This window comes from Streptococcus sp. AM28-20 (assembly GCF_003603595.1).
GTDB classification, from domain to species: Bacteria; Bacillota; Bacilli; order Lactobacillales; family Streptococcaceae; genus Streptococcus; species Streptococcus ilei.
On the sequence record NZ_QTNK01000001.1, the window covers coordinates 743,991 to 974,676 of the forward strand.

The 230,686-nt window shown below is 41.5% G+C and carries 208 protein-coding genes, 1 pseudogene, 1 riboswitch and 1 other annotated feature (2 of these 211 only partly in view); of the genes and pseudogenes, 34 read left to right on the forward strand and 175 right to left on the reverse strand.

What is annotated here, in order from left to right:
• The 5 genes from aroC to DW738_RS03940 all read right to left on the reverse strand — a co-directional run.
• On the reverse strand, nt 1-783 hold the 5' portion of the coding sequence (aroC, locus tag DW738_RS03920; protein ID WP_123160380.1) for a chorismate synthase. The gene continues 384 nt to the left of window position 1, outside the view; only the first 783 of its 1,167 coding nucleotides appear in the window; it begins with the start codon at nt 781-783; its stop codon lies beyond the left edge, outside the window.
• Between the two features lie 20 nt (nt 784-803).
• A complete protein-coding gene (gene aroB, locus DW738_RS03925; protein ID WP_123160381.1) occupies nt 804-1,868 on the reverse strand; it encodes a 3-dehydroquinate synthase in 1,065 nt (354 codons plus the stop codon).
• A 101-nt stretch (nt 1,869-1,969) separates the two neighbouring features.
• Nucleotides 1,970-2,845, reverse strand: a complete 876-nt coding sequence (gene aroE, locus DW738_RS03930) for a shikimate dehydrogenase (protein ID WP_123160382.1) — start codon at nt 2,843-2,845, stop codon at nt 1,970-1,972.
• On the reverse strand, nt 2,835-3,512 hold the full coding sequence (aroD, locus tag DW738_RS03935) for a type I 3-dehydroquinate dehydratase (protein ID WP_023023600.1): 678 nt from the start codon (nt 3,510-3,512) through the stop codon (nt 2,835-2,837). The genes aroE and aroD overlap by 11 nt, the downstream gene beginning before the upstream one ends.
• Entirely contained in the window at nt 3,509-4,672 is a 1,164-nt protein-coding gene (locus DW738_RS03940; RefSeq protein WP_023023601.1) for a class I SAM-dependent rRNA methyltransferase, read from the reverse strand. Before DW738_RS03940 ends, aroD begins: the two co-directional genes overlap by 4 nt.
• A gap of 243 nt (nt 4,673-4,915) precedes the next feature.
• On the opposite strand from DW738_RS03940, the gene DW738_RS03945 reads away from it, so the two are divergent.
• On the forward strand, nt 4,916-7,105 hold the full coding sequence (locus DW738_RS03945) for an LTA synthase family protein (protein ID WP_123160383.1): 2,190 nt from the start codon (nt 4,916-4,918) through the stop codon (nt 7,103-7,105).
• Between the two features lie 333 nt (nt 7,106-7,438).
• Here the strand turns inward: DW738_RS03945 and pulA are convergent, their stop codons facing one another.
• The 4 genes from pulA to DW738_RS03970 form a co-directional block, all read right to left on the reverse strand.
• Nucleotides 7,439-9,736, reverse strand: coding sequence for a type I pullulanase (gene pulA, locus DW738_RS03950; RefSeq protein WP_123160384.1), 2,298 nt, complete (start codon nt 9,734-9,736; stop codon nt 7,439-7,441).
• A 68-nt stretch (nt 9,737-9,804) separates the two neighbouring features.
• On the reverse strand, nt 9,805-10,773 hold the full coding sequence (locus DW738_RS03955; RefSeq protein ID WP_123160385.1) for a diacylglycerol kinase family lipid kinase: 969 nt from the start codon (nt 10,771-10,773) through the stop codon (nt 9,805-9,807).
• Between the two features lie 8 nt (nt 10,774-10,781).
• Nucleotides 10,782-12,740, reverse strand: coding sequence for an NAD-dependent DNA ligase LigA (ligA, locus tag DW738_RS03960; RefSeq protein ID WP_117744373.1), 1,959 nt, complete (start codon nt 12,738-12,740; stop codon nt 10,782-10,784).
• A gap of 289 nt (nt 12,741-13,029) precedes the next feature.
• On the reverse strand, nt 13,030-13,539 hold the full coding sequence (locus DW738_RS03970; RefSeq protein ID WP_006596069.1) for a QueT transporter family protein: 510 nt from the start codon (nt 13,537-13,539) through the stop codon (nt 13,030-13,032).
• Nucleotides 13,537-13,673, reverse strand: a riboswitch (PreQ1 riboswitch). (Overlaps the previous gene by 3 nt.)
• A gap of 28 nt (nt 13,674-13,701) precedes the next feature.
• Here DW738_RS03970 and DW738_RS03975 point away from each other — a divergent pair.
• Nucleotides 13,702-14,139, forward strand: coding sequence for a GtrA family protein (locus tag DW738_RS03975; protein ID WP_123160386.1), 438 nt, complete (start codon nt 13,702-13,704; stop codon nt 14,137-14,139).
• Between the two features lie 202 nt (nt 14,140-14,341).
• On the opposite strand, the gene DW738_RS03985 is transcribed toward DW738_RS03975, so the two are convergent.
• From DW738_RS03985 to DW738_RS04085, 21 genes are all read right to left on the reverse strand, one after another.
• Nucleotides 14,342-15,049 (reverse strand): phenylalanine--tRNA ligase beta subunit-related protein, encoded by a 708-nt coding sequence (locus tag DW738_RS03985; protein ID WP_123159103.1) that lies wholly within the window; start codon nt 15,047-15,049, stop codon nt 14,342-14,344.
• A complete protein-coding gene (locus tag DW738_RS03990; protein WP_123159102.1) occupies nt 15,046-15,510 on the reverse strand; it encodes a MarR family transcriptional regulator in 465 nt (154 codons plus the stop codon). The genes DW738_RS03985 and DW738_RS03990 overlap by 4 nt, the downstream gene beginning before the upstream one ends.
• A gap of 119 nt (nt 15,511-15,629) precedes the next feature.
• Nucleotides 15,630-16,598, reverse strand: a complete 969-nt coding sequence (locus DW738_RS03995; RefSeq protein ID WP_123159101.1) for a YihY/virulence factor BrkB family protein — start codon at nt 16,596-16,598, stop codon at nt 15,630-15,632.
• Between the two features lie 87 nt (nt 16,599-16,685).
• Nucleotides 16,686-17,546, reverse strand: a complete 861-nt coding sequence (locus DW738_RS04000; RefSeq protein WP_117744377.1) for a methionyl aminopeptidase — start codon at nt 17,544-17,546, stop codon at nt 16,686-16,688.
• A gap of 17 nt (nt 17,547-17,563) precedes the next feature.
• Nucleotides 17,564-18,841 (reverse strand): CBS-HotDog domain-containing transcription factor SpxR, encoded by a 1,278-nt coding sequence (gene spxR, locus DW738_RS04005; protein ID WP_123160387.1) that lies wholly within the window; start codon nt 18,839-18,841, stop codon nt 17,564-17,566.
• On the reverse strand, nt 18,834-19,385 hold the full coding sequence (locus DW738_RS04010) for a GNAT family N-acetyltransferase (RefSeq protein WP_120701847.1): 552 nt from the start codon (nt 19,383-19,385) through the stop codon (nt 18,834-18,836). The genes spxR and DW738_RS04010 overlap by 8 nt, the downstream gene beginning before the upstream one ends.
• Before the next feature lie 12 nt (nt 19,386-19,397).
• Nucleotides 19,398-20,660: a UDP-N-acetylglucosamine 1-carboxyvinyltransferase gene (locus tag DW738_RS04015; RefSeq protein ID WP_123159099.1), complete on the reverse strand. Its 1,263-nt coding sequence runs from the start codon at nt 20,658-20,660 to the stop codon at nt 19,398-19,400.
• A gap of 250 nt (nt 20,661-20,910) precedes the next feature.
• Complete coding sequence (gene copZ / locus DW738_RS04020) at nt 20,911-21,117, reverse strand: copper chaperone CopZ (RefSeq protein ID WP_042507516.1); 207 nt, start codon at nt 21,115-21,117, stop codon at nt 20,911-20,913.
• A 48-nt stretch (nt 21,118-21,165) separates the two neighbouring features.
• Nucleotides 21,166-23,394 (reverse strand): heavy metal translocating P-type ATPase, encoded by a 2,229-nt coding sequence (locus tag DW738_RS04025; RefSeq protein WP_123160388.1) that lies wholly within the window; start codon nt 23,392-23,394, stop codon nt 21,166-21,168.
• Complete coding sequence (locus tag DW738_RS04030) at nt 23,391-23,825, reverse strand: CopY/TcrY family copper transport repressor (RefSeq protein ID WP_123160389.1); 435 nt, start codon at nt 23,823-23,825, stop codon at nt 23,391-23,393. Before DW738_RS04030 ends, DW738_RS04025 begins: the two co-directional genes overlap by 4 nt.
• Nucleotides 23,826-24,132: 307 nt before the next feature.
• On the reverse strand, nt 24,133-25,323 hold the full coding sequence (metK, locus tag DW738_RS04035) for a methionine adenosyltransferase (RefSeq protein ID WP_023023631.1): 1,191 nt from the start codon (nt 25,321-25,323) through the stop codon (nt 24,133-24,135).
• Between the two features lie 208 nt (nt 25,324-25,531).
• Nucleotides 25,532-26,107, reverse strand: coding sequence for a hypothetical protein (locus DW738_RS04040; RefSeq protein WP_123160390.1), 576 nt, complete (start codon nt 26,105-26,107; stop codon nt 25,532-25,534).
• A gap of 192 nt (nt 26,108-26,299) precedes the next feature.
• Nucleotides 26,300-26,749 (reverse strand): hypothetical protein, encoded by a 450-nt coding sequence (locus tag DW738_RS04045; protein ID WP_123160391.1) that lies wholly within the window; start codon nt 26,747-26,749, stop codon nt 26,300-26,302.
• A gap of 407 nt (nt 26,750-27,156) precedes the next feature.
• Complete coding sequence (locus tag DW738_RS04050; protein WP_023026978.1) at nt 27,157-27,648, reverse strand: hypothetical protein; 492 nt, start codon at nt 27,646-27,648, stop codon at nt 27,157-27,159.
• Nucleotides 27,649-27,783: 135 nt separating this feature from the next.
• Nucleotides 27,784-28,212, reverse strand: a complete 429-nt coding sequence (locus tag DW738_RS04055; protein WP_023026979.1) for a hypothetical protein — start codon at nt 28,210-28,212, stop codon at nt 27,784-27,786.
• 310 nt (nt 28,213-28,522) lie between these two features.
• Entirely contained in the window at nt 28,523-28,990 is a 468-nt protein-coding gene (locus DW738_RS04060) for a cytidine/deoxycytidylate deaminase family protein (protein WP_123160392.1), read from the reverse strand.
• 130 nt (nt 28,991-29,120) lie between these two features.
• Nucleotides 29,121-29,480, reverse strand: coding sequence for a 50S ribosomal protein L20 (rplT, locus tag DW738_RS04065; RefSeq protein WP_000124834.1), 360 nt, complete (start codon nt 29,478-29,480; stop codon nt 29,121-29,123).
• Nucleotides 29,481-29,529: 49 nt separating this feature from the next.
• Entirely contained in the window at nt 29,530-29,730 is a 201-nt protein-coding gene (gene rpmI / locus DW738_RS04070; protein ID WP_001125942.1) for a 50S ribosomal protein L35, read from the reverse strand.
• Nucleotides 29,731-29,763: 33 nt separating this feature from the next.
• A complete protein-coding gene (gene infC, locus DW738_RS04075) occupies nt 29,764-30,294 on the reverse strand; it encodes a translation initiation factor IF-3 (RefSeq protein WP_006597373.1) in 531 nt (176 codons plus the stop codon).
• Nucleotides 30,295-30,309: 15 nt separating this feature from the next.
• Nucleotides 30,310-30,440, reverse strand: a sequence feature (ribosomal protein L20 leader region).
• A gap of 20 nt (nt 30,441-30,460) precedes the next feature.
• Nucleotides 30,461-31,144: a (d)CMP kinase gene (gene cmk / locus DW738_RS04080; RefSeq protein WP_123160393.1), complete on the reverse strand. Its 684-nt coding sequence runs from the start codon at nt 31,142-31,144 to the stop codon at nt 30,461-30,463.
• A 10-nt stretch (nt 31,145-31,154) separates the two neighbouring features.
• Nucleotides 31,155-31,595 carry an SAG1386/EF1546 family surface-associated protein gene (locus DW738_RS04085; RefSeq protein ID WP_123160394.1) on the reverse strand — a complete coding sequence of 147 codons (441 nt, stop codon included), beginning with the start codon at nt 31,593-31,595 and terminating at the stop codon, nt 31,155-31,157.
• A 45-nt stretch (nt 31,596-31,640) separates the two neighbouring features.
• On the opposite strand from DW738_RS04085, the gene DW738_RS04090 reads away from it, so the two are divergent.
• Nucleotides 31,641-31,838 (forward strand): ferredoxin, encoded by a 198-nt coding sequence (locus tag DW738_RS04090; RefSeq protein ID WP_023023647.1) that lies wholly within the window; start codon nt 31,641-31,643, stop codon nt 31,836-31,838.
• Here DW738_RS04090 and DW738_RS04095 read toward each other — a convergent pair.
• The 29 genes from DW738_RS04095 to DW738_RS04230 all read right to left on the reverse strand — a co-directional run bounded on the left by DW738_RS04095 (nt 31,835) and on the right by DW738_RS04230 (nt 63,731).
• Nucleotides 31,835-32,323, reverse strand: coding sequence for an EbsA family protein (locus DW738_RS04095; RefSeq protein ID WP_123160395.1), 489 nt, complete (start codon nt 32,321-32,323; stop codon nt 31,835-31,837). The two genes, DW738_RS04090 and DW738_RS04095, sit on opposite strands and share 4 nt — an antisense overlap.
• 129 nt (nt 32,324-32,452) lie before the next feature.
• Nucleotides 32,453-34,444, reverse strand: a complete 1,992-nt coding sequence (locus tag DW738_RS04100) for an LTA synthase family protein (RefSeq protein WP_347736698.1) — start codon at nt 34,442-34,444, stop codon at nt 32,453-32,455.
• A 484-nt stretch (nt 34,445-34,928) separates the two neighbouring features.
• Complete coding sequence (locus tag DW738_RS04105; protein WP_123160397.1) at nt 34,929-35,789, reverse strand: rhamnan synthesis F family protein; 861 nt, start codon at nt 35,787-35,789, stop codon at nt 34,929-34,931.
• Nucleotides 35,790-36,989, reverse strand: a complete 1,200-nt coding sequence (locus DW738_RS04110; RefSeq protein WP_123160398.1) for an ATP-binding cassette domain-containing protein — start codon at nt 36,987-36,989, stop codon at nt 35,790-35,792.
• Nucleotides 36,989-37,798: an ABC transporter permease gene (locus DW738_RS04115; RefSeq protein WP_003006678.1), complete on the reverse strand. Its 810-nt coding sequence runs from the start codon at nt 37,796-37,798 to the stop codon at nt 36,989-36,991. The genes DW738_RS04110 and DW738_RS04115 overlap by 1 nt, the downstream gene beginning before the upstream one ends.
• Nucleotides 37,798-38,739, reverse strand: coding sequence for a glycosyltransferase family 2 protein (locus DW738_RS04120; RefSeq protein WP_123160399.1), 942 nt, complete (start codon nt 38,737-38,739; stop codon nt 37,798-37,800). The genes DW738_RS04115 and DW738_RS04120 overlap by 1 nt, the downstream gene beginning before the upstream one ends.
• Nucleotides 38,736-39,884 carry a glycosyltransferase family 1 protein gene (locus tag DW738_RS04125; RefSeq protein WP_123160400.1) on the reverse strand — a complete coding sequence of 383 codons (1,149 nt, stop codon included), beginning with the start codon at nt 39,882-39,884 and terminating at the stop codon, nt 38,736-38,738. Before DW738_RS04125 ends, DW738_RS04120 begins: the two co-directional genes overlap by 4 nt.
• 98 nt (nt 39,885-39,982) lie before the next feature.
• Nucleotides 39,983-41,215, reverse strand: coding sequence for a glycosyltransferase family 4 protein (locus DW738_RS04130; protein ID WP_123160401.1), 1,233 nt, complete (start codon nt 41,213-41,215; stop codon nt 39,983-39,985).
• Between the two features lie 8 nt (nt 41,216-41,223).
• On the reverse strand, nt 41,224-42,525 hold the full coding sequence (locus DW738_RS04135) for a DUF2142 domain-containing protein (protein WP_165852122.1): 1,302 nt from the start codon (nt 42,523-42,525) through the stop codon (nt 41,224-41,226).
• Nucleotides 42,512-45,463, reverse strand: coding sequence for a rhamnan synthesis F family protein (locus DW738_RS04140; protein ID WP_165852123.1), 2,952 nt, complete (start codon nt 45,461-45,463; stop codon nt 42,512-42,514). The genes DW738_RS04135 and DW738_RS04140 overlap by 14 nt, the downstream gene beginning before the upstream one ends.
• Before the next feature lie 196 nt (nt 45,464-45,659).
• Nucleotides 45,660-46,625 (reverse strand): beta-carotene 15,15'-monooxygenase, encoded by a 966-nt coding sequence (locus DW738_RS04145; RefSeq protein ID WP_243634245.1) that lies wholly within the window; start codon nt 46,623-46,625, stop codon nt 45,660-45,662.
• 59 nt (nt 46,626-46,684) lie between these two features.
• A complete protein-coding gene (locus DW738_RS10385) occupies nt 46,685-46,876 on the reverse strand; it encodes a hypothetical protein (RefSeq protein WP_243634246.1) in 192 nt (63 codons plus the stop codon).
• Between the two features lie 23 nt (nt 46,877-46,899).
• Complete coding sequence (locus DW738_RS04150) at nt 46,900-47,676, reverse strand: glycosyltransferase family 2 protein (RefSeq protein ID WP_123160403.1); 777 nt, start codon at nt 47,674-47,676, stop codon at nt 46,900-46,902.
• Complete coding sequence (locus DW738_RS04155; RefSeq protein WP_123160404.1) at nt 47,666-48,022, reverse strand: DUF2304 domain-containing protein; 357 nt, start codon at nt 48,020-48,022, stop codon at nt 47,666-47,668. The genes DW738_RS04150 and DW738_RS04155 overlap by 11 nt, the downstream gene beginning before the upstream one ends.
• Nucleotides 48,022-48,738: a glycosyltransferase family 2 protein gene (locus DW738_RS04160; RefSeq protein WP_165852124.1), complete on the reverse strand. Its 717-nt coding sequence runs from the start codon at nt 48,736-48,738 to the stop codon at nt 48,022-48,024. The genes DW738_RS04155 and DW738_RS04160 overlap by 1 nt, the downstream gene beginning before the upstream one ends.
• Nucleotides 48,739-49,707 carry a glycosyltransferase gene (locus tag DW738_RS04165; RefSeq protein WP_123160516.1) on the reverse strand — a complete coding sequence of 323 codons (969 nt, stop codon included), beginning with the start codon at nt 49,705-49,707 and terminating at the stop codon, nt 48,739-48,741.
• 32 nt (nt 49,708-49,739) lie between these two features.
• Entirely contained in the window at nt 49,740-50,720 is a 981-nt protein-coding gene (locus DW738_RS04170) for a glycosyltransferase family 2 protein (RefSeq protein WP_123160406.1), read from the reverse strand.
• A gap of 1 nt (nt 50,721) precedes the next feature.
• The gene (locus tag DW738_RS04175; protein WP_123160407.1) at nt 50,722-51,975 is read right to left on the reverse strand and encodes a polysaccharide biosynthesis C-terminal domain-containing protein; all 1,254 of its coding nucleotides are present in this window, start codon (nt 51,973-51,975) and stop codon (nt 50,722-50,724) included.
• Between the two features lie 336 nt (nt 51,976-52,311).
• The gene (locus DW738_RS04180; RefSeq protein ID WP_165852125.1) at nt 52,312-53,355 is read right to left on the reverse strand and encodes an acyltransferase family protein; all 1,044 of its coding nucleotides are present in this window, start codon (nt 53,353-53,355) and stop codon (nt 52,312-52,314) included.
• A gap of 59 nt (nt 53,356-53,414) precedes the next feature.
• Entirely contained in the window at nt 53,415-54,266 is an 852-nt protein-coding gene (gene rfbD / locus DW738_RS04185) for a dTDP-4-dehydrorhamnose reductase (protein WP_123160409.1), read from the reverse strand.
• Nucleotides 54,267-54,331: 65 nt separating this feature from the next.
• Nucleotides 54,332-55,258: a glycosyltransferase family 2 protein gene (locus DW738_RS04190; RefSeq protein ID WP_123160410.1), complete on the reverse strand. Its 927-nt coding sequence runs from the start codon at nt 55,256-55,258 to the stop codon at nt 54,332-54,334.
• A 199-nt stretch (nt 55,259-55,457) separates the two neighbouring features.
• The gene (locus tag DW738_RS04195; protein WP_123160411.1) at nt 55,458-56,528 is read right to left on the reverse strand and encodes an ABC transporter substrate-binding protein; all 1,071 of its coding nucleotides are present in this window, start codon (nt 56,526-56,528) and stop codon (nt 55,458-55,460) included.
• On the reverse strand, nt 56,525-57,298 hold the full coding sequence (locus DW738_RS04200; RefSeq protein WP_123160412.1) for an ABC transporter permease: 774 nt from the start codon (nt 57,296-57,298) through the stop codon (nt 56,525-56,527). The genes DW738_RS04195 and DW738_RS04200 overlap by 4 nt, the downstream gene beginning before the upstream one ends.
• On the reverse strand, nt 57,295-58,101 hold the full coding sequence (locus DW738_RS04205; protein WP_023023685.1) for an ABC transporter permease: 807 nt from the start codon (nt 58,099-58,101) through the stop codon (nt 57,295-57,297). The genes DW738_RS04200 and DW738_RS04205 overlap by 4 nt, the downstream gene beginning before the upstream one ends.
• The gene (locus DW738_RS04210) at nt 58,082-59,239 is read right to left on the reverse strand and encodes an ABC transporter ATP-binding protein (RefSeq protein ID WP_023023687.1); all 1,158 of its coding nucleotides are present in this window, start codon (nt 59,237-59,239) and stop codon (nt 58,082-58,084) included. The genes DW738_RS04205 and DW738_RS04210 overlap by 20 nt, the downstream gene beginning before the upstream one ends.
• A 205-nt stretch (nt 59,240-59,444) precedes the next feature.
• Nucleotides 59,445-60,347, reverse strand: coding sequence for a UDP-N-acetylmuramate dehydrogenase (gene murB, locus DW738_RS04215; RefSeq protein ID WP_123160413.1), 903 nt, complete (start codon nt 60,345-60,347; stop codon nt 59,445-59,447).
• 134 nt (nt 60,348-60,481) lie between these two features.
• Nucleotides 60,482-61,408 (reverse strand): hypothetical protein, encoded by a 927-nt coding sequence (locus DW738_RS04220; protein WP_123160414.1) that lies wholly within the window; start codon nt 61,406-61,408, stop codon nt 60,482-60,484.
• A 168-nt stretch (nt 61,409-61,576) separates the two neighbouring features.
• Entirely contained in the window at nt 61,577-62,443 is an 867-nt protein-coding gene (gene thrB / locus DW738_RS04225; protein ID WP_123160415.1) for a homoserine kinase, read from the reverse strand.
• A 1-nt stretch (nt 62,444) separates the two neighbouring features.
• Nucleotides 62,445-63,731: a homoserine dehydrogenase gene (locus tag DW738_RS04230; protein WP_123160416.1), complete on the reverse strand. Its 1,287-nt coding sequence runs from the start codon at nt 63,729-63,731 to the stop codon at nt 62,445-62,447.
• 248 nt (nt 63,732-63,979) lie between these two features.
• Between DW738_RS04230 and DW738_RS04235 the strand changes: the two genes are divergently transcribed.
• A complete protein-coding gene (locus tag DW738_RS04235) occupies nt 63,980-64,870 on the forward strand; it encodes a polysaccharide deacetylase family protein (RefSeq protein WP_123160417.1) in 891 nt (296 codons plus the stop codon).
• A 58-nt stretch (nt 64,871-64,928) separates the two neighbouring features.
• Here DW738_RS04235 and DW738_RS04240 read toward each other — a convergent pair whose 3' ends face one another.
• The 8 genes from DW738_RS04240 to DW738_RS04275 all read right to left on the reverse strand — a co-directional run bounded on the left by DW738_RS04240 (nt 64,929) and on the right by DW738_RS04275 (nt 72,669).
• Entirely contained in the window at nt 64,929-65,885 is a 957-nt protein-coding gene (locus DW738_RS04240) for an ABC transporter permease (RefSeq protein ID WP_023023700.1), read from the reverse strand.
• Between the two features lie 2 nt (nt 65,886-65,887).
• Nucleotides 65,888-66,943, reverse strand: a complete 1,056-nt coding sequence (locus DW738_RS04245) for an ABC transporter permease (RefSeq protein WP_123160418.1) — start codon at nt 66,941-66,943, stop codon at nt 65,888-65,890.
• Entirely contained in the window at nt 66,936-68,468 is a 1,533-nt protein-coding gene (locus DW738_RS04250) for an ABC transporter ATP-binding protein (RefSeq protein ID WP_123160419.1), read from the reverse strand. Before DW738_RS04250 ends, DW738_RS04245 begins: the two co-directional genes overlap by 8 nt.
• Nucleotides 68,469-68,606: 138 nt before the next feature.
• Nucleotides 68,607-69,662, reverse strand: coding sequence for a BMP family protein (locus DW738_RS04255; protein ID WP_123160420.1), 1,056 nt, complete (start codon nt 69,660-69,662; stop codon nt 68,607-68,609).
• A 78-nt stretch (nt 69,663-69,740) separates the two neighbouring features.
• Complete coding sequence (locus DW738_RS04260; RefSeq protein WP_123160421.1) at nt 69,741-70,130, reverse strand: cytidine deaminase; 390 nt, start codon at nt 70,128-70,130, stop codon at nt 69,741-69,743.
• A complete protein-coding gene (deoC, locus tag DW738_RS04265; protein WP_123160422.1) occupies nt 70,117-70,779 on the reverse strand; it encodes a deoxyribose-phosphate aldolase in 663 nt (220 codons plus the stop codon). The genes DW738_RS04260 and deoC overlap by 14 nt, the downstream gene beginning before the upstream one ends.
• Nucleotides 70,780-70,801: 22 nt before the next feature.
• A complete protein-coding gene (locus DW738_RS04270) occupies nt 70,802-72,079 on the reverse strand; it encodes a pyrimidine-nucleoside phosphorylase (protein ID WP_123160423.1) in 1,278 nt (425 codons plus the stop codon).
• Nucleotides 72,076-72,669: a class I SAM-dependent methyltransferase gene (locus DW738_RS04275; protein ID WP_123160424.1), complete on the reverse strand. Its 594-nt coding sequence runs from the start codon at nt 72,667-72,669 to the stop codon at nt 72,076-72,078. The genes DW738_RS04270 and DW738_RS04275 overlap by 4 nt, the downstream gene beginning before the upstream one ends.
• Nucleotides 72,670-72,764: 95 nt before the next feature.
• Between DW738_RS04275 and coaA the strand changes: the two genes are divergently transcribed.
• The 3 genes from coaA to DW738_RS04290 all read left to right on the forward strand — a co-directional run bounded on the left by coaA (nt 72,765) and on the right by DW738_RS04290 (nt 74,636).
• A complete protein-coding gene (gene coaA / locus DW738_RS04280; protein ID WP_123160425.1) occupies nt 72,765-73,685 on the forward strand; it encodes a type I pantothenate kinase in 921 nt (306 codons plus the stop codon).
• A 106-nt stretch (nt 73,686-73,791) separates the two neighbouring features.
• Nucleotides 73,792-74,040, forward strand: coding sequence for a 30S ribosomal protein S20 (gene rpsT / locus DW738_RS04285; protein ID WP_023023719.1), 249 nt, complete (start codon nt 73,792-73,794; stop codon nt 74,038-74,040).
• Nucleotides 74,041-74,105: 65 nt separating this feature from the next.
• Nucleotides 74,106-74,636, forward strand: coding sequence for a DNA topology modulation protein (locus tag DW738_RS04290; RefSeq protein WP_123160426.1), 531 nt, complete (start codon nt 74,106-74,108; stop codon nt 74,634-74,636).
• 24 nt (nt 74,637-74,660) lie between these two features.
• Here the strand turns inward: DW738_RS04290 and DW738_RS04295 are convergent, their stop codons facing one another.
• Complete coding sequence (locus DW738_RS04295; protein ID WP_023027012.1) at nt 74,661-75,239, reverse strand: TetR/AcrR family transcriptional regulator; 579 nt, start codon at nt 75,237-75,239, stop codon at nt 74,661-74,663.
• 127 nt (nt 75,240-75,366) lie between these two features.
• Between DW738_RS04295 and DW738_RS04300 the strand changes: the two genes are divergently transcribed.
• On the forward strand, nt 75,367-76,209 hold the full coding sequence (locus DW738_RS04300) for a DegV family protein (protein ID WP_123160427.1): 843 nt from the start codon (nt 75,367-75,369) through the stop codon (nt 76,207-76,209).
• 363 nt (nt 76,210-76,572) lie between these two features.
• Here DW738_RS04300 and DW738_RS04305 read toward each other — a convergent pair whose 3' ends face one another.
• The 3 genes from DW738_RS04305 to DW738_RS04315 form a co-directional block, all read right to left on the reverse strand.
• Nucleotides 76,573-78,219 carry a hypothetical protein gene (locus DW738_RS04305; RefSeq protein WP_123160428.1) on the reverse strand — a complete coding sequence of 549 codons (1,647 nt, stop codon included), beginning with the start codon at nt 78,217-78,219 and terminating at the stop codon, nt 76,573-76,575.
• On the reverse strand, nt 78,209-78,952 hold the full coding sequence (locus tag DW738_RS04310) for an ABC transporter ATP-binding protein (protein ID WP_123160429.1): 744 nt from the start codon (nt 78,950-78,952) through the stop codon (nt 78,209-78,211). The genes DW738_RS04305 and DW738_RS04310 overlap by 11 nt, the downstream gene beginning before the upstream one ends.
• 101 nt (nt 78,953-79,053) lie before the next feature.
• Complete coding sequence (locus DW738_RS04315; protein ID WP_123160517.1) at nt 79,054-80,628, reverse strand: M20/M25/M40 family metallo-hydrolase; 1,575 nt, start codon at nt 80,626-80,628, stop codon at nt 79,054-79,056.
• A 444-nt stretch (nt 80,629-81,072) separates the two neighbouring features.
• Between DW738_RS04315 and DW738_RS04325 the strand changes: the two genes are divergently transcribed.
• Nucleotides 81,073-82,524, forward strand: a complete 1,452-nt coding sequence (locus tag DW738_RS04325) for an alpha-amylase (RefSeq protein ID WP_123160431.1) — start codon at nt 81,073-81,075, stop codon at nt 82,522-82,524.
• Between the two features lie 307 nt (nt 82,525-82,831).
• Here DW738_RS04325 and trxA read toward each other — a convergent pair whose 3' ends face one another.
• The 12 genes from trxA to DW738_RS04390 all read right to left on the reverse strand — a co-directional run bounded on the left by trxA (nt 82,832) and on the right by DW738_RS04390 (nt 97,298).
• On the reverse strand, nt 82,832-83,146 hold the full coding sequence (gene trxA / locus DW738_RS04330; protein ID WP_006595996.1) for a thioredoxin: 315 nt from the start codon (nt 83,144-83,146) through the stop codon (nt 82,832-82,834).
• A gap of 94 nt (nt 83,147-83,240) precedes the next feature.
• Complete coding sequence (locus tag DW738_RS04335) at nt 83,241-86,312, reverse strand: CocE/NonD family hydrolase (RefSeq protein WP_123160432.1); 3,072 nt, start codon at nt 86,310-86,312, stop codon at nt 83,241-83,243.
• 114 nt (nt 86,313-86,426) lie between these two features.
• Nucleotides 86,427-88,427, reverse strand: a complete 2,001-nt coding sequence (locus DW738_RS04340; protein ID WP_123160433.1) for a peptide ABC transporter substrate-binding protein — start codon at nt 88,425-88,427, stop codon at nt 86,427-86,429.
• A gap of 109 nt (nt 88,428-88,536) precedes the next feature.
• Nucleotides 88,537-89,322 carry a tryptophan synthase subunit alpha gene (gene trpA, locus DW738_RS04345; RefSeq protein WP_123160434.1) on the reverse strand — a complete coding sequence of 262 codons (786 nt, stop codon included), beginning with the start codon at nt 89,320-89,322 and terminating at the stop codon, nt 88,537-88,539.
• Nucleotides 89,323-89,324: 2 nt separating this feature from the next.
• Nucleotides 89,325-90,527: a tryptophan synthase subunit beta gene (gene trpB, locus DW738_RS04350; RefSeq protein WP_123159071.1), complete on the reverse strand. Its 1,203-nt coding sequence runs from the start codon at nt 90,525-90,527 to the stop codon at nt 89,325-89,327.
• Nucleotides 90,524-91,105, reverse strand: coding sequence for a phosphoribosylanthranilate isomerase (locus tag DW738_RS04355; RefSeq protein WP_123160435.1), 582 nt, complete (start codon nt 91,103-91,105; stop codon nt 90,524-90,526). The genes trpB and DW738_RS04355 overlap by 4 nt, the downstream gene beginning before the upstream one ends.
• Complete coding sequence (trpC, locus tag DW738_RS04360; RefSeq protein ID WP_123160436.1) at nt 91,092-91,859, reverse strand: indole-3-glycerol phosphate synthase TrpC; 768 nt, start codon at nt 91,857-91,859, stop codon at nt 91,092-91,094. Before trpC ends, DW738_RS04355 begins: the two co-directional genes overlap by 14 nt.
• Nucleotides 91,856-92,860 (reverse strand): anthranilate phosphoribosyltransferase, encoded by a 1,005-nt coding sequence (gene trpD, locus DW738_RS04365; protein ID WP_123160437.1) that lies wholly within the window; start codon nt 92,858-92,860, stop codon nt 91,856-91,858. The genes trpC and trpD overlap by 4 nt, the downstream gene beginning before the upstream one ends.
• 63 nt (nt 92,861-92,923) lie before the next feature.
• Entirely contained in the window at nt 92,924-93,490 is a 567-nt protein-coding gene (locus DW738_RS04370) for an aminodeoxychorismate/anthranilate synthase component II (protein WP_023027026.1), read from the reverse strand.
• Nucleotides 93,487-94,842, reverse strand: coding sequence for an anthranilate synthase component I (trpE, locus tag DW738_RS04375; RefSeq protein ID WP_023027027.1), 1,356 nt, complete (start codon nt 94,840-94,842; stop codon nt 93,487-93,489). Before trpE ends, DW738_RS04370 begins: the two co-directional genes overlap by 4 nt.
• Before the next feature lie 490 nt (nt 94,843-95,332).
• The gene (locus DW738_RS04380) at nt 95,333-96,370 is read right to left on the reverse strand and encodes a M42 family metallopeptidase (RefSeq protein WP_123160438.1); all 1,038 of its coding nucleotides are present in this window, start codon (nt 96,368-96,370) and stop codon (nt 95,333-95,335) included.
• 325 nt (nt 96,371-96,695) lie between these two features.
• Nucleotides 96,696-97,298, reverse strand: a complete 603-nt coding sequence (locus tag DW738_RS04390) for a hypothetical protein (protein WP_120701793.1) — start codon at nt 97,296-97,298, stop codon at nt 96,696-96,698.
• 235 nt (nt 97,299-97,533) lie between these two features.
• On the opposite strand from DW738_RS04390, the gene DW738_RS04395 reads away from it, so the two are divergent.
• Nucleotides 97,534-98,229: a VIT family protein gene (locus DW738_RS04395; RefSeq protein WP_120701792.1), complete on the forward strand. Its 696-nt coding sequence runs from the start codon at nt 97,534-97,536 to the stop codon at nt 98,227-98,229.
• A gap of 29 nt (nt 98,230-98,258) precedes the next feature.
• Here DW738_RS04395 and DW738_RS04400 read toward each other — a convergent pair whose 3' ends face one another.
• The 25 genes and pseudogenes from DW738_RS04400 to trpX form a co-directional block, all read right to left on the reverse strand.
• On the reverse strand, nt 98,259-98,798 hold the full coding sequence (locus tag DW738_RS04400) for an NADPH-dependent FMN reductase (RefSeq protein ID WP_123160439.1): 540 nt from the start codon (nt 98,796-98,798) through the stop codon (nt 98,259-98,261).
• A 147-nt stretch (nt 98,799-98,945) separates the two neighbouring features.
• The gene (locus tag DW738_RS04405; protein ID WP_120701790.1) at nt 98,946-99,797 is read right to left on the reverse strand and encodes a VOC family protein; all 852 of its coding nucleotides are present in this window, start codon (nt 99,795-99,797) and stop codon (nt 98,946-98,948) included.
• A 149-nt stretch (nt 99,798-99,946) separates the two neighbouring features.
• Entirely contained in the window at nt 99,947-101,548 is a 1,602-nt protein-coding gene (locus tag DW738_RS04410; protein ID WP_123160440.1) for a type I restriction-modification system subunit M, read from the reverse strand.
• A gap of 21 nt (nt 101,549-101,569) precedes the next feature.
• A complete protein-coding gene (locus DW738_RS04415) occupies nt 101,570-101,863 on the reverse strand; it encodes a helix-turn-helix transcriptional regulator (RefSeq protein WP_021144391.1) in 294 nt (97 codons plus the stop codon).
• Nucleotides 101,853-102,218 carry a type II toxin-antitoxin system RelE/ParE family toxin gene (locus tag DW738_RS04420; RefSeq protein WP_123160441.1) on the reverse strand — a complete coding sequence of 122 codons (366 nt, stop codon included), beginning with the start codon at nt 102,216-102,218 and terminating at the stop codon, nt 101,853-101,855. Before DW738_RS04420 ends, DW738_RS04415 begins: the two co-directional genes overlap by 11 nt.
• A gap of 164 nt (nt 102,219-102,382) precedes the next feature.
• Nucleotides 102,383-104,308 (reverse strand): restriction endonuclease subunit S, encoded by a 1,926-nt coding sequence (locus DW738_RS04425; protein ID WP_123160442.1) that lies wholly within the window; start codon nt 104,306-104,308, stop codon nt 102,383-102,385.
• A gap of 2 nt (nt 104,309-104,310) precedes the next feature.
• The gene (locus DW738_RS04430; protein ID WP_123160443.1) at nt 104,311-104,970 is read right to left on the reverse strand and encodes a DarT ssDNA thymidine ADP-ribosyltransferase family protein; all 660 of its coding nucleotides are present in this window, start codon (nt 104,968-104,970) and stop codon (nt 104,311-104,313) included.
• Nucleotides 104,971-105,021: 51 nt separating this feature from the next.
• On the reverse strand, nt 105,022-107,082 hold the full coding sequence (locus DW738_RS04435; protein ID WP_123160444.1) for a DEAD/DEAH box helicase: 2,061 nt from the start codon (nt 107,080-107,082) through the stop codon (nt 105,022-105,024).
• Nucleotides 107,072-108,007, reverse strand: a complete 936-nt coding sequence (locus DW738_RS04440) for a DUF1837 domain-containing protein (RefSeq protein ID WP_123160445.1) — start codon at nt 108,005-108,007, stop codon at nt 107,072-107,074. The genes DW738_RS04435 and DW738_RS04440 overlap by 11 nt, the downstream gene beginning before the upstream one ends.
• A 165-nt stretch (nt 108,008-108,172) precedes the next feature.
• A pseudogene (locus DW738_RS04445) lies at nt 108,173-111,165 on the reverse strand (type I restriction endonuclease subunit R).
• Nucleotides 111,166-111,446: 281 nt separating this feature from the next.
• Nucleotides 111,447-111,812 (reverse strand): TIGR02328 family protein, encoded by a 366-nt coding sequence (locus DW738_RS04455; RefSeq protein ID WP_123160446.1) that lies wholly within the window; start codon nt 111,810-111,812, stop codon nt 111,447-111,449.
• On the reverse strand, nt 111,813-112,190 hold the full coding sequence (locus tag DW738_RS04460; RefSeq protein ID WP_123160447.1) for a YbgA family protein: 378 nt from the start codon (nt 112,188-112,190) through the stop codon (nt 111,813-111,815).
• A gap of 170 nt (nt 112,191-112,360) precedes the next feature.
• A complete protein-coding gene (locus DW738_RS04465) occupies nt 112,361-114,229 on the reverse strand; it encodes an ABC transporter ATP-binding protein (RefSeq protein WP_123160448.1) in 1,869 nt (622 codons plus the stop codon).
• Nucleotides 114,219-115,967 (reverse strand): ABC transporter ATP-binding protein, encoded by a 1,749-nt coding sequence (locus tag DW738_RS04470; protein WP_123160449.1) that lies wholly within the window; start codon nt 115,965-115,967, stop codon nt 114,219-114,221. Before DW738_RS04470 ends, DW738_RS04465 begins: the two co-directional genes overlap by 11 nt.
• Nucleotides 115,968-116,251: 284 nt before the next feature.
• The gene (locus tag DW738_RS04475; RefSeq protein WP_243634247.1) at nt 116,252-116,404 is read right to left on the reverse strand and encodes a dTDP-6-deoxy-D-glucose-3,5-epimerase; all 153 of its coding nucleotides are present in this window, start codon (nt 116,402-116,404) and stop codon (nt 116,252-116,254) included.
• A 97-nt stretch (nt 116,405-116,501) separates the two neighbouring features.
• Complete coding sequence (locus DW738_RS04480; RefSeq protein WP_120701782.1) at nt 116,502-117,425, reverse strand: aldo/keto reductase; 924 nt, start codon at nt 117,423-117,425, stop codon at nt 116,502-116,504.
• Between the two features lie 253 nt (nt 117,426-117,678).
• The gene (locus DW738_RS04490) at nt 117,679-118,893 is read right to left on the reverse strand and encodes an ABC transporter permease (protein ID WP_123160451.1); all 1,215 of its coding nucleotides are present in this window, start codon (nt 118,891-118,893) and stop codon (nt 117,679-117,681) included.
• On the reverse strand, nt 118,890-119,783 hold the full coding sequence (locus DW738_RS04495) for an ABC transporter ATP-binding protein (RefSeq protein ID WP_123160452.1): 894 nt from the start codon (nt 119,781-119,783) through the stop codon (nt 118,890-118,892). The genes DW738_RS04490 and DW738_RS04495 overlap by 4 nt, the downstream gene beginning before the upstream one ends.
• An 11-nt stretch (nt 119,784-119,794) precedes the next feature.
• Complete coding sequence (locus DW738_RS04500) at nt 119,795-120,592, reverse strand: DUF3169 family protein (RefSeq protein WP_023023780.1); 798 nt, start codon at nt 120,590-120,592, stop codon at nt 119,795-119,797.
• Between the two features lie 2 nt (nt 120,593-120,594).
• Nucleotides 120,595-120,804, reverse strand: a complete 210-nt coding sequence (locus tag DW738_RS04505; RefSeq protein ID WP_003002675.1) for a helix-turn-helix transcriptional regulator — start codon at nt 120,802-120,804, stop codon at nt 120,595-120,597.
• A 12-nt stretch (nt 120,805-120,816) separates the two neighbouring features.
• Nucleotides 120,817-121,125: a hypothetical protein gene (locus tag DW738_RS04510; protein WP_120701778.1), complete on the reverse strand. Its 309-nt coding sequence runs from the start codon at nt 121,123-121,125 to the stop codon at nt 120,817-120,819.
• A gap of 235 nt (nt 121,126-121,360) precedes the next feature.
• Complete coding sequence (gene pheT / locus DW738_RS04520; RefSeq protein WP_123160454.1) at nt 121,361-123,766, reverse strand: phenylalanine--tRNA ligase subunit beta; 2,406 nt, start codon at nt 123,764-123,766, stop codon at nt 121,361-121,363.
• Between the two features lie 157 nt (nt 123,767-123,923).
• On the reverse strand, nt 123,924-124,439 hold the full coding sequence (locus tag DW738_RS04525; RefSeq protein ID WP_123160455.1) for a GNAT family N-acetyltransferase: 516 nt from the start codon (nt 124,437-124,439) through the stop codon (nt 123,924-123,926).
• Between the two features lie 2 nt (nt 124,440-124,441).
• The gene (gene pheS, locus DW738_RS04530; protein WP_123160456.1) at nt 124,442-125,488 is read right to left on the reverse strand and encodes a phenylalanine--tRNA ligase subunit alpha; all 1,047 of its coding nucleotides are present in this window, start codon (nt 125,486-125,488) and stop codon (nt 124,442-124,444) included.
• 314 nt (nt 125,489-125,802) lie between these two features.
• Nucleotides 125,803-126,807: a tryptophan ABC transporter substrate-binding protein gene (trpX, locus tag DW738_RS04535; RefSeq protein ID WP_042361425.1), complete on the reverse strand. Its 1,005-nt coding sequence runs from the start codon at nt 126,805-126,807 to the stop codon at nt 125,803-125,805.
• A 546-nt stretch (nt 126,808-127,353) separates the two neighbouring features.
• Between trpX and DW738_RS04540 the strand changes: the two genes are divergently transcribed.
• Nucleotides 127,354-129,015, forward strand: a complete 1,662-nt coding sequence (locus DW738_RS04540) for an NFACT RNA binding domain-containing protein (protein WP_123160457.1) — start codon at nt 127,354-127,356, stop codon at nt 129,013-129,015.
• A 170-nt stretch (nt 129,016-129,185) separates the two neighbouring features.
• Here DW738_RS04540 and budA read toward each other — a convergent pair whose 3' ends face one another.
• The 3 genes from budA to DW738_RS04555 all read right to left on the reverse strand — a co-directional run bounded on the left by budA (nt 129,186) and on the right by DW738_RS04555 (nt 132,449).
• On the reverse strand, nt 129,186-129,917 hold the full coding sequence (budA, locus tag DW738_RS04545) for an acetolactate decarboxylase (protein ID WP_023027055.1): 732 nt from the start codon (nt 129,915-129,917) through the stop codon (nt 129,186-129,188).
• Nucleotides 129,918-130,051: 134 nt separating this feature from the next.
• A complete protein-coding gene (locus tag DW738_RS04550; protein ID WP_023027056.1) occupies nt 130,052-131,290 on the reverse strand; it encodes a tetratricopeptide repeat protein in 1,239 nt (412 codons plus the stop codon).
• Nucleotides 131,280-132,449, reverse strand: coding sequence for an AI-2E family transporter (locus tag DW738_RS04555; RefSeq protein ID WP_048691022.1), 1,170 nt, complete (start codon nt 132,447-132,449; stop codon nt 131,280-131,282). The genes DW738_RS04550 and DW738_RS04555 overlap by 11 nt, the downstream gene beginning before the upstream one ends.
• 175 nt (nt 132,450-132,624) lie before the next feature.
• Between DW738_RS04555 and DW738_RS04560 the strand changes: the two genes are divergently transcribed.
• Nucleotides 132,625-133,635, forward strand: coding sequence for a lactonase family protein (locus DW738_RS04560; protein WP_042361161.1), 1,011 nt, complete (start codon nt 132,625-132,627; stop codon nt 133,633-133,635).
• A gap of 76 nt (nt 133,636-133,711) precedes the next feature.
• On the forward strand, nt 133,712-133,897 hold the full coding sequence (locus DW738_RS04565; protein ID WP_023023803.1) for a hypothetical protein: 186 nt from the start codon (nt 133,712-133,714) through the stop codon (nt 133,895-133,897).
• A 103-nt stretch (nt 133,898-134,000) separates the two neighbouring features.
• Here DW738_RS04565 and eno read toward each other — a convergent pair whose 3' ends face one another.
• Nucleotides 134,001-135,305, reverse strand: a complete 1,305-nt coding sequence (eno, locus tag DW738_RS04570) for a surface-displayed alpha-enolase (protein WP_000022824.1) — start codon at nt 135,303-135,305, stop codon at nt 134,001-134,003.
• A gap of 186 nt (nt 135,306-135,491) precedes the next feature.
• Between eno and DW738_RS04575 the strand changes: the two genes are divergently transcribed.
• Entirely contained in the window at nt 135,492-135,935 is a 444-nt protein-coding gene (locus tag DW738_RS04575; protein WP_023027060.1) for a DUF1694 domain-containing protein, read from the forward strand.
• 59 nt (nt 135,936-135,994) lie between these two features.
• Here the strand turns inward: DW738_RS04575 and DW738_RS04580 are convergent, their stop codons facing one another.
• From DW738_RS04580 to DW738_RS04615, 8 genes are all read right to left on the reverse strand, one after another.
• Complete coding sequence (locus DW738_RS04580) at nt 135,995-137,113, reverse strand: glycerate kinase (protein WP_123160458.1); 1,119 nt, start codon at nt 137,111-137,113, stop codon at nt 135,995-135,997.
• A gap of 96 nt (nt 137,114-137,209) precedes the next feature.
• On the reverse strand, nt 137,210-138,934 hold the full coding sequence (ezrA, locus tag DW738_RS04585; protein WP_023027062.1) for a septation ring formation regulator EzrA: 1,725 nt from the start codon (nt 138,932-138,934) through the stop codon (nt 137,210-137,212).
• A gap of 86 nt (nt 138,935-139,020) precedes the next feature.
• Nucleotides 139,021-140,970, reverse strand: coding sequence for a DNA topoisomerase (ATP-hydrolyzing) subunit B (gene gyrB, locus DW738_RS04590; RefSeq protein ID WP_023023814.1), 1,950 nt, complete (start codon nt 140,968-140,970; stop codon nt 139,021-139,023).
• Between the two features lie 12 nt (nt 140,971-140,982).
• Nucleotides 140,983-141,546, reverse strand: a complete 564-nt coding sequence (locus DW738_RS04595; RefSeq protein ID WP_120701770.1) for an HAD-IA family hydrolase — start codon at nt 141,544-141,546, stop codon at nt 140,983-140,985.
• Between the two features lie 177 nt (nt 141,547-141,723).
• Nucleotides 141,724-142,281 carry a DJ-1 family glyoxalase III gene (locus DW738_RS04600; protein ID WP_123160459.1) on the reverse strand — a complete coding sequence of 186 codons (558 nt, stop codon included), beginning with the start codon at nt 142,279-142,281 and terminating at the stop codon, nt 141,724-141,726.
• Between the two features lies 1 nt (nt 142,282).
• Nucleotides 142,283-143,527, reverse strand: coding sequence for an FtsW/RodA/SpoVE family cell cycle protein (locus tag DW738_RS04605; RefSeq protein ID WP_123160460.1), 1,245 nt, complete (start codon nt 143,525-143,527; stop codon nt 142,283-142,285).
• 16 nt (nt 143,528-143,543) lie between these two features.
• Nucleotides 143,544-144,551, reverse strand: a complete 1,008-nt coding sequence (locus DW738_RS04610; protein WP_123160461.1) for a YeiH family protein — start codon at nt 144,549-144,551, stop codon at nt 143,544-143,546.
• A gap of 1 nt (nt 144,552) precedes the next feature.
• On the reverse strand, nt 144,553-147,012 hold the full coding sequence (locus DW738_RS04615) for a bifunctional DnaQ family exonuclease/ATP-dependent helicase (protein WP_123160462.1): 2,460 nt from the start codon (nt 147,010-147,012) through the stop codon (nt 144,553-144,555).
• Between the two features lie 158 nt (nt 147,013-147,170).
• Here DW738_RS04615 and DW738_RS04620 point away from each other — a divergent pair, with 158 nt between their 5' ends.
• Nucleotides 147,171-147,812 (forward strand): MBL fold metallo-hydrolase, encoded by a 642-nt coding sequence (locus tag DW738_RS04620; protein ID WP_023027068.1) that lies wholly within the window; start codon nt 147,171-147,173, stop codon nt 147,810-147,812.
• Between the two features lie 192 nt (nt 147,813-148,004).
• On the opposite strand, the gene ftsX is transcribed toward DW738_RS04620, so the two are convergent.
• The 3 genes from ftsX to prfB all read right to left on the reverse strand — a co-directional run bounded on the left by ftsX (nt 148,005) and on the right by prfB (nt 150,754).
• Nucleotides 148,005-148,931 carry a permease-like cell division protein FtsX gene (ftsX, locus tag DW738_RS04630; RefSeq protein WP_123160463.1) on the reverse strand — a complete coding sequence of 309 codons (927 nt, stop codon included), beginning with the start codon at nt 148,929-148,931 and terminating at the stop codon, nt 148,005-148,007.
• Nucleotides 148,924-149,616, reverse strand: a complete 693-nt coding sequence (gene ftsE, locus DW738_RS04635; protein WP_023023829.1) for a cell division ATP-binding protein FtsE — start codon at nt 149,614-149,616, stop codon at nt 148,924-148,926. Before ftsE ends, ftsX begins: the two co-directional genes overlap by 8 nt.
• Nucleotides 149,617-149,658: 42 nt before the next feature.
• A protein-coding gene (gene prfB / locus DW738_RS04640; RefSeq protein WP_111674402.1) for a peptide chain release factor 2 occupies nt 149,659-150,754 on the reverse strand; the annotation gives its coding sequence in 2 pieces (ribosomal slippage) (nt 149,659-150,681 and nt 150,683-150,754; 1,095 coding nt in all).
• Between the two features lie 197 nt (nt 150,755-150,951).
• Here prfB and DW738_RS04645 point away from each other — a divergent pair.
• Entirely contained in the window at nt 150,952-151,809 is an 858-nt protein-coding gene (locus DW738_RS04645) for a metallophosphoesterase (RefSeq protein WP_123160464.1), read from the forward strand.
• Nucleotides 151,810-152,009: 200 nt separating this feature from the next.
• Here the strand turns inward: DW738_RS04645 and DW738_RS04655 are convergent, their stop codons facing one another.
• The 3 genes from DW738_RS04655 to DW738_RS04665 all read right to left on the reverse strand — a co-directional run bounded on the left by DW738_RS04655 (nt 152,010) and on the right by DW738_RS04665 (nt 156,039).
• Nucleotides 152,010-152,678, reverse strand: a complete 669-nt coding sequence (locus tag DW738_RS04655; RefSeq protein WP_123160465.1) for an MIP family channel protein — start codon at nt 152,676-152,678, stop codon at nt 152,010-152,012.
• A 120-nt stretch (nt 152,679-152,798) separates the two neighbouring features.
• Nucleotides 152,799-155,483 (reverse strand): cation-translocating P-type ATPase, encoded by a 2,685-nt coding sequence (locus tag DW738_RS04660; protein WP_123160466.1) that lies wholly within the window; start codon nt 155,481-155,483, stop codon nt 152,799-152,801.
• Between the two features lie 172 nt (nt 155,484-155,655).
• A complete protein-coding gene (locus DW738_RS04665; protein WP_120701764.1) occupies nt 155,656-156,039 on the reverse strand; it encodes a DUF1934 domain-containing protein in 384 nt (127 codons plus the stop codon).
• Between the two features lie 110 nt (nt 156,040-156,149).
• On the opposite strand from DW738_RS04665, the gene DW738_RS04670 reads away from it, so the two are divergent.
• The 4 genes from DW738_RS04670 to DW738_RS04685 are packed head-to-tail and all read left to right on the forward strand — an operon-like array spanning nt 156,150 to nt 160,657.
• Complete coding sequence (locus DW738_RS04670) at nt 156,150-157,460, forward strand: HD domain-containing protein (protein ID WP_123160467.1); 1,311 nt, start codon at nt 156,150-156,152, stop codon at nt 157,458-157,460.
• On the forward strand, nt 157,450-158,259 hold the full coding sequence (gene yidA, locus DW738_RS04675) for a sugar-phosphatase (protein ID WP_120701763.1): 810 nt from the start codon (nt 157,450-157,452) through the stop codon (nt 158,257-158,259). Before DW738_RS04670 ends, yidA begins: the two co-directional genes overlap by 11 nt.
• On the forward strand, nt 158,259-159,473 hold the full coding sequence (locus DW738_RS04680; RefSeq protein WP_123160468.1) for an aminoacyltransferase: 1,215 nt from the start codon (nt 158,259-158,261) through the stop codon (nt 159,471-159,473). The genes yidA and DW738_RS04680 overlap by 1 nt, the downstream gene beginning before the upstream one ends.
• An 8-nt stretch (nt 159,474-159,481) precedes the next feature.
• A complete protein-coding gene (locus DW738_RS04685; protein ID WP_023027077.1) occupies nt 159,482-160,657 on the forward strand; it encodes an aminoacyltransferase in 1,176 nt (391 codons plus the stop codon).
• Between the two features lie 72 nt (nt 160,658-160,729).
• Here DW738_RS04685 and tpiA read toward each other — a convergent pair whose 3' ends face one another.
• The 4 genes from tpiA to DW738_RS04705 all read right to left on the reverse strand — a co-directional run bounded on the left by tpiA (nt 160,730) and on the right by DW738_RS04705 (nt 167,252).
• Nucleotides 160,730-161,488: a triose-phosphate isomerase gene (tpiA, locus tag DW738_RS04690; protein ID WP_023027078.1), complete on the reverse strand. Its 759-nt coding sequence runs from the start codon at nt 161,486-161,488 to the stop codon at nt 160,730-160,732.
• Between the two features lie 164 nt (nt 161,489-161,652).
• A complete protein-coding gene (gene tuf / locus DW738_RS04695; protein WP_023023854.1) occupies nt 161,653-162,849 on the reverse strand; it encodes an elongation factor Tu in 1,197 nt (398 codons plus the stop codon).
• A 310-nt stretch (nt 162,850-163,159) separates the two neighbouring features.
• Complete coding sequence (gene ppc / locus DW738_RS04700) at nt 163,160-165,985, reverse strand: phosphoenolpyruvate carboxylase (protein WP_023023856.1); 2,826 nt, start codon at nt 165,983-165,985, stop codon at nt 163,160-163,162.
• Nucleotides 165,986-166,013: 28 nt separating this feature from the next.
• Complete coding sequence (locus tag DW738_RS04705) at nt 166,014-167,252, reverse strand: FtsW/RodA/SpoVE family cell cycle protein (RefSeq protein WP_123160469.1); 1,239 nt, start codon at nt 167,250-167,252, stop codon at nt 166,014-166,016.
• Nucleotides 167,253-167,501: 249 nt separating this feature from the next.
• Between DW738_RS04705 and DW738_RS04710 the strand changes: the two genes are divergently transcribed.
• From DW738_RS04710 to DW738_RS04720, 3 genes are all read left to right on the forward strand, one after another.
• Nucleotides 167,502-168,365, forward strand: coding sequence for a GH25 family lysozyme (locus DW738_RS04710; protein WP_123160470.1), 864 nt, complete (start codon nt 167,502-167,504; stop codon nt 168,363-168,365).
• A gap of 86 nt (nt 168,366-168,451) precedes the next feature.
• Complete coding sequence (locus DW738_RS04715) at nt 168,452-168,925, forward strand: aminoacyl-tRNA deacylase (protein WP_023023863.1); 474 nt, start codon at nt 168,452-168,454, stop codon at nt 168,923-168,925.
• A 14-nt stretch (nt 168,926-168,939) separates the two neighbouring features.
• A complete protein-coding gene (locus DW738_RS04720; protein ID WP_123159034.1) occupies nt 168,940-169,563 on the forward strand; it encodes a histidine phosphatase family protein in 624 nt (207 codons plus the stop codon).
• 36 nt (nt 169,564-169,599) lie between these two features.
• Here DW738_RS04720 and lysS read toward each other — a convergent pair whose 3' ends face one another.
• From lysS to DW738_RS04740, 4 genes are all read right to left on the reverse strand, one after another.
• Nucleotides 169,600-171,090: a lysine--tRNA ligase gene (gene lysS / locus DW738_RS04725; RefSeq protein ID WP_023027082.1), complete on the reverse strand. Its 1,491-nt coding sequence runs from the start codon at nt 171,088-171,090 to the stop codon at nt 169,600-169,602.
• A gap of 184 nt (nt 171,091-171,274) precedes the next feature.
• Nucleotides 171,275-172,627 (reverse strand): ABC transporter permease, encoded by a 1,353-nt coding sequence (locus tag DW738_RS04730; protein WP_023023869.1) that lies wholly within the window; start codon nt 172,625-172,627, stop codon nt 171,275-171,277.
• Nucleotides 172,627-173,322: an ABC transporter ATP-binding protein gene (locus tag DW738_RS04735; protein WP_023023871.1), complete on the reverse strand. Its 696-nt coding sequence runs from the start codon at nt 173,320-173,322 to the stop codon at nt 172,627-172,629. The genes DW738_RS04730 and DW738_RS04735 overlap by 1 nt, the downstream gene beginning before the upstream one ends.
• The gene (locus tag DW738_RS04740) at nt 173,306-174,463 is read right to left on the reverse strand and encodes an efflux RND transporter periplasmic adaptor subunit (RefSeq protein WP_123160471.1); all 1,158 of its coding nucleotides are present in this window, start codon (nt 174,461-174,463) and stop codon (nt 173,306-173,308) included. The genes DW738_RS04735 and DW738_RS04740 overlap by 17 nt, the downstream gene beginning before the upstream one ends.
• Nucleotides 174,464-174,662: 199 nt before the next feature.
• Between DW738_RS04740 and gorA the strand changes: the two genes are divergently transcribed.
• Nucleotides 174,663-176,012 (forward strand): glutathione-disulfide reductase, encoded by a 1,350-nt coding sequence (gene gorA / locus DW738_RS04745; protein ID WP_123160472.1) that lies wholly within the window; start codon nt 174,663-174,665, stop codon nt 176,010-176,012.
• Between the two features lie 368 nt (nt 176,013-176,380).
• On the opposite strand, the gene DW738_RS04755 is transcribed toward gorA, so the two are convergent.
• Entirely contained in the window at nt 176,381-177,112 is a 732-nt protein-coding gene (locus DW738_RS04755; protein ID WP_123160473.1) for a cyclase family protein, read from the reverse strand.
• A 338-nt stretch (nt 177,113-177,450) separates the two neighbouring features.
• On the reverse strand, nt 177,451-177,663 hold the full coding sequence (locus DW738_RS04765; RefSeq protein ID WP_006597402.1) for a YdbC family protein: 213 nt from the start codon (nt 177,661-177,663) through the stop codon (nt 177,451-177,453).
• Between the two features lie 89 nt (nt 177,664-177,752).
• Between DW738_RS04765 and DW738_RS04770 the strand changes: the two genes are divergently transcribed.
• Nucleotides 177,753-178,082 carry a hypothetical protein gene (locus tag DW738_RS04770; protein ID WP_042361426.1) on the forward strand — a complete coding sequence of 110 codons (330 nt, stop codon included), beginning with the start codon at nt 177,753-177,755 and terminating at the stop codon, nt 178,080-178,082.
• A gap of 44 nt (nt 178,083-178,126) precedes the next feature.
• On the opposite strand, the gene DW738_RS04775 is transcribed toward DW738_RS04770, so the two are convergent.
• Nucleotides 178,127-179,413, reverse strand: coding sequence for a U32 family peptidase (locus DW738_RS04775; RefSeq protein ID WP_117744479.1), 1,287 nt, complete (start codon nt 179,411-179,413; stop codon nt 178,127-178,129).
• 162 nt (nt 179,414-179,575) lie between these two features.
• Nucleotides 179,576-180,505: a peptidase U32 family protein gene (locus DW738_RS04780; protein WP_117744480.1), complete on the reverse strand. Its 930-nt coding sequence runs from the start codon at nt 180,503-180,505 to the stop codon at nt 179,576-179,578.
• Nucleotides 180,506-180,636: 131 nt separating this feature from the next.
• Between DW738_RS04780 and DW738_RS04785 the strand changes: the two genes are divergently transcribed.
• Complete coding sequence (locus DW738_RS04785) at nt 180,637-180,933, forward strand: DUF3270 family protein (RefSeq protein WP_117744481.1); 297 nt, start codon at nt 180,637-180,639, stop codon at nt 180,931-180,933.
• A 100-nt stretch (nt 180,934-181,033) separates the two neighbouring features.
• On the opposite strand, the gene DW738_RS04790 is transcribed toward DW738_RS04785, so the two are convergent.
• The 7 genes from DW738_RS04790 to DW738_RS04825 all read right to left on the reverse strand — a co-directional run bounded on the left by DW738_RS04790 (nt 181,034) and on the right by DW738_RS04825 (nt 186,917).
• A complete protein-coding gene (locus tag DW738_RS04790; RefSeq protein WP_123159032.1) occupies nt 181,034-181,504 on the reverse strand; it encodes a YtxH domain-containing protein in 471 nt (156 codons plus the stop codon).
• 15 nt (nt 181,505-181,519) lie between these two features.
• Nucleotides 181,520-181,903 (reverse strand): DUF948 domain-containing protein, encoded by a 384-nt coding sequence (locus tag DW738_RS04795; RefSeq protein ID WP_006595909.1) that lies wholly within the window; start codon nt 181,901-181,903, stop codon nt 181,520-181,522.
• 11 nt (nt 181,904-181,914) lie between these two features.
• Complete coding sequence (lgt, locus tag DW738_RS04800; protein WP_123160474.1) at nt 181,915-182,697, reverse strand: prolipoprotein diacylglyceryl transferase; 783 nt, start codon at nt 182,695-182,697, stop codon at nt 181,915-181,917.
• The gene (hprK, locus tag DW738_RS04805) at nt 182,694-183,626 is read right to left on the reverse strand and encodes an HPr(Ser) kinase/phosphatase (protein ID WP_123160475.1); all 933 of its coding nucleotides are present in this window, start codon (nt 183,624-183,626) and stop codon (nt 182,694-182,696) included. Before hprK ends, lgt begins: the two co-directional genes overlap by 4 nt.
• A gap of 389 nt (nt 183,627-184,015) precedes the next feature.
• Nucleotides 184,016-184,291 (reverse strand): PspC domain-containing protein, encoded by a 276-nt coding sequence (locus DW738_RS04815; protein WP_048689503.1) that lies wholly within the window; start codon nt 184,289-184,291, stop codon nt 184,016-184,018.
• Between the two features lie 60 nt (nt 184,292-184,351).
• Nucleotides 184,352-184,804, reverse strand: a complete 453-nt coding sequence (locus DW738_RS04820) for a SprT family protein (RefSeq protein ID WP_123160476.1) — start codon at nt 184,802-184,804, stop codon at nt 184,352-184,354.
• Nucleotides 184,791-186,917, reverse strand: coding sequence for a Tex family protein (locus DW738_RS04825; protein WP_123160477.1), 2,127 nt, complete (start codon nt 186,915-186,917; stop codon nt 184,791-184,793). The genes DW738_RS04820 and DW738_RS04825 overlap by 14 nt, the downstream gene beginning before the upstream one ends.
• Before the next feature lie 120 nt (nt 186,918-187,037).
• On the opposite strand from DW738_RS04825, the gene DW738_RS10305 reads away from it, so the two are divergent.
• From DW738_RS10305 to zwf, 4 genes are all read left to right on the forward strand, one after another.
• Nucleotides 187,038-187,184, forward strand: coding sequence for an SPJ_0845 family protein (locus tag DW738_RS10305; RefSeq protein WP_165851205.1), 147 nt, complete (start codon nt 187,038-187,040; stop codon nt 187,182-187,184).
• Nucleotides 187,181-188,086 carry a permease gene (locus DW738_RS04830; protein ID WP_117744490.1) on the forward strand — a complete coding sequence of 302 codons (906 nt, stop codon included), beginning with the start codon at nt 187,181-187,183 and terminating at the stop codon, nt 188,084-188,086. Before DW738_RS10305 ends, DW738_RS04830 begins: the two co-directional genes overlap by 4 nt.
• A complete protein-coding gene (locus tag DW738_RS04835) occupies nt 188,083-188,898 on the forward strand; it encodes a TIGR03943 family protein (RefSeq protein WP_120701753.1) in 816 nt (271 codons plus the stop codon). The genes DW738_RS04830 and DW738_RS04835 overlap by 4 nt, the downstream gene beginning before the upstream one ends.
• A 163-nt stretch (nt 188,899-189,061) precedes the next feature.
• Entirely contained in the window at nt 189,062-190,528 is a 1,467-nt protein-coding gene (gene zwf / locus DW738_RS04840; RefSeq protein WP_117744492.1) for a glucose-6-phosphate dehydrogenase, read from the forward strand.
• Nucleotides 190,529-190,590: 62 nt separating this feature from the next.
• Here the strand turns inward: zwf and ftsY are convergent, their stop codons facing one another.
• From ftsY to ccpA, 13 genes are all read right to left on the reverse strand, one after another.
• Complete coding sequence (ftsY, locus tag DW738_RS04845; RefSeq protein WP_123160478.1) at nt 190,591-192,258, reverse strand: signal recognition particle-docking protein FtsY; 1,668 nt, start codon at nt 192,256-192,258, stop codon at nt 190,591-190,593.
• Nucleotides 192,258-193,079: a Cof-type HAD-IIB family hydrolase gene (locus DW738_RS04850; RefSeq protein WP_123160479.1), complete on the reverse strand. Its 822-nt coding sequence runs from the start codon at nt 193,077-193,079 to the stop codon at nt 192,258-192,260. Before DW738_RS04850 ends, ftsY begins: the two co-directional genes overlap by 1 nt.
• On the reverse strand, nt 193,076-193,873 hold the full coding sequence (locus DW738_RS04855) for an HAD family hydrolase (protein WP_123160480.1): 798 nt from the start codon (nt 193,871-193,873) through the stop codon (nt 193,076-193,078). Before DW738_RS04855 ends, DW738_RS04850 begins: the two co-directional genes overlap by 4 nt.
• Entirely contained in the window at nt 193,863-197,408 is a 3,546-nt protein-coding gene (gene smc / locus DW738_RS04860; RefSeq protein ID WP_123160481.1) for a chromosome segregation protein SMC, read from the reverse strand. The genes DW738_RS04855 and smc overlap by 11 nt, the downstream gene beginning before the upstream one ends.
• On the reverse strand, nt 197,399-198,100 hold the full coding sequence (rnc, locus tag DW738_RS04865) for a ribonuclease III (RefSeq protein ID WP_117744497.1): 702 nt from the start codon (nt 198,098-198,100) through the stop codon (nt 197,399-197,401). The genes smc and rnc overlap by 10 nt, the downstream gene beginning before the upstream one ends.
• Nucleotides 198,101-198,258: 158 nt before the next feature.
• The gene (locus DW738_RS04870; protein WP_123160482.1) at nt 198,259-198,621 is read right to left on the reverse strand and encodes a YbaN family protein; all 363 of its coding nucleotides are present in this window, start codon (nt 198,619-198,621) and stop codon (nt 198,259-198,261) included.
• Nucleotides 198,622-198,702: 81 nt separating this feature from the next.
• The gene (locus DW738_RS04875; protein ID WP_117744498.1) at nt 198,703-199,512 is read right to left on the reverse strand and encodes an MBL fold metallo-hydrolase; all 810 of its coding nucleotides are present in this window, start codon (nt 199,510-199,512) and stop codon (nt 198,703-198,705) included.
• Between the two features lie 8 nt (nt 199,513-199,520).
• Nucleotides 199,521-200,867 carry a cell wall metabolism sensor histidine kinase VicK gene (gene vicK, locus DW738_RS04880; protein WP_117744499.1) on the reverse strand — a complete coding sequence of 449 codons (1,347 nt, stop codon included), beginning with the start codon at nt 200,865-200,867 and terminating at the stop codon, nt 199,521-199,523.
• Nucleotides 200,860-201,561 (reverse strand): response regulator YycF, encoded by a 702-nt coding sequence (gene yycF, locus DW738_RS04885; RefSeq protein ID WP_117744500.1) that lies wholly within the window; start codon nt 201,559-201,561, stop codon nt 200,860-200,862. The genes vicK and yycF overlap by 8 nt, the downstream gene beginning before the upstream one ends.
• Nucleotides 201,562-201,945: 384 nt before the next feature.
• Nucleotides 201,946-203,889: a threonine--tRNA ligase gene (gene thrS, locus DW738_RS04895; RefSeq protein WP_123160483.1), complete on the reverse strand. Its 1,944-nt coding sequence runs from the start codon at nt 203,887-203,889 to the stop codon at nt 201,946-201,948.
• Between the two features lie 379 nt (nt 203,890-204,268).
• Complete coding sequence (locus tag DW738_RS04900) at nt 204,269-205,591, reverse strand: glycosyltransferase family 4 protein (RefSeq protein ID WP_123160484.1); 1,323 nt, start codon at nt 205,589-205,591, stop codon at nt 204,269-204,271.
• 1 nt (nt 205,592) lies between these two features.
• Entirely contained in the window at nt 205,593-206,591 is a 999-nt protein-coding gene (locus DW738_RS04905; protein WP_123160485.1) for a glycosyltransferase, read from the reverse strand.
• 252 nt (nt 206,592-206,843) lie between these two features.
• Nucleotides 206,844-207,848, reverse strand: a complete 1,005-nt coding sequence (gene ccpA / locus DW738_RS04915) for a catabolite control protein A (RefSeq protein ID WP_006595886.1) — start codon at nt 207,846-207,848, stop codon at nt 206,844-206,846.
• A gap of 160 nt (nt 207,849-208,008) precedes the next feature.
• On the opposite strand from ccpA, the gene DW738_RS04920 reads away from it, so the two are divergent.
• Nucleotides 208,009-209,091, forward strand: a complete 1,083-nt coding sequence (locus DW738_RS04920) for a Xaa-Pro peptidase family protein (RefSeq protein ID WP_123160486.1) — start codon at nt 208,009-208,011, stop codon at nt 209,089-209,091.
• Between the two features lie 24 nt (nt 209,092-209,115).
• A complete protein-coding gene (locus tag DW738_RS04925) occupies nt 209,116-209,454 on the forward strand; it encodes a cytochrome O ubiquinol oxidase (protein WP_117744506.1) in 339 nt (112 codons plus the stop codon).
• 371 nt (nt 209,455-209,825) lie between these two features.
• Here the strand turns inward: DW738_RS04925 and DW738_RS04930 are convergent, their stop codons facing one another.
• The 4 genes from DW738_RS04930 to DW738_RS04945 all read right to left on the reverse strand — a co-directional run bounded on the left by DW738_RS04930 (nt 209,826) and on the right by DW738_RS04945 (nt 214,728).
• A complete protein-coding gene (locus tag DW738_RS04930; protein ID WP_123160487.1) occupies nt 209,826-210,275 on the reverse strand; it encodes an Rrf2 family transcriptional regulator in 450 nt (149 codons plus the stop codon).
• A 111-nt stretch (nt 210,276-210,386) separates the two neighbouring features.
• On the reverse strand, nt 210,387-211,229 hold the full coding sequence (locus DW738_RS04935) for a metallophosphoesterase family protein (protein WP_123160488.1): 843 nt from the start codon (nt 211,227-211,229) through the stop codon (nt 210,387-210,389).
• Between the two features lie 68 nt (nt 211,230-211,297).
• Nucleotides 211,298-214,015 carry an FtsX-like permease family protein gene (locus DW738_RS04940; RefSeq protein ID WP_123160489.1) on the reverse strand — a complete coding sequence of 906 codons (2,718 nt, stop codon included), beginning with the start codon at nt 214,013-214,015 and terminating at the stop codon, nt 211,298-211,300.
• 11 nt (nt 214,016-214,026) lie between these two features.
• A complete protein-coding gene (locus DW738_RS04945; protein WP_023023941.1) occupies nt 214,027-214,728 on the reverse strand; it encodes an ABC transporter ATP-binding protein in 702 nt (233 codons plus the stop codon).
• A gap of 546 nt (nt 214,729-215,274) precedes the next feature.
• Here DW738_RS04945 and DW738_RS04950 point away from each other — a divergent pair.
• Together DW738_RS04950 and nt5e are read left to right on the forward strand one after the other, a co-directional pair.
• Nucleotides 215,275-215,835: a TetR/AcrR family transcriptional regulator gene (locus DW738_RS04950; RefSeq protein ID WP_023023946.1), complete on the forward strand. Its 561-nt coding sequence runs from the start codon at nt 215,275-215,277 to the stop codon at nt 215,833-215,835.
• A 323-nt stretch (nt 215,836-216,158) separates the two neighbouring features.
• A complete protein-coding gene (nt5e, locus tag DW738_RS04955) occupies nt 216,159-218,360 on the forward strand; it encodes a cell surface ecto-5'-nucleotidase Nt5e (protein WP_123160490.1) in 2,202 nt (733 codons plus the stop codon).
• A gap of 70 nt (nt 218,361-218,430) precedes the next feature.
• On the opposite strand, the gene DW738_RS04960 is transcribed toward nt5e, so the two are convergent.
• The 13 genes from DW738_RS04960 to mutM all read right to left on the reverse strand — a co-directional run.
• A complete protein-coding gene (locus DW738_RS04960) occupies nt 218,431-219,261 on the reverse strand; it encodes a PrsW family glutamic-type intramembrane protease (RefSeq protein WP_023023951.1) in 831 nt (276 codons plus the stop codon).
• Nucleotides 219,254-220,915, reverse strand: coding sequence for a C69 family dipeptidase (locus tag DW738_RS04965; RefSeq protein ID WP_023023953.1), 1,662 nt, complete (start codon nt 220,913-220,915; stop codon nt 219,254-219,256). Before DW738_RS04965 ends, DW738_RS04960 begins: the two co-directional genes overlap by 8 nt.
• 213 nt (nt 220,916-221,128) lie before the next feature.
• The gene (locus tag DW738_RS04970; protein WP_042361427.1) at nt 221,129-221,824 is read right to left on the reverse strand and encodes an LrgB family protein; all 696 of its coding nucleotides are present in this window, start codon (nt 221,822-221,824) and stop codon (nt 221,129-221,131) included.
• Nucleotides 221,824-222,195, reverse strand: a complete 372-nt coding sequence (locus DW738_RS04975) for a CidA/LrgA family protein (protein WP_023027106.1) — start codon at nt 222,193-222,195, stop codon at nt 221,824-221,826. The genes DW738_RS04970 and DW738_RS04975 overlap by 1 nt, the downstream gene beginning before the upstream one ends.
• Nucleotides 222,196-222,326: 131 nt before the next feature.
• On the reverse strand, nt 222,327-223,187 hold the full coding sequence (tehB, locus tag DW738_RS04980) for an SAM-dependent methyltransferase TehB (RefSeq protein WP_023027107.1): 861 nt from the start codon (nt 223,185-223,187) through the stop codon (nt 222,327-222,329).
• A gap of 159 nt (nt 223,188-223,346) precedes the next feature.
• Nucleotides 223,347-225,092: a C69 family dipeptidase gene (locus tag DW738_RS04985; protein WP_123160491.1), complete on the reverse strand. Its 1,746-nt coding sequence runs from the start codon at nt 225,090-225,092 to the stop codon at nt 223,347-223,349.
• A gap of 182 nt (nt 225,093-225,274) precedes the next feature.
• The gene (gene smpB / locus DW738_RS04990; protein WP_023023962.1) at nt 225,275-225,742 is read right to left on the reverse strand and encodes an SsrA-binding protein SmpB; all 468 of its coding nucleotides are present in this window, start codon (nt 225,740-225,742) and stop codon (nt 225,275-225,277) included.
• Entirely contained in the window at nt 225,705-228,065 is a 2,361-nt protein-coding gene (gene rnr / locus DW738_RS04995) for a ribonuclease R (RefSeq protein WP_120701736.1), read from the reverse strand. Before rnr ends, smpB begins: the two co-directional genes overlap by 38 nt.
• Before the next feature lie 126 nt (nt 228,066-228,191).
• The gene (secG, locus tag DW738_RS05000) at nt 228,192-228,425 is read right to left on the reverse strand and encodes a preprotein translocase subunit SecG (protein ID WP_006595869.1); all 234 of its coding nucleotides are present in this window, start codon (nt 228,423-228,425) and stop codon (nt 228,192-228,194) included.
• A gap of 43 nt (nt 228,426-228,468) precedes the next feature.
• Nucleotides 228,469-228,618 (reverse strand): 50S ribosomal protein L33, encoded by a 150-nt coding sequence (rpmG, locus tag DW738_RS05005; RefSeq protein ID WP_081453577.1) that lies wholly within the window; start codon nt 228,616-228,618, stop codon nt 228,469-228,471.
• Nucleotides 228,608-229,807: a multidrug efflux MFS transporter gene (locus tag DW738_RS05010; protein WP_279387216.1), complete on the reverse strand. Its 1,200-nt coding sequence runs from the start codon at nt 229,805-229,807 to the stop codon at nt 228,608-228,610. Before DW738_RS05010 ends, rpmG begins: the two co-directional genes overlap by 11 nt.
• Nucleotides 229,808-229,823: 16 nt before the next feature.
• The gene (gene coaE / locus DW738_RS05015) at nt 229,824-230,420 is read right to left on the reverse strand and encodes a dephospho-CoA kinase (RefSeq protein ID WP_023023968.1); all 597 of its coding nucleotides are present in this window, start codon (nt 230,418-230,420) and stop codon (nt 229,824-229,826) included.
• Nucleotides 230,421-230,686 carry the final stretch of a DNA-formamidopyrimidine glycosylase gene (gene mutM / locus DW738_RS05020; RefSeq protein WP_123160492.1) on the reverse strand. Its footprint extends 559 nt past the window's final position, so only the last 266 of its 825 coding nucleotides appear in the window; the start codon falls outside the window, past its right edge; the stop codon is at nt 230,421-230,423.

Genomic DNA, 230,686 nt, shown 5'->3' on the forward strand with positions numbered 1-230,686 from the left:
GCCCATTCCGAATTCTACTCCTTTAAAGGCGTTGATGGAGACAACCCCTTGAGCAATTTTGGCATCCAATTTCTTGTCCCATTGGACAAAAGATCCTAGACCAACAGGCACACCACCTACAATGGTTTCAACGATCCCTCCGATGGTCTCTCCTTCTTTCTTCACGCTATCGATATAGGCCTTGATTTCTTTCTCTCGCTCTCGATTGACAATAGAAACCTCGGATTGAGCGACCGCTTCTTTGATTTGCGAAACCGTAAGATTTTCTGGAACCTCTACTTCGATGCCACCGAAATTAACGATGTGGCTGGCTACTTGGATCCCAATCTCTTCTAATAACCGTTTGGCTACTGCACCAACTGCTACCCGCATAGTCGTTTCCCGAGCCGATGACCTCTCCAATGAATTGCGTAAGTCATCGAAACGGTACTTGATCCCACCGACCAAATCAGCGTGGCCTGGACGAGGCTTAGTAATTTTCCGAAGTCCCTTTTTCTTTTCCTCCACATCACTGACAGACATGATCTCCAGCCATTTTTGATGGTCTAGGTTGGTGACATTCAAGGTGATGGGGCCTCCCATGGTCAATCCATGGCGAACTCCGGAGGTGATCTCGACATGATCGCTTTCAATCTTCATCCGTGCTCCACGACCGTAGCCCCCTTGGCGACGTTTCAACTCAGCATTGATAAAATCAGCGGTCAAAGGGAGTCCTGCAGGCACCCCTTCAATAATAGCTGTTAGTCGTGGTCCGTGTGATTCTCCTGCTGTTAAATAACGCATGGTATCTCCTTTGTCGATTTCTAGTTTAAAAAGTCTCTCATTTCTTCCAATGGGACTGGATGAATCTGACAAGTGCCAATTTCTGGGACCAAAACGAGTTTCAATTGATTGCCCCTTGCCTTCTTGTCCAAGGTTAAGGCTTGATAAAGCTCTTCCTTATCCCATCCATGGAATTCTACTGGTAAGCCAAATTTTTGACACATTTGACGAATGGCCTGTGTTAAACCGGCTTGGACGAGTCCCTTGGCTTCTGCCACCTTAGTGACTTGTACCATCCCTATCGCTACGGCTTCTCCGTGCATGACCTGGCCATAACCTGCAGTCGCTTCAATGGCGTGTCCAAGAGTATGACCAAAATTCAGATAAAGACGGATGCCCTGGTCTAGCTCATCTTCGACGACCATCTTGCGTTTAACTTGACAAGAATGGGCAATCAGGGATTCTGCATGCTCATAAATAGACTCGACAGAGCCATCCATTCCTTCCAATTCTTCCCATAATTCTGGATCCTCAATGAGTCCATACTTGATGACCTCCCCCATGCCCTCGATCAACTCACGTTGACCCAGGGTCCGTAGCATCTCAGGGTCAATCAAGACTCCATCAGGTTGGGCAAAGGTTCCTACCATGTTTTTAGCATAGAGCGTATTTACTCCAGTCTTGCCTCCAATAGAAGAATCGACTTGAGCTGTCAAACTAGTTGGTACTTGGACGAAATGAATCCCACGCATGTAAGTGGAAGCCACGAAACCAGCTAGATCTCCGACAACGCCACCACCCAGAGCAAGGATCCCATCCGATCGTGTCATGCCATTCTTCGCTAAGAATTCATAAACTTTCTGAACAGTCGTTAGATTTTTACTAGCTTCTCCTTCTAGAAACTCATAATGAACAACTGTAAATCCTTCACTTTCAAGGCATTTCACTACCTGACTTGCATAAAGGGATCCCACATGGTTGTCTGTTATGACTGCTACTTTTTGAGGTTCCCATAAATGACTGAGCCAAGTTCCAACCTTTTGGATCGCTCCATTCTCAATGACAATCTCATAACCATTCTTTGGTAGATCAACATTCACCTTCATAAGTATCTCCTTTCAAATCCATGTGAAAAAGATTACAATTTCACTATTGTATAAAAATAGAAAACAGAGCATACTTGATTAAGTTTTTCTGTTTTCTTCCATCATTTTTCTAATACATAATCTGGGTATTCCAATTTCAAAGCTTGCCAGACTTCCTCTTCCGGGAAAGTTTTATCCGTCATCAGTTCGAAGGCAACGGCAGCTTGTTGGAAGAGCATTCCCAAGCCATTTAAGGTTTTTGCCCCTTGTTCTTCTGCTAATTGAAGAAATGGTGTCTTGGCAGGAAAATAAGCTAAATCAGCCACTAGACAACCTTTAGGAAAGATAAAGTCTTTCGGAATAGGGAGAGAAGACCCGTCCATTCCTATTCCTGTAGCATTGATCAATAAATCGGTCCCCTCTATCGTTGCATTTAACTGATCCCGACGGGATAAGTCATGGAGGACAATTGAAAAAGAGAGAGCTTCAGATAGTGGAGAGAAGGTAGCCTGATACTTGGCTAAACTTTCTGGGCGAACAAATAAATGTATCTCTGCCACTCCTTGTCGAATAGCTTCTAGGATAATGGCAGTTGCTGCCCCGCCTGCTCCCAAAAGGACAAGTTTCTTATCCTTTATAGAAAAAGTCTTGGGTAGACTCTTTAAAAAACCAAGTCCATCGGTATTGTATCCTGTTAAGCAACCATCCTTCTGAACAATTGTATTGACCGAACCGATGAGTTGGGCACTTTCATCCACCTGATCTAAGTAGGGTAGGACTTTTTTCTTATAGGGCATGGAAATATTGGCGCCCAACATATCCAGTACTCGTAACTGTTGAAGACTTTGTTCAACTTGTTCTTCTGCCACTTCCCAAGCAAGGTAGACCGCATTGGTGGCGGTTAGTTGGTAAGCATGATTGTGAATAAAGGGCGAGATACTATGACGAATGGGCTTAGCAATGACGGCCGCCATTCGCGTATAGCCATCAATCCTCATCTAAGATCTCCCGAATCTTGTGCATGCTTGCCAAACTGATTTGACCTGGTGCACTTTCCTCTCCAACACTAGCATAGGACCAAACAGAACCAGTTAAATCGGCAGCAATGCGAGAAATTCGGCCAATTTTCCCCATAGAAATTGTAACGAACTCTTGTTCTGGATTTAGAGTTTTAAAGCCACGTGTATAGTTCATCAAGTCGAGAACATCCCGCTCAGTATGAGCCATCACAGAGACCTTTACCAATTTCGGTGTAAAGCTGGTTAATTCCGACATAATTTCCATCATGTTTTCAGGGGTTTCCTGGAAATTGTGGTAGCTTAAGCAAAGATTGGAATAATCCATCATCTGATTAAACTCGGCCTGGTGACCAAAGTACTCAAAATCGACATAATCCGGATGATAGATGTTATTGATATCATGGATAATGGCTACGTACTCTTCACCAGAAAGTTCAATTTCTCCTCCCTGCTCCCGTGTCCGCAGGGTAAATACAATCTCACGACCGGCAAATTTTTCAAAGATGGCAGGCGCAACTTGTAAGATATCATTTTTATCCAAATAATCCGCACGCCATTCAATGACATCTGCTTCCTGATACCGACTGGCATCAATGGCCTGTGCTTCTTCAAAATTTCTTGGCATTACAGAAACAACTAATTTCATTGATCCACCTTAATTGTAAAAACTTTCAAGTAATTACTACTTTCTTCCTTTTCATTGTATCGAAAATCAGCTGGAAGTCCTACCTCACTGATATAGCGATGTTTATGGCCTTTAAAGCCCTTTTCAATTTCTTTTTTAAATTTGTCTCGACTGACATTCGCAGCGTTGGTACTAGCAATCAAAATACCTTTTGGATTTAAAATCTCTAGGGACTGCTCAATTAGTTTGTGATAATCCTTCGCAACTGAGAAGGTACGCTTCTTATTGCGAGCAAAACTCGGCGGATCTAAAACAATCACATCATAGGTCAAACCATGACGCTTGGCATACTTATAATAATCAAAAACGTCCATGACAATAAAGCGGTGCTGGTCTAATTCTAGACCATTTGCCAAAAAATGAGCTTCAGATAGTTCCCGACTACGCTTGGCGAGATCCACAGAGGTCGTCTCCAGTGCTCCTCCCATAGCAGCTGCCACTGAAAAAGCCGCCGTATAGGAAAACATATTGAGCAAGGTTTTGCCTGTTGCTAAACCATCTACTAAACTAGCGCGCACTTCATGTTGGTCCAAGAAGATTCCTGTCATCAAGCCATCATTCAGAAAAACTTGGTAACGAACTCCATTTTCCAAAATACAGAAGGTCTCTGGAGCTTCTTGACCAAATAGATGAGCTGACTCATAACCGGGATCCTTAAAACGGATTTTTTCATATCCTCCCAAGACTTCAGGAAAAACTTCTTGAAAAGCTGCAACGATCAAGTCTCTGATTTGATAGACAAAGGCATTGTATATGGAAAAGACGGCATAATCTTCATAGAGATCAATGGTTAAGCCTCCAAATCCATCGCCTTCTTGATTAAAAATTCTAAAAGCAGTATCCAATTCCGACTGATAATAGGAGAGACGTTTAGACTTAGCTTCAGCAAATAAGTGACAAAAGTAAGCTTGATCCAAGGTGATTTTCTTCGGAGAGATGACCCAACCAAGCCCCTTGTTTTGCTCGGAAAGGTAACCTGTCCCAACAAAGTGGCCCGAAGCTGTAACCAGTTCGACAACCTCATTGTCAAAGGGGAGCTGCCCAAAGTCAACCTTCTCTAAAATCTTATAACCTTTATGGATTTTCTTCTCAATTTGTCGGTTAATTGTCAGCTTTTTCATACTCTCTATTGTATCAAAATTTTCAAAATTTCACAAAGTCTCTTCCTTAAAAATACGATTAATAACAAAGTGATCTCCATCGTTTTAAACATTCTTGCTCTTTTTGTTTAGTAATAGATTACAAATCTCAAACTTAGACTTTCTATCCCTCATTATCTGCTTGCTTTATTTTCAAAACGATCTAAATTATGGTATACTGTTGTAAGAAAATTTTTAGGAAATAAGGCAAGGAAGTATATTTTTGTGAAAAAAATTACCAAAACGATACTCGATGCTATGAGTACCAGACTAGGATTTGTCTTTACCCTACTGTTGCTTTATTGGTTTAAAACCATGTGGGCCTATACAGTAGACTTTAATCTAGATATTCAAGGCTTCTATCAGGTTTTTCTTGCAATCATTAACCCGATACCGTTAAGTCTCTTATTCATCGGTCTCGCTTTTTATATTAAGAGAACCAAACTCTTCTATTTGCTATCTTTTAGCATCTATGTCATTTTATTTATCTGGTTGATATCCAATTCGATTTATTATCGTGAGTTTACAGATTTCGTAACTGTCAATACCATGCTAGCCTCTAGTAAGGTATCCGCTGGTCTTGGGGCAGCAGCCTTAGAATTGTTCCGACCTTGGGACATCATCTATATTCTAGACTTTCCAATTCTAGCTTTCCTCTTTTTTAAAAAATTGGTCAAACTAGATCCCCGTCCATTTAATAAACGGGCAAGTTTTGCAGTTACTTCTCTCTCTGCTATGCTCTTCTCTGCCAACCTTTTCTTGGCAGAGATTGACCGTCCGGAGTTGTTAACGCGTGGATTCTCAAATTATTATGTAGTCCGTGCGCTTGGCTTACCAGCCTTCTTAGGTTACAGTGCCAACCAGACTTACATGGCAAATAAAGAACGCTCAAAAGCCTCTGAAGTAGACTTGAAGCCAGTTGAAGAGTATGTTGCTAGTCACTATGCTCAACCAAATCCTGAAACCTTTGGTCTAGCTAAGGGACGAAATGTCATCTATATCCACTTGGAAAGTTTCCAACAATTCTTGATCGATTATAAATTGAAGGTCGATGGCAAAGAATACGAAGTAACCCCTTTTATCAACTCACTTTACCATTCAAATGAAACCTTTGCATTTGCTAATATCTTCAACCAGGTAAAAGCTGGTAAAACATCGGATGCAGAGACCATGATTGAGACGGGCTTGTTCGGCTTGAACCAAGGTTCCTTTATGGTAAACTACGGGGGGACAAATACCCAGCAAGCAGCTCCTTTTATTCTTTCTAAGAATGGCTACCAATCCAGTGCTGTTTTCCACGGAAATGCCGGAAGCTTCTGGAACCGTAATACAGCTTACAAACAATGGGGCTACCATTACTTCTTTGATGCCTCATACTTTACCAAGCAAGATGATACCAACTCCTTCCAATATGGACTCAATGACAAGATCATGTTGAAGGATTCCATCAAGTACTTGGAACACATGCAACAACCGTTTTACACCAAGTTCATTACGGTTTCCAACCACTATCCTTATACGACAAGTCTGATTGGTGACGAAATCGGCTTCCCTCTTGCAGAAACGCAAGATGAAACGATTAATGGCTATTTTGCAACAGCCAATTACTTAGATTCTTCTATCAAAGCCTTCTTTGACTATTTGAAAGCCTCTGGACTCTACGAGAACTCAATCATTGTCCTCTATGGAGATCACTACGGTATTTCTAATTCTCGAAATCCAGCCCTAGCTCCTTTGCTCGATAAGAACTCGGAGACTTGGTCTAGCTATGACAATGCCATGTTGCAGCGCGTACCGTATATGGTGGTGATTCCAGGTATGGACAAGGGGAAAGTCATTGAGACCTACGGTGGAGAGATTGATATGCTTCCAACATTGGAACACTTGTTAGGAATTGATTCTAAGAACTTCCTTCAAGTTGGACAAGACTTATTATCTCCAGATCATAGTCAAATCGTTGCTTTCCGTTCATCTAACTACTTTGTGACCCCTGAGTATACAAGTTACAGTGGCCGGACCTATTACACCAAGACTGGTGAAGAAATCACCAATCCAGACGAAACAACGAAAGAGCAACTCGATAAGATCCGTGAGGCAGCCAATCTACAACTCAAGATTAGTGATAGTATCCAAACCGGAGACCTCTTACGGTTCTATACTGGTAATAATCTTGGGAAAGTTAACCCAGATGATTTCTCTTACAATAACTCGATGAAAGCATTGAAGAAAATCGAAAAAGAAAAAGGAGATGCATCGACCAGTCTCTATAGCCAAAAAGGCAATCAGTCAACGGTTGATCTCTTCAAGGCACCTAGCTACAAGGAACTCCATCCTGAACAGTTCAGTTCTTCTTCATCATCGAGTGAAGATTCTAGCTCAAGTAGTTCAAGTTCATCTTCATCAGAGAAAAAATAAGATTAGGGTTTCCTAATCTTATTTTTAAATGTAGACAAACTATTTTTACTTAAGGTATCTGGATTGTTTTTCAAAAACAACTTCTATTAATTTGGATCATTAAAGCAAATCTAAAACTTTCCGCTGTGAGAAAAGTGCTTGAAACACATGTTTCAAGCACTCGGGAGTTTTGAAACTTTAGGTTCAAAACTAAGTCTTGGAACTTCCTGGATTGCTGAAATTATCCACTGGATAATTTCACCTAACCTCCGTACTCGCCTAAGGAAAGTTTTTAAGATGGCTTTATCTTCAATTTGAAATAAGATTGGGATTTCCCAATCTTATTTTTTTATTTTATTTCTTCCATTCGAAAACGGAAGCTGTTAAATTCTCAACATAGAATGGTCGTTTATTCCGACTATTTCCAACAAGAAGCTCAAGATGATCTGCGTTCTGGAGATAGAATGGAAGTCCACTGGTGTTAAAGATAACATAATAGTGTTTATCCCAATTTAATTCAAAGACAACGACACCACTACCCATATCCGCTGTATGCACAAAGACATGTTGGTAAATTTCCTCATAAGACTCAAGTGACAAGGCAGGTAAAGTCTTCTTCAAATGAATGATTTGGCGAATATAGTCAATCGTATCCTTGTTGACAGACACCAGATTCCAATCGACTTGGTTAACGGCATCTGGGGCATTGTAAGAATTCATGGCCCGTTCCCTATCTTGAGCAGTTACTTCGCCATCCGGCCCAGTTGCAACCAACTTGGTTCGTAGAAACTCTTGGCCAACTTGCATAAAGGCCATCCCTTGGAAGAGGAGGTTCATAGCAGTAGCTACTTCTACCTGCTTCTTAATTTGTTCTTTGGAATCATTTGGATGGACATAAGAAAGTAAATCGTAAAGGTTGTAATTATCATGGGCCTCAACATAGTTGAGAACCTGACTTGGAGTTAGGAAGGATCCCAACTCTGCACTACCCAGAACGGACCGCGCAATGATGTCTTCTGTAGACTTCCGACTAACATAGCCACGTTTGACAGAGCCAAAGACCTCAGCCCCCTTAATGGCATCTCGAGAGGTATCATTAAAGAAACCGACTTGGGCCATTTGATAAGCATTGTCCTTCTTGGCCTTATCTTCTGGAGCCAAGCCTGTCCCCATATCCCAACCTTCTCCATAGAGGAGGATCCGTGGATCAATAGCATCCATGACTTCACGGATTTCATTCATCGTATCCACATCGTGAATGCCCATCAAGTCAAAGCGGAAACCGTCAATCTTATATTCATTTACCCAATATGTCAAGGAATCAATCATGAACTTGCGATACATCTCATGCTCACTGGCTGTCTCATTCCCGACTCCTGTACCATTTTGGAAGGATCCATCTGGATTCATCCGGTAATAATAATCAGGAACAGTTTTTTGAAAGGCACCATCTTCTGTCGAATAGATATGATTATAAACGACATCCATAACCACCGAGATCCCTGCTTCATGGTAGGCGTGGATCATTTCTTTTAATTCGCGCATGGTGATCTTAGGATCGTGAGGTTTGGTCGAATACCAAGTCTCAGGTGCTGAATAATTCTGCACATCGTATCCCCAGTTGTAGAGGACATTGCCTTCTTCATCATAAGTCTTATAGCGGTCGGTGACTGGTTGCAGTTGCACCACATTAACCCCTAATTCCTTGATATAGTCAAAGGCTGTGGCATCACCCTGGGCGTTCTTAGTCCCAGTCTGGTGAGCCCCTCGGTAGGTTCCTCGATAGGCTTCGTCCACACCGGAAGTTGGAGAAATAGTCAAATCCCGGATATGCATTTCATAGACAACCGCCTGACAGGGATTATCCAATCGCCAGTCAGCCTTTTCATACGCTTCTGTTTGAAAGGCAGGGAAGATGCAATCATGATGGGAAAGAATGGCTGATTTTTTCCCATTTTCACTGGTAGCGATCGTATAAGGATCACGCGCAATCTCTGTATGGTAATCAAAATAAACCTTGTACTGATAGGCTAGTCCACTGAGGTTCCCCATGACATCGGCATACCAGACACCACAGTTATTTCGAACATGGTCACTAGATTCACGCTGGCCACGAACCATTGGGACAATCTTCCAAACCTTGCTGTCATTAGCGACAGAATCATAGATGAGGAGGTCTACTTTATTGGCAGTAGGCGCCCAAAGTTTAAAGCGGTAATCATCATCCTGTTGGCGATAGCCCAACCATCCTTGATAACCCCACTTGGCATCAAATTCCTGGTGATGAGTCGCCATATCAAAAGCATGTGGCTTCCGACGGCTGTATTCATGACTCGTCATAGCAGCCTGCAAGGAATAATAAACGGTCTCATCTCCCTGAATCAACCAGACTTCTCTCACATGCCCTTCAGGCAAAAGCTCAATATGGTATTCGTCTGACTGACTGATCCAGTTTCCTTCTTTGATGATGACATGGCCAAACCGTTGAGGCGTCTCACAGTCATAAACTAAGAGTCCCTCAACTCCAAAATAATCGAGCTTGGAGAAGGACACTTCCTCTCCCCAAACTCCTTCATGCCACTTCCACATATCACGGGCAAAATAATCGCCTACGGGATGATGGTAGTGGATTTTAACTTGATACTGATGCATCTTATTGTATTTCCTATTTCCTAACTAAGAAGAAACGAACATTGCCCACTCTCAGCAACGATTCTCCATTATTCTTCTGATTTATATTCCGAATGGAACAAGGCATCGTCATTAATTTCATCGATGTTGGCAAAAAATTCTAAGTGATTATGGAAGACTTCCAGTTCCACTGGTGTATCTCCACCGTATTCACCATCTAAATTGATCTTGAACTCTTCTTTCTTATCCAAAACTTCAATCTTCAATTTAGAGGTTTTGAGGTATTCAATATTTGAATCCTTGACATGTTTTCCACCATTGACGGCTTGCATAATTAAAGACAACATATCAAATAATTTAGCGGTTTTCACTAAAATCAAAGTGAAATTACCATCATCCAATTTAGCATCTGGTGCTACACTTTCAAAGCCACCGATTGAATTGGTCAAAGCCACGAAAACAAGAGAAACTGGTCCAACATAGACCCCATTATCGTGTTCAATCCGCACCTTGCGGGTTTTATTTTTGGGGAACTTCTTCACCCCTTCAGCCACATAAGCAAAGTAGCCATAACGCGACTTCACCTCACTCGGTACACTAAAGGTCAATTCAGACAAGGTCCCTGCAGCAGCAATATTGATAAAATATTTACTTCCGTATGCCCGTCCAATGTCCATTTGGATGGTTTGGTTCTTTTCAATAATCCTTGCAGCAGCTACAGGATCTCCCATTGGAATCTTCAGAGCACGCGCGTAATCATTGGTTGTTCCCGTAGGGATAAAAGCCATTTTTGGACGGTGTTCGAGACTAGCAACCCCGTTAACTACCTCATTAATGGTTCCATCTCCCCCAGCGGCAATGATCAAATCAAATCCTGCCTTAGCAGCCCGTTCTGCTTCTAATTGGGCTGATAAGGGCTCTGGAGTGGTCTGATAGGCACTTGTTTCATAGCCGACATCCTCTAACACATCTAAGACTTCTGCGATGTTCTTTTTAATGATTTCCTGACCAGAGGTCGGATTATATATCACTCGTGCTTTTTTAATCTTATTTTCCATACATGCCTCTATAAACTCTCAAGCCAGGCTTCATCCTGTATTTCAATCGATAATTCCTGCGCTTTGCTTAATTTACTTCCCGCATCGCTACCTGCAACCAACAGGTCAGTTTTCTTGGACACGGAGCCTGTGACTTTAGCCCCTAAGGCTTCTAATTTAGCCTTAGCTTCAGAACGTGTCAGACGTTCCAGTTTACCTGTTAAGACGACTGTTTTACCGGACAATGGTGCGTCTGCTGCAACCTTTTGTCCTAGGTACTCTAAGTTTACCCCAGCATCCTTAAGCTCTTCTAAAAGAAGCCGAGAGCCTTCCTGAGCAAAATAACGCTGGAGACTTTCTGCAACGACCATTCCTAAACTGTCTATCGCTGCAATCGTTTCAACCTCTGCTTCTGCTAAAGCTGGAATGGAATGAAACTCTTGGAGCAAGAGCTGGCTGGCCTTACTTCCTACATGACGAATTCCCAGTCCAAACAATAGTTTTTCAGCAGAATTCCCCTTAGATGCTTGAATAGCATCTACTAACTTCTGGGCAGATTTTTCTTTAAAACCTTCTAATTGTAAAAGATCCTCAACCGTCAGCCGGTAAATACCTGCCACATCCTGTACCAGTTCTTTGGCAAACAGTTTTTCCACCACAGCTGGCCCCAACCCTGTTATATTCATGGCATCCCGGCTGGCAAAGTGAGCGAGCCCTTCCTTTATTTGAGCAGGACAACGGGGGTTGATACAACGCAAGGCCACTTCATCCTCAAAATGAAGGAGCTCACTCTGACAACTTGGACAGTGACTGGGAATCTCTAATTTTTCTTCTGATACGCGCTTATCCATAACAACCCGTAGAACAGCTGGAATAATATCCCCTGCTTTATAGACAATGACGGTATCGTCTTTGCGAATATCTTTCTCAGCAATGTAATCTACATTATGGAGAGTAGCCCGACTGACAGTCGTCCCTGCTAGTTGAACGGGAGTCAAATTAGCAGTTGGTGTCACAACTCCTGTCCGACCAACAGTCCAATCAACTGACAAGAGTTTTGCTTCCTTCTCCTCAGCTGGGAACTTGTAAGCCACTGCCCATTTGGGAGCCTTGACAGTAAAGCCAAGTTCTTCTTGGACAGCCAGGTCATTCACTTTAATCACGACCCCATCGATATCATAAGGAAGCTGGTCACGCATCGCAGCCACTTCTTGAATATAGTCCCAGACTTGCTCGATACTAGTCGCTGTCTTGTGATGCGGATTGACGACAAAACCGAGTCGATCTAACTTGGCTAACACCTTCTCTTGACTCGTTTGGTCAGTTGGACTAGCTTCCTGGTAGAGGAAGGTCGCGAGTTTTCGCTCCGCAACAATCTTCGTATCCAACTGTCTAAGAGTACCGGCTGCCGCATTTCGAGGATTCGCAAACTCTGCTTCCCCATTTTCTTGGCGAGACAAGTTGACAGCATCAAAAGATGCACGGGGCATATAACATTCTCCGCGAACTGTTAATGTAAGAGGTTCTGGCAAGACTAGAGGAATATCACGAACTCGCTTAAGGTTCTCTGTGATATTTTCTCCAATACTCCCATCCCCACGTGTAGCACCCGTTTCAAGAACTCCATCAACATAAGAAAGTGAAATAGACAGGCCATCAATTTTTAATTCACATACATAGGTGACAGCAGGGAATTCCTTGCGAACCCGTTGATCAAAGGCCACTAATTCATCATAAGAAAAGGCGTCCTGCAAGCTATAAAGCGGGTAGGTATGCTGGTATTTTTCAAACCCTTTAAGAATAGTTCCTCCGACCCGATGGGTTGGGCTATTGGGCTGGACCAACTCCGGATGGGCTTCCTCTAAGGCGACTAATTCCCGATAAAGTTGATCGTACTCATAATCCGATACGGACGGAGCATCTTTTGTATAATATTCTTCTGCATAGTGATTCAGGAGTGTCACTAGCTCTTTTATTCTGGTTTCCATATCCCTATTTTACCATAAAAACGCTTTACTGGGGCCTTTCTGACTACTCCATTAGCGAAAAATATCTATTATTTGAATGAATCGGATTCGGCAATGGCAACAAAAAAAGAGCTAGGACAAAAGTCCTAGCCTCTCAATTATCTTTGGATTATCGAGCAAGACGCAGTGGTTGACTGGGCTCTACTACGCCGATTTCATCAGCTTTAACAGCCCTACTCAACTGTGCGGAGGTGGGACGACGAAATCGAATTCTAACGAATTACCGATTTCTGTTCCACTCTCTAGTAGACTATTGAGTCAAATCAATACGTTGGGCAATCTTTTTAATCAAAATAGCTCCGACAATCAGGGAAGCAAATTCACCCAAACCAGTTGTCAACCAATTCAAGAAGAATGGTGTTTTGTTCAAGATATGCAATTCTAAGGCAATCGTAAACATAGAGAGGGCAAAGAAAATTGAGAATAAGAAATGATCCTTGCGAATCCATCCATTAAAGAGATCTGTCTTTTCGTAACGTTTAAAGAGGTATACTCCAAGTGTGACGAAGACCAAAGTAGATCCACCACCAACGACCACGTCGACAATCCCATAACTCAGGAAGTTAGAAATCATACAGCCAATTGTCACCGACCAAATGTATTTCCGATTGTAGAAAGCCATGAAATTGAGCATTTCAGAAACACGGAATTGGATCTCATTGCTTCCGATGGCATTCAATGGGGGAGTAATGGTCAAGGCCACATAGAGAGCTGCAACTAGAGCAATCTGTGCCAAGTCACGAACAGTATAGTTTTTCATCGTTTTCTCCTTTAGCGGTTTTTCCGCGTCTAATATGCTTGGTGAAAGAAGCTAAGCACCAAGGGTTGATCTTTGCCAATGAATCTCATCTGATAGATTTGCATTCGACAAACCAACTTTATAAGTATAGCACAAATAAGGGAATTATGATAGACTAATTGTATGAAAAAACTAGTCAATCGAATCTTTAATAATGAAATTTTAGCCTACCTGATCTTTGGTGTTGCTACAACGATTGTTTCTGTTGCCACCCGGCTGATTGTCTTCCAACTGACAGACCAGGAACAACTAGCTACCTTGATTGGAAACATTGCAGGGATTCTCTTTGCCTTTGCTACCAACGATACTATTGTCTTTAAACAAGAAAGAAAAGGCTGGTTTAAGCGATTAATTGTCTTCTCTTTCGCTCGGATGGGCACCCTCGTTCTGGATCTCCTGATGACTACCATCTTTGTGACCCAGTATCCGCAAATCATTGGTCAGTTTGTCAATATGAATCGCACGGCTATCAATACTATCGAAACATTTGCTGCCCAAGTTATGATTGTCATTTTAAACTATGTCTTCAGTAAACTTTTTGTCTTCCGAAATAAGAAGTAACTTCCGTGAAAAAACCAAAATGAGGCTGGGACAAAAGTCCTAGCCTCTCAATTGTCTTTAGATTGTCGAGCAAGACGCAGTGGTTGAGTGGGCTCTACTACGCTGATTTCATCAGCTTTTACAGCCATACTCAACTGTGCGGAGGTGGGACGACGAAATCGAATTCTAACGAATGACCGATTTCTGTCTCACTCTCATTTTTTTATACTTCTAAACTAGATGTTTGGGCGCTTAAATAAGAAATCTTTCCTTCTACACCAAAATAGTCCTTGACTAAGCCTTTTAATTCGTCCATCGCCTCTTTGGCACGGTTCGCTTGCTCTTCAGTCACTGCTTCCATAACAAGAATAGCCTGACGAGTTTCTTCTGTCAGCATCGTCCTTTTAGCTTCCCGCCAATTTAAACACCGGCAAACAGCTCCTTCTTGGTCATAATAGATGATCTCTTCCGGCAAAGCTGGAGCATCTTCCTCAGCTCCTAATGGGAAGAATGTCTCTCCCCCCTTTGCTTTTCCTAAAGATAAGCCTCCTGCTAACTTTTCCATATCTTCACCACCACATGGGATAGCATAGGCAAGAGATACACTATTATACAAATCCACTAAAGGATTAATGGGATAAAACTCCCGTCCTTGCGAAACACGTTTCAATAAGGCTTCAATGGAAGAACGGGCACCTTTTTTGGTCTTAAATTTGCTAAAAGCCTGACGCCATTCCTGAACGACTGGGCTAGCAGTGAATTGTTCATCATCAATGAAGACCTTTGATCGAGCCACTCCCTTGTCGAGTAGATCCTTAAAATAGGGATCCTTGCCCTCGTCGACATGATTGTCGATTCCTTCTACAGTCATTACCACTACTTGTGCTTGGGGAAACAAATCCCAAAACTCTTGATCTATTGTAACTTTCATTTCTTTTCCTCACTATAATTTCTTTTTTGGCCTTTTTTCACTAGCTCCCAATCCGCTGCGACGTTTTCACTCATTTTTGCCAGCCATTTTTCTAATTGAAGAATTTCTGCTTGTGAAAAACCTTTTAAGGCAGTCTTCTCAGAATAAGCATGCTCAGCAAGTATGAAAGGATAAAGCGCTTGTCCCTGTTCCGTTAGGATCCATTTTTTTATCTTTTGATTTGAATGATCGTTTAATTCTCGGATAAATCCTTTATCCGCTAATTTTTTGACAGAGCGAGCTACTGTTGAACGGTCCACTTTTAATAAATCGGATAACTCCTCTTGAATAATCCCTGGGTGCTCCCCAATCCGTACCAAATACAGGTATTGGCCTCTTGCTAGCTCCAAATCTCGGAACTCAATATTAGCAATCGAATCTAAGGCGCGGGCTATGATGCCAATCTCTCTTAAAACCTTCATTTGCTCCTCCTTTCCTTTAAATGGAGTTTATCGTATTTTTGTTGCATTTGCAATAAACAATTCAAAAATAACAAAAAGCCGGATGAAAACCGGCTTTTTCCTATTTTATTTCTTTAAGATTATTCTTGATTTTTTCTCAAATTTTTAAGATGAAAACGACGCTTGAGTGAAGCTTCCTTTTGGTGAAAAGCTACTTGACCTGACTTATACTTGGCCACCACATCCCCGTCTTTTGTCTCGAATCGTGCTTCAATTGCATACTGAATACTAGCATTTAAGATACATCCAACAATCAACACCTTGGCTACCAAGATAAACCAGAACATAATAACTGCTAAAAGGACAGACCCGAAGAAACGAGCATCTAAGAAACTCGTGATATAGCGATCGACATATTTCCAGAAAATATTCAAGGTCAAATAAAGGACTGCTGTCACAAAGATGGCTCCTGGAAAAACATAGCGAAACTTAGGAATTTTGATATTGGGTAGGGTGTAGTAGAGCAAGAGCAAGGTCAAAAAGAGAAGGACGTAAACTGAAGGACCGGAAATATTTAGGAGACGAAGGTAGAGACTTTCGTCAAACTTGAAAATCTGATAGACGGTACGAATAATCATACGGCCAAACATAGTCAAAACGAGAGATAGACCGAACAGACCTTGTAGAGCAAAACTAATCAAGATACTGAAAATTCTCGCCCAGATAATCCCCCTCTCCTTCTCCACTCCATAACTTTTATTGAAGGCTCTTTGCAGGTAAGCGATACACTGTGAAGAGACCCATAAAGCAGAAATGATGGAGAAACTCAGCAAACCAGTAGACGGCTTGGTAAGCACTGATGAAATCACTTGCAAAACAATGCGGTACATGGAAGGAGGTAAGACTTCACGCAAGGTCAGCAAAATCTGAGTCGGACGAATCTGAAAGTAAGGGAGGATATTGGCTGCAATCAACAATAAAGGGAGAATCGAAATCAATAAATAATAGGCTACTGCTATACTAGTGATATCCGATTCAGAGGCCATATAAAAGCGTAGGAATCCCTTAATAAACGGTCGTTCGCCTAGCCATTTTAGAAACTTTTTCATATCTTCCCCTCCCTAACAAACTCATAAAAAGAGAAAAGAGCGAAACCGTTTTATCTATTCAGCTCCATTCTTTCCTCTCTACTTTTTTTAATAGGTTCCTTCTTCGCCTTGACTGGTCAAAATAACAGGACCATCTTTCGTAATCACAAACTGATGTTCGTACTGACAAGAAAGACCACCGTCAAGAGTTTTGTGGGCCCAACCTGTCTTCATATCGGTATCGATTTCCCAAGTTCCAGTATTAATCATTGGTTCAATGGTCAAAACCATCCCCTCACGTAAGCGCAACCCGCGTCCTGCACGTCCATAGTGGGGAACCATTGGTTCCTCATGCATTGTCGGACCGACTCCATGACCGACCAAGTCACGGACCACTCCGTATCCTTTGCTTTCAGCATATTCTTGAATAGCTGCTCCGATATCACCTAGGCGGTTTCCGACAACTGCTTGCTCAATCCCCTTGTAGAGACATTCCTTGGTGACATCCATGAGATCTTTTACTTCTTGGGATACATTCCCAACTGCATAAGCCCAACAAGAATCCGCCAAACCACCAGAATAGTTTTCAGTATACTTTTTCACCTGAGCTACATTATCAAAGTCTAGTTTTGAAACATCAACAACAGACTTATCTAATGGCTCTGATAAGACCATATCCACCTTTAAGAGGTCACCTTCTTTTAACAGATAGTGGCGAGGAAAGGCATGAGCTACTTCATCATTGATCCCACAACAAGTTGCATAGGGATAGTCCATCAGACTTCCTTCCACACCGATCTGGAGGGGCAAGACATTGGCTTCTTTACAGCGACGTCGAACATACTCTTCTACTTCCCAAAGATCAAGACCTGGTTTGATCAAATCCCGAAGGCCAATATGAATACTGGCAAGAAAGTCTCCTGCACGGTCCATGGCTTCGATTTCACGCTGTGATTTCAATGTAATCATCTATTCCTACATCCATTCTAATTAATTTTCAAAGTAACGGTAGCTTTCGTGACCAACTGCAGATTCAAATACAAATCAAAATCTATAATAGCCGATCGTCTTGTTTGGCGAACAATACGCGTTTCAATCCGCAAGGTATCGTCCACTTGAACAGCTTGAAGATAATAGACCAACAGCTGTTCGATAATTAAATTTTTTCCAGAATTCATCATGAGCTGGCGAGTGACCGTTGTTAAAACTTCAGTGAGAACGCCATTCGAGAGAACGCCACTTTTTTCTAACATACTTGGTTCAACCGTCAGTTCAAAATGATTGGCTTGCAGAACCACTTTTTGACTGATTTGTTCACTAAAGGTTGGTAATCCAGACAATTGTTCCTTACTCATCCGGTCCATGACTGCACGACGGGTAATGACACCTAACAAGGTCTGATTGCTCCGAATAACAGGGATCATCTCAAAGTCTTCTGCAATCATGCGTTGACTGACATTGGCGATACTAGAAGAAAGGTTTGTCGTAAAGACGGTACGTGACATGACCTTGTCCAGAGTTGTCTGGGGTGCCTTATCGCCGGCATCCCGCATAGTCACCACTCCAACAACCATTTGGTGTTGATTAACGACAGGAAAGCGACTAAAACGGCTCTTTCTTACCAAATCTAGATAGTCACGTACGGTATCTGTTTCCCGTAAAAAACCATATTCATGCATAGGTGAATAGACTTGTTCAACCGTTAAAATGTCTGTTTTGATTTGCATGTTGGCGAGAGCGCGATTGATCATGGTCGCCACAGTATAAGTATCATGCTTGGTACGTAAGATAGGAGTTTGACCACTGTTACCTAGTTCTAAAATAGAAGGATCGACATCGAAACCACCAGTTACAAGAACAGCATTGTCGTGCTTGAGGGCCAGACGTTGGATATTGGTCCGGTCTCCAACAATGAGGAGCCCACCTTCAGAGACATAATCTAAAATATGCTCTTCTGTCATGGCACCGATATAAAACTTATTGAACTCTCGTTCCAGTCCTTCTTTACCTGCCAAGACTTCCGAACCGGTTATTTCTACAATCTCTCGAAAAGTCAGATGTTCCAGGACAGCCTTTTTGGACTTAACACGAACAGTCCCACTACGAGGTCTCGTTTCAACAATTCCACGATTTTCGGCTTCTTTAATGGCCCGATAGGCGGTCCCATCACTTACCTGTAAATAGTTCGAGATACTTCTCACACTGACACGCTTGCCAATTGGTAGTTTCTCCAAATAATCTAAGATCGCTTGGTGTTTACTCATTGAGATCTCCTCTATCTATGCAGAACTCGTAATAATCCCGCATCTTTCGCGTATAGCGGTCGCTTCCCTTGAATTGTCGTTTTAACGTATAACCGGCATGTAAAGCAACCTGTTGGCTGGCTAAATTTTCAACATGGGTAATAATTCGGACTTGTTTGAGATGAAATTCCTGGAAGGACAAGAAGGTAATTTCTTTTACAACCTCTGTCATGAGGCCTTTGCCCCAATAATCCTTGTGTAAGAAATAACCAAGTTCTGCTTCTTTCTTAATTTCATCCAATTTTTCAAATTTAATCGATCCAATCACATGACCGGTTTCCTTATCACAAATCGCCCATATTCCCAGAGGATTCTTTAAAAAATAATTAGCCAAGACATACTGGCATTCCTCTAGAGAAGTTTGTGCCGGGAAAATAAAAGGCAAATTATCTGGATTGGAGGATATCTTGTAAAAGTCAGCTGCATCACTATATAGAAAGGGCCTCAAGAAGAGGCGCTCTGTTTCAAAACATGAATATGCTGCTAGTTGCGTCCAAATGTTCATAAAAATCGTTCGTTATGCTTCATCAATTAACTTGATGTCAGCGCCCAATTGTTGCAATTTTTCAATGATGTGCGAATAGCCACGAAGGATAAACTCAATATTGGTAATCTCTGTTCTCCCCTGTGCCATCAAGCCTGCAATCACCAAGGCAGCTCCTGCACGAAGGTCTGTCGCTTTAACTGGAGCACCCGTTAATTGATTTGGTCCTTGGTAGACAATGCGATCACCAACTGTTTCAATCCTAGCCCCCATCCGCATCAGTTCAGCCACATGGTTGACCCGCTTTTGATAAATAGTATCTATAATGCTTCCCTTTCCATTAGCTGTCAAGAGCAAAGGGGTCAAGGGTTGCTGTAAATCAGTTGCAAATCCAGGGTAAGGAGAGGTTTTAATGTGAACAGCTTTTAGATTTTCTTGCTTTTCAACAAAAACACTATCCTCAGAAATGGTCATGCGAACTCCCATTTCTTCTAGCTTGGCAATAAAGCTTTCCAGGTGTTCATAGAGAACATTCGTAATTTGAATTCCTTCTCCCACAGCTGCAGCAAGAGCGATATAAGTCCCTGCTTCGATGCGATCTGGAATTACTTGGTGGCGCGTCCCGCGGAGATAGTCTACTCCTTCAATCGTAATGATATCTGTACCAGCTCCCCGGATGTGAGCACCCATATTATTAAGAAGGGTTACGACATCAATGATCTCAGGTTCGCGAGCGGCATTCTCAATAACAGTACGACCTTCCGCTTTGACAGCAGCTAGGATGGTATTAATCGTTGCGCCAACACTAACCGTATCCATATAGATGACTGCCCCACGAAGACGCTTCCCATTAGTAGAAAGGTTCATACTAGAACCATCCATGGTCATTTTAGCCCCCATCGCTTCAAAGGCTTTCAAATGTAGATCAATTGGACGCGGACCTAAGTCACATCCCCCTGGTAGACCTACAGTTGCCTGGCCATAACGTCCCAAAAGACTTCCATAGAAATAGTAAGAAGCACGAAGACTATTGATCTTTCCAAATGGCATTGGCATATCTTGCACACCACGTGGATCAATGACAAGGGTCTCCCCATCTCGCTCCACTTTTGCTCCCATCAGAGTCATAATGTCAATCAAGCTAGCCACATCTGAAATATCTGGAACACCATCAAGTGTCACAATTTCGTCTGCTAAAATAGTAGCTGGAATAAGGGCCACCACGCTATTTTTTGCACCACTAATGGTCACCTCACCTTTTAATGGGCGACCACCATTAATTATAATTTTTTTCATGTTAATTTATATAAGCTCTTTCAATCATTCAGTAAAAAATTACCGCATCTATTATATCATAAAAACGCTTCATTTTCCACTCATTCTTATCTTTTGATCAGTCGATGCAATCCTTGAAAACTTAAGCTATATCTTTTACTATTTTTTTATATTTTCGGTTCCTTACCTAGTTTATCTATGCTATATACTCATTCGCTGTATGTGTATTTTATCAAAAAAGGCAGTTCTTTTCAGACCACCTTTTTTGAGCTTATTTTACTTCATTTCCTAGTTCATATTTACTGTCTTTTAGAGCTCGGCTCAAGGACCATTTCCAAGGTTTCCCTTCAATGGTTACTTGATTCTTCTCTAAATCTACTCTTACTTCTTCTACACCTTTTACTGCGGATAATTTTTCAGTGACAGCATTGGCACAACCTTGGCATTTCATTCCAGTAATTTCATATGTTTTTGACATATTTTTGTCCTTTCTTTCGCATAAGGAGATCATTTTTTCTCCTAGATTTTACAATTTTTTTCGCTTTAATCTTAGAGCATTGACGACGACGGATACTGAGCTAAAACTCATGGCTAGACCTGCTAGCATAGGATTTAAGAGGGGACCACCAAAGAGATAGAGAAGGCCCATCGCCACCGGAATAGCTAATACATTGTAGATAAAGGCCCAGAACAAGTTTTCCTTAATCGTTTGAATCGTGTAGCGACTAATTTCCAAGGCTCGGACTACATCCATCAATTGGGGTTTCATAACTACGATATCTGCACTTTCCATGGCAATATCTGTTCCAGACCCCATGGCAATCCCGATATCTGCAGTTGCAAGGGCTGGTGCATCGTTGATCCCATCCCCCACCATGATCACAGACTTGCCTTCTGCTTGCAATTCTTGGATCACTCGTGATTTTTCTTGAGGAAGGACTTGACTGATGACCTGCCGGATTCCAGCCTTCTTGGCAATCGCTTGAGCAGTTCGTTCATTATCCCCAGTTAGCATGATCACCTTCTTGCCCATTTTTTCAAGACTAGCAACCATTTCTAAACTATCTTCCTTGATGCGGTCTGCTACCCCAAATAGAGCCATTAATTGCCCATCTTCAGCTAAGAAAATCGGGGTTTGTCCATCCTGGGTTAAGACTTCCAAGTCAGCCTTGGCAAGACGAACATCGATTCCTTCCTCTTCCATTAGAGTTTGATTCCCAGCTAGATAAACCTTCCCTGCATATCTAGCAGTGAGGCCCCTTCCTGTTAGACTGGAGAAGTTTTCCATCTCTAATAAGTCCACAGGCGCTTCTTTTGCAGCATCCAGAATAGCCTGTCCCAGCGGGTGCTCGGACTTAGCTTCCAGAGATGCCAGGATTTGTAAGGCATCCTTCGTTTGACTATAGAGATAGGATGAGGACAACTGAGGTTTTCCTTGAGTGATGGTCCCTGTTTTATCGAAGACCACTACTTGTGCTTGATGAGCTAACTCAAGGACGTCCCCTCTCTTGTAGAGGATCCCATGCTCTGCTCCTAATCCAGTACCTACCATGATAGCGGTTGGAGTCGCCAAACCTAGAGCACATGGACAGGCAATTACCAAGACACTGATCGTTACCGTCATAGCAAAGGTAAAGGTTTCGCCCATGATGAAATACCAAAACAGTCCAGATAAGAGGGCAATCACCATGACTACAGGAACAAAGACTCCGGCCACTCGATCGGCAATCTTGGCAATCGGTGCTTTGGTTTGTTGGGCATCTTCCACCAGCTGAATGATTTGTGCTAGTAAAGTATCGCGACCAACTTTCTCAGCCTGATAGACCAAGCTTCCTTGACCATTGATGGAGCCAGCGTAAACTGGGCTCCCTTCAGTTTTTTGGATTGGGATCGATTCACCCGTCAGCATGCTTTCATCAATGGCTGATTGTCCGGAAACCACTTGACCATCCACGGCTATTTTTTCACCTGGTTTGACCAGAATGTGATCTCCAATGACCAAGTCTTCTACAGGCAATTTCACTTCTTTTCCATCCCGTAAGACCGTCGCCTCCTTGGCAGCCAGATGCATGAGTTTTTTAATGGCTTGAGAAGTACGTCCTTTGGACAGAGTTTCAAAATATTTACCTAGCGTAATCAAGGTCAAAATCACGGCTACAGACTCAAAGTAAAGCTGGTGAACATGATGATGATGACCAAGCAAGATATGATAAGTTCCATAGAGACTATAAAGAAAGGCTGCGCTGGTAGCCAAAGCTACCAAGGCATCCATATTGGGATGACCTTTTAGAAGAGTCCGGAAACCATTTCGATAAAAAACTCGTCCGAAGACCATCACGGGGATGGTCAAGGCCAAAAGAACAAGGGTGTAAGCTACGGGTGCTCGAGCAGGTGAGACAAAAGCAGGTACAGGCAGGCCAATCATGGGACCCATTGCTAGATAAAAGAGTGGCAGGGTGAAGATGGAAGACCAAAGGAGCCGGTTTCGGATTAATTGTAGCTTGTCTCCTTCCCGTTCCTCTTGACTCTTAGCTGTATCTGGATTGTAAAGTACTGCCTCATAGCCAGCATCCGCTACCGCTTTTGAAATCATCTCTGAACTCAGTGGTTCTCCAGCGTATTCCACTGTCATCTTTTCAGTGGTCAGGTTTACTGTCGCTTTTTCAACACCTTCCAGATGGTTGACAGCTTTCTCCACATTGATCACACAGGATGCACAAGTCATCCCATTGACGACAAAAGTTTCTTCTTTCATTGATTTTCCTCCACATGACTGGCACAATGACATTGCCCTGGTTGGCAATCACATTGAACCCGCTCCACGCTTTCTTTGGACGCGAGGATCTCTTGCAAGTCCTTGATATGCTCCTCTGTCATAGGTGTTTGCTGGATCAGTTGCCCCAATAATTGACTATGCTTGGTCAAGCAGATCTTACTTAAAACTTCATAGACAGCTGTTAAATTGGCCTCTTCTTCATTGAGGACAGCCTGATACAGATAGGTTCGACCTTCTCTTCGGCTCGTCAGATAGCCTTTATCAGCTAAGCGCCCCAAGAGGGTTTTTACCGTTGATGCGGACCAGTCCTGCTTGGTGGAAAGAATCTTAGTTATTTCTGTAGAAGTCGTTTCTCCCTTGGTCCAAAGGACTCTCATGACTTCCCATTCAGCACTTGAAATCTTAGCCATTCATTTTCCTTTCTATCTCCTATCATGGATGGATGGTTTACATTTGTAGTTTTATTATACACTTCCTATTTTTCTTGTCAATACTTTTGTTTACATTTGTAGATTTATTTTACAAAAAAGAGGCTGGGACAAAAGTCCCAGCTTTTCAATTTTCTTTGCATTGTAGAGCAAGACGCAGTGGTTGAGTGGGCTCTACTACGCTGATTTCATCAGCTTTTAAAGCCCTACTCAACTACGCGGAGGTGGGACGACGAAATCGAATTCTAACAAATGACCGATTTCTGTCCCACTCTCTCTTTCTATCTACTTACTTAACTGCTTCTTTCAAGGCTTCTACCTTATCCAAGCGTTCCCATGGAAGATCAATATCCGTCCGTCCCATATGGCCATATGCTGCTGTTTGACGGTAAATCGGACGTTTGAGGTCCAGCATTTGGATAATTCCTGCAGGACGAAGGTCAAAAATTTGACGCGCTGCTTGTTCCAACTTGCTTTCAGCTACCGTACTAGTACCAAAGGTATCGATACGCACAGATACAGGATGAGCCACCCCAATCGCATAAGCCAATTGCACTTCTGCTTTCTTAGCAAGACCTGCAGCTACAATATTCTTGGCAATGTAGCGAGCTGCATAAGAAGCAGAGCGGTCTACCTTAGTCGCATCCTTACCAGAGAAAGCACCACCACCGTGACGTGAATAACCACCATAGGTATCCACGATGATCTTACGCCCCGTCAAACCTGAGTCTCCTTGAGGCCCCCCGATAACGAAACGACCTGTTGGATTGATAAAGAACTTCGTTTCATCATCCAGATAAGAAGCAGGAATCACTTCCTTGATCACCTTGTTAATCACATCTTCATGGATTTGTTCATTGGTGACTTCTGGATCGTGTTGGGTTGAAATAACGACTGTATCCACGCGCACTGGCTGGTCATTCTCATCATATTCAACCGTAACTTGAGATTTAGCATCTGGACGAAGATAGCTAATCTCACCAGACTTACGAAGTTCAGCCAAACGACGGACCAACTTATGGCTCAAGGAAATTGGCAACGGCATGAGTTCTTCAGTTTCATCCACCGCAAAACCAAACATGAGACCTTGGTCTCCAGCTCCGATCAAGTCAAGTGGATCTTGATCGGCATTTCCACGAACTTCCAAGGCTTCATTAACCCCTTGGGCGATATCAGGAGATTGTTCTACCAATGATGGGTGTACTCCTACAGTTTCCGCTGAGAATCCATATTCTGTATTGGTATAGCCAATTTCTGCGATTGTATCACGTACCACACGGTTAATGTCTACATAAGCAGTTGTCGAAATTTCACCGAAAACATGTACTGAACCAGTATAAACAGCTGTTTCAGCAGCAACGTGGGCTTCTGGATCTTGCTCTAAAATAGCATCCAAGATAGCATCTGAAATTTGGTCTGCAATCTTATCTGGATGCCCCTCAGATACCGATTCAGACGTGAATAATTTACGTTCTGACATAAAAATGTCCCCCCTTAAAAAATATTCGTTATAGAGTTACAAAGAACTGGTAGGAAGAGTATTCAGAAACAATCCTACCACCTTATCGGGACCATATAACTTAACTATTATAACACGATTTTGCACCAGTATCCTTTTTTTATCAAAAGAAAAAGATATAGTTTGAAACTATATCTTTTTTAGTGTAACAATAATTTAGCTCTAATCCTTACAGTAGCAAGGTCCCTATTAATACTAGGACAGTTGAAATCATAGATGGAATTTGAATAGCTAACCAAGCTGGATCACCAGCAAAAAGTATGGAGGCAAAATAGAGAGCTACTGAAACAAATAGCATCGTCTTATTAGCCGTTTTTGTTCCAATACCAAGTAAGACTGTCGCAGCAATATAACAAGTAAGGTAATAGCCCAAAAAGAACAAAAAGACAATCGCCCATCCTCCTGCTATCAAAGCACTACCTATAAAAAGCATCAGTAAGCCCATGTTTACGAAAAATACAAGAGTTAGAAGGCCCCTATTAGGAACAGAATTTTCTGGGGCTTGATCCGCCATTGGTGGCTGAACAGGATTTTCTGGGGCTTGATCTCCCATTTGTGGCTGAGCAGGATTTTCTAGGCCTTGATCCTCCATTGGTGGCTGAACAGAATTTTCTAAACCTTGTTCCGTCATTGGTGGCTGAACAGGATTTTCTAGGCTTTGTTCCGTCATTGGTGGCTGAACAGTACCTTCAGTCACATTATTATGCTCTTGGTTTGATTGATATTGTGAATCTTGATCTGTCATAATTTTCTCCTAACATTTTTCTATAATATTTTACTTTTTTTTAAAAAAACTGGAATAAACGATTTTCTAAATGATATTCACTGAATTCTTCCATGCATCTATTGATACTTCAAAAATATACAACTTGGCAGAAATTCTTAACTCGATAAGATCATTGAGCAAGCAATACTTATTTAAAAGAGTTCCCCCTTCTTAATATCTCAATACTTCTTTATCTTCTTTCGCTAGGAGTGTTCCTATTAAAACAAGAATACCTAAAACTATCGGTGCAATTCGGTAAACTCCCCAGTCTGGATCATATGCCAAAATAATCGAGAGCATATAAAGTAGGAAACTCGTATAGAGTAGCGCCTTATTTCCTTTCTCCATCCCTATTCTAAGAAAGATGGCCCCAATAGCGATACTTAATAAGTTTGGTCCTAGAAAAATCAAAATGAAAAGTCCCCAAGCATTACCCGAAAGTGCAAAGTAAGAGATAAACAATACAAGATAGATAATGGATAAGTAAAAGGCGACTGAAAGAAGAATGGAAGTAAATTTGATTTTTGTTGGATAATTCTGGATAGGTGCCGAATAAAAACCATCTCCACTTATCCTAATCGTATCTTTCGTTTCTTCAAAATTATTCTGCTGATTTTCCATAGCATTCTCCTACCTTTTCTTATTACTTTATTTATGTTTTCTCTTAAATCAATTATACACAATTCCATCTTTTTTTCATTAACCGTAAGACAAGAGGAATCCGATCTAGCATATGCAGGATAGTGACGCTCAAAGAAGCCAACGGAACGATTGGATACCAGGTGTTTTCTTTAATAATTGAAGAACATAATCGTACACGATCCCTTTTCCCTACCTGCTATCCAAACAGTCGAAATATAAAGAAAGGTTATAAAATAAATGAGCCCTGATACCATTTATTTCACTCCACTTTCAAAGTAAAGTATAAATTGATTTATTACCTCTCATTATACCACAATTTGTAATCGCTTTCTCTATGTTTTCTCGCTATATAAAAAAGATAGGATTTTTCGCCCTATCTTCTATAATTACTCTCCATTTTCAAACATTACAGTTCCGAAAAAAACCACTACAGCTATTATAAGAGGCATAAGGAAAAATAATCCCCCAGCTGGGTCATACGTTGGAATCATCGAAACAAAATAAAAAACTGCGGATGTATAGAGAGTTGTTCTATTCCCCATCGTTTTTCCGATCCAAAGCAGGAGGGTCGCAATGATAATACAGAGAAAATGGAGCTGTTGCATAATTGTCCATTCTATAAGTACGATTGCGCCGAGTAGAGACCATCCTAGGTATATAGTTGCCAAAACAAGTGCAATAGATAGTACTAGAGTACTTCCGACTCTTTTTTCTGGCTTCATCTCATTGTTAGTAAGGAGACTATCTCCTAAAACAGATGCCTCTTTATCTTTATTATTTTGGGGATTCTGCTCTTCCCCCACCATGGGGGGCAGAACAGCCCCCTCAGGCACACTTTGGTGCTCTTGGTTTGATTCAGAATTTTGTTGATCTGTCATAACTTTCTCCTAAAGTACTTCCTTATTCTTTCAAAGAATAGCACTCAAAAATCGACAGGAAGAATTGATTTAATTATAGCTTGGATCGGCCCGAATACTTTTTATTGAGTAGAGTTGTCCATCCCTATCTTTTCATTAATAGCTATTTTCGTCTTCAACTAAGAGGTTTCCAATTAAAACCAGAATAACTAGCAGTAACTGTGCAATTCGAAAAAATTCCAAGTCTAGATCAATACCCAAGATGATAGACAGCAGATAAAGTACGAAACTTGTATAGAGCAAGTTTTTGTTTCTTCTCTTCATCCCTAGTCGAAGTAAAATGGCACCAATAGCAACACCTAAGAAGTTTGGTGATAGAAAAATCAACATGAAAAGTACCGCGATATTAAAGTAATAGATAAACAATACAAGATAGATAATGGATAAGTAAAAGGCCGCTGAAAGAAGAATGGATGTAAATCCGATTTTTGTTGGATGATTCTGAATAGATGCAGAAGTAAAACCATCTTCACTTATACTGCTATGTTCTTTATTTTCTTCAAAATGTTTCTCTTGGTCTGTCATAGCTTTCCCTACCCTTCTTTTTTATATTTTCTTTTAACACCATTATACATGATTTCATCATTCTTTTCATGATACTTACTGTTAAGATGACTTGAAATGTCAGCCATAAAAGAAGCAAAAGCAATGACAGCACGATGACAGGGAGATTCTCTCCATTTTCAGGCTGTCCGGATAAGAGTATGACTACTTGATAAAGAGCACCAAAACCCTAAACAAGCAAGATAATTTGGTAGCAAATTTGACATGTCATCACAATCTCTTTTCTCTAGACGAATCAGTGAAGCGTGATCTCAAAAACAAAGTTTCTTTTTTAAATAAAATCTGCCTCTGCAATAGCTTCTTTGACCTCTTCCAATGGGAGGTGGACCAGTTCTACTTCTTTTTCACGATAGAGATACTGAGCATATTCGTCAATGCGGTATTGATGGATATAAACAACCCGCTTGCAGCCAACTTGAAGCAGTTGCTTGGTACAGTTGAGGCAAGGGAAATGGGTCACATAAGCTGTGAAACCTTTGGGAATCCCCCGTTCCGCTCCTTGTAAAATGGCATTGACTTCTGCATGGAGGGTCCGCACACAATGTCCTTCCACCATGAGACAGTCATGGTCCAGGCAATGTTCCGTACCAGAGACAGAGCCATTGTAGCCCGTCGCAACCACCTTATGATCCTTGACTAATACAGCTCCTACCTTGGCCCGCTTACAGGTTGCGCGATTTGATATTAACAAAGCCTGCGCTGCAAAATACTCATCCCAGGCTAACCGTTTATGTCCCACAGTCTTGTCCTCCTTCATGAACCTTCTAATTTTTTTCATTATAGCACGAAATCAGCTGAAATAAAAGAAGTCATTGTCACAACCGATTCCTTCATCTAAAAAAAGAGACCCAAATGGATCTCTTTATCAATTATTTACCAAGTTTTGCTTTTGCTGCGTCTGCAAGAGCTGTGAAAGCTGCTGCATCGTTAACAGCCAAGTCAGCAAGCATTTTACGGTTAACTTCGATCTCAGCCAATTTCAAACCATGCATCAATTGTGAGTATGAAAGTCCGTTCATACGAGCTGCCGCATTGATACGTGTGATCCACAATTTGCGGAAGTCACGTTTCTTTTGACGACGGTCACGGTATGCATAGTAGTAAGAGTTCATTACTTGTTCTTTTGCAGTACGGAACAAGATGTGTTTAGCTCCATAGTAACCTTTAGCTAATTTAAGAATACGTTTACGACGTTTGCGTGATACAACGCCACCTTTAACACGTGCCATTTATATTTCCTCCAATATTTCCTAGAATTCTTTACTTACAAATACGCGATTATTTCAAGCGAGTAAGCATTGCTTTGATACGTTTGAAATCTCCTGAATGCACCATAGATGCTTTACGAAGATGACGACGTTGTTTCTTAGTTTTTCCGTGGAAACGGTGAGAAGTGTAAGCACGGAAACGTTTAAGTCCACCAGAACCTGTACGTTTGAAACGTTTAGCTGATGCGCGGTGTGTTTTTTGTTTTGGCATGATATTTTCTCCTTTTTTTAACTTTCTGACAGATTATTTCTTGTCAGTTGCTGGTGCCAACTGCATGAACATTTGACGACCATCCATTTTAGCACGTTGTTCGATGATAGCAATATCTTGAGTTGCTTCAGCGAAATCGGCTAAAACTTTTGCCCCAATCTCTTTATGGGTGATCATACGACCCTTAAATCGAATGGAAACCTTCACTTTGTTCCCTTTTTCAAGGAACTTGCGAGCATTGCGAAGTTTTGTATCGAAATCACCCTTGTCAATAACTGGGCTCAAACGAACTTCTTTCACGGTCACAACGCTTTGTTTTTTACGTTGTTCTTTTTGTTTCTTCTGGTACTCAAATTTGAACTTACCGTAGTCCATAATTTTCGCAACAGGAGGTTTAGCTTGAGGTTGAATGAGAACCAAGTCCACATTAGCGTCGTCCGCAAGTGCTTGCGCTTCACCAAGTGGTTTGATACCCAATTGTTCGCCCTCAAGACCGATTAAGCGAACTTCACGTACACGAATTTCATCATTGATGAATAAGTCTTGCTTTGCTATGGTTTTCACCTCTTTTTTTATTTTAGAGAAAAACAAGAGCGGACTTGCTAACGCAAACCCGCACTACATGATTATAGTTCATTTCTGAAACTTGATCCGTAGGGGCCAGACAACGTTAGTCGCAAGGCGAGAAGTTCTCACTTCTGCTTTTCTCATCTTTTATATGATATCAAGTTTATGATGGATTGTCAAGGATTTTTTTTGCTTTTTCTTCAATAAATGCAACCACTTGATCAATCTCGACACCAGTTGTGTCAAAATGAATGGCATCTGCTGCTGGTTTCAATGGAGAAACCTCTCGGTGACTATCTTTATAGTCCCGCTCAGCAATTTCTTTTTTCAATACTTCTAAATCTGTTTCAATGCCCTTGCTCAAATTTTCCTTATAGCGACGTTCCGCACGTTCTTCTACAGAAGCCACTAGGAAAATCTTCAACTCGGCACTTGGCAAGACAACCGTTCCAATATCGCGACCATCCATGACAATCCCACCTTGGGCTGCAATCTGTTGTTGCTGGGCCACCAGGCGCTCACGGACAGGAGCCAGGGCAGATACCCAAGAGACATTATTGGTCACTTCATTGTCACGAATTGGATGGGTCACATCGACATCAGCTACGAAGACTAATTGCTGACCGTCCTCAGAGCGACCAAAACTGACTGGATATTGGTTCAGTAGATCAACCAACTGGTCAACATCTGCTTCAGTCAAATCATGACGAAGAGCCAGATAGGTGGCTGCTCGGTACATAGCGCCCGTATCGAGATAAGTGTAGCCTAAATTTTTAGCAATAATCTTAGCGACAGTTGATTTTCCACTAGATGCAGGACCATCAATTGCGATTTGAATTTGTTTCATAGTCTATCCTTTATCGAATTTTGACCACATCACCTGGATTCGCATACCAAGAACCAGTTGACATGTGAGATGGATTTAGTTGCTCTAACTTGGCAATCGAAATTCCCGCACGCGCCGCAATCGATGCTTCTCCTTCACCAGCTAGAACTGTAATCGTCCCATCTTCAGATTCTTCAGCACTTGCTTTCTCTGTTTTTTCTGCAGCTGGAGCACTGCTCGCTACAACAACTGTTGTTTCACCATTATAGAAACCACTCATTTGTTTCTTCTTATCGCTTCCACCTGTAGAAAGGTAAATTAAGAAGCAGACCATCGCTACAATAATAATAAAGAAAATAATCGCCAAGATGGTCAACAAGCGATCAGCTTTAATTCCATTTAATTTGCTTGTTCGTTTCAATGTTTCTTCTCCAGCATCATAAACTTCTTCTTCCCATGGCTCTTTCGGCATAACTTCCTCCTTGTGTTTTCCTGTTAAAATCATTACAATATAGATATGAAAATAACCTTAATACCTGAACGTTGTATCGCATGTGGCCTTTGCCAAACTTACTCGGACATTTTTGACTATCACGATAATGGCATCGTTAAGTTCGCTTCGGAAGATGAACTGTTGGAAAAAGAATTTCCTACCGATGCAACCATCCAAGAAGCTGTTAAAAATTGTCCGACCCGAGCTCTTATCAAAGATTAAGAGCTTTTTTCATTATTAGCGTAGTAGAGTTGATAATAGTCCACATGGATGAAGTTATCAGTCAACTCAATCTCACCCTTGAAATGATCGTTCAAGGCCAAAGCATTAATAAAGTATTTTTTGGGCCACTTACGCATACAGAAGGTCCGACTTCTTGATCCATCATTGAAAATCAGTTTGATAGAATTCTTTGTGACTTCCACTTTTTCAATCGATGAAATCGGAACTTTTATAGGAGTTAATGGGTTCGCGGTGATAATCCGTAAAATCCCATCATCATAAATCGTAAAATAACGATGCACTCCTACAGCCAGCAAGGCCATAAAGAGAAAGAATGAAAAGAGTACCACTGTCGGAATATTAGAACTCTCATACATCAGAGCTAGTCCAATAAAGACAGGTATAACCGATAAGGACCAATAGGTAATCAGCATGGATAAATCAGGCTGCCAATGGTATCGGATTTTCCCAAAAATCTTAATCATATGCGGAACCCCCTCCTACTAGTTTAGCATAAAATCAACAAAAATAGAACAGGAAAGCCTGTTCTATTTTTAATAATTTTAGTGATCAAATAACTGAATGAAATATTGATGAAAGATGATCTCTTTCATTTAATTTTTCGCCGATGGTACTTTGAAGAAATCTTTAGATAGATAGCCTTTGCCACTAATTAAATCATACTCCACCATCTTCAAATCTTCAGCAATCTCTTGCGCTTCTCCTTCCAAAGCTTTTTTGTCCACGCTGGCTTTTTTCAAAACCTCTGTAAGCAAAGCGTAGTATGGAGATACCTTAGAGTTGGTCTGTTCAAAGACCATGGCAGAGAAGTCACTTGAGTTGACCAAAGGATAATTCAATTTTGGAGCCTCAAAGTTGCTCCAAATAAAGTAATCCGTTTGGTACTGACCTTCCGGATTATTCTTAAAAGCAGACTCCGGATACAAACCAGGCAAATGATCTCCGTAAAAGACGACTGTAATCTTCTTATCAATTTTGGATAACTCTTCTAGGAAATCTTGGGTGGCATTGTCAGTATGATATAACATTCTGATGTATGCAGATAATTGCTTATTTGCATTATCAGAAAATCCTGGATAAGATGCGTTCATATCAATTGGATTAGGTTCATTCCATGGTGTATGATTTTGCATCGTCATTACTGAAAAGAATTGACTATCTTTATTCATATTTTTTAGTACTAATTGGTAAGTGGACTCATCACTATAATTCCCACCTATATTGTAACCCTCTTTTCCTTTATTACCATAATGAATAAATTTAGCAAAATCAAGGTTTCCATAAATAATATTACGCGAATAATTACTAGGACTAGCTATATGTATGACAATCCGATTATTAGAATTGAAAGAATTACTTATTGAAGGAAAGTAATTCATGACTGGAGCAACTTGTGTATATAATATAGAAATGGAAGGAGATAAGTTATACATAGGTAAACCAGTTAAGGTTTGAAACTCCATATTAGCAGTTCCACCTCCATAGCCATCCGATTTCATTAAACCACTTGTCGTACGTTTTTTTATTTCTTGGATTTTAGGAATAGGATTAGATGATACTTTCAAATCCTCAATACGCGAAGGATCAGAAAAACTTTCACTTAATACATAAATGACTGTTTGTTCGTTTATATTCTCTTTTCTGGTTAGATTTATATCAGCTGCAACTTTTTTATATTTTTCTTCAATTTTTTGAATAGAACTTTTACTATAATCTTTTGGCTTTATCATAATTTCTGATGTTAAATGAGAAAACCAAACATATGTTAATGATTTAATTTGAGCATTAGTTGTGTTTCCAAACCAAGAAATATCATGTTGATTGTTTAAAATGCCAATTATAGGGATACGGTCATCAACTTTGCCATCTTTTCTATGTTCAAAAACACTATAAATACCAATGAAGAATGAAAAGATTGAAATTATTACAATTCCTCTTAGATAGTAATTTTCCAATACTCTCCCATAAAGTAATATTTTTCTACAAAACAAGTACAACCCCAAAAATACCGCAACTATTAAAAACGCATATAAATACGATTGAGGCCCAAGCGAATCGAACATAATACCTGGATGTATCAACCAACTTAAATCACTCGGCAAAATAGGCTCTTGCCTATATTGAAACTTAAAATAGCTAGCTATTGATATACCAATGAGTAAGAATACACTTAAAAGAGTACTTAATAAAAACTCATTTAATAAACAATAAATAAGTAAAAATAATGCAAAAAATACAAGTACTTGAAAGGCGGTTGCACCAGAAAATAAATTTCTACCTAAAATAGTAACATCTGATCTAATACTATTTTGAATCGTATAATTAAAGATAATAGCAAAAAAAGAACTACAGACTAAGGCAGCACCGAATTTAGGTCTATTTCTGTATAATTCATCAATACCAATAATACTACAAAAAACAAAAGGAAAAAGTATGATAATTAAAAAAATAATAAATTTATCTAATTCCATTAAATATGAAAACTGGTTTTTAATCAGACCGTCTGTAAATAAATCTCTTAAATAACTAGTTTCCGGTAATATTTTATAAATTTTTGAATCAGTTAGACAAAAACCAATTAACATGAAGCTGTGGAATAATATTGAGTAATATTCCTTGTACTCAGAAACTTTAATAAGCCTATTCTCAAAAATAGGGCAATAAATTGAGATTACATAATGATAAATAAATGCAATTAAAAATATAGAGAAAAGAAATAGAAGAAAATTAACTTGAAAAAAGTCATTCGCTTTAAAAGAAAAAACATTATATTTTAAAACATTTATGTTTCTACTACATTCAATAATATACGACCCTGATAAGTATAGTAAGTATATAATACCACTCTTAATAAAAAAGTATCTTGACCAAATTTTTGATAGGACAACGGATATAAAACTAATACTTATAAAAAGGAGTAAGGGAGCATAATGAGAATACGAAAAATATAAAATTGAATGAGTGGAATTGAAAGGTAGAAAATAATTAAAATTGACAACTAACAATAAAATAAAGCTCACTAAGAATAAGCATATTTTAATGTATTGGTTTTTAATAAAGTTAAGCATCTTATTTTCTAAATATTCTCCTAACTAACTTTTTTATTCTGGAAATAAAATTATTATTTTCTACCGTCGCATCAGTTATACTATATACATTTGAAATCAATTGTTCATTTAAAACCGACATAGGAAAATCAGTTAAATGGTTGATTTGACTCTTTATGTAATTAGTCTGTTCAGAATTAACTTGAAACACCTTAACTTTTATAAATGGTACTTGTTGATTAAGAATTTCTTCGGGTCTATAATAAGAAAAATCAGGGTGAATGAGATCACCCGCATCTTCATTTATAGTATTAAAAACCACACCGTATTTAAATCCAGATTTAGTTAGAATACCAGTAAATCTTGTCTCGTAACGATCAATCACACTTCTTATATTGTCATAATCCCTAATACTTGTCCAAAATTTTTGAAAAACTTTTGACGACACAACTTGACGGGAATAAGAAACAAAATAACTCTGAAGATGTTCCTTAAAATATTTTGTTTTTCTAAAATTAGTCATTCCCCAAAAGTCAATATCAGCACGTTTTTCAAATTCTTCGAAATACTCTTTTAAATCCCATAAGGGCCCAATACATGTATCGTTCATCAAGGTAACCGAATCATAATCTACCAAAGAATTAAATCCTATATAGTTCATACCATCTCGCCAGGCAGCAAAATCATACCCAATATTCTTGCGTTGAATAACTTCATTAACTCCAATTTTTCTCAAAGAATTTAAATGTTCAGTGGATAAATAACTATTCGATATAAAAAGAACACGTGAAAATAAAGGTAAAAGTTGTTCTAATTGATATAGCACATGACTACTTAGCTTATCTGACTTGTTATAATGAACGTACAGTAGAATTCTATTCATCTACATCGTCTCCCATTTCCCATTCCTTTGCAATAATCCGGTAGCAGAATCTTTCGCTGACAAATCATCATCTAAAATATCTGTTCGATTTAATAAAATTATAGGTGAATTATTTCCCTTGGCAAATGCAAGCATTGTATTCGAGCTATCTCTTACTGAAACTTGAAGTTTTAATTTGATATCATTCAAGCTTGATAAACTACAAGAATAGCGGAAATTCTTTCTCCCTTTTCCATCAGTTAATAAATCTAAAGAATTATCATTATATACCCAAAGACCGCGATCAATTTCAGTTAGCGAGAAAGCTATGTAAGTTTCTATGTCCTGATTAACATCATATGAAACCTCAAACTCAATGGGATCTTCAGGACTTGACATTTTATTCGAAAGCAATTTTATATTTAAATTGCTTATAGCTGCATCATCAATTGTAACATCATCATTTGAAACTTTTTGATTTGCTGCATTATCATAACTATATTGATTTGCAACATCATCAGGATTTCCAACTACTTTAACTAAACCATTTTCAATTAAAACAGCCTTATTACAATATTTTTTTACAGCATTCATATCATGGGTTACAAGAATTGTCGTCTTACCTGATTTTTTGCGTTCCATAAAGTAATCATTACACTTACGTTGAAAAGCCTCGTCTCCAACCGCTAGAACCTCATCAAGAATAAGTATATCTCCTTGCGCTTTTATCGCAACCGAAAATGCCAAACGAACCTGCATCCCTGATGAATAGTTCTTTAACTTTTGGTTCATGAAATCATGCAACTCAGCAAAGTCTACGATATCCTCATACATAGCATCAATCTCAGCCGTTGAGAAACCCAGCATAGCGCCATTCATATAGACATTTTCTCTACCGGTCAACTCTGGGTTGAAGCCGACGCCAAGCTCGATAAAGGATACCAGTTTCCCATCGATGGTGACAAAACCTTTTTCCGGCACATAGATTTCAGAAATAATTTTTAATAGAGTAGATTTTCCAGAACCATTTCGTCCTACAATACCATAGAAATCTCCCTTTTCAACTTCAAAAGAAATGTCACGTAAAACTTCTTGTTTTTTGTAACCCTTAATCCCCCTAAATCGGTTTACTAAAGTTGTTCGTAAACTTTGAGTTGATTCAGTTGGTAACTTAAAGTATTTGCTGACATGATCAACTTTAACTGCAATATTACTTGACATTATAAAATCTCCGCAAATCGTTTAGAATTTCTGTTAAATACAATAACTCCAATAATAAATACAACTATTGGAATACAATATGGAATACATGCAATTAACTTATTATCAAACAAGTCCCAGCCACGAGGATTAACTGGATCAATAATATAGTGACGCATATCTTGCAAAATTTGTGCAATTGGGTTCATCATCAATAGTTTTGCAACATCAGTATGATTTCGTTGTAATAAATATGTAATTGAATAAATAATTGGGCTCGCATACATTCCAGCCTGTAGCACTACTTCCCAAACTGGACCAATATCACGGTATTTAACAAATAGAGCTGATAGGATAAAAGCAAAGCCTAATGAAAGAAAAAGAATCTCAATAAACAAAGGAATGATTACAAGAGTATGAATCCCAAATGAGACATTATTAATCAAGGCAAAGGTGAACACAACTAATAAATTAATCGAGAAGTTAATAGCAGCTCCTAGCACCGATGAAACAACAATAGTCTGTTTTGGAAAATTCAACTTTCTCAACAAATCGCCTCTTGAAACAATAGACAACATCCCCATATTTGTCGCTTCTGTAAAAAAGCTCCAAAAAATCATCGACAAAAGCAATCCAACTGCGTAGTGCGGAGTTCCATCATCAAATCTTAAGAATCGAACAAATACCACATACATGATACTAAACATCATCAAGGGTTTCAGAATTGACCAAAGGTAGCCAATAGCTGAGCCCTGATAGCGTAATTTAAAATCTGTTTTGATTAATTCTCGTAATAAAATTCGATTTTTCTGACTAAAAACGTCAAACATTATTTTTTACCTCGATATGCAAACTTTGTCAGAATCAAGCTGGTAAACACAAAGGTGTGAAAAGCCCGGTTCTTCCGATAACCATACTGACGAATCCGTCTCTGACGTTCTTTTAGTGGAACGTCCATGATGGTCACAAAGTTTTCAATAATTTCTTTATTTTGGGGGCTGACTGGCAGATCCAATAAATTTTTTGCTTGTTCTTGACTGGATTCAATGAGCTTCCAATACTTAGCAAACAGAATATGAGGGCGAACCCAGTTTTTAACCCGTTTTCTAAGTGTACGAGCACCCAGAACATTGCTACTGTGCTGCCGGTACAATTCTGTCGGCTGATCGATATAGATCAACTTTCCAAAGGCAGTTGCTAGTAATGCTAAATACCAATCATGCATGAGAAGCGCATGTTTTTCTTGACCTGTCCATAAGTCAGCCAACGCGTGGTTAATCATGGCTACACCACCAGTTACCGTATTTTCCGTCAGCTCTTGAATCAGTTCTGTATTGGCATGATCAGACTGGGTGCGAATCATACTCTCATGTTGCACGTTCAAGTTTTCATCGACCACTTTTAAATCTGTGTAGACCAGCAAAGGCACTTCTTGAGGGTGCTTGGCCACTTCTGCTACTTGAAGAGCAATTTTTTCAGGAAGCCAGACATCATCTTGGTCACTGAAGCAATAAAGATCTGCTTTTTCATATTTCAAGAGGGCGTGGAAGCTCTTGATAACACCAAGATTTTCGATAGCATCTTGATTGATAAAGCGAATGCGCTCATCCTGGCCTATCAACTCTTGAATAATCTCCACCGTACCGTCGGTTGACCCATCATCTCGGATCAAGAGTTGCCAATCCTGATAAGTCTGGTCTTGGATACTTTTGACCTGCTCTTTTAGATACTGTTCACCATTATAGGTGGACAACAAGATATTTACTTTCATGATAAGAATAATTCCTCGTACTCACCTACAATTTTTTCCCAGGTAAAGTTTTGCTTCATATTAGCTTTGGCAAGCCGACCCCATTCAGATACATCTTCTAGGGAATCGACTTGATCAATTAAATGGGCTAAATCTCCTGTCTCTTTGGTCCAATATTGGGCTGTATCCTTTGCGACCGTTTGGTTAAAGGAGACTCCTAAAACCAAATTGAGATCCGTCTGGGCGAGAGCCTCTAAGAGACCCGGATTGGTTCCGCCCACTTCATGACCATGGATATAGGCAAAAGCCTCTTTACGGATATACTTCAACAGGTCTTGATCATAGACCGTTCCTACAAACTTGACGCGTGGATCCTGGTCAAAGCCTGTTCGAGACCTTAGTTCTTCAAAATAGGGATTGCCTTCATGGTTACAAATGATCACCAAATCCCGCTTGGTAGAAGAGGTCATAAATTCACGAATGGCGGTCTCGTAATTGTTTTCTGGAACAAAGCGACCCAAGATTAGGTAATAGCTTTTCTCTTGTGTCTGCCACTTCTGATAGAGTTCTCTGACTTTCTTATCCTGACTGGTCAAGCTTGTTGGAGACAAGTCTGTCCCATAGGCAATATAAGTCGTCTTAGACCAAGGGTAGGCTTCATTGATATAGGATTCAATCCCTGGGTTGTCAGAAATCACCAAATCAGCGTGGCGTGACATGATCTTTTCAGAATACTTGAGATAAGCTTGGATCGGTTTGGCCCACTTGGCCCGCTTCCACTCTAGTCCATCTGGATTGATATAGAATTGACCGCCCATCTTATGAATCTTGCGTGCAAAAGGCGACACAAAAGCCCCAATTGTATTGCCCAGAACATAAAAAATCGGCTGTTCAATTCCCTGCTTCTTGATGAACTTCAAGGCATAGTTGATGGCCATCATGTCATAGGCAATGACCCGTGCTGGCCCAAGTTTTGGTGCTTTAATCGTAAAACAATCGACACCCTTGTAGTCAAAATGATGATAGGCTTGATCATTAGAAAGGCAGGCAACATGGTACTGGATAGCTGGAGACACTTGATGGGAAACCAATCGGTCCACAAAAGTCTCAAAACCGCCATATTGAGCCGGAAGCCCACGACTTCCGATAATAAAAACGTGTTGCATATTATTCCCTTTCTAACAATTTACAGTCTGTTCAATTATATCATTTTAAAGAAAGCTTGTATAATCAATTGTAGTGACAGTATTCATTTGTAATCATTCTATAACTTTTTTAATACAAATAAGTTTTTAATAAAATTTCTAAATATATTAATTTTAGATGATTTTACACCTTTAAGATTAAAAAATTTGTCACTTTCCTTTACACTAACCTCTACATCCTCATTTACATGTTTCAAAATATACTTATACGCATTTTCTAAATTATATATTGCTGTTATATTTTCTTTATTTTGTACCATTTCATTTTTCTTCCTAGAAAAATTTGTCAATAAATTTAAAATATGTCTTGATAAATCAGCTATATCCCCCAAGCAGTACATTTCTCCTTGTATAAATAGGTCCTTAACAGATCTATATCCTTTGTTATTCGATACAATTGTTGGAATGCAATTTATTAGTGCTTCAATATATACCATTCCAAACGTTTCTATTTTAGATGTAAATACACATATATCTTTATCAGTTAAAAACTCCCAAGGATTTTCAAGAAATCCTATAAAATGAATATTTTTAATGTCATTTTTTTTGATATAACTCTTACATTTTTTTGCATATTCTTCATCTTCTGCACCGATAAATATCAATGGAACATTTGAAATATTTGAATTATGATAAGCTTTTATTAATTCCAACTGATTCTTATTCTCAGTTATTCTTCCAATCTGAATAATCCTATAAGAACTAGAATTTTTTAAATTTGTACCACTTATTTGAGAGTATGGTATAAAACTTAAAATATTCTTACCAGTTAATAATTGTGATAATTCCTTTTGTAAAGCACCAGATACTGCAAAAATTTGATCAGAATAATATTCAATAAAATCAAGTTTTTCTTTATAATAACCAAATTCTCCCTCAGGAAATTCATGAATTAGCCAAAAATGGCGAATATTTTCCTCTGCTGCAGCCAAAGCCCCCTGGAAGACATTAGCTGTGTTACTAATAACTAAATCAACCTTGTTCTGATTCAAAATTTCTCGAATTCTTTTAATATTATCCCTATAACTTTCTAATCGCTGATTATGAGTTCCAGGTAATCCACCCGGAGCTTCTTCCCACCACCACTTAACTGCTGGAATACCAAAAGCTTGAATTTCAGCTTTCTTCATCTGTTCCAAATAAGTTTTTTGAACTGGTACACGATAATCAGGGAAGACGTTTAAGACTCGAAAACCTTTACTAACTAGAAATTTCATCAAATTAAAAATTGAAATTTCGGCACCATTATCCATCGTTCCAGTAGGTGAAATAAATAAAATTGTTTTAGTCATAACAACTCCTAAAATACCCAATAAAAAGGAATTAATAAGTAAAGAGAAATCAGATAATTGAATAATAAGGTAACTACAGTAATAGTTATCAACTTATGTTGTTTAATTTTTAAGTTACCTAAATTAGCAATTATAGGCAAAAATAAGATGAGAAATGGAGTAAAATATCTTCCCTGACTTCCAACAGAAATATTCGCCCCATTTCCTAACACTATAGGTGTCCATTGTAGATACATGACTGTTACTGTTGCAAGCACTTGTATAGGGAACAATAAAGAAGAAATAGTTGCAAAATCTTTAGTGAAGAAATATTCTTCGCTTGATAAAAACACAAGAAATAATATACATATGTTTACAAAAATTAGCCATAATGGAAGCTGGATAGTGAAATTCCCAAAATAACCAAACATACCTATTGTCAAAATAGTATTTAAATCCCCATTCATGTGTTGCTTTAATAATGTATTCGATAACACTCGAATGTAGTGGATGACTCCACCGTTATCTCTCATTAGATAATATAGAACAGAGAAGATTACAAGCAATAGAACTAAGTAAAACACATACTTAAATTTGGAAATAGTCTGTTTAATCACTCTTAAAGGCGTATTCAAAAAACTAAATATACCTTCAAAATTTAATGGTATAAACGGAATAAGACATAGCAGTAAAAAGTTATTCGGTTTAGTTGCTAAAAGCAATAATGATATAGGTACCAATAACAATCCGTCTTTGTTTGAAAAAGTCTTTTTGTATGCTAAATTCGTTATAAAACCAATTGCTAACATGATTTCTAAATAATTCATTACATCATAAGATAAAGAAGATGCTTGTTGAACCATTATTGGTTGTAACGAAATAAAGAAAAGAGCTAATTTACCATATTTAAAATATTTAATTAAACAAAAGATACCTATAATATAAGCTAAGGCATTAAAAAATCTACCCATATAGATGATCATGCCAACTGTTGGTTTTATCAAACTTCCTAATGTCATGCCAATCAACTGAGGAAGGAAAGAAAGAGATTTAAGGTTTAGAGTGACTTGATAAGGTTCATTTTCCATATCAAGTTTTTGATTAAGAACCTTTTCATAGTCAGAAGGGTTTACATGAGCATCACTCGAAATCTCATTCATCCATTTAAAGGATTGTAGAGTTGGTTTGTGTAAAACTTCCCAAGTCATACGAGCATGATTCATTTCATCAGGAACACGATTGATCGGAAACACAAACATAAATGAGAAAATAAAAATCGTTGCTAATATGAAAAATAAATTTTCAATTTTTGTTTGTTTAATTCTGTTCAAAATAAATCACCATTTCATCTTTCTTGCTTAAGGTACAATTCTCAAGAACATCCTGATAAGCGGCGTCTGCAATTTCCTGTCTTAGTTCGGTAGATAAAACCAAGGCTTCAAGCTTGTCAAACCACTCATCATCAGTAGCTAACAGCCCTGTTTCACCATCAATAATTGCATCCGAAAAAGCTCCTATCTTGCTCGCTACTGTAGGTACTTTCACCAAGGCTGCTTCAATCCACTTAATCTCAGATTTGGCACGATTAAAAATAGAGTTTACAAGCGGTGCCAGGTTAATATCAACCTCACTAATCAAGGCAGGCAATTTGTCCCAATCCACATAATCGTGAGTTACAATTTGATTTTCAAAGGGCTTCATATCTTGAGGGATATCAAGAATTCCGACTATATGTAATTGTACATTGCTATATTTTGTAAGCAATTGCTTAATAGCTGGCTTAATCAATTCAAAATTTTCATTATGACTAATTGAACCAGAGAAATAACCAATCTTAACAATGTCAGATATTTGAGAGTAATCTTTAATATATTGACTACTGATAGCGATTAAGTCATCAGAAGCCAAGTTGCGATTAAGTAAAACCTTACTTTGGTACTTATACAACTCCTCCTGCAACTGATTCGTCGAAGTAATGGCACCATCACAATTTTTTAGCATATAGCCATAATTTCTAACACCTGCATCATAGTTCCCTTTTTCAACCGAATTCAAGCCTTGCGTATAACTTAATTGATCAGTATAAACCGTATCAAATACTAAATCATCAATATCAAAGAAGACAGGTTTTCCATATTCCTTTGCCAAATGACAGAGACGCAAAAGTTCAGGTGAAACTGGTGAACGGTAAATAATAATATGACTCGCGTTTTGAGCCATCGATAGTTGGAAATCAGATAGATTAACAACCTTGACTGCAAAACCATGCTTACGTAATTGCTCCGCCTTATTCAAGACACGGTAACGGGTACATTGCGGAATAATATTTTCAACCCCATCAATCAATAGAATATATTGATCACGTGGAACAGCCTGAAACTTATTCACAATATCTTCCAAAATGGACACTGGGTAATCCGTTTCTTCTGCAACAAACTCTAACAAGTCAGGGACTTCTGAATCACGATCCAGACCTTGCCACAAGAACTGGTCTTCATCATAATTTTTCAGAGCTGTGTATTTGACCAAAGGACTACCTGCTTTGAGCATCTTAAGTGGGTGAATATACATAGCAGAATCTTCGTATTCTTGCACAACTGCATCGAAACGATAACCCAAATCAGCAAAATGCTTGGTAAAACGTGTCTCATGTCGACCAATAGCCTTATCACGAGAATCTGTATCCGTCAAATGCGTCCAGTACTCATAAAAGGCATCATCATTTAGCATAAGTTTTTCAATTACTAGGAAATAAGATTGAAGATGCTTAGGAATATAGCCATAAGGATTCTCCTTAGTAACATCCTCTTGCTCTTCTCCAAAGGAAATTCCCCAGAAATCTAGTCGCTTATCAGCCATTTCCTGGAATACTTGAGACAGATCTCTCATCGGACCAATATTGGTATCATTCACCAAGAGAAGCTGATCGTAATCCTTAAGCTTGTCTTTACCAAAGGCAAAGATACCCTCTCTAAAGGCTGCAGTATCATAACCCTTATTGTCACGGGTCAAAACTCTACCATAATTCTCAAGGCAATTAATATCATCATCGTGAAGTTGTCCATTGACAACTACAATAACATCATCTACCAATGGAACCAAGGCTTGCAAGAAACGTAACTTGTATTCTTGAAGATGAGCTTCAGACTCAAAAATAACATAAACTAGCGCTTTCTTACCGTTATATGATAAAGCAGAGCGTTGACTGTTTCTGAGACGGCGTAACTGACGAACCTTAAGTGGTGTTATTCGACGACGTAGTTGTACAACTTTGACTTTTAAAGCCCTCAAATAATTTTTAATAGCTTTGGGATTCTTAGCAATTACTCCAGCTGTCTTTATAGGAGTAACAAGGGCGTTCCCTAAACGATATGACAGTGATCCTCTAATAAGCTCCATTTCTTTATGGGCATCTTCTAATTGCTTAGCTTGTGTATACTTCCTTCGTTCAAGTTGACCACGTTCTTTTTGCAACCTCTTTACATAATCCGTTACTTCACTGTGATGATTTATCAAGTCTTCTAATCGATTCTCTAAAATCAATAAATTATCACAAACCGCTTGATAGATATCATGTGGAAGCTTATCCAGATATTTCTCAAGAACTTCAAGATAAATTTCATAATGGTAGCGAACAGAGTCCCTTTTTGAAATCGAATCTTTCTCAAAAACACGATAATTAAGCTTGGTATTTGGCTGATATACTGCTTTAGCACCTTTATTGATAATAAGGTTCAAGAAAAAATCATAGTCTTCAAGTTTTTTCCCTGATAGTTTTTCATCATAATAGATACCCTTTAATATTGATTTTTTTACTAAAGAACAATTTGAAATATAATTTGATACCAATAAGCTGTGCAATTCAAACTCTTGGGCTTTTAGGTAGACTTCATTTTTTTCAAAATTGAATAGATCACAATACACTATATCCGCTTGATGATTAATCGCACAATCAAATAATTCCTCTACATATCTATCATCCAAGAAATCATCACTATCTACAAATAAAAAATAATCCCCATTTAAAAGATTGAGCCCTTTATTCCTTGTTCTCACAACACCAATATTTTTGTGAGATTCAAATATCGTAACGAAAGGTGAATCCTTCAAAACCTCTCGGATAATTTGGTTAGAACTATCCGTCGAACCATCATCAAGAACAATTAATTCAATGTTTCGATAGGTTTGGTTAAAAATACTTCGCAAACATTGTTCAATATAATTTTCATGGTTGTAACATGTTACAACTACTGATATTAATTTAGTCATTTTTCTATCCATTCCGGTATTTATTCTAATAAAAAAATCAAAGTTTATAAATTAAATATTTATGATACACTTTTATTCACAAAAAACATAATAATCTCAATCTTCTAAAAGAGTACGTATAATACTAATTATACTACAGTTTTAAAAAAAAATGGAAAAACACATTGATAATAAAAAAAGTAGAATGAATCTACTTTTAATAATTTTCTCTATGCTTCATCATTAAATAAATTTCATTTATAAACTTACAAGTTATTATAAAAATACTTAACATTATTGGTAGATAAGTCCTAGTACCTGAAGCATACAAAGTCGGTGAAAAGGAAATAACCATACGTCCCAACAGACCAATTACAAACAAATAGAATAGCCAAATCTTATCTGTAGAATCTGAAAGGCTCCATATAATAAACAGTAAAATAAACAATATAACAAAATAGAATAGAACTGCTCCAAAATAAACGAAATTAAATTCAAATGTTCCACTTTCTCTAGCAACTTTACTAATAGCGGAAAGTGTGAACAGTACACTTCTCCATTCAAACTTATGACCTAGTACAGATAATAACACAACTGTAGAGAGTATAAAAGTAGTAAACTTATTTTTATAAATAGATAAAATTATCGATACAATTAAAAATAAAATTACAAATGCAAATGAGACGGATAACAGGCCATCTCCTGTTTCTAAAATGCCTAGTCCTACTTTTTGAATACTATTCAAATTAATAAAATTTGGAAACCAAGAATCTACATTTTTCATAAATCTTATTGTATTTCCAGGAGCTAATTTCGCTGATAGGATCCCTAATGAAGCAACCACAACAAATAGAATATTCCAGTATCTGTCACTGTTAATCTTCCAATCTCTAATAAGTTCAAAAACAATCCATAGAAAGGCATAGATTGCTAATTGTTCTTGCATGACAGCAAATACAAAACTCACAAAACTAGTAATCTTTACCCACTGGTTTGAGGAATAACGAAAATAAAGAGAAAATAACAAGAATGAAGCCGGAAAAATATAATTTACATAAGTTGGAATTGATCCTGCACTCAAAAATTCACTTGCTGGAATACAGATGAATAATAAGAAACCTGGAAGCCATGGAAGTTCCTTTGAGAACTTTCTACTAGGCAATAGCAATACAAACGTTGCCAAAGTAGACACAATGACAAATAGTTTTTCATGTACAGAAAATAAAAGCGTTGCCGATTCAATTAATAGTCTGCTACTCCATGTAAAATAGCGGTCAATTCCAAAATAGAGATAATTATATTGATATTCTTCTGCATATTCAAAAATGCTGTTTGATCTCCAACTGGTGTAATTTTATTATTAATATAAAATTGAATTGCATACAATGTAGCTATAATAAATATATATAAATAAAATCTCTTGCTGTTTTTCATTTTTTCTCCCTAAACATAAAAGACTAATTATTCGAATGTTGACTCTTCACATATTGTCTCATCAGCAACTTAGCGATCCAATTAGGCCAGAAGAGTTGATACATGTATAGATCTTCTTTACTACGAGTATTGTCTGCAATGGTTTTTGATGTTTCAGACTCTCCATGGATACGGTGGCACATAAGCTTATCAGGTACATAAGTAAAACGACCTTTATACTCACTAATCTTATACCATGCGTACCAATCCAAACTCACTCTCATTCCTTCATCAAAGTAGAAATTCTTCAAATTTTCGAGATTATAGGTAACCGCTGGACAACAAATCGGATTTCCAAAAGCCATTACACGGTTGCGCCAGAAATGACTTGCTGGAAAAAGCCCCATAGTTTTTAACATCAAGCTTTTGATCTTCAAATTCGTATTAGCTGGAATTTTATGACCATCTTTTTCTTCAAAATAATCAGAATAACCAATTAAGACATCTGGATGCTTTTCCATCTTAGATAACACTTTCTCAGCATATTCTGGCTCATAATAGTCATCCTGATGGGCAATAGTAGCAAACTTTGTCTCTACAAAAGACAAGGCATTATTCCAATCCTTGCCAATTCCGCCACCTTGCTTCGTATAAAATGGAATGTCATACCGCTGACAAAGTTCCTTGATTGAATTCAGTGGTGTTGAACTATAACAGATAATCTGTGATTGGAGAGTTTGTTGCTTCAATGATTGAATACATGCTTCTAAGTATTCACTCTCTCCATATGCACAAATCACCCAAGTATGATTATCCTTCATCATTCTCCTCTTTCGTTTCTACGTGACTTTTTAGAATAGATAATTCCTGAACTAAATGTTTTATCTGCTCTTTTTGTTTAGATAAAGTCATGGTTTGTAAAAAAGCGATGACCAACAAGAAAAAGATGGCAAGTGACAGCAAAAAATTCGATGTCAAAGCAAATCCAAGTAACCTAGCAAAATAACCAGGAATAACATCAAAAATAGAAATAATAATCATGACAAAACTGATTACAATCCACATGAATGCCTGTTCAAATAAGATATTATTTTTGTTGATATTTCTGATGACTAGATAAAGAAAAAAGATTGAAGCTACCAACATAACGATAGATAATACTGACATTATTCACTCTCCCTCATAAAGGCTGCGATTAAAATGGATGAACATACTTCAATCATGTAACGAATAGACTTGATAGGAGTGATGGATGACACTCCGCCTGTTCGTTCAAACATATTAGCAGGCTTCTCTACAACCTTATATTTACGTTTCAAAATGTGAACAATGGTCTCTGGTTCTGGATATTTGATTGGGTAACGCTTAGCAAATTGTTTGATCACAACTTTGTCAGCTAATCGATATCCCGAAGTTGTGTCTAAGACTCTTTGACCTGTTGTCCACTTAATCAAGTTAGAAATAACTCCTATACCAAAGCGTCTCATAAAAGTCGTTTGAAATTCTGATTTGACGTCACCAACAAACCGAGATCCAATAACTAGGTCTGCTTCGTTTTTTCTAATTGGTTCTAGCAAATCTGACAAAGATTCGATATCATGCTGACCATCACCATCAAATTGAACAGCAACATCGTAATCATGCTCAAGTGCATATTTGTAGCCTGTTTGAACCGCACCACCAATCCCAAGATTCATCACAAGGTTAACAGCATTAAAATGATTCTCTTTCAGAATTTGTTTTGTCTTATCTGTTGATCCGTCATTGATAACCACATAGTCCAAATCAAAATCAACCTTTTTACGGTAATCCACGATACTCGTTACCGTGTCAAAAATGCTTTCCTCCTCATTGTAGGCAGGAATTATCATTAAAACTCTCAACTACTTCTCCTTTCCCTTACAGTAAAATCTCGAAAACAGTGAAACTAATCTCAAATGTTCTAAAGTTCTAAATGCCATTACCGAAATAACTGTTTGAATTCTTTCTCCAGTTATCTCAGATGATAATGGTGTTAAATTTGAATCAATATTTTCTTTAGAAATCCATTGCTTAATTCTTCTATATTGATCCATAAATGACGAACTTGAAGCCGCTCTTCCAGAAAAGAGTAGGTACCAAATGTAATATCGCTTTATAAAATAGCGAATATATTTTGAATCACCAGCAACTTGAAGCAAGTGACTTAAGAAATACACAATATCTATTTTAGGATTAAATCCTCTTTGAGATGTGTTTGAGATACTCTTCTCGTTAAAAAACCAATTATAGCCGTTATAATCAATAATTTTAACCTTTTCTGTCAAATTGTAAGCAGTCAAAGTAAAGACAACATCTTCACCTATTGGATAATCAAAGAACTCGATATTATTATCTATTAAAAATGAAGTTCGATAAATACGTGCCCAAGGTGCAACGACTATATACTTAGACCATTCAGATTGTGTTAAATCTTGCTTAAAAAGTGTCTTCATTTCCTGATTAACACGCTTATACCCCCCAAGAACAATATCTAGTTGTTCCTGATCTATTGCATTATAAAAACGCTCTAAATAATCTAAATCAACAAAGTCATCATTATCAATAAAGACGATATACTCACCCTTAGCTAGGTGTATTCCTTTATTTCTAGTTTTAGCAACTCCTTCATTTTCTTTATCAATTACTCGGATAAAATCATTAGCAGCAGCATACCTTTTAATAACTTCTAAACTATTATCTGTAGAGCCATCATTTAAAAGAATAATCTCAAAATCTGTAAATGATTGATTCAGAAGAGAATCCATACATTGTTTAATTCCCTCTTGTGCGTTATATACAGGAACAATTACTGAAACGGTTGGATTAGACATATTATACTTTCTATCTATGTTTCTATTAAGCATTAAATCTTTTTATAAAATTTCATCAAATATGGGAACATCTTGATTGATAATCTTAGTCCAATTACTTTTGCCATCATACCAGTGTATTTGAAGGCTCTATTCTCAATCTCATGTGAAAATTTAAGAAGAAATTTATATTCTCTAAGTAAACGTTGAATCTCAGGATGACTAGAATATTGATTAACAAAAGGTAAGATTGAAATATAAGAAATCGCAAAATAAATATTCAATGCATACTTAACATTAGAACTCAATTTGTCAATATCAGTCAAACCAATTTCGATGCTCTTTAAAATATCAATCACGTTTTGTTCTTTAATGATATTGGTAATACTTCCTAAGCGATTCTGTCTATATTGATAGCAGTCTACATTCACAATCGAATAAGAAGATATTAATTTTAATAGATCTGCGCAATATAAACAATCCTCAGATAAAAAGCCAATAGGAAAATCTAAACCTTGTTTAAACAAATTTCTTCTCACGCATTTATTCCACGCTGGTGCAGTTAAAACCTCATTTTTAACTAATTCAGCTAGTTCATCATTGATATCACCTTGATTAGGAATAAAATCGAAACTAACCTTAACACCATCGTCTGATCCATAATATTTATTATAAGAAAGTACAATGACATCACTTCGATAGTTTTCAATATTTTCCGAAAGTGTATTAAGAAATTCTGGATTACTCCAAAAATCATCCCCATCAACAAATAATAAATAATCTCCCTTAGATTCTTTTATCCCAGTATTTCTTGCCGAGGATAAGCCACCATTTTCTTGATGAATAGTTCTAACAACTTCATATTTAGATGATAATTCATCACAAAGTTTACTCGTTAAACCATCTGTTGAACCATCATCAACAATAAGAACTTCATATTCTGAATTAGGGAAATTTTGATCTGCAAGACTATAAACACATTCTTCTATATACTCTGCCACATTATAGGCAGCTACTACAATTGAAAATTTCATTTTACTTATTCTTTCTAATAAAAGTGTATGGATTCGTTATAAAATAGATGACTAATGAAGCTACTAACCAGGCTACCATTGAGCAAAGAAATGATAGAGAGGCTCCAAAGATTTCAAATTTTGATACTAAGGGTTTAGCAGTTAAGAGAGACACAATATACCCTACTATAAATGAAATTACCAAATAGCGTTGCTTCCGGAATACTGTTAAAATGTTATCACATACAGTTGAAAATGTACTTGCTATCCCCCCAAATAGCAATACTATAAAACTTGTTTTATATTGTCCTAGATCTGTCCCATATACAATATTTAAAACTGGAATCGCAAGAAAGACACCTAAAAGGAAAATGAAGGTACACGCACCAAATAGAATCTTGAAGAGATTATTTTTGTATGTTACAAAATGTGATATTTTCTTTTCTTCCAAGAAGACAGCGAGTTGCGTGATCATTGGCCTAAGAAATACAATCATAAGATTCATTGCAAATATTGGTGTAAACAAAATACTAAAATCTCGCTGGACACCATTTCCAATCAAACCTTGATTAAATATATCATTCAAAGCATATTTAGGCTGATTGTAAATTGAGACCAACAAAAAAGCATTAATAAATAAAGGTGAACAATCTTTCAATACACTTATAACATTACTCGGCCTAACACTCTTAAGATTTAAGCGATGGAAGACTTTTGAATATGGGTAATCGAAAAGAGTAATAAAAACAAATGAAATGATAGTTTGTGCTACCACAGACCACAATAGGTTTTTAGAGAGGAATAACGTTAAAGCAAAAACAAATGTGGAAATGGTATTTCTCAGAAAAAGTGATTTCCCAGCAATATCCAAACGTTCTTTCTGCTGAAATAATCCTTGAAAGACATCTGATAAGGCTTCACTAACTCGGAAAAAAGATACCCAAAATATTATTCCAAGATTTGAGTGAGTATTTGTATTCAAAATTAAATAAGCCACTAAAAGAAGAACCATTGCAACATTAGAAATGATTCTTGTGACGAAATAAGTATCAAAAGAATACTTCTCTCTTATATCTGTCGCTTGGAAATCTCTAACTTGAAAACTTGCTACAATAACAAAGAGATTCGCAATTGCATAGGCAAAACTATAGATATCCGCTGAAGCACTATTTAAAGCACGTGTAACAATAAAAAGAAGTATAACTGAAACAGCTGCTGAAGACAGACTTCCTAAAATATTCCAGAAAAACACCTTTTGGGCAGTTACTTTTTTCAAGTTTGACTACTCACTTTCTATAAGCATATTCTATTAATTATACCATAAAGACAATAAAAAAGTGAGGAGGCTCTGATATACTTCCTGTATTATGACTAGTAAAAATACTAATTTACAATGGCTTTAAGGATAATATATTTATTATTTCATTAATTTAAATTAAGCGCTACAATGTATGATATTTTTAAAAAGAAAAAAAGATTATTGTTTCACTCTAATTGAGAAACAATAACCTTACTTTCTTCATTTATTGTCTATTTTACAATATCTAAGTATAGTGGACATAGTTACAATTTGAATATATTAAAAAATCCCATTAATTTTAAAATACATTGGTTAATTACTTCTTTTAAGCTCAATGATTATATTTTTAACGAATTTTAAAACTCCAGTTATGATATAGGTGATAAAAAGAGATTGGCATAACAAAAAGAAAACAATCAAAGGGAATTTCGGTAAAATACTTGCAAAATCCCCCCATTTCGCTATCATTTTTGGATACCAATATAAATCTCCGATCACCGACAATAAGTAAATAGGAAGAGTATTCTTAGAGATGAATAGAATAACTCTTTGCAACCACTCATTTTTAATAACGACTTTTAATTGAATAACAGAATAAAAGATTAACGAAGATAGTAGAAAAACTGGAAGAACACCGTATTCTATCCCAAAACTAGATTCTGATATTACTGATAATCCCAAAACGCTTAAAACATCAAGAACTATAATGACTAAGACAATTTCTTTAATAGACGACTTCTTCTTAAAAGAAGCAATATGAGCACCTACAAGATAATATGTAATAGGCCAGAGTCCCTTCCAATAATCAGGAATTAGGTGAGATAAAATAATTCTATATTGTTCGTTGTTATTAAACAATGAAAGAGTAGCTGGGATAACAGTTAATAGTACTAGAACACCTAATGCAATAGCTTGACTTCTACGATTATTAAAAGATTTGAAACCTGCGTTTAAAAATGGAATCATTAGATATAACCCAATATACATATTTACGTACCATGCATAGTGGCTAAAGGAAAATATGTTAACTAGTAACTTCCAAAAATATTCTAAATTAATAACTCTAACGTCGAAAAAAGTATAGATAGAAGCTGCAAGACAGTATATTCCAATTACTGGTAGTAATTTTATAAAGTAAGATTTACTATAGGTCTTATCTTTCATTAAATAACCTGTAGTCATAATAAATAAGGGAACACAGGTCATAAAAATCATCCAAATAAAAGATGATAAAAAAATACTTTTAAATGTATAGGAACGACCATAATAATTGGTGTGAAGAAAAAAATGCACAGCTACTACAAATACTATTGCAATACATTTTAGTATATCTATATTTAGTTTTCGCTCTTTCATAACTCTCCTTATTGTACTACTGAATGAAAAGATGGCTTCGTACCATCTTTCCATTTTAATTATTTCACTTCTTGTTTATAGAACTCTTTCAAGGCATCTTGCCAAGTTGGAATGACGAACCCTGTAGCCTTTGCCTTAGCCAAACTCATTGTTGAGTTAAACGGGCGTTTTGCTTTCGCTGGGAACTGGCTAGAATCCACTGGTTTCACTTCAACATCAGTATCTTTGAGAATCTCAACTGCAAAGTCATACCAAGTTGTATCTTCTTTCGCATCGTTAGACAAGTGGTAGTAACCATATTCTTTACGGTTTTCAGCTAAATAAGTCATAAACTCAGCCAAAGTCCGTGTCCAGGTTGGACGACCATGTTGGTCGTTGACGACAGTCAAAGTCTTATGAGTCTTCGCAAGGTTTTGCATGGTGAAGACAAAGTTCTTGCCGTAGTTTCCAAATACCCAAGCTGTACGGATGATATAGAAGTTAGATACATACTTCTCAACCAATTCTTCTCCCATACGTTTGGTACGACCGTACTCTGTTTGGGGATCCGGTTGATCGTCTACTTCCCATTCTTGTCCCACTGGCTTATTGCCATCAAACACGTAGTCCGTAGAGATATAGACTAAGGTAGCCCCATGTTTTTCGGCAGCCTTAGCGACATTTTCAGTACCAGTCACGTTGATAGCATAGTCAAGTTCTTTACCTTCATCCTCAGCAGCATCAACAGCTGTGTAGGCAGCACAGTGATAGACCAAGGTTGGTTTTACTTCAGCAAAGACCTCATTTACTTTCTCTGCATTTGTGATATCCATTTCAGCTACATCAACGGCTACATATTCTTCATTTCGTTCATCCAACAAATGGCGAAGTTCAGTTCCAAGTTGACCATTTGCTCCTGTAATTAAAATCATGTTAAATTCCTTTCATATGCTTTTTCCCTATCATTATAGCAAAAAAAGCAGAAGTTTTCTGCTTTTTACTCACTTTTCTCTTTGATGACATAGATTGGACGTTTCTTAGTCTCCATGAAGATCTTACCGATATATTTCCCTAAAATCCCAATAGTTAGTAATTGGAATCCTCCTAGAAAAAGAATCACTGTCATGAGAGATGGCCATCCAGAAGTGGGATCCCCAAAGACTAAGGTCCGGATTACGATCAGAATCACCATGATAAAGGCCAAGATCCAAGATAAAAGTCCACCAATAAAGGCAATGTTTAGTGGGGCATCCGAGAAATTGACAATCCCTTCGATCGAGTATTTAAAGAGGGACCAAAAATTCCAAGATGTCTCTCCTGCCACGCGCTCTACATTTTTATATTCGAGGTATTCTGTCTCAAAACCTACCCAAGCAAAAATCCCTTTTGAAAAACGATTGTACTCCGATAACTCCATAATGGCATCAACCATTGGGCGACGCATCAAACGGAAATCACGCGCTCCGTCAACCATTTCTACTTGACTGATATGATTGATCAATTTATAAAACATCCGTGCAAAGAAGGAACGAATCGGTGGTTCACCATCACGGGTTACGCGTCGGGTTCCGACACAGTCCAATTCTGAATTTTCATCCAATTTTTGCTTCATTTGAACCAGTAATTCAGGAGGATCCTGCAGATCCACATCCATGACGGTCACATATTCACCACTAGCACGCTCAAGTCCAGCATAGAGTGCTGCTTCTTTCCCAAAATTCCGAGAAAAAGAAAGGTAATGCACATTTGAATCTGTAACATGTAGCTTTCGAAGAACGGATAGCGTAGCATCTGAAGAGCCATCATTTATAAAAATATATTCAAACTTTTCTCCCATCTCCATCCGAACACGTTCCATTTCCCTATAAAACAATGGAATCGATTCTTCTTCGTTAAAACACGGGACTACAACTGATAGTGTCAAAACTAACTCCAATCATTATTAATAATACTATTCTATCACAGAATTGACCTTTCTTCTAGTTTATTAATAAACATTAAGAATTTTCTCAAACCTAAACAGTATTAAAACAAGCCCATACCCTCTATTCACACAAATAAGCAAGTTCCAATCCGGTTTTTAACCGCTAGAAACTTGCTTTAGCTTTTATAGAAATGCTCTCCTACTTCCGATACATCTTCACTTGTAGGTAGAGGTCGTTATAAACGCCTAACCACTTCTTGCCAAGTTGTTCGTAGACTTCTAAGTTCTTTAGCGTGTCATCACTTGGGTAGAAGGCTTGGTCTTCTTGGACCTCTTTTGGTAGCATCTTCTTAGCTTCTTTATTCGGTGTGGAATAACCGACATAGAGAGCATTCTTATAAGCATTTTCTGGGCGAAGCATAAAGTTGATAAAGGCATAGGCTGCTTCTTTATTCTTCACCGTCTTTGGAATAACGATATTATCAAACCAAAGGTTGCTGGCTTCTGATGGGACGACGTAGCGGAGGTCCTCATTGGCTTCCAGCATTTGACTGGCTTCACCGGAGAAAGTCACCCCAATGGCTGCATTATTTTGGATCATGTAGCCTTTCATTTCATCGGCTACAAGGGCCTTGATATTAGGCATCAAGGTATAAAGCTTATCCACAGCTTCTTGGAGTTGCTGAGGATCCTTGGAGTTGAGACTATAACCTAAGCTATTAAGTCCAATCCCCATGACCTCACGCGCCCCATCGTACATCATGATATCATTCTTGTACTCTGGTCTCCATAGATCCTCCCAGTGCTCAGGCGCCTTATCAACCATCTTGCTATTGTAGATGATACCAAGGGTCCCCCAGAAATAAGGAACTGAGTACTGATTGTCTGGGTCGAAGTCTAAGTCCAAGAAGCGTGGGTCGATATTGTCCAAGCCTTTCAATTTAGACTTATCCAACTTTTCAAGCAAGTTTTCGTCCATCATCTTAGCGATCATGTACTCACTTGGAATGGCAATATCGTATGCTGTCCCCCCTTGCTTGATCTTGGTGTACATAGCTTCATTGGAATCAAAGGTATTGTATTGGACTTGAATGCCTGTTTCCTTGGTAAATTCCTTGAGCAATTCTGGATCGATATAATCTCCCCAGTTGTAGATGACCAGCTTATCACTGTCTTTTGGATTAGTCTTGGCTTCAAGACGGGCACTTAGTCCCGCTAATACGAGAATCACCACGATAATGCCTAGCAAGAATGAATAGAGTTTTTTCATACTGTCTCCTCCTTCTCTCTAGTGATGAAGTAATAGCCGACCACCAGTAAAATACTGAAGAGGAAGACCAGGGCAGAAAGGGCATTGATATTCAACGAAATCCCTTGGCGAGCCCGTGAGTAGATCTCAACAGACAAGGTCGTAAAGCCATTTCCTGTGACAAAGAAGGTCACCGCAAAGTCATCCAAGGAATAGGTAAAGGCCATGAAGTAACCGGCAATGATCGCAGGTGTCAAATAAGGAAGCATGATTTCTTTCAACATCTGCACCTGAGTAGCTCCTAGGTCATAGGCCGCATTGATCATATCACGGTTCATTTCCTTCAAGCGTGGCAAGACCATCAAGACCACGATTGGAATAGAGAAGGCTACGTGACTCATCAAGACAGAGGCAAAGCCAAGCTGGAACTTGATCGTCGTAAAGAGGATCAGGAAGCTAGCCCCGATCATAACGTCAGGTGCCACCATAAGGATGTTATTGATGGACAAAAACGGTCCTTCAAACTTCTTCTTAGATTGGTAAATATAGATCGCCCCAAAGGTCCCAATAATGGTCGCAATCAAGGCTGACAAGAAAGCCAAGAGGAAGGTCTGTGAGAGGATCAACATAAGACGCGTATCCTCAAAGAGACTTTGGAAATGCTCCATGGTAAAACCAGTAAAAGCATTCATATCCCCACCAGCATTAAAGGCATAGGCAATCAAGTAAAAGATTGGCAGATAAAGGAGTAGGAAAACCAATCCTAAATAGATACGTGAAATCTTTTTCATCGTTCACTCCTTTCTCTCGTTACCCACATGACTAAGAGCATAGCAAGGATCAAGACCACTCCAATGGTTGATCCCATTCCCCAGTTTTGTGTCGTGAGGAAATGCTGCTCGATGGCAGTCCCCAGAGTAATCACCCGGTTTCCTCCGATCAAACGCGTCAACATGAAGAGACTCAAACTTGGAATAAAGACCGATTGGACTCCAGAGCGAACCCCGTTCATAGACAGCGGGAAGACAACCCGACGGAAGGTATCCCACTTATTAGCTCCTAGGTCATAGCTAGCATTGATGAGATTTGGATCCAAATCATCTAAGACATTGAAGATAGGAAGGATCATAAAGGGCAACTCAATGTAACTAGCGACAAAGATGAAAGAAAAGTCCGTAAAGAGGATCTGTTGAGGACCAATCCCGATAAAGCTCAAGAATTGGTTAATAGATCCCCCTTGACCAAAGATCCCGATAAAGGCATAAGCCTTGAGCAAGAGGTTAACCCAGGTCGGAAGGACGATGAGCATGAGCCAGAGCTGACGATGCTTGAGCTGGGTCAAAAAATAAGCTGTCGGGTAAGAAATCAAGAGCGTCACAAAGGTAACGATCCCAGCATAGAGAATGGAGTTGAAGCTCATCTTGAGGTAGGTCCAATTCTGCGCTGTAAAAAAGGTTTGGTAATTCTCTAAGGAACCCTGTCCCTGGACATTAACAAAGGATTGCCAAATAATCAAGGCTACAGGAGCCAAGACAAAGAGGAGGATCCAGAGAAAATAGGGAACCACAAAGAGGTTAGAGGTTGTTTTCTTCATCTCTTTCCTCCTCGATGGCATTGATCAATCCGGCTTCTTGCTCTTCCACTTCTACGTACTCTTCGATCCGTGCATCGAACTCTTCTTCCGTTTCATTGAGACGCATGACGTGGATATCTTCTGGTTCAAAGTCCAGACCGATTTCTTCACCTACGATTGCCTTACGCGTTGAGTGAATCATCCACTCATTGCCCAATTCATCATAGGCGATGATCTCATAGTGTACCCCACGGAAAAGTTGGGTATCCACTTTCACCTGGAGCTTGCCTTCTTCGGGCAGTGTGATTTGCAAATCTTCAGGGCGAATCACAACTTCGACCGGTTCGTTTGGTCTCATCCCTCCATCGACTGACTCAAAGCGTTTACCGTTGAATTCTACTAGGTAGTCTTCGATCATGATCCCTGGAAGGATGTTGGACTCACCGATAAAGGTCGCAACGAAATGGTTGATCGGCTCATCGTAGATATCGACTGGTGTTCCTGATTGGACAATTTCTCCTTCGTTCATGACGAAGATCCAGTCACTCATAGCAAGCGCTTCTTCCTGGTCATGGGTAACAAAAACAAAGGTAATGCCCAAGCGTTGTTGCAATTCACGAAGCTCATACTGCATGTCTGTCCGCAACTTCAAATCGAGGGCAGACAAGGGCTCATCCAAAAGGACCACTCGCGGTTCATTGATAATCGCTCGTGCAATGGCCACCCGCTGGCGTTGACCGCCAGAAAGTTTCTGGATGGAGCGTTTCTCAAATCCTCCTAATTGCACCATCTTAAGGACTTCAGTCACTCGTCTTTGAATTTCCGCCTTGTCTAGCTTCTTCAAACGAAGAGGGAAGGCAACATTCTCAAACACATTCATGTGTGGGAAAAGAGCGTAGGACTGGAAGACGGTATGGACATCCCGTTTGTTAGTCGGTAAATCATTGATCCGAACACCATCCAAGAGGACATCCCCTGTCGAGGCGTCTAACAAACCGGCAATAATGTTCAAAATCGTCGATTTACCAGATCCTGAAGCACCGAGGAGGGTATAGAATTTCCCTTCTTCCAACTCAAAGTTGATATCTTTGAGAACCACTGTATCGCTGTCTTCAAATACTTTTGAGACATTTCTAAACTCAATAATTGGTTTTTTCAATTCACATAAATTCCTTCTTTTTCATGCGTTTCCATCTGAGACCAACCACTAGTCTCATAGGCTGACGAGAATACCCGTCAGGCCACCAACACCTCTCGGGGACTTATAAGACTGCCCCACCTATTTTCGGTATCGATAGGCACTCACCCCCCTTCTAAAGTAGGAAGGGTCTACCCAAGAGTAGCCCCTATTCCATCTCGAACCGTTAATCTTTCCCAATAATACGGACTTCCCGCTCCAAGGTCACACCAGTCGATTTTTCAACTGTCGCGATGACATGAGCAATCAAGTCTTCATAATCTTTGGCAGTCCCATGATCGACATTGATCATAAAGCCAGCATGCTTTTCAGAAACCTCTACACCACCAATCCGGTGTCCCTTCAATCCTGCCTCACTGATCAACTGTCCTGCAAAGTGACCGACTGGACGTTTGAAAACAGAGCCACAAGACGGGTATTCGAGAGGTTGTTTCAGCTCTCGCAAATGAGTCAAGCGCGCCATTTCTTGATTGATCTGATCATAGTTGCCAGGTGCTAAGGCAAACTTAGCAGCAATCACCACATCTCCTGTCTCTTGGATCTTGGAATGGCGATAACCAAAGGCCAAATCACTTGCGGATAGGGTTTTTATTTCACCCTCTGGCGTCAAGATCTTACAAGATTGGAGAATATGGGCAATCTCGCCACCATAGGCACCAGCATTCATGTAAACAGCACCCCCAATGCTACCAGGAATCCCACAAGCAAATTCGAAGCCTGTCAAGCTATGGTAGCGGGCTACGTGAGTCACATCGATCAGCTTAGCACCTGCCTCTGCTTCAATCACGTACCCATTGACACGGACATCATGGAAATGATCAAACATGATCACAAAACCTTCAATCCCACCGTCACGGACGATAATATTCGAAGAATTCCCCAAGACCATCCAAGGAATTTCATGAGCATTGGCAAAGGTGACAATTCGTTTTAATTCATATTGATTGCGAGGAAAGGCCAAATAGTCTGCAGCCCCTCCAACCTTGGTATAGGTATATTGCTTGAGTGGCTCATTGAACAAAATCTCAATGCCAGCCAACTCCTCTTTGATTTGCTTTAAGATTTCCATCTCACAACTCTCTTCTAAACGTTATCTTATCCATTATAACAAAAACCAGCCTACTTTTCGACTAAGAAGTAAAAAAACAGAAACAGCCAAAAGACCACTTCTGTTTTAATTTTTTTAAACAAGGGTTTATTAAATTAGCCAATCTTACGCGCAATGCCACGTGTTTCTTGAGTGGACAAGGCTGAGCCAATGGCAACCCCACCCCCAATAATGGTAAAGACTGCCAACATAAAGAAGTTAAAGAAGTATTTATCAGGTGCTTCACCATTTAGAACAAGGGAATTGATCAAATCAAATCCATCACTAAAGTCGAGTCCAAGCTGTTTAACTGCTTCTAAGGCATAGTCAAATTGGTGAACGAGAACAACAGTCACCAACAAGAGGATACTAGAAATAACTGCACCAAGTTTGCTAAATTTCTTCCCTAAGATCTCATAGCCTTTGACAACACAGATCCCAAGGATGAAACCAGCATAAAAAGCTACGTAGCCGAGACGGGCAATAAAAAGAGTCACAGCTCCTCCGATAATGGCACCAATAAAGGCACCGACTGTTCCAAGAAGGACATTTTCTTTCTGACTATTATATGAATCTGTTTCAATTTTTAGTTGGGAACTCACAATTTGATAGTTTTCTTCATTCATCAAGAAGAGGGAATCTCCAATCTGGTAGAGACCAACCGGACCTTTTTCACCAGAGTAGCCACATACAGTGTAGAAACCATTGGTTTGTAAAAATTGCAGGATTTCTGTTAGGGCTTGGTGAATGTTCTCAATCGTTTTTGCCTTGGTCATCCCAGCTTTTACAGTGAAAGTTGTGACATATTGGTTGAGGCTAACGCTCTTCAGAACAGAAGATTCTTTGACCATTTGATGCAATTGAGCCGCTGCTTCTTCCGCATCATCACGAGAAACAGAAAGAGCAATGGTGAAGACATTTTTTGTGTCTGTCTCTCTCATTAAAAAGAAATACCCAGAGTTTTCACCATAAATAGATGAGGTTTGAGGATCATACTGGAATCCAAGTTCCGTAGCAAGTTGATGACGTTCAAAGTCTTTCATTAGAATTACAATCTCCTTTACATTTCTATCTATCTTTTGAATAATTGTTTATTATCCTAAAATAATTTGATAGACAAATGATTTATAAAACTATTTTATCATAGATAAATAAAATTAGATAGACTAATTTAGCCTATCTAATCATTTTTTTCTTTGAATCAAGATTCACTAAGCTTCTACCTTCACACCAGTTGTGTCAATCTTTAATGAGAAAACCTGACCATTTAAAGCCTTAGACTCCAAGTCTTTGGCAAAGGCTTCTGCATGTTCAACGGGGAGCATGGTCATAATGGTTGGACCTGCACCAGAAAGGTAAGTCGCATAAGCTTCATGTTGATGCGCAAGTTCTTTCACCTGAGGGAACTCTGCAACTAGTTGTTGACGGTAGCGCTCATGGAAGCGATCGCCTTCGATGGCTTTTCCTGCGACTCTTAAGTCCCCCTTAGCAAGGGCAGCGATGGCCACGTTTGCAATCGAACTGGCTGCCACAGCTTCCTTATAAGACCATTCACTAGGAAGGACATTTCGGCTATCGCTGGTTTTGAGTTCGTAATTCGGAACAAAGGCCACTAGTGCACACTCAGGAAATGGAAGAACCAAATGATGGGTCTCCTGATCCACATAGCTTGCTACGACCAGATTTCCAAAAATAGCTGGCGCTACATTGTCCGGATGACCTTCGATTTTTGTCGCGATCTCTAGTTTTTCTTCATCGCTAAGACATAAGTTGCCCAGTTGATTAGCCAACTCAATCCCCGCTACAATAACAGAGCTAGAGGAACCAAGACCACGCGCCAAAGGCACTTCACTAGTCATCTTGAGACGATGAGGAGGCAAATCGGATGCGACTTGGAGAGCAGTTTGAAGCAAGAGATTCTCTTCATCGCTTGGAATCTCCTCTCCTAAATCGTGTTCAATCCACCAGTTTTCTTGCGCTTCTAGCACATCAATGGTCAAATACTTAGAAACAGCGATCCCAACAGAATCAAATCCTGGCCCTACATTGGCACTAGTCGCTGGTACTGTAATTCTCATCTTATTCTCCCAATACTTTAAAGGTATTCAACAAGGTAAAGTCAGCTTCAGCATCAATTTTCTCAATGATGTGGTGCAATTGTGTTTGATTCAATTGGTGAGTGATAATCACAACACGAGCCACAGAATCTTTAGCACCTGCTTGAAGAACCTGCTTAAAGGAAACATCTTCTTGGTTGAAAATTTGTGCCAACTTGAGCAATTGTCCCTTCATATCTGGAGTTTGAATAGAGAAGTAATAATCACTCTTCACATCTTCTGGTTTAGCCAATTGCACAGGACGGCTGTATTCGTTAAAGGCTTTTCCAATTGTTCCCTCATTGAGGCGACGAACAATGCGAATAATGTCAGCGACTACACTAGTGGCTGTTGGTTTTTGACCTGCACCAGGACCATAGTACATAGACTCACCAATCCCGATCGATTCCACATAGACCGCATTCATGACGTCGTTCACGCTAGCAAGTGGATGTTCTTTTGGGAGGAAGGTTGGTGTCACTTCTGCTGCGATTCCTGACTCTGTTTCAACAATGGAGCCGACCAACTTGATCACATAACCAAGACTTTGAGCTACTGAGACATCCTGAGGAGTGATTTGACTGATCCCTTTGTGCCCTACTTGGTCAAATTGGATGTTCATCCCAAAGGCAAATTGGCTCAAAATCACCATCTTATAAGCAGCATCGATCCCTTCAACGTCATTGGTCGGGTCACTTTCAGCGTAACCAAGTCGTTGCGCTTCTGCTAAAGCATCTTCATAAGTCCAACCTTCTTCGACCATTTTGGTCATCATGAAGTTAGAAGTACCATTGACCACACCGAGAACTTTGGTCACCTTGTCAGAAGCCAAAGAATTCACCAAGGTACGAAGGATTGGAATACCTCCAGCTACTGCTGCTTCATAATAGAGGGCAACGCCATGCTCTTTGGCGATCGCAATCAACTCAGCTCCATGAACCGCAAGCAAATCTTTATTAGCTGTTACGACATGTTTTCCAGCTTGAAGAGCTCGTGTAATAAAGGTCTTAGCTGGCTCAATTCGACCCATCAATTCAACCACGATGGCAATGTCTTTGTCTTCAATGATCTCATCAACATTGGTCACAAAGTTATAGTCATGACCAGCAGCTAATAAGCGGGCTTTCTCTTCTTCATCCTTGACAAGAACTTTAGCTACTTCAATTTCAGACTGAGCAGCTTGGCTGATCTTTTCATGGTTTTCTTTTAATAAAAATGGTACGCCACTGGCAACAGTACCAAATCCTAGTAAGGCAATTTTTACAGACATGTTGGTCTCCTTAAACATCTAATATAGTCTATTATATCAAAAACTAGCCCCTTCTGACTAGTTCTATGGCCTTCTTCCTCTACAAGAACTCCACTTTCTCAGATTTAAATCTTCTCACTAAACGTACTAGCAAGCCATTCCTTCAAAAATCAAGGAGATTTCCCAAAATTTTAGTCCATTTGTAACTTTGTCTTGAAAAGATTTCCTGCCCCTATGATATAATGATAATGAATTAGAAAGGGGTCTCTATGAATCACCGAAAAAGACGTGTCCCAAAGAAAATACGCTTACTACTTATTTTAAATGCTTTTCTGCTATCCTGCATCTTCATTTTAGGCTTTCTTCTATTAAAACGAGCTGCTAGTACTCCCGTTGCTGACAAGCAAGAAACAAATACAAGTCAGACGATGAAACAGCAAGGTTCTACTACCAAATGGGTAAAACAAGAGCAACCTGTGAAAATCCCAATTCTCATGTACCACGCTGTTCACACGATGGCCCCTTCGGAAGAGGCCAATGCCAACCTCATTGTAGCACCAGAAACCTTCGAGAGTCATCTCAAAGCCTTAAAAGGGGCCGGTTACTACACCCTGACGCCTGAAGAAGCTTATCGCGCACTTACAAAAAATGAACTGCCTGAAGGTGGCAAAGTCGTTTGGTTGACGTTCGATGATGGAATTTCAGACTTTTATACCATAGTCTATCCACTCCTAAAAAAATACCAAATGACCGCAACCAATAATATCATTACTTCATTTTCTGAAAAGGAAAAACCAAGCGTTCTAACCTTTGATCAAATCAAAGAAATGAAAGCACAAGGCCTTACTTTTGAGAGCCATACGGTATCCCACCCAGATTTGGCCCAATCAGATACTGCCACTCAAAAAGCTGAACTAGCCAATTCCAAACAAGTATTAGACAAGAAACTCAATCAAACCACGACCACCATTGTCTACCCCGCTGGTCGCTACTCTGACGTCACCATGGATCTAGCAAAAACCAATGGCTACAAAATGGGCTTGACGACCAACAATGGACTAGCTAGTTTAGATGATGGCCTCTACTCGCTAAATCGTCTGCGTATCTTGCCTACTACGACGGCCGAAAACCTACTTGCAGAAATGCAAACCAATCCATAAGCATACAAAAAGCACGAGTTCGAGCGACTCGTGCTTTCTTTTTCCATAAAGGAGGCTTTTACTTAGACTTGATGTAGTTCACACCATCTGCTTTTGGTGCAACCGACTTACCAAAGAAGGCTGCTAGGACGATGATGGTCAATACATACGGCGCAATACGGAGGTAGACTCCTGGAATATGGGCAAGGAAAGGAATCTGCGTAGACACAACCGCCAAGGCTTGTGAAAGACCAAAGAATAGACTGGATAACATGGCACCGATTGGGTTCCATTTACCAAAGATCATAGCCGCTAGGGCGATAAATCCAGGTCCTACAATGGTAGTTGCAGAGAAATTAACAGAAGCAGATTGTGCATACAAGGCACCCCCAACTCCTCCTAAAAATCCAGAGATGAGCACACCATAGTAACGCATGAGGTAAACATTAATCCCAAGGGTATCCGCAGCTTGTGGATGTTCACCAACTGAGCGAAGGCGAAGACCGAACTTCGTTTTAAACATGATAAACCAGGCTACAAATGAAAATCCAATCGCGACATATCCCATTAAGCTTGTATTCTTGAAGAAGATATCTCCAATAACAGGGATATCAGACAAGAAAGGAAAATCAAATTTACCAAATGACAAATCGATATTGTTGGTTTGACCTTTTCCGTAGATTGCTTTTACCAAGAAGACAGCTAAGGCAGGAGCCAACAAGTTCAATACCGTACCACTCACCACGTGGTCAGCACGGAAGTTGATAGTAGCTACAGCATGGATAGCAGAGAAAATAAGACCAACCAAACCACCTGCAAGGAGAGATAACCAGATGGTCATGCCACCAAGAGAGTCAGCAAAAGTCAAGTTAAACACGACACCAGTGAAGGCTCCCATAACCATGATACCTTCCAAACCGACATTAACGACACCAGCATGTTCGGAGTAGGCTCCTCCGATACTAGTGAAAATGAGGGGAGCAGCATAGACCAGCATATTCGATACAAGAATCGTTAGTATAGCAACAGTATTCATCCTTACTCTACTCCTTTCATTTGTTTTTTAGGCTTGATGTATTTTTCGATAATGTAATGAGCACTTACAAAGAAGATAATCGAAGCTGTCACAATATTGACAAGTTCTGGTGGAATGGTCGCTGTGGTCATACCTGGCGCACCTGTTTGCAGGGTACCAAGCAAGAAGGCCGCAAAGACAATCCCGATAGGAGAATTGCTAGCAAGGAGGGCCACCGCCATCCCATTAAATCCAATAGCCAAGGAACCAGCTTGAACATAAACGTTCTGGAAGGTACCAATCCCTTCTACAGCTCCTCCAATCCCACAAAGGGCACCTGAAATCACCATGGAAAGGATGATGGTACGTTTAGCTGACATCCCTGCATAGTCTGAAGCATTCGGGTTGAGACCAACGGAACGGATTTCAAAACCAAGTGTTGTTTTCTTAATAATGAACCAAATAACTGCAACAGCAATCAAGGCGATAAAGATACCGATATTCATCCGTGACTTAGTCAATTCCGTCAGAAAGCCTAAACGATAACTTGCATTTGCCCCAACTGTAATACTGGATTCAGAATCGACCATGAACTTTTTAGGGAAGTTCCGGATAATTTCATTTCCAGCAAACAGTACGATGTAGTTCATCATAATAGTAACGATGACTTCACTCGTCCCCAAAAATGCTCGCAGAAGTCCTGGAATTAAACCAATGAGACCACCGGCAATTGCAGCCACAAGGACCGTCAAAGGAATCATCAGGATACGCGGAATATCTGGGAAGGACAAAGCGAACCATACTGCCGCGATCCAACCAGCCAAGGCTTGTCCTGGTAAGCCAACATTGAAAAATCCAGCTCGACTGGCTACCGCAAATCCGAGAGCGATCAAGATCAGCGGCCCCATAGTACGGAAAATTTCACCCACATTTTTAATGGAACCAAAAGCTGTCTTGAAGAGTTCTTCATAACCCCAAAGAGCATCATAACCAAAGATCCACATGATAATGGCTCCGAGGACGATTCCTAGGATTACAGAAATAAAAGGAATAGCAATTTGTCTTGTATTTTTATTCATTTGAAGCCTCCTTGATTTCTCCACCAGCCATAAGAATACCAAGCTCTTGTTTGTTGGTCTCAGATGGCTTCACAATACCTTGGATTTTTCCATCATGAATAACAGCAATCCGGTCGGATAGATTTAGAATTTCATCTAATTCGAAGCTGACTACGAGGACGGCTTTCCCTTTATCACGTTCACCAATCAAACGTTTATGGATGTACTCAATCGCACCAACGTCCAATCCACGTGTCGGTTGGCTAACGATCAACAAATCTGGATTCCGATCAACTTCACGAGCAATAATGGCTTTTTGTTGATTTCCTCCTGATAGAGCACTTGCTGGCACAATCTCGTTAGCTGCACGAACATCAAATTCTTCCATCAACTTGCGGGCATAGGAATTAATTTGATTGTAATTCAAAACACCATTTTTGCTAAGTGGTTCTTTGTAGTAAGTTTGAAGTGCGATGTTTTCAGAAAGCATCATTTCGAGCACAAGACCATCACGATGACGATCTTCAGGCACGTGGCTGACATTCATTTCAGTAATCTTACGGGGGGAAAGGCCAACAACTTCTTGTCCCTTAATTTTGATACTACCTGATTTGACTTTGCGAAGTCCGGTAATCGCCTGAATCAATTCACTCTGACCATTGCCATCAATCCCTGCAATCCCGACAATTTCACCTGCGCGAACGTCAAGAGATAGCTCTTTAACCGCAGGGACACCACGGTTTTCATTCACTACCAAGTCAGAAATTTGCAGAACCACTTCTTTAGGCTGCGCTTCTTCTTTTTCTGTTACGAAGGAAACTGAGCGCCCAACCATCATTTCCGCTAAATCTTTATTGGTAGCACCTTCGATGCCAACGGTTTGAATGGATTTCCCACGACGAATAACTGTGACACGGTCCGCAACCGCACGAATTTCGTCCAGTTTGTGGGTGATGAGGATGATAGATTTCCCTTCTTTAACAAGGGCTTTCATGATATCCATCAACTCCAAAATTTCAGCAGGAGTTAGCACCGCTGTAGGCTCGTCGAAAATCAGAATATCAGCTCCGCGATAGAGTGTCTTCAAGATTTCTACACGTTGTTGAGCACCAACAGAAATATCTTCAACTTTTGCTGTAGGATCCACAGCCAAGCCGTAGCGTTCTGACAACTCAAGGATATCTGCATTAGCCTTTTTCAAATCTAATACACCTTTATTCGTTACTTCGCTACCAAGAATGATATTTTCTGCAACAGTGAAAGCTTCTACCAACATGAAGTGCTGGTGAACCATCCCGATCCCTAGAGAAGCAGCCTTTGAAGGAGAATCTAATTTTTCAGACTTCCCATTGACCACAATTTCTCCGCTCGTTGGTTCCAAAAGACCAGCCAACATATTCATCAGGGTTGATTTCCCAGCTCCATTTTCACCAAGAAGTGCATGAATTTCACCTTTACGCAATTCGAGGTTGATTTTGTCGTTTGCGACAAATTCACCAAAAATTTTGGTAATTTCACGCATCTCAATGACGTTTTCGTGTGCCATTCGAATATTCCTTTCTAGAAAACTATATTTTATTTCAGTAGGACCTGCTAAACAAGTTAGTAAGTTCTATTGAGACAAAATGTCTCAACACCTCGAAAAAAAGCGACCCAAGAAGGATGGATCGCTTCCCGAAGGTTCTTATTTCTCAGGTGCTTTTACGCTACCATCAATAATTTGTTTTTTAGCATCTTCTACAGCTTTTTTAGCATCTTCAGAAAGATTAGAAGTTGTCAAATCAACACCACCATCTTTCAAACCAAATGTGATCACTTTTCCACCTGGGAATTTGCCATCAGCAGTTTGAGTTGCGATTTCTTGAACAGTTTTACCAACTTGTTTCAAAGTTGAAGCCAATACGAAGTTAGATTCTTTACCATCTTTTGAAGTGTATTTACCTTCGTCGACTTGGTCACGGTCTACACCAATAACCCAAACTTTTTCGTCTTCATTTTTCTTCTCGTTCAAGTCTTTAGCTTCCTTGAAGACACCAGCTCCTGTACCACCAGCAGCTTGGTAAATAACGTCAGCTCCTGCAGCGTATTGTGTCGCTGCAATAGTTCTTCCTTTTTCAGGGTTGTTGAAGTCTTCAGCATATTGTACATCTACTGAAATGTCTTTGTTTACAGACTTCACGCCTGCTTCAAATCCTTTTTCAAAACGAGTGATAACTTCACCACGTGCTCCACCAATGAAACCAACTTTGTTAGTCTTAGTTGTTTTGGCAGCAGCAACCCCTGCAAGGTAAGCAGCTTCATTATCCGCAAAAACAGCAGATGCTACGTTCTTTTTGTCGCCTACAACAGAGTCAATGATAACGTAGTTGATATCAGCATTTTCATCCGCAGCAGCTGTAACAGCTGGAGCAAGTTTGTAACCAACACCGTAAACTAATTTGTAGCCGTTTGTAGCAGCATGGCTAAAGTTATTTGCAAAATCTGCTTCACTTGTAGATTGGAAATAAGTGAATCCGTTATCTTTAGAAAGACCGTTTTCTTTACCCCAAGCTTGTAGACCTTCCCATGCAGATTGGTTAAATGATTTATCATCAACACCACCTGTGTCAGTAACGATAGCAGCTTTTAAATCAGTTTTTGCATCTGAAGAATCTTTGCGAGACGCACGATTTCCACATGCAGCAAGTCCGATTGCAGCGACAGTTACTAGACCTAGGCCTAACCATTGTTTCTTGTTCATTTCTGAACCTCCTAAATAAGATATGCAACTAAGTTGCGGATTAATGAAAGGGTCAATAGACCGCCTTTACAGATGTTACTAGGTAAGATCTGTAAAGGAATATGGAAGCAATTCCTTGACCGTCATCACGACCGTCGATTTATCTTTGGCTACCAGAGTAACCGGTAGGTCTGGCTCGAAAAATTCAGCCATCACCTGTCGACAAGCACCACAGGGTGAAACTGGTTTTTCCGTCTGACCATAAATAATTAATTCCTTAAATGAACGCTCTCCTTCTGAAACAGCCTTAAAGATGGCTGTCCGCTCGCCACAATTGGTCAAGCCGAAGCTCGCATTTTCAATATTGACGCCTGTATAAATCTTCCCATCATCTGTCACAAGAACAGCTCCAATTGGAAAATGAGAATAAGGTACATAAGCATTCTCACTTGTTTTTACAGCTAAGTCAATCAACTCAGTAGTCGCCATGGGCTACTTCTCCCTTCATGATGGCTACTCCAGAGGAAGTGCCGATTCGGTTAGCACCCGCTTGGATCATGGCTTGTGCATCCTCATAGCTACGAGTACCTCCAGATGCTTTCACTCCCATATCCGGTCCAACAACCTGGCGCATGAGGGCAACATCCTCAACAGTTGCTCCTCCAGTAGAGAAACCAGTTGAAGTTTTGACAAAGTCTGCTCCTGCCAATTTGGCAATCTGGCAAGCCACTACTTTTTCAGTTTCAGTTAACAAGCAGGTTTCGATTATCACTTTTACCAAGCGATCACCACTTGCATCTACAACAGCCTGAATGTCCTCTTCTACTAATGTCAGATTTTTTGATTTCAAGGCACCGATATTGATGACCATATCGATCTCATCGGCTCCATTTTGGATGGCATTTTGAGTTTCAAATGCTTTAACAGCTGGTGTATTTGCGCCAAGAGGGAAACCAATGACTGTACACACTTTTACATCTGAATCCCGAAGTCCTTCTACAGCGAAGTTGACCCAGGTCGGTTGGACACAAACACTTGCAAAATCATATTCTTTCGCTTCTTCGATCAAAGCCTCGATTTGTTCTTGTTGTGCATCAGGTTTTAATAATGTGTGGTCAATATATTTGTTTAATTTCATTAATAAATCTCCCCCAAATGAATTACGAAACAATTTCAATAATTTCTGAAACGCTTACAACCTTGTCTAGTATTTTAACATTTTTTTGGAATTCTGCAATGGTTTTTTGACTAATTTCTAAATTTGTATAAATAGTTGCAACAAGGTCGCCTTTTTGAACAGGATCCCCAACTTTCTTAGCGAAAACAATCCCTGTTTCATAGTCTAAATCATCTGATTTGACAGCTCTTCCAGCCCCCAGACGCATAGCAAAGAGTCCGTGTTCCATAGCAGGCAAGGCTGCAATATAGCCATCCTTTTCTCCATAGACAGGCACTTGTTCTTTTACCTGAACTGGACGGTAGAGATCTTCCAAATCTCCACCTTGAGCAAGGACCATTTCTTCAAACTTCTTCAAAGCTTTGCCGGCTGTTAGATGTTGCTTGATTTCTTCCAAGCTGGCCGTCACCCCACCAAGCTCCAACATAATTTGGGCTAATTCACAAATAAAGTGGGTTACATCTTCTCTGCCTTTGCCTTGAAGAATATCTAAGGCTTCAAGAATTTCGAGACGGTTCCCGATGCTGGTTCCTAAAGGCTGGCTCATATCTGTCAAGACAGCAATGGTCTTGCGCCCGACAGCATTTCCAAGATCCACCATGGTACGAGCTAGTTCACGCGCCTCTTCAATGGTCTTCATAAAGGCCCCTTCTCCAACGGTGACATCGAGAAGGATGGCATCTGCCCCAGCAGCAATCTTCTTACTCATGACAGAGCTAGCAATCAATGGAATTGTATCAACCGTCGCTGTTACATCCCGAAGTGCATAGAGAAGCTTATCCGCCATGACCAATTGGTCCGACTGTCCAATGACAGAAAGGCCAATCTCTTGTACTTGTTTAATGAACTCTTCCTGGGTCCGCTCAATTTGGAATCCTTTAATGGATTCTAGCTTATCGATGGTCCCCCCTGTATGTCCAAGACCCCGACCGCTCATCTTGGCAACTGGGACGCCAAAGCTAGCCACTAGAGGTGCCAGTACAATTGTTACTTTGTCTCCTACACCACCTGTTGAGTGTTTGTCCACCTTGATGCCTTTAATAGCGGAAAGATCGAATTGCTCCCCTGTCTCCACCATCTTCATGGTCAAATCTGAAATTTCTCGGGTCGTCATCCCCTTGAAATAAACCGCCATGGCAAAGGCAGCCATTTGATAATCAGGTACTGTTCCAGCCACATAGCCTTCGATCAACCAATGAATCTCATCTTTACTCAACTCAATGCCATCACGTTTTTTCTGAATGATATCTACAGCTCTCATGTGACTTTTTCACTCCTTAAAATATAATAACCTTTGTCTTTTTTGAGGATTTCACAATTCCCAAAGACTTCCTCCATTTTGGCCTTCGCACTTGGAGCTCCCTGTTTTTTCTGGATGACAATAGTTAAGTCTCCACCAGGATTCAAATGGTCAAAACTTCCAGAAAGCACTTGATGGACTACCTTTTTTCCAGCCCGAATGGGAGGATTACTGATAATATGATCAAAACTTCCCTCAACCTGATCATAAACATTGGATTGGAAGATCTTTGCTTCAACTTGATTTAAATCTGCGTTTTTCTGAGCTAGATCTAAAGCCCGTGTATTGACGTCTACCATAGTCGCATGGATCCCTTGGGCCTTAACCAAAGAGAGACCAAGTGGACCATACCCGCAACCAACATCCAAAACCGTCTCTCCTTGCTGGAAGGACAAACAAGATAAGAGGACCTGGCTACCAAAGTCGATCATTTTTTTACTAAAAACACCGGCATCCGTCAGAAATTTCATCCGCTCTCCTAGAAGAACCACCTGTAACTCGTGGATATCATGTTGAGCATCTGGATGTTCATCATAGTACATTTTACTCATATTAGCATTATAGCATAATTTAACCTATTTTTAAATCGTTTACAGAAGATCTTAAAACTGATATACTAAAGGTCACTATGGAGGAAAGGCTTGTAATGGAAAAAGAATTTCTACACTTCGAAAAAATCAATCGACAAACTTGGCAAAATCTCTACCGGAAATCAACCCCTCCTCTGTCTGAAGAGGAATTGAATTCGATCAAGAGTTTTAATGACCTCATTAGTTTACAAGATGTGACAGACATTTATTTACCGCTGACACACTTAATTCAAATCTACAAAAAAGCGAAAGAAGATTTAGCATTTTCTAAAGGTATCTTCCTCCAACAGGAAAGTAAAAAACAGCCCTTCATTATCGGGATTTCAGGGTCAGTAGCTGTCGGCAAATCAACGACGAGTCGCCTCCTTCAAATCCTTCTTTCTCGGACTTTTTCTGGTTCTACTGTTGAATTGGTGACCACCGATGGCTTCTTGTATCCCAACGCCACCTTGATTGAACAAAACATCCTCAATCGCAAAGGCTTCCCTGAAAGTTATGATATGGAACTTCTCTTAGATTTCCTGAATCAGCTCAAAAATGGGCAAAGCTATCAAATCCCTGTCTATTCTCACGAGATTTATGATATTGTCCCTGACCAGAAGCAAACCATTCAAGCTGCGGACTTTATTATCGTAGAAGGGATCAACGTCTTTCAAAATCCTCAAAATGATCGGCTCTATATGACAGACTTCTTTGACTTCTCCATCTATGTGGATGCTGAGGTGGCCAATATTGAATCCTGGTATATCGATCGCTTTAAAAAATTGTTGGAGCGTGCAAAGGATGACCCAAGCAACTACTACCACCGCTTTACCAAGCAACCGGAGGCAGAAGTCCTCGCTTTCGCTCATCAGGTATGGGAGTCGATCAATCTCCTAAATCTAAAAGACTATATCGAGCCCACCCGAAACCGAGCCGAACTGATCCTGCACAAATCTGCCAACCATGAGATCGACGAAATCTATCTCAAGAGATAAGAGTTTTAAGACAAAATGATCTTTCAAAAATAGCGATTCGAAGAAAAATTAGTTTGGGCTTGTCAAAAGAAAAGTTTTCAGATATAATAAGAGAGTTAGATTATCATTGGAGGTGAAAAAATTGGCAAACATTAAATCAGCTATCAAACGCGCTGAATTGAACGTTAAACAAAACGAAAAAAACTCAGCTCAAAAATCAGCTATGCGTACTGCAATCAAAGCTTTTGAAGCAAACCCATCTGAAGAACTTTACCGCGCTGCTAGCTCAGCTATCGATAAAGCAGAAACTAAAGGTTTGATCCACAAAAACAAAGCTAGCCGTGATAAAGCACGTCTTGCAGCAAAACTTGGCTAATCAAGCATTGCATACAAAATGAGCTCTCCGGAGCTTTTTTTGTTGCTTCCAAATGAGGAGAAGACATGAAAATTATGATTATCGGCTATTCAGGATCTGGCAAGTCAACTTTGGCTGAAAACCTAGCCCGCTACTACTCCATTCCCAAGCTCCACATGGATACCCTTCAATTTCAACCGGGTTGGATAGACAGTGACCGGGATTGGATGGAGAAAGAGATGAAACAGTTTCTCAGCGATCATAGAGACTGGGTCATTGATGGCAACTATGCTTGGTGCCAATACGAGCGCAGATTGGAAGAGTCCGACTGGATTATCTTCCTAAATTTCTCCCGTTGGAACTGCCTTTATCGGGCCTGGAAGCGGGCCCGTCACTTCCGAGGTCAAGTTAGAGACAGCATGGCAACTGGTTGCATTGAAAAGTTAGACTGGGAATTCATCCGCTGGGTTCTTTGGGATGGTCGCCAAGTCAGACAGGTCACACGCTATCAGACTGTCGGCCAAACCTATTCAGACAAATTCATCGCTCTCAAAAACCAAAAAGAACTAGACCGTTTCCTAAATAAAGTCAAAAATGACCTACTAGAGTCGAAATAATCACTCGATCTAGTAGATCATTTTTTATTTTCTTTTCTTTTGAGGAAACAAGGGAAGACCCAAGGAGGCCATCTTCTCCGCCGGCACCTTCATGCCATCCTTAATCCATTTAGCTAAGACAGAGACAATGGCTGAGCTGAGGAAGGAATTTAAATAACTAGCTGGTCCTTGTGATGATTTCTGAGTTTTACTTCTCTTTTCCAGAAATTCATAAACAGCCTTGGTGAGTAGTTTTTCAAAATTATAATCGACGGCTAAGCTGATAATGCGGGCTTCCTTTTTGGCCTCTTTAAAGAGATAAACCCAAATCTGGTACAAATCGGTCTTAAAATTATAACCCTCTAAAGACTGGGTAATTTTCGAAACAGTTGATTGGAAGATAGATTCCAGCAATTCTTCTTTTGACTCATAATTTCGGTAAAAAGCTGCTCGGGAAACCCCTGCTCTCTCCACTAACTCCGAAATGGTGATCTTTTTTAGGTCCTTTTTATCTAGCAATTGGAGCAAGGAAATCTCCAGGGATTCCCGTGTAATGGCATTACTCTCTTGGTTGGAGCGTTTCAAATTTTCTAAGGATTTTTCTGATATCTTTCTTTCTGCCATAACACTTACTTTCTATCTGTATCATCCGAATGTATCTGCTTTCAGAGAAAGCAACTTCATGATATAATTGTAAAAAAAGACTAACTACTTGTCAATGTACAATTTTTTACATTTTGAGGTAATAAAAATGACATGGAAAATTATTGCAGATTCAGGCTGTGATTACCGTACTTATGAAAGCGCTGCACCAGATACAAGCTTTGTTTCAGTTCCCCTTACCATTCAGATTGGTGAGACCATCTATACAGACGACGCTAATCTGGATACAGACAAAATGATGGAAGATATGTATGCAACGACTACTGCTTCCAAATCAGCTTGTCCCAGTCCTGATGACTATATGAGAGCCTTCAAGGGAGCTGACAATATTATCGTTGTTACCATCACTGGTACTTTGTCTGGTAGCCACAATAGTGCTCAAGTCGCTAAAAAACTTTATCAAGAAGAACATCCGACTACCAATATCCATGTGATTGATAGTTTATCAGCTGGAGGTGAAGTGGATCTACTCGTTCGCAAACTCCATCAATTAATCGCCCAGGACCTTGACTTTGATCAAGTGGTCGAAGTCATCACCAAATACCAAGAGAAAACCAAACTGATCTTTGTCCTTGCTAAGGTCGATAATTTGGTCAAAAATGGTCGTCTCAATAAAATTATCGGGACTGTTGTTGGCCTCTTAAATATCCGTATGGTCGGTCAAGCCAGCGATACCGGGACCCTTGAGCTTCTCCATAAAGCCCGTGGCCAAAAGAAAGCTATTTCCACTACTTTTGAAGAAATGCTCAAAGCTGGCTATAAAGGGGGACATATCACCATTGCTCACCGTCGCAACGAAAAATTCGTAGAACAACTCTCTGCCTTGGTCCATGGAAAATTCGCCAATGCGGATATCGAAGTCCTTCCGACCTCTGGTCTATGTAGCTTCTATGCTGAAGAAGGTGGCCTCTTAATCGGCTATGAAATTTAACAACAAACTATAAAAGACTGGAACTCATTCCAGTCTTTTAGAATGTAGACAAACTATTTTAAAGTAAAATAAGTTAAGCGATTCTGCAGAAATAAAAATGAGTTCCAATTTTAAATCGATTCAAAAAAATACCAAAACTTTCCGCTGTGAGAAAAGTGCCTGAAACAATAACGTTTCAGGCACTCGGAATTATTGAGACCTTAGGCTCAATAATTAGTCTTGGAACTTCGAAGAAGTTCGCTGACGTCCGTACTCACCTAAGGAAAGTTTTTAATATGACTTTGTCTTCAATCTGAAAGGCTAGAACTCATTCCAGTCTTTTAGCATAGAGATTCCCTCCAGTATGACTAGAGGGAATCTTTTTTATTCACCAATTTCTTGGTTAAATTTGTAGAAAGTGCCTTTATAAATAAGGTAAGTCGCAAGAGCTCCTATACTAGCAATAAGAAGATAAATCACACTAGCAATCAGGGTGGTGAAAGCCACAGCGGATAGATAGAAAGTAAAGCCTATTAGGACGAGCATGACGATAATAAAGACGAATATCAATAATCCTCTCAGGGCAGCATTTCCTCTATTCCGGTTCATTAGATCCGTTACAGTCGACCAATTAGTCGTTAAGAGCTTGTAGTCTCGTCGAAAAGCGATCACACTCAAACTCAAACTGGTCAAAAACCAAATCAAAAGCATAGCTAGAAGAGAGAGGGGATGAACCCCAAAGTAGCTGGACACCCCTACTAATAGCACAATCGGCAAAGCAGACTGAACGGAAAAGAGAATCCAAAACTTCTTCAAACAATAGCGTTTAAAATCAATCGGAAGGGAACGAAGATAAGCGAAATTTTCCCGCTCCAAGGAGATTCCGATACTGGTCAAGCTTTCTACAGAGTTGAAAACTCCGATCATGAAAGCGATAAGTGACAAAGGAAGTAAATATTGGGGCGTGAGGTAGTTTTCAATTTGAAGGGAAGCTCGCGATGCCCCTAAAAACAAGCCAAAGGTGAAAAGATAAGGAAAGATCGCCATCATAAAGATGACCTGCGTCAGCAAGGTACCATCACTTAGAAGCCGTTTATGATAGGAAACGGTAAAGCGATGGAAGGCCTTCTGATCTCCTACCCTCATCTGGCTCACCCGCTCCTTGACCGCATGGCTGGAAGAAACCTCAAGGGCAGCATCATAGAAATGAGGCAAGACCTGACTCTTGACAAGCCAAAGGAGGACTGCTAGAACCAATATCCAAGCCAACATCCCAAGCAGAGCACCTGAATCCAAAGGATTCAAGATAAAGGTATGAAAGACCTCTATCGGAGGAAAAATACTCGGTTGAGTGACCAAATCACCAGCCACCGAGTGCTCTGATTGGAGCATATTGATATAGAGATAAGCTCCAATGGAGATAAGACTACTCAAGCCAATGATGACGTTAGACACCAAACTCGTGTGCTTCTTAAAGACAGCTGATTTGGTAATCAGGTGAGATAAGAACAAGGTGCCCAAGAAGAGGATAGAGAGGAGAATCATGGCACAAAGAAGGCCAAGAAAGAGCCCCACTAGGATATTTCTCCCTGCTTGGATAGGCAGAATGATGAAATAACTGATCATAGGAAGCAGGGCCATCAAGAGCACTAAGATCACCGAAATACTCTTTCCTGCAATCACTTCCGCATCCGAAAAAGCATAAGGACGGTAAAATTGCAAATCCTTACTCTCGTAAAAGACATTGTAAAAACTCATCAAGCCTTGGGAGATTGTCAAGAGCCCAAAGAGCGTAATCATATTGACAAAGGGACCAGGGCTAGAGACGAAATCATTGGCACTCGAGAGAATCCCAAAAAGGAAAAGATAAAGGAGACCAATAAAAATATAGGTCCGAATGGACTGGGCGGAAACATTCACCTTCCTAGTCGGATTCTTTTCCTGCTTCTTACGAAATTTCGCTAATTGTGCTGGCTGAGTTGCATAGATGATATTGACATCCACTAGGCGACGAACCATCTTAAGACGCATCTGGACTCACCTCTTCTCTTCGACCAGCCAGTCCAAGATAGATGGACTCTAGGCTTTGTTCTGGATGTTGCCCCTTCAGTTCCTCGATGGTCCCATAAAAGATGAGGTTCCCCTTCTTCAGGATGGCAATCTTATCACAGAGTTGCTCTGCCACTTCGAGGACATGGGTTGAAAAGATAACGGTATTCCCCTTATCAGCATGTTCCCTCATCATCTGTTTCAGGTCGTAGGAGGCTTGTGGATCCAAACCAGTCATCGGCTCATCTAGAACCCAGATGTCTGGATCAGATAGGAGAGCTCCGATAACAAAGACCTTCTGGCGCATCCCATGAGAGAAAGACTCAATGACCTCATATCGATGACTTGTAAAGTCAAAAAGGTTGAGCAACTGTTCCAAACGCTCATCACATTCCTGCTGGCTCATATCATAGGAAGTGGCAACCAACTCCCAAAATTCATTGGCTGTCAAACGTAGAAAAAGATCTGGCGAATCAGCTACGTAACCAATTTTCTTTTTGATTTCTAATCGATTGCTGTAGAGATCCTTCCCATCGACTAGAATGCTGCCTGTCGTCGGTGTGATGACACTGACTAGGCTCTTAATCGTCGTTGATTTTCCGGCACCATTATGGCCAATCAAACCGACAATTTGCCCATCTTCAATGGTCAGATTCAAGTGGTTTAATGCCAGATGCCCATCGTAATCTTTTGTGACTCCTTGAAATTCAATCATAGCTTCTCCTATTCCACTTCCCTGATGAAGGAAAACGGTTTACTTATTTTACCCTATATTTTATGCCTCTTTTCCTCTTTTGTCAATGGAAAACTCAAGTATTAGAGCAATTCATCCAAGCGGTAGAGAAGGCCAAAGAGATAACTAGGAATGGTATCTAGGAGATCCTCCCTAAAGACCCGCTCCCCTCTTTGGTGAAGTTCCTTGCCCCAAGGCCCTAAATTGACCGCAGGCACTTGGATCTGTGCAATGCTTTCAAGATCCAACTCGTAAACTTTAGAGGGACTAGCTAAACTATCCAATACAACTTGATAGCTTGCTAAATCTCTCTCCAAGGCACAATAACTGGTGTCGCAAATGCCCATGAAGTACTCTTCCACCTTCAGTGACAAGCCCCTGCTTTCCAAATAGTGGCGATAATCATCTACTAGACTACCAATTTTTAGACTGGTATTCGGTAAAGACCGACAATTCATAGAAGGGTAATAAGGTGGAGCAAAGCCAATAACCACCAGAGGATTTTTCTCACTCAAAAACTCTAAGAAACTTTGAATCTGCTGGATGGCAATGGTCTGATAGCTGACTCCTGATAAGAAAGCTTGATAGGCTCTTTGCTCACACTGGTCTTGGAATCCTGAAAATCCTGCCTTCTTTTGGCAACGATCCAGCAATTCTTGATAGCTGATGACTCTTGGCTGAGAGATCACATGGTCTTGCCCTGCTTGGTCCTGAAGGGACAGGTATTTGACATAAAATTCATCGACTGCTTCCTGGCTCAACTCTTTGATGCGCTGCAACAATTCTTGAGGAGTCTTTTTCAGATGCAGAACGCTGAAATAGCCCGCAGCATGAAGGACAGTTGATACATCATATTGATCCTTCAAATCCCTCAGATAAGACCAAGAAGGGAGAGGAGACTGCTCTCCCAGAGCTTGGTCAGATAGGTCTGGGTGAAGGTCCAATTTTGATGCGACTGCTACAAGGAGAGACAGAGCATTGATTCCCTTTAGAGGCTCCTTCATATGAGACAAAACTCCTTGGGCGACGACGACTGGCATAAGCTTGCCAACCGTTCCGATATGAAGAACTTTCTTCTTGTCACTCTCTGCTTCAAAGGGCTCTGAATCCACTGCTAACACATAGTCCAAGTCAAACTCATCTTTTAACTGACAGAGTAGACCCAAGGCTCCTCTCATCCCACGTGAATAAGACTCCTCGTCTCCCACAGATAGATAAAGCAGATTTACCTGGCCCCCATCAGGATCTGAGGCATATGCTTCTAGGACTCCTAGCTGGAGCGCTAAGGCCGCCTTCATGTCACAAGAACCTCGTCCGAATTGCCATTGGCCAGAATTTAGGTCCTCCTGCATTTCTGAGCGTAAATCGATGCCCTTCAAGGCTTGAACCAGTGCCTCAGAATCCAAAGCTATTGGTGCTAGAGGACCGTAATCTTCTAGATCTACCGTATCATGGTGGTGAAAAAGAATCACTGTTTTTTTCTTTCCCTTATCGACCAAAGCCCAGTTGACACTACGATGGAGATGATCATTGGGAAGAGGGTAGCGACCAAAGTGATGGAGATGAGTCTGGAAATATGGAATAGCACCAATTCGCTGGTCTAAATAATCCTCAATGGCGCGCTCACTTTCAGTATTGGTAAAGCTGGGAATTTCCATGGCTTCTTGAAATATAGTGGCAATTTGGTCTTGGAACTGTTCTATGGATTTCAATGGAGGCCTCCTTTTAATGATAATAGCTATCTCTCCTAGAAAGAGTCTATATTACCCCTATTCTAGGACCTTCAACCTGCTTTCAAACAGGATCACAACTAAACTTACAGCAGGGAAAGCTATCTGGACTTTCCTTCCTGTAAATCAATTGATAGAGACACTTCTTCAACCTGCAGGGTCTTTTAAGACAGATTGAGCGAACTTGAATAAAAATAAAAAAATAGTTCCTATTCATGGGGCCAAATCCCTCTCTCCGATCCATACAAGACCTATCTTTTTACCCATTTATACACTATGAAATAAAGACAGCGCTTTCGAGAGCATAAACCTTTGCCCTATCCTTTCATTTTTGGTAAAATAAGGCATTAATTCACGAAAGATGAGAAACAAATGGAAAATCAAACCTTAATGCAATATTTTGAATGGTACTTACCTTCGGATGGTCAACACTGGTCCCGCTTAGCTGCAGATGCTCCTCACCTAGCAGACTTGGGTATTCGTAAAATTTGGATGCCTCCTGCTTTTAAAGCCACTTCTGCCAATGATGTCGGCTACGGCGTCTATGACCTCTTTGACCTTGGAGAATTCGACCAAAAAGGGACTGTTCGGACCAAATATGGTTTCAAAGAGGACTACTTGCAAGCCATCCAAGCCTTAAAAGAAGCTGGAATCCAACCCATGGCCGATGTCGTTCTCAACCATAAAGCAGCTGCCGACGGTTTAGAAACATTTGAAGTGGTCGAAGTGGACCCTAACGATCGGACCATCGTCTTGACAGAGCCTTTTACGATCAAAGGTTGGACAAAATTTACCTTTGATGGTCGAAATGGGGCCTACAATGACTTCCACTGGCATTGGTACCACTTTACTGGTACCGATTACGATGCTTCCCGCAATAAGAGTGGGATTTACCAGATTCAAGGGGAAAACAAAGGTTGGGCGCAAGACGACCTCGTTGATAGTGAGAACGGAAACTACGATTACCTCATGTACGCCGATATCGACTTTAAACACCCCGAAGTGATCGAAAACCTCAATCAATGGGCAGAATGGTTTATTGAAACAACTGGGGTTCAAGGCTTTCGTCTAGACGCTGTTAAACACATCGACTCCTTCTTCATGAAGAACTTCATCCAACAAATTACGGACAAATATGGAGAAGATTTCTATGTATTTGGTGAGTTTTGGAATGGGGATGAACAAAGCAACAATGACTACCTAGCCAGCATTGACTACAAGTTTGACTTAGTGGACGTTGCCCTCCACCAAAATCTCTTTAGAGCTAGCCAAGAAGGGGAAAACTTTGATTTAACGACTATTTTCAATGGTACACTTGCAAGTAATCATCCAGAAAGTGCGGTAACCTTTGTCGATAATCACGATACCCAAAGAGGACAAGCCCTTGAGTCCACAGTTGGTGAATGGTTCAAGCCTGCTGCATACGCCCTCATTCTCCTCCGCGAGGCCGGACTTCCATGTGTCTTTTATGGAGACTACTACGGGATTTCAGGTGAGTTTGCCCAGCAAGATTTCCAAGCGGAGCTTGATCAACTCCTTCGTATCCGCAAAGACTTAGCCTACGGTGAACAAAGAGACTACTTTGACGATCCTAACTGTATTGGTTGGACGCGGTCTGGAACTGAAGAGACTGCTCCTATCGCCTGCGTTATTTCAAATGCTGCTTCATCCGCAAAACGGATGGAAATCGGCCAAATCTATGCAGGACAGACTTACTACGACGCTTTAGGAAATTACCAAGATACCATCCAAATTGAAGAAGACGGTTGGGCTGATTTCCCAGTCTCAGACCGCTCCGTCAGCGTATGGGTTTTAGCAGACTAACTAGAAAATAAGATTGACTGAAGAGGCTGGGACAAAAGTTCTAGCCTTTCAATTGTCTTTGGATTGTCGAGCAAGACGCAGTGGTTGAGTGGGACGACGAAATCGAATTCTAACGAATGACCGATTTCTGTCCCACTCTCTTTCTTATATTTTATAGCAAACTACAGGTTCATTCTAACACCTTAGGAAAGCGCTGTCAATTCTTTATCTGATTCTGTTAACAACTTCATGAAAGAAAAAACTCGCTCACTTCCTCAGTTGGAAATGAACGAGTTTAATCATCTAAGAAGCAAGGGCTTCTTTTTTGTTAGCTTAATTCTGCAACAATCGCTTTGAGTTGTTCTTTGGTATGAACACCAGCAACTTGTTTCACCACTTGACCATCTTTCTTGAATAAGAGAGTCGGGATGGACATGATGCCGAAGTTGCGAGCAGTGTTTGGATTTTCATCCACATCCATCTTAAAGATTTTCAAGTCATCTTCATGGATTTCTTCTGCCAGCTGTTCTAAGATTGGTGCCTGCATCCGGCAAGGACCACACCAAGTTGCCCAGAAGTCGACCAAGACCAAACCTTGGCTCGTTTCTTGTTCAAATGTTGCATCTGTTAGTACGTGTACCATAGTTCCTCCTTTGATCAGTGATTCTCACTAATCTCTCATTGATAGTTCTATTCTACACCAAAATTGAAGTTTTTAGAAATATTTGCTACGTTCCTCAGCCTTGGTTCTCCTCTTTCTTTTTCTTCCAGAAAAGAAGGCTAGACAAGAAGAGGGTACCTAAACCATAGAATCCCATCCATTCCTCTGCGCTACCTGTTTGAGGAAGCTGACCTGCTTTTTCTTGTGCTGGAGTTGCTTCTTTAACCGTCTCAGAGACAAATCTTTGTCCATAAGCAACAGATAGAGCCTCTGGTTTTGCCGTTTCTTTCTCAGCTGATTTGACGAGAGGAAGTAGACCTGGACTAGCAGGAATTTCTGGTTTTCCATATCTTTCAGGCTCTGGAAGGACTGGCAGATGGTATTCTTCGATTGAATGAATTGCCGGTTCTACCAATTTTGCTCCTTGAATCTCAGGAAGGGCAGCATATGCTGTATCAGCCGCGTTCGGAAGATAAGAGGCTACCTGGGAACGAGTCCCTTCTACGATCGGAATAGTCGCACGGATCGAATCTGTCTTGAATGTCACTTCATAAGGATTCTCAACGGTTAAGTCTGATGGATCATAAGTATTGAAGACTAGGGCTAGCTTGTGTCCTTTTTTAACCGTATAAAGGTTTGGTTGGAGATGGACCGTATAGTCGTGGAATTCTCCAATTTTTGGCTCGATGCTATTTCTTGAGCTCGCTGAATCATAGCCAGACTCAGGGTTGGCCAGGTTGATCCAACCTTTTGCGATGACCTTATACTTGGTCTTGATGGTTTCGAATTCAGCCACAGAAAGGTTGCTTAAATTGCTACCCATCCAGAAGCCATCTGCTTTTTTATCCGCCTTAACCCCACCGTTGCCGACCACATCAAATTCTTCATCCGATACGTCGACTAAAAGAGCATTGATTTGGAAGTTCTTTCCTTTCCCCTTAGCAAGGGCTGCCTTGAAGTGTACAGGGATATGTCCTTTGATAGTGGTGTCTTCTGTCACTTCCGATACGAAGGTCATGTTGGCTTTTGAAGAACCTTGGCTCACGGTTTCATCACGCTTGGCAACTTCGACACCAGCTCCAGCATAATCGCTCGAAATGGTTTCTTCCAAGCGTTTCGACTGCGCATTGAGGAAGAGGCGCTGCGTGGTCTTCCAATTATCATAAGTGGTCCACTTGCTTGGATCATAGTTGTTTTGCGCCAAGACAGCTGGTAAATTTTCGACGTGATTGTCCACTCCATATAGGTAATGGGTCAACCAGGTATTGAGCAGGTCATAGAAATCTTGGCCATTAGCCTGAATACCATAACCACGGGACATAGCCGCTGGATAGACGTGGTCTCCTTGGTGGAGATAGAGTTTGACATTTTGCCCTGCCTTCTTAAGGGCATCGTACATGAGCTCAAAGTGTTTGGTCTTAACATTGTCATCATTCAAGCCATGAACCAGAAGGGCACTGGTCTTTAATTTTTCAGGATTGAGGGTATAATCCCGTTCCTTCCAGACATCGCTGTAATTGCGTTCATGTGCATTTTGATCCTTATTGAGCTGGTTGATGTAGTTGGCATAATTTTGCCAAATACCAGCCCAGTCAGCTTCATCCAAGATCCGAGTCCCTACGTAGAGGGATAACCAAGAAAGGTCACTGTATGGTGGGTTCCCATAGGCTGTTCCTTGACTGTTAAAATAGTCATACCAAGAAGCAATCCCAGCAGCTGGTACGATGGTCTTCAAACCTTCGACTCCTGTCGCTGCGACACCAAAGGTCGTAGTTCCAGCCCAGGATAGACCAGTCATGGCGACATTTCCTGTAGCCCAATCTGCCTTGATTTCGACATTGCTAGTCTTATCTGTGTAGGCTTTTCGCTTGCCATTGACCCACTCGATAATATTCTTGAAGGCATTGATTTCCAGATCAGACCCTGTCGTATTGAACCCTTCTGATCCCTTGGTTCCTAGACCAGCACTGGAGATAAAGGCATAACCTCTGACCAAGAAATAGTCATACCAGTTTAAGTTTTCGTAGTCATAGATATACTCGTAGGGACTATAGTAATACCAATCCGAAGCCTTGGCTTTCTTGGCTGCTTCGACTGTCGAAGAGCTTCCGACTGCCTGGCGTTTAGCTGGTTGCTCCCGCAATTTCTTCATATCGTAAGAGCCATCTGTCGGCAAGCCCAAGCTTTCAAGGGTCACATTGTTCTCATCCAAGGTTCCTGCTACATATGGACGCGCTTCGAGAATGGTCGCCGCCTTAAAGTCTCCCCTGGCCACCGCCTTAGGCAACTGGACAATCGCCTTGACTAAGTCTGGCTTGCCATCCCCATCTGTATCGTAATCGGTCTCTACATAGACTGGGAAGCGAACAATTTCGCTATCCTCATAGTGATAGTCTTCATCTGCTTTTTCCCCTGTAGTATAAGGGAAGATCGGCTGAGCTCGCCCGTTTAAAAAGAGAGGAGCTTTCTTTTCAGAGCGATAGGCATCATAGAGCTTCTTGGCAATGCTGTACATATTAGTCAGCTCTTCCTGACTGACCTTACGATTCAAGTCCTCCTGGCTACTAATCATTCCCAGACTTTTAGCAAATCGTTCCCGATCTGCGGTCGATTGACCAGCCTGTTTGGGATCCTTCGCAGCCCACTGAAGCAATTCATCAACAGCATTTTGAACGGTTAATTCCTTGTCCTTAAGGTCACTATTTACCAAGCTGCCTGTATAAGAAGTTAAGGCTTGTCCTGTTGCTGGAGAAGCTGCTCCTGGCGAAGCTGCAGGGCTAGCTTGGTCACCTGTTCCCTGAGGCGCCTGTGGGATGTTTGTTTTTTCAACAATCGTAAGAGCCTTGTCTTGACCAACTTGCTTGTCGACCCTCTCTGTCTCTGCCGGATCTATTGGACTCGCTATTGTTGGTTCAGAAGTCACGTCTTCCTTCTTTTGATCCACACTTGGGACTGATGCAGTCTGATCCGCTTGAGATTGGGAAGCTACTCCTTCAGAAGCTACAGGCTCAGGAGCCACCTGAGTCACGACTTCTTTCGCTGGAGAAAGCTCTGGTAGATTCTCATCTGCTGCCACCACTTGATTTAAGATAAAGGGAGCTAGCAGGAGGCTAGAAGCCACCATCGACACCATTGTTTTCTTTTTCATAAAAGAGACCTCGCTATTTTGTAATCAATATAGCTATTATACTATGTAAGCGTTTTTATATCAAATTCTTTTCAACAAAAAAATCGAGGCAAATTTGCCTCGATCAAAAGATGTTTATTTCACATGATCTTTTAATTCTTCTTGAGCTTTTTGGTTAGACTCTGCTTGCTCTTTCTTCCATTTTTCGAGAGCTTTGTTGTAGTCTTCGGTTGTTACAGCCTTGTCTTGAAGTTCCATACCTTTATAGACAACGTTGTCTTTTCCTTTACCACCGGTCCAGCCAAATGGTGCTGAGAATGGTACAACACGAGTCAAGAATGGACGACCAGTCTTAGATGTTGTTGGGATGACCAAAGCACTATCTGTCAACCAAGCTTGAGCTGCAGCATATTTCTCATAACGTTTGTTAAGGTCTTGTGTTTCAGCTCCTGCTTCTGTTACCATCTTCTCAAAGTCGTACAAACCAACTTTCTTAGCTGCCTCATTGTTTTCGCTTGGGTCAAATCCAAGGAAGGTACGAGTGTTTTCACCAGAAGATGCTTTCAAGATATCAAGGTAAGTTGATGGGTCTTGATAGTCAGGGCTCCATCCAACGTTATCTGAGATATCCCAGTCTTCGTCTTCTGCTTTTGCAGCAAAGAGGGTTACGTTCAAGAGGTCTTCTTTGGATACCATATGGATGTCGACAACGACGTTTTCTTTTCCAAGCGTACTTTCAACCGATTGTTTGAAGGATTGAGCACGTTGAACCTTAGATTGAGTCGTTTGGTCTACTGGCATATCCAAGTGGATTGGGAATTTCACACCATCTGCTTCAAGTGCAGATTTAGCTTTCGCAAACTCTTCTTTGGCTTGTTTTGCGTTGTAAAGACCATTTTGACCATCGTCAAGATTTGCATCTTTCCACTCGTCTCCATAAGTCACCAACTCAGATTTAACCATCTCACCGAAGCTCTTACCATCTGCTTGAACGAATGTAGGTGGGATGTACAAGTTACGGATCAGTTTGCTTGCTCCATCTTTACCATTTGCTTGGGCAGCATAGGCTTCACGGTCAAAGGCAAAGCTGATCGCTTGACGGAAGTCCTTGTTCAAGAGAGCTTTCTTAGTAGATGATTTTTCTTCATCAGTTGTTTTTGATGTGTACTTGTATGACTGACGATCGATGTTGACACCGATAACGAAGGTGCTGGCATCTTGAGGGGTGTAGATGATTTCATCTTTAAACTTCTTAGCTTGGTCTGTAAATCCAGGTCCAGTTGGGAACAATTTAGCAAGGCTAAGAGCGTTGTCCTCAAATGAGTTGGCCAATTTACTTTGGTCTTGACCATCATAGTATTCTAGCTTAACGTCTGTGATGTGAACATTGTCTTTATCCCAGTAGTTTTCATTCTTGCTCATCTCGATAGATGATTTAGAAGTGAAGCTCTTCAAGATGTAAGGACCATTGTAAAGAAGAGAGCTAGTATCACTTGCTTGGGCAAATTTATCCCCTTTAGATTCTACGAACTTCTCGTTGATTGGGAAAGTGATCCCAAGAGTCAACTTAGAATTCCAGAAAGGCTCTGCCTGGTTCAAAGTGATTTGAAGTGTATGGTCATCAACCGCTTTAATACCTAGATTTTTGAAGTCTGAAGTCTTACCTTCAACATAATCATTCAAGCCCTTGATGGAGTTTTGAATGATGTAGAGCATTTCAGACTTGTGGTCAGCAGCATATTTGATCCCTGCAACGAAGTCATGAGCTGTCACGTCCGCATACTCTTCCCCTTCTGAATCATACCATTTGGCATCTTCACGAAGTTTGTAAGTATAAGTCAAGCCATCTTTTGAAACTGTCCAGTCTTTAGCAAGTGAAGGAATCAAATTTCCATACTTGTCGTTTTCAAACAATCCATCAATCAAGTTTCCTGTGATTTCATGGGTTGCAGCTTTACCAGATGTGATGTAGTTCAAGTTTTCAGGTTCTGTCTCATAGACATATGAGAATTTTTGACCTGCTTCACTTGATTTTGAGCTTGAGCTTGATGATTTAGAACCACCAGAACATGCTGCAAGAATACCTGCTGAAAGAAGAGCTACTCCTGCAAGAGCAATGACATTTCTTTTTTTCATAGTTTACTCCTAATAAATTTTTAAGGTTGTCTTAAGATTATACCACAAAGATTTTCAGAAGAGAAGTAATTTTCTGAAAATTTATTAAATTTTGTAATTTTTCTTATCCTTAGCATTTATTAAAGTGGGAACCATAGTCTACAAAGTCCTTGACATCGCTGGTTTTGCCCTCATGAAGGTCCCGAACAATTTTCGATCCGACGATGACACCATCAGATACCTGATTAAAGCGGTCGATATCTTCCTTAGTGGAGACTCCAAAACCTGTCAGTACTGGAATAGTGGCCAAGTCTCTCAAGGTCGCCAAGTGCTGATCCAAGTCATCCCGGTAGTTCCCCATTTTTCCAGTCACCCCATTGATGGCCACCGCATAGATAAAGCCTTCTGCTTCTTGGATCAAGGTCTTCTGGCGTTCGATGCCAGTGGTCAAGCTGACCAAGGGAACGAGGGCAATGTCACTCTCTTTCAAGTAAGGGGCAATCATATCCGCATGCTCATTTGGCAGGTCCGGAATGATCAAACCTTTGACTGAAGTAGAAGCTAATTCGTTTATAAAGGCTTCTATCCCATATTGGTAGACCGGATTGATATAGGTCATGATGACTAGGGGAATCTTGGTCTCTTGTTCTTGGAGTTTTTTCACAATAGCTGTTAAGGTCACGCCCTTCGCTAAACTGCGTTGCCCAGCCATTTCGATGACTGGCCCATCCGCTACAGGATCAGACCAAGGAATACCCACTTCAATAGCCGATGCTCCACTTTCTTCCAAGAGCTGGATGGTATCAAATAGGCCATCCAGTCCTTGCTCGTGATCCCCCGCCATAATGTAAGGCACGAAGATCCCATGCTTACTGTCTTTGATGGCTTGTAAATACTCTGTTAGTGTTTTCGTCATTTCTACTTCCCTTCTGCTTCAAACCGTTCTTTTACCTGCATGACATCCTTGTCTCCACGACCAGATAGGCAGACGATGAGCGTTTGATCTGGACTCATTTCCGCTGCGACTTTTTGCGCTAGAGCGATAGCATGACTGGACTCCAAGGCTGGGATAATCCCTTCCAAACGTGAAAGCAATTGAAATCCTTCAAGGGCTTCTTCATCCGTGATCGCATCATAGGTTGCCCGGCCAATTTCATTGAAATAGCAATGCTCTGGACCCACACCAGGATAATCCAAACCAGCAGAGATGGAGAAAGCTTCCATGATTTGTCCATGGGCATCTTGAAGCACTTCCATCAAGGCTCCGTGAAGGATTCCTGGACGACCTTTGGCAAAGGTAGCTGCGTGTTTGTCCGTATTCAAACCAAGGCCAGACGCCTCTGCTCCGTACATAGCTACAGATTCATCTTCTACGAAGGGATAAAACATGCCAATGGCATTGGAACCCCCACCGATACAAGCTAAGACCGCGTCAGGAAGTTTTCCACCTGAGACCTCTGCAAACTGACGTTTCGCTTCCTTACCAATAACAGATTGAAAATCTCGAACAATCTCTGGGAAGGGAGCTGGTCCGAGGGCAGATCCCATGATGTAATGGGTATCATCAATCCCAGCTACCCATGCACGAAGGGCCGCATTAACCGCATCTTTTAGCACGCGAGATCCGTCTGTTACACTATGAACTTTTGCTCCCAAGAGCTCCATCCGAAAGACGTTGAGAGCTTGGCGTTTGACATCTTCCTCCCCCATGTAGATGGTACACTCCATCTCGAAGAGAGCCGCAGCCGTCGCAGTCGCTACCCCGTGTTGACCAGCCCCTGTCTCTGCGATGATCTTCTTCTTGCCCATCCGTTTAGCCAGCAAGACCTGCCCAAGGGCATTGTTAATCTTGTGAGCCCCTGTGTGGTTGAGGTCTTCCCGTTTCAGGTAGATTTGTGCTCCACCGATGTGCTTAGAAAGACTTTTGGCATGGTAAAGTGGAGTCTCCCGTCCCACATAATTCTTGAGCAAGTCATCCAATTCCGCTTGAAAGCTTGGATCTGCTTTGGCTTCCCTATAAGCCTTATCGAGTTCAATCACGGCTGTCATCAGGGTTTCTGGAACAAACTGTCCTCCAAATTTTCCATAAAATCCTTTTTCATCCGGTAGTTGATAGTTCATGCTTTCGCTCCTTCTATAAATGCTTTTATCTTTTCTATATCTTTGCGACCGTCCGTTTCGACCCCCGAGGATACATCTACTGCATATGGCTGAAAGGTCTCTCTAGCTTGGCGGACATTGTCCACTGTCAAGCCCCCTGCTATAAAGAAGTCCTGCTGGATCTTCTGATCTTTCAGCAAGCCCCAATCAAAGGCTTGACCACTCCCAGCTACTGGAGCATCAAAGAGCAGATAATCTGCCTGGCTGCTTACTTGGGCTTCCTGATCACTGAGCTGGATCGCTCGAATGACGGGAACTGAAATCAATGGAATCAGAGCTTCATCAAAGGTTCCATGAATCTGAACCATGTCTAAGGGAACCTGACCAATGGCTTGCTCCAAGTCCTCTAGACTCGGTGAGACAAAGACTCCGACAATTTTGGTCTTGCCAGTCACCCGTTTTGCCAATTCCTGGGCTTGCTCCAGACTGACTTGTCGTTTGCTCGCAGCGAACACAAAACCGATATAGTCTGCGCCTGCTAGGACAGCTGTCTCCACTGCTTCCACTGTAGACAGGCCACATATTTTAACCTTTGTCAATTTGTAACTCCTTGACCTTTTCTGCTACATCCCCTGCTGTCATGAGAGCAGTCCCTACTAAAATTCCATTGAAGTAGGGAGCGACTAGGACTGCATCTGCTCCATTAAAAATAGCGGACTCAGATATATAAACGGGCCGGTCTTTGAAATGCGTAGACAATTCAAGACTGGTATTCAGATCCGTTTCAAAGGTGACGAGGTTCCGGTTGTTGACCCCGATGATGTCAGCCCCAATCCGATGGGCTATTTCGAGCTCAGGTAAGTTATGGGTTTCTACAAGAACCTCCAAACCAAGCTCCGTTGCAAAGTCATAGAGTTCTTTGAGCCGGGCTTCTGGTAGGGCTGCGACTATCAAGAGAATGACTGTAGCTCCCGCATTGCGAGAGCGGACAATTTGTTTCTCATCAATGATAAAATCTTTGGCCAAGGTTGGAATCGTCACCTGGCAAGAAATCTCACGAAGGTAGTCTAGATTTCCCTTAAAGAAGACTTGGTCAGTCAAGACCGAGATCATGGCTGCCCCATTTTCTTCATAGGTCTTAGCTTGGGCGACAATATCCACATCCAGATTGATATCCCCCATACTAGGACTAGCCTTCTTCACCTCGGCGATGATTTGTAAGTGCTCTTGATCACTCTTGAGAAAATCATAGAGACGGTAGGTCTGACGAAGAGGTTGTAGATCTTCCATGACCATTTGAGCCACCTCTTTTTCTTTTTGTTCTAGAATCGTTGGTAGAAAGGCTTTACTCATACTTGAACCTCTTGTAAGTGTTGCAATTTAGCAAGGGCAGAACCATCCGCTATCAATTGGCGCGCCAACTCTACACCTTCTTTGATCGTTGCGACTTTTCCATTAGCAAAGAAGCCAAGACCAGCGTTGAGAACCGTCGTTTCAAGATAAGGGCTGGCTTCATTCTTCAAGACACTGAGGAGAATCGCAGCATTTTCCTTGGCATCACCACCTGTAATTTCGGACAGCTCCACCTTTTCCATCCCCAGATCTTCATAGGTAAAGGTATGCTGGCTGATGTTCCCATCTTCTAGCAGGGTGTAGGTATTGGTCCCATAGAGAGCCGCTTCGTCCATATTGTCAGGACCTGTGATGACCACTGCACGTTTGCGTCCCAACTGTTGGATAGCATGGGCGACAATTTCTTGCAATTCGACACGATAAAGACCCATGAGTTGTGTTTCTAGATCCAGCGGATTCGCCAGAGGGCCGACCAGGTTCATGATCGTTGGAATCCCCATAGCTTGGCGAGCAGGGCCAATGAAGCGCATAGCCGGATGCATGGTCTGAGCAAAGATAAAGGCCAAACCAACCTCGTCCAAAGCCTTAGAGAGGGTTTCTGGCGAAGCAGCTACGTTGATGCCAAGCGCTTCTAGGACATCCGCAGAGCCTGACTTGGAAGAAACCGAGCGATTGCCAGCCTTGGCCATGCGGATCCCTCCAGCAGCCAGAACGAAGCAAACCGTCGTTGAAATGTTAAAGCTATAGGATTGATCGCCACCAGTCCCACAGTTACACATGGCATCTGAAAAGGTCTCGGGTAAAACCGTTACATGGGCCTTTAAGGCGCGCACAATCCCTGTAATTTCGTCCGCTGTTTCTCCCTTGGTTTTGAGTCCCATCAAAAAGGCAGCGATTTGACTTTCTGATAGTTGGTTCTGCAAGATTTGATCAAAGACTTCTTGAACTTGCTCTTGGGTCAAGTCTTGGCGATTAGAGATTTGTAAGAATAGTTCTTTCATAAGGGTTTCCTCTTGTCTTTTCTACACGTTTATTAGGTATTCTATCTGCTTGGAACTGCCGGTCTAGTCTAGGACTAGCTTCACAAAATTTTCGATCATTTTTAGGCCATCTGGACTACCGATACTCTCAGGATGGTATTGAAGGCCATAGATGGGCAGACTCTTGTGTTGAATGGCCATGATTTCTTGGTCGTCCGTAGTAATGGCCGTGACCTCAAATTCTTCTGGCATTTGATCAACGACGATCGAATGGTAACGCATGATGGGTACTTCATTGTCAATATCCTCAAAAATTGGTGAAGGTGTTTCAAAGGTAATCTGGCTTTGTTTGCCATGCATGACATTCTTAGCCAGGCGCAACTTGCCACCAAAGGTCTCCGCCAGGGCTTGGTGACCTAAGCAAATCCCCAACATAGGTTTCTTACCTGCAAAGTCCTTGATCATGGCTTCCATTTGACCAGCATCTGCTGGCCAGCCTGGACCTGGAGAGAAGACGAGGGCATCTGCTACTTCCGCCTGCTCATACAAGCGCTCATCATCATTTCGCAAGACCTCAACCTCTGTAAAAGTTCCCAAGTATTGGGCCAAATTATAGGTGAAGGAATCGTAATTATCCACTAATAAAATCATTGAACATCTCCTATTCTTGTCATTGATTTTGCCTTGTTAATCGTTTCGTAAAATTCATTCTCCGGAACACTGTCGTAGACAATCCCTGCTCCTGCTTGGACGTAGGCCTTTTGATTTTTGAGGATCATGGTCCGGATAGCAATGGCAAAGTCCATATCTCCTGTCGCAGAGAGGTAACCAATAGCTCCCGCATAGACCCCACGTTTTTCCTCTTCCAACTCATAGATCCGACGCATGGCCCGAATCTTAGGAGCTCCAGAGACTGTTCCCGCTGGTAGGGTAGCTTTCAAAGCATCTAAGGCTGTTAGGTGAGGCAGGAGTTGCCCCTTGATCACACTGGTCAGATGCATGACATAACGGAAGTACTCCACTTCCATATACTTGGTCACTTCGACCGTCCCGTTTTGGACGATTTTCCCGATATCATTGCGCCCCAGGTCCACTAACATGCGGTGCTCAGCTGTTTCCTTGACATCGTGAAGGAGTTCATGAGCCAAGGCTTGGTCCTCTTCCTCCGTCGCCCCACGAGGACGGGTTCCAGCTATCGGATTGGTGGTCACCTCTCCTTTTTTCACCGATACCAAGCTTTCCGGACTGGCCCCAATGATTTGGTAGTCCCCAAAGTCGTAGAAATAGAGATAGTTTGATGGGTTGGTCACGCGTAAATTTCGGTAATAATCCAAGGGATCTCCTTCGAAGTCTGCTGAGAAGCGTTGACTGAGGACACACTGGAACATATCACCTTCTCGGATCAGTTTCTTGGCCTTGGCCACCATCTCCATAAAGACTTCTTTTTCGATGTGGTTGCTGAAGTGCAGGGCCTGCAAGGCCTGAGGGGTGAACTCATTTGGTGCTTGAGTTTGTAGATCAGTCACCACTTTCCCCAGTGATTGGCGGACTGCATCATTGCTCCGACCAGAGTAGATATTGTCCTCCACCACATATACTTTTTCCTTCTTGTGGTCAAAGATCAAATAGGATTCGTAGATGAAGAAATGCATGTCTGGTGTCCCGATGGTATCCTGAGGAATCCTTCCAATCTCCTCATAGACTCCGATCATATCATAGCCCGCAAAGCCGATAGCCCCTCCGGCAAAAGGAAGATCAGATGTCAGCCCCTTTACTGTTACCTGGTGGAGGTAGTCAAAAGGATCTTGCTCCAGTACCTTGCCATTCTCATAAAGGATGCCATCCTGATAGGTCACCTCAAATACTGGATTATAGGCCACGATAGAAAAGCGGGCATTCTCCTTTTCACGCGGGATTGACTCAAGGATGACCTTATGGTCACCTTGGACACGCATGTAGGCTAGAATGGGGGTTAAGGTATCAGCTGGTAAAATTTTTTTCATAGGAATTCCTTTCTTTTCCTAGGGACGAAGCGATGCAAGTCCTGATCCAAGCACATACAATACTCTTCGAAGTTAGCAAGCTGACCAACTTCAACAGAATACAAAAAACCTCACAGAGTAACACTCTGTGAGGGCATTAAATCGGGTTTAACACGGTACCACCTCAGTTAATGGTCAAAAGGGTAGAAAGCGACCATTATCTCTATCTCCTCTAACAAGGAGTTGCACGATAAGGGGTGCCTACCGAGAAGAATATGTGTTATCCTCTCCTACTCTAAACAATCAGCCCAATGTTCACTAATCCCGACTACCTGCTCACAATACCCGCAGGCTCCCTGAAAATCTTAGACTAGTTACTTTCTGATTTACTACATATTTTACTACATTTTTTTGGCTTGTCAAGAATTTTTTGACAGTTTATCCTAAAAAATCTACCCAGTCAACTGGACCAGGCAGACTCAATCCTATGTTTTAACCTTGAAAACGAAGCTTATTTCACCAAGTCACTCTTGAGATAGGCATCGACCATACGCTCTGTCGCCACCACAGAATCTACATGGGTCCGCTCATAGGAGTGGCTAGACTCGATCCCTGCTCCGAGAAGACCATGCTTGACTTCTGCACCTGCGCTCATGGCTGCAGAGGCATCCGAGCCATAGAAAGGATAGATGTCCAGTTTGTAAGGGATGTTTTGCTCCTTGGCCAAGGCCACCAAGTGCTGGCGGAAACCATAGTGGTATGGACCAGAAGCATCTTTGACACAGATAGAAACTGTGTACTCGTCTGTCTGCTGGTCATCTCCCATCGCCCCCATGTCCACTGCTAAGTATTCAACCGCTTGAGCTGGGATGCTAGAGTTAGCCCCATGTCCCACTTCTTCAAAGACAGAAAAGGCAAAGTGAGTCGTCACTGGTAGGGTCACGCCTTCTTCCTTGTAGACGCGAAGGAGATTAAGCAAGATGGCAGCGCTGACCTTGTCATCCAAGTGACGAGACTTGATAAAGCCTGTATCTGTGACGATGGTCCGAGCATCAAAGCTGATAAAGTCTCCGACTTCAATCCCCAAGTCACGGGTTTCTTTTTCAGAGGTCACTTTTTCATCCAAGCGCACTTCCATATTGTCCTGAGTCCGCTCCACAGTTCCCGCATCCTTGTAGACGTGGCAAGAGGTTTGGTGGACAAGAATAGTACCCGAATGTGTCTTTCCTGTATTGGCCACATGGACGGTACAGTTTTCCCCTTCGATCATGTTCCAAGGGAAGCCACCGATGCGATCCAGCTTGAGACGACCATCTGGTTTCACAGCACGGACAATCGCTCCCAAGGTATCCACATGGGCTGTGATGTAGCGGTGTTGCTCGTCATTCTCACCCTTGAGGACAACGGTTACGCCTCCCTTAGCTGTCCGAACAGGGCTGTAGCCCATGTCTGTCAAAGTCTTGACTAGATAGGTAGCCACTTCTTCTGTAAAGCCTGTCGGTGATGCGATGGCTGTGAGTTCTTTTAGATATTCAACTGTTTGATTCATGAATTTCTCCTTCAATAATCTGCTAGTACGATTATAGCACGACTGCCCCTAAAAGACTAGCTCAGATAGAAAGCAAAAAAAGGCTGGGATAAAAGTCCTAGCCTCTCAATTGTCTTTGGATAGTCGAGCAAGACGCAGTGGTTGAGTGGGCTCTACTACGCTGATTTCATCAGCTTTTACAGCCCTACTCAACTGTGCGGAGGTGGGACGACGAAATCGAACTCTAACGAATTACCGATTTCTGTCCCACTCTCTCTTTCTTTATTTCTTTTCAGATCCAATCTACAGCTGAGGAAACTGAGTCCCCACAGAGAAGACAGGGGCCTTAGCTACTCAAACCTCCAACAAACTTATAAGCAGTTACCAAAGCATTTGTCATGGTATCACGGGTTGCTTTGAAGGCCTCAATAAAGGCTGCACGGTGCTCTTCTGGGAAAAGCGTTGTATCATCTCCAAATTGAGTAAGAGTTTCATTCACAGAAGCCAACTCTTCATCCATCTTCTTGATACCAGGTTCCAAGGTCTTGAAGTAAGATTCTTGTTCAGATTTTGGCAACTTTTCACCCAATTCATTGGCATGCTTCTTGTAATTTTCAGCTAGTTTTGCATAAAGTCCCTTGATATCCCCGATTGTTTTCGCATTTTCAATTTCCTGATCTGTTACCAAAACAACTTCTGGAGCTGTTGCTTGAGCGCCAGAGCCTGAAGTAGACTGACTAGAAGAGCTGCTTGTATCATCTGTCAATTCAAATTTCTTTGATGAAGATGATTTCTTCTTAGATGAGGAAGACTTCTTAGAAGAAGATTTCTCCACCTTGCTTGAAGACTTCTCTGAAGAAGCCTTTGGTTTTGCAGTTTGATTTCCCGAACATGCGACCAAGGTCAAGACCGAGAGAAGGGTAATACCGCTTGCGACTAATTTTTTCATGGTTGACTCCTATTCATAATTCATTTATAGAATTATATCTAAAATTATTTCGATTGTCAAAGCATTATAATATCTTAGCTCCTTCTGCTGACGGTACATTTTTAAGATGAGATAGACCTTCTACCCATTATAGACCTTTCTTAAATTGTCGAACTTTTATCATTTAGGACAAAAGTCTTGCAATATTACTTAACTTTAATTATAATCATTCTAAATAAGGAATCAGGAGACAAGTATGACTGAAACAAAACATGGCCTTGATGCTTCTTTCAACGACCGCTTAAATATCTTACGGGCTGGAGTGCTCGGTGCCAATGATGGCATTATCTCAATCGCTGGAGTTGTTATCGGGGTTGCCAGTGCGACCAGTAACCTCTGGATCATCTTTCTCTCTGGTCTCTCTGCAATTCTAGCTGGTGCCTTCTCTATGGCGGGTGGTGAATACGTCTCTGTATCTACCCAAAAGGATACAGAAGAAGCTGCTGTGAGCAGAGAACAAACCCTTCTGGATCGCGATCCAAAGGCTGCACGCGACTCCCTCTATGTGGCCTATATTCAAAATGGGGAATGTGAAACGGCTGCTCAAATCATGACCGAGCGGGCCTTTCTCAAACACCCTCTCAAAGCCTTGGTGGAAGAAAAATATGGCCTGGAGTTTGAAGAGTTTACTAATCCTTGGCATGCGGCCATCTCGAGCTTTATTGCCTTTGTCCTCGGATCTCTTCCTCCTATGCTGTCGATCATCCTCTTGCCAAAAGAAATCCGGATCCCAGCAACGGTGATCATCGTCGCCCTTTCCCTTCTCTTTACTGGCTACACCAGTGCCAAGCTAGGAAAAGCTCCTACCAAGCAAGCCATGATCCGTAACTTGGTCATCGGACTACTGACTATGGGTGTTACCTATCTCTTCGGACAATTGTTTAGTATCTAAAAAAGCTGAGACAGAAGTCTCAGCTTTTTTTACGCTTCCAACAAGGCTTGGGCTTGTTTTTCCAATCCTGCGATTGCTTCGTCTGTCAAGACCAATTCACCTGTTGTCCAAGCTTCTGGGTTAACGGTTGTTCCTGTGAAGTCTCCCACTACTTGTGTACGAACGAATGGCAAGAGGGCTTGGTAAGCCGCAAACATTGGCTCGTGTCCTGCATTAGCGACTGAAGAGACTGTTACGATCTTGTCTTGGAGGGCAGATGGACCACGAGTTTCTGATAGGTCAAGGGCACGGCTGAACCAGTCGATCAAGTTTTTCACCACACCAGGAATAGCAAAGTTATAAACTGGTGAGAAGATCCAGATAGCATCTGCCGCAAGGACCGCATCACGCGCTGCTTGCACTGCTGGTAAGGTTGGAGTTTCCAAATCTTGGTTCATCATCGGGATGTCCTTGTAGTCCAAGTAAGTCACTGTTGCTTTTCCTTCAAGAAGGCTTTCTGCTTTCTTAGCCATTTGGTGGTTAAAAGATCCTTGACGAAGGGATCCGACGATAAATAAAATGTTTTTCATAGTTGTTTCCTCCTTCTGTTGTAAGTTTATTTATTACAAAAACTATTATACATGGCCTAGATGTAATGTCAAGAATTACATCTTGAAATATCACTAATTTTTACTATTTCTGTTTTTTCTCTCAAAAACCCTAATTTATCAAGCTTTCTAACCCTTTCTAACTCGAGTCACGATCCCATCCGGATCTGTAAACGCGAGCTCACTTGAGGTCAGCCAGGTGACTGGTGCCTCCTGCTCTTTTGCTCGCTCTGCGATGGCAACCAAGTCTTCTTTCTTTTCTACGTGGACGATGTAATAGGCTAGGCCAGGAAGCTGTGCTTCACGTTTAGCCAAGTGCTTGCCACCCCACTCATTGACTGCCAGGTGATGGTGGTAATCCCCAGAAGCGATCCAGCTGGCTGATGGGACGGTGAACTTATCCGACAGGTCTAGCACCTTCTGATAAAAGGCTGACGCTGCTTGGCTATCTCTCACAGAGAGGTGAATATGACCCATGCGGGTAGCGGACGCAATCTGGAAGGGCTCCACCTTGCGGCCCATCTCATAGATCTCTTGGGCAGAGAGCTCCTCCGTCACGCCAATGATACGACCATCCTCACGGATATCCCACTCCGCAACTGGCTTATCCCGGTAGAGCTCAATACCGTTGCCCTCTGGATCTTCAAGATAGAGAGCTTCGCTGTAGCCATGGTCAGCAGCCCCGACAAAGGGAACCTTCAGCTCAGCCATATGCTTGAAGACATCCGCCAAGTCCTCCCGACTAGGTAGGAGAATGGCCATGTGGTAGAGACCGTAGCTAGCCTTAACAGGCTCGGTCCGAACCGTTTGGATGAGATGAACCAAGGGCTTGCCTCCAGCCCCAAGAAGAACTTCCTCCTCAGTCTGAGACAAAATCTCCAAACCCAGAATCTGGGTGTAAAAAGCGGTCTGACGGGCCAGATCCTTCACATTGAGGACTGCTTCTGCCAAGTAAATCTTGCTATTGTATGCGTAAGGCATAGGTGTCTCCTTTTCGGTTTCGTTTTTTGTTGTAACCTTTTTTATTACAACATTATACACTCTTTTATAAAAGAAGCAAGAAAAACAACTCGACAGAAAACCCTCCTTAGAAAACTAAGGAGGGAATTGTCTGTTAAATGTATTAAGAACTACCCCTTAAACTCTTGGACAAATTTCTTGAGTTCGGCATCAGCTTCTGGTGTCGTTCCATGAAGCTGGCTGAGCATATCTAGAAGAGAGGCTGTCTGGGTCTCGATAGTGGCATTGGTTTGGTTGATCTTAGCCACGATCTCTGTTAGTGGTTCTACTTCTTCTTCCTCAAAGGTATCCACATAGCGTGGGATATTGAGGTTGTAGTCATTCTCGACGATCTCCTCAAAGCTAGCTAGATGGGCAAACTTATCCATGTCCTCTCTACTCTTATAGGCCTTAAGGATCTTCTCGATATGGGCATCCGTCATAATATTCTGGTTCTTACCCTTGTCAAATTCCTTAGAGGCATCGATAAAGTAAACGTCCCTATTGGTCCGGTTCTTTTTGAGAATGATGACCGTCGTTGGGATGCTGGTATTGAAGAAGATATTGGCAGGAAGACCGATCACGGTATCGATAGCCCCTTCTTCCAGCAAGGCCTTGCGAATGATTCCTTCAGCATTGCCACGGAAAAGGACCCCGTGAGGAAGGACGATAGCCATGACACCCTTGTCCTGCTTGAGGTGGTAATAACCGTGCAAGAGGAAGGCGAAGTCTGCCTTGGACTGAGGCGCCAGCTTACCAAATGGGGAGAAGCGTGGATCTTGGAGGAAGCCAGAGCTTGCAGACCACTTGGCTGAGTATGGTGGGTTCATGAGGACCCCATCAAAGTTGGTCGGCTCTTGGGTCGGCCAGTCTTCGTCCAGCGTATCGGCATTGTGCAAGAACTGGTTTTCCACAGGAACCCCGTGTAGGATCATGTTCATCCGAGCCAGGTTATAGGTAGAGGTATTGAGCTCCTGACCAAAGTACTGGACGGTTTGAGGCTGGTGAGAAAATTTCTTGGCATTGAGCAAGAGGGAGCCCGATCCCATGGTGGCATCGTAGATGGTAAAGCCCTGCTCGTCTTCACGCCCTAAAAAGGCAATCTGGGTCATGAGCTTGGCTACAGGCTGGGGCGTATAGAACTCTCCAGCTTTCTTACCCGAGTCGGTCGCAAACTGACCAATCAAGTACTCATAAGCATCTCCAAGCATATCACCCGCATGACCTGCCACGTCCAGCACTGCCAATTCTTTCATAACGGCAGCCACTAGCTGGTTTTGCTTTTGAGGAGTGGCCCCTAGCTTTTTGGAGTAGAGATCAATGTCCTCAAAGAGATTCTCATAGAGGTCATCACTTTGCTCGATGTCTCGGAAGCCTTGAGCCAGATCTTCCAGCTGGAAGGTCCCTTCATTGACCCGGTCTACCAAGGCCGTAAAGGTCAAGTCAGGCTTGATGACATAGTTGAGCTCATCGGTGATGACAGTGATCAAGTCCTCTTGAGAGTCTGGATCCTCATAGTAGGATCGGTAAAGCGCCAAGGCTTCATCCAGACTCTCTGTCTCCTCCTCCAAGGTCTCCGCCACGAAGAAGAGCAACTTATCTGAGAGGTACTTGTAAAAGATCATCCCCAAAAGGTAAGACTTATAGTCATTGGCATCCATCTTAGAGCGGAGCACATCCGCTGAGTTCCACAGGGCTTGGTAGAGCGACTGGGAGGTTTGTGTTGTTTCCATAGTAATTCTTTCTGATTTCTTTTAGACCTTTTCTTGTTCCAGTGGGACGACAGCGAGGGTCTTGCCTAGACTGGCTAATACTTTCAAGACCGTGTCCAATTGAGGACTGGTCTTTCCTGTCTCCATCCGAGCGATGACCGGTTGACTGACCCCACTGAGTTCTTCTAGTTTCTTTTGGCTAATGCCCTTTTCATGCCGAGCCTCGATCAGCTCCGTCATAATCGCAACTCGCAGGTCACTTTCCAGGATTTCTTCCTTGGTGAAGAGCTCTGCTCTCACATCTTTCCAATTGCTGCCGATGGCACTATTCTTCATCTCTTAGCCCTCTTTCCTTCAAATCTTGCAACTCCCGCTTGGCTTTCTCGATCTCTCGTCTAGGTGTCTTTTGCGTCTTTTTGACAAAATGATGCAGTAAGACAAAACTCCCATCCAGCCAAGCCACGAATAAAATCCGATCCCGCAAGGGTCTCAACTCCCAGATCTCTGCATCCAGATGCTTGATGTAGGGTTGGCCAGCACGTGTTCCATGCTGGCTCAAAAGCTCGATATAGTCGTTGAGCTTGTTCAGTTTGATCCGGCTGTCCTTATTATCGCGACGAGCTAAGTCCCGCATGTAGTCCAAGACCGGTTGATTCCCCTGTTTATCCTTATAAAAATAAATAGCGTGCACAAAGCAACCCCTTTTCGAATTTATTATAACTCTAAAGTTATTAAAAGTAAATACTTTTAAGTTATTAAACACTAAGGAGCGCCTTTGAACGAATCAAAGGGGCTCACTTATACTATTCGAAAAAGTGTGTGCTTATGGATACTGATAAGGATATTATTTGAAGGTTAGATAAACATATCTTGCAAGAGTTTCTTTTTGAGTGTTTCTAGCTGAGAAATTTTTTCTTGGTAAGAGTTGATGAGGTTATCAAGGTTAGAGAAATAGGCGCCGATGGCTTGTTGTTCGGCTATTGGTGGTAAATAAAATGGAATCTCCGAGAAAGTTGGAAACTGTACACGTTGTTTTTCAATTAGAGTTCCTGTAGCAAACTGTTTATATTGATAAATTGCGTACGTTGTTTTTAATAGAATTTTCAAAAAATCATTATCAAATTTTTCCATATTTCTGTTTTTCATCACAACATAATAACCAGAAACTGAAATAGTAACTTCATTATCGTTTAAATCCAAAGCACCTAATGTAAGATTCATTGGATTATAAACAAACTCCTGTACATCAACCTTTTTAAATTTATCATTCTTTTTTACCAAAAAATCTCTTTTGTAACGATCTGTTTTAGGTGTTAATCCCTTCTCAACTGTTAAACTCCATAACTCGTTTTCTGTAGAAGGTTCAATATAATTTGATACTTGTTCAAAAATATTACCTAGGTAATATTTTCCCCACTCACCTTCAAATCCATCCAACCGAATCTCAGGAACTGTTTGTCCAGCTTTTGGAAACATCTTGGAGAGCATGGTTACCTTGAGAGATTGGTAGTTGGCGAGATTATCCTTGTAGCTAGCCAGAAGGTCGTCGAGGGTGCGGAAAAGGGAGCCAATAGCGGACTGTTCTTCTATACTAGGCAAATAAATTTCAGCTAATTTTATATCATCTGAATTAATACTCTCAAAAGTTGAGCCCGTAGAGAATTTTGCCCAATAGTGAGATTGTTTCATTTTTGTTAATAGATGAAACAAAAACTCATTTCCTTTTATCGCGGCTACCCCACGACCTAAAACAACATTGTAGTCTGTCTTACCTATATCTCCAACGGGTGCTCGAACACTTAAAATTAGATCACCTTTTTCGGCTAACTTTGTAATCTGTGTTGTCCAGACTCTTGGAACAACCCTACCATTCTGCATATCTGCATTACCTTGTACTAATATATAATCATTTGGATTATCAGTATAGTTTTTACTATCAGGTGATTGCCCCATAATTATTTCAACAGTTTTTCCAAGGATTTGGTGAATCCATTCATCATTAAAGCTACTATTTCTATATTTAGGAACTTTTTTGGAATAAGATTCTCTTAACGGTTTGAGTTCTTCTTCATAATCAAACAATGAAATTTCTTTACTATCATTCCCTTCAATATTAGAGCAAGAGTTGCATATTTGTTCTCGGTAAACAACTTGCAAAAAATTCTCTTTACTAGATAAAGCATAATCTAGCAAATTACTCTTGTATAAGTAAACATAAATAGAACATGCTTCAGCTTGACAATTTTTTGATTTATTTGGATTAAATTCTATATCAGTAAATGTATCATAATTTATAATTTGATTAGCCAATAATTGATTTTTGTGAAGAGAGTTAATATAAAGCCAATTATAAAAAAATGTTTGAGGTTTTAGTGGAAATATTTGACCAAAACATTCAAAAGAAACTAATTCATCAACTTGGTGAAGTTTACCAATATACTTTTTTAATTCTTTTGATGTCATTTGATCTATCAAGTGCAGTTGAGAGCCACCTCGCCTAAATTTCTTACTCCCTTGAAAAATCTGTTCAACAGAAAACTCTTTTCCAGATTTTAAAATTATATTTAAGTTAAATGCACTAGCTTGTCTACCTATTTCATCAAGAGATTTACTAGATACTTCTAGTATCTTTCTTCCTGGAAAATTCCTAATAATACTACTATGCAAGGATTGAATTGACTTTTGTTTTTGAGACAAAGAAAATCCTGTAAAAAACTCAAAATCAATCATGTGCTTTTTATACCCAAAAGCATCTCCATAAAATACTGGTCTATAAGCCATCTTTACTCCCTATAATCATTTAAATTTACTGGAAAGTCGAATGGAAATCTTCCACTATTTAACCATCTAAGTGTCTTATGACTATCAAATAAATCTGTTGATTGTCTTAACTCAATATTTGCTTGATTTACTAATTTAAATATATCATCGTCAAAAAAATTTTCGTGAAAAATAATAGCTTCAATTTGGCTAACTGGAATGCACTCTTTTATCAATACTTCTGCCTGTAAATTAGAAGGGATACTAGAAATCCAATTAGGATTTCTAGCCCATCCATCATTCAAAAATATAGATTCATAAGCTTCAACTCCTTCACTCACATATTTACCACATTCCTTAGCTGCATTGACAGGGCAAAACAGGCTTGTATCGTCAATAATATAAGGATTAATTTTAAAGATAACCCAGTCTTCAATATTTGTTCCGGTCTTCTGTACCATGTTATTCAAACAATATGTATTAGGTAATTCTACAGATGTACATACATACTCTGTATAACCATCAACTCTGTCTTTATCGTTCCATTGACTATAAGGAATATTTCTTGATGACAAAATACCATTTTTTAGTATATTACTTAAATTTGAAACATGTGTGAAATGACAAAGCCTATGGATTTGTCTAGATTTAGTAATTGAATCATATAAATTATTACAAGCCATTATTTATCCTCCGTTTTATAAATTATTTTAGTCTAAAATTACTTACGTGGCTTATATTTGACTTAATTTTGCAATTTCGTAATTTAATAATCTATTACTTAAAAGTTCTAAATTTTCTTTCACATAGTCGATTGCTTCAACATCTCTTGGAATTCTTATCTTTCTTAATGCAGAAGACGGTACACCAAAATCTAATAAGACACTTAAATTTTCATCAACACCTTCGTGTTCTAATTTTGCAATAAATAAAGAATAGTCAGCTGAATCACTTTTTTGAATATAATTCACAATACTTTGTAGAATAGATAAAACTTTAGGTATTTCATATTTTGCTTGATTTTTGATGAAAGAAAAAATATTTGATATTGCTTCATTTAAAAGTTCTTCACTTTCTTTATGAGAATTCCCCTTCTTACGATAAAGGTATTGCAACTCCGTTTGTATTGCATTTGAAAGATCGTTGTTTATGATCTGCTGACATTTAGTCGTAGTATATTTATGTTTTTTTCCTTTCTTTCCTTTTAATCCTTCGTCTATGATTCTAAAAGTTTCTAATAACACATCATAATCAGGCATAGGGGTGTGCCAATTTAATATTTTAAGCAATTCCCTATTTAAATTTATATAGTTGAATAATGATTTCTGTTTTTCCACATCATAGTAATTATTTTTAAATATCTCTATTAGATCATCTGGTATCCCCTCTACCAGTTTTTGAACGTCATTTTGCTTACTCTGCTTTAAATCGTTCTTATCAATATTTAGTAAAATTTCACTTTGCAAATTTTTACCCTGATCAACAACTGGGATGTCTAGAAATTCATCCATTTTTTCAGGTGGATTATCAAAATAAATAATATTCCCAGTATAGTACTTCATCATTCGCCCTGCTCGACCTTTAATATTATTAAAATCAAAGTGAGTTAATTTATGAGTTCCTTTAAACATATCATAAATAACTACATTTTTTGCAATTGAATTTACACCTTCAATTAAAGAAGTAGTTGCAAAAATAATTTTTAAATCTCCACTATTAAAGTAATCCAACTGACTATTTACAATATGGCGAGGGTACTGACCATTATGTAGTCCAATACCATTCTCTAAATATTTTTTAAGAATCCAATTTGAAGAAATATTTTCATTAATCCATTCAAAAACAGGAAAAAATTTCTTTTGCTTTAAAGAAAATCTTTCTATGTACTTTTTAGCAAGTTCCTCTGACCTTTTTGGAGAACGTACATAAACTATAGTAGGTTCTGAAAAATCATTTAATAATTGAAATAATTTCTCTTCCTTTTCGTCTTCTGATTTGTAAGAAATCTGTTTTATTTTTTGATTTACTAAACTGTATTCCGTTCTGTAAAATTGAATATCATATTTTCTTATGAAGTCTTCTGAAATATTTTCAACTACAGGAGTTAGAAATAGTAATTGAGGCTTGAATTTCATGACTTTATAAAAAGCAATATTTAAATGACTTACTCTGTCATCTTGCTTACTGTTAGCTATTTTATAAAATTCATCAATAATAAATAAATTAATATCATCTATTTTAGGCAAAATGTCTAAGACTCGTTCACTTGTTAATATAAACAAATTTTTTTCTCCAATTTCCTGATGAGTATTAACGACGATATTATAATAGTCAGAATAAGAACTAAGTTTTCTTCTTGTTTCATCAATCAAAGCAAGAGTGGGTTGAATTATCAATATATTTCCATACTTTCTTCTCGCAACAAATTCTTCAATTAATAAACTTTTACCAAAACTCGTTGGAGCAGAAACAACTAAATTTTGATTTTTATTTATCTTTTCTTCTAACATCTTTTGTTCATAATGAAAAATAACACTATTCCCTTGTTTATTAACAAATTGAGATTTATGGTACTCTCTACGGATTAAAGCAGCAAGGTCTATATCCACTCCCTCATTCAAATAAGGGTAAAAACCAAAACCTTCAATTAAACTTAAAAAAATAGACCGTACTTCAGGGTGAACATATTCCCAGTTTTCAATAACATCTATGAGTTTTTTGCTATCATTACTTACAGAAATCTCTTTTGCCAAATTAAAACAAAAGTCAAAATCTCTTAATTCATCAATTATCATATAATCCTTGCTCTCTTTTCAACTTCTCATGTAGTGCCTGAATTAATTTATATTTACTATTCACTGGAAACAAAAATAAATGTATTTTTAACTTATCTTTATAAGGATATGTTGAAATTTTACTATCAAAATTAACTCTAGTTTTTTCTACTGCTTTTTTTAATATATCTAAAAATTGTTGAGATGGTTTATCTGTACCAACTTCATATGAAAAACTATTTACAATTTCACTGTCAAATAATGCAAAGAAGCAGGCATTAATATTTATGATTTTAGATAATTGTTTTGTTTGTGGATCAACTAAAGTACTTATATCATCATCTTGAATACCCAAATCACCAAACCTTCTCTTTATGATTGCAAACTCTTGATTAAAAAAATCAATATTAAAATGTTTGTACAAATCATCAACTAAGTCTCTTAAAGCACTGTTCTTATCTTTATAAAATTTACTCTCTCCAATCCACAGTTCTTTTGAATTTTTATCAAAATGAACGGCATCGAAGCCATGAACAACGGAATTATAACTATCCTTAAAATAAATCTTAGATATTAATTGAGGTTTTCCTAATTTTTCCTGCAATAAGTAGTATAAAATAAGCTCTCCAAATTCTCCTCTTTTTAGGTACTTATCATCAAATTTCAATTTAGGGTTGGTTAAATATTCTTTATTTGCTTCTCTTATCTCTTTAACATCATATAGTAATTTTATTCCTTGTTTAACAGCCTTTCTAGGACTATCTTTAGAAATTTCTAGTGCTTTATTCTGTCCTAATGCAAAAAACGGAATTGCATCAAATATTTCTTCAATCCAACCTTTTTCATTTTGTACAATATTATTAGATTCATCTAAATCAAAAACAATATGAAAGCAATGAGATGATATTTCATCGTATTGATAGTAATCAGTATATTTTCCATTCATTTATAAACTCCTTTTGTTCCCAACTTATCCCCCTAATTAATCACTTATAATTAAAAAAGTTAATAATGTAGCACTCTTTTATCATAAATAATTCAAATTTATAGAAAATATCATTCAAAAATTATTGGAAATACAAAACTATTATTTAAAATAATTGAAAAGTTCTTACCTCCCAACCCTCAACGGCTCAATCACTTCTTCGATCAGTTGGGTATAGGCTTCTTTGATTTGTTTTTTGTAGCTAAGTGGGTTGAGGGCATCTGCTACTTCTGCCTTGTAGTCTTTGTAGCGTTGGCTCTTGGTCAGCTGGCTTTCACCGGCTTGTTTTTTGGCGCCTTTGCGGTAGTGTTGGATATAGTAGCGCAGTTCGTCGGCTCCGATATACCAATTTTTAGCGAAGCTTACGATATGGCTATCGATGATAGATTCGATCATCTGGTCCAAGACTCCGGTGATGGATTGTCCTCGGTAGCGTTCGGGCTCTTCTTGGACTTGGGTCCAGAGGTTTTGGATGATCTCAGCTAGGCTTGGATTGGTCCGGTTCAGGCTCTCGATATAGCTGTCCACGGTTGCGATATCCTTGTCACTGAGGGTTTGTTCGTCATTTTCCTCCTGCTGGATCATACTCTGGATCAGCATGAGGATATAGGCATAGTTGATCTCATCGACTTGGACAGACTCCAGCTCATAGTGGATATCCAGCTCATCTTGGCTGTCCACTTCTGGATCCCTGCTCTTGATCTCCGCCAGGATATTTTGATAGAGGCCTAGATAGGCTTCGAGCTGACTGTCGCTGAGGCCTGTTTCCCGATAGATCTCTTCCTTATCGTACTCTGAGTAGACGCGGATCGAGGCTTGGTACTTGTCAAAGACCTGATAGGCTTTAGCGACCTTACGGAGCTGGGCTGTTGGGGCCTGCTCAAGGGCGATTCCCTCTTCTTCCAAGTCTGTGACTTGGCCTTTAAACTCTGCCCAGGCTTTTAAGAAGTTGCGCTTCTCCTCTTCCCAGCTTGGGGCCAGGACTTCATTTTCACCTCCATTAGAGTAGAGCTTGAGGGCATTGTCGACAGCTTCCTTAAAGGCTTGAGGGCGCTGGAAGGTGATGATATGGCCGAAGTGCTTCTTGTCATCAAAGATCCGATTGGTCCGGCTAAAGGCCTGGATCAAGTCATGTGGCGCATGGGTTTGCGATCGATAAAGAGCGTAGACAGGCAAGGTGCATCAAAGCCTGTCAAGAGACGATCGACCACGATGACCAGGTCCAACTGCTCATTGCGGTAGAGGTACTTGTCCTGCTTTCTGGCCAGGCGATTATTGACATCGCTATTAAAGCCACGCAGATCCGCTAGGCTAAAATGCGTACCAAACTCTTGGTTGTAGTCCTCCATGACCTGCTTCATGTGGTCTTGGTAGCCGATAGACTCTTCCTCGTTTTCAGACACTGAGTAGGTGATGGTAAACTTTGGAAAATCTGGCAAATGACGTTTGACCCGCTCGGAGACCTTGACCCGCTCCTTGCCTGCGAGTATGCTCTTGAGCAGATTATAATAGGCCTGTGCTCGTGGGATGGACTTGACTGTCAAGATAGCTTCATAGCTCTTTCCGACCCCTTTAGGGATATTGAGCTGTTGCTGGCTCTTATTGAGGATTGCATCTAGAACCTCTAGCATGTGCTCCTTGTCCTCATAGGCCTGGTCTGGGATCTCTTCTTCTAGGAGATCGGAGATGATGGTATTGCGGTAGTCGACCTTAAAGCCCAGAACTGCTCCATCATGGATGGCTTCCTTGACCGTGTATTCATGCAGGCGGTCGCCATACTGTTGGTGGGTGGTCTGAGCCAGGTCTCCCACTTGTTTGCGTTTGTTTTCCTTAAAGATAGGGGTTCCTGTAAAGCCATACCAAAGTGAGTTCTTGAAGTAGGCCTTGATCTCCTTTTGCGTCTGTGGAGTGACTGCTCGGTGGCACTCATCCACGACAAAGGCCACGCGCAGGTCCTTGATCTTCCCAGCATCCCGCTGGTACTTCCCTTCTTCGAACTTACGCATCATGGTCGTAATTTTCTGTATAGTCGTGACTACCACGCGCTTGTCATTGCCCCCTAGGCGTTTAACCAGCTCATGGGTATTGTCCGTCTCGTCGATGTCGATGACATCATTGGCCGCATAAGAGAGAAAGGACGAGGTCGTCTGCTGGTCTAGGTCTCTGCGGTCGACGACAAAGATGGTCTTTTGGATCGCTGGGATCTGCAAGAGATTGCGCGCCACCTTGTAAGAGGTCAGGGTCTTACCTGAACCGGTCGTATGCCAGATATAGCCTGACTCTTGGCGGCGAGAGGCTTCCTGCACGGCCTCGATGGCATGGATCTGGTAGGGACGCAGGAGTATGAGGGCTTTCTTGCTATCGTCGATGACTGAGTACTGCATGACCATCTGATGGGCCCGGGGGATGGAGAGGACCTCATGAGCAAAGCTGTTGAGATCGATCATAGATTGGTTATCCTTGTCCACCCACTTGGTCAAGAATTGCTTATTTAGCTTGCTTTCACGGGCTGCAGCGATATAGCGTGTGTCGACTTTATTGGTCACGACAAACATCTGCAAGCTGGAGTAAATGCCCCGGAACTTGCCTTCACGGTCATACTTTTTGATCTGATGAAAGGCATCTAGAAAGGCCACTCGGGGACTCTTGAGTTCGATATGAATGAGGGGTAGGCCATTGATCAGAAGGGTCGTATCTAGCCGTCGATCCTGGTCTAGTGGATAGGCCTTGTCACGTTCGACTTGGTTGACCACTTCATAGCTCGACTTCCCAGCTGCGATATTGTCCCGCCAGATGACCGCCAGACGGATAGTCCCTAGACTAGCATCTTCTCGCTGGACCTCTACTTTAGCGATGCCATTTTCACCCGCTAGCCACTTGGCCGCTTCATAGTAGCTGACAAAGTTGAGCTGGTTTTTGATCTGGCGCTTTTCTTGGTCGGTCAAGGGATGGTCTGCCAGCAAGGCGACATTGTTTTGCGCGAGCTTGTCAAAGAAATTGTCCCATAACTGCTCTTCATTCTTGAGATCCTGGCGATAAGTCCATTGACTCTCTCCTGATGTCAACTGCTGGATCAACTGTCTTTCAATCTCAAGTTCTGGAGTTGCTACTGCCTTCATCCGTCTATCCTTTTCCTGTACATAATCTCCTATTATTATAGCATGTTTAAGAAAGAAATTAACGCTTTCAAAGCATTTTGTTGGTTTTTCGCGCAAAAAAGAGAGTGGGACAGAAATCGGTAATTCGTTAGAATTCGATTTCGTCGTCCCACCTCCGCACAGTTGAGTAGGGCTGTAAAAGCTGATGAAATCAGCGTAGTAGAGCCCACTCAACCACTGCGTCTTGCTCGACTATCCAAAGACAGTTGAGAGGCTAGGACTTTTGTCCCAGCCTCTATTTCTTAATCTAAATGAATCCCTTTTTCTGCTAAATTCTCCAGACATTCATGGAGGTAAGTAGCCTGGTGCTCGGGATAGATGGGGGTGCTCAAAGCTTCCTCTTCTATGTCTGGATAGGCTGAACAGGTCTTGCCTCGGTAGGTCGGCTCCCACCACTCTGGGCTGACCTTGTAGCCACGAGCGGTCATCTCCTCCATGATCAGGCGGTGATAGGCATAGAGGCGATAGGGCGAGTAGTCAAAGACATAATTGACCGTCGCGTGTTTCTTGCCCCAGCCATTACCCCTTAGGGCGCAGCATTCACGGTGTTGGCCCAGGAGCTGGGGACGAGGAAGTTTGGAAATCAAGTCTTGGTGCCAGAGTCTCATCTATTGACCTCCTAGTAGCGTCGAGTCTTGTAAATAGCGATTAGGGTAGAGCTCAAGGAGGGTCTGAATTCCCTTGATAAGATCCTCTTGGCTAGCTTGTCCATGCTGGTACTTTTCAAGTAGCAGCATGAAGCCCGCCTTTTCCTCTGCAGTCGCCTGCTTTTTGAAATAGCCCCAGATATGCTGGAAGGCATTGGAGACCTGGCCACGATTTTCCGGCAAAGCTAGCGCTTGCTGGATCAGGTCCTCGACGTGGCTGACTTCCACCTGGTCTTGCTTGAGGTATTCTCGGATCTCCTTGTATATATTACTAGAACGACTCAGCACCAGGTATTTATTTTTCGCCCATAGGACTTGGCAGTGATGTTTTTGATCCACTCTTGTCTCCTTTAGTTCTTCTCTATGAATAGTCCTCCCATTATACCATGGAAATGATCTAGTGCATAAAAAAAGCGGACCAGCTAGGTCCGATCTCACCTAAGGAAAGTTTCAAAGACAACATTATCCATAAGCAAAAAGCCTGAGCCAACGCTCAGACTTTTTTTGTGTTAATCAATTTCAAGACCACCGGTGTAGAGGCGGTAATAAGTCCCGCGTTCTGCCATCAAGGAAGCGTGGTTGCCTCGCTCGATGATGCGTCCCTTGTCCATGACCATGATCACGTCCGAGTTGACGATGGTTGAGAGACGGTGGGCGATGACAAAGACGGTGCGTCCGGCCATCAGGCGATCCATCCCTTCTTGGACCATCTTCTCTGTCCGTGAGTCGATCGAAGAGGTCGCTTCATCAAGGATCAAGACTGGCGCATTGGCCAAGGCAGCACGCGCAATAGCAATCAGCTGACGTTGACCATTGGATAGACCGGCTCCATCATCGTTCAAGACAGTATCGTAGCCTTGGTCCAAATGTTTGACGAAGGTATCCACATTGGCAATGCGGGCTGCTTCCAGGATTTCCTCCCGGGTCGCATCTGATCGACCATAGGCGATATTTTCTGCAATGGTTCCAGTGAAGAGGTGGGTATCCTGCAAGACAATCCCTAGAGAGCGACGGAGCGAAGCCTTCTCGATCAGCTTCACATCGATACCATCATAGGTGATAGATCCTGATTGAATATCGTAGAAACGGTTGATCAAGTTGGTTATGGTGGTCTTCCCTGCTCCTGTCGCGCCTACAAAGGCCACCTTTTGACCCTTGTCCGCATAGAGGTTGATATCGTAGAGGATTTGGTTCTTCTCATTGTAAGAGAAGTCTACATTGGTAAAGACGACATTTCCGACCAATTTGACCAGCTCATAGTCTCCATTTTCTCGCGGGTGTTTCCAAGCCCAGAGGTTGGTCTTCTTATCAGTGATGACCATGCGACCATCGACCTCTTCATAGTTGACCAAGGTCACTTTCCCTTCATCCACTTCGACTTCTTCATCCAAGAGATCAAAGATCCGATCTGCCCCAGCCAGAGCCATGAGGACAAAGTTCAACTGTTGCGATACTTGGGTGATAGGCCCGTTGAAGGAACGGTTGAGCTGGAGAAAGGCCATGAGACCACCAATGGTGAGGCCACTGATCCCATTCAAGGCGAAGATTCCTCCGACCAATGAGGTCAAGACGAAGGAGACATTTCCCAGGTTCCCCAAGATCGGCATCAGGACATTGGCATAGCGGTTAGCTTGGTAGGATGATTCAAAGAGTTGGTCATTGATCCGCTCAAAGGCTTCAATGCTTTCCTCTTCATGGACAAAGGCCTTGACTACCTTTTGACCAGCCATCATCTCTTCGATAAAGCCATTTTCAATCCCTAGGTTCTTTTGCTGATCGGCGAAATAGCGACCAGACTTGCCAGAGATATCCTTAATGACATAGGCCATGACGCCGACCATCGAAAGAACGAGAAGGAAAAGAAGAGGGCTAATCATGATCATGCTGACTGCTACACCGATGATCGTGATGGCAGACTGCAAGAGCTGCGGGATGGACTGCTCGATCGCTTGGCGAAGAGCGTCGATGTCATTGGTATAGATAGACATGATGTCCCCGTGCTGGTGGGTATCAAAATACTTGACAGGGAGCTTCTGCATACGGGCAAAGAGCTGGTTCCGCAGAGAGCGTAGCGTATCCTGAGACACTGTCGCCATAATGAGGGAGAAGCCATAGTTGGCCAAAACTCCCACCACTCCAATCACTGCTAATGTTGATAAGAAAGTTAAGAGGGGGCCAAAGTCCTTGCTTCCACTATCCAGCATGGGTTGGATGTATTGGTCCACCAAGGCTCGGATGGAGGATGTAATATAGACCGTAGAAAGGGAGGCTGTCACGATAAGGGCAGCTGCTAAGAGAAGGACGAACTTATACTGTTGCCACATGTAGGCCAGTAAGCGCACGAGAGAGCCCCAGCCTGCTTTTTTCTTATTCTGCATCTGCTTGTCCTCCTTTCCCTTGGGTTTGCATGTCATAGACTTCACGGTAGATGGCATTGGTCTCAATCAAGTCGTGGTGAGTACCAATCGCATCGATCTTACCATCATTCATGACCACGATCCGGTCTGCATCTTGGATAGAAGAGATCCGTTGGCCAATGATGATCTTAGTTGTGTCTTTAAGACTGGTAGCCAATCCTTGACGGATCAGGCTATCGGTCTTAGTATCGACAGCCGAGGTCGAATCATCCAAGATCAAAATCTTTGGATTCATCAAGAGAGCGCGGGCGATACAGAGACGTTGACGCTGACCACCTGACACATTGGCTCCACCACGTTCGATCATGGTATCATAGCCATCCTTAAAGTTCTGGATAAATTCATCCGCTTGAGCAATCTTACAAGCTTCCATGATTTCTTCATCCGTCGCATCCTTATTCCCCCAGCGCATATTTTCCTTGATGGTACCAGAGAAGAGGACATTGGTTTGAAGCACCATGGCTACTTGCTTGCGCAAATGATCCAAATCATAGTTTCGCACATCCTGACCAGCGACCTTGACGCTACCTGACTCCACATCATAGAGACGAGGGATGAGCTGGACCAGACTAGACTTACCGGAACCAGTCCCCCCAAGGATCCCGATCACTTCACCCGAGCGAATGCTGAGGTTGATATCGGACAAGACATGGGCCTTGTCGCCATTTTCATCCGTGTAGGCGAAGTCCACATGGTCAAAGGTAATAGAACCATCTGCTACTTCTGTCAGACCGTTCTCCGGAGAGACGATGGTTGACTCTGTCCCAAGGACTTCATTGATCCGCTCTACAGATGCCATAGAGATGGAGAGCATGACGAAGATCATCATAAACATCATGAGGGACATAAGGATGGTCATGACATAGGCAAACATAGAAGTTAGCTCACCAGTCGTGAAGCTTCCACCCACAATGAGTTGTGCCCCGATCCAAGAGATCAAGATAAAGGAAGCATACAAGGAGAGCATCATGGCTGGACTACTCAAAATCACGATGCGAATAGCCTTCATGAACATGTTGTAGATCAAGCGAGAAGCTTTCTTAAACTTGACAGTCTCTTCTTCTTCCTTGACATAGGACTTGACCACGCGCATGTTGGTGATGTTTTCCTGGATGCTGTTGTTCAAGTTATCATAGGCATCAAAGACCTTGGTAAAGAGTGGATAGACGATCTTAGTGATCATACCCAAGACCAGCCCCAAGAAGATAGTAATTCCTACAAAGATACTAGCCATTTTCGGATTGATTAAGTAGCTGGCAACAATGGCAAAGATCAGATTGAGCGGTGCCCGCACACAGATCCGGACCACCATCTGATAAGAGTTCTGCACATTGGTCACATCCGTCATCATCCGGGTTACCAGACCACCTGAGGAGAAACTATCGATGTTTTCAAAGGAGAAGGTTTGGATCTTCTTGAAGATCGCCTTCCGTAGGTTCTTAGCAAATCCAGCTGAAGCAAAAGCCCCGTAGCGAGCCGACTGCATCCCACAGAAAAGAGAGAGAAAGGCGAAGACCAACATGAGGAGACCATAGGTGAGAACAGTGGTCATATCCCCCTTTTGAACCCCCTTGTCCAGAAGCGTCGCCATAATGAATGGAATAGAAATCTCAAACATGACCTCAAACACCATATAGAGTGAGGCTAGAATAGAGGGTTTCTTGTATTCCTTGATTTCAGCAATCAATGACTGAAGCATAGTTACCTCCTAAAAATACTAGTTAGTAAAGTTTTCTTTACTGGCAGTCCATTTCCGAACAAAGAAACAGTCCTTCGTTCTGAGAGGATTGCGCCTACAAAAGAAAGCTATAGAAAGAGAAAGCGCCCTGACAGCGTTACTGTAGGGACGACTTTCATTATTCATACTACTTAGTATAGAGGAATATGGGAGAAAAATCAAACATTTAGGTATCATCACCAAAGAATATTCCGATTTGGCCAGCTTTAAGCCTAGTTAGGCAGATTTCTATTTAAACCGTATTCCTATTCACTCGTACTGAGGGACACCCAGCTCAAGGCCGCAGCCCCAATACCAATCACAAACTGCAAGAGGATTCCCACAGAGATAAAGGAGCATTTGTTGCGCCAGATTAAGTAAAAGGCCCCTTTCAGGTCCTGCCAGTAGTTCCGTTTCATGATTTCTATTATTCCCTTAGAATAGCGGAATAGCCTCTCTCTTTCAATCATTTATCACAAGCAAAAAAGGCTGGGAAGCCCAACCTTTTTAATAATTCTATGGCAGATCATTACCCGCAGCCAGGTAGATTTGGTACCATTCCTTACGCGTTAGGGTTACTGTTGCTGCTTTCCCCGCTTCAAGGACATGCTGGGGTTTGGTCGTTCCGATGACGGCCTGCATCTTACCCGGATAGCGGAGGACCCAGGCTAGGGCAATAGCGGTCGGAGTGACCTTGTATTTCTTCGCCAAGTCATTGAGGACATGATTGAGGGCCGCAAACTCTTCCTTGCCGACAAAATTCCCCTTGAAATAGCCATGCTGGAGGACAGACCAGGCTTGAATCACTGTATCCGTTAAACGACAATACTCAAAGACACTGCCATCTCGCACGGCTGCTTTTGGCCCTTCCATATTGACATGAAAACCAGCTTCAAAGCTCGGTGTAAAGGCGGCACTCAACTGCAACTGGTTAACCTTGAGAGGCTGTTTGACAGCCGTTTTGAGCAATTCCATCATCATAGGATTTTGATTGGACACTCCAAAATGACGGACCTTGCCCGCTTGCTCCAAGTGATCAAAAGCTGCTGCTACTTCTTCCGGCTCCATGAGAGCATCCGGTCGGTGAAGGAGGAGACTATCTAAGCGCTCGATCTGCAGGCGCTCGAGGATGCCATCGACGGAGTCCAAAATATAGTCCCTAGAAAAATCAAAATAGGTAAAGCCGTCTTTGCGAATGCCACACTTGGACTGGATCCACATCTGATCTCGAAGATCCGGACGGCGTTTGAGAACCTTACCCAACAGGACCTCACACTGGCCATCACCATAGATGTCCGCCAGATCAAAAGTGTTGATCCCAATTGACAAGGCTGCCTCCACCAAGGCCTCCACCTCATCTTCACTCATCTGACTGATCCGCATCATCCCAAGGACAATCGTGGACAGACGCTCATTTTCAGCAAACTCAATATAGTTCATGTCCGCCTCCTTTTCATTCTACTTTCATTATAAAGTAAAGAGGACTAAACAGCAATGATTTCACAAAGCAAAGAGACTGGGACAAAAAGTCCTAGCCTCTCAATTGTCTTTGGATTGTCGAGCAAGACGCAGTGGTTGAGTGGGCTCTACTACGCTGATTTCATCAGCTTTTACAGCCCTACTCAACTGTGCGGAGGTGGGACGTCGAAATCGAATTCTAACGAATTACCGATTTCTGTCCCACTCTCCTCTTTTAGCGATAGCTTAAAGCTTTTTTAACAGTCTTGACTAAACCTAGGTCATCTGTTTGTAAGATGAGGCTTGAATAGATTTTTCCAATGATCATGGTGCCGAGGAGCGTGAAGGCCAAGGCAATTCCGAATGATCCCCATGATTCAAGTTCACTTGCATAGCCATTGATGGTACGGAATGGCATGAAGAAGGTTGAAATGAATGGAATGTATGATCCAATCTTCAACAGAAGGACATCTCCTGCACTACCCAAGGTGGTTACTCCAAAGAAGCTAAAGAACACTAACATCATCAGTGGCGAAATCGCTTTTCCTGTATCTTCTGGACGAGCAACTGTTGAACCTAGGAAAGCTGAAAGAACCACGTACATGAAGATTCCAAGAATGATCAAGAATAAGGTATTCAAGGAAATGGATTGTCCAATATGTTGGGTGATAGGAGAGTCTGGAGATAAGATATCTTTCACAAGAGGAATGGAGTCTCTAAACATCCAAACGCCTCCCAATCCGACTGCATAGATACCAATATGAGTACAAATGACTCCGAAAAGACCAATCATGCGAGCATAGAAATAGTGAGTTGCGCGAATGCTTGAGAAGACCACTTCCATAATCTTGGTCCCTTTTTCACTGGCTACCTCTTGAGCAGTGATACCTGAATAAAACATCAGAATCATGTAGATAAGAAAACCGATTCCTCCAGCTACCACGGTCTGCACCATTTTCAGCCCTTCTTTCTTCTCATCAATTTTTTCAATCAATGAGACCTGTTGCGAAAGGGCTGCTAACTGCTCTTGGCTTAAATCCGCTTTAGAAACATTGAGCATTTGTTGGACCTGACTCAATTTAGCCATAAGGATTGCTTTGAAACCTGGCTTCATGGCATCCTCACTCTGGTAGCGAGCCTCTAGCTGGCCATCCTTTTCTTCAACTGTGAGGATTCCCTTGATTTCTTCCTCTTTCATGGCCTTCTTCGCTGCTGCTTCATCCTTATAGTCAAAGGACAAGCCATCGGTCCCTTTCAAGACTTCCTTGACAGGAGCTTGATCTGTAATCAAGGCGATGTTGCTTTTCGCAGATGTAGAAGATCCGACGAAATAGTTCACTCCAATCGTCAATCCGAAGAAGAGAAAGGGAGTAAGCACCATCAGTAAAAAGCTCCATGATTTCACTTGGCGTAAATAAGTTTCTTTGATAACAATCAGCATCTGTTTCATACTTCTACTCCTGATTCTAGTTTAAAGATTTCATCAATGGTTGGGGCTTGTTGGTCAAAGGTTGCTAGATAGCGACCCTTGGTCAACTGATCAAAGAGGTCCGGACCTGCTGTTTCATCATCCAATACCAACTTCCAAAGGCCTTGCTTGGTCATGGTCACCTTGGTCACGTGAGGCAGCACTTCCAACTCCTCTTTACTGAAGTCATTGGATACGAAGAGACGAGTCTTCCCGAAGCTATTGCGAACTTCTTGTACGGGACCTGAGAGAATCACAGATCCATCACGAATCATGACCAACTCATCACAGAGTTCTTCCACATTGGTCATGACGTGGTCAGAGAAGATAATGGTCGCACCACGCTCTTTTTCTTCAAAAATGACCTGCTTGAGCACTTCTGTATTGACAGGATCCAGTCCACTAAACGGCTCATCCAAGATGATTAATTTTGGCTCATGGATCATGGTAATAATCAACTGCACCTTTTGCTGATTCCCTTTTGAGAGGCTCTTAATCTTATCGGTTAATTTTCCTTTTACTTGGAGCTTTTCCATCCAGATTGGAAGTTTCTCCTTGACCTCAGAAGTTGACATTCCTTTAAGATTAGCAAGGTAACGGACTTGCTCATAGATGGTCAACTTAGGCATGAGGCTCCGCTCTTCTGGTAGGTAACCAATTTCTTTATAGGTTTCTTGACTGATTGCTTGGCCATCCAATTGGATATCGCCACTGTAGTCAAGGAAGCGGAGGATACTATGAAAGATAGTGGTCTTCCCAGCTCCGTTCTTCCCGATCAAACCTAAGATGGATCCTTTTTTCGCAGTCAAGTCAATCCCGAACAAGACTTGCTTCTTGCCAAAACTCTTTTCTAAATTTCTAATTTCTAACATGAATGACTCCTTTACTCTTTATAATAACGTTTGGTAATCTTGTATTGTGAAATAAGGATATAAATATAGAGAATGGATACGACGAACAAAGCTAAGAGGATATCCGTTTTGAAGGCGACCCCAATGAGGAGGAGAGCAGGGAGAAGGCTCGGCAAGATATAATTGCTTAACTTAATGATAATTTCATAGTTTTCCTCGTAGCTAATCTGCTTTTCTGCTTCATCCATCATACTCATCATAAATTCCCGCACTTCCTTGGCATTGGCATTGCGGGGAATCGGTTTTCCATAAATCAGATGGAAGGTCTTGCGAAAGAAGATATCCGATAGGAAAAATAGGGCAAACAAGACAAGAAAGAGATAGAGCATGGAAAACTCTCCAAAGATAAAAGCCAAGTGCCCTGTGGAAGGTCTATCCATATACACCAATTGACTATAAAAAATGACGACTAAAAAGTATGGCAAGATCATGATACCTTTAAAAATGGTCGCTAACCCATACAGTTTTTCCTTCTGGATGTCATAGTGATAGGCTTCGTCTTCGTCTTCTATCTGGAGTATTTTTTGATGGACTTTTCTCGCGCTTATTAGTAAGGCTATCGTGACCATAAACAAGATAAGAAACAAAAGTATTGAGCCCAAAAGGAGTACTTCTTTACTAAAGAAGGATTGGATTTCAAGGGGCTTTTCGGATCCGAACATGACTGTCAAAAAACCAATGACTCCTCCAATCAAGCCAGAACCTGTGATGATTCCGACATTTCTCCAAAAACGGTAACAAGCAGATTGTTCTTGTTGTTGCTTTTTCATTGTTATTCCTCTCCCTCTACTAGACTAAAGACATTCTCCACCGGTTCCTTGAAAATTTGGGCGATGGTGATGGCAATAATAACCGAGGGGGTGTATTCTCCCCGCTCCAAGAGACTGATGGACTGGCGTGAGACTCCTGCTAGCTTAGCTAGCTCGGATTGGTTGAGCCCATCACGCGCCCTCAGCTCTTTCAGTCGATTTTTTAAAATCATGGCATCCGCCTCCTATAGTTGAATACCTTGAATATCTTCGATACGGACTAACTTGGTTTCCTTTTCTTTTTTCTTATTTTCACGGCTTAATTTGACCCAATCTTCATCGATATCGATAATTTCATATTCGGTTCCAAAACCATTTACTGTAACAGTGACCGTTTGGCCTTTTAATTCTTCTAAAAGTCTAGACATATCTTGATTTCCTTTTAATTGTTTTTCCAATCGTCTGATGCGTTTGTTCAACCTTTTTATCTTCTTTTCTGAGCTTGCATAAAATATAACCAAAAAAGGGATAAAAAGAATCCACATGGCTCCCATAAGAAAACCTACCCTTCTTTCAACTAAAATTATTGTAACACTTCTTTTTCTTTTTGACAAGTATATTTGTCAAAAAAATAAAAATATTTGTCAAAAATAGAAGGATGATTGACATGGATATTTTGAGTACTTAAAGGAATTTCTTTATTTTTATAGGGTTTTAAGCCCTCAAACATGCAAGTTCTGCAAGAAAAAAACAGTTGAGTAATTCTCAACTGTTTCAAATTTTTACGATTTACCGCACTTCTGCGTCTACTTTTTCTTCAAGGGAAGCTTGGATTTTTTCCATGTAGCGTGCGACTTCTTCGTCTGTCAAGCTATCTTCTGGATTTTGGAAGGTCAAGCTATAAGCCATAGACTTCATTCCGACACCCAGTTTTTCGCCTGAGAAGACGTCAAAGAGCTTGATGTCTGTCAAGCGTTTCACGCCCGCAGCTTGGATGGCATCGACCACCTCTTGGTGGGTCACTTCTGCTTTGAGGAGAAGAGCGATATCACGGCTCACCGCTGGGAACTTGGTAATTTCCACAAATGGAGCGGCTGGTTGAAGGGCTGCTTCGATAGCTGAAAGGTTAAGCTCTGCTACATACGTCTCTGGAATATCATAAGCCTTAGCCGTTACAGGATGCACTTGACCGAGGAAACCAAGGACTTGGTCACCGAGTGAAATCAAGGCTGTCCGTCCTGGGTGAAGACTCTTGATCTCTTGCGTTGCTGTATAAGTCACCTCAAGACCCAAGCGAGCAAAGAGGGCTTCCAAAATTCCTTTAGCATAGAAGAAATCAACTGGAACAGCTGCCGTTTGGAAGTCTTTTTCAGCGACTAAACCTGTCAAAGCAAAGGCAAAACTGTTGATTTCGTTTGGCAATTCTTCTTTTGGATTTCCAGTTTGCTCGAAAACTTTTCCGATTTCGTAAAGAGCCAAGTCTTTGTTCTTACGAGCCACGTTGTAAGCAACGGTATCCAAAATACCTGAAACCATATTTTGACGAAGGACTGAACGATCCACAGTCATTGGCCACATGAGCTCAGTTAAGTTGCTTGGTGTAGTCGTAAATTCAATCGCTTTTTCAGGTGTTGTCAAAGCATAGGTGATGATTTCAGTCAGTCCTGCTCCTTCTGCAATGGTGCGAACTTTACGACGCAATTTTTGAGTAACAGTCAATTCACCGGCTGTCCCATCGTCTTTTGGTAGACTAGTTGGCAAGCGGTCATAACCATAGATACGGGCGATTTCTTCAAAGAGGTCCGCTTCGATGGTGATATCCCAACGGCGACGTGGTACGCTAACTGTGAAGCTATCTGCATTTCCAGAAAGACCAAATCCAAGACGACGGAAGACATCTTCTACGTCTGCATAGGAAAGTTCTGTACCGAGGACACGGTTAACGTCTGCAAGGGTGGAAGAAACCTCTACATCCGAAGTATCCAACTGGCCTGCTGAAACGATACCTTTACGAACAGTCGCACCAGTCAATTCAGCAATCATGCTTGCTGCCGCATCAAGGGCTTCATTAACAGTTGCCACGTTGATGCCTTTTTCAAAGCGAGAAGATGATTCCGAACGAAGGTTGAGGCGACCGCTGGTTTTACGGATTGATTTGCCATTGAAGACAGCAGCTTCAAGGACAACACGACTAGAGTTTTCAGAGATTTCTGTAGCCTGACCACCCATGACACCTGCAAGGGCTACTGGTTTGTCAGCAACCGTAATCACGAGGTCACTTGCTTCCAACTCACGTTCTTCCCCATCCAAGGTCACCAATTTTTCACCAGCACGCGCTTCACGCACACGAATGTCGGTCCCTTCAAAGGTATCCAAGTCAAAGGCATGCATGGGCTGACCAAAGTAAAGCAGGATATAGTTGGTCACGTCGACGACATTGTTAATCGGACGGATACCTTCGTTCATGAGGAGGTTTTGCAACCATTGTGGACTTGGTGCAATAGTCACATTGTCCAAGATACGGGCTGCATAGTAAGGTGCCTTGTCTGTGTCAATGCTGACTGAAAGAGCATCTGCTGCAGCTTGGTCTGTTTCTGTTAAAGTAAATTCTTTGAAGGTGACTGCCTTGTCATAGATGGCTGCCACTTCGTGCGCCACTCCACGCATTGAAAGGGCGTCTGCACGGTTTGGAGTGATGGAAAGTTCGATGATTTCATCATCCAAGTCTAGGTAAGAGAATACTTCCTCACCTGGTACTGCATCATCCGGCAAGATTTGGATGCCATCTGCGAATTCCTTCGGTACAACTGAGTCAGAAATACCCAATTCACCAAGTGAACAGATCATCCCTAATGACTCTAAGCCACGGATTTTCCCTTTTTTGATCTTGTAGTTATCCGCGATGCGGGCACCCGGAAGAGCCACCATGACCTTGATACCTGCGCGCACATTTGGTGCTCCACAGACGATTTGACGGGCTTCTTCTTCACCCACATTGACTTGGCAGACATGAAGATGAGTTTCTGGCACATCTTCACAAGACAAGACTTCTCCGACGACAATTTTTGAGAGACCAGCAGCTGGTGATTCCACACCTTCTACCTCGATCCCTGTAGTTGACATTTTTTCAGCCAACTCTTGTGATGGCACATCAATGTCCACCAATTCTTTTAACCATTTATAACTAACTAACATATGTAAGATACCAAGGGCTATGCTGAAATCTTGATGACTTTCCTAGATTTCTTTTGGCCCTCGTTTAGATCCTTTCATTTTGTGTTTTCCAGCTCGAGGCTGGCTTAGGAAGGTCTAGTAACCTCCCCTTCTCTAGAATAGAAGATTCTTGTCCATTCTAGGTCAATTTCTTTCTCAACAACCAATCTATATCCACGGTATCTCCGGTAATATACTGGTGTTCACTAAATCGTTCAAATCCAAATCTGTAGTAAAAATCTTGCGCCTTAAAGTTGCGTTCCCAGACACCTAGCCAAGCCCATTCAAAGCCACGGCTTTTCGCTTGATCCAGCGCAAAGGTAAACATTTCCTTGCCGAAACCAGCCCCATGATATTCCTTTTTGACATAGATCCGTTGGATCTCAAAGGACTTGTCCATCTCTACTGGCTCCGTCTGCGCTTGCCCCCAGTTGATCTTGAGAAAACCACAGATTTCGTGTTCTTCATTGAGGACAAAATAGGTTTCGGATTCTGGATCTAACAGATCTTTCTCGATTTGCTCCAAAGAGAGCACCGTAGAGAAGTACTCTTCTAAATCTTCCTCAACAATATAGGGACCAAAGGTCTCCCGATAGGTTTCCACCTCTAGGTCACGTAAGGTCTGCAATTGATCGATTTTTACTCTAACTAACATGATTATTTAAACTGTTCTGAGAAGCGAACATCTCCTTGATAGAAGCCACGGATATCATTGATTCCATAACGAAGCATGGCGACACGCTCCTGACCAAGTCCAAAGGCGAATCCTGAATAGACTGTTGAATCAATACCACTCATCTCGAGCACGCGTGGGTGAACCATACCGGCCCCCATGATTTCGATCCAACCTGTCTTCTTACATACATTACATCCCGCTCCACCACATTTGAAGCAAGAGACATCTACCTCAACGGATGGCTCTGTAAATGGGAAGTAAGAAGGACGCAGACGGATTTGACGTTCTGCACCAAACATCTTCTGCACGATCAACTGAAGCGTTCCTTGAAGGTCTGCCATAGAAATGTTCTTCCCAACAACCAAGCCTTCGATCTGATGGAACTGGTGACTGTGGGTCGCATCATCTGTATCCCGACGGAAAACACGCCCTGGCGAGATCATCTTCAAAGGCCCCTTGCCAAAGTCATGCGCATCCATGGCACGCGCTTGAACTGGCGAAGTATGGGTCCGAAGCAAGATTTCTTCTGTGATGTAGAAGGTGTCTTGCATATCCCGTGCGGGGTGATCCTTTGGCAAGTTCATGCGTTCAAAGTTGTAGTAGTCTTTTTCGACTTCAAAGCCATCTACGACTTGGTAGCCCATCCCGATAAAGATATCTTCGATTTCTTCACTGGTTTGGGTCAAGACATGACGGTGACCACTTGCAACTGGACGTCCAGGAAGGGTCACATCGATACTTTCACTAGCCAATTTGGCTTGGACTTTCTTTTCTTCCAAGAGCTTAGCTGTTTCTTCAAAGGCAGCAGTCAAGACATCACGGGCTTCATTGACGTGTTTCCCGATGACCGGACGCATCTCAGCCGAGACATCTTTCATCCCTTTGAGGATCTCGGTCAGAGAGCCTTTCTTCCCAAGGACAGAGACGCGTAGCTCTTGCATCTCTTTTTTATTTTCAGCAGAGATCTGCTTCAAGGCTGCCAGCGTTTCTTCTCGAAGCGCTTTTAGTTGTTCTTCAATCGTTGACATATTTCCTCCATCATGGTCCTCACTCAGACATAGAAAAAACCACGTGCCACACCCATATTCGGAGCGTTGACACGCGGTACCATCCGTTTTTTATCTGAAACTCAGACCTTAATTTCTAAATCCTTGCGCAAGTGAATTCACTCAGCTTTCATGCAAAGAGCTTTCAGTCACGGCTCTTCTCCCTGTTGCACTTCCCTTGAGGTACTAGTCTTGCAGATTTCTATTCAGTTACATTCTAGTTTAGCAGATTTTACAAAAAATGACAAGTGAAGCCTGTTTTTCTTCACTTGCCATTCTTGTTATTCGTTTGGTTTTTATTCGATGACTTGTCCAGCTTCTTTCAAGACAGATTCTGGAATGGTAATGCCTAATTCTTCTGCCACTTTTTTGTTAATGACAGACTTACCATCTGTGAAGATTTCAACTGGTGTGTCAGCTGGTTTTTGACCTTTCAAGATCTTCGCAGCCATTTTACCAGTTGCCACGCCAAGATCATGCTGGTCTACGACCACAGATCCTAAACCACCTGCTTCGACCATGGCTGTCGCACTTGGGAAGATTGGTTTTTTAGCTGTTTTGTTTGCTTCAACTACCGTTGAGAAGGCTGATGCAATGGTGTTATCGATTGGAACCCAGATAGCATCCACTTTACCAGTCATGACAGAAACCGTTGAAGCAATTTCATTTGTAGAAGGGACTGAATAAGGAACTACTTTGTAGCCTGCTTTTTCAGCCAATTTTGTAAATTCTTCTACTTGAGTTTTAGAATTATCTTCACTGGTTGAGTAAAGAACCCCGATTGTTTTCACGTTTGGAGTCAACTCTTTGATTAACTTCAACTGTTGTTCCGTTGGGTTGTGGTCAGATACTCCTGTGATATTGCCACCAGGTTTTTTCAAATCTTTGACCAAGTTTGCGCCGACTGGGTCTGTGATAGCACCCATGACGATTGGTTTGTCCTTAGTCGCACTAGCCAAACCTTGAGCAGATGGGGTTGCGATTCCGATCAAGACGTCATTGTTGTTTTGGACCAATTGCTTACTCATGGTTGCAACCTTGTTTTGGTCTCCTTCCGCATTGAGGAATTCGATCTCAATCTTGTCCTTGTCGTAGCCTTCTTCAGCCAAGCCATCTTGAATCCCCTTGTAGATTTCGTCTAGCGATGGGTGGCTGACTAACTGTAAGACACCAACTTTTACCTTTTTGGTTCCATCTGTTTTATTCGCATCATTTTTATTTGTCAACATTGGGTAAACAACAGCTACCAAAATAACAGCTAGTAAAGCACCAATCATTCCCAATACACGTTTGTTTTTCATATTTTTTACCTCTATCATTTATTTTTTCGTTTTTTTTCATCTTTGTTAAAAACTGAGTCGCCATCGTTTCTTCATCTTGTTTTCTCCCTTCTTTTTGAAACAAAAAACACGCCCACACATAGCGAAAGCTATGTGAGGACGTGTCATCGCGGTGCCACCTCACTTATGGGAAAATGGATAAACTCCTCCCACATCTCTGTCTTGTCTAGCAACAAGTTGCACGATAAGGTGTGCCGACCGAATTTTTATTGTTTCAAATTCATCTCATCATTAGTCCAATTTCATAAATGTCCACTACCCACTTTCACCAACCGTGAGCTCTCTAATAAATTTTCATTTACTACTTTTCTAATTGAATCCATTGTAAATGTTTCTGTAAGCCTTGTCAATACTTTTTTATGTTTTTTTTGAAAACGTTCGGCATTTCCTGAAAATTTTTTCCTAGTGAGTTTGTTTTTACCAGATGTTTACCCTTCTTCTTCCTAGGTTTTCAGGCACTTTTTTGATATAATTTACTAGAACTAGTCTAGAATGTTGAGGAAACCCATGTCTTTTGATGGATTTTTTTTACACCATATGGTGAATGAATTACAAAGCGAACTCTTAAATGGTCGCATCCAAAAAATTAACCAACCCTTTGAACAAGAGTTGGTTTTACAAATTCGTAGCAACCGCAAGAATCAAAAACTCTTGCTTTCTTCTCACTCTGTTTTTGGACGGATCCAACGGACCCAGACCAACTTCGAGAATCCTGCCTTCCCCAATACCTTTATCATGGTCATGCGCAAGTATCTCCAAGGAGCAGTCATTGAGCAGATCCAGCAAGTGGAGAATGACCGCATTTTAGAAATCGCCGTCTCTAATAAAAATGAAATTGGAGATGATATCTCTGTGACTTTGATTATTGAAATCATGGGCAAGCACAGCAATATCATTCTTCTGGACAAGGCGACAGGAAAAATTATCGAAGCAATCAAACATGTTGGCTTCTCTCAAAATAGCTACCGGACCATTTTGCCAGGCTCGACCTATCTAGCTCCTCCAAAAACCGATGCGGTCAACCCTTTTACAATCAAGGACGAAGCATTATTCGCCTTTCTCCACCGGGAAGAGTTGACACCTAAAAACCTTCAAACTCATTTCCAGGGTCTTGGTCGAGATACTGCTCAAGAATTGGCCAGTCGATTAGAAACTGGAGAAAAACTAAAAACCTTCCGAGCATTCTTTGAAGCTCCAACAGATCCTCGTCTAACGAAAAAATCCTTTGCTGCTCTCGCTTTTGCTGATAGCCAGGAGGAAACCTTTGAGACCTTATCGGATCTCCTCGACCACTATTACTTAGACAAGGCCGAGCGCGACCGGGTCCAACAACAAGCTGGAGAACTCATTCGCAAGGTGGACAATGAACTAGAAAAAAACCGGAAAAAGTTGGCCAAACAGGAAGCTGAACTAGCAGCGACAGAAAATGCCGAAGACTTCCGACAAAAAGGGGAGCTTCTCACCACCTTCCTCCATCAAGTCCCAAATGATCAAGATCAGGTCACCTTGGACAACTACTATACCAATCAACCTATCACCATTGCTTTGGATAAGGCTTTGACCCCCAGTCAAAATGCGCAACGCTACTTCAAGCGTTACCAGAAGTTAAAAGAAGCTGTTAAACATTTGACCTCTCTCATCCAGGAAACCAAGGAAACCATCTCCTACCTGGAAACAGTCGAAACCGCTCTGGCCCAAGCAAGCCTTTCTGAAGTCGCCGAGATTCGAGAAGAGCTGATCCAAACAGGCTTCATCAAACGACGCAACCGAGAAAAGATCCACAAACGCAAAAAACCAGAGAAGTATTTAGCTTCTGACGGAAAAACCATTATCTTGGTCGGCCGAAACAATCTTCAAAACGAAGAATTGACCTTTAAGATGGCTAAGAAAGATGAACTCTGGTTCCACGCCAAGGATATTCCAGGTAGTCACGTGGTTATTACTGGTAACCTCAATCCTTCAGATGAGGTCAAGACAGATGCAGCTGAGCTAGCAGCTTATTTCTCTAAGGGACGCCTCTCTAATCTGGTCCAAGTCGACATGATTGAAACCAAGAAACTCAACAAACCGACCGGAGGAAAACCTGGATTTGTAACCTATACTGGTCAGAAAACACTACGGGTCACTCCTGAAGAAGAAAAAATTAAATCCATGCGTATAAATGAATAATAAAAAAGAGGCTGGGACTTTTGTCCCAGCTTTTCTCATATTGATGATAAAAAGTTTCAGTGTATGTTTGAATGAACCTCAAAGTATACCTCATTTTTTAAGCATACTAAGGTTCTTATATGTAAAATAACTTTGTCTACATTTTAAAAGGTTGAGAGACGCTCAACCTTTTATTCTGCTTTATTGATATCCTCTTTGACCTGATCAACATTAAACTTAGCAAAGAGATATTGGCGATCCTGGACAGGGAAACGTTGATCCAATTGATCAATGGCCCCAACTTCAACAATCCCTTCTTTGATAACAAAATCCATGACATGACCTCCGAAGGTATGGTCATCTGAGATAAAGTGAAGGTGATAGCCTGCTACACTGACCCCATGGAAAATCTCTGGTGTCCAAAAACCAACAATAGTTCCTGTAACATTTTCTCGCGTAAATTCAGGCTGATGGGTCGCCACATCTGCAAATTTGGTGTCTGAAGTTGATTTGGGAATCATACGCACATGCATCTTGGCAAAATCACCGTGAATCTTGATGGAACGAAACAAATTTTCGCCATCATAATAAGATTCAATGCGAGCCTCTAATTCCTCATCCGTCATTTCAAAGCGCTGACGAAAAATCACTTCGGCCTGATGGGGAACGATGGCCGCATAAGGGACTGTCGCATCCGGGGCCACTTCCACAATCTCTGGCTCCTCCCCTGATCCCTTAGCTTGGTAGGCCTTGCCATCTAAGACAATCAGTTCGCCATCAATGGAGTCCAGGGTCCCAATTCCAAGATCTCCATGCTCTAGTAATTCTTTAATGGTAAAGGATCCTCCATAGAGACCAGCCATCAAAGCCCCCAAGGTATTGTATTGAAACAATTTCACCGGTTCCATTATCTTCTCCCTCATTCATCTTGTCTTCTTTTCAGCCCTTCCAGTATACCACATTCTTAAGGACAATGACAGAAAGACTGATTAAAAAAGAGCGGGCCAGAACAAGGATGCACACTTGTTCTGATTCCCGCCCTTCAAGGGTCAAGTAGTTAATCTTCTAACAGACTCTCATAGAAAGCTTGCATTTGCCCATCATCTGGGACTAGCTGCAAATAGCCTTCTGCCACTTCCCGGGCTTTTGCGATTTGTCCCAACTCTCTCAAGAGGTAACTATAGCTTTCTAAGTACTCTGGATTTTCTTTCAAATCTGGGTAGAGCTCTTCATAGATCGGAGCCGCTTTTTCAACCTCTTCGAGTGCTACCAAGGCACGAGCGATATTCCAACGGGTGACGACATTTTCCACTTCCACTTCTTGCCATTCAAGGACGTCTTCATAACGTTCCTGTTCCAAATAAAGAGTTGTTAGGCGAAGGGCGATATCTTCAAGATCCTCAGCAACTTCTTTGGCTTCTAACAAATACTTCTCTGCTTTTTCTGGCTGGTGCAACTCGTAGGCCAATTGGGAGGCTAGAAGGAGGAGATAAGCGTCAAAAGGATTCTTTTGGATCCCTTGCTCTGCTATTGCTAACGCTGTTTCTCGGTCATTTTCAGCTTGAAGAGCCAAGGCATAGCCGTATTCATACCCTTCAAAGTCTGGCGACAGTGTATCAATCTGCTTGAAGTAGATCAGAGAACGTTGATACTCTTCTCGGTCAGAGAGAAGGGTTGCCAATTCATAGGCAATCTGGTCATCAAACTCAATTTCCAAGGCCTTTTCTAAAAACTCAATAGCAGACTCAAACCGACCCAGATTCGCATAAGCATAGCCAATCCGCTGGTATGTGGAAATGCCCGTTTCTTCTAAAATGAGACGGTTGTCTAACTGAGCATACTCTTGAATGGCTTCTTGGTAATTTTCAAGTTCTAAATCAATCTCTGCCAAGCCTAGTTGAATAATAGGGTCATCTGAAAGAGTCGCTGCTTCCATCAGTTTTTCTCGAGCCACATCTGCCAAGCCCTCACTTTGGTAGAGGTCTGCCTTGACTAAGAGACTGGCTAGATACCATTCCGAACTTTCCGGGATTTCTTCCAAATAAGCAAAGGCTTCTTCCATTAGTCCATCTTCCGCTACGATAGTGGCTAGACTCAGATAGACCTCTGGATAATCATCTCTCAGATGCAAGTAGGTTTGCTTGGCTTCTGGGTAAAAACCAATACTTTCAAAATATTGTCCCAATTCTAACAAGGTAGCTGGATCATCTTCTAGCAAAGCCTTATCCAAATAAGCTGGCAGACGATCTAGCTCTTGTTTCTCAATTGCTTCTAGAATTTTTTGACTATTCTTCACTTTGAATTTCCTCAACTTCGTCCTTTTCGTACAAACCACTGACCTCTTTATACCATTCAAATAGAGCACTGATGACTACTTTAGCCGAAGCATAAACCGGGATTCCTAAGAAGACTCCCCAGATTCCAAACATAGAGCCAGAAGTAATCAATACAAACAGAATCGTGATTGGGTGGATATTGAGCTGACTCCCCAAGACAAGTGGGGAAACGAAACGTCCCTCGATTGTTTGCTCAACAATAAAGACAATGACGACTTTGACAAACATCTCTGGTCCTGCCACCAACCCCAAGACTAAGGCTGGGAGCATGGCCAAGAAGCTGCCCAAGTATGGTATCAAGTTCAAAAAACCAGCGGTTACACCGAGTGTCACAGCGTAACGAAGCCCAATGATCTTAAGCAGAAGAATAAACATTAAAGCTACGATGATAGCAACAGTAATCTGACCTCTGACATAATTAGCCAATTGTGTATTGACATCAGACAGTACTTTGTCTGCAGATTTACGAATCTTGGTTGGCAAGAAACGGATGATTTGCCCTTTTAAGTTCTTTCCATCTCTCAAAAGATAGAAGACGATAAAAGGCATAATAATCAAAGCGATAATGACCTGAGAGGCGACAGTAATCAGATTGCTGACCCAGTTGACTGCTCGGGCGGAAAAAGAACTCGCCCAACTGGTAATATTCTGCGACAATTGGCTGGTCCATTCATCCAGCTGAGGCTTGATTTCTGGCGACACTTTGTTGTCTAAGACATCATCGATGGTCCTATTGGCCTTTTCCAAGTAATCTGGCAGGTTCTTCATAAAACTAAGAACTTGATGTTGAATAGCTGGAATAGCGACAGCCAAGCCCCATAAAATGAGAAGCGCGATCAAAATAAAGACGATGGAAATTGCAATGATCCGTTTGACTCGGTGCCTTTCCAAAAAGTCCACGATTGGATTTAACAAATAATAGAGGAGCCCTGAAATAATGACTGGTAGCATGACTGCTGCTCCAAACTCTAACAGGGGTGTAAAAATAAAACTAATCTTGCTGAGAACTAAAATATTCAATCCCATCAGTAAGGTTACTAGAAAAACAGTAATGGCTTTATTATCTACAAACCATTTAAAAAACCAGGATAAACTAAAATCTTTTTCTTTATGTTCCACGGGAATCTCCTTCGTTTTCAATCTGTCTTTATTTTAGCATTTTTAGTCCATAATTTCACGATATAGCTGAAATGTGAGCTTTTTTTTAATGCTTAGCTTGTCAATCCTTCACCTAATCGTTTTCCATCCCCTTCTTTTCTGATATAATGGAGCTATCAACAAAGTCGAGGTGCATGTGATGCAAGATATTTATTTCGGAACCTATACCAAACGAGACTCTAAAGGAATTTATAAGGCTTCCTTCGATGAAAGAACTGGTCAACTTAGCGACTTAGAACTAGTTGCTCAAGAGCCAAACCCAACCTATCTCGCTTTTTCAAAAGCTGGTTTCTTATACAGTGTGGGTGCGGAGCAAGGTCTTGGCGGCATTGCAAGCTTTAGTCCTGATCACCAGTTAATCAATCATGTGGTCGAGGAAGGGGCGCCCCTCTGTTATGTCTCTGTTGATGAGGCGCGTGGCTTGGTCTATGGAGCTAACTACCACAAGGGACAAGTCCTCTCATATCGCATCCATGAAGATGGTCATTTAACCTTTGTCGACCAAGCGACTCATCAGGGTTCTGGACCTCACGAAAACCAAGCGAGTCCCCATGTACATTATGCAGATCTCACTCCCGATAAGCTACTCATCACTTGTGATTTGGGTACCGATCAAGTAGTGGTCTATCAAGTCGATGATCTTGGTAAACTAACGAAGACTCAAACCTATCAAACAGCTCCAGGTGCTGGTCCACGTCATATCATTTTCCACTCTCATTACAAGACCGCCTACCTCATTAACGAATTAAACGCTACCATCGATGTCCTTTTCTATGACGGACTTGGCTACTTTGAACATTTCCAAACCATCTCAACCCTACCTAAAGAGTATGAAGGTCAAAAATGGGCCGCTGCTATTCGCCTCTCAGAGGATGGGAAATTCCTCTATGCCTCAAATCGTGCCCATAACTCCATTGCAGTTTATGAAATCTTGGCAGATGGTAGCTTAGTGCTTCTGGAAATCGTTCCAACCAATGGACTCAATCCACGTGATTTCATTCTTAGTCCGGACCAAGAATATCTCATTGCAGTTCATCAAGATTCAGACAATGCCACTGTTTTTAAACGCGATAAAACGAGTGGTAGATTGACTGAATTAAGCCATGATTTCCACGTACCAGAGGCGGTTTGTGTCCTCTTCAACTAACAATCAAAACGCTTGCTAGTTTGGTTAAAAAGTGATTAAATAGTGATAATAATAAATAGGTTATAGGAGAAAACTCATGAACCCAATGGATTTATTTAACCAAGTCAAAGAAATGATCGAAAAGAAAGATTTCGATGCTGCTAAAAAATTTATCGATGACAACAAGGATAACCTTGGTGACTACTTAGAACAAGCAAAAGCTCTTGTTGCTGGAAACGATCTAGTGAGCGGTGCTGTTGATAAAATCAAAGGCTTATTCTAATCCCTAAAATTCTCAACTACTTGGTTGAGGATTTTTTGTTTAGCTCGATAGCAAAAAAAATCCTTGAGAAAACTCAAGGATCTTTTTAGTCTAGTAAACTAGCTTATTTTTTCAAGTTGTAGAATGATTTCAATCCACGGTATTCAGCTACTTCACCAAGTTGATCTTCGATACGAAGCAATTGATTGTATTTAGCGATACGGTCTGTACGTGAAAGTGAACCAGTCTTGATTTGTCCTGCGTTTGTTGCAACTGCGATGTCAGCGATTGTTGAATCTTCAGTTTCGCCTGAACGGTGTGATACAACGGCAGTGTAACCAGCTTCTTTAGCCATTTCGATAGCATCGAATGTTTCAGTAAGAGTACCGATTTGGTTAACTTTGATAAGGATTGAGTTAGCTGCTCCTTCTGCGATACCCTTTTCAAGGTATGAAGTGTTTGTTACGAAGAAGTCGTCACCAACCAATTGAACTTTTCCACCAAGACGTTCAGTAAGAGCTTTCCATCCGTCCCAGTCATTTTCATCCATACCATCTTCGATAGTGATGATTGGGTATTTGTTAACCAATTCTTCAAGGTAGTCGATTTGTTCTGCAGCAGTACGTACAGCAGCGCCTTCACCTTCGAATTTAGTGTAGTCGTAGACTTTACGTTCTTTATCGTAGAATTCTGATGATGCACAGTCAAATCCGATGAATACGTCTTTACCTGGTACATATCCAGCAGCTTCGATCGCAGCAAGGATTGTTTCAACACCGTCTTCAGTTCCTTCGAAACGAGGAGCGAATCCACCTTCGTCACCTACGGCTGTTTCAAGACCACGAGATTTAAGGATTTTCTTAAGAGCGTGGAAGATTTCAGCACCCCAACGAAGAGCTTCTTTGAATGTAGGCGCACCAGCAGGTACGATCATGAATTCTTGGAAAGCGATTGGAGCATCTGAGTGAGAACCACCGTTGATGATGTTCATCATTGGAGTTGGAAGAACTTTAGTGTTGAATCCACCAAGGTAGCTGTAAAGTGGGATTTCAAGGTAGTCAGCAGCAGCACGAGCTACAGCGATAGACACACCAAGGATTGCGTTCGCACCCAATTTACCTTTGTTAGGAGTACCGTCAAGAGCGATCATTGCACGGTCAATAGCTTGTTGATCACGAACATCGTAACCGATGATTGCTTCAGCAATGATGTTGTTTACATTGTCAACAGCTTTTTGAGTTCCAAGACCACCGTAACGAGATTTGTCACCGTCGCGAAGTTCAACCGCTTCGTGTTCACCAGTAGAAGCTCCAGATGGAACCATACCACGTCCGAAAGCACCTGATTCAGTATAAACTTCTACTTCAAGTGTTGGGTTACCGCGTGAGTCTAGGACTTCGCGAGCGTAAACATCAGTAATAATTGACATTTCTTACTCTCCTTTGAGTTTAAATTTTTTACACCTCTATGATACCTTAAAAATACGCGTTTTTCAAGAAAAAACGTTATCTTTGTGCAGATTTTCCTTAACTTTAGCAAGAAATCGCTTTCTTTATCTTGAAATCCAGCTCCATTCGTTTGTCATTTTGTAGTTAAAGTATGATATACTATTCTTATGACTGATCTATCTAAAGAAATTATGGAAAAGGCCCACGGTGGCTTAAAATTAAATCCTGATGAACAACGTCGCTTTCTAGGTACTTTTGAAGAGCGCGTCCTAGGGTATGCTGATTTAAGAACAAGCAACAGTCCTCAGCTTCAAAAGGGCTTTTTGAAGGTGCTTAAAAGCTTCAGTGAGCAAGCTGACCCTCTCTTTGTAAAAATCTCCCCAAATGTTGATTCTAGCGTCCAATTGAGCTATCTAAAACAAGCAAAAGAGTTCGGTTGCCAGGCTACCATTGTTTCGGAAGAGCATGACTCCTCTCCTTTTGGGCTCGTGATACATACAGATGCACCAGTGACCACTACTGACAAGGACCTTCGCTCTGCTTTTGCAGATCTCTGGGAGGAAGAAAAGAAACCGAGCAAACCTTCTCTTTGGAAGAAATGGTTTGGTTGATCATGACTGTCCCCTAGGCATTTATATCAATAGCAAAAGATTACATAGAAAAAAGCGGTTTAACCGCTTTTTTCTATGCTTAATAGATTTCCAATATTTCTAGCTGTAAAGAGAAGATTTTCCCTTGCGTTCTTCAGAAGTTGGTCTAAACTATCAGGGTGTTTCGTTATGGAAAAAGCTCCGACTATATTTTCAAATGGGAGACTTGGTAAATCATCTGCAAGACTTCCACAAATAGCTATGACAGGGATTCCCTTTGGGGTTCGTCTCGCAACTCCTATCGGAGCTTTTCCTGATAGACTTTGATGGTCCAGTCGCCCCTCACCGACAATGACCAAGTCTGCATTTGCTACCTTGGAGTCAAAGTCGATTAGCTCTAAACAAGTTTCAATTCCTGAAACAATCCTTGCATGCGCGAAGGCACAGAGACCTGCCGCAAGGCCACCACCAGCTCCCATCCCTGCTTGGGTCAACACACTAGGACAGTTCTTTTCATAAAAGCTGTAAATAGCTTGATCCACTTTATCAAACATAGTGGGGCTAAGCCCCTTTTGTTTTCCAAAAATATAGGTTGCTCCATCTAGTCCACATAGAGGGTTCGACACGTCTGCTAAGATATGTATCTGGACATCCTCTGGAATCTTTATCGCTTTCTCTTTACGGATGGAATCACACTTTAAAAGACTTTGTCCACAGGCCTTCAATTGCTTTCCTTCTCTATCATACAATTGATAGCCTAGACCTACTGCAAGACCAAGCCCACCATCATTGGTGGCTGTTCCTCCAACCCCGATATAAATATCCTTTTTTCCTTTATTGATCAAATAACAGATCAGTTCTCCAATTCCTCGGGTCTCTATGTCAAGTGGATGACGTTGATCAACTGGAATTTTTCCTAAGCCAATCAAGTCGGCTACTTCAAAGAGAGCCAGTGTTTCCTTCTCCACATACCGCATTTCTACCGGCTTTCCAAATGGACCTGTAACAAGGGCAAAGGTTTCCATCAAGTCTAACGAGTATCGGATGGCATCCACTGTCCCTTCCCCTCCATCTCCAATAGGACAAGTAATCGGTTCTACATCGATAATAGACTGTCGCAAGCCTTCCGCAATCATTTCCGCTACTTCTTTCGCGGGTAGGCACTCTTTGAATGAATCTGGAGCAATTAAAATTTTCATGGAGTCACCTCCTTTATCTCTTTCTATGTTGGTATTTCCCATCACATCTTATCTCCATAAAAAAACATCCAGGAATATTCTCCTGGATGTTTTGGATTAGAATCGGATGGATTCTCTTGTTTTTTCATATGAGCTAACAAATCTCTCTGTTACTCCTGGTTCTACTGTTTCCAATGCTTCTGAAATGACTTTGAAGGAAGCAGGATAGTCATACTCTTTTTCAAAAATGTACAAAGCTTCATCAAAAGCTGCTTGGACATGATCATCGAACGAACGATAACGATTTGAGTATTGAAGCAACTGCTCTGTTAGAGTAGCGTATTGTACCAGTTTATAAGTTTCTTCTTCTAACTCTGTCATATCGTTGGTCAAAATATCCAGGAGACGATTGACGTTTTCAATATTGACACGACGACCTTCTAACTCAGCCAAAAGAGCTTCTGTGTTATCACTTGCAGTGAAGAAGATAGTAAGGAAGGATTGAGGAATTCCAGGTAAGTTACGCTTATCCATGTAGCGCTTAATAGCATGTAAACGGTTAGCGTAGATATTTACCTTTTGACGAGCATTCGTATCGTCTTTCTCAATCTTAGACAAGGTTTCGCTCAGTGCAATCTGATCATCTTCAATTTCCTTCAGACGTTCTTCAATCGCTTCTAACTCTTCTTGAAGAATAGAGTAAGCTTTTTGAGTTTCAGATGTATCATTCAAGGCATCCTCTACAACAAGCTCTTGAGCTGTTAATTCAGCTTCTAACTCCTTCAAGTGATTTTCCTTGAGTACTTTGCTTTCAAATATTTTGCTGAGACGTTCAACTTCTTCTGCTAAACTCTTGTTATTTTCCTTAGCATGGGCAAGGTAACCTGGTAATGCTTTGACCAATTTTTCAACCACTTTGTGTGATTCGATTTCACGAGTGAAAATATCATACAAGGCGTTGATTTCTTCTTGAATCTGCTCATTCTCATAGAGTGCATTATCTAATTCAAGAGCAGCAACATTGGCAAGATTGGCTTTCAATGCCGCATGCAGTTGTTGGAAACGTGCTTCCAAGTCGGTCTCTGTAAAATGATAACCAGATTCCAATAGTTTGCGATAACCAGATTCCAAATCTTCCAATTGGTCAGGAAGAGTTGTTTGTAGATCCTTCACAATTGCAGGAACTTTTTCAACAATGTGAGTCAAGGCTACAATATGGTTTTCTGCTGTGTCAAGAATTTCAGCAGCTTCAACAGGGTCACCTGATGAATTCAAGGTTACAAATTTTGAAAACTCAACTTGAATATTTTCAGATTGCTTCTCAATTTCGGGAAGCGCTGGGCCATACGCATCTGGATCAGAAGCCACTTGTTTTTGCAAGTTTTCAAACATATCCAAGGCATGAACAACTCGACCGCTATTCATTTCTTCTTTTTCTTTTAATTCAGATAAAGCTTGACGGATGGCCTTGATATCTTCATCAATTAATTGAACCTGACTCTCAATATTTCCAATTGCTTGCTTGGCTTTTAAAAAGCGGAAAGAATTGTTGTAGCCTTCTGCTTCAAAGAGGTTGTTCTCAATATCAGCAAAAGAATTGAGGGATAGGTCCACCCATTTTTGATTCCATTCACGAAATGCAACTTGACTTTGACCAATCAAATGCATATTCTTCACAGCCTCTACTTCATCATTTACCGGAAGGTTATACAACTCTTCTTTTCGTTCTTCCAGTGCTGCTAGTAAGGCTTCGTTACGCTTTCTCAATAAGACTGCCACTACATATCCTAAAACCAAAAGGACCCCAATGACAATAATGAGAATAATTAGTCCACGAGACATATAAAAACTCCTTCATTAAATTACTTGAAAGTAATCGTAGTTATTATATCATAAATATTCGAATAATTGGCAAATATCGCAGAATTTTATACATCAAGTGTACTATATTCGGCATTTTCTTCGATAAATTCACGGCGAGGTTCTACTCGATCTCCCATGAGCATATCAAAGATTTTATCTGCTTCTGCTGCATCATCCACTGTTACACGAGCCATGAGGCGGTGTTCTGGGTTCATAGTTGTTTCCCAGAGCTGATGATCATCCATCTCACCCAAACCTTTGTATCGTTGAATCGTTGGTTTGGAGCGACCTTCAGAATAGCGTTCTAAAGCCGCAGCCAATTCTGCTTCTTGGTTGACTCCTGGTTGAATGTATTCTTTGATCTCACTACCGACTTTTACACCATAAATTGGTGGTTGGGCGATATAAACATAGCCAGCCTCCAAAACGGGTTTCATATAGCGATAGATCAAGGTTAGGAGGAGGGTTCGAATATGAGCTCCATCGACATCGGCATCCGTCATGATGACTAATTTTTGATAACGGGCTTTTGATACATCAAATTCTGCACCAAAACCGGTTCCCATAGCTGTGAAAAGACTACGAATTTCTTCGTTGGCCAAAATCTTGTCCATGCTAGCCTTTTCCACGTTGAGGATTTTCCCACGAATAGGGAGAATTGCCTGGAACTCCCGGTTCCGACCTGATTTAGCAGATCCTCCGGCAGAATCTCCTTCGACGATGAAGAGTTCTGTCTCAGCTGGATTGTTAGATGAACAGTCTGCTAATTTACCAGGGAGGTTTGAGATTTCTAAACCAGATTTCTTGCGGGTGACTTCTCGGGCTCGCTTAGCAGCAACACGCGCTTTGGCAGCCAGAATTCCCTTTTCAACAATTTTCTTAGCAATCTGCGGATTTTCCAACAAGAAATCAGAGAAAGCATCGCTGAACAAACGGTTGGTAATCTTCACCACTTCAGAGTTTCCAAGTTTGGTCTTGGTTTGTCCTTCAAACTGTGGATTTGGGTGTTTAACAGAAATGACGGCTGTCAATCCTTCCCGAACATCTTCCCCTGTGAGATTCTCTTCATTGTCCTTGAGAAGTTTATTCTTACGAGCATAGTCGTTGATAACACGGGTTAAGGCTGTACGGAAACCTTGCTCATGAGTTCCACCTTCATGGGTATGGATGTTATTGGCAAAGCTCATGACGGTTTCGTGATAACCAGTCGTATACTGCATAGCCACTTCAACCGTGATATCATCCATTTCGCCATCAGTATAAATCGGAGTTTCGAAGATGACATCCTTGTTTTCGTTGATGTATTCTACATAACTAGCAATCCCACCTTCATAGTGGTAATCTTTCGTTTGCTCCTGGCCTTCACGCTTGTCTGTAATCGAGATCCGTAAACCACGGTTCAAGAAAGCCAACTCTTGAATCCGTTTGTTCAATTTCTCAAAATCAAATTCAGTTGTTTCTGTGAAAATTTCTGGGTCTGGAGTAAAGTGGACTGTAGTACCAGTTCGATCTGTTTCACCGATCACTTCAAGATCTGCAACGACTTGACCGCGTTTGTATTCTTGGTAATGAATTTGGCCATTCTTATGGACGTGTACATCTAGCTGAGTCGACAAGGCATTTACGACGGATGACCCAACTCCATGTAGTCCTCCAGAAACCTTGTAACCACCACCGCCAAATTTTCCTCCTGCATGGAGAACGGTAAAGACAGTTTCTACTGCCGGACGGCCTGTTTTTTCTTGAATATCAACCGGAATTCCCCGTCCATCATCGATGACTGTAATCGAATTATCAGCTTCGATAAAGACTTCGATATGGCTAGCAAAGCCAGCAAGGGCCTCATCGATAGAGTTATCGACGATTTCCCAGACCAAATGGTGAAGACCTTCTTTAGAAGTGGATCCGATATACATCCCCGGACGCATCCGAACTGCTTCTAAACCTTCTAAAACCTGGATCTGACTGGCATCATATTCTTGGCCAGTCGTTTCTTGTTTCAATTCTTCTGTCATTCTTTCCCTTTTCTAATTAAAAATATAGGCACTTAATTGATCCATTGAGTCAAACAAATAGGTCGCCATGCCAGCTCTCTGGCCAGCTTCAATATCGATCGGGCGATCTCCAATCACCAAGCCTGACTCAATTGCATACTTGTCTTTTAAATACAACATGGAAGTAGGATCTGGTTTACGTGGAAAACCGTCATCAGCTGTCACTACTTCTGTAAAGTAATGACGAATCCCTGTTTTTTCTAGGATGGTCTCTACATGATGGTCACGGTGAGAAACCAAAAAATGACGGGCTCCGTCTGCTGTCAGACGATCCAATAACTCCTCAGTCCCCTCGAATAAGCAGGGGATTTCAAGAGCTTTCTTCTCTCGCTTTTTATACTCTCCCAAAAAGTCTGGAAAGTCTGAGGCAAATTGCTGAACAGCATAATCCGTTGAAACCTTTAAAGCTGCATAAACAGAATCATGATCAGCCTCCCTTTGGAAATACTGTAAGGTCGCTACAAAAGCTTTTGTAGAGGTCTCATAATTGTCCAATAAAGTCCCACCAAGATCCCATATAAAATCATGATAATCCATAGCTTCAATTATACCATAATTTTCGAAAAATTGCTTGTAAAGTCAATGTTTTCACGGTTTTTTTACAGTCTTCTCCCTCCTATTTTACTTTCATTCAAAAAGCATTTATATTTTAAGAAATCCAGACGATAAAAAATGAAGGCAGGAAATTTCTACCTTCATTTTTCTTCTCACCATCTAAGGTGCCAACGTTCCAAAAACATCTTGATAGAGCATGCCTTCTCTTAATTTTGCTGCATCTCCACCAAAATGGTTGACCAGTGCATAAGAAAAAGCAAGTGCCGTTGCAGGGCCCCGACTGGTCAAGATGTGACCATCCTGAACCACCGCTTCTTTCACATAGTGTCCTGTTCCAATTTCTTTTTCAAAGCCATCATAGCAGGTGTAGTGTTTTTTATCTAGCAGGCCTGCCCGATCCAACACAATCGGAGCTGCACAAATAGCCGCAAGACTTTTTCCTTGTTCATGGGCTTCTTTTAAAGACTGAATCAAGCCTTCATGGTCGCGTAGATTCGCCGCACCAGGCATCCCTCCTGGAAGGACAATGCCATCAAAATGATCCAATGAACCGGACCAGACCTCATCTACCTTCACTGTGATGCCATGAGAACCTGTCACTTCTTGATCAAATCCAACCATCTGACACTCGATTTCTGCTCTTCTCAAGACATCGACAACGGTCAAGGCTTCTATTTCCTCAAACCCACTTGCTAACATAACTGCTACTTTTGCCATATCAAATGATTCCTTTCTCGTGTAGTCGACTGAGTTGTTTTTGCCTCAATAGTCGACTTTCTTTTTTTCGTTCTTCACTTACCCGATTTTGATGGCTCATAGATAACAATAAGCCAATCCCAATGAGGTTACTAACAATAGCTGATCCCCCTTGTGAGATAAAAGGCAAGGGAATTCCAGTTAGAGGCAATATTCCTGTTACAGCCCCAATATTTTCAAATATGTGGAAGACTAACATCATAATAAACCCAGTCGAGATATAAGTATAAAACTGATTATTGGATTTCAGAGTAATCCGCAACATTTTATAGACTAAAAACATGTATAAGAGGAGAAGAACCAAACCTCCTACAAATCCAAAATCTTCCGCAATGACCGTAAAAATCATATCACTCTCCCGGACAGGGATCAACAGGTTGGATACATTAAAGCCTTGCCCCAAAAGACCTCCGCTCGCAATCGCTAGCTGGCCTTGAGCCTGTTGAAAAGTCATAGTTTGAGCATAGTCAAAAGGATTCAACCAGGCTAAAATACGATTCATCTGATAGGTAGGCATCCCCAGAGTTTGATGGAGAAAGGCTCGCCCACCGTTTGATAGAAAGACGGCCAAAAAGAGAGCGATCCCACCTACGAGGGTTAAAAAGACTGGTAAAATGATTTTCCAGGAGACCCCTGAAATGAGGACGACTCCTGAGAAAATCGCCATAAATACCAAGGAAGTTCCAAAATCATGTTGAAAGGCCAAGAGTCCAAGAACTGGTATGGTGTAGGCCGCAATTTGTACAATTAGAAAAAAGTCTTTTTTAAGCGTCCGATCTTCGTCCCTATTGTTTCGTAAAAAATGAACAATCGAACGAGAGACCATCAAGATATAAGAAATTTTCATAAATTCTGATGGTTGAAAGAGGCTAATCCCCTTGTAGGCTACCCAGTTTTTAGAACCAGTCGAAGCAACCAAGTTTGGGTTGTAAAAATAAAGGGGCAAAACCATTAAGACCAAACCAAAGACATACAAATAAGGCGTCACTTTCCATAAAAATTCTGTATTAAAAAGCATGACTACAAAACTAATCATACAGCCCAAAATAATCCAGGCAACCTGTTGCCCTAAAATAGGCCAAACCAGGTCAGGATAATCATTTGAAACTGCAATGTAGACTGCCACCACTCCAAATGCCAATAAGAACAAAACAGTGGTGATCAAGGAGAAATCTCCTCTAAGTTTGAAAGACTGACGTCTCTTCATTTCATCTCCCTTTCATTTAGATTCCTAAAAAGTATTGAAGTAGCAGACTAGAAATGGATACAGCTACCCAGGCAACAAGGCCAATAAGAAGAGGAGCTACCCCCTGCTTGCGAAAGGCTTGAATAGACACTTGACTTCCAATGCCAACCAAGGCCATGGCCATCAAAAATTGCGATAACCATTTACAGAAGGGGATCCATGAGCTTGGAAACCAGCCAAAGGAGGTTACTAAAGAGGCCAAAAGGAAGTAGAAAATAAACCAAGGAACGATTTTACTTAGTTTCACTTGCTTCCCTTCTCGATCCTGTTTTGTCCGTCCTAGAAGCTTTAGCCCCAGCATCCCAAAACAGATTGGAATAATCATTAAGGCCCGTGTTAGCTTGACAACAGTCGCAATTTCACCAGCTTCTTTACTATAGGAAAATGCCGCCGCTACAACAGATGAAGTATCATTAATGGCCGTTCCTGCCCAAAAACCAAATTGCTGATTTGTCATCGCAAGAAGGTGACCAAAGAAAGGAAAAAGGAAGACTGCTAAGATGTTGAAGAAAAAGATGGTCGACATGGACAGAGCGATGTCGTTTTCATCAGCTTCTAGAACAGGGGAAGCCGCCGCGATCGCAGAGCCTCCACAAATTGCTGTCCCCATTCCAACCAAGGCCGTTAAGATCTTTGGAGCTTTTAAGAGGTAGCCCACTGCAAAAGCAGAGAGAAAGGCAATACTGATGGTCGGTAGACTAATGACCAAAGAAGACAGGCCCAATTTGGTCACCTTTTGAAAGGACAAGGTAAAGCCCATTAAGATAATCGAATATTGCAAGAGTTTTTTCCCTGAATAGGATAGACCTGATCTACTCGTTTGAGGCAAGAATTGGCTGGCATTCAACAGGATACCACACAAGATAGCAAAGAGACTAGAGCCAAGGATAGGCACTGCTTTTCCTAATACCATAGATAGTCCTGCTGCAAAAGCTGCAATCATAAGGCCTGGAAGATACTGGCTCCAATTAGATATTTTATTCATTTTAACTCCTAAATTGTTCAACAACTTCTTTTACTTCTCCTGTCTTAGCGATGACAAGAGGAGCGATTTTCTCTAAACTGGCTTGAATCTGCGAGCCATATTGACGGTTTAATAAGCGTTGATCTAATAAAATAACCAGAGATTCTTGCTCGCTTGAACGACTCGAGCGTCCAAGAGCCTGCTTTAAGCGTAAGATAGCTAGTGGCAAACTATAATCATAAAAAGGATTTTTCCCCTCTAGACGCAAGGTTTCATGTAGCTTTTGTACGAAAAAATCACTTGGATTATCAAAAGGAATACGAGGAATGACTTGAATGATTTTTGCTTGCTGGGCAAAATCGACACCCTCCCAAAAGCTACCGGATCCTAATAGAACGGAAGCTTCCCCTCTATCAAATCGCCGTTTAATATTTGCCGCTTCGCCATTTTTATACTGAGCCAGATGACTCACTGTCATCTGATGTGAAGTTGCTAGAAGTAAGTCTTTGGAAGTAAACAAGGCAAAGAGAGGCAAGCCAGTAGCTGCTAGTTCATCCAAATATCGCGCTAAAGAGATTGCTAACTCCTCTTGAGTCAGGTTGGTCAAATCAGGAAATTCTCGATCAATGAAGATGGTTTGACCTTGATGGTAGGACAGTTCTTTCCCGATGAATTGGTAGTTCTCAATTCCTAAAATCGAAGCTAGATTGACCTTTTTACTAATCGATAAGGTAGCTGAGACCAAAAGAAGTCTAGTGGTCGTCGGAATAAAGTCCTGAAGCGAAACCAAGCCCTCTCTTCCAGATTGCAGTCGAATAATCGGATGCTGGTCCTCTTGTGTCCGGTCAATCCAAAAAATTTGAAAACGAGGGTCAAAGACCGTTTTTAATTCCGCTAAAACTGGACTATCTAGTTCAGATAAATCCTGGCGAATCTTTTGAACCTGTTCTGCTCTCAGCTCTATCTTTTTGTTGCCTGATTCAAGATGTTTGAGGATGGCATTTAATTCAAATTGGAGACTTTCAAGGATCCTCCGTTTCAACAAGGATTTTTCTGTTTCTATCTCACGCTGCAGATCTAGCATGAAATCAGATAGTGATAAGGAAGCCCTTGAAAACTGCTCCAATGAAAAATAAAGTTTTTGTGCTTCATCCACCACTAGGGTTCGATTTTCTACCAATGAAGGATCGTCCTCTAAACGAGTCAATAGATAGGCATGATTGGTAAGCACGACTCGGCTCATTTTGGCTTTTTCTTGACCGAGACGCCAAAAATCTTCTGTGTAAAATAAAGATTTTTTTGATAGGTTCCCATCATGACGGATTCGTTGAACAAAATTCCCGTAGCGATGAAGCTGCCCCACTTCGTTTAGATCACCTGTCCTTGTTTGAGCCAACCAGACCAATAATTGCATTTTGAACCGATTCCAGAGGCGATTTTCCTCAGGTTCATGCAAAATTTGATAGAAGGCATCTAGTTTTAAATAATTTTGAGGACTCTTTAAACTATGAAAAGAGGTCTGAAAAACGTCCTCAATCATCTTTGCTTCCTGCTGCATGATTTGGTCTTGTAAGACCTTGGTCGGAACACTAACAACAATCTGGTCCTTTGTATGCGCTAGTAAAGGAAGGAGGTAGCCATAGGTTTTTCCAATCCCAGTAGGACCCTCAACAAAGGTGGCTACATCTCTAGAGGACTGAAGACTTTCTTCGATTGCCTGAGCAAACTCTTTCTGCAAGGGGCGGGCTTCCATCCCCATCAACTGGATATTAATATCAAACTGATCAGAAAAATTCTTAGCATCGCTCCTGATAAGGGGCTTACGAAGAAAAATCCCATGACGGGAGGTCAAGTCCTCACCATGAAAAGCTACCGTATCCTCGAAAGCATCCTCTATCAAGAGTCTCGACTCGTAAATTAGATTATCAGAAAATGGCAGCAAGGTTTCCACCAATTCTCTTGGTAGGGAAGCAATCGTTTCACGAAGCTTAAGAAAGAGCTGGGCGGTTGCTTGGGCATCTGATATAGCTGAATGAGCATGGTCCAAGGGGATCGCTAATTCTTCGCATAAGCTACTTAAATTGTATCTTTCTAAGGTTGGGAAAAAGACTTGAGCCAATTCAACCGTATCGATCCGGGGTGTTGTGAGCTCAAATCCTTCCCAAAACAAAGATTCTGCCAAGAGATTGGCATCAAATTTGACATTATGAGCAACAAAGACAGCATCTTCAATCATTTCGTAAACTTGTCTGGCCACTTGTGAAAAATCAGGAGCCTTTTTTAGTTGCTGATTGGTAATTCCCGTCAGTTGGCGAATATGTTCGTCTAGTTGTTCATGCGGGTTGACGTCTGTCTCATAGGTCTCTACAATCTGCCCATCTTGAATGATGACAATCCCGATTTGAATTATTTTTGCATTGCTGCTTGCACTGGTTGCTTCCAGGTCCACGACAGCATATTTTCTTTTAACATTCGTCGTCATAGCACTTAAAATTATATCATTTTCCGACTCGCTTTGCTTGGGTTTTTATGACATTGAAGGAGCCAAATCCAACCAAGCGATGATTCTTCGGTTTCTAGAGGCGTTTTAGTCAGCTATTTTATCATATTTTTGATAGACTAATAGAGAAAGGAGCTCTTATGAAAATCCACCGTATTGTCAACCCCATCGCTTATGAAAACACCTACCTACTTGAAAACGAGCACGATCTTCTCGTTGTTGACCCTGGCAGTGCTTGGGAAAATATCCGAAAGCGCATTGATCATCTCGCAAAACCAATTGCTGCTATTCTCCTAACCCATACCCACTACGACCATATCATGAGTTTAGAGAAAGTGCGGGAAACTTATGGCCATCCACCTGTTTATGTAGATGCTCATGAAGCGACTTGGCTCCAAAGTCCTGTGGACAATCTTTCCGGACTAGACCGACATTCTGACTTAATGGATGTGATCTGCCAGCCAGCCGAAAAGCATTTTGACTACCGAACAGCTTACCATTTGAAGGACTTCCATTTTTATGTCCTTCACACACCCGGACATTCCATCGGAGGTGTCTCTATTGTTTTTCCTAACGATCATCTCGTCTTGACAGGTGATGCCCTTTTCCGAGAAACCATTGGACGGACCGATTTGCCGACAGGAAGCGGTCCCCAACTCCTAGAAAGCATCGAGACACAATTGCTCACTCTTCCATCCTCTTATGCAGTTTACCCAGGTCATGGCAATGATACCACCATCGGTCATGAAAAAATGTTTAATCCCTTCTTTCGAAATCGTTAAAAAAGAGAGTGGGACAGAAATCGGTCATTCGTTAGAATTCGATTTCGTCGTCCCACCTCCGCACAGTTGAGTAGGGGCTATAAAAGCTGATGAAATTAGCGTAGTAGAGCCCACTCAACCACTGCGTCTTGCTCGACAATCCAAAGACAATTGAGAGGCTAGGACTTTTGTCCCAGCCTCTCTTTTATATTCTTAAATCTTCAAAAAACGTCTCATTGAAATAGATGAGCCAATCGCTCCAATTAAAATACCGAGACCAAACAATCCACCGACCATAATCGGAACAAGAATGTTTGGACTGTATAAGAACAATTTCTGATCTTGTAGGGTATTGTACATGGACTTGTAGACAATATTATAGACATAATAGAGCAAGAGAGCAGGTGGAATTGCACCAATCAAGCCAATCCACGCACCTTCCAAAAGGAAAGGAGCACGAATATAGCCACTCTTAGCACCTACCAGACGCATAATCTTGATTTCTCGACTCCGTGAAATAATGGTAATCCGAATCGTATTGGAAATCAAGAAGACTGCGATAAAGATTAGTAAACCGGCACCAATCAAGCCCCAAATACGGATGAAGTTTCCGAGAGCAAAGAGACGTTGAGTATCAACTCCTCCATCTTTTACTTCAGACACCCCTTCAATTTTCTTAGCGGCCTTGGAAACTTCTTTCACATATTTAGGAGCCGTTGTCTCTACAAAATAGGCATCATAGAGAGGATTGGCATCCCCATCAAAAATTTTCCAGTTGTTACCGGCAGTCTTGATCAAGTTTTCATATTGTTCTTCCTTGCTAGAGAACTCAACCTTATCAACATTCTTCATGGCTGTCAATGCATTATAGACTTTCTTGTAGTCTTCATTATCAACCATCTGCCCTTCTTTTTCTATCTGCGGGCTTTGATCTTGTATATCCTTGCGCATATAGACAACAATTCGTACACTATTTTGAATATCATCTGATAGCTTAATCGTATTCGCAATCACTGAGGCAAAAATCGCTACTAGTCCGAGTGTAATCATCACCGAACTAACCGCAGCAATGGTCATCCAGCCATTCCGTTTTAAACTTTTAAATGATTCAATGAGATGGCGGAAAAATCTTCTAATCATCGTATCCGTACTCTCCTTCCGCTTCATCCCGTACAACACGTCCATTTTCAATGGCGATAACACGGTGACGAAGTGTATTTACAATTTGGCTATTATGAGTCGCCATCAAAACAGTGGTTCCTTGTAAATTAATTCGCTCCAAGAGATTCATAATTTCCCAAGAATTATCTGGGTCCAAGTTCCCTGTCGGTTCGTCCGCGATCAATACTTTAGGATTGTTCACAATAGCACGCGCAATGGCGATCCGTTGTTGCTCACCACCTGAAAGCTCATTTGGAAATGAACGAACCTTGTGTTTCAAACCAACAAGATCTAGCACTTCCATAACGCGTTTCTTAATGTTGCGACGACGCTCTCCAATTACTTCCATTGCGTAGGCAATATTTTCATATACCGTCTTTTTAGGAAGCAATTTGTAGTCTTGGAAGACTACCCCAACATTTCGACGCAACATCGGAATATCGCGTTTTTTAATTTTATCTAGGTCAAAACCAGCTACTTTCAAGGTTCCTTTATCATGTTTCACCTCACGGTAAAGCAAGCGAATAAAGGTTGATTTCCCTGCACCAGAAGGTCCTACAATATAGGCAAATTCTCCTGGTTCAATATGAACGGTCACTCCTCGAAGAGCTGTCGTTCCGTTGTCATACTTTTTGACAACATCTTTCATTTCAATCATTGACATGTATTGAAAATTCCTTTCCACAATTTATATAGAAGGAGGGCTTTAATTGAGACGCCATTTTAAATAGGCATCAATAAAGCCATCAATATCTCCGTCCATTACTTTATCAACTTGGGCTACTTCGTAACTCGTACGATGATCCTTCACCATGGTATATGGTGTAAAGACATAGGAGCGAATCTGACTTCCCCAGGTGATTTCTTTTTTATCACCCTTTAAGGAGTCCACCTCAGCCGCCTTCTTTTCTTGCTCCAATTGATAAAGTTTTGCCTGCAACATTTTCATTGCACGGTCACGGTTTCCGTACTGAGTCCGGTCAACCGTCGAAGCCACTACAATCCCTGTTGGGATGTGGGTCAATCGAACACCTGTTGAAACCTTGTTGACATTTTGTCCACCAGCTCCACCTGAACGGAAGGTATCCATCTTGATATCATCATCTCGGACTTCCACTTCAATCGTATCATCCAATTCTGGCATGACTTCAACTGACGTGAAGGAAGTATGACGACGCTTAGCTGAGTCGAATGGCGAGATCCGTACCAAACGGTGGACACCCATTTCTGATTTCAACAAGCCATAGGCATGCGGTCCTTCGAAGGACAGCGTCACTGATTTAATCCCAGCCTCGTCTCCTGCCTGATAGTCCAAGACTTCCACTTTGAAACCATGAGCATTTCCGAAGCGGGTATACATCCGAAGGAGCATATCTCCCCAGTCCTGAGCCTCAGTACCTCCAGATCCTGGATGGATTTCCAAGATTGCATTATTATTATCATAGGGTTCTGATAAGAGAAGCGTCATTTCATAACTGGTCATCATCTTATCCAACTCTATCAACTTCTCTTCTAGCTCTTCGTGAACGGATTCATCTTCTGAGAGAAACTCAAGAAGGATTTCGGATTCATCAAACAAGTCTGTCATTTGATGGAAATTCTCGTAGGTTTGTTTCAACTCATTTAATTCCTGAGATGTCTTTTGCGCTGCAATATTATCATCCCAAAAATCAGGTTCTGTCATTTTGTTTTCCAAAATGGCAATTTCTTCTTCCAGACCCTCTAAGTCAAAGAGACCCCCTGAAAGAAGCTAATTTTTCACGATTCGCGTCAATTTTCTGACGGATTTCTGAAATATCCATAAGTACCTCTTTCTAAGTATCAGTCTATTATACCACAAACCCCGTCATTTGCACATAGTAAGAGATAGTAGGAATCATTTGTCCTACAAAAATCGCATAAAACCAAGCCGTTGTCACTTCCTTTGTTACATAATTGTTAGATTTGTTACATGTTGGTTAACTTTCTTTTTCTTATCAACTTGTGATACACTAGTGATATGACACGTATTGGTTTTATGAGTGACCTGCACCTGGATTCCAATCAGTTTGGCGAGGCCGAACGCATGCAACTCCTTCAGGTCCTACAAGAAGAACAGATTGATCACCTTCATCTAGCTGGTGACATTTCCAATGACTTTAAGCAGATGAGTCTCCCCTTTATTCAGGACCTCCAAACCCAGCTCCCTGTTTCCTTTAATCTGGGCAATCACGATATGTTATACCTCTCAGAGGAGGAAATCCATCAGTATGATTTTCAAGTCCAGACCTTTGGAGATAGCCATTTAGTCAGTCTTGCTGGTTGGTACGATTATAGCTTTGTCCCTGAAAAGAGCAAGGAGGTCCACCTACGTACCAAAAATACTTTCTGGTTTGATCGAAGATTGGAACGTCCCTTAGACGACCCAACAATCACGCAAGAAGTTCTCTCCCAATTGGATCAGGTACTAGCTTCTTTAGATGGTAGAATCATCGTCGCTCTTCACTTTGTTCCCCACAAGGATTTTCTCGTTAGCCACCCCTACTTTCAGAAATTCAATGCCTTCTTAGGTAGTCAAGCTTTTCATGATCTCTTTGTAAAACATGGGGTAAGAGATGTGATCTTTGGTCACTTGCATCATCGCCATTCTTCCAGAATCATCGATGGTATCCAATACTCCACGAGACCCTTAGGCTATGTCCGTGAGTGGCAATTGACGGAGGATTTTTTCAAGTCCTTCCCTCAGTACAAGATTTCCCAAATGTATCGTCTTCATAAACGCTACAATGCTGTGAAGGACTTACCTGAATTTCATCAATACAAAAGACAACATTTAGCAAATGAATTTCGTCAAGCTTTAACCATCCTTGATTGCTAAACAAAAAGAGGCTGGGACAAAAGTCCTAGCCTCTCAATTGTCTTTAGATTGTCGAGCAAGACGCAGTGGTTGAGTGGGCTCTACTACGCTGATTTCATCAGCTTTTACAGCCCTACTCAACTGTGCGGAGGTGGGACGACGAAATCGAATTCTAACGAATTACCGATTTCTGTCCCACTCTCTTTTTTCGTTAAAATTGCTTATGCTTCTGTTTCAAGGAGATTCTTTGCAACAAGGGCTGCCAAGATACCACCAACGATTGGAGCAAGGATAAAGATCCAAATTTGTTGAAGGGCTGCACCACCTACAAAGAGAGCAGGAGCCAAGCTACGAGCTGGGTTAACAGAAAGACCTGTAATGTTCAAACCTACAAGAATGATCAAGGTCAAGCTCAAACCGATCACAAGTCCAGCAATTTTCCCATTTCCTTTAGAAGCTGATGTCACTGTCATAATGACCAAGATAAAGATAAAGGATGCAATCACTTCGAACAAGAATCCGCCAAGTGGAGTTACTCCTTTAGCCAAGGCATTTTCACCAAGACTAGCTGTTGACATACCAGAATTGGACAACAGGAAGAAAACAGAAGCAGTCGCAAGGAAAGCTCCCACTACTTGCGCTACAATGTAGTTGACCAAGTCTTTAGATGACAAGCGTTTGTTGACAAACATAGCAATAGAAACAGCTGGGTTCAAGTGGGCACCAGAAACAGTCCCAATAGAGTATGCTGCTGCAACAATAGACAAACCAAATGCCAAGGCAATTCCTAAATGACCAAGACCTTCAGTCCCATTTCCAAAAACAACAGCGCCAGTCCCGATAAAGACAAGCATAAATGTGCCGATTACTTCAGCAAAAAACTTTTTCATAATATAGTTTCCTTTCTTCAAACTGTCGTCTAGTTTATCAAAAATCAATTCTGGACTCAAGAAATATGCCCAAACATTTCTGCACACAAAAAAAGCCATCTGAAGATGACTTTTCAATGCTTAAATAGCGTTTTTATCCTTACCGAGTGCACGTTGGACGGCTTTGACAATTTCAACAAGAACCACAATCATAATTGCACCTACAGCAACCACCAACCATTGCGTCAAACTCAAGTTTGAAACGTGGAAGAGTTTATTAAATCCAGGTACCATAATGGTTGCCATTAAGAGAATAAAGGCTACTGGGATAGACCAGTTAAAGGTCTTGTTCTTGAAGAGTCCCACTTTAAAGATCGATTGATAGACCGATTTCACGTTAAAGGCATGGAGCAATTGGATTAAACCGAGAGTTGCAAAGGCCATAGTAAGGGCATCCGCATGGATTTCTGCGTGACTCTGGTGCTCTGGGAAAAGAATTGCCCATCCGTATACGCCAAGTACCAAGATAGTTTGGAAGATTCCTTGATATAGGATGGCTCCAAAGACCCCACCGTCAAAGAAGTTGGACTTACGTCCACGAGGTTTGTGGGTCATGACACCTGGCTCAGCTGGTTCCACACCAAGAGCGATAGCTGGTAGGGTATCTGTTACCAAGTTAATCCATAATAGATGCACTGGTTGAAGAACGTCCCAACCAAAGAGGGTTGCAAAGAAGATAGTGAAGACCTCAGCCATATTAGCAGACAAGAGGTATTGGATGGATTTTTGGATATTGGAGAAGACCTTACGTCCTTCTTCAACTGCTACGATAATGGTTGCGAAGTTATCATCGGCAAGGACCATATCAGAAGCTCCCTTAGAAACCTCTGTACCAGTAATCCCCATACCGATACCAATATCAGCAGTCTTAAGTGATGGCGCATCGTTGACCCCGTCACCAGTCATGGCAACAACCTTGCCTTCTTTTTGCCATGCTTTCACAATCCGAACCTTGTGCTCAGGCGATACACGCGCGTAAACAGAGTATTGCTTGAAGACTTTTTGGAATTCTTCATCAGAGAGCTCATTCAATTCAGCCCCTGTGAAGACATGGTCTTCTGTATCATTTGGATCGATGATACCGAGACGTTTGGCGATAGCTTCCGCTGTATCTTGGTGGTCACCAGTAATCATGATTGGACGGATGCCCGCCTCCTTAGCGACACGAACAGCTTCTGCAGCTTCTGGACGTTCAGGGTCAATCATGCCGACCAAACCAGAGAAGATAAGGTCAGATTCAACAATTTCAGATTCCAAGGTTGGAATTTCATTGCTGGTCTTATAAGCCATCATCAAGACACGAAGGGCTTGTTTGGCCAAGTCTTTGTTGGTAGCAAGGATAGCATTTTTATCTTCTTCTGTGATTGGGCGAACTTCTCCGTTGACTTCGATGCGTGTCACGCGTTTGAGCAATTGGTCAGGGGCACCCTTCACAGCGATAAAGTAAGAGCCATCTGCTTCCTTATGAATGGTAGACATGAGTTTACGGTCTGAGTCAAATGGCAATTCAGCCACACGTGGCTCATCCTTCAAGACTTCACGAACATCAAAGTTGTGGTCCAAACCAAACTGTACAAGAGCTGTCTCCGTTGGATCACCAATCAGCTTGCCAGATGGATCCACCTTGGTGTCATTGGCAAAGTTCATGATACGGAGGGTATTATTGCTAACAGCAATTTCAGATGCCGAGCTTTGCAATTGACCGTTGGTATAAACTTTCTCAACCGTCATTTGGTTCATAGTCAAGGTACCTGTTTTATCAGATGCGATGATTTCTGTTGAACCAAGAGTTTCAACCGCTGGCAATTTGCGGACAATCGAATTACGTTTTGCAAGGGTTGTCGTTCCCAAAGAGAGAACGATGGTGACAATAGCAGGAAGTCCTTCTGGAATAGCCGCAACCGCAAGGGCTACCGCCACCATTAAACCTTCTAATGGATGTTCACCACGAACAAAGACACCAACCAAGAAGGTAATCACTGCAATCACAATGATTAAGTAAGTCAAGGCCTTAGATAATTGTTCCAGGCTTTGCTTCAATGGTGTCTCTGTCTCGTCGGCATTAGCCAACATATCTGCAATCTTACCAACTTCTGTATACATACCAGTGTTAGTCACAACACCAATACCACGACCGTAAGTTACGTTTGAGTTTTGGTAAGCCATGTTAACACGGTCCCCGATACCAGCATCCGCTTCAACAAGTCCTGTCACATCTTTTTCAACTGGGACAGATTCCCCTGTAAGAGCTGCTTCTTCGATTTTAAGGGAAGCCGCTTCAAACAAGCGCATATCTGCAGGCACCACATCTCCAGCTTCAAGCAAGACGATATCTCCAGGTACCAATTCTTTCGAGTCAATCTCAATAACATGACCATCACGACGAACACGGGCCATGGGGCTAGACATATTTTTCAGAGCTTCAATGGCTGCTTCTGCTTGACCTTCTTGGTAAACACCAAAGGCAGCATTCAAGACAACAACGGCCAAGATGATAATAGCATCTGTTAAACCATCCATCCCTTCTGTAATCACAGAAAGTGCCGCTGCCGCAAGCAAGATGATAATCATCAAATCCTTAAATTGATCAAGGAATTTAGCTAGTAGGCTACGTTTCTCGCCCTCTTCCAACTCATTACGACCATAAGTCGCTAAACGTTCTTGAGCTTGAGCAGTTGACAAACCTTCGATAGATGAATCCAATTTCTTTAGGACTTCTTCTGCGGTTTGTGTGTAAAACAAGTCTTTATTTTGTTCTTTTGACAAAACAGTCTCCTCCTTTTTTGGCCTGTTTTTTAAAAAAACAAGTCTCGCTGTTTAATATAGTGCCGGAAATAATTCGTAATGACGACACTATCGCGGTTTCCCGCCAGCTACTCCCTTGAGTGGTTTCATTATACCACAACTCGTAAAAAAATCAAGAAAAACTACTGATAAACTAGTCTTCCCAAGTCAATTCTAAGTGATAGGTAGCGAATTGCTGACTTTCATCTGCCGTCAACAACTGATAGGACAAACCAAGCTTATTTTGCTCTAATGCATATTCCTTGGTATCAATCACAAATTGTTGCATGCCTTGGGGAGTCGGAATAAGTGCATGGCCTTTCTCTGAAGCCATAAATTTCATGATGGATTTTGGAGTTGAGAAGCGAGTCATGGTCAATTCTTGATCATGGAATTTCAAAGCTACTTTTTCTCCTTCTTCGTTGACGTAAAGCAGATAGTGATAGCCACCCTTTTCCTTCCATTCCCCTTCGTAATATTGATCCATCACTTCGAGTTGATCATCAAATTGAATCTGATTTTGTATTCTAATTTTCAAAAGTTCCCATCCTTTCTCTCTTTCCTTTATTTTACCAAAAACTTCTTTCTTTTTCCTATTGCAACCATCTCTCGATACCAATTTAAGCTGTTTTCTGCTATAATAGAGGCATGAATGAAAAAGTATTTCGGGATCCTGTGCACAACTATATCCACGTGGATCACCCAGTCATTTACAAGCTCATTAATACAAAAGAATTTCAACGACTACGTCGCATCAAACAGTTGGGAACCTCTGGGTTTACCTTTCATGGGGGCGAGCATAGTCGTTTTTCGCACTGTCTAGGAGCCTACGAAATTGCTCGTCGTATCTTATCTATCTTTGATGAGAAATATACCGACCAATGGGACTCGAGTGAATCCCTCCTTACCATGGTTGCCGCCTTGCTCCATGACATTGGACACGGGGCCTATTCACATACCTTTGAAGGACTATTTGATACAGATCATGAAAAAATGACCCAGGAAATCATTACCTGTCCTGATACGGAAATCTACCAGATTTTAATTCAAGTAGCTCCAGATTTCCCTCAAAAGGTAGCCAGTGTTATCGACCACACCTACCCTAATAAACAAGTGGTGCAGTTAATTTCTAGTCAGATTGATGTCGATCGCATGGATTACCTTCTACGAGACGCCTACTTCACTGGTGCCTCTTACGGAAACTTTGATTTAACTCGTATTTTGCGTGTTATTCGTCCAGTAGAAAACGGGATTGCCTTTCAGGTCAATGGGATGCATGCGGTTGAAGATTATGTTGTTTCTCGTTACCAAATGTATATGCAGGTCTACTTTCACCCAGCCACTAGAGCAATGGAAGTCCTATTGCAAAACCTACTCAAGCGAGCACGTCATCTCTATGCTACGCACAAGGAGTTCTTTCACGCGACTTCACCTCGCTTGATTCCATTCTTTGAACACCAAGTGAACCTTGCCGATTACTTGGCTTTGGACGACGGCGTCATGAATACCTATTTTCAATCTTGGATGGAGAGTCCTGATTCTGTTCTCTCTGATTTGGCCCAGCGTTTTATCAATCGCAAGGTTTTCAAATCCATTCTCTTTCAAGATAAGGATGAAAAACAATTAGCTGCTCTCAAACAACTGATTCAAGAGGTTGGTTTTGATCCGATCTATTATACAGCTATCCATCGAAACTTTGACCTTCCTTACGACGTTTACCGACCAGATTCAGAAAAACCTCGTACTCAAATTGAGATCATCCAAAAGGATGGTAAATTAGCTGAGCTATCCTTACTCTCTCCTATCGTTGCTTCCTTAGCTGGTAGTAGACAAGGGGATAACCGCTTCTATTTCCCGAAAGAAATGTTGCTTGAAAATAGCTTGTTTACACCTCAACTACAATTATTCCAGTCCTATATTATTAACGATACCTTCACAGGAGAGAAACATGAACATTAAACTTGTTGCCTTGGATATCGATGGAACCCTTTTAACGTCTGACGGCCAAGTAACCCCCGAAGTTTTCCAGGCTATCCAAGATGCCAAAGCTCAAGGGGTTCATGTTGTCTTAGCAACTGGTCGTCCTCGTTCTGGTGTCCTTCGATTGTTGGAGGAACTTCATTTGGATCAACCAGGTGACCTCGTCATCACCTTCAATGGGGGACTGATTCAAGACGCCCACACTGGTGAAACTCTCTATGAAGAACACCTCTCCTACAACGATTATTTGGATATTGAAGCGCTAGCTCGTAAGTTAGCTGTTCCTATGCACGCTAGTACCAAGTCTGGCATTTATACAGCTAATCGTAACATTGGTACCTATACCGTCCATGAAGCCAAATTGGTCCACTCGGATCTTTTCTATCGGACTCCTGAAGAAATGGAGCATCATACGGTTCTCAAGTGTATGTATGTCGACGAACCGGAAGTCTTAGAAACGGTCCTCTCCGCTATTCCGGATAATTTTTACGACCGTTTTACGATTGTGCGTTCCGCACCTTTTTACCTTGAGATTTTACCTAAGACAGTAAATAAAGGTCAAGCTCTCTTACAGTTAGCGTCCAAGTTAAACCTAAGTCCAGACCAAGTGATGGCGGTCGGAGATCAAGAAAACGACCAGGCCATGCTAGAGGTTGCTGGTCTCCCTGTAGCAATGGACAATGCCAGTCCTGAATTAAAAAAGATCGCTAAAGTCATCACTCGCTCCAACGATGAGTCGGGTGTCGCTTACGCCCTTAGAAAGTGGGTACTCCATTAATGTATAGTTATAAAATCGGTATTACAGCCGAAGAACATGATGAATTCGTTAAAAATAGCCCCCAGACCAATTTGCTTCAAAGCTCAGATTGGGCAAAGATCAAAGATAACTGGGGCAATGAACGCCTTGGGATTTACCAAGATCAAAAACTAGTTGCAGTTGCAAGTATTTTAATCCAACCACTCCCACTTGGTTTTACTATGCTCTATATCCCACGTGGACCTATAATGGATTACCAAAATAGCGAATTAGTGGCCTTTATGCTCCAATCCATCAAAACATATGCTAAAAGCAAGCGAGCTGTTTTCGCCAAATTTGATCCCTCTCTTTTCCTTAGAAAAGGGTTAATTGGCCAAGAGGCAAAGGATCAAGAGGCTACTTTAGAGATTATCCAATCTTTAAAAGAATGTGGAGTGGAATGGGTTGGTCGGACGGAAGATATGGGGGAAACCATTCAACCACGTTTCCAGGCCAATATCTACAAGGAATACTTCACAGAGGACCAACTGTCTAAATCCACCAAGCAAGCCATTCGGACCGCCCGAAATAAAGGAGTCGAAGTCATCTTTGGAGGCACTGAACTCTTAGACGAATTTGCAGCTCTAATGAAAAAAACAGAGGCTCGTAAAGGTATCCATCTTCGTGGAAAAGACTATTATGAGAAACTGCTAACAACCTATGCAGGACAATCTTACATCACTCTATCAAGAATTAACTTGGCTCAACGCCTTGCTTCACTCAAAGAGCAACTGGAAAAAAATCAAGCAGAAGCTAGTCGTTTTAACGAAAAAACAAAACCAGGCAAGATTGACAACAACCGTCAAGAAAAAGAACGTTTGGAAGAAGAAATCCAATTTCTCAATCAAGAGCTAAAAGACGGCCAAGAAATCGTTTCTCTTTCTGGAACCTTGACTCTTGAATTTGGAGGCACTTCAGAGAATGTCTATGCAGGGATGGATGAGAACTTCCGCCGTTATCAACCAGCTATTTTGACTTGGTATGAAACAGCCCAGCATGCCTTTGACCGTGGAGCTGATTGGCAAAATATGGGAGGAGTTGAGAACCATTTAGATGGAGGACTCTACCACTTCAAGTCAAAATTTAATCCAATGATCGAAGAATTTGTTGGCGAATTCAACCTCCCAACAAGTATTCTTTATCCCCTTGTTAACAAAGCCTATCAATTACGAAAAAAACTAAGAAATAAACAGTAAGGTGACCTATGACATTCAATATTATTAGTAGGGAAGAATTTTACCAACACTCTCTCACTACTTCCAATCACTCTTTTTTACAGAGTATTGAAATGGCTGATTTGCTTCAAAAAAGAGGCGCAACTATTCAATATATTGGATGGGAAGAGCAAGGAACATTAGCTATCTCTGCCATTTTATATAGCCTACCCATGACGGGAGGCTTGCATTACGAAATCAATAGTGGACCAATCGTGACGGATGCTCGCTACCTACCAGATTTTTACGAAGCATTGCAGGATTATGTAAAAGAAAATGGTGGTATCGAATTTATTTTAAAACCTTATGACCACTATCAAGTTTTCGATAGCAATGGAAACCCGACCGAAGAAGAGCAAAAACAACTTCTCCATTCATTACTGGATCTTGGCTATCAATTTGATGGCTTACAAGTAGGCTATCCAGGAGGAGAACCTGTTTGGCATTATCTGAAAGACCTAACTGATTATGATGCGAAATCTCTCCTAAAATCCTTCAACAAAAACTGTAGCCGTAATATTACGACTGCCCTTAACTATGACATTTCCATCCGAAATATTAGTAGAGATGAGATCCCTCAGTTTAAAAAAATTATTGAAGAAACTGGAAAACGTCAAGGATTTGAAGACAAGAGTCTAGACTACTACTACGATCTCTATGATACCTTTAAGGATAATGCAGAATTTCTCATTGCTGAAATCAATACAACTGATGCACTTGCTTACTTAGACCAGAAGATTTCCTTACTAAATCCTTCATCTAAACAATATGAGCAACAGCTACAAAAATTAGAGAAACAAAAGACAATTGTCCGAGAGACCTTGGCTGATGAAACTGCTGAAACTGTTCCTTTGGCCTGCGCCCTCATCATCTATAATCCATCAGAAGTGACCTATTTATTTGGTGGTTCGTATACCAAATATCAGAAATTTTCTGCCGCCTTCTTGATTCAATACCATGCAATGAAGCGCGCACTAGAAAAAGGAATCACCTTATACAATTTCCTAGGCATTCAAGGAATCTTTGACGGCTCAGACGGTGTTCTTCGTTTCAAACAAAACTTCAACGGATATATTGTCCGTAAGATGGGAACCTTCCGATATTACCCAAATCCTCTGAAATTTAAAACCTTGTCCTTGATCAAACGAATCTTAGGACGTTCATAAAAAAAAACCAGCCTTCTAGCTGGTTTTTTCATATGAAAAAGACGAGAAGTCCCTCGCCTTTTTTATTCTGCATTAGTTTACGAAGTTCAACAATGCCAAGAAGCTTTCTGGATCAAGTGATGCACCACCAACAAGAGCTCCATCAACATCTGGACAAGCCATGTATTCTGCAACGTTTTCAGGTTTCACTGAACCTCCGTATTGAACACGTACTTTATCAGCTACTTCTTGACCAAAGTCAGCTGCTACAACGTCACGAACCACTTTACACATTTTTTGTGCGTCGTCTTGTGAAGCTGATTTACCAGTACCGATAGCCCAGATTGGCTCATAAGCGATTACAGATGCAGCAACTTGCTCAGCTGTCAATCCAGCCAAAGCCGCAGATACTTGAGCACCTACGAATTCAGCAGCTTTTCCTGCTTCGTAAGTTTCAAGGCTCTCACCACAACAGATGATTGGAAGCAAACCATTAGCAAAGATTGCTTTTGCTTTTTTGTTGATATCTTCATCAGTTTCATGGAAGTAGTCACGACGTTCTGAGTGACCGATCACGACGTAATCAGTACCGATTTCTTTCAAAACTTGTGGGCTAGTTTCACCAGTGAAGGCACCAGCGTTTTCAAAGTAACAGTTTTGAGCAGCAACTTTAAGGTTTGAACCTTTAGCCGCAGCAAGAACAGTTGTCAAATCAAGGGCAGGAGCTGCAATCCCAGCTTCAACAAGGTCAGATGAAGGAAGTTTTGATGCTACAGCTTCAACGAATGCTTTTGCTTCTTCTGGGTTTTTGTTCATTTTCCAGTTACCAGCAATAAATGGTTTACGTGACATTTCACACACCTCGTTTTTCTAATTTTATATAACCTATTTTACCATAATTTTCGTCATAATGAAAGGTTGCACAAGATCATTTTGCTTTTTAGCATAATAAAAACCCCGTCTTCACGGGGTTTTTTGTCTGTCTATATAATTGTTAATCTGGGAACTAGATCGAATTAAGCTTCGATTTCAGTAACCATACCTGAACCAACAGTACGTCCACCTTCACGGATAGAGAATGTAGTACCTTTTTCAACGGCAATTGGGTGGATCAACTCAACGTCGATAGTCACGTTATCACCAGGCATTACCATTTCAGTTCCAGCAGGAAGTTCGATAGATCCAGTTACGTCAGTTGTACGGAAGTAGAACTGTGGACGGTAGTTGTTGAAGAATGGAGTGTGACGTCCACCTTCTTCTTTAGTAAGGATATAAACTTCACCTTTGAATTTAGTGTGAGGGTTGATTGAACCTGGTTTAGCAATAACTTGTCCACGTTCGATTTCATCACGTTGGATACCACGAAGAAGCACACCAACGTTGTCCCCTGCAAGACCTTCGTCAAGTTGTTTACGGAACATTTCAACACCAGTAACAACCGCTTTTTGGATTTTTTCTTTAATACCAACGATTTCGATTTCGTCGTTGACTTTAACGATACCACGGTCGATACGTCCTGATGCTACAGTACCACGTCCAGTGATTGAGAATACGTCTTCGACTGGAAGAAGCAATGGTTTGTCAGTATCGCGTTCTGGTTCTGGGATGTACTCATCAACAGTGTTCATCAAGTCCATGATGATGTCTTCGTATTTAGAATCACCTTCAAGAGCTTTAAGAGCTGAACCTTGGATAACTGGAAGGTCATCACCTGGGAAATCGTATTCTGAAAGAAGGTCACGGATTTCCATTTCAACCAATTCAAGCAATTCTTCATCGTCAACCAAGTCAACTTTGTTCATGAAGACGATCAAGTGTTTAACACCAACCTGACGTGAAAGAAGGATGTGCTCACGAGTTTGTGGCATTGGTCCATCTGTAGAAGCTACTACAAGGATAGCTCCGTCCATTTGGGCAGCACCAGTGATCATGTTTTTAACGTAGTCCGCGTGTCCTGGAGCGTCGATGTGAGCATAGTGACGTTTTTCAGTTTCGTACTCAACGTGCGCAGTGTTGATGGTGATACCGCGTTCGCGTTCTTCTGGAGCAGCATCGATAGACGCATAGTCTTTTGGTTGGTTAACTGATGAAGGCAAGCGACGTGCCAAAACAGTTGTGATAGCTGCAGTTAGGGTAGTTTTACCGTGGTCAACGTGTCCGATAGTACCAATGTTAACGTGTGGTTTACTACGATCGTATTTTTCTTTTGCCATTTGAGTAAAAGCCTCCAATAAAATATATTTTATAGATAGACAGTAGGCAATACAGTCTAACTTTCCTTACTATTTTATCAAATTTCGTCTAAATTGCAAGTGTTTTACTAGCTTTTTTTCTTATTTCTTTTTTCTTAAATGAATTTGTCCAAATGGAAGTTTGTGAATTTATACTTCCATTACTTCTTTGAAACAAACAGCTAGTTATTTCATTATTTCTCTCCTATTTTCTGTTTTTTCACAAACATTTCCAATTTATTCCAGTAAAAAACCAATCCCTCTAATTGAGATTGGTTTTTAGGGTTCACGATTAACCAGAATTACGCAATCCTGTCGCGACACCATTGATTGTGATATGAATCAACTTGTCCTGATCTGCAGGCAATTCACCACGTCTTTGGCGTTTAATTAATTCTAATTGGATATAGTTCAGAACATTAAAGTATGGCATACGATAATCTAAACTATCTTTTAGATAAGGGTTCTCAGCTAAGAGTTCATCATGCCCTTCAATTTGTAAAATAACATCCTTGGTCAGTTGCCATTCATCCAGGATAATATTGAAGATATCACGAACTTCCTCTTCTTCACACAGCTTGGCATATTCAAATGCGATGTTCATATTGGCTTTTGAGAGCACCATATCTACGTTTGAAAGAAGAGACTTGAAGAATGGCCATTTTTGGTACATATAACGCAAGGTTTCAATGTTTTCAGGGTCTGCATCAATAAATTCTTTAAAACTAGATCCTACACCGTACCAGCCAGGGAACATCACGCGGCTCTGTGACCATGAGAAGACCCAAGGAATGGCACGCAAGCCACCGATTTCTTTGATGGTCTTACGGGCTGCTGGACGCGAACCAATATTGAAACTAGAAATGGCCTTAATTGGACTGGATTCGAAGAAGTAATCATAGAAATGTTCATTGCCAAAAACCAGTTCACGATAAATATCGTAGCTACGATTGACAATCTGATCCATAATCTCATTGTACTGGTCGGACATGCTCTTTTCACTCTTCTTCTTAGCAATCATCCGGTTAATCGTTGCAGAGACCAACATTTCTAAGTTGTAATAAGCTGCATCCTTATTCCCATATTTGTTGCCAATGACCTCACCTTGCTCAGTCAAACGAATTCGATCATTGATGGATCTCAATGGTTGTGAGGTGATAGCTTCATAGGTTGGGCCACCACCACGACCAACCGTTCCACCACGGCCATGGAAGAAGGTGATCTTGACACCAAATTCGTCGCCAATCGCTGTTAATTGTTGTTGGGCCTTATAAAGAGTCCAACAAGAAGATAGATAACCACCGTCTTTATTACTATCTGAGTATCCAAGCATAATTTCTTGGTAGTTGTTCTTAGAAGCAATCCAGCGTTTAGCAATTGGAAGTGACAGATACTTTCTCATCGTATCTTCTGATTGATCCAAGTCTTCGATCGTCTCAAAGAGAGGAACAATTTGCACACGTGCGCTTTCCTTGTCAATCAGTCCCACTTCTTTCAACATGATGGCCAACTCAAGCATATCCGATACACTGGTTGCATGAGAAATAATGGTTTGACGAATGACATCTTCTCCTAAGCGGTCTTTTAATTCACGCGCTGTTTGGAAAATAGCTAATTCTTTCTCAAGCAATTCTGATTTTTCTGCATGGGTAGCAGATAAAATCCGAGGATCTTCTAACAACTCTTGTAACAGCAACTCGCACTTTTCGTCTTCTGACAAATCACTGTAGTGATCATTAATCCCTGCTTCTTTTAATAGTTCTGCCACACAGGCTTCATGAACACTCGAATCTTGACGCATGTCAATCGAAGCCAAGAAGAAACCAAAGACCTCTACTGCTTCTAATAACTCAGCAAACTCACCTGAGATTAAAGCCTCTGCCTTATTTTCAATCAATGATTCTTGAATCAGGGTCAAATCCTGTTTAAATTCTTCAACTGTTTCGTAATAAGGAGGACGATCTTCTGCCAACTCTTGGATAGCACCACTGATACGGGTACCGATATAATCGGAAACCACTCCTTGTTGATGGGTGTGAGCACCGAGAAGACGTTCAATCGGATGGCGCTCATCTACTGTTGAGCCAACTACTGACCATTCCTTAATATTCAATAAGGTTTGGACCAATTTGGATTGAATATAATGGAAGGCTCGACGGTAGGGTTCCTTCTCTCTAAAGACAGAGGTATCACTCGAACGGGCCGCCATCTCTTCAACCGCTTGACTGGTTTTTGAAAGATTGGTAGAAAGGGAGAAATTCCGATATAGGCTAGATATTTTCTGAATATAGTAGTTTAGAATAACTTCACTTTGAATGGTAGCTGATCGCTTCAAGGTCTCAGCAGTTACAAAAGGATTCCCATCCCGGTCTCCACCAATCCACATTCCCATCGTAATCGGTTTAGGTTGCTGTAACTCGATCCCTTGCTCCTTGGCAAGACGTTTGTATTCCAACATTAAGTTAGGAACAGCCTGAAGGAAGGAACTATTATAGTATTCCATGACATTGGTAATCTCATTGGTTACCTTGAGTTTCTTTTCACGGATCATATCGGTTTGCATCATAATTTCAATATTTCGACGCAAATTATTGTACCATTTGGTCTCGTTCATCAAGCCTGCTTTTACATCCCGGTGTTGGCGCAAAAGGCTGTGAATCTGAGTGGTTAGGTCCAACATGGTTTTCCGTTGCACTTGGGTCGGATGAGCTGTCAATACTGGTACCACGTTGAGGCGTTCCAAAATTTCCTGAGCATTTTCAGTCTCAGCCACCTGGCGGATGGTTGACGATAGTTTCCCTAGATAGTCCTGTCCCACATTATTCTGATGATTGATTTCAAAAGCCAAATCGACATCTTCAGAGATATTAATCAATAAGGGGAGAATGGCAAAGTATCGAGAAATCACGATCATCTCTTCATTTGATAGCTCTCTAACAATTTGATCTAATTTTAAATAGTCTTTTGAGACAGATAGTTTTTTCAATTCAAGAATCTTATCAAAGGTTTCTGGACTCACCAAATTTTTAGCAATGTCTTCTAAAATAGTGGTTAAAATCTCAACTTCTTCTTTGATAATCTCTTTGTTGGTATAGCTCTCTAGTTTTTGTAAAGTCATGATAACTCCTTTCTTTACTCACTCCGGCTTAGTAATAGCTTTGGATCTTCTGAGGCTTCTCGTATGAAGGAGCCTCTTGAATAGCCAGGGCGCGCTTTTCACTCGCATCAATATTTAAGACAAGGGCAATCGCAATAGATAAGACCCACAAACTATTTCCCCCTTGTGATAGGAAGGGGAAGGTCACCCCTGTCGAAGGAATCAACCCAGAAATCCCGCCAATATTAATAAAGGTTTGAGTCAGAAGCATCCCTCCTATACCGATGGCCATCATCGAATTAAATGGATCTCTTGCCCGTATCCCCACAAGAATAATACGCAAAATTAAGAAGAACAACAAGGCTAAGATGAGACTAGCTCCCACAAAACCAAGTTCTTCAATGACGATCGAAAAGACAAAGTCTGTATGTGCTTCTGGCAAATACCCTTGCTTTTCAATCGAATTTCCAAGCCCTAAGCCAAACCAGCCCCCATTACTCATGGCGTAATAGGAATTGGCCAATTGGTGTCCAGAATCTGATAAATCATTAAAGGGATTATAAAAAGCACTGAAACGTTTCGCTACATATCCAAAGACAGGGATTTTAGAAAATCTCTCAACCCCAATTAACTTGATGGAATAAAGGAGAACAGTCGATCCCCCCACTAGCATAGCTAATAGGCTTGAGAACCAGCGGTAGGCTATCCCACTTGCACTAATCATGATTAAAGTTGTTAGTGCGAGAATGGTCGCATTTCCTAAGTCTGGCATGATGACTACAATAGCGATCAAGAAGAGCACCATCCAACGCCAATCTGCCAAATCACGAGGAATCCATTGATTATGGGTAAGTGCCTGGTAATCATATTGCTGAATCTCTTCTTGCTTTTTAGAGAAAACTAAGGCCAAATACCAAACTAGGATAATTTTCAAGTACTCAGCTGGCTGAATAGAGAAACCTCCAAAATTCAACCACCCATGCGCCCCATTCACCGTGTCTGTGATAAAACGCGATAGCAAGAGAAGGATCGTCTCCGCAATGATAACAATCCCAATGAAAGCCTTTTTCTTAAGGTTATTCAATTTCACCTTATAGATAAAGAGAATAGTAACCAAACTCAGAACAAAAAAGATTCCCTGGCTTTTGATCATCCCAAAAGGACTAACTCCTTTTTGGATGGCTAATGCACTCGTTGTCGAGTAGACAATAATCAATCCTAATACTGACAAAAGGAGGTACGGTATCAGGATTGAATAGTTTAAAAAATGACGTTTTTCTAATTTCATGTAACACCCATACTTCTAATTTTCAGTCTTCATTATATCACCTTTCAATAGTAAAAAAAAGGAAATACCAAATAAGATTCGGTTTTCACCTATCATAAAGGGTTAATCAAACCAGTCTAGCCCTGTTTTTATTCCTCCTACTAGCTTAGTCCAAAAAAGTAATCTGCATTTTTACGACAATCGTTTGTTTTGGCGCTTTCAGACCCTTTGTTTTGCCTTTTTCCATCTTTTGCGGTAAAATGATTCTGTATGAGAAAAAGGATTAAACCAATTGTCCTCTTCGTCTTTTTCCTAAGCATCTTTTCCTTTCTGCTCATTTCTAAAACAGTAGCAGATATTCAAAGGAATCAACTTGCTAGAAGCAAGACCACACAAGAGGTAAAGAAAACCAATCAATCAAAAGTCCCATCTAGTTCTTCTTCTGACTCAGTAGAAGAACTAGATCAAGAATTTTTGAATCGACCAATTATCGACATCTCTGGTTGGCAATTACCAAGCGAGATTGATTATGATCTCTTAGCACAGAATGTTTCTGGAGTCATTGTTCGCGTTCATAGTGGCGCTCAAGCTAAAAAAGAAAATGCTGCGACTTATTTAAATGGAATAGACAAATCGTACGAAACTCATATTAAAGAGTTTCAAAAACGAGATATTCCAGTTGCGGTATATGCTTACGTAGCTGCCAAGGACAAGAAAGAAATGGAAAAGGAAGCAGAAGAGTTCTATCAGGCATCCAAAAAATACAAACCAACCTATTATTGGCTGGATGTAGAAGAAAAAACCATGGGTGATATGAACGCTGGAGTGGAAGCCTTCCGTGCCAAGCTAGCATCATTGGGAGCCAAAAATATCGGAATCTATATTGGGACCTATTTCATGGAAGAACATAGTATCTCCACTGATAAATTTACCGCCCTCTGGATTCCAACTTATGGGTATGATGATGGCTATTACAATGCAGCTCCATCTACTGATGATGAGTATGATCTTCACCAGTACACCTCTCAGGGGCAATTGAATGGCTTCACCCACTACTTGGACTTAAACCAGATTGCACTTACACAAGATCAAGAAAAAATCTACCGAAAACTATTTACAGTAGAAAAGAATTAAAAGAGGCAGACGCCTCTTTTTCTCTTAAACTGCAACTCAAAGAGTATGATATAATATTAGAAAATTTAGAGAAAGACAACAGTAAGATGGCGAAAAAACAAAAAGTAAAAAAAACATTGGTGGAACAAATTTTGCAAAAAGCAAAAATCCCCCATATGGGATTACAAATCAATGCCCTTGAAGGAATAATTCCAGAAGGGATTAGGACTGAGCAAATTTATAAGACATTGGCTCTAACTGGCGATAAAACTGGTCCTGTTATCGGAATTGTTCCCATCTCTGCCCACTTGTCAGAGAAAAAATTGGCCAAACTATCTGGCAATAAAAAAGTCAGCATGATTCCACAGAAAGACTTAGAAAAAACAACAGGCTATGTCCACGGGGCCAATAATCCTGTCGGCATTCGACAAAAACACAACTACCCTATTTTCATTGACCAATCTGCCTTGGAACTTGATCAGATGATTGTCTCTGCAGGTGAAGTTGGTCACAGTATTCAAATCAAGGCGCAAGATTTAGCTGATTTGGTCAAGGCAAGCTTCGAGGATTTGGTTGAGTAAAGGATAAAACTACTATGAAACTATATTTTGTCCGTCATGGACGCACTGAGTGGAACGAGGAGGGCCGTATCCAAGGGGCAAACGGCGACTCCCCGCTTTTAGAATCTTCCATACAGCAGTTAGAAGCCTTGGGTCGGCATCTATCTCAAACACGCTTTGATGCAGCTTATTCAAGCGATTTGCCTAGAGCCATCCATACTGCTCAAATCCTCCTCAAGCAAAATCAGCATCCTACCTCCCTCCAAGAGACTCCTGCTCTACGGGAATGGCAGCTTGGTAGGCTAGAAGGTAGAAAAATTGTGGAGTTGAAAACTCTCTATCCTGAGGAAATGAAGGCTTTCCGACACGATCTATCACAATTCCATCACGAACTATTTGAGGCAGAATCCGTTTCTGAAACAACCAAGCGTACCTGTGATTTTGTGAAAAGCCTGAAAGGAAAAGAGTTCGATACCGTTCTTATCGTTGGACATGGGGCGAATTTAACAGCTTCCATTCGGACCCTACTTGGCTATAAACCAGAGGAACTCCGTAAAAACGGTGGCCTCAATAATGCCAGTGTGACCATTTTGACAACAGATGATTTTGAGCACTATCACTTAGAAACTTGGAATGACACCTCTTATTTGGAAGACTAAAAAACACTGATCTTGCGATCAGTGTTTTCTTTTATCTTATTTCATAGTTGGGAAGAGAAGAACATCCCGAATAGTAGTTGTGTCAGTAAGGAGCATGCAGAGACGGTCGATACCGATTCCGAGTCCTCCTGTTGGTGGCATACCATATTCAAGAGCTTCAATATAGTCGTAGTCAATACCAGTCGCTTCATCGTCTCCCAATTCTTTGGCGCGTGCCTGCGCTTTGAAGCGTTCCAATTGGTCGATTGGGTCGTTCAATTCTGTAAAGGCATTGGCATATTCCTTGGTCATGATGAAGAGCTCAAAACGATCCGTGAAACGAGGATCTTCATCATTCTTCTTGGCCAATGGAGATACAGCTACAGGGTGTCCATAGACAAAGGTTGGTTGTGTCAAGGTTTCTTCCACATATTCTTCGAAGAAGGCATTGATGATGTGACCTACTTCAGTGTAGTGTTTTTCAACTGGCACATGTTTTTCTTTGGCAAGGGCTACTGCTTCTTCAAAGCTCATTTCCTTCCAGAAATCAACGCCAGCAATTTCCTTGATGGCATCCACCATGTGAACCCGTTTAAAGGGTTCATTGATCTTGATTTCAGTTCCTTGGTAGTTAACTGGACCATCCCCATGAATGGCTTTAGCAGCGTGTTGGATAATGCCTTCTGTCAAGTCCATAATATCTTGGTAGTCAGCATAGGCTTGGTAGACTTCGATGGAGGTAAATTCAGGGTTGTGGGTAGCATCCATTCCTTCATTACGGAAGATACGTCCGATTTCATAGACGCGTTCCATTCCACCAACGATCAAGCGCTTCAAGTGAAGCTCAGTCGCAATCCGAAGGACCATATCAATGTTTTGGGCATTGTGGTGAGTGATAAATGGACGCGCAGATGCTCCACCAGCTTCGTTGTGAAGGACAGGTGTTTCTACCTCAAGGAAGCCTTGACCATCCAAGTAACGACGGATTTCTGAAATGATTTTTGAACGAGTTACAAAGCGGTTAAAGCTTTCACGGTTAGAAATCAAGTCCAAGTAGCGTTTGCGGTAGATGGTTTCCACATCTGAAAGCCCATGGAATTTTTCAGGCAAGGGACGAAGGGCTTTAGATAAATGAGTGATGTGAGTAGCTTTGATTGAAAGCTCACCCATGTCTGTCCGCATCACTTCTCCTTCTACACCAAGGAAATCTCCAAGGTCGGCCTTTTTGAAAATTTCATAATTTTCTTCGCCAACCGCGTCTTTACGAACGTAAATTTGGATTTGACCTTCACGGTCTTGAAGGTGGGCAAAACCAACCTTCCCTTTTCCACGTTTGGTCACGAGACGGCCTGCAATAATAGCTGTCTCGTTCAAGTCATGAAGTTGTTCTTTATCTAATTCTGAATATTTTTCTTTTAATTGACCAGAATCAGCAGTACGTTCGAATCGCTTTCCAAATGGGTCGATTCCTTGTTCACGAAGGGCCGCCATTTTTTCGCGACGGACAATCTGCTGGTCATTTAATTCTTCCATATGTTCAGTAGTCATTTGGAACCTCCTAAGTTATTCTCCCCTATTTTATCATATTTACCGGGGAAATACACTATTCTTGAGCAGGAAAAATGAAAAAAGGAATGGAAGGAAAGGGAGTTTGCTACCTTTCCTATCACATTCCTAGATTTCAGAAGGGAACACGACGATTGTCCCAATCCATCATTCAAGTCATTCTACCTTATTCATAGCGTAGGGCTTCAATTGGGTCTAGTTTTGATGCCTTGCTAGCTGGTAGGATACCAAAGATAATTCCGACACAAGCTGAGAAGATGATACTTCCAATAGCCACTGACATGGAGACGACTGGAGGCCCTTCTAGAGCACCTGCAGCAGCTGTGGCGATGAGAGCATTGACACCATAGGCCAATCCCAAACCGAGAATTCCTCCCATCATGGTCAAGACCATTGATTCGATGAGGAATTGAATCAAGATTTTGCTACGAGTAGCTCCAAGTGCTTTTCTTAGACCGATTTCACGTGTCCGCTCAGTCACAGAAACCAACATGATATTCATGACCCCAATCCCACCAACGAGAAGGGAAATTCCTGCAATCGCACCAATGACTGTTGTCATAATACTGAGCATTTGATTGGTCTGCTCTAAGAGACTATCCATATTAAAAATTTGGAACTCCCCTTGGCGAACTCCTGATAGCTCGGTTAATTTTTTCGCTGCTTCGATTCCAGTTGATTTAATCTGTTTGACATCAGGAATATGTACCACAATAGTGGAAATTTCTTCTGTTCCAAATTCTGAAGCTACTTGGGTATTAGCCATCAAGGCACTTCCTCCAGAAGAAGCCCCATATAATGCAGATCCAGCATTTGGATCCTTGAAGATTCCTACCACCCGATAGTTATTGTCTCCGACAGCAACCACTTGGTTGAGAGCACTTTCCGTTCCAAACAAGGTCGAAGCTAAGCCTTCATCCAGCATGATGACCCGAGAAAAACTCTGGTAATCTGAGGCATTTAGTTTTCTTCCTGAAACCAATTCAAATTTTCTAACAGAGAAATAGGTATCATTGACTCCCATAATATTCACCCCTTCAGATTTTTTCTTCTGAAAGGAGATAGTAGCATTGGCTGTATTACCAACATAGTAGCCATCAACCCCAGGAATCTTGGTCAGTTCTTTGACCCATTCTTCTTGGACAACAGGAGGGGTTTCAAGGATTGGATTATCAACATCTTCGCTAGTTTCCTCTCCATAGCCAGCTGGTGGTGACATTCCTTGGTCTTCTTCACTTGCGACGCCACCTTCCCCACCACCTTCAGCGCCGCCTTCTTCTGAGACAGGTTCTGGGCCAAGATTAAAACCAGTCATGTAGCCACTCTTTCGGGCGGAATAAGAAATCTGAACATACTGTTGATCCTTAGTAAAGGTCTTGGTCACTCCAGCTTTCATCCCATCTCCGAGAGCCATGATGACAACGACTGAGGCAACCCCGATAATAATCCCTACCATGGTTAAGAAAGATCTCATTTTATGTCCCATAATGGAACTAATGGCGAATTTCCAGTTCTGCATCAGGCCCTCCTTTCATTGCGACTATCCGATGATATCACTCCATCTCGAATGACAATCTGACGTTTGGCATAGGCAGCAATCTCCGTTTCGTGGGTTACCATGATGATGGTTTTCCCTTCTTGATTGAGTGCTGTCAAAAGCTCCATAATTTGTTCGCCGGTTTTGGAATCAAGAGCTCCTGTTGGTTCATCCGCTAAGATAATAGAAGGATGATTCACCAAAGCCCGGGCAATGGCCACCCGTTGTTTTTGCCCTCCGGACAATTCAGAAGGAAGGTGGTGCATCCGCGTATCTAGCTCAACTTTCTTTAAAAACTGTTCGGCTAATTCCTTTCGTTTGGAAGGATTCACTCCTGCATAAATTAAGGGGAGCTCGACATTTTGAAAGGCATTAAGTTTTGATAGGAGAAAAAATTGTTGAAAGACAAAGCCAATTTGCTCATTGCGAACCTGAGCCAACTTCTTCTCACTGAGGTTCCCAACCTCTTCCCCTTCTAATCTGTACTCACCACTAGTCGGACGATCGAGAAGGCCAATAATATTCATTAGAGTAGATTTCCCAGAACCAGAAGGTCCCATAATGGCTAGAAATTCTCCCTCTTCTACTTCTAAATGGATATCCTTTAATACCTGTAAGGTTTGATCTCCATTTTTATAACTTTTATTGATATTTTTCAGCTCAATCAATTTTGTCATATTTTCCGACCTCTTTCCCATCTTCCAAATCTCCAGAAGGGTTGATGATCACTTGCGCATCTTTCTTCAAGCCAGATAAGACTTCCTGATTTTCTGCATCTGCATTTCCTAAGGTAACCATAACTTTTTTAGCCTTACCAGCTTCAATGGTCCAAACATAGCTTTGCTCGCCATCCGATAGGACACTTGTCACAGGAACTAAGGGATGGATGGTTGAACTTTTTACTTCAATATTGACAGAGAAACCTTGTTTCAAATCGCCGATCTCACTCGTAATATCTACAGTAAACGGATATTTGGCTCCTCCTGTTCCTTGTCCAGAACCTGCAGCACTTGCACCTGCCTGACCTGCATCCGTCGGATAGTTAGCTACATAGCTAATCTTTCCAGTCCATTTTTTCCCAGGATAGACCTTGGAGGTTAAGGTCACTTCCTGGCCAACTGAAATGTTGGCTAGATTATATTCAGACAACTCTCCTTTTACTTGAAGGTTACCGTTGCTGACGATATGAACAAGGGTTTGGTTGGTTCCGGTTGTTGATTTGGAGACATCTTTATTAACTTCTACAACCGTACCATCTGTACTACTTTTTACAGTTGTGGCATCCAACAAGGCCTTGGCTTTTTCCATATTGGCTACAGCATCCGCACGGGCATCGCGTAAATCACCCACTTGTGTGTCCAAAGATCGTTGGGCTTGAGAGGCTGATTTGCTATCTGCTTCCTCATCCCCTGTTGTATCAATGGTCACTCCATTGGTCATGAGATCGTTCAATTGACGATCTGCCTTATTAACCGCACGAACAGCGGAATCATAGGCAGATTGCGCTTCTGTACTGCTGTATTGAACAATGGCTTGGCCAGCAGTCACTTGATCCCCAACATTCACTAAGATGGATTGCAAGTCTCCTTTGGTTCCGTCAAAGTAGATGTATTGCTCCTGATTGGCAGTGACTTTCCCCGTCAATAATACTGATGAAGCAATAGAACCTTCTTTGACTGTTTGAACCATAGGAGTCATATTCACCAACTCTTCAGGGCCATTGCTAGATTTTCCAAAAGCAAGCCAGCTCCCAATTCCTACGACTGCTAGTGCAGCACCTGTAGCTGTAACGATTTGCCATTTTTTAAATTTTTTCATTTCTTTCCTCCAGTATTCGAAAGCGTTTCAAATTATAAGTTTAGTATATCATATTTCCTCATTTTTCAATTCAAAATCATCTGTTTTGCAAGTTTTTTTTGCTATCTTGTTTCTCCTCCTATTCAACGATGGCAATTTCTTGATTTTTGTAACCTATGTTGTTACAATGAAGGTGTAAATCAACAAAGGAGTACGAACCATGAAAGAATTTGATATTATCTCCATTGGTGGAGGTAGCGGAGGGATTGCTACCATGAACCGTGCTGGAGAACATGGAGCCCGCGCTGCTGTTATTGAAGAAAAGCAACTAGGTGGAACCTGTGTCAACAAAGGATGTGTCCCTAAAAAAATTATGTGGTATGGCGCCCAAATTGCTGAAGCCATTCGTGATTACGGTCCAGATTATGGGTTTACTTCTGAACAGACCAATTTTGATTTTGCGACATTAAGAAAAAATCGCGAAGCCTATATTGATCGGGCTCGTTCGTCTTATGACGGCAGTTTTAAACGAAATGGTGTGGAATATATCCAAGGTCGAGCTCGCTTTATCGACCCCCATACGGTTGAAGTCAACGGGGAAACCATCAAGGCTAAACACATTGTTATCGCTACAGGTGCCCATGCTTACGTCCCAGATCTACCTGGAGCAAACCTAGGAGAAACCTCTGACGATGTCTTTGCTTGGGAAGAACTACCAAAATCAGTTGCCATTATTGGCGCTGGTTACATTGCGGTAGAACTAGCCGGTGTCCTCCATGCCCTTGGTGTTCAGACAGATCTCTTCGTTCGCGGTGATCGTCCCTTAAGAAGGTTTGATTCATACATTGTTGATGGCTTAATGGAGGAGATGGACAAACAAGGATTGCCTCTCCATCTTCACAAGGTTCCTGTTCGACTCACAAAGGAAGAAAATGGTCAAATCCGAGTCTATTTCGAAGACCAAACATCTTTTGTCGCTGATCATATTATCTGGGCGACCGGCCGAAAACCAAACGTTCAGGACCTCCATCTAGAAGCTGCAGGTGTCACCTTAAATGAAAAAGGATTCATTGCAGTAGATGAATACCAAAATACCGTTGTCCCTGGCATCTATGCTCTTGGGGACGTCACAGGAGAAAAAGAATTAACTCCTGTCGCTATCAAGGCAGGGCGTACCCTATCCGAACGTCTCTTTAATGGAAAAACCGATGCTAAAATGGACTATTCAACCATTCCTACCGTTGTCTTTTCCCATCCCGCTATTGGTACAGTCGGTCTCACTCAAGAAGAAGCCGAAAAACAATATGGAAAAGAAGCTATCAAGGTCTACACTTCTAGTTTCGCTTCTATGTATTCAGCTGTAACCCAGCATCGCCAGCTGGCTAAATTTAAACTCATCACTGCAGGACCAGAAGAAACCGTCGTCGGCCTTCATGGACTTGGATATGGTGTAGACGAAATGATTCAAGGTTTCGCTGTGGCCATCAAGATGGGAGCGACTAAAGCCGATTTCGATGCAACCGTCGCCATCCATCCAACCGGTTCCGAAGAATTCGTTACCATGCGTTAATATCAGAAAAGGTTTGTTTAACAAGCCTTTTTCTTATATTTTTATTTTAATGTATCATCATTGGAGCTTCCATAGTCTAATCTTTCATTTTAACTGGATTACCTTACATTTTTGTAAGATAAGGGCTTTCGAAAGAATGAAAGCTAGCTTCACTAGTCATGTTCTTAAACTATCAGATAAAAAAGAGGCTAGGACTTTTGTCCTAGCCTCTCAATTGTCTTTGGATTGTCGAGCAAGACGCAGTGGTTGAGTGGCCTCTACTACGCTGATTTCATCAGCTTTTACAGCCCTACTCAACTGTGCGGAGGTGGGACGACGAAATCGAATTCTAACCAATTACCGATTTCTGTCCCACTCTCTCTGTCTTCTTATGGTAAGATAGCAATAGCACGAACAGGTGAACCAGTTGCCTTGTCCCAATGAGGGAAGGCAATTGAAATCAAGGCACCAACTGCTGGTACTTGATCCAATTGGTTCAAGACTTCTACTTGATAGATATTTTGTTCCAAAAGGTAGTATTCATTGACCAAGCCATGCTCTGCAGCAGGAATACCCGCATCTGTATCGAAGGTCTCATGACCCACCGCCTTAACATGGCGTTCATGGATCAAGAATTCCAAAGCTTCACGACTCCATCCTGGACTTTGTTGAACCCCATTTTCATCTAGGTTGCGCATAGCATCTTGATCTGGCCAACGTTTTGACCAATCACTACGGAAGGCGACAAAAGCTCCTTCTGCAATTTGTCCATGTTCTGCTTCAAAGTCTAAGATATCTTGTTTGCTCAAGATAAAGTTTGGATTGGCCGCAACCTCTTTCGATTTGTCGATGACATAAAGTGGCAAGAGGAGATCTTTGAGATCAATCTCATCCAACCAACGGCCACCTTCTACAAAGTGGATCGGTGCATCGATATGCGTTCCGTATTGACCAACCACCGTAAATTTTTGGACATGGAAGCCATCTTTTAGTGTGAAGAGATCTTCTTGTTGCAAGGCAGGAAGGGCTGGAAAGTGAGGACTTTCTGCATTGATTTGGTGACTCAAGTCCACCCATTTTTTAGCTTGTAATTCTTTGTAAATAGTAAGTAAATCTGACATAAGGGTTCCTTTCCTATAAGTGCGACATTGAATAAACGAATAAGGTTATTATAACAGTCAATGTCAACATCCACAATGATTTGCCTTAATCCTGTTTTCTTGAATAGGATATAGTTTCAAGCTATAATTATAGAAAGCATCAAAAAAGAGGCTAGGACAAAAGTCCTAGCCTCTCAATTGTCTTTGGATTGTCGAGCAAGACGCAGTCGTTGAGTGGGCTCTACTACGCTGATTTCATCAGCTTTTACAGCTCTACTCAACTGTGCGGAGGTGGGACGACGAAATCGAATTCTAACGAATGACCGATTTCTGTCCCACTCTCTTTCTTACTCTGTCCATTACTGTTTAAATGCATCTAACAGAACTTGGAATTCTTCATTGGTGAGCGTAATCCCCTTGCCCATCTTCGTATGGTCTGGACTCCAAGTTCGGATATCATATTTAGCAGGTGCTCCATTAAAGCTAACCCGGTTTAACTCCTTGGTCCATCCTTTTTCATTTTCAGATAACACCAAGAGTTGTTCTTCAATTTCAAAACTAAAATCTGCCATGAATACTCCTTTCAATGTCTTTCACCTTAATAATTCGTAAAAAATTTTACAAAATGAATGAAATTTTCTATAATATATTGTATCAACTTATGGAGAATTATGCTATGAAAAGATTTCTTGAGCTTCTCAAGGACCGAGCGAATGAATTTTTTAACGATAAAACCTCCCAACCAGCCCCACTTGAGGATGATAAAATTATTCAGATTATTGAACTGGCCCTTCGAAAAAAACAAGGAGTCCATGTCATCTTCCAAAATAAAAGCTTTACAGGCGATATCGTGAAATATGATCAGGAACGAAAACAACTCATTGTCAAGAATTTTAAAAAGAGTATGTCAACCATTATTCGAATTTCTGACATTCAAAAGATTAGTCTTGTTCCACATACGATTCGAATCGCACAACAAAAAACACCGTAAGCTTCCAAGCTAGGGAGGCATGCGGTGTTTTTTTCTTGTACTTTTTAGGCACGAACTGTTTGACTCGTTCCATCTTCTTTATAGAGATTGATCAAGCCTTCTTTGAGAGCACGGATCATATCACCTGGTTCAACTGGTGTTGGCATATGAATGGTCAATAGCTCCATTGGATTTGGTGCTCGGTCAATTTTATTGCCCTTGGCATCATGCAAATCTTCGATGACTGTTTCAAAATGACGGAAACCAGGTCCGTAAAATTCCACTTGGTCGCCTTCATTGATGACATTTCGTTGACGAATGGTCGCAATTTGCTGATCCGCATCATAGGCTACCACTTCTCCAACAAACTTGTATTCTGGAATCTTCCGACGAGCTCCAAATAGTTGCTCATTTTCTGAAGGAGTACCATAATAAAAACCGGTTGCTAGCTCACGTTGGGCCACTTTCCACATCTCATCAATCAAATCTTGCTTAATGGCTTCGAACTTCTCAGGACTTTCCAAATAAGCATCAACAGCCGCCTTGTAGCAGTTCGTTACAGTAGAGACATAGTGAATGGACTTCATGCGACCTTCGATTTTAAGACTGTCCACTCCATTTTCAATCATATCAGGGATATGATCAATCATCGACATATCAACTGCTGACATCGAGAATTCTTCAGGGATTTCCCCTTTGAGACTCTTGCGTTCTTGACCGAACGGCATATCGTAGAGATCATACTTCCAACGACAAGATTGGGAACAGCCGCCACGGTTAGCATCCCGCATACTCATATGATTGGACAGGGTACAACGACCAGAGTAGGAAATACACATCGCTCCGTGAACAAAGGCTTCAATCTCAACGTCCGTCCGCTTACGAATCTCAGCTAGTTCTTCCATCGAAACTTCACGAGCCAAAACGACCCGTGTCAAGCCCAAATCTTTCCAAAATTCAAGGGTCTCATAGTTGGTAGCACTAGCTTGTGTAGAAAGGTGAATTTCCAATCCTGGCGCTTCAGTCGCTGCGATGGTAATCAAGGCAGGGTCTGAAACAATGACCGCTGCGATTCCGATATCCCGTAAACGACGGAACCATTCTCCAGCTCCTACTTCATTTCCTTCGTGCATGACCATATTGGCCGCAACATAGACCTTAGCTCCATATTTAGCCGCAAATTGGACTCCTTCTTCCATTTGCTCAAAGGTGAAGTTTCCTGCACGGCTACGAAGACCATAGGCCTGACCACCAATAAAGACAGCATCCGCACCATAGCGAACAGCGACTTTTAGTTTTTCTAAAGTTCCAGCGGGGGATAAAACCTCTGGACGTTTCAATTGTTTTGTCATCATATCTCCTAGTATATTACAAGTATATTAGTTAGATTATCAATCTTGTCTATTTTATAGCAAATCCAGTCGAAAGGCAATGGTTTGGGAATTGTTTTGACAATTCTCATTCTTTACCATCATCAAAAAGGAAGGCCCGCACTCCTGGCAGGCTTTTCTCCTTTATTTAACCATGTCTGGATCGTAGTCATAAAATCCAGTATCGAGGAAGCGATTCTTGGGATGCAATTGGTGAATCTGTTCATCCAATAGGAAGGCCTGGTCCGAAGTGAAGGTTCCAGCTTCCAAGAGCTCCCGTGCTTTCACAAAACACTTGGCAATTTCCACAAAGTTTTGACCAGGTGTATAAATCCCCTCTAACTTCCAATGAGTAAATCCATGTTCAACTAACTCAGACAATTTGGTCATCAAATCCAAATCATTGTTGGCAAAAATATGAGTTCCATGTTTATCTTCAAAAATAGAGTAATGGCTATCTGGATCCCCAGGCTCTGCCAGAAAGAGATCGCGCTCTCTCGTCTTTTCGTCATCGATGTGAGTAAAATTGTAATAATTCTGCAGAAGGGGTCGTTTTGAATGGTGAATTACACTAGCCCCATAGACCAATACTTCAGCAGGAATCTCTAAGATTTCTGGCATCTTGAAAAGCTCTGCAGATGGGATTTCTCGAGCAAGAACAGCTTCAGAAACACCAGCCTTTTGTCCCCAGAAATTGATTTGACGGCTACTTGTCACCATGGTAGAAGCATCATAAATGGTTTTAAAGTTGTAGCCATCCCGCTTCAAGACATAAAAGACACCTGCATCCCCCACCGTGATATAATCGACGTTAATCGATGCAAGGAAATCTAAAAATGGTTTGATATGATCCATCATATCTTGATGCATCAAGGCATTGACAGCCACTGTCAATTCTTTTCCTGCTGCATGGACTAGATCAGAAATTCGACTTAATTCGTCATACGAGAAAGTATGAGGAAGTCGTAATCCATAATCTTTTTCACCAACATAAATACGGTCTACCCCTGCTTCTAGAAGGGCTTGAACCTGTTCAATACTTTCAGCTGTAGCTGTAATAATTATCTTATTCATGAAAACTATTATACCAAAAAAGTATTTTTGCTCTTCAAATTTCTTAATTTTGTAAAAATTGTAACAGTTTTGTAACATTTCTATGCTTGAAAACGTGTTAAAATAATAGAGTACTGTTAGGAGAGAGAAATATGCCCGTAAGAAAACTTAGAGTTGTTGAAGAATACGACTATGTCGAAATTCCCCTTCAACAAGAGAATACAACAACTAATTATGATTTTAACATTGATACTGAACCAGCTCCTCAATTAAGTGAGCTACTATTTTTCCTTAATATTGCTGTGTTTTGTGTCTTAACTGTTTTATTTAGTTTCATCTTTTTATCAATGAAGATGAATACTTTCTTTGCTTTTGCCTCAGCAATCGCTTGTAGTTTGGGAAGTATCCAAGCTTTCCGCATTTTCCAGTTAAAACGGAAAAAGGACTAAGATTAATTTTTTAGCCTCCTTCGGGAGGCTTTTTGGCATTTCTCATTCTAGTTTGCCAGTTCATAAGAGAAATCCCTCACCAAATGGTGAGGGATTATTTTTATTCTTCTTCTACAGCTGTTTCTTTGAGTTCTTCTTCAACTCCTGGAAGAGCTGTTTCTTCTTCTAATTCCAGGACAATCTCTTCACTTTCTTTCTCTTGTGTCGGGTAGAAAGGAGTTGCTTGATTACCGGTCTTTTGCTGGATTTTTTCCTTAATCGTTTGGATGGCATCTTGTGAAAATTCTACCACATCTTGTGTCTTATCTTTGACCGTTTCGATGACAGTGTCTTTGTTGATCTCTCCACTTTCAACTTTTTCCTTAGTTTGTTGTATGGCGTCTGACGCTTGCTTAGATAGTTCCATTGCGGATTGTTTTACCGAATCATGAACTTCTTGTGGATTGTCTTGGTATTCCTTCACAAAATCTTTGACTTTACTAGTCCATTCTTTTCCTCTTTTTGTTGTCAGGAAGTAAGCGGCGGATGCGCCTGTGATTGTTCCAATTAATAATGATGATAAACGTCCCATAGGGTACCTCTTTTCTTATTTAAATAATTTCATAGCCATGCGAGCTGCTTTTAATCCGACAGATGTTTTGACGGTTTTTCCGCCAACTACGACAGCTTTTTTGCTAATCTGACGCGCTTGATCATTCAGATCCGATACAGATACAGACAAATCTGCCACCGCAGTGAAGAGTGGATCGATGGTTGCAACTTTTTGATTCAAATCTTCTGTCAAAACATTCACTTTCGCTAACAACTCATTGGTTTGGTGTAAGGTTACATTCACATCTGAAGTCAAGGTCTTAATCGTTACCTGAGTCTCATCTACAACTTTTCCAATCTTTGAAAATAAGATAATCAAGTAGATGACCAAAACGACTAAAGCTAATCCTAAAAGCCCATAGGCAATTTCAATAAACATTTCATTTCTCCTTAATCTATTTCCGTTCTATAAAACGGTGCATTCTTTTTTCGTTGATAGATCATGATTCCGATTCCAAGTAAGATCAGGAATAGGGACAGCCATTGTGATACTCGAATTCCCAAAAACATCAAGCTATCTGTTCGCATTCCTTCAATAATCATTCGACCAAAGCCATACCAGATGAGATAGAAAGCCGTAATTTCACCCTTTCTCAAAAGCTTGGGACGGCGACGTAAATAAAGAATCAGCACAAAACCGAGTAAGTTCCAGCAGGATTCGTATAAAAATGTCGGTTGACGGTAATGTCCGTCAATAAACATCTGATTCCGAATGAAGGAAGGTAAATAATCTAAATTCTTAACAATTGCTCCGTAAGCTTCTTGGTTAACAAAATTACCCCAACGGCCAATACTTTGAGCAATCATGACACTTGGTGCAGCGATATCTAAAAAATCAACCGGGTCAATCAAACGACTGCGTGAAAATAGGTAGAGGACTAGAGCCCCTGCAAGGAGTCCACCATAGATAGCAATTCCACCGTTCCATACGGCAAAAATCTCTCCTGGATTTTCCCTGTAATATGACCATCGAAAAATAACATAGTAGAGACGGGCACCTATAATCGCTACTGGAAAAGCAATCAGAATAAAATCAATGATATCGTCTGACTCAATCCCTTTACGAGGGGCTTCTTTCATAGACAGGATGACCGCCAAAAGGAGACCTAGAACGATACAAATCGCATACCAACGAATACTAAAGGGGCCAAGTTGAATGGCTACTGGATTCATGCTTTCACCTCATTCTGATCAATCAACTGGGTCAATCGATCTTCAAAGGTTTTAGTAGCATCATATCCCATTTCTTTGGCACGGTAATTCATAGCTGCTGCTTCAATGACAACGGAAATATTGCGACCTGTCTTAACAGGGATGCGAATTCTTGGAATGGTCACTCCACAGAACTCAATTTCTTCCGCATTATTGCCTAGACGATCATAGGTTTGTTCCTTAGTGTAGTTTTCCAAGTAGACAGCGATTTGAACCTGTGAAGAATCTTTCACAGCACTGGCACCATACAAACTCATGACATCAATGATTCCAACTCCACGAATTTCTAGCAGATGACGTAGAATTTCTGCGGGCTCACCCCATAAGGTCATCTCATCTCGGGCAAAGACGTCTACTCGGTCATCTGCGACTAAGCGGTGTCCCCTCTTGACAAGTTCTAAACCAGTCTCACTCTTCCCAATCCCGCTATCTCCTTGGATGAGAACCCCCATCCCATAGATATCCATCAAGACTCCGTGGACACTAGTCCGCTCTGCCAAGAGGGAATCCAAGTAACTAGACAATTCCCCAGACAAGCGACTAGTTGGAACGCGACTGCTTAAAATCGCGATTTGCTTTTCCTCTGCAGCACGGAGCATTTCTTCAGGAACCTCTAGATCCCGCGCGATGATGAGTACCGGTGTTTCCGGCTGGAACATCTTTCTCAAAACTTGGTGACGATTGTGGGAGGTCATCTTGATGAGGTAAGACCACTCTTTCATCCCAACCAATTGAATTCGTTCTGGAGTATAGTAATCAAAATATCCTGTCATTTCAAGTCCAGGACGTGAAATATCTGCCGTTGTGATTTCTTTTTCAAATAGGCTTTCATTGCCGTACACAACCTTCAAACGAAGCTTATCAATTAAATCTCGGACTGTTATTGCCATAGGCTTCTCCCTTTTTGTTTTCTCTTACTATTATAGCAAATTATCCCAGGTAAGACTTGCTCAAGCATCTTTTTTTAGTATCAAAACTGATGCTATTATTCTCACACTCATTCCAGTACTCTTTGATGTTTCTCTTTATCCTTGTTATCCCATATTTCTATCGTTTCTTCATTTGAAAAAAAAGATGAGAGTGGGACAGAAATCGGTAATTCGTTAGAATTCGATTTCGTCGTCCCACCTCCGCACAGTTGAGTAGGGCTGTAAAAGCTGATGAAATCAGCGTAGTAGAGCTCACTCAACCACTGCGTCTTGCTCGATAATCCAAAGACAATTGAGAGGCTAGGACTTTTGTCCCAGCCTCACATTCTTATTCGATTCATGAAAATTCTTTAAAAGAATGGATCATCGTCTTTGATTACTTGTGCATCCTTCCGTTTGCGAGGTCCGAGGCCATACTTTTCTCTTTCAAGATCTTCTTTATACGGCAAGGAGAAGGCACATAGGCAATAAATAGCCAAGCCTACAAGCCCATAAGCATGAAAGATACTAAAGAGCACAAAGAGAAAACGCAATAGGTTTGCATCGAGCCCAAATCGATCCGCTAGTCCAGCAAATACTCCGAAAACGATTCTGCCTCGACGTAATTTATAAAAAGTTGGATTCAAGGGCATACCTCCTATTATTTTAGAACAGTATATCCCGAAATCAAGTCACTGTCATCCGACTCAAGGCCGATTTCCTGGATCAATTGTCCCTTGATACTTAAGTAGTCCTCGACACCGACCACAGCGGTACTTTTGCAGATCAATCTGCCGCTTTCTCCTGAATTCTTGCCCACAGCTCGTACAAACATAAATCTTATAGTTTCCCTTATCAACTGAAGGGGCATACCGCAAGCCGTCTACCTTTTTGAGTAAGGCCTTGAAATCTTGATCCTGGTGGCGATAGCCCTTTTTCATATAGTAGAGATGGTAGTGACACAACTCATGACGGACAATCTTTCGAAAAATCTCCCAGCCAAATCTTTCTAGGATTCTAGGATTGAAATCCAGATGACCATCTTTAGGAAAGAAGAGACCGCCGGTCGAACGCAAGCGAGGGTTCCAGATCGCTTGGTGAAGAAAAGGGTGACCAAAATCTTCCAGCGATACTTCTTGAACGTATTTAGTCAGATTCATGTGGTGCCAAGAGGGAAAGATTCACTTTTTCCCGTTCTAAATCAATCTTGTAGACCCAAACGGTCACTAGGTCGCCAACTGAAACAACTTGACTTGGATGCTTGATAAATTGCTGACTCATCTGTGAAATGTGGATCAAACCATCTTCATGAATCCCAATATCGACAAAGGCTCCAAAGTCAACAACATTGCGGACAACTCCTTCTAGTTTTTGACCAATCTTCAAGTCTTTCAAATCAAGAACATCCTGGCGAAGGACAGGAGCATCAAAAGAATCACGTAAATCGCGACCTGGTTTGAGAAGATCTGCGACAATATCTTTCAAGGTTTCAGGGCCAATTTCAAGTTCCTGGGCCATAGAAACCGTGTCAATTTGTTTCAACTTGGCTTGGGCCTCTTCATCCATCTCCTTGATGCCTAGTAAGGTAAAGAGCTTCTTCACTGCAGGGTAACTTTCTGGATGGACCCCTGTCCGATCGAGGAAATTCTCACTTTCTGGGATCCGTAAGAAACCAGCTGCTTGTTCAAAAGCCTTGGCTCCCAGACGAGGAACCTTTTTAATCTGTGCCCGAGAAGTGATCAACCCTTCTTCTTCCCGGTACTTCACGATGTTCTCAGAAATGGTTTTATTGAGACCAGCCACGTGAGACAAGAGGGCTGGACTAGCAGTGTTAATATTAACTCCGACTTGGTTTACCACGGTATCGACTACGAAATCAAGGCTTTCAGATAATTTCTTCTGGCTGACATCATGCTGGTACTGGCCGACTCCGATAGATTTTGGATCAATCTTAACCAACTCAGCCAGTGGATCCTGCAAACGACGGGCAATGGAGATGGCTGAGCGCTTTTCAACTGTCAGTTCTGGAAACTCATGGCGAGCCAATTCACTAGCTGAATAGACAGATGCCCCGCTCTCGTTCACAATGACATAGCTGACATTTGGAACTTCCTTGAGAACTTCCGCAACAAAGGCTTCGCTCTCTCGACTAGCCGTCCCGTTCCCAATCGCAATGATTTCCACGCCGTATTGACGAATCAGCCGTTTCAGTTCTTCTTTGGCCGCTTCAATTTGTGCTGGTTTAGCCGGCGCAACAGGGTAAATCACCTGGGTGGTCAACATCTTTCCTGTCTGATCGACAACAGCTAATTTAGCTCCTGTCCGAAAAGCTGGGTCAAATCCCAAGACCACGCGCCCCTTGAGGGGAGCAATCAGCAAAAGGTGTCGAAGATTTTCAGAGAAAAGCTGAATGGCTCCATCTTCTGCCACTTCTGTCAGTTCTGTCCGAATTCGACGCTCCATAGCTGGTAGCATTTTCTTTTTCAGAGCCTGGTTAATGACTTCTTCAATGTAGCTATTCTTCGATTTAAATCGGGCTTCAAAGTGACGAATCAAACGGTCTACAGGATGCTCAAATCCAACCTTTAATACCCCTAATTTCTCTCCACGGTTTAAGGCCAGGGTTCGGTAGCCCTGCATGTTTGCAATCTTCTCAGAAAAATCATAATAGATTTGGAAGACTTGCTTCTCGTCTTTGCTTTCATCCTTCAAGCTAGAGGTGATCAAAGAGTGTTTGCGAATCTCCTGGTAGGTAAGGTTGCGCAATTGTGGGTCTTCTGCAATGGCTTCGACTAAAATATCGATTGCTCCAGAAATGGCATCTTTTACAGTTGGAAAAGCTTCTGATAAAAATCCCTCTGCTGCTATTTCCAAATCCTTTTGATCTTGCAAAATCATCCGAGCAAGCGGGAAGAGCCCTGCCTCACGCGCAATCGTAGCCTTGGTCCGGCGTTTTTCCTTGTAGGGAAGATACAACTCTTCCACATCTGCCAATTTTTCAGCTTGCTCAATCGCTTCTTTTAGGGCTGGAGTGAGTTTCCCAAGCTCTTCAATCTTAGCTAGGACAGTTTCTTTCCGATCAGCCAAGGCTGTCAAAGACCTGTCCATATCGATAATAGCCTTGATTGCCACTTCATCTAGATTCCCCGTTGCATCTTTTCGATATCGGGCAATAAAGGGGATGGTGGATCCCTCTGCTGTTAAGGTCAAAACGGTATCAATTTGTTTGAGACTCACGCCCAATTCCTGGGCTATTTTTTCATATTTTTCCATAGCTTCTATTATACCATAGAAAGCTCTCTATTCCGCCCTTCCGTCCTCTTTTTGCACTTGATTTCCCCTCTTTTCTGAGAATTTGATATAATGAGAAAAAAAAGAAAAGGAGACCTATTCATGGCTATTAAATTTTCAAAAACAGACGATTTAGACAAACTCTTTGAGGAATTTGCCGTTTTCCCAGATCCCCCTCAAGCCACTTTCCCAGATGCGAAGAAGGAACCAACTAAAGGGCAAAAAGTGCAGAAGGATTCTGACAAATGAATTTCTTTCAGCAGTTGCCAACTAGTGTCCTTCAAGCTGGAGCAATTTTTCTTTCGATTATGATTGAAGCCCTTCCTTTTGTTCTGATTGGAAGTCTGATTTCAGGGGCAATCGATGTCTACATCACCCCTGAAAAAGTTTATCGAGCTCTCCCTAAAAATAAATGGGGAAGAATTTTGTTTGGGACCTTGATTGGTTTTATTTTCCCTTCCTGTGAGTGTGGCATCGTCCCTATTATCAATCGCTTTTTAGAAAAGAAGGTCCCTAGCTATACAGCTGTGCCCTTTCTAGTAACAGCGCCAGTTATTAACCCCATTGTGCTCTTTGCCACCTATTCCGCCTTTGGCAATTCTTTTCAAATGGCTCTCTTACGAGCTATCGGCTCTATCCTGGTAGCGACTGTTCTGGGTATTTTCCTAGGATTTTTCCAAACCGCTTCTATTCAACGGGCCAACCGCAAGGAAGTCCATATACATGACTTTTCTAAACTATCTGCTGCTCAACGCTTTTTCCAAGTATTTGTGCAGGCCATTGATGAGTTTTTCGACACTGGACGGTATCTGGTCTTTGGTTGTTTGTTTGCCAGCGTGGTTCAGGTCTATGTGCCAACTCGAGTGCTGACTTCTATTTCAGCGACACCACTCTTAGCCATTCTCCTCCTCATGCTTCTTTCCTTCCTGCTCTCATTGTGTAGTGAGGCAGATGCCTTTATTGGCTCCTCCCTCCTCTCTAGTTTTGGCTTAGCTCCTGTCCTAGCCTTCCTGGTTATCGGTCCCATGCTAGATGTCAAGAACCTCTTGATGATGAAGAATTATCTGACCAATCGCTTTATTGTCCAATTTATTAGCATCGTCAGCCTAGTTGTCTTGGTTTATGCTTGGTTTGTGGGGGTGGTCCTATGATTCGATTTCTCATTTTAGCAGGCTATTTCGAACTGACTATGTATTTGCAGCTTTCTGGTAAGCTCAACCAATACATTAATATGCATTATTCCTATTTAGCCTATATCTCTATGATTCTTTCCTTCCTCTTGGCTGTCGTCCAGCTCTATATTTGGATGAAGAATCTGCCCGTTCATAGTCACCTAACCAGTAAAAAAGCCAAAGTCATGAGTATCATTCTACTCCTGATTCCTTTGATCGTTGGAATTGGTTTCCCGACAGTGACCTTGGATTCCCAAACGGTTTCAGCCAAGGGCTATCATTTCCCCATCGCAGCTGGCTCTTCTAAGGATATTCAAAATGACGAAGGAACAACCAACCAATATCTAAAGCCTGACACAAGCAGTTATTTTACCAAGTCTGCTTATGAATCCGAGATGAGAGCTGCAGCTAAGAAGTACCTCAAGCAAGATCATATCCAGATAACGACAGAAAACTACATGGAAGTCATGGAAGTCATCTACGACTATCCAGATGAATTTGCTGGAAAAACCTTTACCCTAACCGGATTTATTTATAAGGATCCTCAAGATCCGGGCAGCCAGTTCCTTTTCCGTTTCGGGATTATCCACTGTATCGCCGACTCAGGAGTCTATGGTCTGTTGACCAAAGGAGCCTCCCAAACCTATGACGATAATACTTGGGTCCAAGCTACTGGAACTCTAAAGATCCAATACCATAAACAGCTTGGCCAAAGTCTTCCGGTCTTAGACATAAGGGAAGCTCATCAGGTAGAAAAACCCGCCAATCCTTATGTTTATCGGGTATTCTAGGCAGTCTATCACTCTGCAGGTTGTGACCTTTTGGTCCAACCTTTTTTTGTGCTTTCTTCTCCTTTTATTTCCTATGAAAGTCAGAATACTTTTACTTTCAAAGAGAAATTTTCTGAATTTTATGGTAGAATATGGTTTATCAAGTTAGAAAATAGGTATGAACATGTCTTCAAAAGTAATTGTAACCATTTTCGGGGCTAGTGGAGATTTAGCTCACCGCAAACTCTACCCTTCCCTTTTTAGACTCTATAAAGCTGGTAATCTTTCAGAGCATTTTGCAGTGATTGGAACAGCTCGTCGTCCTTGGAGCAAAGAATACTTTGAATCAGTTGTCGTTGACTCCATTTCGGATTTAGCAGATAGTCCTGAACAGGCGCAAGAATTCGCTAGCCACTTTTACTACCAAAGCCACGATGTTAATGATACCGAGCACTACATCAAGCTTCGTGAACTCCAAAATCAGCTCAATGACACCTACCAAGCTGACCACAATAAACTCTTCTTCCTATCCATGGCACCCCAGTTCTTTGGAACCATTGCCAAACATTTGAAATCTGAAGGAATTGTGGATGGAAAAGGCTTTGAGCGTCTAATCGTAGAAAAACCATTTGGAACTGACTTAGAAACAGCCAGTCAGCTCAACAAAGAACTGGAAGAAACCTTTGAGGAAGAGCAAATTTTCCGAATTGATCATTACCTTGGTAAAGAAATGATCCAGTCTATTTTTGCCCTCCGTTTTGCCAATCTAATCTTTGAAAACATTTGGAACCGTGACTATATCGACAATGTCCAAATCACCTTTGCAGAACGTCTGGGTGTGGAAGAGCGTGGTGGCTACTATGATGAATCTGGTGCCCTCCGCGACATGGTTCAAAACCATACCCTTCAATTGCTTTCTCTCTTAGCGATGGACAAACCAGCTTCCTTCACCAAGGAAGACATCCGTAAAGAGAAGGTAAAAGTTTTTGAACAATTGGTCAATCCTTCTGAAGAAGAATTAAAGAAATTGTTTATTCGAGGCCAGTATCGTTCTGGAAAAATCCAAGGGAAAAAGGACATCTCTTACCGTAGTGAACCAAATGTCAACCCTGAATCCATGACCGAAACCTTTGCTTCTGGTGCCTTCTTTGTGGATAGTGATCGCTTCCGTGGAGTACCTTTCTTCTTCCGTACAGGAAAACGTCTCACAAAAAAGGGAACCCATGTGAATGTGGTCTTTAAACAGATGGACTCTATTTTTGGTCAAGAAATTGAACCCAATGTGCTGACCATCTACATCCAACCAAACGAAGGCTTCTCTCTCTCTGTCAACGGGAAAGAAGTCGGCGAGCAATTCCAGATCGCTCCGATATCCTTGGACTATGAAACTGATGCGACAGCGACCGGTGCTTCTCCAGAGCCTTACGAAAAGTTAATCTATGATGTCTTAAATAATGACTCTACCAACTTTAGCCACTGGAACGAAGTAAAAGCATCTTGGAACTTGATTGACCGGATTGAGAAATTATGGGCAGAAAATCAAGTCCCTCTTCATGAGTACAAATCTGGAACCATGGGACCTCAAGCATCCTTCGACCTCTTGAAGGATTACAATGCTGAATGGGTCTGGCAACCAACGATTGAAGAATAATCTATCCATCTTACTAAAAAATGTAACTTAAAAACTCATCTCTCTAGAGATGAGTTTTTCGTTTATATCAAGCCTTCTAACAAGCCACGCATAAAGTTCTCAGAATTGAATTCACCGATGTCATCGATTTTTTCACCAAAACCAATTAATTTTACAGGAATGTCCAATTCTTCCCGGATTGCAAGGACCACTCCTCCTCGGGCTGTTCCATCAATTTTAGTGAGGACGATTCCAGTAATAGGCGTGATCTTGGAGAATTCCTTAGCTTGGACCAGAGCATTCTGTCCTGTGGAAGCATCTAAGGCCAAGAAGGTTTCGTGAGGGGCTGTAGGATCCACCCGCTTGATAATGCGACCGATTTTTTCTAATTCAGCCATCAGATTGTCTTTGTTCTGAAGGCGACCAGCCGTATCAATCATCAAAACATCGACTTGCTCTGCCACAGCCCGTTCCATTCCATCAAAGACGACACTTGCAGGATCTGACTTTTCAGGACCAGTGACAACGGGCACATCCACACGGCGTCCCCATTCAGCTAACTGCGCAACGGCACCTGCCCGGAAGGTATCTGCTGCAACCAACATCACCTTTTTCCCTTCCTTCTTGTACTTATGAGCTAGTTTTCCGATAGAGGTTGTTTTACCAACGCCATTCACTCCCACAAAGAGCATGACCGTCAAGCCATCTTTAAAGTTAATTTGCTCATTGTATTGGCCATCTTTTTCGTAGAGATCCACCAATTTTTCAATGATCACGCGACGCAAGGCATCCGGTTTCTTGGCATTTTCCAAACGAGCTTCATAGCGGAGCTCTTCTGTCAGATTCGAAGCAACCTGAACCCCTACGTCACTCATAATCAAGAGTTCTTCTAACTCTTCAAAGAAATCTTCGTCGACGGAACGGAAGTTGGCAAAGAAGGCATTAAGAGCTGCTCCAAAGCCAGTCCGAGTTTTCTTCAAACTCCGATTGTATTTTTCTTGAACCGTTTCTGCAGGTGCAACAATCTCTGGCTCACTTGTACTTTCTTCTACTGAAGACTCTTCCTCAACCTCTTCTGAAATCTCGGATTCGCTAGTAGCTTCCTCTACTGGCGATTCTACTTCAAGCACTTCGGTTCCTTCTTCAGAACTTTCAGGTATTTCCTCTTCAACGATAGGTGCTTCCCTTACCATATCCAATTCTGGCACACCTTCAGACTCTTCTTCAACTAGTTTGTCAGACTCTTGAGAAGGGCTTGAAGTCTCAGAAGTTGTTTCAGCCTTTACAAGAACTTCCTCTTCCAGGGCTTCTTGGACAAGATCTGAAGAAGAGTCTGGGTGCTCCTCATCAACACCCACTTCTTGTAGAGCTTCTGCATCTAAAGTCTGATCTTCAGTCACAGGGGAAGTCTCAGATACTTCCTCAGGAGAGGTTTCCTGCTCTACTTGAGAAGGTGCCTCTTCTTCAACAGCAGTTTCCTGATTTACAGGCTCTTCTAAAGGCACTTTTTCACTAGATGCTTTCGACTCTTGAGATGGTCTCGCTGATTCGGCAGCCATTCGCTCTTTTAATTCAGCATAGTAGGCTTCCATTGCCGAAATCTTAGCCTCATCACTTTGTGAAGGCTTATTTGATACCGGCTCAGCTGGCGAGCTTGCTTCTTCCTCGCTTCCCCCAATCTCTTCTGTAAGATCTTGGGTTTGTGGTTTTGTTTCTTCTTTTCTTCCAAATAGTCGGTCAAATAATCCCATTATTGACCCTCCTTCAATACATATTCTTCAATCACTCTTCCGACTGCATCTTGATCATTGGTGTAGTCCGAGACTAGAGTGGCAATCTCCTTCACCTCATCCACCGCATTGGCCATAGCGATTCCGAGTCCTGCCCATTTTAACATGCTGGCATCATTGGCTTCATCACCGCAAGCCATGACTTGACTAGCATCGATTCCTAAATACCCTACCAAGGCCTCCAAGCCTCTATCCTTTTGAACTCCTTTGGGGCACCATTCCAAGAGCATGTCCCTCGATTTAAAAATCTCAAAACGCTCCCCTAATTCAGGAGAAATCTTTGGAATAGCGCTATCCAAATAGTCCTGATGAAAGGCTGTCACACACTTGTTATAGGGAATCTGGCTGGACAAATCTTCAATAGAAACAGGAATAAAGTTCAAATAAGGATTATAGAGGGGATAAAGAGACTCTTGATCAGATGCAAGTGTATAAACATCCCCTTCACTAATAGCGTCCAAGGGCAAACCAAGGGCCTCCGTCTCTTCATAAATCCGAAGGACATCATCTCGAGAGAAAACTGTTTTGGCAATAATCTCTCCTGTATTCTTTTGTACCAAGCCTCCATTAAAGGTAATGGTGAATTCATCTGACAAACCAGCAGTCCCAATTTCTTGGAGCAGAAAATCCATGCCCTTGAGGGGACGACCCGTCGTCAAAACCACTTTGACCCCTTTTTCTTGTGCTGCACGAATCGCAGCCAGATTCCGAGGGGAAATTTTCTTTTCTGAGTTTAAGAGAGTGCCGTCCAAGTCTAGTGCGATAACTTTAATGTGACTCATAGTTCTTCCTCCATATAGCGAAGGACAGATCCTGTCGAATGGTGGCCTACTACTTTTTCAGCCAACTCCAAAATCTCTGGACGGGCATTTTCTGGCGCAATCGCATGACCAACCACCTGCATCATATGAAGATCATTGAGGTTATCTCCAAAAGCTAGGACTTGGTCCCGACTAATGCCCAACTGATCCATTAGGGCTTGGATGGCCACTCCCTTGTCTACATAATCCAAGACAATATCAATGCACTCATAACCAGTGGTCATAGCCTTAACACCCTCAACATTTTGGGTAACCCAGGCTTCCCCTTCCGCTAATACTTCTTGGTCAAAATTAGTGGTCATCTTGAAGACAAGATCATCAATTTCTGAAAAATCCGATACCTTTTGAATCTTTTCATTGTAATTTTGTGAAGCAGCCAGATACTCTGGATCAACGGTCTTAAGAACATAGCTCCCGCGTTTTCCTGTTAACAAGCACTTATTTTTATCGAAATAAGGACATTCCTGCAACTTGGCAAACATGGCTTGGTAAAAATCAGGACTCATGGTCGCCTCATAGACATCTTCACCATGAAACTCAACAACACTGCCGTTCTCAGCTATAAAAATAATCTGGTCCTGTACCTCTTTAAAGATTGTCTTCAAAGAGAGGAGAGCCCGACCACTTGCTGCAGCAAAGTAGATCCCTTTTTCTTGAAATTTCTTTAGCACCTTTAGGAATAATGCTTGATCAAATTCATGATTTTCATCCAGAAAGGTCCCATCCATGTCTGTTGCGACTAATTTAATTTCCATTATCCATTCCTTCTATATCTTTCAGTTTTACAGATACAATCTTAGAGACTCCTGATTCTTGCATGGTCACTCCGTAGATGGAATCTGCTGCAGCCATGGTTCCCTTACGGTGGGTAACCACAATAAACTGACTTTCCTTATCAAAACGATTGAGGTAATCTCCAAACCGTTTAACATTGGCTTCATCTAGAGCCGCTTCTACTTCATCCAAGATGACAAATGGAATGGTCTTGACACGAATGATCGAAAAGAGAAGGGCTAATGCTGACAAAGCTTTTTCTCCACCACTCATCAAATTCAAGGATTGAATTTTCTTGCCAGGTGGTTGGACAGAAATCTCGACCCCAGCTGATAAGAGATCCCCATCCGTCAGGATGAGATCTGCCGATCCTCCGCCAAACATCTGTTTAAAGGTTACCCGGAAAGATTCACGAATTGCTTCAAATGTCGACTTAAAGCGTTCTTTCACCTCATCATTCATGTCATTAATGGTTTCAAGAAGAAGATTCTTCGCTGCCAAGACATCTTCTCGTTGACCGGAAAGGAAATCAAATCGCGTCTTGACCTCATCGTATTGTTCGATGGCATCGATGTTAACAGGTCCCAAGGCCTTAATGGCTTTTTCCAAGTCTTTTAAGGCTTGCTCAGACTGAGCTAGATTTTCGAGTTCATTGGCCTGTTTAGAAGCCTCTTCAAAACTCATCTTGAATTCGTCTGTCAGAGCCAACATCAGTTTATTCAATTTGTCTGCCAAGCGATCACGATTGGATTCTGCTTTGGCCTGTTGGCGAATCCACTCCTCGTTTTGACGACGAGCTTGCTCCATATGGCCGGCCACATCTTCTGACTGGCCTTCCAAATCCTCCAATTCAAATTGCTTGCGAATCACAGCTTGCTCCAGAGCGGTTTTCTCTTGAAGGGTTTCTTGCAGTTGTTTTTCAAGGACAGAGACGTCGATTTGCTCATGTCGGTCTTCTCCCTGCTCAATCGCGTATTGGAGGGCCTGAATTTCTCGTTCAGTAGAAGCCAACTCTTGCTGCAAGCGTTCGGCATCTGTCTGGTCATAGGTCAATCGACTCTTCAACTCTGTTTTCTGTAATTGGAGCTTGGCAATGGTTGCTCGTAAATTTTCAATTTTCTCAACAACGACATCTTTATTGAGCTTGACTTCTTCAATCTCAGCAGTAACTTGCTCTTTTTCCGCCTCAATTTCTTTCAGTCGCGCTTGCAAGTGATCCCGTTTTTGGAGGAGCTCCTGGTCGCTACCTTCATCCAGCTCTGTACGGATAAGTTCTAACAGTTCTTGGGCATCCAGGAGTTGCTGGTGAGCTTGCTCAAAAGCCAGTTGAAGACGTTGCTCTTCTAATCGAGCTCCTTCTCCTTGGGCTTTCAAAGATTCTAGTTTTTCTTGTGATCTGGTCACTTGTTCCTGTTGCTCTTGAACCTGGCCTTCTACTTCCCGCAAATTCTTCTGAATAGAGGCCAATTCTTGGTGCAAGCGATCCAGTTCTGGTTTGATAAAAATCGAATTATTGGTTCGATTCGCTCCCCCTGCAAAGGAACCACCTGTGCGAAGTTCGGTTCCATCCAGCGTCACCATACGAACCTGGTAGGCGACCTTACGAGCAGCCGCCTTGGCATGGTCAATGGTATCAAAAATAGCCGTAACCCCCAAGAGGTTTTGGAAAATCGACTCTAGGGAAGGATCATAGTCCACCAAACTGCTAGCCATCCCAAGGAAACCGGGACAGGCTTCAATCAGTTCTTGATTCTTTCCAGCTAGGTAGCGTGGTTTAATGGTGGTCAAAGGAAGGAAGGTTGCCCGACCCGAGCGATTCTTCTTCAGATGTTCGATCGCCCGTGTTGCTGCTCCTTCGTCTTCTACGATGATATGCTGACTGCTGGCTCCCAGAGCAATCTCTAAGGCAGTCTGATATTCTGGTGAGAAGGAGAGTTTTTCACTGACAGCTCCTACAATCCCGCCCAGACGAGCCGCTTCTTGCAGGACACTCTTCACACCCGCATAAAAATTGCTATGATTCTTTTGAATCGCCTCCAAACTGTTAATGCGAGCCTGTTTCTCCTTACTTTGATCCAGTAGATCAAACATCTTGGCTTGCCCTGTTTGATAGGCCTGGCGAGCTTCCTCAAACTGTTTCGCTTCTAACTGATAGGTCTCAAGCAAGTGTTTCAGATGCTCTTGAGCGAGTTGATAAGCCTCTTTAGCAACTTGCTCTTTTTCCTGCAATTCTGTCACCAATTGGATTTGATTTTTGTAATCTTCCTTTTTACTTTGTGACAATTGAGCTGAAGCTTCCAATTGATTTTCAATAGTTGTTAATTCATTTGACCGCTCTGCTTCATCCTGCATCAAGGCCACGTATTTTTCACGTAGATACTCGATCACCTGATCTGGATCTTCTGAGAAGCTGGCCAACTCTTTCTCCAGACCTTCAATAGCTTCTTGGCTCTTTTGGAGTTCTTCTTGAAGACTCTTTGTATTGACTTGTTTTTCTTCCAACTGATTCCGAAGAACTTGTAGGCGTTCTTCCAGAGCATTGACCCGCTCTTGATTTTCCTGACGGCTTCGAGCGACCTGTTGCGACTCCAACCGTGCCAATTCGATTTGTTTCTCCAAATCACTTAAGAGGCGAGTTAATTCTATGAGGCTAGCCTGATCATCTGATAATTGGTGTTGAAGGGCCTGACGACTCTGTTTCAATCGGAGGCTTTCTGCCTCGTACTCTTCTCTTTTCTGGTAATAAGCCTTTAATTGCTCCTGGATAGAGGCCTCTTCTTGGACTGCTTGATCATAGTCTTTTTTATTGACTTCGATCTGAGCAATCAAAACATCCAAATAAAGGACTTGGCGTTGTTGATCCAATTCTAAGAAACGTTTGGCTACAAGAGCTTGCTTTTCTAGAGGTTTGATTTGCCCCTCTAACTCAAAAATAATGTCTTCTAAACGGTCCAAATTATCCTGCGTTTGGACCAACTTAGATTCCGTTTCCTTACGACGCGTCTTAAATTTAAGAACCCCAGCGGCTTCCTCAAAAATAGCCCGTCTCTCTTCTGGTTTCGAGTTGAAGATTTCCTCGACCTTCCCTTGGGAAATAATGGAGAAAGAGTCTCTCCCAAGTCCAGTATCCATAAAGAGATCATGGACATCTCTCAAACGGACTTTCTTGCCATCAATCTTGTACTCACTGTCACCCGAGCGATAGATATGACGTTCTACTCGAATTTCCTTAGCAGCATGTTTGATAAAGCCATCCCGATTATCCAGCACTACCGTTACACAGGCGTAATTCAAGGGTTTACGAGTCTCCGTCCCTGCAAAAATCACGTCGGGCATCTTGCCTCCACGTAGGCTCTTGACACTTGATTCCCCTAAGGCCCACCGTAGACTTTCTGTAATGTTTGATTTTCCAGATCCATTAGGGCCAACTACTGCGGTTACCCCTTGGTCAAATATGACCCGAGTCTTATCTGCAAAAGACTTAAATCCTTGAATCTCAATTTCCTTTAAATACATGAGGGATCCACCTTATTTTCCACTGCTTTTTTTGCTGCTTCTTGTTCGGCAGCCTTTTTAGACCGGCCACGTCCTTGACCGATTAGTTTCCCATTGACAGACACTTGAACTTCAAATTCCTTGGCATGAGCTGGACCTGACTCACTCGTCACCTCATAAGTAATCTGTACATCTCCGTGGATTTGAAGGATTTCTTGCAAGCGTGTCTTATAGTCAATCACTTGTTCAAATTGACCTGCCTCGACTTTAGGAATCATGACTTGCTGAATGAAATTCCGAACAGTCTCCACTCCTTTATCCAAGAGCAAGGCCCCTAAAAAAGCTTCAAATAAATCTCCCAAGATGGTATCTCGGTTACGTCCTCCAGATTTTTCCTCTCCCTTGCCAAGTTTGATAAATTGATCGAAACCACAATCACGAGAAAAACCTGCCAGGCTTTCCTCACGAACAATCATGGAACGCATTTTTGACAAATCACCCTCTGGCTTACTTGGGTAGAGAGCAAACAAATATTCGGAAATCACTAGCTGGAGAACAGCGTCTCCTAAAAATTCCAAACGTTCATTATGTGAAATTTTTAAGAGGCGATGCTCATTCGCATATGAGGTATGTGTAAAAGCTGTTTCCAACAATTCTGTATCGTCAAAAGTCAGCCGGAATTTCTCAGCAAGAAGGTTATATAAGGCTTGCATCACGTTACTACTTTCTTTCTTCATTTATGCATCTGGATCAAATCTTATGACTCATTTCGTCCAAAAGATACACCCCTCTATTATACCAAAAAAGAGTGCGTATCGCACTCCTTTCCCTTGTTTTCACGATAGGATTTATAGGCTATTCTTTCCTTATCTCATTCTTCTTTATCCGGAATCACTTTGAACAAATAATAGCTTATAAAAATAGTTAATCCCACTAGACCTACTTTTACAAACAAGAGTGGAGCCAGGTAAATGGAAATCCCCATCAATAGGTAAATTTGTAGGATAATTCGTTTTTTCCGCTTCTTAGAGATCGACTTTGTTTCCCGATAATCTGCTACATAAGTTTGGTACAACTTGGTCCCATGTAACCATTTTTCAAATCGTTGAGAACTTTTTGCAAAACAAGCCATGGCTAATAAAAGAAACGGGGTCGTAGGTAAAATCGGTAAAGGAATCCCAATAATCCCTAATCCTAAGGAAATAAACCCCACTGTCATATATACATATTTCAAACTTACTACTCCTATCTTTCCATTCATTTCCAGTCTACAATACTGACCTAAAAAAGAGATGACTTCATCTCCTTTTTTATTTTAGATATCTACTAAAGGAGTCGCTGTATCCGGAGATGTATCCAACACTTCAAAATCATGACCTACTGCCAAATCCGCTCGAGCCAATTGATTGACCATGGTCATATGGGCCAACTCCTTGATATTGTTTTCCTTGGATAAGTGGCCCAGATAAATTTTCTTGGTCTTATTGCCTAGGGTCCGAATCATGGCATCGGCACCATCTTCATTAGAGAGGTGACCCAAATCGGATAAGATCCGTTGCTTTAATCGCCAGGCGTAAGAGCCTGCCCGTAGGATTTCCACATCATGGTTGGACTCAATCAAATAGCCATCAGCATTTTCAACAATCCCTGCCATCCGATCGCTAACATAACCTGTATCAGTCAGCATGACAAAACTCTTTCCATCCTTCATGAAACGATAGAACTGTGGAGCCGCAGCATCATGGCTGACACCAAAACTTTCCACATCCAAATCCCCAAAGGTTAAGGTCTTGCCCATCTCAAAAAGATGTTTCTGGGAGTCATCGATCTTCCCAAGGTACTTGCTTCCCTCCATGGCCTTCCATGTAGCTTCATTGGCGTATAGGTCCATCCCGTATTTACGCGCTAGTACACCGACGCCATGAATGTGATCCGAATGTTCATGTGTAATCAAAATAGCATCAAGATCTTCGGGTTTGCGATCAATTTCTGCAAGCAAACCTGTAATCTTCTTCCCGGACAAGCCTGCATCTACTAGGATTTTTTTCTTAGGTGTCTCTAGGTAAAATGAGTTACCACTCGATCCTGAAGCCAAAATACTATACTTAAACCCTTTTTCATCCATTTGTTTTCTTATTCATCCTCATTATCCCATCCATCATCCCGGATAGCATCTTTATCATATGGTAGAACAATCGTGAAAGTAGAACCTTTTCCATATTCACTCTTGGCCCAAATAAATCCATTGTGCTGCTTGATAATTTCCTTCGCAATGGCAAGCCCTAAACCAGTCCCACCCTGAGCGCGACTACGGGCTTTATCCACACGATAAAAGCGGTCAAAAATACGAGGGAGGTCCTTTTTAGGAATCCCTAAGCCCTCATCCGAAATCGAAATAATCAACTGGGCATCCGTTGTTTTCATCCCCACACGAATTTCCCCACCATCTGGGGAATATTTAATGGCGTTATTTAAGATATTGTCTAAGACCTGCGTCATCTTATCTGTATCAATTTCAACCCAGACAGGAGAAATGGGATATTCACGAACAATATCATATTTCTTCTCTCCAGCCTGATTCTTCATCTTATCAAAGCGGTTCAAAATGAAGGTAATAAAGGCTGTAAAGTTGGTCAATTCAACATCCAATTGACTGGTTTCATTATCAATCCGTGAAAGACTCAATAAATCCGTCACCATCCGCATCATCCGGTTGGTCTCTGTCAAAGATACTTTAACAAATTCCGGTGCAACTGGATCAAAAATCGCTCCGTCATCCAAGGCTTCCAAGTAGGATTTGACACTGGTCAATGGAGTTCGGAGTTCATGACTAACGTTGGATACGAATAAACGACGTTCCCGTTCTTCCTTGTCCTGTTCAGTTGTGTCATGCAAAACGGCAACCAGACCAGAAATGAAACCAGACTCTCTCCGAATCAAGGCAAAGCGAACCCGTAAAGAGATGTACTCCCCATTTTCATCCTGCGAATCGATCGTCAGTTCCGGAACATTGGTAATCAAGTCACGCAATTCATACTCTTCACTAATGCCAAGCAAATCCAGAATACTAGTATTCATGACCTCTTCGACCACGACATTGAGTTGTTTGGCAGCCATTTCATTAACCAGAATAATCTGTCCTCGACGATTGGTCGCTAAGACCCCATCTGTCATATAGGAAAGAATACTGGTCAAGCGCTTGGTTTCTTGCTCCAAATTTTCATGCGTCAAACGGATAACTTCTGATAAATCATTGATATTGTTGGAAATCTCTGTCAATTCAGGACCTCCTTGTAAATCAATAATATCTGAATATTCTCCGGCAATCAAACTCTTAATTTTATCATTCAACAAGCGTAGCTTCATGTTATCCCGGCGATTTTCTAGGATCAGCAAGGCCACCACGATAATAAATCCAAGAGTGATTAATATAAAAACAAAATTATAAGAGGTCATGACTTCTTTGATGTGATTAATCATTGTTTCTCATATAGTAACCGACACCGCGGCGCGTTAAAATATACTCCGGACGACCTGGTATATCTTCGATTTTTTCACGCAAACGTCGAATCGTTACGTCCACTGTCCGAACATCTCCAAAATAATCGTAGCCCCAGACTGTTTCCAGTAAATGCTCACGGGTCATGACTTGCCCTACATGGGTCGCCAAGTGATAGAGCAACTCAAATTCGCGATGGGTCAGCTCGAGCTCTTTGCCTTTTTTCTGAGCAAGGAAGGCATCCGGAATGATTTTCAAATCACCAATCACAATATCTGAATCTGATATAGACTCTGTCTGTGATTCTACCGTTAGTTCTGTCCGACGCAACAAAGCTTTTACGCGAGCTTGAAGCTCACGATTTGAGAATGGCTTAGTCACATAGTCATCCGCACCAATTTCAAGACCGATGACCTTATCAAATTCGGTATCTTTAGCAGATAGGACAATAATCGGCACATTACTGGTCTTTCGAATGGTACGCGCTACTTCCAAACCATCAATTTCAGGAAGCATGAGGTCCAGGATCAAAATATCTGGGTTCTCAGCTTCGAAAACAGCCAGTGCTTCTTTCCCATCGAAGGCAGTCAAGACTTCATAACCTTCTTTCGCCATATTGAATTTTATAATATCCGAAATCGGCTTTTCATCATCTACAACAAGAATTTTCTTCATACATGTACCTACTTCTATTTTTTCTTTGCTTCTTCAAATCTCTTTCCTTTCATTATAGCAAATTTCTTTTAAAAATGGGAGTTATACTTTGATTTGTAAAGAAAGAGAAAGAAAAAGGTTATGCAATGGAAAAATGATATCTAGATAATAGAAGCTAGTAAAAACACCTCTTAAATTATTATTTTTCATCAATACAAAAGAGAGTGGGACAGAAATCGGTCATTCGTTAGAATTCGATTTCGTCGTCCCACCTCCGCACAGTTGATTAGGGCTGTAAAAGCTGATGAAATCAGCGTAGTAGAGCCCACTCAACCACTGCGTCTTGATCGACAATCCAAAGACAATTGAGAGGCTAGGACTTTTGTCCCAGCCTCTTTCTATCTTTTATTTTTCAACACGAGATTTATTTGCGATATCAGCAAGAATCAAGTCTACAAATGCATCTACCGGCATGGTTTCTGTTTCTTTTTGACCATAACGGCGAACGTTGACGGCTTGCTCTTCCATTTCCTTGTCACCAACGATCAATTGGTAAGGAATCTTTTGCGTTTGTGAAGCCCGGATCTTGAATTGCATTTTCTCATTGCGTTCATCCACATCGGCACGAACCCCACGGTCACGAAGTTTCTTCGCTACTTCCCATGCGTAGTCCACATGTTTTTCATTAGAAACTGGGATAAGGGTTACTTGGTGTGGTGCCAACCAAGTTGGGAAGGCACCCTTGTAGTTTTCAATCAAGATCGCTGTGAAGCGTTCCATAGTTGAGATAACCCCACGGTGGATCATAACTGGGCGGTGTTCTTCACCATCAGCTCCGATGTATTTAAGGTCGAAGCGTTCTGGAAGCAAGAAGTCAAGCTGGATAGTAGAAAGGGTTTCTTCTTTACCAAGGGCAGTCTTAACCTGGATATCCAATTTTGGTCCGTAGAAGGCAGCTTCACCTTCAGCTTCAAAGTAGTCAACGCCCATTTCATCAAGGGCAGCACGAAGCATGGTTTGGGCATTTTCCCACATTTCATCGTTATCAAAGTACTTGTGAGTATCTTGAGGGTCACGAAGAGAGAGGCGGAAACGGTATTCATTCAAGTTGAAATCTTCATAAACATCGATAATCAACTGAAGAGCACGTTGGAATTCTTCTTGGATTTGTTCTGGAGTCACAAAGAGGTGACCGTCGTTGAGAGACATTTCACGTACACGTTGAAGACCTGTAAGGGCTCCAGATTTTTCATAGCGGTGCATCATCCCGATTTCAGCGATACGGATTGGCAATTCACGGTATGAGTGAACATGGTGTTTAAAGACTTGGATGTGGTGTGGACAGTTCATTGGACGAAGAACGAATTCTTCACCATCTCCCATATCCATAGTTGGGAACATGTCCTCTTGGTAGTGATCCCAGTGACCAGAAGTCTTGTAAAGCTCTACAGAAGCAAGTGGTGGAGTGTAAACGTGTTGATAGCCAGAAGCCAACTCTTTATCGACGATGTAGCGTTCTAACTCACGACGGATAGTGGCACCATTTGGCAACCAGAATGGAAGACCTTGACCAACTTCTTGAGAAATCATAAAGAGATCCAATTCTTTACCAAGTTTACGGTGGTCACGTTCTTTGGCTTCTTCACGCATTTGAAGGTAGTTCTTCAAGTCTTTCTTGTCAAACCAGGCAGTACCGTAGATACGTTGCATCATCGCGTTGTCACTATTTCCGCGCCAGTAAGCACCTGCTACATGGAGAAGGTGGAAGATTTGGATACGACCAGTTGATGGGACGTGTGGGCCACGGCAAAGGTCTACGTATTCACCTTGACGGTAGATGGTCAACCCACCTTCGTCTTCTGAGTGCTCTTCAATCAATTCCAATTTGTATGGGTCGTTCTTGAAGATTTCACGCGCCTCGTCTTTAGTCACTTCTTCACGGATAGATGGGAAGTTTTCCTTAACGATTTTTTGCATTTCTTCTTCGATGCGAGGAAGGTCTTCGTTAGAGATTTGACCAGCTTCATTGTCAGTATCGTAGTAGAAACCATCTTCGATAGCTGGACCGACACCCAAGTGGATATCTGGGAAGAGGCGACGAGCTGCTTGGGCAAACAAGTGAGCCGCTGAGTGACGCAAGATTGGAAGGGCGTCTTCGTGATCAGGTGTCACAATTTCGATGCTCCCGTCTTCGGTGATAGCACGAGTGGTATCAATCAATTTGCCGTTGAATTTACCAGCAAGAGCTTTTTTAGCTAGGGAATTGCTGATGGATTGGGCAATGTCAAAAGTAGTCACGCCAGATTCGAATTCACGAACAGCGCCATCTGGGAAAGTAATCTTAATCATAATCTTCTCCTTATAAATTTTTAAATATCTTATGTTATAGTGAAACTCTTTTTTATTTCTTCATCAAAAAAACAAAAAAGCGACCTCCTCGAAAGGACGTCGCAACGTGGTTCCACCTTCATTTATGTTCCTCAAAAAAGAGGAACACCTCTGATTGGCTCTAACGTGGCCACCGTTTTATGTTTGCATAAAAAGTTCACCGAGTAGTCCCAAACCTATCCTCTACGCGATTTCCAGCCCCACGCGCTCTCTATCAGATTTCCTAGATTTGATATGTCTCTGACTAGTATTATAGCACGATTGAAATATTTTGCAAGAGGAAAAAGCCTCTCATCCGTAAGAGGTCCTTCTTTTGATCCTCTTACTGATTTGATTTACTCTAATCCAATAACTTGGTGATATTACGAATCTTTTTCACCTGTTTAAAGGAACCCTTCATGATTCTCACAGACCCATTCACAGGCATAGCGATGACCTTTTGTGGAATTTTCACAATGGACTTGGTCACCCGTTTGGTACGGCTTTCCTCAGGATGGCGTTCATTATAAAAATCTTTCGAAATAATGGCGTCTAGATAGAACTCATAGACCCTGCGACCAAAGTTTGTAGAAGAAATTTCATACAGCTTTTCCTCCCACTTAGCCTCATCCTTCTCTGGGGTGGCTATGGTCGCTTCTAGAATAGCTGCAGCCAAATCTTCTTCCTGGTCATACAAGATTCCGAACATCCGATCATTGATCACATTATCTAAATAAGGATTTCTCTGAGCAATTAAGGGGGTCCCACTAGCGATGCTCTCCAGATAAGTAAGACCTTGCGTCTCACTCGTTGAAGCAGAAATGAAGAAATCTGCCGCCTTATAGTAAAGAGCTGTTTCGTTCGGTGGAATCATCCCTGTGAAGATCACAGCCTGTTCGATGCCTAAATTTTGCACCTGTTTTTTCAAATCCCCTAAATAAGGCCCATCTCCTGCCACAATCAATTTAATATGCGCATTTTCTTCTAAGACTTCAGGCAGGGCAGCAATGACCGCTTGGATATTTTTTTCATAAGAAACCCGTGACAAGCTCAAGAGCATGGTTTCACCCTCTTGAATTCCTAATTTTTTACGAAGGGCTTGCGTTTCTACTTGCGTGATTTCAGGTCGTTCAAACTTTGCCAACTCAATTCCTGTTGGAATAATCCGTTTCTCAGCCTTGACCTTGTATTTTAGCAAGAGGTCATAGACAATCTCACTCGGACAGATCACCCCATCCAAGTCATTCATATACCCACGGACGATGTATTTGACCATACTTGGTCGGATAACCATCCCCTTAGCAATATAACGCACGTAATCTTCATACTGGGTATGATAGGTATGAATCACTGGGATTCGAAGCTCCTTAGCAATCCAAACCCCGAGTAGTCCTAAAGAAAACTCTGTCTGTGTATGGATCATATCCAGTTTGTATTGTTTGGCAATGGCCAAAGCCTTGGTAAAGCCGCGATAAGCAATCCGCCGATCCTTAAAAGCAAAGAAAGGGATACTTGGAATGCGGATAATTTGCCAGTCCTCATAGCGGTTGACATCCTTATCCGTCGTCGTAAAGATAAAAACAGTATGTCCCAACTTCTCCAATTCTGTTTTAAGGGTTCGAATACTGGTCGCAACCCCCGATACCTGCGGAAAATAAGTATCTGTAAATAATCCAATACGCATATTACATCTCCAATACCTGCTGATAGGCTTTGACTAGTTGATCGGCTACCAAATCAATTGAGCGACTTTGAGCGACCCGGTCTCCCGCATCTCGCTTATCCACTTGACCAGACAAGACTTTTTCAAGAGAGTCCACAAATTCATCCACCGAATGACACAATTCTGCCGACTTTTGGTCCACCCAACCATGATAAACTGGAATATCCCGGAGGACGACATGCTGGTGAGCCGCTAAGGCCTCTAGGACAACAATCCCTTCCGTTTCCTCGTAAGATGGGAAGAAGAAGGCATCCGCACCCGTCATGGCCCCTTGGAAAACAGCTCCTTTAAAATAGCCAGGGAATTCCACGTTGCTCGGATGGTCTTTCTCTACCAAACGACGAATAGCGCGAGGGATCAACCATTTATTAATCGATCCCAACCAAATAAAGCGGACATCTGGCATCCGGCGAGCAACTTCTACAAAGTCTTCAATCCCTTTTCGTCTAAAATAGAGACCCGCACATAGAACGACCTTCTCTCCTTCTTGGATATTAAAGTGCTTCCGAAAAACCTCTTCTTTTTTAGGATCTTTTTTATATTTAGACAAATCGATCCCATTGGAAACAGCGACAATTGGAGTCTTGACCCCGTAGGATTGAATCAGCTGCTTAGAATACTCTGAAGGGGTAATAATAAAATCGGCTTTTTTATACATGTGAGCCAAGTATTTGCCAAATAAGGAAGCAAATAAATTGGACCCGATAAAGGAATTTTGGAAATCTTCCCGTGTGGAATGCCCATGCATAATGACCTTTTTCCCCCGACGTTTAGCAGCATGTAAGAGTAACAAACTCCGAGGACCATAGGTATTAATATGGACCACATCATAATCTCCTAAAATATCTGTCGTATAGGGAATCCCAGCCAAATCCAAGGCATGCATCTGATGTTGGAGGGCACGGCCAATCCCTGATTTTTGTAAAACGGATTTTCCTTCAAGATACAGTAAAACTTTCATACCCTCTATTATACCTGATTTGGCAGACCCCTTCAAGTTTTACCGGAGATTCATATAGAGACAAGAAAAAGAGAGTGGGACAGAAATCGGTAATTCGTTAGAATTCGATTTTGTCGTCCCACCTCCTCACAGTTGAGTAGGTCTGTAAAAGCTGATGAAATCAGCGTAGTAGAGCTCACTCAATCACTGAGTCTTGCTCGACAATCCAAAGACAGTTAAGAGGCTAGGACTTTTGTCCCAGCCTCTTGGTCTTTACTTTTTAGTAGTCCCACGATGATTGATGGTATGGGCAAGAAGAACTTCTCTTTCTTCCAATTCTTCCTTATGCATAATTTTTGTCAGCATCCGCATACTGATAGCCCCCAAATCATAAAGTGGTTGGCCAACAGTTGAAAGATTTGGACGAGTGTAGCGTGTAATTTGTGAATCATCACTGGTAATCAACTCAAAATCTTCCGGTACGTTCACACCTTGATCAGCTAGACCATTAAGCAAACCTGCTGCCAATTCATCCCCAGTTACAAAGGCTGCTGTTGCTTTAGATGCAATGATGCGTTCAGCCAAGTTATAGCCTTCTTCATAGCGGTACTTAGACTCAAAGACCAAGCCTTCACTATAAGACAATTTTTTTGCTTTCAAAGCATCTTTGTAGCCAGCCAAGCGAATCTTACCGTTGATATCATCTACTAATGGTCCACTTACAAAAGCAATCTTTTTATTTCGTTTAGCCAATAGTGTAACCGCGTCTACTGTCGCTTGCTTGTAATCGATATTGACACTTGGCAATTGATGTTCGACATCAACTGTCCCAGCAAGGACCACCGGTGTCCGAGAACGAGAGAATTCTGAACGAATCTTTTCTGTCAAGTGATAACCCATGAAGATAATCCCATCGACCTGTTTTGAGAAAAGAGTATTGACAACAGAAACTTCTTTATCATCGTCTTCATCGCTGTTGGCAAGGACGATGTTGTACTTGTACATTTCAGCAATGTCATCGATCCCCTTTGCCAGAGTAGAGAAATAACTATTGGTAATATTTGGAATCACAACACCTACCGTTGTGGTTTTCTTACTCGCAAGTCCACGAGCTACTGCATTCGGACGATAGTCCAAACGTTCAATGACTTCCAATACTTTTTTACGAGTATTTTCCTTAACGTTCTTATTTCCGTTCACGACACGGCTAACAGTCGCCATTGAGACACCCGCCTCTCGGGCAACGTCGTAAATGGTTACAGTATCGTCTGTATTCATATTACTTCCTTTCTTTATTGAAAATTTCGTTTTCAGTCTTCTATAACAACTATTTTATCACTTATTGTAAACACTTTCAAGCATTTTAACATCTTTTTGCAAACTCTTGATTTTTTAGGGAAAATCTGACAAAATATTATCAATAGAAAGAAGGTAGCTTATGTCTAAATTAGATCAAATTGTAGCATTTCTTGAAACTGAAAAAACAGATGTGGCTGTTGTATCCGATCCTGTCACCATCAATTACCTAACTGGATTTTACAGTGATCCTCACGAGCGTCAGCTCTTCTTGTTCGTTTATCCAGACCATGAACCACTTCTTTTTGTCCCTGCTCTTGAGGTAGAACGGGCGACTGCAGTTGTGGATTTCCAAGTGGTAGGGTACGTGGATTCTGAAAATCCTTGGGAAAAAATCAAAGGGGCTAGCGCTAATCCAGAAGCCAAAAAGGTCGCTTTGGAATTTGATAATTTGATTTTGACCAAGTATCATGGGCTTCGTTCAGTCTTTGAACAAGCAACATTTACCAATCTCAGCCCTCGGATTAACCGCATGCGCTTGATTAAATCTGCTGATGAGATCCAAAAGATGTTAGTTGCTGGTCAATATGCGGATAAGGCTGTCAATATGGGATTCGACGCCATCTCACTGGATAAAACAGAAACTGATATCGTCGCAGAAATCGACTTTGGCATCAAACGCTTGGGCTATGAAATGAGCTTTGAAACTATGGTCTTGACTGGTAATAATGCAGCCAACCCACACGGCATTCCTGGAAGCAACAAAATTGAAAAAGATGCTCTTCTTCTCTTTGACTTGGGCTGTATGGTGAATGGCTATGCTTCAGATATGACGCGAACAGTCGCTGTTGGAAAACCCGATGACTTCAAGAAAGAAATCTACCATTTGACTTTAGAAGCTCAACAGGCTGCCCTAGATATGATCAAACCAGGTGTAACAGCACATGACGTAGACCGTGCTGCCCGGAGCGTCATTGAAAAAGCTGGTTATGGTGAATACTTCAACCACCGCCTCGGACACGGTATCGGAATGGATGTGCATGAATTCCCTTCTATCATGGAAGGAAATGACATGGTCATCGAAGAAGGCATGTGCTTCTCAGTCGAACCAGGCATCTACATCCCTGGAAAAGTCGGAGTTCGGATTGAAGACTGTGGCTATGTCACAAAAGATGGCTTTGGTCTCTTTACCGAAACCAGCAAAGACTTGCTCTATTTTGATTAAGTTAGATAATAAGGAGATTGTTGTATGATTGTTTGGCGTGGTAAAGGCTTGCTCGTTCCCCTTGCTCTTATGATTGGAGGAGCTTTGGCGAATATGATTTATTCCTTCCTGCATCTTAATGTAAATAAGAGTACAGATAGTATCATCTTAGGATGTATGTTGGGAATTCTTGCTGCAGCAGTCAATTATTTGCTAACAAAAAAATTTGTTTCCGATCAAGTTCGGTATATGATTGATGAGGAAACAGGGCAACGTATTGCTTTCCGCGATCGTTCTTCTTTCATGTTCATTCCTAATCGTTACTGGACATGGATTTATGCAATTGGATTTATTCTAGTTAGTGTCTTATTTACTAAAAAATAAAAATTAGATAAACTTTAAATCATTTCATTCAACAAAAAAGCCTTTCAGTTTACACTGAGAGGCTCAGATTAAAGAAATAGTATTCCTAGAAACTTTCCTTAGGTGAGTACGGACGTCATGGAACTTCTACGAAGTTCCATGACTTAGTTTTGAACCTAAGGTTTCAAAACTCCCGAGTGCTTGAAACGAAAACGTTTCAAGCATTTTTCTCACGGCGGAAAGTTTCGGATATGCTTTAATGATTCAAAGCAACATGATAGTTTTTTGAAAAATTACCTAGCTATCTTAAGTAAAAAGTAGTTTGTCTACATTCAAAGCCTTTCAGTATATACTGAAAGGCCTTTTTACATCAAGTTTCTTACAGAATCAAATCAAGAAACGGTTGCTAGCTCCATTTGTTTCTTGGTTTGCTCCACTACTTCTTTGAGGCTGGTCTGAGCCATTTCCTTTTCCATGGCCAATTGAATCTCTTCCAGCTTTCCATCTAGGACGCCATGAATGCTATTTCCAATCGGACAAGCTGGATTTGGATGCTCGTGGAAACCAAATAATTGACCGGTCTTTCCAAGGCATTCAACAGCCTGATAGATATCTAACAAACTAATTGCTTCCAATTCTTTGGCCATCTCAGCGCCACCTGTTCCACGCGCTACATGGATCAAGCCTGCTTTTTTTAATTGGGATAAGGTCTTCCGAATAATAACCGGGTTCACCCCAACGCTACCAGCAATCATATCACTGGTCACCTTGGTGCAGTCTCCTTTTAAAGCAATCATCACTAATACATGGGTTCCAATGGTAAAACGACTTGAAATTTGCATCTCTTCACTCCTTTCTGCCTGTTTGGAAGGTCTCATCTACTGGACAATTTTCAGTAGATGATGCTCATTATCCCTATTATACTCTTTTATGTTGTAATGTCAACAGTTACACTATTGAAAGAAATCCTCTAACCATGCATTAATCTCTTGATCATGGCCTTCTCTCCGCTCAATTTCATGAAGCAGCTCATGATTATGGGTATGGTGAATCCCATTGACTAAACTTTCATAGTAAACTTGGAAGTAAGGTAGTTTCAGATCCTTAGCGAGTTTGAGTTCTTTCTCAATGTCATAGGACACCCGCCGAAAGTCAACATCTTTCAAACCCGATTCATCAAACTCTAGAATAGCATACATGGCCCGGAGATCCTTTCGAAGATTGGCTTGCAAAAAGAAGGGCTGGCCGATAGAACCTGGATTCAAGATGAGCTCTCCACCACTTCCATATCGGAAAAATTGTTGGTGAATATGACCATAGACTGCTAGATCACAAGGGGGATTGGTTACGAGGCGATCAAAATCTTTCTGGTCTCCTATATGGATCAATTCTCGTCCCCAGTTTTTGTCTGGCAGATGATGGGTGATGCCCACTATTAAGCCAGAAACTTCCCGATGCACTTGCATGGGCAGACTTTGCATGGCCTCTATTTCTTCTGGACGAATTTCTTCTAAGATATACTGACAATGGCGCATCAAATAACGGTGACTAGCCCTTGATGGATCCAGCATCCCCTTCATCGCTCGCCACAAGCTATCTTCCCAATTTCCTAAAATCTGTACGGTGATAGGCAATTCTTCAAGTAGGTTCAAAAGATGTCGTCTACCAGTCCCCGGCATAAGGACATCCCCTAATAACCAGTATTCTTCTACACCTGCCCGCTTGGCATCTTTAAGCACAGCCTCTAAAGCAGTTGTATTCCCATGTATATCCGAAAGCAAAGCAATTTTTGTCATGTCTCTTCTCCTTCTCTCATTATACCAAAGCTCTTAAAAACTTCCACCCTAGGGTAGAAGTTTCTTTTTTATTCAACAGATTTCAAAGCCTCCAGCATGTCTACCTTACGAAGATGATGATTAACCAAGATTCCTAAGCTAGCTAGGATCAGAATGACGCCAGCGATAGGATAAAGATAGACACCAAGGGCCACCCGCGGATAGAAGAGAATGGCATCTGGGGCGATCATGGCAATCAAAAAGCGATGGAGATAATAGCCTCCTAGCAAGCCCAATCCTATCCCAACAAGAGATAAAAGGATGGTTTCTCGATAAATATAAAGTGTGACTTCTTGATGATGAAAACCTAATACCTTTATGGTTGATAACTCACGGATTCGTTCTGCAACATTGATATTGGTTAAATTGTATAAAATAACAATCGCCAGCAAAATAGATACTAGAACTAAAATCATCATGGTCTTATTCAATGATTGGGCTACGGAATGAAAGAGAGAAATCAAGGAAGTGTTTTGCGTGACAGCAAGCACGGCTCCATCTTCCATCATGTCCCGACTGACCTTCTGGACCGACTGATGCGAAGGTGACTGTAATCGGACCAAATAGGCATTCTTCTTAGCCTTTTTTCCATAGATTTTCTGATAGTTTGCTTGATTCATATAGACGAAATGGCCTACATAATTTTCAGTAATCGTAGCTACCCTAATCTTATGACCATCTAGCCGTAAGTCATCCCCAACTCCCACCTTAGCTAGTTGCGCTAATTTACTACTAATCACCGCCCCATTGGATAGGTCGAGTCCTCCCTTTTCTGAGCGGAGACTGATAAAAGGTTCCAAGCTGTTTTTTGATGATACCATTAATGTAACTGTTTGCTTTCCAAGTCCGGATGGATAAGAAGCCTCCAGTTGTTTTGTAAAAATGGCTTCTGTTTCTTTTATATCTGCCTGCTTCAAGCGCTTCTTCAAGGATTGTTCCTCTTCGTCTGTCAGACTGGATTTGATCGAGAGAATCATATCGTATTTAAGGATTTCCCCAAACTGACGTTGGGGTACTCCACCGACAGATGATTGAATTCCCAGACCCGCAAAGAGAAGGGCTACCGAACCAGCAACACCAAAGATAGTCATAATCATCCGCTGTTTGTAACGAAAAATATTTCTAACGGTCACCTTTTGGGTGAAACTTAGACGTTTCCATAAAAAATGAAAGCGTTCGAGCAAAATACTGGATCCAGAAACTGGTGGCTTGGGGAGTAGGAGCAGACTGGCCTCTTCCTTCAATTCTCTTCTAGCAACCAGATAAGCTGGAAAGACACTAGAAAGGAGAGAAAGTCCTAAGGCTAACAAAGTATAGGACCAATAAAAATATTGTTGGCTTGGTCCTACGACCATCCCCTGAGTGATAATTTGCGAAATGGTCCCCGATAGAACATAATGACCGATAAGAGTTCCTAGGCCTGTCCCAACTGTTCCAGCAACAAAGCCATACAGGAGAAACTTTGCCAAGATATCTTTCGTTCGATAGCCCAAGGCTTTGAACAAGCCAGCATGGCTCCGTTCTTCATCAACAAAACGAGTCATGGTCGTAAAGGTGACCATGGCAGCGACTGCGTAGAGCACCACAGGAAATAGATTGCCTACCTCGGAGATACTGGCACTGGCATTACTATACATGAGGTAACCCTGTCCGCCTGGAATGGTTTTTCGATCGTAAACATGATAGTTTGGTAGAGCTAGATTCTCTAATTCTTCCTTTGTCTTTTCCAGGTCCTTTTGTTTAGTTGCTAGTTCTGATTCACCCGTCTGTATGTTGACCAATTCCTGATCTAGTTGCTTTTGGGCTTCTGCCAACTCGCGTCGTCTCGCTTCTAATTCTTCTTTGGGAAAGAGTGTAGAAAGCTGATTTAGTTTATTGGCTTGCTCCGTCAATTGTGTCTGTGCTTGGCCTGCCTTTTCACGCGCTTCTGCTAACCGTTTGTTTGCACCATCAAGTTCTTCTTGGCCTTTTTTGATCTTTTGTTTCCCATCAGCCTGAAGTTTTCGATAGCGCTCCTGTCCATTTCCAGCTAGGAGTTTTTCCAGCTCCTTTTGATGGGAGACCAGACGGTCTTGGTAGCTAGTTGAGAATGGATTTAGCCCCCTCAAATCATCAAACCGAATCCGAGCAAGGCTATAAACAGGACTAGTAAAGGCTCCTTTTGAGAGGACCCCATAAGCATCTAAGGAACCACTTCCACTCGTAGCTTGTCCCAAGTCTTTTTCGGACCACATCTCAGCAGACTTTATAAAGCCAACAATTCGATAATTTTTTGACTTTAGAACAGATGGACTTCCTGCCTTTGCATGGATACTTATCTGATCCCCAATCTGGTAACTATCTTTCCAAAATGCTGCTAGAGCTACCTCATCTTGTTTCTGCGGAAGTCGCCCTGAAGTCAGCTGAAAGCGCGAGATGGCTTCTGGAGTGGAAAAAAGTCGAATAGCCTTGTCCTTTCCATCTATTGTCACATCCGTCAAGTAGGAAAATTCCAAGCGAGCCCCAGTCAAGCCTCTCAGTTCCTCTTGATCAGTCTTGTCCAAACCAAAATCCCCCATTACTGCTAGGTCCAACATCTCTTGTTGGTCAATAAAGCGTTGGGCAGTCCGATGCATATTTGGGGTCGTTACTTTTAAACCGACGAGGGCTAAGGTTCCTAGCATCATCAGTGTTAAAATGGATAAAAAGCGCCCTTTGGAACTAGTAAAAGAATGGAATAAATCTTTCCAATATACTTTTCGCTTCATGACTACCCCCCCTAATACTCTAGGTTTTCGATATCTAACGGAGATTTATGGATGGTCACGGTTTTTACTTGGGCATCATGCATCTGAATGACGCGATCTGCTATTGGTGCTAAGGAAGCATTATGGGTGACGATGATCACTGTTGCTCCTTTCTTACGAGACATGTCCTGAAGAATTTTTAAAACCTGTTTGCCGGTTTGGTAATCCAAAGCCCCTGTTGGTTCATCACAAAGGAGAATCTTAGGATTCTTTGCCACTGCGCGTGCAATAGCCACCCGTTGTTGTTCCCCACCAGATAACTGGGCTGGGAAGTTGTTCATTCGCTCTCCCAATCCAACCTCTCGCAAGACTTGTTCAGGATCTAGGGCGTCAGAAACAATTTCAGATGCTAGCTCAACATTTTCCTTGGCCGTCAAATTGGGAATGAGATTATAAAACTGAAAAACAAAGCCAACATCATTTCTGCGATAATCCGTTCGTTGGTGTGATGAGAAACTTGAGATGGCTTTCCCATCCACCAGAACCTCTCCTTCATCATTGGTATCCATACCTCCCAAAATATTGAGAAGGGTTGATTTTCCTGCGCCTGATGCTCCCAAAATGATGACCAATTCGCCTTTCTCAATTTCAAAAGTAACATCTTTATTGGCAATGATGTGCGTCTCACCTGTTTGATAGCACTTGTAACTATGTTTCATCTCAATATAAGCCATATTTCTTCTCCCACTTAAACACAAGTTCCTATCTTTATTATAGTCCTTTTTCACGGGAAGACCAAGGATAATCAATCTATGAAAACGACTAAAATTCCTGGAATGAACAAGCTCTTGACAATCATAAACTTATGGAGAAATCTGGACTATAAACTAATACTTTTCTATGCAAAAATAGACAATGAATAGGCTTGATCTTATCTAGTTCAAGAGAGAGAATTCTCCAAGCATCATCTGACCTCCTTTTCTTAGTTTGTGATATAATAACAAATATATTCGAATTATTTAATTGGTTTAGATAACTGATATTTCAAGTTTTTTCTTGTTTTTTTATATAATAGCCCCTTTGAAAGTAGATCTGGGAAAAAATTTTATAATCCTGCCAAAGTGGCTTTCACAGTATAAGAACAAGACCCGATTTTAAGCTATTTAGACTTATAGAATGATACTAAAATTTTATTCTGTTGAGGAATAAATTTGATTTCTGTATAATATGATGATTAGTGAACAATAATTTATACCAAACTACATGATAAAGGAGGAACTATGACCCGAAAAAAGAGAAAAACGAATTCTAAAAATGCTATCCGAAGTGCCCTATCACGCCTACTTCTTGAACAATCACTTGAGAGTCTTACCATTAGCCAATTAACAAAAGAAGCCGGCATTAATCGAGGGACATTCTATCTCCATTATGTAGACAAACAAGATATGTTCAACCAGCTAAAATCTGAACTATTAGGCGAGTTGGGAGAACTATTCGCTACAAGCACTGTCAATCGAGCAAATTTTCTTGCCTCCCTTCAATATATTCAAGATAATTATGATTTTATTTACGCCTTGATGCAGATGGATTACCAAGAGTTTCAGTTTCTAATGAAAAATTTCACCCTGCAACTTCTTGACGATACTCCACACGCCAAAGACCATTTGGTAAATAAATTCCAAGTTCCTTATAAGTATGCTGTTGAAATCTTTGCAGCTACGATTGAAGCAGTGATCACGAAATGGTTGTCAACTGGAGCAAAAGAAGAGCCGATCGAAATCGCAACTGTCGTATTAAGTGTTACTGACTTTACCACTTGGAACCAACCTATAACTGAATAAGAAAATGGAAAGTGGGACAGAAATCGATAATTCGTTAGAATTCGATTTCGTCGTCCCACCTCCGCACAGTTGAGTAGAGCTGTAAAAGCTGATGAAATCAGCGTAGTAGAGTCCACTCAACCACTGCGTCTTGCTCGACAATCCAAAGACAATTAAGAGGCTAGGACTTTTGTCCCACTCTCTTTTTTATTGCTAAGGCCAACTAGATGAAACACCAAAGCTCACACAAGAATTATTTACCCAAGCATCAGAAATCGTTTTCTTTTTCTTCTATTTTTAGCTATAATATTTAGTACGGAATAAAATAGAAAAGAGGACCGTTTATGAAAAAGAAGAAACTTCTTTTACCGATCTTATTGCTTGCTCCTGCCTTCCTAGCTTCTCAGGTAGCTGCAGATGAGCAAACAGCTCCTGAAACTAGCCTTGAAGCAGCTCCTGCTTCAACAAATGCTACGGATGCTGCAACTCCTGCTTCAACAGAAGCTAGTACTGCTACTTCCGAAGGTGCTACAGAGAGTTCAGCTGAGTTGCCTGAAGCAAATATCCTACATACCAACGACGTTCATGGTCGGATTGTCGAAGAAAAGGGTGTGATTGGAGATGCTAAATTAGCCGCCGTCATCGATGAAGAACGGGCGAAAAATCCATCTACATTGGTCGTAGATGCTGGGGATGCCTTCCAAGGACTCCCGATTTCAAATAGTTCGAAAGGGGAAGAACGGGCGAAAATTTTGAACGAAATTGGCTACGATGCTATGGCAGTCGGAAACCATGAGTTCGATTTTGGTTTGGATGAGGCTAAGAAATACAAAGAAATCTTAAACTTTCCACTTCTCAGCTCCAACACCTACATCAACGGTGCTCGCTTATTTGAAGCTTCAACCATTGTCGATAAAGATAAGAATGTAGTTGGGGATGAGTTTGTCGTTATCGGTGTAACAACTCCTGAAACAGCTACTAAAACCCACCCTAAGAATGTCCAAGGTGTCACCTTCACGGATCCTATATCAGAAGTAAACAAGGTCATTGATGAAATTGAAGCACGTGCTACTGCTGAGGGCAAGACTTACAAAAACTATGTTGTCCTTGCTCACTTGGGGGTAGATACTACTACACCAGTCGAATGGCGAGGATCTACCTTAGCTGAAGAACTTTCAAAAAATCCAAAACTGAAAGGTAAACGCGTCACCGTCATTGATGGACATTCCCATACGGTTCAATCAACCACTTATGGAGAAAACGTAACCTATAACCAAACCGGTAGCTACCTGAACAATATCGGCAAAATCACCTATCAAGCCAACCAATTGCTTGGAAATCCTCAACAAATTTCAGCTGCTTCAACAAAAAATGTAGTACCAAATGCAAAAGTAGCTGCCATGGTCCAAAAGATCAAGGAACAATACGATGCCGAGAATGCAAAAATTGTTCGTGACAATAGTCCTGTAGAACTAAATGGTCAACGGGAAAATGTCCGTGTCCGCGAGACCAACCTTGGAAATGTCGTAGCGGATGCCCTCTACGAATATGGTCAAACCGGATTTAGTCATAAGACTAACCTCGCTGTAACTAACGGTGGAGGCTTGCGCGAAACCATTGCCAAAGATAAGCCAATCACTAAAGGAAGCGTCATTGCTGTTCTCCCATTTGGGAATACCATTTCTCAAATTAAAGTAACCGGTCAGAATATTGCTGATATGTTTACGAAATCTCTTGGATCTATTTTACAAGAAAAAGATGGCAAAACAGTTCTTGATGAAAACGGTCAACCCCTCCTTGAACCAAGCGGAGGCTTCCTCCAAGTTTCTGGAGCAAAAGTTTATTACGATACTAGCCTACCAGCTGAAAAACGCGTCCTCTATGTCGAAATTAAAAATCCAGAAACCGGTCAATATGAACCTCTCAACCTTGCTAAAGACTACTACTTGACTACCAATGACTTCTTAGCAGCAGGTGGGGATGGTTACACCATGTTAGGAGGAGCTCGTGAGGAAGGTCCTTCCATGGACGTTGCCTTTGCAGATTACCTTGCTAAGGCAGATCTCACAGCTTATGCAGTGATTAATCCAAATTCTCGTACAATCTCTCTTTCTGCTAGCAAAGATTCAGATGGAGATGGTGTGGCAGATATTGAAGAAATCAAACAGGGAACAGATCCTGCTGATCCAAAGTCCTACCCAGGAAGCAATAACCAACCAGTTATCCCATCTACCGGTAAAAATGAGCAACCAACTAATCCATCTACCGGTAAAAAGGATCAAACATATATTCCAGCTCTAGTTGGTACGAATTCTCCTAATCAACTAACTCACCAAACAAAGAATACTTTACCATCTGCTAAGGATGATAAACAGGTCGATGCCAGCAACTATCACTTGTCAGTGACAGTCGCTAAAACATTCACAGCATGCTCTGCTACCCTGCCAGAAACAGGAACAACTGACTCTCCTGCTATCTATATGCTCGCTCTGTTGACATCCGTCTTAGCCTTCTTTGGTCTAAAGAAAAAAGAAGAAAGCAAATAGAATCTAGAAAAAAAGCTTAGAAACAAAAGTTTCTAAGCTTTTTAATGTATGATAGCTACTGAATCTTTCCTTAGTTTTTCTTTAAAAGGGCTAGATTCGGTTTTTTATAAGCAAAGAGAACCACCTCAATAAAGGTTCCAACTTGGAAGGCAAAGAGCAAGCCTACCAAAATATTGATCCGATGATCTGTTTCATAGAATGGGGAGTTCCATAAGAAGTGATTCGCCACCGTGGAGACCACACACCAGAGACCAAAGAGCTTTTCTTTTTGTTTGGTGCTCTGAGATAAGATGAGAAAGGCTCCAACAGAGACAACAGCCGTGTAGACTGCATGAGATGCTAAGCCACCAGAAATACGGTTCACTGCCTCCGTTACTGCTGAGAGGTCTCCAGATCGTGTTTGACGCGCCACATAACCAAGGTCTTCAATGATTTGGAATCCAAGACCAGATCCAAAACCGGCGATTAAAATCGATTTCAAATCTTTACGACCCAAAATCAAGAGAATCCAGAAGGCCACTAGAGCTTTAAAAAATTCTTCAGCAAATGGGGCTGTCAAAGCATCTGTCCATTTATTAAAGGTACTAACATCCTGAATGAGATGACTATTAAAATGGTCAATTAGGCTGTTCCCTGAAAAACTGAGCCAGCCAGCAACAAAAGCACCGCCAAACATGGTAGCCCACAAAACAAGCAGGGGAACCTCAAATCTTTTTGCAAGTCCTTTAATAAAGAGATAAAGAGGAACGACAATCACTCCTAAAACGAGCAGGTTTAAAACCAAATCTCTCCCTGCTACTTGGCTAAACTCTTGTTGAGAGAGAAAACCTAGCTCAAACTCCATACCAATCCCTGCTAAGACCAGAAATAGGAAGAGCAATATTCGTTGAAACTTATTCATCCTTCTTACCTCCCTTTGCTTTCTTTGTTTTGATGAAGAAAACTCCTACACCGATCACTGTCACAAGGGCTAGGCCAATCGTGATGATGAAGTCATAGTCAAATGGTACCAAATTGATCTCTTCTTCTTGGTTTGCATCTTCTTCATCCGTTAAATCGTCAATGGCGCCTTGTCCATATTGAGCAATCACTTTTTCTTCTGCTTCTTGACGAATTTCTTGTAGACGATCAAAGGTCTTTTGCGCACGAGCCATGCTCGTTTCTGTCGCTTTTAGACTCGCCTGCTCTGGCTGTGAAGCGAGGGCAATTTGTTCTTGGTCACTGATTTCTTGCTCAGCCATCCATTGAGATTCTAAGCGTTCCATTTCGGTACGGATTGCTCCATCTCCAAATAAATCAGGATATTTAGCAACTAAATCATTGATCCGAGACATAGTCCAATACCAAGATTGGGGATTATAGGCTGTTCCTAATTCTTGATAAGCTTGATAAGTATTGGTGATGTTTCCATAGTATGGAAGATATGGGGCATTTCGTGGGCTTCCCATCGCTAACCACATGGTTCCCCCACCAGCACTATCAGGAACATTGTCCTTTAGTTGGAAAATATGGGCTTCCATAACATTCGGATTCGAAATCGGGTATTTATAGACTTCATCAAACTTCCCTTTTTCTGGGATCCCTTTTCCATCTAACTCCATTTGATCTTGTGGTTTGAAGTCTGTTCCTTCTAATCGATTGCGTTGGAGATTCATCGCATCTCGTAGCGTCAATTTCCGATCCGTTGTATGCATCAAGTCAAAATAGTCGTCATCATAGTTCACATCTGCATCTGGATCCAGTGATTTAATACCAGACCAAACACGAGAACGGTCCGCCTCATGCAAAGGGGGATTGTAGGATTGAGATACATGGAATTGGCCATCGATTTCTTTATAGGATCCTGCATCACGGGCAACTTTTTCAACATCCTTGGAGGCAATCGTCCGTTCTGTATTTGTAAAATCTACATGTCCTAAGAAGAAGGTGTTTGGGAAGACAGCATAGCGATCTTCTGGGAAGAGAATCGCTACATACTGGTGACCAGAAAGAATCTCCATGTACCAGATTCCTTCCTTGTCCGCAATCGTCACAATATTACCTTCTGCCGCCCCTTTTTCTTCCACAATTTTTGCAATTAGCTCGACTCCTTCACGAGCCGTTTTTACACTCGGAAGAACAACACTAGTGAGAGCAGACTCAGCCAATCCGTCCTCTACATAAGGATCGACCTTTTGAATCTTGTCATTTGCAGAAGCTGAGACAGTCGCTGAAATGGACACTCCATGCTCATTAAAACCAGCTTCATCAAATACACCCTGTTCTGGTGTCACATCTGGGACAGCTGTATATTTATAACTTACTTCAGGGAGCTCATACTTAAAGCCATTGGTTGCATCTTCAAAGACATCCCCTTTCTTGTTATAAGTTCGTTCTCGCACCACAAAGTTCTTATTGTGGTTCGGTTCTAAGTCCTCTGTACGTCCGTACAAAGCATTCCCATCTGCTGTTAATTTTTTTCCGATGATAAAACCTGTACAGGCCTCTACCGGTTGGGCAAAGAGGAAGAGAGCAGTGATCAAGCCCAAGGCTGATCGAGCATATCGTTTCTTCATATTGAACTCCTTTAACTAAATATTAACCGTATAACCTCTTTTAGTATACCTTTTGGTCCAAGGTTTGGCAAGCGCTTACAACTACTGTAACCAATTAGTAATCTATCTGAAAATTGTTTGAAATTCAAATTATCATACACCTTCTCAATCTACCTGTACAATAAAAAAACTCGGAACTTCTTCCAAGCTTTTTTCTGAACACTATCATCCTTTTTAGGAAAGAATAAGGCTCGCCACAAGGGGACTTACAAAGACGTAGAAAACACCTGTTATCCCAATTGCTAAACCTCCCATAGCCCCGGCTACTTGACCATACTGAAAGGCTGTGCCAGTACCCACCGCATGACCTGTCCCTCCAAGGGCCAACCCAATGGCAACAGGATCCTCTACTTTTAGGAATTTAAGAATAGTCGGCCCCAAGACACTGGTTAGAATCCCTGTTGCCACAACGACGACCAAAGTTATTGTGGTAATCCCCTGCATTTTCTCAGTAATCCCCACTGCCATGGCTGTTGTCACAGACTTAGGAAAGAGGGAAATAGCTAGAAAGTACTTCATCCCATAAATCTTAGCCAAGACAGCTGTGAAAACTGTGTTGACCACTACTGCTAAAAAACTACTAAGAAGAATACTCTTGGCATGGTGCTTCATCAAATGGAAACTCTTATACAAGGGAATACCTAAGACAACCGTTGAGGGGACAATCAAATTGCTGAGGTAAGTCCCCCCAATATTATAAGCCTTATAGGAAATCCCTGTCAGTTTCAAGAAGGCGATGACCAACACCGTAGCAACTAAGAGAGGAGTCGTGATGGGATGAGGGAAGCGACGAAAAATCATCATCCCAATTAGATAGGCAAAGATGGATAAAGATATCCCAAAGAGAGGATTTGACCATAAATTTTCCATCATTTTTCCCCTCCTTCATAATTACCCTCATATCTGGTCTTGATAAATCCAACAACAAGCGCAATGAGACTAATATTGATGATGATAGCTCCCAGAATCATCAACACGATTGGAAATAAATAAGGCTGGATGACATCAAACTTATCCATAATCCCAACCGCTGGAGGTAAAAATAAAATGGTCATATTGGCTAATAGAAAAGACCCTACCAGGTTCACATGACGGAGGCGGAGCCATTTTAATTGCAAACAAAGAAATAGAATCAATAAGCCAATCATACTACCAGGAACTGGTAAATGAAATAATGTCGATATTCCCTCCCCGACTAAAGAGATGGTAAAGATAATCATCAGTTGAACATAGAGCTTCACATGTTTTACCTCAATATTGTTAAAAGATACACTACCAGTCTACTCCTTTTCTGTAAAAAATCAAGTGTTCTCAGAAAGTTTTCAAAAAAGACAAGGTGCCTCCTCAAAGGGAACCTTGTCTAGCTAATTATTTATTTTTTCTTTGCCAACATAGTCGCAAAGCGTAAGGCAATCCGATTGCCCTCTTCATCTCGTCTATGAAGATGACCTGGATTCTCATTGTATTTAATAAGTTCCCAATCTTTGTAGTAATCTGCTAGTTCACCTTCTTTAAAAGTAAAGGAGAAAGGTACCTGACAAGGATAGTCCTCTGTATCCATGGCACAAACAATCAAGTTATAGCCACCAGGATTGGTCTGGTCTTGCATATTTTGGATAATAGCTGGAATGCGATCTGCTTGTAAGAACATGAGGACTACCGTTGAAACAATCAAGTCATAGGTTTGCGTCAGGGCTGCTGAGTTAATATCATAGAGTCCCACCGTCATTTCCAAATCTTCTTGTTCCACAATACTTTGTAGGATTTCCAGAGCCAATTCATTTTGATCGACCGCCGTCACTTCAAAGCCCTGTTGGGCTAAAAATAGGGCATTGCGTCCTTGCCCACATCCCAAGTCCAGGGCCTTCCCTGGAGAAAGGGACTCCATAGCTTCTAGTACTTCTGAATGGACGGGGTTGCTATTATATTTTTTTGGGAAATAATCTTTGGGCTCACAGTAGAATTCTAAAAACCATTCTACATCATCTGTAAGGGCCTCTACACGGTGCCAAGCTTGCGGTTGAACCATAGGATTATCCGCACCTGCTTCAAAAACATGGCTGGCTACTTCTTCCCCATCTTCTGTCAGCTCGACAAACTTCAACTTTCCTTTGAGGACGGTAATCTTTCCCCAGGTTCCTATCTTGGTATTGTGCTTTCTTTGGACTGCTTCTGGCATGGTATCCTTAGTCCACAAAGGCATCCGCTTATAGGCAATCAATTTTTTAGGCATCCGTTTCTTCTCCTTCTTTCTATCTATTCCTATCATACAAAAATTGCAAGCAAATAACAATAAAAAGAGTGGAATTGCAAGCTTCCTTTGTGAAGACTTCTATTCCACTCTCTAAGAATCCATTTGAGACAGGAGGCTTATCTATCAGTCTCTATCTTCTTATTCTTCATTTTCATTCTTTTTTGATTTTTTAAAGTAGAAACCTGCCAAGCCAAATCCTGCAAGGGCTAAAACTCCTAAGATGGCGGTTAAACTGCTATTTGAATCACTTGCCTTCGTAGAAGACTGACTAGAAGCTGTTTCTTCCTTCTTATCCGTTTCTTTTGCTGATGCTTTTTCAGCTTCAGCTGCTGCTACCAGATTGGCCTTGTTATAGCCGTCATAAACAAAGTCTGCTTCCAAACCTTTTTCCGTACGAATCTTATCTTCCATCTCGCTTTCAACTTGCTTGATTTGTTTGAAGATGGTTTCCGCACGTTTGATAGAATCACTTGTTACTTCGTCTGCAGTAGCTTTCGCTTGATCATCAGTGAGTCCACTGTATTTTTGATCCAAAGCTGCTTGTTCCTTAATCCAACCTTTTTCCAATTCTTTCCACTTCTCTTGGATGGTGTTGCCAAAGAGGTCTGGGTACTTCATGACCATTTGGTCAATATGCCAAACAGCCCAGTACCATGAAGTTGGATCGTATTTGGCGGAGCGAACTTTGAATGGTGCATAGGTATCATTGACAATACCATAGAATGGCACATATGGGGTGTTCCGGCTTTGAGCGAGACCCAACCAAACGACACCACCAAACGGAGTTGGCAAGTCCTTCTTAATTTGGTAAACGTGGGCGTTGATGACATTTTCATTTCCCAAAGCGTATTTGTATTTATTGGTATCTACTTCTTTACCTGGTTCCACCAAGTCATCTGGAGTATATTGTTTGAGGTGTTCGAAACGGTTCCGTTGTTCAGCGAAAACATCTTCTAGACTATACTTCTTAGAAGGATCCGTTGGTTTGCGTAAGAGGTCAAAGTGCTTGTCATCATATTTGACATCCGCCTTCGGATCCATCAAGGTAATTCCTGCATAGGTCCGTGAGCGGTTGCGTTCGGTATATTCATCTGGACCATAAGAGTCTGCAATATGGAAGTTGCCATCTTTATCAGTCTTGTAGTGGTCTGCCTTTTTAGCAACTGCTTCCACATCTTTCGAAGCAATGACATTGTCCTTGTCCTTGAAATCCACATTTCCTAGATAGTAGGTATTGGCAAAGATGGCATAGCGGTCTTGAGGGAATTTAATAGCTACATATTGGTGTCCAGATAGGATTTCCATGTACCAGAGTTCATTTTTATCTGCTACGACAATAATGTTTCCTTCGGCAGATCCTTTTTCATCAAGTACCTTGGCAACCAACTCAATTCCTTCACGAGCTGTTTTGGCACGTGGAAGAACCAAGTCTACCATAGCAGCCTCAGCCAATCCATTTTTCACGAGTGGGTCTGCTTTCAAAATTTTATCGTGTGGGGTTGCCGATACTGTAGAGGTCATGGAAACACCAGCTTCGTTAAAGCCGTGTGCTCCGAAGTTCCCGTTGGAACCATCTCCATGCGCCGCATCATAAGTTGCGGTATATTTCATTTCATGACTCAAGTGCGGATAAGCAAAGCCATTGGATTCATCCTCCAACATATCCCCATCCTTATAGTCTTTGGCAGGTACCACTTCGTAAGTTTTATTGTGGCGACCACCATCGGGAGCATAAGGATAGTCTTCAGTCCGCCCGAAGAGCATGGAACCATCTGTCGTGAGCTCCTTCCCAACAATGATGGCTGAGCAAGCCTGAGCAACTTGAACTGGAATCAAGGCAAAGGCCATGAAAGCAATCATTAGTTTGACCAGTAGTTTTCTCATAGTCGATCTCCTTTATGACTACAAAAGAGGCTAGAAAAAATTTTCAAGCCGACGAAAAACAACTATACCAACGCTACCTTCAGTATACCCTTATCCAGATAGAAATGCAAGCGGTTTCAAAAAAGATCATTAAAAATAGGAACAGTTTTAAGCCTTTGCTTCAGCTGTTCCTATTTCTTGTTTTAACGTGTATTGTATTGTTTCATCACACGAGCAATATCGCGATTTTGTTCCCGCCGTTTGATGGATTCACGTTTGTCATAATCGTGCTTCCCTTTTGCTAAGCCCAGCAAGAGCTTGGCATAGCCGTCTTTAATGTAGACTTTAAGTGGGACCAGCGTCATCCCTGTTCCTTTGGTTTCTTGCTCTAATTTCTGGATTTGTTTTTTATGAAGAAGAAGTTTGCGACGGCGCTCTGGATCTTGGTTCCAGATATTGCCTTCTTCATAAGGAGCGATATGAACATTGCTCAACCAAACTTCCCCATTTTTCACTTGGGCAAACCCATCTTTCAAATTGATACGAGCTGCTCGCACACTTTTTATTTCAGTTCCTGTCAGAACCATTCCTGCTTCTAGCGTGTCTACAATTGTATAGTCATGGTGCGCCTTTTTATTTTGTGCGACGACCTTTCCCTCGCCCTTTGCCATGCTTGACTCCTTTCTTTGCTACTTCTTTGTAAAAAGGTTTCTTACTCTTTTTCTTCTTGTCTTTTGGAGAATGCTTGCGCTTGTTATCTCTAAAGCCTCCTTGCTTTCGCTCTCCTTCTTTCTTGGAAGGACGGCGTTTAGAAGATGGACCTCCTTCCTTACGCCCAGAAGCTTTATGGCCTTTTTCAATCAGATCCAGCTCACTTGGGATATAAGAAAAATCGATTTCTCCAGTCATCTTATCCGCTCTTTCAACCCTAATTCGGATCTCTTGACCAACTCGGAAGGTCACGCCTGATTTTTCCCCTCGCAAGGTCAAATCACGCTCATTAAAATGATAAAAACCAGGTAAGGTGGTGATGTGGATCAAACCTTCTACAGTATTTGGAAGTTCAACAAAGAGTCCAAACTTGACGACACTGGATACCAGAGCATCGTACTCTTCGCCAACATAGTCCTCCATATACTCTGCCTTCTTCATGGCTTCTACTTCTCGCTCCGCATCAATAGCGCGGCGTTCCCGACTAGAGGATTGGCTAGCGATATCTGGAATAACCTGTTCAAAATGACTAGCCACTTCAGAATCTTTTCCATACTCTCGCACCATACGGTGGACTAATAAGTCTGGATACCGGCGAATCGGACTGGTAAAGTGAGTATAGAACTCCGCAGCTAGCCCATAGTGACCATGGTTGTGCTCGGAATAGCGCGCCTGCTGCATGGAACGAAGCAACATCATGGACAAGACATCAGCATAAGGTTCCCCTTCTACCTTCTTCATGATATCCTGCAAGGTTTCCTGACTCATCGAACTAGCTGTCCCATAAATAGGTATGCCAAAGCTAGAGGCATAATCGATAAACTTTTGCACCTTCTCTGCTTTAGGTTCTTCGTGAACCCGGTAAATGAAGGGAAGTTTTCGTTTGGCAAAATGCTCAGCTACTGTCTCATTGGCAATTAGCATAAAGGATTCAATCATCCTTTCTGCAATTCCCCGTTGACGCAAGACGATGTCGACCGGTTTTCCTTGAGGATTGACCAGGATTTTAGCTTCACTGGTATCAAAGTTAAGGGCTCCCCGCTTTTCCCGCATTCCTTCTAAGATCTGATGAAGGCCAACCATAGCTTCAATACTTGGAACAATAGCTTGGTATTCCTCACGCTTCTCTTGGTCTCCTGCAATGATCTCATTGACATCACTATAGGTCATCCGGAAGGTCGTTTTAATAACTGTTTGGGTAATCTGGTAACGAAGGACCCGACCACGCTCGTCAATCTCCATAATGGCTGATTGGGTCAAGCGATCCACTTGAGGATTTAGGGAACAAATCCCATTGGAAAGTCGCTCTGGTAACATAGGAACGACTCGGTCTGTCACATAGACTGAGGTGGCGCGATTGAGGGCTTCCTTGTCTAGGGCAGAACCTTCAGTCACATAATATGAGACATCTGCAATGTGAACTCCAAGTTCATAGTTTCCGCCTTCCAAGCGTTTAATGTGAACCGCATCATCCAAGTCCTTGGCATCGGCACCATCAATGGTAAAGATGATTTCATCTCGAAGGTCCAAACGTCCCTCCATATCTTTCTCACTAGGCTTGTCTGGAATGCTTTCTGCTTCTTTGAGGACTGCTTCTGGAAATTCTGAGACGATATCCATGGACTCTAGGACTTCCAAGACATCGATTCCAGGATCTGTGACATGCCCAACCACATCTTGAACAGTGGCCACAAAGTAGTTGTGTTTGCGACTCGGATACTGCTCAATGGCAACCTTGAGAACTTCCGTCCCCTCCAATTGCAGGGCTGGCTTTTTCACGTAGATCCGTTGGCTAATCTTTTGATTCTTTGAAACGATGTAGCCTGCATACTTGGGCTTTTCTTCATCCAAAACAATCTGGCCGACAACTGTTTGGAGACTATGCTCCAAGACATCTATGATTTTCCCCTCTGCCGCTGTCCCCTTTTGCCGATCGGCTACCTTGGTGATCACAACCTCAACTGTATCCCCATCAATGGCGTGGTTGACATCATTTCGTCCAATAAAGAGATCCTCTTCTTCCCCCTCTAAGCTGACAAAACCAAAGCCACTCTTATGAGCATGAAAAATCCCTTTCACAGTAATAGTCCCTTTTGGTTTAGCATCAAGGAGACTTAAAAAGCCATTTTCTTCAAAGGTTAGTTGACGACGTCGCTCCATTAGCGAAATGGTCTTAATCAGTTCACGAAAACCTTTGGCATCTGTACTCCCAATGGCTTGTGCCAATTGATCAACCTGAGCTTTTCCCTCCTGTTTTAAATAATCAATAATTTTACTTTTCATATCTTGCGCTGGATAGCCAGCCTCCTTTATTTTCTTTCTTTTAGAGAGTTTTCTTTACAAGTGACAATCTCCCCATCAAACGACTCATAGATGAAAAAATAGGCAAAGACAATGTCTAAGCCTATCTTATTTACTGGATAATACCATTAAAATCATCGCAATGAGTAACCAAAGGAAAATCATTACTCCTGTTAGTCGTTGCATCACTGCTTCGAATCCACGAGCTTTTGAACGTTCAAACAAATCATTTGAACTTGCATCGAATACGTTGCTAGATTGATTTTTAGTTGGTTGCATGAAGATAGCGATAATAATTAATACAGATAGTACCAATAAAATAGTAATCAACGGTTTAGTCATAATTAAAAAACTCCTTAAAATCTTACCTATTTTACCATAAAAATCATTTCGTTTCAAGATGTAATGTCACTTTTCTCTCTTTGGGACAATACTTCAAAACTTCAATTTTTTCCGGGTGGGTCTTCATATTTTTGCTTGTCAAATAATTCTGACTGCCACAACTCGTGCAGGTTAGTTGTACTTTAATGCGCACTGATTTCTCTCACTTTCAAATACTTTCTAAAGATGAATAAAAGGAAGGCTAAATCTGTAAAAGCTAGAATAGCAGTCCCATAGAATACCCAATGGTAATTGACATGCATGGCGATACTAGAGCCCATCACGGGACCAAGAACTCCCCCTACATAAAAGAAGAGTTGATTGTAACTAAAAATCCGAGAGATCCCTTCTTTGGGAGTCATACGGTTTAAGAGGGCGGTCACACCTGGCATCAAGGCCCCTGTTCCAATACCAAATAAGAATCGAAAAATACCTAATTGAAAAGGGGTCTGCGCAAGGGCGCAGAAGATATAGAGGATCCCACTATAGAGAAGGGCCAAGAGCAAAAGGCGGTGATTGCCAATTCTATCTCCTAGCTTACCCATCCAACCAGAGGTAAGAATACTGGAAATCCCCATCGCTGATACAATCAAGCCGGAGACAAAGATAATATTGTTACTCTGGCCTAACTCCCGCACATACAAAGGAAGAATGGGAGAAATGGACTGGCCAATCATCTGGATGGTCATACTGGTTAAAAAGAGACCCAGTAAAATGTCCTTATGCTGGATAGAAGCCAGTAAAGTCCAGCTTGAAATGTGCTCCTCCTTCGAAATTTGTTGGTAGTCTTCCTCAATACCCCACCAGGTCAAAACAGAGACGAGAAAGAGGAAAAAACCAACGAGGAGAAAGACATTACGCATACCAAATTGCTCTGCAATCAATCCCCCCAACAGGGGTCCCATCAAGGTACCTGCAATGGTTCCTGTCGATAAGGTCCCTAAAGCATACCCAGATTGATTCTTTGGCACCTGACTAGCAATGAGAGCCGTGCTGTTAGGAACAAAGCCTGAAAAGACACCATTTAATAAGCGTAGGAGCAATAACCAAAAGACGGAGGGGACAAAAGCGATTCCTCCCATGGTCAAGGTCATGGCAATCGAGGCTCTCAGCATCATGGGTTTACGACCATAGCGGTCTGCCAAACTCCCCCAGATTGGGGCCATCAGGGCAGATGTCAAGGAGGAGGAGGCAACAGCAATCCCTGCATAAAAAGGAACGGCCGGACCTCTCACTCCCAACTCCTCCACAAATAGGGCCATAAAGGGGACCACTAATGAAAGACTGGCCCCTACAAAAAAACAACCAATCCAGGCAATGAAAAGATTTCTACGCCATTTTATTTCCTGTGAAATAGGATCATCTTCTTTCTATTTGTTCTAAAACCCTATCAATTTGCTGATAGAGGTGATCACGCTTGCTATTGTTATCAATCACGAGATCCACAAGAGCTTTTTTCTCCTCCAGAGACATCTGGGCCGCCAAACGATCGCGCACCTGGTCCTCTGTCAAAGCATTTCTTTCCATCAAACGTTCTAACTGAGTATCCTCCGTCACATAGACCAGCCAGACTTGGTCAAACCAGTCCAGATATCCCTGCTCGATTAACAAGGGGATATCCATGAAAAAGAGGTCTTCTGTTTCTGCCAATCGATCCCGTTCTCGCGCCAGGGCTTTGCGAATCATTTCGCCTTGTACCTGGTTGGACCAGGCGATCTCATTCTGGCTTGAAAAAATGCGTTCAGCCAGAGCAGGACGATTCAAATCTCCAGTATCTAGGAGTATTTCTGTCCCAAAATGCTCTACCAAAGCTTGATAGAGCTCTCCACCTTGTGCCTGTAAGTCATGGACCACACGATCAGCATCAATGACAGCATAGCCTTTTTCTCTCAAATAGGAGGTCACAGTCGACTTACCAGAGGCAATCCCTCCTGTTAATCCAATAATCTTTCCCATTTACTTTACCTTTTGACAATGGGGACAAAAATGAGTCCCCCGTCCCCCAAGTTGGATTTTCTCGATTGGAGAGCCACAACGACTACAAGGCTGACCCGTTTTCCCATAGACTTGGTGTTCTTCCTGCATAGTGCCATCTTCTCCGAAGGCATTGCTGTAGGAGCGAATGGTGGAGCCTCCCTTTTCGACAGCCTGAGCTAATACGGCAATTGTTTCTTTGCGAACGGCTCTGGCTTCTGTAGCAGTCAAACTTTGCCCCAAACGGG

Bases quoted from the DNA above. Each gene is read 5' to 3' on its own strand.
- aroB (WP_123160381.1), bottom strand. From the start codon at position 1,868: ATGAAGGTGAATGTTGATCTACCAAAGAATGGTTATGAGATTGTCATT.
- aroE (WP_123160382.1), bottom strand. From the start codon at position 2,845: ATGAGGATTGATGGCTATACGCGAATGGCGGCCGTCATTGCTAAGCCC.
- aroD (WP_023023600.1), bottom strand. From the start codon at position 3,512: ATGAAATTAGTTGTTTCTGTAATGCCAAGAAATTTTGAAGAAGCACAG.
- DW738_RS03940 (WP_023023601.1), bottom strand. From the start codon at position 4,672: ATGAAAAAGCTGACAATTAACCGACAAATTGAGAAGAAAATCCATAAA.
- pulA (WP_123160384.1), bottom strand. From the start codon at position 9,736: ATGCATCAGTATCAAGTTAAAATCCACTACCATCATCCCGTAGGCGAT.
- DW738_RS03955 (WP_123160385.1), bottom strand. From the start codon at position 10,773: ATGGAAAATAAGATTAAAAAAGCACGAGTGATATATAATCCGACCTCT.
- ligA (WP_117744373.1), bottom strand. From the start codon at position 12,740: ATGGAAACCAGAATAAAAGAGCTAGTGACACTCCTGAATCACTATGCA.
- DW738_RS03970 (WP_006596069.1), bottom strand. From the start codon at position 13,539: ATGAAAAACTATACTGTTCGTGACTTGGCACAGATTGCTCTAGTTGCA.
- DW738_RS03975 (WP_123160386.1), top strand. From the start codon at position 13,702: ATGAAAAAACTAGTCAATCGAATCTTTAATAATGAAATTTTAGCCTAC.
- DW738_RS03985 (WP_123159103.1), bottom strand. From the start codon at position 15,049: ATGAAAGTTACAATAGATCAAGAGTTTTGGGATTTGTTTCCCCAAGCA.
- DW738_RS03990 (WP_123159102.1), bottom strand. From the start codon at position 15,510: ATGAAGGTTTTAAGAGAGATTGGCATCATAGCCCGCGCCTTAGATTCG.
- DW738_RS03995 (WP_123159101.1), bottom strand. From the start codon at position 16,598: ATGAAAAAGTTTCTAAAATGGCTAGGCGAACGACCGTTTATTAAGGGA.
- DW738_RS04000 (WP_117744377.1), bottom strand. From the start codon at position 17,546: ATGATTACATTGAAATCACAGCGTGAAATCGAAGCCATGGACCGTGCA.
- spxR (WP_123160387.1), bottom strand. From the start codon at position 18,841: ATGAGTAAACACCAAGCGATCTTAGATTATTTGGAGAAACTACCAATT.
- DW738_RS04010 (WP_120701847.1), bottom strand. From the start codon at position 19,385: ATGAACATTTGGACGCAACTAGCAGCATATTCATGTTTTGAAACAGAG.
- DW738_RS04015 (WP_123159099.1), bottom strand. From the start codon at position 20,660: ATGAAAAAAATTATAATTAATGGTGGTCGCCCATTAAAAGGTGAGGTG.
- copZ (WP_042507516.1), bottom strand. From the start codon at position 21,117: ATGTCAAAAACATATGAAATTACTGGAATGAAATGCCAAGGTTGTGCC.
- DW738_RS04025 (WP_123160388.1), bottom strand. From the start codon at position 23,394: ATGAAAGAAGAAACTTTTGTCGTCAATGGGATGACTTGTGCATCCTGT.
- DW738_RS04030 (WP_123160389.1), bottom strand. From the start codon at position 23,825: ATGGCTAAGATTTCAAGTGCTGAATGGGAAGTCATGAGAGTCCTTTGG.
- metK (WP_023023631.1), bottom strand. From the start codon at position 25,323: ATGTCAGAACGTAAATTATTCACGTCTGAATCGGTATCTGAGGGGCAT.
- DW738_RS04040 (WP_123160390.1), bottom strand. From the start codon at position 26,107: ATGACAGATCAAGATTCACAATATCAATCAAACCAAGAGCATAATAAT.
- DW738_RS04045 (WP_123160391.1), bottom strand. From the start codon at position 26,749: ATGGAAAATCAGCAGAATAATTTTGAAGAAACGAAAGATACGATTAGG.
- DW738_RS04050 (WP_023026978.1), bottom strand. From the start codon at position 27,648: ATGACAGATCAACAAAATTCTGAATCAAACCAAGAGCACCAAAGTGTG.
- DW738_RS04055 (WP_023026979.1), bottom strand. From the start codon at position 28,212: ATGACAGACCAAGAGAAACATTTTGAAGAAAATAAAGAACATAGCAGT.
- rplT (WP_000124834.1), bottom strand. From the start codon at position 29,480: ATGGCACGTGTTAAAGGTGGCGTTGTATCACGCAAACGTCGTAAACGT.
- rpmI (WP_001125942.1), bottom strand. From the start codon at position 29,730: ATGCCAAAACAAAAAACACACCGCGCATCAGCTAAACGTTTCAAACGT.
- cmk (WP_123160393.1), bottom strand. From the start codon at position 31,144: ATGAAACAAATTCAAATCGCAATTGATGGTCCTGCATCTAGTGGAAAA.
- DW738_RS04085 (WP_123160394.1), bottom strand. From the start codon at position 31,595: ATGCCGAAAGAGCCATGGGAAGAAGAAGTTTATGATGCTGGAGAAGAA.
- DW738_RS04090 (WP_023023647.1), top strand. From the start codon at position 31,641: ATGAAAATAACCTTAATACCTGAACGTTGTATCGCATGTGGCCTTTGC.
- DW738_RS04095 (WP_123160395.1), bottom strand. From the start codon at position 32,323: ATGATTAAGATTTTTGGGAAAATCCGATACCATTGGCAGCCTGATTTA.
- DW738_RS04100 (WP_347736698.1), bottom strand. From the start codon at position 34,444: ATGTTAATTGGTTTTTGTCTAACTGATTCAAAAATTTATAAAATATTA.
- DW738_RS04105 (WP_123160397.1), bottom strand. From the start codon at position 35,789: ATGAATAGAATTCTACTGTACGTTCATTATAACAAGTCAGATAAGCTA.
- DW738_RS04110 (WP_123160398.1), bottom strand. From the start codon at position 36,989: ATGTCAAGTAATATTGCAGTTAAAGTTGATCATGTCAGCAAATACTTT.
- DW738_RS04115 (WP_003006678.1), bottom strand. From the start codon at position 37,798: ATGTTTGACGTTTTTAGTCAGAAAAATCGAATTTTATTACGAGAATTA.
- DW738_RS04120 (WP_123160399.1), bottom strand. From the start codon at position 38,739: ATGAAAGTAAATATCTTGTTGTCCACCTATAATGGTGAACAGTATCTA.
- DW738_RS04125 (WP_123160400.1), bottom strand. From the start codon at position 39,884: ATGCAACACGTTTTTATTATCGGAAGTCGTGGGCTTCCGGCTCAATAT.
- DW738_RS04130 (WP_123160401.1), bottom strand. From the start codon at position 41,215: ATGACTAAAACAATTTTATTTATTTCACCTACTGGAACGATGGATAAT.
- DW738_RS04140 (WP_165852123.1), bottom strand. From the start codon at position 45,463: ATGACTAAATTAATATCAGTAGTTGTAACATGTTACAACCATGAAAAT.
- DW738_RS10385 (WP_243634246.1), bottom strand. From the start codon at position 46,876: ATGAAAAACAGCAAGAGATTTTATTTATATATATTTATTATAGCTACA.
- DW738_RS04150 (WP_123160403.1), bottom strand. From the start codon at position 47,676: ATGAAGGATAATCATACTTGGGTGATTTGTGCATATGGAGAGAGTGAA.
- DW738_RS04155 (WP_123160404.1), bottom strand. From the start codon at position 48,022: ATGTCAGTATTATCTATCGTTATGTTGGTAGCTTCAATCTTTTTTCTT.
- DW738_RS04165 (WP_123160516.1), bottom strand. From the start codon at position 49,707: ATGTCTAATCCAACCGTTTCAGTAATTGTTCCTGTATATAACGCACAA.
- DW738_RS04170 (WP_123160406.1), bottom strand. From the start codon at position 50,720: ATGAAATTTTCAATTGTAGTAGCTGCCTATAATGTGGCAGAGTATATA.
- DW738_RS04180 (WP_165852125.1), bottom strand. From the start codon at position 53,355: ATGAAAGAGCGAAAACTAAATATAGATATACTAAAATGTATTGCAATA.
- rfbD (WP_123160409.1), bottom strand. From the start codon at position 54,266: ATGATTTTAATTACAGGAGCAAATGGTCAACTTGGAACTGAACTTCGC.
- DW738_RS04195 (WP_123160411.1), bottom strand. From the start codon at position 56,528: ATGAAAAAACTCTATTCATTCTTGCTAGGCATTATCGTGGTGATTCTC.
- DW738_RS04200 (WP_123160412.1), bottom strand. From the start codon at position 57,298: ATGAAAAAGATTTCACGTATCTATTTAGGATTGGTTTTCCTACTCCTT.
- DW738_RS04205 (WP_023023685.1), bottom strand. From the start codon at position 58,101: ATGAAGAAAACAACCTCTAACCTCTTTGTGGTTCCCTATTTTCTCTGG.
- murB (WP_123160413.1), bottom strand. From the start codon at position 60,347: ATGGAAATCTTAAAGCAAATCAAAGAGGAGTTGGCTGGCATTGAGATT.
- DW738_RS04220 (WP_123160414.1), bottom strand. From the start codon at position 61,408: ATGAAAGACTTTGAACGTCATCAACTTGCTACGGAACTTGGATTCCAG.
- thrB (WP_123160415.1), bottom strand. From the start codon at position 62,443: ATGAGAATTACAGTACCAGCGACTAGTGCCAATGTAGGGCCAGGATTT.
- DW738_RS04230 (WP_123160416.1), bottom strand. From the start codon at position 63,731: ATGTCTGTAAAAATTGCCTTACTAGGATTTGGTACTGTTGCCAGTGGC.
- DW738_RS04235 (WP_123160417.1), top strand. From the start codon at position 63,980: ATGAATCACCGAAAAAGACGTGTCCCAAAGAAAATACGCTTACTACTT.
- DW738_RS04240 (WP_023023700.1), bottom strand. From the start codon at position 65,885: ATGAATACTGTTGCTATACTAACGATTCTTGTATCGAATATGCTGGTC.
- DW738_RS04245 (WP_123160418.1), bottom strand. From the start codon at position 66,943: ATGAATAAAAATACAAGACAAATTGCTATTCCTTTTATTTCTGTAATC.
- DW738_RS04250 (WP_123160419.1), bottom strand. From the start codon at position 68,468: ATGGCACACGAAAACGTCATTGAGATGCGTGAAATTACCAAAATTTTT.
- DW738_RS04255 (WP_123160420.1), bottom strand. From the start codon at position 69,662: ATGAACAAGAAACAATGGTTAGGCCTAGGTCTAGTAACTGTCGCTGCA.
- DW738_RS04260 (WP_123160421.1), bottom strand. From the start codon at position 70,130: ATGGCGACTACTGAGTTGATTGACTTAGCTGTAAAAACAAGTGAGAAT.
- deoC (WP_123160422.1), bottom strand. From the start codon at position 70,779: ATGAAATTAAACAAATATATTGACCACACATTATTAAAACCTGATGCA.
- DW738_RS04270 (WP_123160423.1), bottom strand. From the start codon at position 72,079: ATGAGAGCTGTAGATATCATTCAGAAAAAACGTGATGGCATTGAGTTG.
- DW738_RS04275 (WP_123160424.1), bottom strand. From the start codon at position 72,669: ATGAGTAAAATGTACTATGATGAACATCCAGATGCTCAACATGATATC.
- coaA (WP_123160425.1), top strand. From the start codon at position 72,765: ATGGAAAAAGAATTTCTACACTTCGAAAAAATCAATCGACAAACTTGG.
- DW738_RS04290 (WP_123160426.1), top strand. From the start codon at position 74,106: ATGAAAATTATGATTATCGGCTATTCAGGATCTGGCAAGTCAACTTTG.
- DW738_RS04295 (WP_023027012.1), bottom strand. From the start codon at position 75,239: ATGGCAGAAAGAAAGATATCAGAAAAATCCTTAGAAAATTTGAAACGC.
- DW738_RS04300 (WP_123160427.1), top strand. From the start codon at position 75,367: ATGACATGGAAAATTATTGCAGATTCAGGCTGTGATTACCGTACTTAT.
- DW738_RS04305 (WP_123160428.1), bottom strand. From the start codon at position 78,219: ATGCGTCTTAAGATGGTTCGTCGCCTAGTGGATGTCAATATCATCTAT.
- DW738_RS04310 (WP_123160429.1), bottom strand. From the start codon at position 78,952: ATGATTGAATTTCAAGGAGTCACAAAAGATTACGATGGGCATCTGGCA.
- DW738_RS04315 (WP_123160517.1), bottom strand. From the start codon at position 80,628: ATGGAAATTCCCAGCTTTACCAATACTGAAAGTGAGCGCGCCATTGAG.
- DW738_RS04325 (WP_123160431.1), top strand. From the start codon at position 81,073: ATGGAAAATCAAACCTTAATGCAATATTTTGAATGGTACTTACCTTCG.
- trxA (WP_006595996.1), bottom strand. From the start codon at position 83,146: ATGGTACACGTACTAACAGATGCAACATTTGAACAAGAAACGAGCCAA.
- DW738_RS04335 (WP_123160432.1), bottom strand. From the start codon at position 86,312: ATGAAAAAGAAAACAATGGTGTCGATGGTGGCTTCTAGCCTCCTGCTA.
- DW738_RS04340 (WP_123160433.1), bottom strand. From the start codon at position 88,427: ATGAAAAAAAGAAATGTCATTGCTCTTGCAGGAGTAGCTCTTCTTTCA.
- trpA (WP_123160434.1), bottom strand. From the start codon at position 89,322: ATGACGAAAACACTAACAGAGTATTTACAAGCCATCAAAGACAGTAAG.
- trpB (WP_123159071.1), bottom strand. From the start codon at position 90,527: ATGAACTATCAACTACCGGATGAAAAAGGATTTTATGGAAAATTTGGA.
- trpC (WP_123160436.1), bottom strand. From the start codon at position 91,859: ATGAGTAAAGCCTTTCTACCAACGATTCTAGAACAAAAAGAAAAAGAG.
- trpD (WP_123160437.1), bottom strand. From the start codon at position 92,860: ATGAAAGAACTATTCTTACAAATCTCTAATCGCCAAGACTTGACCCAA.
- DW738_RS04370 (WP_023027026.1), bottom strand. From the start codon at position 93,490: ATGATTTTATTAGTGGATAATTACGATTCCTTCACCTATAATTTGGCC.
- trpE (WP_023027027.1), bottom strand. From the start codon at position 94,842: ATGAAAAAAATTTTACCAGCTGATACCTTAACCCCCATTCTAGCCTAC.
- DW738_RS04380 (WP_123160438.1), bottom strand. From the start codon at position 96,370: ATGAATCAAACAGTTGAATATCTAAAAGAACTCACAGCCATCGCATCA.
- DW738_RS04390 (WP_120701793.1), bottom strand. From the start codon at position 97,298: ATGAAAAAATTAGTCGCAAGCGGTATTACCCTTCTCTCGGTCTTGACC.
- DW738_RS04395 (WP_120701792.1), top strand. From the start codon at position 97,534: ATGACTGAAACAAAACATGGCCTTGATGCTTCTTTCAACGACCGCTTA.
- DW738_RS04400 (WP_123160439.1), bottom strand. From the start codon at position 98,798: ATGAAAAACATTTTATTTATCGTCGGATCCCTTCGTCAAGGATCTTTT.
- DW738_RS04405 (WP_120701790.1), bottom strand. From the start codon at position 99,797: ATGCCTTACGCATACAATAGCAAGATTTACTTGGCAGAAGCAGTCCTC.
- DW738_RS04410 (WP_123160440.1), bottom strand. From the start codon at position 101,548: ATGGAAACAACACAAACCTCCCAGTCGCTCTACCAAGCCCTGTGGAAC.
- DW738_RS04415 (WP_021144391.1), bottom strand. From the start codon at position 101,863: ATGAAGAATAGTGCCATCGGCAGCAATTGGAAAGATGTGAGAGCAGAG.
- DW738_RS04425 (WP_123160442.1), bottom strand. From the start codon at position 104,308: ATGGCTTATAGACCAGTATTTTATGGAGATGCTTTTGGGTATAAAAAG.
- DW738_RS04430 (WP_123160443.1), bottom strand. From the start codon at position 104,970: ATGGCTTGTAATAATTTATATGATTCAATTACTAAATCTAGACAAATC.
- DW738_RS04435 (WP_123160444.1), bottom strand. From the start codon at position 107,082: ATGATAATTGATGAATTAAGAGATTTTGACTTTTGTTTTAATTTGGCA.
- DW738_RS04440 (WP_123160445.1), bottom strand. From the start codon at position 108,007: ATGAATGGAAAATATACTGATTACTATCAATACGATGAAATATCATCT.
- DW738_RS04455 (WP_123160446.1), bottom strand. From the start codon at position 111,812: ATGAGACTCTGGCACCAAGACTTGATTTCCAAACTTCCTCGTCCCCAG.
- DW738_RS04465 (WP_123160448.1), bottom strand. From the start codon at position 114,229: ATGCAGAATAAGAAAAAAGCAGGCTGGGGCTCTCTCGTGCGCTTACTG.
- DW738_RS04470 (WP_123160449.1), bottom strand. From the start codon at position 115,967: ATGCTTCAGTCATTGATTGCTGAAATCAAGGAATACAAGAAACCCTCT.
- DW738_RS04475 (WP_243634247.1), bottom strand. From the start codon at position 116,404: ATGAAACGGAACTACTGGCAGGACCTGAAAGGGGCCTTTTACTTAATC.
- DW738_RS04480 (WP_120701782.1), bottom strand. From the start codon at position 117,425: ATGAACTATATTGAGTTTGCTGAAAATGAGCGTCTGTCCACGATTGTC.
- DW738_RS04490 (WP_123160451.1), bottom strand. From the start codon at position 118,893: ATGAAACAGATGCTGATTGTTATCAAAGAAACTTATTTACGCCAAGTG.
- DW738_RS04495 (WP_123160452.1), bottom strand. From the start codon at position 119,783: ATGTTAGAAATTAGAAATTTAGAAAAGAGTTTTGGCAAGAAGCAAGTC.
- DW738_RS04500 (WP_023023780.1), bottom strand. From the start codon at position 120,592: ATGAAAAAGCAACAACAAGAACAATCTGCTTGTTACCGTTTTTGGAGA.
- DW738_RS04505 (WP_003002675.1), bottom strand. From the start codon at position 120,804: ATGATTTTAAAAAATCGACTGAAAGAGCTGAGGGCGCGTGATGGGCTC.
- DW738_RS04510 (WP_120701778.1), bottom strand. From the start codon at position 121,125: ATGGGAGCCATGTGGATTCTTTTTATCCCTTTTTTGGTTATATTTTAT.
- pheT (WP_123160454.1), bottom strand. From the start codon at position 123,766: ATGTTAGTTAGTTATAAATGGTTAAAAGAATTGGTGGACATTGATGTG.
- DW738_RS04525 (WP_123160455.1), bottom strand. From the start codon at position 124,439: ATGTTAGTTAGAGTAAAAATCGATCAATTGCAGACCTTACGTGACCTA.
- pheS (WP_123160456.1), bottom strand. From the start codon at position 125,488: ATGTCAACGATTGAAGAACAACTAAAAGCGCTTCGAGAAGAAACGCTG.
- trpX (WP_042361425.1), bottom strand. From the start codon at position 126,807: ATGAAAAACAAACGTGTATTGGGAATGATTGGTGCTTTACTAGCTGTT.
- DW738_RS04540 (WP_123160457.1), top strand. From the start codon at position 127,354: ATGTCTTTTGATGGATTTTTTTTACACCATATGGTGAATGAATTACAA.
- budA (WP_023027055.1), bottom strand. From the start codon at position 129,917: ATGAGGGAGAAGATAATGGAACCGGTGAAATTGTTTCAATACAATACC.
- DW738_RS04565 (WP_023023803.1), top strand. From the start codon at position 133,712: ATGAACCCAATGGATTTATTTAACCAAGTCAAAGAAATGATCGAAAAG.
- eno (WP_000022824.1), bottom strand. From the start codon at position 135,305: ATGTCAATTATTACTGATGTTTACGCTCGCGAAGTCCTAGACTCACGC.
- DW738_RS04575 (WP_023027060.1), top strand. From the start codon at position 135,492: ATGACTGATCTATCTAAAGAAATTATGGAAAAGGCCCACGGTGGCTTA.
- DW738_RS04580 (WP_123160458.1), bottom strand. From the start codon at position 137,113: ATGAAAATTTTAATTGCTCCAGATTCATTCAAAGAGTGCCTACCCGCG.
- ezrA (WP_023027062.1), bottom strand. From the start codon at position 138,934: ATGTCTCGTGGACTAATTATTCTCATTATTGTCATTGGGGTCCTTTTG.
- gyrB (WP_023023814.1), bottom strand. From the start codon at position 140,970: ATGACAGAAGAATTGAAACAAGAAACGACTGGCCAAGAATATGATGCC.
- DW738_RS04595 (WP_120701770.1), bottom strand. From the start codon at position 141,546: ATGGATTATCATGATTTTATATGGGATCTTGGTGGGACTTTATTGGAC.
- DW738_RS04600 (WP_123160459.1), bottom strand. From the start codon at position 142,281: ATGGCAAAAGTAGCAGTTATGTTAGCAAGTGGGTTTGAGGAAATAGAA.
- DW738_RS04605 (WP_123160460.1), bottom strand. From the start codon at position 143,527: ATGAAGAGACGTCAGTCTTTCAAACTTAGAGGAGATTTCTCCTTGATC.
- DW738_RS04610 (WP_123160461.1), bottom strand. From the start codon at position 144,551: ATGAATAAAATATCTAATTGGAGCCAGTATCTTCCAGGCCTTATGATT.
- DW738_RS04615 (WP_123160462.1), bottom strand. From the start codon at position 147,012: ATGACGACGAATGTTAAAAGAAAATATGCTGTCGTGGACCTGGAAGCA.
- DW738_RS04620 (WP_023027068.1), top strand. From the start codon at position 147,171: ATGAAAATCCACCGTATTGTCAACCCCATCGCTTATGAAAACACCTAC.
- ftsX (WP_123160463.1), bottom strand. From the start codon at position 148,931: ATGATTAGAAGATTTTTCCGCCATCTCATTGAATCATTTAAAAGTTTA.
- ftsE (WP_023023829.1), bottom strand. From the start codon at position 149,616: ATGTCAATGATTGAAATGAAAGATGTTGTCAAAAAGTATGACAACGGA.
- DW738_RS04645 (WP_123160464.1), top strand. From the start codon at position 150,952: ATGACACGTATTGGTTTTATGAGTGACCTGCACCTGGATTCCAATCAG.
- DW738_RS04655 (WP_123160465.1), bottom strand. From the start codon at position 152,678: ATGAAAAAGTTTTTTGCTGAAGTAATCGGCACATTTATGCTTGTCTTT.
- DW738_RS04670 (WP_123160467.1), top strand. From the start codon at position 156,150: ATGAATGAAAAAGTATTTCGGGATCCTGTGCACAACTATATCCACGTG.
- yidA (WP_120701763.1), top strand. From the start codon at position 157,450: ATGAACATTAAACTTGTTGCCTTGGATATCGATGGAACCCTTTTAACG.
- DW738_RS04680 (WP_123160468.1), top strand. From the start codon at position 158,259: ATGTATAGTTATAAAATCGGTATTACAGCCGAAGAACATGATGAATTC.
- DW738_RS04685 (WP_023027077.1), top strand. From the start codon at position 159,482: ATGACATTCAATATTATTAGTAGGGAAGAATTTTACCAACACTCTCTC.
- tpiA (WP_023027078.1), bottom strand. From the start codon at position 161,488: ATGTCACGTAAACCATTTATTGCTGGTAACTGGAAAATGAACAAAAAC.
- tuf (WP_023023854.1), bottom strand. From the start codon at position 162,849: ATGGCAAAAGAAAAATACGATCGTAGTAAACCACACGTTAACATTGGT.
- ppc (WP_023023856.1), bottom strand. From the start codon at position 165,985: ATGACTTTACAAAAACTAGAGAGCTATACCAACAAAGAGATTATCAAA.
- DW738_RS04705 (WP_123160469.1), bottom strand. From the start codon at position 167,252: ATGAAATTAGAAAAACGTCATTTTTTAAACTATTCAATCCTGATACCG.
- DW738_RS04710 (WP_123160470.1), top strand. From the start codon at position 167,502: ATGAGAAAAAGGATTAAACCAATTGTCCTCTTCGTCTTTTTCCTAAGC.
- DW738_RS04715 (WP_023023863.1), top strand. From the start codon at position 168,452: ATGGCGAAAAAACAAAAAGTAAAAAAAACATTGGTGGAACAAATTTTG.
- DW738_RS04720 (WP_123159034.1), top strand. From the start codon at position 168,940: ATGAAACTATATTTTGTCCGTCATGGACGCACTGAGTGGAACGAGGAG.
- lysS (WP_023027082.1), bottom strand. From the start codon at position 171,090: ATGACTACTGAACATATGGAAGAATTAAATGACCAGCAGATTGTCCGT.
- DW738_RS04730 (WP_023023869.1), bottom strand. From the start codon at position 172,627: ATGCAGAACTGGAAATTCGCCATTAGTTCCATTATGGGACATAAAATG.
- DW738_RS04735 (WP_023023871.1), bottom strand. From the start codon at position 173,322: ATGACAAAATTGATTGAGCTGAAAAATATCAATAAAAGTTATAAAAAT.
- DW738_RS04740 (WP_123160471.1), bottom strand. From the start codon at position 174,463: ATGAAAAAATTTAAAAAATGGCAAATCGTTACAGCTACAGGTGCTGCA.
- gorA (WP_123160472.1), top strand. From the start codon at position 174,663: ATGAAAGAATTTGATATTATCTCCATTGGTGGAGGTAGCGGAGGGATT.
- DW738_RS04755 (WP_123160473.1), bottom strand. From the start codon at position 177,112: ATGTCAGATTTACTTACTATTTACAAAGAATTACAAGCTAAAAAATGG.
- DW738_RS04765 (WP_006597402.1), bottom strand. From the start codon at position 177,663: ATGGCAGATTTTAGTTTTGAAATTGAAGAACAACTCTTGGTGTTATCT.
- DW738_RS04770 (WP_042361426.1), top strand. From the start codon at position 177,753: ATGGAGAATTATGCTATGAAAAGATTTCTTGAGCTTCTCAAGGACCGA.
- DW738_RS04775 (WP_117744479.1), bottom strand. From the start codon at position 179,413: ATGACAAAACAATTGAAACGTCCAGAGGTTTTATCCCCCGCTGGAACT.
- DW738_RS04780 (WP_117744480.1), bottom strand. From the start codon at position 180,505: ATGAATAAGATAATTATTACAGCTACAGCTGAAAGTATTGAACAGGTT.
- DW738_RS04785 (WP_117744481.1), top strand. From the start codon at position 180,637: ATGCCCGTAAGAAAACTTAGAGTTGTTGAAGAATACGACTATGTCGAA.
- DW738_RS04790 (WP_123159032.1), bottom strand. From the start codon at position 181,504: ATGGGACGTTTATCATCATTATTAATTGGAACAATCACAGGCGCATCC.
- DW738_RS04795 (WP_006595909.1), bottom strand. From the start codon at position 181,903: ATGTTTATTGAAATTGCCTATGGGCTTTTAGGATTAGCTTTAGTCGTT.
- lgt (WP_123160474.1), bottom strand. From the start codon at position 182,697: ATGAATCCAGTAGCCATTCAACTTGGCCCCTTTAGTATTCGTTGGTAT.
- hprK (WP_123160475.1), bottom strand. From the start codon at position 183,626: ATGGCAATAACAGTCCGAGATTTAATTGATAAGCTTCGTTTGAAGGTT.
- DW738_RS04820 (WP_123160476.1), bottom strand. From the start codon at position 184,804: ATGAATCTGACTAAATACGTTCAAGAAGTATCGCTGGAAGATTTTGGT.
- DW738_RS04825 (WP_123160477.1), bottom strand. From the start codon at position 186,917: ATGGAAAAATATGAAAAAATAGCCCAGGAATTGGGCGTGAGTCTCAAA.
- DW738_RS10305 (WP_165851205.1), top strand. From the start codon at position 187,038: ATGGCTATTAAATTTTCAAAAACAGACGATTTAGACAAACTCTTTGAG.
- DW738_RS04830 (WP_117744490.1), top strand. From the start codon at position 187,181: ATGAATTTCTTTCAGCAGTTGCCAACTAGTGTCCTTCAAGCTGGAGCA.
- DW738_RS04835 (WP_120701753.1), top strand. From the start codon at position 188,083: ATGATTCGATTTCTCATTTTAGCAGGCTATTTCGAACTGACTATGTAT.
- zwf (WP_117744492.1), top strand. From the start codon at position 189,062: ATGTCTTCAAAAGTAATTGTAACCATTTTCGGGGCTAGTGGAGATTTA.
- ftsY (WP_123160478.1), bottom strand. From the start codon at position 192,258: ATGGGATTATTTGACCGACTATTTGGAAGAAAAGAAGAAACAAAACCA.
- DW738_RS04850 (WP_123160479.1), bottom strand. From the start codon at position 193,079: ATGAGTCACATTAAAGTTATCGCACTAGACTTGGACGGCACTCTCTTA.
- DW738_RS04855 (WP_123160480.1), bottom strand. From the start codon at position 193,873: ATGGAAATTAAATTAGTCGCAACAGACATGGATGGGACCTTTCTGGAT.
- smc (WP_123160481.1), bottom strand. From the start codon at position 197,408: ATGTATTTAAAGGAAATTGAGATTCAAGGATTTAAGTCTTTTGCAGAT.
- rnc (WP_117744497.1), bottom strand. From the start codon at position 198,100: ATGCAAGCCTTATATAACCTTCTTGCTGAGAAATTCCGGCTGACTTTT.
- DW738_RS04875 (WP_117744498.1), bottom strand. From the start codon at position 199,512: ATGGATGAAAAAGGGTTTAAGTATAGTATTTTGGCTTCAGGATCGAGT.
- vicK (WP_117744499.1), bottom strand. From the start codon at position 200,867: ATGATTAATCACATCAAAGAAGTCATGACCTCTTATAATTTTGTTTTT.
- yycF (WP_117744500.1), bottom strand. From the start codon at position 201,561: ATGAAGAAAATTCTTGTTGTAGATGATGAAAAGCCGATTTCGGATATT.
- thrS (WP_123160483.1), bottom strand. From the start codon at position 203,889: ATGATTAAGATTACTTTCCCAGATGGCGCTGTTCGTGAATTCGAATCT.
- DW738_RS04900 (WP_123160484.1), bottom strand. From the start codon at position 205,591: ATGCGTATTGGATTATTTACAGATACTTATTTTCCGCAGGTATCGGGG.
- DW738_RS04905 (WP_123160485.1), bottom strand. From the start codon at position 206,591: ATGAAAGTTTTACTGTATCTTGAAGGAAAATCCGTTTTACAAAAATCA.
- ccpA (WP_006595886.1), bottom strand. From the start codon at position 207,848: ATGAATACAGACGATACTGTAACCATTTACGACGTTGCCCGAGAGGCG.
- DW738_RS04920 (WP_123160486.1), top strand. From the start codon at position 208,009: ATGTCTAAATTAGATCAAATTGTAGCATTTCTTGAAACTGAAAAAACA.
- DW738_RS04925 (WP_117744506.1), top strand. From the start codon at position 209,116: ATGATTGTTTGGCGTGGTAAAGGCTTGCTCGTTCCCCTTGCTCTTATG.
- DW738_RS04930 (WP_123160487.1), bottom strand. From the start codon at position 210,275: ATGCAAATTTCAAGTCGTTTTACCATTGGAACCCATGTATTAGTGATG.
- DW738_RS04935 (WP_123160488.1), bottom strand. From the start codon at position 211,229: ATGACAAAAATTGCTTTGCTTTCGGATATACATGGGAATACAACTGCT.
- DW738_RS04940 (WP_123160489.1), bottom strand. From the start codon at position 214,015: ATGAAGCGAAAAGTATATTGGAAAGATTTATTCCATTCTTTTACTAGT.
- DW738_RS04945 (WP_023023941.1), bottom strand. From the start codon at position 214,728: ATGGCTTATATTGAGATGAAACATAGTTACAAGTGCTATCAAACAGGT.
- DW738_RS04950 (WP_023023946.1), top strand. From the start codon at position 215,275: ATGACCCGAAAAAAGAGAAAAACGAATTCTAAAAATGCTATCCGAAGT.
- nt5e (WP_123160490.1), top strand. From the start codon at position 216,159: ATGAAAAAGAAGAAACTTCTTTTACCGATCTTATTGCTTGCTCCTGCC.
- DW738_RS04960 (WP_023023951.1), bottom strand. From the start codon at position 219,261: ATGAATAAGTTTCAACGAATATTGCTCTTCCTATTTCTGGTCTTAGCA.
- DW738_RS04965 (WP_023023953.1), bottom strand. From the start codon at position 220,915: ATGAAGAAACGATATGCTCGATCAGCCTTGGGCTTGATCACTGCTCTC.
- DW738_RS04970 (WP_042361427.1), bottom strand. From the start codon at position 221,824: ATGGAAAATTTATGGTCAAATCCTCTCTTTGGGATATCTTTATCCATC.
- tehB (WP_023027107.1), bottom strand. From the start codon at position 223,187: ATGCCTAAAAAATTGATTGCCTATAAGCGGATGCCTTTGTGGACTAAG.
- DW738_RS04985 (WP_123160491.1), bottom strand. From the start codon at position 225,092: ATGAGAAAACTACTGGTCAAACTAATGATTGCTTTCATGGCCTTTGCC.
- smpB (WP_023023962.1), bottom strand. From the start codon at position 225,742: ATGGCAAAGGGCGAGGGAAAGGTCGTCGCACAAAATAAAAAGGCGCAC.
- rnr (WP_120701736.1), bottom strand. From the start codon at position 228,065: ATGAAAAGTAAAATTATTGATTATTTAAAACAGGAGGGAAAAGCTCAG.
- secG (WP_006595869.1), bottom strand. From the start codon at position 228,425: ATGACTAAACCGTTGATTACTATTTTATTGGTACTATCTGTATTAATT.
- coaE (WP_023023968.1), bottom strand. From the start codon at position 230,420: ATGGGAAAGATTATTGGATTAACAGGAGGGATTGCCTCTGGTAAGTCG.